Annotated in this window: 215 protein-coding genes, 1 tRNA gene, 5 pseudogenes and 2 riboswitches (2 of these 223 cut by a window edge); of the genes and pseudogenes, 70 read left to right on the top strand and 151 right to left on the bottom strand. The window is 64.8% G+C overall.

Annotated features, from left to right (window positions below; all coding sequences use genetic code 11):
* Positions 1–843, top strand: partial view of an alpha/beta fold hydrolase gene (locus PCE31106_RS01530; protein WP_150562159.1) — the 3' portion only. It extends 330 nt beyond the left edge of the window; only the last 843 of its 1173 coding nucleotides appear in the window; its start codon lies beyond the left edge, outside the window; it ends in the stop codon at positions 841–843.
* A 280-nt stretch (positions 844–1123) separates the two neighbouring features.
* Here PCE31106_RS01530 and PCE31106_RS24600 read toward each other — a convergent pair whose 3' ends face one another.
* From PCE31106_RS24600 to PCE31106_RS01510, 4 genes are all read right to left on the bottom strand, one after another.
* Positions 1124–1294 carry a DUF6726 family protein gene (locus tag PCE31106_RS24600; protein WP_315973487.1) on the bottom strand — a complete coding sequence of 57 codons (171 nt, stop codon included), beginning with the start codon at positions 1292–1294 and terminating at the stop codon, positions 1124–1126.
* 218 nt (positions 1295–1512) lie between these two features.
* Entirely contained in the window at positions 1513–1794 is a 282-nt protein-coding gene (locus PCE31106_RS01520; RefSeq protein ID WP_150562157.1) for a DUF1653 domain-containing protein, read from the bottom strand.
* A 66-nt stretch (positions 1795–1860) separates the two neighbouring features.
* Positions 1861–2631, bottom strand: coding sequence for a bestrophin-like domain (locus tag PCE31106_RS01515; protein ID WP_174974913.1), 771 nt, complete (start codon positions 2629–2631; stop codon positions 1861–1863).
* A gap of 230 nt (positions 2632–2861) precedes the next feature.
* Positions 2862–4946 (bottom strand): ATP-dependent helicase, encoded by a 2085-nt coding sequence (locus PCE31106_RS01510; RefSeq protein WP_150562155.1) that lies wholly within the window; start codon positions 4944–4946, stop codon positions 2862–2864.
* A 166-nt stretch (positions 4947–5112) separates the two neighbouring features.
* On the opposite strand from PCE31106_RS01510, the gene PCE31106_RS01505 reads away from it, so the two are divergent.
* Positions 5113–6063, top strand: a complete 951-nt coding sequence (locus tag PCE31106_RS01505; protein WP_150562154.1) for a DUF72 domain-containing protein — start codon at positions 5113–5115, stop codon at positions 6061–6063.
* Here PCE31106_RS01505 and PCE31106_RS01500 read toward each other — a convergent pair.
* Entirely contained in the window at positions 6060–7397 is a 1338-nt protein-coding gene (locus PCE31106_RS01500; RefSeq protein WP_150562153.1) for a voltage-gated chloride channel family protein, read from the bottom strand. The two genes, PCE31106_RS01505 and PCE31106_RS01500, sit on opposite strands and share 4 nt — an antisense overlap.
* A 106-nt stretch (positions 7398–7503) precedes the next feature.
* A riboswitch (Fluoride riboswitch) is annotated at positions 7504–7582 on the bottom strand.
* 155 nt (positions 7583–7737) lie between these two features.
* Here PCE31106_RS01500 and PCE31106_RS01495 point away from each other — a divergent pair.
* Together PCE31106_RS01495 and PCE31106_RS01490 are read left to right on the top strand one after the other, a co-directional pair.
* Complete coding sequence (locus tag PCE31106_RS01495) at positions 7738–8298, top strand: restriction endonuclease (protein WP_150562152.1); 561 nt, start codon at positions 7738–7740, stop codon at positions 8296–8298.
* Positions 8299–8310: 12 nt separating this feature from the next.
* Positions 8311–8904: a hypothetical protein gene (locus PCE31106_RS01490; protein ID WP_150562151.1), complete on the top strand. Its 594-nt coding sequence runs from the start codon at positions 8311–8313 to the stop codon at positions 8902–8904.
* Between the two features lie 51 nt (positions 8905–8955).
* Here the strand turns inward: PCE31106_RS01490 and PCE31106_RS01485 are convergent.
* The 3 genes and pseudogenes from PCE31106_RS01485 to PCE31106_RS01475 form a co-directional block, all read right to left on the bottom strand.
* Positions 8956–10113, bottom strand: a pseudogene (locus PCE31106_RS01485) (cysteine desulfurase family protein); the annotation flags it as partial.
* Positions 10114–10228: 115 nt separating this feature from the next.
* Positions 10229–11671 (bottom strand): sensor histidine kinase, encoded by a 1443-nt coding sequence (locus PCE31106_RS01480; RefSeq protein ID WP_150562149.1) that lies wholly within the window; start codon positions 11669–11671, stop codon positions 10229–10231.
* A 24-nt stretch (positions 11672–11695) separates the two neighbouring features.
* A complete protein-coding gene (locus PCE31106_RS01475; protein ID WP_150562148.1) occupies positions 11696–12385 on the bottom strand; it encodes a response regulator in 690 nt (229 codons plus the stop codon).
* A gap of 170 nt (positions 12386–12555) precedes the next feature.
* On the opposite strand from PCE31106_RS01475, the gene PCE31106_RS01470 reads away from it, so the two are divergent.
* The 4 genes from PCE31106_RS01470 (at position 12556) to PCE31106_RS01455 (ending at position 17803) form a co-directional block, all read left to right on the top strand.
* Positions 12556–13632, top strand: coding sequence for an ABC transporter substrate-binding protein (locus PCE31106_RS01470; protein WP_437343786.1), 1077 nt, complete (start codon positions 12556–12558; stop codon positions 13630–13632).
* A gap of 168 nt (positions 13633–13800) precedes the next feature.
* Positions 13801–15564: an ABC transporter permease gene (locus PCE31106_RS01465; protein ID WP_150562146.1), complete on the top strand. Its 1764-nt coding sequence runs from the start codon at positions 13801–13803 to the stop codon at positions 15562–15564.
* The gene (locus tag PCE31106_RS01460) at positions 15557–16627 is read left to right on the top strand and encodes an ABC transporter ATP-binding protein (protein WP_150562145.1); all 1071 of its coding nucleotides are present in this window, start codon (positions 15557–15559) and stop codon (positions 16625–16627) included. Before PCE31106_RS01465 ends, PCE31106_RS01460 begins: the two co-directional genes overlap by 8 nt.
* 99 nt (positions 16628–16726) lie before the next feature.
* Positions 16727–17803 (top strand): porin, encoded by a 1077-nt coding sequence (locus PCE31106_RS01455; RefSeq protein WP_017235732.1) that lies wholly within the window; start codon positions 16727–16729, stop codon positions 17801–17803.
* 88 nt (positions 17804–17891) lie between these two features.
* Here the strand turns inward: PCE31106_RS01455 and PCE31106_RS01450 are convergent, their stop codons facing one another.
* The 3 genes from PCE31106_RS01450 to PCE31106_RS01440 form a co-directional block, all read right to left on the bottom strand.
* Positions 17892–18989, bottom strand: a complete 1098-nt coding sequence (locus PCE31106_RS01450) for a saccharopine dehydrogenase family protein (protein ID WP_174974911.1) — start codon at positions 18987–18989, stop codon at positions 17892–17894.
* Positions 18990–19301: 312 nt separating this feature from the next.
* The gene (locus tag PCE31106_RS01445; RefSeq protein ID WP_150562143.1) at positions 19302–20420 is read right to left on the bottom strand and encodes a nickel/cobalt efflux protein RcnA; all 1119 of its coding nucleotides are present in this window, start codon (positions 20418–20420) and stop codon (positions 19302–19304) included.
* A gap of 121 nt (positions 20421–20541) precedes the next feature.
* Complete coding sequence (locus PCE31106_RS01440) at positions 20542–22572, bottom strand: aconitase family protein (protein ID WP_150562142.1); 2031 nt, start codon at positions 22570–22572, stop codon at positions 20542–20544.
* A 310-nt stretch (positions 22573–22882) separates the two neighbouring features.
* On the opposite strand from PCE31106_RS01440, the gene PCE31106_RS01435 reads away from it, so the two are divergent.
* Entirely contained in the window at positions 22883–23869 is a 987-nt protein-coding gene (locus PCE31106_RS01435) for an SLAC1 anion channel family protein (protein ID WP_174974909.1), read from the top strand.
* A gap of 81 nt (positions 23870–23950) precedes the next feature.
* Positions 23951–24238, top strand: coding sequence for a DMT family transporter (locus tag PCE31106_RS01430; RefSeq protein WP_150562141.1), 288 nt, complete (start codon positions 23951–23953; stop codon positions 24236–24238).
* 80 nt (positions 24239–24318) lie between these two features.
* Here the strand turns inward: PCE31106_RS01430 and PCE31106_RS01425 are convergent, their stop codons facing one another.
* From PCE31106_RS01425 to PCE31106_RS01390, 8 genes and pseudogenes are all read right to left on the bottom strand, one after another.
* Positions 24319–25278: a GlxA family transcriptional regulator gene (locus PCE31106_RS01425; protein WP_150562140.1), complete on the bottom strand. Its 960-nt coding sequence runs from the start codon at positions 25276–25278 to the stop codon at positions 24319–24321.
* A 26-nt stretch (positions 25279–25304) separates the two neighbouring features.
* Positions 25305–25565 carry a hypothetical protein gene (locus tag PCE31106_RS01420; RefSeq protein WP_150562139.1) on the bottom strand — a complete coding sequence of 87 codons (261 nt, stop codon included), beginning with the start codon at positions 25563–25565 and terminating at the stop codon, positions 25305–25307.
* Positions 25566–25742: 177 nt separating this feature from the next.
* Positions 25743–26324: pseudogene (locus tag PCE31106_RS24675) on the bottom strand (YjaZ family protein).
* A 368-nt stretch (positions 26325–26692) separates the two neighbouring features.
* Positions 26693–28522, bottom strand: a complete 1830-nt coding sequence (gene glmS / locus PCE31106_RS01410; protein ID WP_150562137.1) for a glutamine--fructose-6-phosphate transaminase (isomerizing) — start codon at positions 28520–28522, stop codon at positions 26693–26695.
* Positions 28523–28640: 118 nt separating this feature from the next.
* Positions 28641–30002: a bifunctional UDP-N-acetylglucosamine diphosphorylase/glucosamine-1-phosphate N-acetyltransferase GlmU gene (glmU, locus tag PCE31106_RS01405; protein ID WP_017235741.1), complete on the bottom strand. Its 1362-nt coding sequence runs from the start codon at positions 30000–30002 to the stop codon at positions 28641–28643.
* A 111-nt stretch (positions 30003–30113) separates the two neighbouring features.
* Positions 30114–31058: a tRNA 2-thiocytidine(32) synthetase TtcA gene (gene ttcA / locus PCE31106_RS01400; RefSeq protein ID WP_051060353.1), complete on the bottom strand. Its 945-nt coding sequence runs from the start codon at positions 31056–31058 to the stop codon at positions 30114–30116.
* 13 nt (positions 31059–31071) lie between these two features.
* A complete protein-coding gene (locus PCE31106_RS01395) occupies positions 31072–31467 on the bottom strand; it encodes a dihydroneopterin aldolase (protein WP_026132324.1) in 396 nt (131 codons plus the stop codon).
* 21 nt (positions 31468–31488) lie between these two features.
* Positions 31489–32340 carry an SDR family oxidoreductase gene (locus PCE31106_RS01390; protein WP_254440877.1) on the bottom strand — a complete coding sequence of 284 codons (852 nt, stop codon included), beginning with the start codon at positions 32338–32340 and terminating at the stop codon, positions 31489–31491.
* Between the two features lie 258 nt (positions 32341–32598).
* Between PCE31106_RS01390 and PCE31106_RS01385 the strand changes: the two genes are divergently transcribed.
* From PCE31106_RS01385 to PCE31106_RS01375, 3 genes are all read left to right on the top strand, one after another.
* Entirely contained in the window at positions 32599–33813 is a 1215-nt protein-coding gene (locus PCE31106_RS01385; protein WP_017235746.1) for a class I SAM-dependent methyltransferase, read from the top strand.
* A gap of 29 nt (positions 33814–33842) precedes the next feature.
* A complete protein-coding gene (locus PCE31106_RS01380; protein WP_017235747.1) occupies positions 33843–34037 on the top strand; it encodes a DUF2905 domain-containing protein in 195 nt (64 codons plus the stop codon).
* A gap of 292 nt (positions 34038–34329) precedes the next feature.
* Entirely contained in the window at positions 34330–35223 is an 894-nt protein-coding gene (locus tag PCE31106_RS01375; RefSeq protein WP_174974941.1) for a glutamate/aspartate ABC transporter substrate-binding protein, read from the top strand.
* 59 nt (positions 35224–35282) lie between these two features.
* On the opposite strand, the gene PCE31106_RS01370 is transcribed toward PCE31106_RS01375, so the two are convergent.
* The 4 genes from PCE31106_RS01370 to PCE31106_RS01355 form a co-directional block, all read right to left on the bottom strand.
* The gene (locus tag PCE31106_RS01370) at positions 35283–36533 is read right to left on the bottom strand and encodes a multifunctional CCA addition/repair protein (protein ID WP_150562135.1); all 1251 of its coding nucleotides are present in this window, start codon (positions 36531–36533) and stop codon (positions 35283–35285) included.
* The gene (locus tag PCE31106_RS01365) at positions 36530–37174 is read right to left on the bottom strand and encodes a glutathione S-transferase family protein (RefSeq protein WP_150562134.1); all 645 of its coding nucleotides are present in this window, start codon (positions 37172–37174) and stop codon (positions 36530–36532) included. Before PCE31106_RS01365 ends, PCE31106_RS01370 begins: the two co-directional genes overlap by 4 nt.
* 64 nt (positions 37175–37238) lie before the next feature.
* Complete coding sequence (locus PCE31106_RS01360) at positions 37239–38189, bottom strand: complex I NDUFA9 subunit family protein (RefSeq protein WP_150562133.1); 951 nt, start codon at positions 38187–38189, stop codon at positions 37239–37241.
* A 51-nt stretch (positions 38190–38240) separates the two neighbouring features.
* On the bottom strand, positions 38241–40247 hold the full coding sequence (locus tag PCE31106_RS01355) for a lytic transglycosylase domain-containing protein (protein ID WP_150562132.1): 2007 nt from the start codon (positions 40245–40247) through the stop codon (positions 38241–38243).
* Positions 40248–40358: 111 nt separating this feature from the next.
* Between PCE31106_RS01355 and PCE31106_RS01350 the strand changes: the two genes are divergently transcribed.
* Genes PCE31106_RS01350 through pxpA form a run of 4 tightly spaced genes read left to right on the top strand, consistent with a single transcriptional unit; the run spans position 40359 to position 43389 of the window.
* Positions 40359–40943, top strand: a complete 585-nt coding sequence (locus PCE31106_RS01350; protein ID WP_150562131.1) for a 5-formyltetrahydrofolate cyclo-ligase — start codon at positions 40359–40361, stop codon at positions 40941–40943.
* On the top strand, positions 40940–41593 hold the full coding sequence (gene pxpB / locus PCE31106_RS01345) for a 5-oxoprolinase subunit PxpB (RefSeq protein ID WP_150562130.1): 654 nt from the start codon (positions 40940–40942) through the stop codon (positions 41591–41593). The genes PCE31106_RS01350 and pxpB overlap by 4 nt, the downstream gene beginning before the upstream one ends.
* Entirely contained in the window at positions 41590–42600 is a 1011-nt protein-coding gene (locus PCE31106_RS01340; RefSeq protein ID WP_150562129.1) for a 5-oxoprolinase subunit C family protein, read from the top strand. The genes pxpB and PCE31106_RS01340 overlap by 4 nt, the downstream gene beginning before the upstream one ends.
* A 42-nt stretch (positions 42601–42642) precedes the next feature.
* A complete protein-coding gene (pxpA, locus tag PCE31106_RS01335; RefSeq protein ID WP_150562128.1) occupies positions 42643–43389 on the top strand; it encodes a 5-oxoprolinase subunit PxpA in 747 nt (248 codons plus the stop codon).
* 151 nt (positions 43390–43540) lie between these two features.
* On the opposite strand, the gene PCE31106_RS01330 is transcribed toward pxpA, so the two are convergent.
* Together PCE31106_RS01330 and aptA are read right to left on the bottom strand one after the other, a co-directional pair.
* Positions 43541–45067: a CoA-acylating methylmalonate-semialdehyde dehydrogenase gene (locus PCE31106_RS01330; RefSeq protein ID WP_017234039.1), complete on the bottom strand. Its 1527-nt coding sequence runs from the start codon at positions 45065–45067 to the stop codon at positions 43541–43543.
* A gap of 122 nt (positions 45068–45189) precedes the next feature.
* Positions 45190–46518 carry an omega-aminotransferase AptA gene (gene aptA / locus PCE31106_RS01325; RefSeq protein ID WP_017234038.1) on the bottom strand — a complete coding sequence of 443 codons (1329 nt, stop codon included), beginning with the start codon at positions 46516–46518 and terminating at the stop codon, positions 45190–45192.
* A 188-nt stretch (positions 46519–46706) separates the two neighbouring features.
* Here aptA and PCE31106_RS01320 point away from each other — a divergent pair, with 188 nt between their 5' ends.
* Positions 46707–48155 (top strand): aminotransferase-like domain-containing protein, encoded by a 1449-nt coding sequence (locus PCE31106_RS01320; RefSeq protein WP_150562127.1) that lies wholly within the window; start codon positions 46707–46709, stop codon positions 48153–48155.
* Between the two features lie 96 nt (positions 48156–48251).
* On the opposite strand, the gene PCE31106_RS01315 is transcribed toward PCE31106_RS01320, so the two are convergent.
* The 11 genes from PCE31106_RS01315 to PCE31106_RS01265 all read right to left on the bottom strand — a co-directional run bounded on the left by PCE31106_RS01315 (position 48252) and on the right by PCE31106_RS01265 (position 59756).
* On the bottom strand, positions 48252–49271 hold the full coding sequence (locus tag PCE31106_RS01315; protein ID WP_150562126.1) for an ABC transporter substrate-binding protein: 1020 nt from the start codon (positions 49269–49271) through the stop codon (positions 48252–48254).
* 73 nt (positions 49272–49344) lie between these two features.
* Positions 49345–50721 carry a sensor histidine kinase gene (locus PCE31106_RS01310; RefSeq protein ID WP_150562125.1) on the bottom strand — a complete coding sequence of 459 codons (1377 nt, stop codon included), beginning with the start codon at positions 50719–50721 and terminating at the stop codon, positions 49345–49347.
* Positions 50718–51395, bottom strand: coding sequence for a response regulator (locus PCE31106_RS01305; RefSeq protein ID WP_130024602.1), 678 nt, complete (start codon positions 51393–51395; stop codon positions 50718–50720). Before PCE31106_RS01305 ends, PCE31106_RS01310 begins: the two co-directional genes overlap by 4 nt.
* 415 nt (positions 51396–51810) lie before the next feature.
* Entirely contained in the window at positions 51811–52821 is a 1011-nt protein-coding gene (locus tag PCE31106_RS01300) for an ABC transporter substrate-binding protein (protein WP_254440901.1), read from the bottom strand.
* Between the two features lie 124 nt (positions 52822–52945).
* Complete coding sequence (locus tag PCE31106_RS01295; protein WP_254440876.1) at positions 52946–53779, bottom strand: ABC transporter permease; 834 nt, start codon at positions 53777–53779, stop codon at positions 52946–52948.
* Between the two features lie 53 nt (positions 53780–53832).
* On the bottom strand, positions 53833–54675 hold the full coding sequence (locus tag PCE31106_RS01290; RefSeq protein ID WP_150562123.1) for an ABC transporter ATP-binding protein: 843 nt from the start codon (positions 54673–54675) through the stop codon (positions 53833–53835).
* Between the two features lie 357 nt (positions 54676–55032).
* On the bottom strand, positions 55033–56394 hold the full coding sequence (locus PCE31106_RS01285) for a DcaP family trimeric outer membrane transporter (RefSeq protein ID WP_254440875.1): 1362 nt from the start codon (positions 56392–56394) through the stop codon (positions 55033–55035).
* A 299-nt stretch (positions 56395–56693) separates the two neighbouring features.
* Positions 56694–57113, bottom strand: coding sequence for a hypothetical protein (locus PCE31106_RS01280; RefSeq protein ID WP_150562121.1), 420 nt, complete (start codon positions 57111–57113; stop codon positions 56694–56696).
* 54 nt (positions 57114–57167) lie between these two features.
* Positions 57168–58232: a GlxA family transcriptional regulator gene (locus tag PCE31106_RS01275; RefSeq protein ID WP_254440874.1), complete on the bottom strand. Its 1065-nt coding sequence runs from the start codon at positions 58230–58232 to the stop codon at positions 57168–57170.
* Entirely contained in the window at positions 58184–59389 is a 1206-nt protein-coding gene (locus PCE31106_RS01270) for an MFS transporter (protein ID WP_254440900.1), read from the bottom strand. The genes PCE31106_RS01275 and PCE31106_RS01270 overlap by 49 nt, the downstream gene beginning before the upstream one ends.
* Before the next feature lie 166 nt (positions 59390–59555).
* A complete protein-coding gene (locus PCE31106_RS01265) occupies positions 59556–59756 on the bottom strand; it encodes a hypothetical protein (RefSeq protein WP_150562119.1) in 201 nt (66 codons plus the stop codon).
* A 255-nt stretch (positions 59757–60011) separates the two neighbouring features.
* Between PCE31106_RS01265 and urtA the strand changes: the two genes are divergently transcribed.
* The 17 genes and pseudogenes from urtA (at position 60012) to ureG (ending at position 75456) form a co-directional block, all read left to right on the top strand.
* A complete protein-coding gene (urtA, locus tag PCE31106_RS01260) occupies positions 60012–61208 on the top strand; it encodes an urea ABC transporter substrate-binding protein (protein WP_369751579.1) in 1197 nt (398 codons plus the stop codon).
* A gap of 62 nt (positions 61209–61270) precedes the next feature.
* Positions 61271–62893, top strand: coding sequence for an urea ABC transporter permease subunit UrtB (gene urtB, locus PCE31106_RS01255; protein WP_150562118.1), 1623 nt, complete (start codon positions 61271–61273; stop codon positions 62891–62893).
* A complete protein-coding gene (gene urtC / locus PCE31106_RS01250; RefSeq protein WP_150562117.1) occupies positions 62894–64096 on the top strand; it encodes an urea ABC transporter permease subunit UrtC in 1203 nt (400 codons plus the stop codon). It begins immediately after the preceding gene.
* A gap of 77 nt (positions 64097–64173) precedes the next feature.
* Positions 64174–64959 (top strand): urea ABC transporter ATP-binding protein UrtD, encoded by a 786-nt coding sequence (urtD, locus tag PCE31106_RS01245; RefSeq protein ID WP_232424620.1) that lies wholly within the window; start codon positions 64174–64176, stop codon positions 64957–64959.
* Positions 64960–64961: 2 nt separating this feature from the next.
* Complete coding sequence (gene urtE, locus PCE31106_RS01240) at positions 64962–65663, top strand: urea ABC transporter ATP-binding subunit UrtE (RefSeq protein WP_017234029.1); 702 nt, start codon at positions 64962–64964, stop codon at positions 65661–65663.
* Between the two features lie 77 nt (positions 65664–65740).
* Complete coding sequence (locus PCE31106_RS01235; RefSeq protein ID WP_150562116.1) at positions 65741–66592, top strand: urease accessory protein UreD; 852 nt, start codon at positions 65741–65743, stop codon at positions 66590–66592.
* Between the two features lie 424 nt (positions 66593–67016).
* The gene (locus PCE31106_RS01230) at positions 67017–67787 is read left to right on the top strand and encodes a transporter substrate-binding domain-containing protein (protein ID WP_150562509.1); all 771 of its coding nucleotides are present in this window, start codon (positions 67017–67019) and stop codon (positions 67785–67787) included.
* A 40-nt stretch (positions 67788–67827) separates the two neighbouring features.
* Positions 67828–68514 carry an amino acid ABC transporter permease gene (locus PCE31106_RS01225; protein ID WP_017234026.1) on the top strand — a complete coding sequence of 229 codons (687 nt, stop codon included), beginning with the start codon at positions 67828–67830 and terminating at the stop codon, positions 68512–68514.
* Entirely contained in the window at positions 68511–69161 is a 651-nt protein-coding gene (locus PCE31106_RS01220) for an amino acid ABC transporter permease (RefSeq protein ID WP_017234025.1), read from the top strand. The genes PCE31106_RS01225 and PCE31106_RS01220 overlap by 4 nt, the downstream gene beginning before the upstream one ends.
* Positions 69148–69870, top strand: coding sequence for an amino acid ABC transporter ATP-binding protein (locus tag PCE31106_RS01215; RefSeq protein ID WP_017234024.1), 723 nt, complete (start codon positions 69148–69150; stop codon positions 69868–69870). The genes PCE31106_RS01220 and PCE31106_RS01215 overlap by 14 nt, the downstream gene beginning before the upstream one ends.
* Positions 69871–70034: 164 nt before the next feature.
* Positions 70035–70337 carry an urease subunit gamma gene (locus PCE31106_RS01210; protein ID WP_017234023.1) on the top strand — a complete coding sequence of 101 codons (303 nt, stop codon included), beginning with the start codon at positions 70035–70037 and terminating at the stop codon, positions 70335–70337.
* A 233-nt stretch (positions 70338–70570) separates the two neighbouring features.
* On the top strand, positions 70571–71146 hold the full coding sequence (locus PCE31106_RS01205) for a HupE/UreJ family protein (RefSeq protein WP_150562508.1): 576 nt from the start codon (positions 70571–70573) through the stop codon (positions 71144–71146).
* 45 nt (positions 71147–71191) lie between these two features.
* On the top strand, positions 71192–71497 hold the full coding sequence (locus PCE31106_RS01200) for an urease subunit beta (protein ID WP_130024590.1): 306 nt from the start codon (positions 71192–71194) through the stop codon (positions 71495–71497).
* Positions 71494–73194, top strand: coding sequence for an urease subunit alpha (ureC, locus tag PCE31106_RS01195; protein WP_150562115.1), 1701 nt, complete (start codon positions 71494–71496; stop codon positions 73192–73194). The genes PCE31106_RS01200 and ureC overlap by 4 nt, the downstream gene beginning before the upstream one ends.
* 60 nt (positions 73195–73254) lie before the next feature.
* A pseudogene (gene ureE / locus PCE31106_RS01190) lies at positions 73255–73923 on the top strand (urease accessory protein UreE); the annotation flags it as partial.
* Between the two features lie 94 nt (positions 73924–74017).
* Positions 74018–74743, top strand: coding sequence for an urease accessory protein UreF (locus tag PCE31106_RS01185; protein ID WP_017234018.1), 726 nt, complete (start codon positions 74018–74020; stop codon positions 74741–74743).
* 74 nt (positions 74744–74817) lie between these two features.
* Positions 74818–75456 (top strand): urease accessory protein UreG, encoded by a 639-nt coding sequence (gene ureG, locus PCE31106_RS01180; RefSeq protein ID WP_017234017.1) that lies wholly within the window; start codon positions 74818–74820, stop codon positions 75454–75456.
* A gap of 32 nt (positions 75457–75488) precedes the next feature.
* On the opposite strand, the gene PCE31106_RS24525 is transcribed toward ureG, so the two are convergent.
* The 14 genes from PCE31106_RS24525 to PCE31106_RS01110 all read right to left on the bottom strand — a co-directional run bounded on the left by PCE31106_RS24525 (position 75489) and on the right by PCE31106_RS01110 (position 88555).
* Complete coding sequence (locus tag PCE31106_RS24525; protein ID WP_150562113.1) at positions 75489–75791, bottom strand: type II toxin-antitoxin system RelE/ParE family toxin; 303 nt, start codon at positions 75789–75791, stop codon at positions 75489–75491.
* A complete protein-coding gene (locus tag PCE31106_RS01170) occupies positions 75788–76198 on the bottom strand; it encodes a hypothetical protein (RefSeq protein ID WP_017234016.1) in 411 nt (136 codons plus the stop codon). Before PCE31106_RS01170 ends, PCE31106_RS24525 begins: the two co-directional genes overlap by 4 nt.
* Before the next feature lie 146 nt (positions 76199–76344).
* Entirely contained in the window at positions 76345–77310 is a 966-nt protein-coding gene (locus PCE31106_RS01165) for a TraB/GumN family protein (protein WP_150562112.1), read from the bottom strand.
* A 32-nt stretch (positions 77311–77342) separates the two neighbouring features.
* A complete protein-coding gene (locus tag PCE31106_RS01160) occupies positions 77343–78389 on the bottom strand; it encodes a peptide ABC transporter ATP-binding protein (protein ID WP_254440873.1) in 1047 nt (348 codons plus the stop codon).
* On the bottom strand, positions 78386–79390 hold the full coding sequence (locus PCE31106_RS01155; RefSeq protein ID WP_150562111.1) for an ABC transporter ATP-binding protein: 1005 nt from the start codon (positions 79388–79390) through the stop codon (positions 78386–78388). Before PCE31106_RS01155 ends, PCE31106_RS01160 begins: the two co-directional genes overlap by 4 nt.
* On the bottom strand, positions 79387–80307 hold the full coding sequence (locus PCE31106_RS01150; RefSeq protein ID WP_150562110.1) for an ABC transporter permease subunit: 921 nt from the start codon (positions 80305–80307) through the stop codon (positions 79387–79389). The genes PCE31106_RS01155 and PCE31106_RS01150 overlap by 4 nt, the downstream gene beginning before the upstream one ends.
* Positions 80308–80319: 12 nt before the next feature.
* Entirely contained in the window at positions 80320–81324 is a 1005-nt protein-coding gene (locus PCE31106_RS01145) for an ABC transporter permease subunit (protein WP_017234011.1), read from the bottom strand.
* 229 nt (positions 81325–81553) lie between these two features.
* Complete coding sequence (locus tag PCE31106_RS01140) at positions 81554–83194, bottom strand: ABC transporter substrate-binding protein (RefSeq protein ID WP_017234010.1); 1641 nt, start codon at positions 83192–83194, stop codon at positions 81554–81556.
* Between the two features lie 204 nt (positions 83195–83398).
* Positions 83399–84229, bottom strand: coding sequence for a methylenetetrahydrofolate reductase [NAD(P)H] (metF, locus tag PCE31106_RS01135; RefSeq protein WP_017234009.1), 831 nt, complete (start codon positions 84227–84229; stop codon positions 83399–83401).
* Between the two features lie 26 nt (positions 84230–84255).
* Positions 84256–85095 carry a TlyA family RNA methyltransferase gene (locus PCE31106_RS01130; protein ID WP_150562109.1) on the bottom strand — a complete coding sequence of 280 codons (840 nt, stop codon included), beginning with the start codon at positions 85093–85095 and terminating at the stop codon, positions 84256–84258.
* A 47-nt stretch (positions 85096–85142) separates the two neighbouring features.
* The gene (locus PCE31106_RS01125) at positions 85143–85502 is read right to left on the bottom strand and encodes a phage holin family protein (protein ID WP_017234007.1); all 360 of its coding nucleotides are present in this window, start codon (positions 85500–85502) and stop codon (positions 85143–85145) included.
* 173 nt (positions 85503–85675) lie between these two features.
* On the bottom strand, positions 85676–87091 hold the full coding sequence (gene ahcY, locus PCE31106_RS01120; protein WP_017234006.1) for an adenosylhomocysteinase: 1416 nt from the start codon (positions 87089–87091) through the stop codon (positions 85676–85678).
* Between the two features lie 32 nt (positions 87092–87123).
* A riboswitch (S-adenosyl-L-homocysteine riboswitch) is annotated at positions 87124–87249 on the bottom strand.
* A 108-nt stretch (positions 87250–87357) separates the two neighbouring features.
* A complete protein-coding gene (locus tag PCE31106_RS01115) occupies positions 87358–88041 on the bottom strand; it encodes an LrgB family protein (protein ID WP_017234005.1) in 684 nt (227 codons plus the stop codon).
* A 70-nt stretch (positions 88042–88111) separates the two neighbouring features.
* Entirely contained in the window at positions 88112–88555 is a 444-nt protein-coding gene (locus PCE31106_RS01110; RefSeq protein ID WP_017234004.1) for a CidA/LrgA family protein, read from the bottom strand.
* Between the two features lie 196 nt (positions 88556–88751).
* On the opposite strand from PCE31106_RS01110, the gene PCE31106_RS01105 reads away from it, so the two are divergent.
* Together PCE31106_RS01105 and PCE31106_RS01100 are read left to right on the top strand one after the other, a co-directional pair.
* On the top strand, positions 88752–89696 hold the full coding sequence (locus PCE31106_RS01105) for a LysR family transcriptional regulator (RefSeq protein WP_017234003.1): 945 nt from the start codon (positions 88752–88754) through the stop codon (positions 89694–89696).
* 93 nt (positions 89697–89789) lie between these two features.
* The gene (locus tag PCE31106_RS01100) at positions 89790–90563 is read left to right on the top strand and encodes an exodeoxyribonuclease III (RefSeq protein WP_039830358.1); all 774 of its coding nucleotides are present in this window, start codon (positions 89790–89792) and stop codon (positions 90561–90563) included.
* Between the two features lie 88 nt (positions 90564–90651).
* On the opposite strand, the gene PCE31106_RS01095 is transcribed toward PCE31106_RS01100, so the two are convergent.
* From PCE31106_RS01095 to PCE31106_RS01005, 19 genes are all read right to left on the bottom strand, one after another.
* The gene (locus PCE31106_RS01095; protein ID WP_150562108.1) at positions 90652–91947 is read right to left on the bottom strand and encodes an AmpG family muropeptide MFS transporter; all 1296 of its coding nucleotides are present in this window, start codon (positions 91945–91947) and stop codon (positions 90652–90654) included.
* Between the two features lie 106 nt (positions 91948–92053).
* Entirely contained in the window at positions 92054–92716 is a 663-nt protein-coding gene (gene metW, locus PCE31106_RS01090; RefSeq protein WP_017234000.1) for a methionine biosynthesis protein MetW, read from the bottom strand.
* The gene (gene metX, locus PCE31106_RS01085) at positions 92713–93894 is read right to left on the bottom strand and encodes a homoserine O-succinyltransferase MetX (protein ID WP_017233999.1); all 1182 of its coding nucleotides are present in this window, start codon (positions 93892–93894) and stop codon (positions 92713–92715) included. The genes metW and metX overlap by 4 nt, the downstream gene beginning before the upstream one ends.
* Positions 93895–94205: 311 nt before the next feature.
* Positions 94206–94862, bottom strand: a complete 657-nt coding sequence (gene slmA, locus PCE31106_RS01080) for a nucleoid occlusion factor SlmA (protein WP_017233998.1) — start codon at positions 94860–94862, stop codon at positions 94206–94208.
* A 10-nt stretch (positions 94863–94872) separates the two neighbouring features.
* Entirely contained in the window at positions 94873–95676 is an 804-nt protein-coding gene (locus PCE31106_RS01075; RefSeq protein ID WP_017233997.1) for an HAD-IA family hydrolase, read from the bottom strand.
* Between the two features lie 283 nt (positions 95677–95959).
* The gene (locus tag PCE31106_RS01070; protein ID WP_435873761.1) at positions 95960–97039 is read right to left on the bottom strand and encodes a porin; all 1080 of its coding nucleotides are present in this window, start codon (positions 97037–97039) and stop codon (positions 95960–95962) included.
* A gap of 195 nt (positions 97040–97234) precedes the next feature.
* Complete coding sequence (locus PCE31106_RS01065; RefSeq protein WP_150562106.1) at positions 97235–97717, bottom strand: nuclear transport factor 2 family protein; 483 nt, start codon at positions 97715–97717, stop codon at positions 97235–97237.
* The gene (locus PCE31106_RS01060) at positions 97714–98469 is read right to left on the bottom strand and encodes an alpha/beta fold hydrolase (RefSeq protein WP_017233994.1); all 756 of its coding nucleotides are present in this window, start codon (positions 98467–98469) and stop codon (positions 97714–97716) included. The genes PCE31106_RS01065 and PCE31106_RS01060 overlap by 4 nt, the downstream gene beginning before the upstream one ends.
* On the bottom strand, positions 98466–99584 hold the full coding sequence (locus tag PCE31106_RS01055; protein WP_150562105.1) for a 4-oxalomesaconate tautomerase: 1119 nt from the start codon (positions 99582–99584) through the stop codon (positions 98466–98468). Before PCE31106_RS01055 ends, PCE31106_RS01060 begins: the two co-directional genes overlap by 4 nt.
* A 10-nt stretch (positions 99585–99594) precedes the next feature.
* A complete protein-coding gene (locus PCE31106_RS01050; protein ID WP_017233992.1) occupies positions 99595–100299 on the bottom strand; it encodes a 4-carboxy-4-hydroxy-2-oxoadipate aldolase/oxaloacetate decarboxylase in 705 nt (234 codons plus the stop codon).
* Complete coding sequence (locus PCE31106_RS01045) at positions 100296–101051, bottom strand: PIG-L deacetylase family protein (RefSeq protein ID WP_150562104.1); 756 nt, start codon at positions 101049–101051, stop codon at positions 100296–100298. Before PCE31106_RS01045 ends, PCE31106_RS01050 begins: the two co-directional genes overlap by 4 nt.
* 35 nt (positions 101052–101086) lie before the next feature.
* A complete protein-coding gene (locus tag PCE31106_RS01040; protein ID WP_150562103.1) occupies positions 101087–101806 on the bottom strand; it encodes an ABC transporter ATP-binding protein in 720 nt (239 codons plus the stop codon).
* A complete protein-coding gene (locus PCE31106_RS01035; protein ID WP_017233990.1) occupies positions 101799–102551 on the bottom strand; it encodes an ABC transporter ATP-binding protein in 753 nt (250 codons plus the stop codon). The genes PCE31106_RS01040 and PCE31106_RS01035 overlap by 8 nt, the downstream gene beginning before the upstream one ends.
* Positions 102548–103636, bottom strand: coding sequence for a branched-chain amino acid ABC transporter permease (locus PCE31106_RS01030; protein ID WP_150562102.1), 1089 nt, complete (start codon positions 103634–103636; stop codon positions 102548–102550). The genes PCE31106_RS01035 and PCE31106_RS01030 overlap by 4 nt, the downstream gene beginning before the upstream one ends.
* A gap of 10 nt (positions 103637–103646) precedes the next feature.
* Positions 103647–104519, bottom strand: coding sequence for a branched-chain amino acid ABC transporter permease (locus tag PCE31106_RS01025; protein WP_150562101.1), 873 nt, complete (start codon positions 104517–104519; stop codon positions 103647–103649).
* 37 nt (positions 104520–104556) lie between these two features.
* Positions 104557–105753, bottom strand: a complete 1197-nt coding sequence (locus PCE31106_RS01020; RefSeq protein WP_150562100.1) for an ABC transporter substrate-binding protein — start codon at positions 105751–105753, stop codon at positions 104557–104559.
* Positions 105754–106142: 389 nt separating this feature from the next.
* Complete coding sequence (locus tag PCE31106_RS01015) at positions 106143–107483, bottom strand: LysR family transcriptional regulator (RefSeq protein WP_150562099.1); 1341 nt, start codon at positions 107481–107483, stop codon at positions 106143–106145.
* A gap of 19 nt (positions 107484–107502) precedes the next feature.
* The gene (locus PCE31106_RS01010) at positions 107503–107862 is read right to left on the bottom strand and encodes a protocatechuate 3,4-dioxygenase (protein WP_150562098.1); all 360 of its coding nucleotides are present in this window, start codon (positions 107860–107862) and stop codon (positions 107503–107505) included.
* Positions 107859–108701, bottom strand: coding sequence for a gallate dioxygenase (locus PCE31106_RS01005; protein WP_150562097.1), 843 nt, complete (start codon positions 108699–108701; stop codon positions 107859–107861). Before PCE31106_RS01005 ends, PCE31106_RS01010 begins: the two co-directional genes overlap by 4 nt.
* Positions 108702–108912: 211 nt before the next feature.
* Here PCE31106_RS01005 and PCE31106_RS01000 point away from each other — a divergent pair, with 211 nt between their 5' ends.
* The 3 genes from PCE31106_RS01000 to PCE31106_RS00990 all read left to right on the top strand — a co-directional run bounded on the left by PCE31106_RS01000 (position 108913) and on the right by PCE31106_RS00990 (position 111680).
* On the top strand, positions 108913–109581 hold the full coding sequence (locus tag PCE31106_RS01000) for a GntR family transcriptional regulator (protein ID WP_017233983.1): 669 nt from the start codon (positions 108913–108915) through the stop codon (positions 109579–109581).
* A gap of 84 nt (positions 109582–109665) precedes the next feature.
* Positions 109666–110739, top strand: a complete 1074-nt coding sequence (locus PCE31106_RS00995; RefSeq protein WP_150562096.1) for a Rieske 2Fe-2S domain-containing protein — start codon at positions 109666–109668, stop codon at positions 110737–110739.
* The gene (locus PCE31106_RS00990; RefSeq protein ID WP_017233981.1) at positions 110736–111680 is read left to right on the top strand and encodes a PDR/VanB family oxidoreductase; all 945 of its coding nucleotides are present in this window, start codon (positions 110736–110738) and stop codon (positions 111678–111680) included. Before PCE31106_RS00995 ends, PCE31106_RS00990 begins: the two co-directional genes overlap by 4 nt.
* Before the next feature lie 115 nt (positions 111681–111795).
* Here PCE31106_RS00990 and PCE31106_RS00985 read toward each other — a convergent pair whose 3' ends face one another.
* The 3 genes from PCE31106_RS00985 to mdlC all read right to left on the bottom strand — a co-directional run bounded on the left by PCE31106_RS00985 (position 111796) and on the right by mdlC (position 116409).
* Positions 111796–113163: an MFS transporter gene (locus PCE31106_RS00985; RefSeq protein ID WP_150562095.1), complete on the bottom strand. Its 1368-nt coding sequence runs from the start codon at positions 113161–113163 to the stop codon at positions 111796–111798.
* 94 nt (positions 113164–113257) lie between these two features.
* Positions 113258–114727: an aldehyde dehydrogenase gene (locus PCE31106_RS00980; RefSeq protein WP_150562094.1), complete on the bottom strand. Its 1470-nt coding sequence runs from the start codon at positions 114725–114727 to the stop codon at positions 113258–113260.
* 53 nt (positions 114728–114780) lie between these two features.
* Positions 114781–116409 (bottom strand): benzoylformate decarboxylase, encoded by a 1629-nt coding sequence (mdlC, locus tag PCE31106_RS00975; RefSeq protein ID WP_150562093.1) that lies wholly within the window; start codon positions 116407–116409, stop codon positions 114781–114783.
* Between the two features lie 251 nt (positions 116410–116660).
* Between mdlC and PCE31106_RS00970 the strand changes: the two genes are divergently transcribed.
* Positions 116661–117566, top strand: a complete 906-nt coding sequence (locus tag PCE31106_RS00970; protein ID WP_150562092.1) for a LysR family transcriptional regulator — start codon at positions 116661–116663, stop codon at positions 117564–117566.
* A 15-nt stretch (positions 117567–117581) separates the two neighbouring features.
* Here PCE31106_RS00970 and PCE31106_RS00965 read toward each other — a convergent pair whose 3' ends face one another.
* The 3 genes from PCE31106_RS00965 to PCE31106_RS00955 all read right to left on the bottom strand — a co-directional run bounded on the left by PCE31106_RS00965 (position 117582) and on the right by PCE31106_RS00955 (position 120488).
* Positions 117582–118280 (bottom strand): Dph6-related ATP pyrophosphatase, encoded by a 699-nt coding sequence (locus PCE31106_RS00965; RefSeq protein ID WP_150562091.1) that lies wholly within the window; start codon positions 118278–118280, stop codon positions 117582–117584.
* 113 nt (positions 118281–118393) lie between these two features.
* Positions 118394–119299 carry an acetylglutamate kinase gene (argB, locus tag PCE31106_RS00960; RefSeq protein ID WP_150562090.1) on the bottom strand — a complete coding sequence of 302 codons (906 nt, stop codon included), beginning with the start codon at positions 119297–119299 and terminating at the stop codon, positions 118394–118396.
* 661 nt (positions 119300–119960) lie between these two features.
* A complete protein-coding gene (locus PCE31106_RS00955) occupies positions 119961–120488 on the bottom strand; it encodes a copper chaperone PCu(A)C (RefSeq protein WP_150562089.1) in 528 nt (175 codons plus the stop codon).
* Positions 120489–120729: 241 nt separating this feature from the next.
* Between PCE31106_RS00955 and PCE31106_RS00950 the strand changes: the two genes are divergently transcribed.
* A complete protein-coding gene (locus PCE31106_RS00950) occupies positions 120730–121998 on the top strand; it encodes an ATP-binding protein (RefSeq protein WP_150562088.1) in 1269 nt (422 codons plus the stop codon).
* On the top strand, positions 121995–122537 hold the full coding sequence (locus tag PCE31106_RS00945; protein ID WP_017235115.1) for a response regulator transcription factor: 543 nt from the start codon (positions 121995–121997) through the stop codon (positions 122535–122537). Before PCE31106_RS00950 ends, PCE31106_RS00945 begins: the two co-directional genes overlap by 4 nt.
* Positions 122538–122603: 66 nt before the next feature.
* On the opposite strand, the gene hslU is transcribed toward PCE31106_RS00945, so the two are convergent.
* From hslU to PCE31106_RS00910, 7 genes are all read right to left on the bottom strand, one after another.
* Positions 122604–123962, bottom strand: coding sequence for an ATP-dependent protease ATPase subunit HslU (gene hslU / locus PCE31106_RS00940; RefSeq protein WP_017235116.1), 1359 nt, complete (start codon positions 123960–123962; stop codon positions 122604–122606).
* Between the two features lie 107 nt (positions 123963–124069).
* On the bottom strand, positions 124070–124621 hold the full coding sequence (hslV, locus tag PCE31106_RS00935; RefSeq protein WP_017235117.1) for an ATP-dependent protease subunit HslV: 552 nt from the start codon (positions 124619–124621) through the stop codon (positions 124070–124072).
* 288 nt (positions 124622–124909) lie between these two features.
* Positions 124910–127099, bottom strand: a complete 2190-nt coding sequence (locus PCE31106_RS00930; RefSeq protein WP_437343779.1) for a TonB-dependent receptor — start codon at positions 127097–127099, stop codon at positions 124910–124912.
* 225 nt (positions 127100–127324) lie between these two features.
* Positions 127325–127807, bottom strand: coding sequence for a hypothetical protein (locus PCE31106_RS00925; RefSeq protein WP_150562087.1), 483 nt, complete (start codon positions 127805–127807; stop codon positions 127325–127327).
* A 235-nt stretch (positions 127808–128042) separates the two neighbouring features.
* Entirely contained in the window at positions 128043–128462 is a 420-nt protein-coding gene (gene dksA / locus PCE31106_RS00920; protein ID WP_130027651.1) for an RNA polymerase-binding protein DksA, read from the bottom strand.
* Between the two features lie 390 nt (positions 128463–128852).
* A complete protein-coding gene (locus PCE31106_RS00915; protein ID WP_150562086.1) occupies positions 128853–129914 on the bottom strand; it encodes a CobW family GTP-binding protein in 1062 nt (353 codons plus the stop codon).
* A 91-nt stretch (positions 129915–130005) separates the two neighbouring features.
* Positions 130006–130500 carry a Fur family transcriptional regulator gene (locus PCE31106_RS00910; protein ID WP_017235122.1) on the bottom strand — a complete coding sequence of 165 codons (495 nt, stop codon included), beginning with the start codon at positions 130498–130500 and terminating at the stop codon, positions 130006–130008.
* A 144-nt stretch (positions 130501–130644) separates the two neighbouring features.
* On the opposite strand from PCE31106_RS00910, the gene PCE31106_RS00905 reads away from it, so the two are divergent.
* Complete coding sequence (locus PCE31106_RS00905; RefSeq protein WP_017235123.1) at positions 130645–131520, top strand: EamA family transporter; 876 nt, start codon at positions 130645–130647, stop codon at positions 131518–131520.
* Positions 131521–131539: 19 nt separating this feature from the next.
* Here the strand turns inward: PCE31106_RS00905 and PCE31106_RS00900 are convergent, their stop codons facing one another.
* The 5 genes from PCE31106_RS00900 to PCE31106_RS00880 form a co-directional block, all read right to left on the bottom strand.
* Positions 131540–132754 carry a class I SAM-dependent rRNA methyltransferase gene (locus PCE31106_RS00900; protein WP_150562085.1) on the bottom strand — a complete coding sequence of 405 codons (1215 nt, stop codon included), beginning with the start codon at positions 132752–132754 and terminating at the stop codon, positions 131540–131542.
* Positions 132755–132874: 120 nt separating this feature from the next.
* Positions 132875–133921 carry a tyrosine recombinase XerC gene (gene xerC / locus PCE31106_RS00895; protein WP_150562084.1) on the bottom strand — a complete coding sequence of 349 codons (1047 nt, stop codon included), beginning with the start codon at positions 133919–133921 and terminating at the stop codon, positions 132875–132877.
* 58 nt (positions 133922–133979) lie between these two features.
* The gene (locus tag PCE31106_RS00890) at positions 133980–134648 is read right to left on the bottom strand and encodes a DUF484 family protein (protein WP_130024549.1); all 669 of its coding nucleotides are present in this window, start codon (positions 134646–134648) and stop codon (positions 133980–133982) included.
* Positions 134649–134816: 168 nt separating this feature from the next.
* Entirely contained in the window at positions 134817–135668 is an 852-nt protein-coding gene (gene dapF, locus PCE31106_RS00885) for a diaminopimelate epimerase (RefSeq protein ID WP_150562083.1), read from the bottom strand.
* A 43-nt stretch (positions 135669–135711) separates the two neighbouring features.
* Complete coding sequence (locus PCE31106_RS00880) at positions 135712–136608, bottom strand: lipid A biosynthesis lauroyl acyltransferase (protein WP_017235128.1); 897 nt, start codon at positions 136606–136608, stop codon at positions 135712–135714.
* Positions 136609–136796: 188 nt separating this feature from the next.
* Between PCE31106_RS00880 and metK the strand changes: the two genes are divergently transcribed.
* Entirely contained in the window at positions 136797–137975 is a 1179-nt protein-coding gene (metK, locus tag PCE31106_RS00875; protein WP_017235129.1) for a methionine adenosyltransferase, read from the top strand.
* 128 nt (positions 137976–138103) lie between these two features.
* On the opposite strand, the gene PCE31106_RS00870 is transcribed toward metK, so the two are convergent.
* Positions 138104–139582, bottom strand: coding sequence for a coniferyl aldehyde dehydrogenase (locus tag PCE31106_RS00870; protein ID WP_150562082.1), 1479 nt, complete (start codon positions 139580–139582; stop codon positions 138104–138106).
* Between the two features lie 70 nt (positions 139583–139652).
* A complete protein-coding gene (locus tag PCE31106_RS00865) occupies positions 139653–141317 on the bottom strand; it encodes an isovaleryl-CoA dehydrogenase (protein ID WP_150562081.1) in 1665 nt (554 codons plus the stop codon).
* Positions 141318–141606: 289 nt separating this feature from the next.
* Here PCE31106_RS00865 and PCE31106_RS00860 point away from each other — a divergent pair, with 289 nt between their 5' ends.
* The gene (locus PCE31106_RS00860) at positions 141607–143286 is read left to right on the top strand and encodes a GMC family oxidoreductase (protein ID WP_150562080.1); all 1680 of its coding nucleotides are present in this window, start codon (positions 141607–141609) and stop codon (positions 143284–143286) included.
* Here the strand turns inward: PCE31106_RS00860 and PCE31106_RS00855 are convergent.
* From PCE31106_RS00855 to gatC, 13 genes are all read right to left on the bottom strand, one after another.
* Complete coding sequence (locus PCE31106_RS00855) at positions 143257–144150, bottom strand: prepilin peptidase (protein WP_254440872.1); 894 nt, start codon at positions 144148–144150, stop codon at positions 143257–143259. The two genes, PCE31106_RS00860 and PCE31106_RS00855, sit on opposite strands and share 30 nt — an antisense overlap.
* On the bottom strand, positions 144150–145247 hold the full coding sequence (locus PCE31106_RS00850; protein WP_150562079.1) for a type II secretion system F family protein: 1098 nt from the start codon (positions 145245–145247) through the stop codon (positions 144150–144152). Before PCE31106_RS00850 ends, PCE31106_RS00855 begins: the two co-directional genes overlap by 1 nt.
* A 36-nt stretch (positions 145248–145283) precedes the next feature.
* Positions 145284–147002, bottom strand: a complete 1719-nt coding sequence (locus PCE31106_RS00845; protein WP_150562078.1) for a GspE/PulE family protein — start codon at positions 147000–147002, stop codon at positions 145284–145286.
* A complete protein-coding gene (locus PCE31106_RS00840) occupies positions 146986–147447 on the bottom strand; it encodes a hypothetical protein (RefSeq protein WP_150562077.1) in 462 nt (153 codons plus the stop codon). Before PCE31106_RS00840 ends, PCE31106_RS00845 begins: the two co-directional genes overlap by 17 nt.
* A complete protein-coding gene (pilO2, locus tag PCE31106_RS00835) occupies positions 147437–148792 on the bottom strand; it encodes a type 4b pilus protein PilO2 (RefSeq protein WP_150562076.1) in 1356 nt (451 codons plus the stop codon). Before pilO2 ends, PCE31106_RS00840 begins: the two co-directional genes overlap by 11 nt.
* Position 148793: 1 nt before the next feature.
* Positions 148794–150587, bottom strand: a complete 1794-nt coding sequence (locus PCE31106_RS00830) for a secretin GspD/PilQ domain-containing protein (protein WP_150562075.1) — start codon at positions 150585–150587, stop codon at positions 148794–148796.
* Positions 150588–150638: 51 nt separating this feature from the next.
* The gene (locus PCE31106_RS00825) at positions 150639–151217 is read right to left on the bottom strand and encodes a toxin co-regulated pilus biosynthesis Q family protein (protein ID WP_150562074.1); all 579 of its coding nucleotides are present in this window, start codon (positions 151215–151217) and stop codon (positions 150639–150641) included.
* 55 nt (positions 151218–151272) lie between these two features.
* Positions 151273–151872, bottom strand: coding sequence for a type 4 pilus major pilin (locus tag PCE31106_RS24135; RefSeq protein WP_302476041.1), 600 nt, complete (start codon positions 151870–151872; stop codon positions 151273–151275).
* A gap of 539 nt (positions 151873–152411) precedes the next feature.
* Complete coding sequence (locus PCE31106_RS00815) at positions 152412–153218, bottom strand: polyphosphate kinase 2 family protein (RefSeq protein ID WP_150562072.1); 807 nt, start codon at positions 153216–153218, stop codon at positions 152412–152414.
* Positions 153219–153342: 124 nt separating this feature from the next.
* Positions 153343–154815, bottom strand: a complete 1473-nt coding sequence (gene gatB, locus PCE31106_RS00810) for an Asp-tRNA(Asn)/Glu-tRNA(Gln) amidotransferase subunit GatB (RefSeq protein ID WP_017235142.1) — start codon at positions 154813–154815, stop codon at positions 153343–153345.
* A 127-nt stretch (positions 154816–154942) separates the two neighbouring features.
* Entirely contained in the window at positions 154943–155434 is a 492-nt protein-coding gene (locus PCE31106_RS00805; protein WP_150562071.1) for a hypothetical protein, read from the bottom strand.
* 2 nt (positions 155435–155436) lie between these two features.
* Positions 155437–156927 (bottom strand): Asp-tRNA(Asn)/Glu-tRNA(Gln) amidotransferase subunit GatA, encoded by a 1491-nt coding sequence (gene gatA / locus PCE31106_RS00800; RefSeq protein ID WP_150562070.1) that lies wholly within the window; start codon positions 156925–156927, stop codon positions 155437–155439.
* Positions 156928–157049: 122 nt separating this feature from the next.
* Positions 157050–157349, bottom strand: coding sequence for an Asp-tRNA(Asn)/Glu-tRNA(Gln) amidotransferase subunit GatC (gatC, locus tag PCE31106_RS00795; protein ID WP_150562069.1), 300 nt, complete (start codon positions 157347–157349; stop codon positions 157050–157052).
* Positions 157350–157899: 550 nt separating this feature from the next.
* Here gatC and PCE31106_RS00790 point away from each other — a divergent pair.
* The 5 genes from PCE31106_RS00790 to rodA all read left to right on the top strand — a co-directional run bounded on the left by PCE31106_RS00790 (position 157900) and on the right by rodA (position 164023).
* Positions 157900–158943, top strand: coding sequence for a rod shape-determining protein (locus PCE31106_RS00790; protein WP_010805637.1), 1044 nt, complete (start codon positions 157900–157902; stop codon positions 158941–158943).
* Positions 158944–159127: 184 nt separating this feature from the next.
* The gene (gene mreC, locus PCE31106_RS00785) at positions 159128–160096 is read left to right on the top strand and encodes a rod shape-determining protein MreC (protein ID WP_017231544.1); all 969 of its coding nucleotides are present in this window, start codon (positions 159128–159130) and stop codon (positions 160094–160096) included.
* Between the two features lie 9 nt (positions 160097–160105).
* Positions 160106–160618: a rod shape-determining protein MreD gene (gene mreD / locus PCE31106_RS00780; protein ID WP_017231543.1), complete on the top strand. Its 513-nt coding sequence runs from the start codon at positions 160106–160108 to the stop codon at positions 160616–160618.
* 43 nt (positions 160619–160661) lie between these two features.
* Positions 160662–162875: a penicillin-binding protein 2 gene (gene mrdA / locus PCE31106_RS00775; RefSeq protein WP_150562068.1), complete on the top strand. Its 2214-nt coding sequence runs from the start codon at positions 160662–160664 to the stop codon at positions 162873–162875.
* Positions 162875–164023, top strand: coding sequence for a rod shape-determining protein RodA (rodA, locus tag PCE31106_RS00770; RefSeq protein WP_150562504.1), 1149 nt, complete (start codon positions 162875–162877; stop codon positions 164021–164023). Before mrdA ends, rodA begins: the two co-directional genes overlap by 1 nt.
* Here the strand turns inward: rodA and PCE31106_RS00765 are convergent.
* From PCE31106_RS00765 to PCE31106_RS00715, 11 genes and pseudogenes are all read right to left on the bottom strand, one after another.
* Positions 164020–164733, bottom strand: coding sequence for a tetratricopeptide repeat protein (locus PCE31106_RS00765; RefSeq protein WP_254440871.1), 714 nt, complete (start codon positions 164731–164733; stop codon positions 164020–164022). The two genes, rodA and PCE31106_RS00765, sit on opposite strands and share 4 nt — an antisense overlap.
* A 170-nt stretch (positions 164734–164903) precedes the next feature.
* Complete coding sequence (locus PCE31106_RS00760; RefSeq protein WP_017231977.1) at positions 164904–165326, bottom strand: DsrE family protein; 423 nt, start codon at positions 165324–165326, stop codon at positions 164904–164906.
* 608 nt (positions 165327–165934) lie between these two features.
* Positions 165935–166375, bottom strand: coding sequence for a 6-carboxytetrahydropterin synthase QueD (gene queD / locus PCE31106_RS00755; RefSeq protein WP_425494863.1), 441 nt, complete (start codon positions 166373–166375; stop codon positions 165935–165937).
* 12 nt (positions 166376–166387) lie between these two features.
* Positions 166388–167023, bottom strand: coding sequence for a 7-carboxy-7-deazaguanine synthase (gene queE, locus PCE31106_RS00750; protein ID WP_017231980.1), 636 nt, complete (start codon positions 167021–167023; stop codon positions 166388–166390).
* 22 nt (positions 167024–167045) lie between these two features.
* On the bottom strand, positions 167046–167783 hold the full coding sequence (gene queC, locus PCE31106_RS00745) for a 7-cyano-7-deazaguanine synthase QueC (RefSeq protein ID WP_017231981.1): 738 nt from the start codon (positions 167781–167783) through the stop codon (positions 167046–167048).
* A 210-nt stretch (positions 167784–167993) separates the two neighbouring features.
* Positions 167994–168069: transfer RNA gene (locus tag PCE31106_RS00740), tRNA-Phe, on the bottom strand.
* 105 nt (positions 168070–168174) lie between these two features.
* Complete coding sequence (locus PCE31106_RS00735) at positions 168175–168915, bottom strand: response regulator (RefSeq protein ID WP_150562066.1); 741 nt, start codon at positions 168913–168915, stop codon at positions 168175–168177.
* Positions 168916–171207: a sensor histidine kinase gene (locus tag PCE31106_RS00730; protein WP_254440897.1), complete on the bottom strand. Its 2292-nt coding sequence runs from the start codon at positions 171205–171207 to the stop codon at positions 168916–168918.
* 199 nt (positions 171208–171406) lie between these two features.
* Positions 171407–172000 (bottom strand): annotated as a pseudogene (locus tag PCE31106_RS00725) (DUF4390 domain-containing protein); the annotation flags it as partial.
* Positions 171997–173310, bottom strand: coding sequence for a 16S rRNA (cytosine(967)-C(5))-methyltransferase RsmB (rsmB, locus tag PCE31106_RS00720; RefSeq protein WP_150562063.1), 1314 nt, complete (start codon positions 173308–173310; stop codon positions 171997–171999). The gene rsmB and the pseudogene PCE31106_RS00725, both read right to left, overlap by 4 nt.
* A gap of 172 nt (positions 173311–173482) precedes the next feature.
* Positions 173483–173608: pseudogene (locus PCE31106_RS00715) on the bottom strand (protease HtpX); the annotation flags it as partial.
* A gap of 2 nt (positions 173609–173610) precedes the next feature.
* On the opposite strand from PCE31106_RS00715, the gene PCE31106_RS00710 reads away from it, so the two are divergent.
* The gene (locus PCE31106_RS00710) at positions 173611–174576 is read left to right on the top strand and encodes a hypothetical protein (protein WP_150562062.1); all 966 of its coding nucleotides are present in this window, start codon (positions 173611–173613) and stop codon (positions 174574–174576) included.
* Between the two features lie 32 nt (positions 174577–174608).
* Here the strand turns inward: PCE31106_RS00710 and mobF are convergent, their stop codons facing one another.
* The 3 genes from mobF to PCE31106_RS00695 form a co-directional block, all read right to left on the bottom strand.
* Complete coding sequence (gene mobF, locus PCE31106_RS00705; RefSeq protein WP_150562061.1) at positions 174609–179717, bottom strand: MobF family relaxase; 5109 nt, start codon at positions 179715–179717, stop codon at positions 174609–174611.
* A 115-nt stretch (positions 179718–179832) separates the two neighbouring features.
* Positions 179833–182142, bottom strand: a complete 2310-nt coding sequence (locus PCE31106_RS00700) for a type IV secretion system DNA-binding domain-containing protein (protein ID WP_150562060.1) — start codon at positions 182140–182142, stop codon at positions 179833–179835.
* 189 nt (positions 182143–182331) lie between these two features.
* A complete protein-coding gene (locus tag PCE31106_RS00695) occupies positions 182332–182673 on the bottom strand; it encodes a ribbon-helix-helix domain-containing protein (protein ID WP_150562059.1) in 342 nt (113 codons plus the stop codon).
* A gap of 972 nt (positions 182674–183645) precedes the next feature.
* On the opposite strand from PCE31106_RS00695, the gene PCE31106_RS00690 reads away from it, so the two are divergent.
* The 10 genes from PCE31106_RS00690 (at position 183646) to PCE31106_RS00650 (ending at position 187937) form a co-directional block, all read left to right on the top strand.
* Entirely contained in the window at positions 183646–184170 is a 525-nt protein-coding gene (locus PCE31106_RS00690) for a hypothetical protein (protein WP_150562058.1), read from the top strand.
* Positions 184170–184469: a hypothetical protein gene (locus PCE31106_RS00685; protein ID WP_150562057.1), complete on the top strand. Its 300-nt coding sequence runs from the start codon at positions 184170–184172 to the stop codon at positions 184467–184469. The genes PCE31106_RS00690 and PCE31106_RS00685 overlap by 1 nt, the downstream gene beginning before the upstream one ends.
* 34 nt (positions 184470–184503) lie before the next feature.
* Positions 184504–185109 carry a DUF6538 domain-containing protein gene (locus PCE31106_RS00680; protein ID WP_150562056.1) on the top strand — a complete coding sequence of 202 codons (606 nt, stop codon included), beginning with the start codon at positions 184504–184506 and terminating at the stop codon, positions 185107–185109.
* A gap of 57 nt (positions 185110–185166) precedes the next feature.
* Positions 185167–185553 carry a hypothetical protein gene (locus tag PCE31106_RS00675; protein WP_150562055.1) on the top strand — a complete coding sequence of 129 codons (387 nt, stop codon included), beginning with the start codon at positions 185167–185169 and terminating at the stop codon, positions 185551–185553.
* A 325-nt stretch (positions 185554–185878) separates the two neighbouring features.
* The gene (locus PCE31106_RS00670; protein WP_150562054.1) at positions 185879–186130 is read left to right on the top strand and encodes a hypothetical protein; all 252 of its coding nucleotides are present in this window, start codon (positions 185879–185881) and stop codon (positions 186128–186130) included.
* Position 186131: 1 nt separating this feature from the next.
* Entirely contained in the window at positions 186132–186521 is a 390-nt protein-coding gene (locus PCE31106_RS00665) for a hypothetical protein (protein WP_150562053.1), read from the top strand.
* Between the two features lie 2 nt (positions 186522–186523).
* Positions 186524–186754, top strand: a complete 231-nt coding sequence (locus tag PCE31106_RS00660; RefSeq protein ID WP_150562052.1) for a hypothetical protein — start codon at positions 186524–186526, stop codon at positions 186752–186754.
* Between the two features lie 14 nt (positions 186755–186768).
* Positions 186769–187089, top strand: coding sequence for a hypothetical protein (locus PCE31106_RS00655; RefSeq protein ID WP_150562051.1), 321 nt, complete (start codon positions 186769–186771; stop codon positions 187087–187089).
* Positions 187086–187220 (top strand): hypothetical protein, encoded by a 135-nt coding sequence (locus PCE31106_RS24450; RefSeq protein ID WP_302476039.1) that lies wholly within the window; start codon positions 187086–187088, stop codon positions 187218–187220. Before PCE31106_RS00655 ends, PCE31106_RS24450 begins: the two co-directional genes overlap by 4 nt.
* A gap of 66 nt (positions 187221–187286) precedes the next feature.
* Positions 187287–187937 (top strand): ankyrin repeat domain-containing protein, encoded by a 651-nt coding sequence (locus PCE31106_RS00650; protein WP_150562050.1) that lies wholly within the window; start codon positions 187287–187289, stop codon positions 187935–187937.
* 30 nt (positions 187938–187967) lie between these two features.
* Here the strand turns inward: PCE31106_RS00650 and PCE31106_RS00645 are convergent, their stop codons facing one another.
* Complete coding sequence (locus tag PCE31106_RS00645) at positions 187968–188210, bottom strand: helix-turn-helix domain-containing protein (RefSeq protein ID WP_150562049.1); 243 nt, start codon at positions 188208–188210, stop codon at positions 187968–187970.
* Positions 188211–188323: 113 nt separating this feature from the next.
* Between PCE31106_RS00645 and PCE31106_RS00635 the strand changes: the two genes are divergently transcribed.
* Together PCE31106_RS00635 and PCE31106_RS00630 are read left to right on the top strand one after the other, a co-directional pair.
* Positions 188324–189523, top strand: coding sequence for a hypothetical protein (locus PCE31106_RS00635; protein ID WP_254440870.1), 1200 nt, complete (start codon positions 188324–188326; stop codon positions 189521–189523).
* A 70-nt stretch (positions 189524–189593) separates the two neighbouring features.
* Complete coding sequence (locus PCE31106_RS00630) at positions 189594–189896, top strand: hypothetical protein (protein WP_150562048.1); 303 nt, start codon at positions 189594–189596, stop codon at positions 189894–189896.
* A 164-nt stretch (positions 189897–190060) separates the two neighbouring features.
* On the opposite strand, the gene PCE31106_RS00625 is transcribed toward PCE31106_RS00630, so the two are convergent.
* The gene (locus PCE31106_RS00625) at positions 190061–190495 is read right to left on the bottom strand and encodes a hypothetical protein (RefSeq protein ID WP_060715247.1); all 435 of its coding nucleotides are present in this window, start codon (positions 190493–190495) and stop codon (positions 190061–190063) included.
* A gap of 176 nt (positions 190496–190671) precedes the next feature.
* On the opposite strand from PCE31106_RS00625, the gene PCE31106_RS00620 reads away from it, so the two are divergent.
* Positions 190672–193464 carry a class I SAM-dependent DNA methyltransferase gene (locus PCE31106_RS00620; RefSeq protein WP_060715248.1) on the top strand — a complete coding sequence of 931 codons (2793 nt, stop codon included), beginning with the start codon at positions 190672–190674 and terminating at the stop codon, positions 193462–193464.
* 21 nt (positions 193465–193485) lie between these two features.
* Here PCE31106_RS00620 and PCE31106_RS00615 read toward each other — a convergent pair whose 3' ends face one another.
* The 12 genes from PCE31106_RS00615 to PCE31106_RS00560 form a co-directional block, all read right to left on the bottom strand.
* On the bottom strand, positions 193486–193863 hold the full coding sequence (locus tag PCE31106_RS00615; protein ID WP_150562047.1) for a helix-turn-helix domain-containing protein: 378 nt from the start codon (positions 193861–193863) through the stop codon (positions 193486–193488).
* 92 nt (positions 193864–193955) lie between these two features.
* The gene (locus PCE31106_RS00610) at positions 193956–194366 is read right to left on the bottom strand and encodes a hypothetical protein (RefSeq protein ID WP_150562046.1); all 411 of its coding nucleotides are present in this window, start codon (positions 194364–194366) and stop codon (positions 193956–193958) included.
* A gap of 95 nt (positions 194367–194461) precedes the next feature.
* Entirely contained in the window at positions 194462–194680 is a 219-nt protein-coding gene (locus tag PCE31106_RS00605; RefSeq protein WP_060715251.1) for a hypothetical protein, read from the bottom strand.
* A gap of 333 nt (positions 194681–195013) precedes the next feature.
* Entirely contained in the window at positions 195014–196729 is a 1716-nt protein-coding gene (locus PCE31106_RS00600) for an integrase repeat-containing protein (protein WP_150562045.1), read from the bottom strand.
* Positions 196665–197993: an ankyrin repeat domain-containing protein gene (locus tag PCE31106_RS00595; RefSeq protein ID WP_150562044.1), complete on the bottom strand. Its 1329-nt coding sequence runs from the start codon at positions 197991–197993 to the stop codon at positions 196665–196667. Before PCE31106_RS00595 ends, PCE31106_RS00600 begins: the two co-directional genes overlap by 65 nt.
* A gap of 13 nt (positions 197994–198006) precedes the next feature.
* Entirely contained in the window at positions 198007–199041 is a 1035-nt protein-coding gene (locus PCE31106_RS00590) for a glycoside hydrolase family 3 N-terminal domain-containing protein (RefSeq protein WP_150562043.1), read from the bottom strand.
* On the bottom strand, positions 199038–199370 hold the full coding sequence (locus tag PCE31106_RS00585; protein ID WP_150562042.1) for a hypothetical protein: 333 nt from the start codon (positions 199368–199370) through the stop codon (positions 199038–199040). The genes PCE31106_RS00590 and PCE31106_RS00585 overlap by 4 nt, the downstream gene beginning before the upstream one ends.
* 2 nt (positions 199371–199372) lie before the next feature.
* Positions 199373–199774: a hypothetical protein gene (locus PCE31106_RS00580; RefSeq protein WP_150562041.1), complete on the bottom strand. Its 402-nt coding sequence runs from the start codon at positions 199772–199774 to the stop codon at positions 199373–199375.
* Between the two features lie 8 nt (positions 199775–199782).
* Entirely contained in the window at positions 199783–200040 is a 258-nt protein-coding gene (locus tag PCE31106_RS00575) for a hypothetical protein (RefSeq protein WP_150562040.1), read from the bottom strand.
* A 16-nt stretch (positions 200041–200056) separates the two neighbouring features.
* The gene (locus PCE31106_RS00570; protein WP_150562039.1) at positions 200057–200419 is read right to left on the bottom strand and encodes a hypothetical protein; all 363 of its coding nucleotides are present in this window, start codon (positions 200417–200419) and stop codon (positions 200057–200059) included.
* Between the two features lie 289 nt (positions 200420–200708).
* A complete protein-coding gene (locus PCE31106_RS00565) occupies positions 200709–203306 on the bottom strand; it encodes a DotA/TraY family protein (protein WP_150562038.1) in 2598 nt (865 codons plus the stop codon).
* Positions 203307–203581: 275 nt separating this feature from the next.
* The gene (locus tag PCE31106_RS00560) at positions 203582–204001 is read right to left on the bottom strand and encodes a hypothetical protein (protein ID WP_150562037.1); all 420 of its coding nucleotides are present in this window, start codon (positions 203999–204001) and stop codon (positions 203582–203584) included.
* A 608-nt stretch (positions 204002–204609) separates the two neighbouring features.
* Here PCE31106_RS00560 and PCE31106_RS00555 point away from each other — a divergent pair.
* Together PCE31106_RS00555 and PCE31106_RS00550 are read left to right on the top strand one after the other, a co-directional pair.
* Entirely contained in the window at positions 204610–205206 is a 597-nt protein-coding gene (locus tag PCE31106_RS00555) for an AAA family ATPase (protein ID WP_081091347.1), read from the top strand.
* Between the two features lie 40 nt (positions 205207–205246).
* A complete protein-coding gene (locus PCE31106_RS00550; RefSeq protein ID WP_150562036.1) occupies positions 205247–205597 on the top strand; it encodes a hypothetical protein in 351 nt (116 codons plus the stop codon).
* A gap of 131 nt (positions 205598–205728) precedes the next feature.
* On the opposite strand, the gene PCE31106_RS00545 is transcribed toward PCE31106_RS00550, so the two are convergent.
* The 21 genes from PCE31106_RS00545 to def all read right to left on the bottom strand — a co-directional run bounded on the left by PCE31106_RS00545 (position 205729) and on the right by def (position 223825).
* Positions 205729–206841, bottom strand: a complete 1113-nt coding sequence (locus PCE31106_RS00545; RefSeq protein WP_150562035.1) for an integrase repeat-containing protein — start codon at positions 206839–206841, stop codon at positions 205729–205731.
* Positions 206842–206986: 145 nt separating this feature from the next.
* Positions 206987–207283, bottom strand: a complete 297-nt coding sequence (locus tag PCE31106_RS00540) for a hypothetical protein (protein ID WP_150562034.1) — start codon at positions 207281–207283, stop codon at positions 206987–206989.
* A 48-nt stretch (positions 207284–207331) separates the two neighbouring features.
* On the bottom strand, positions 207332–207928 hold the full coding sequence (locus tag PCE31106_RS00535) for an antirestriction protein ArdA (protein ID WP_131753350.1): 597 nt from the start codon (positions 207926–207928) through the stop codon (positions 207332–207334).
* A 650-nt stretch (positions 207929–208578) separates the two neighbouring features.
* Positions 208579–209214: a hypothetical protein gene (locus PCE31106_RS00525; RefSeq protein ID WP_150562031.1), complete on the bottom strand. Its 636-nt coding sequence runs from the start codon at positions 209212–209214 to the stop codon at positions 208579–208581.
* A 13-nt stretch (positions 209215–209227) separates the two neighbouring features.
* Positions 209228–209860 carry a hypothetical protein gene (locus PCE31106_RS00520; protein ID WP_150562030.1) on the bottom strand — a complete coding sequence of 211 codons (633 nt, stop codon included), beginning with the start codon at positions 209858–209860 and terminating at the stop codon, positions 209228–209230.
* 11 nt (positions 209861–209871) lie between these two features.
* The gene (locus tag PCE31106_RS00515; RefSeq protein ID WP_150562029.1) at positions 209872–210312 is read right to left on the bottom strand and encodes a hypothetical protein; all 441 of its coding nucleotides are present in this window, start codon (positions 210310–210312) and stop codon (positions 209872–209874) included.
* An 86-nt stretch (positions 210313–210398) separates the two neighbouring features.
* Positions 210399–210740, bottom strand: a complete 342-nt coding sequence (locus tag PCE31106_RS00510) for a hypothetical protein (protein WP_150562028.1) — start codon at positions 210738–210740, stop codon at positions 210399–210401.
* Between the two features lie 2 nt (positions 210741–210742).
* Positions 210743–211078: a hypothetical protein gene (locus PCE31106_RS00505; RefSeq protein WP_150562027.1), complete on the bottom strand. Its 336-nt coding sequence runs from the start codon at positions 211076–211078 to the stop codon at positions 210743–210745.
* A 92-nt stretch (positions 211079–211170) separates the two neighbouring features.
* Entirely contained in the window at positions 211171–211488 is a 318-nt protein-coding gene (locus PCE31106_RS00500) for a hypothetical protein (protein ID WP_150562026.1), read from the bottom strand.
* A 195-nt stretch (positions 211489–211683) separates the two neighbouring features.
* Positions 211684–213231 carry a DUF5906 domain-containing protein gene (locus PCE31106_RS00495; RefSeq protein ID WP_150562025.1) on the bottom strand — a complete coding sequence of 516 codons (1548 nt, stop codon included), beginning with the start codon at positions 213229–213231 and terminating at the stop codon, positions 211684–211686.
* Positions 213232–213366: 135 nt separating this feature from the next.
* Positions 213367–213564 carry a hypothetical protein gene (locus PCE31106_RS00490; protein WP_150562024.1) on the bottom strand — a complete coding sequence of 66 codons (198 nt, stop codon included), beginning with the start codon at positions 213562–213564 and terminating at the stop codon, positions 213367–213369.
* A gap of 948 nt (positions 213565–214512) precedes the next feature.
* A complete protein-coding gene (locus tag PCE31106_RS00485; protein ID WP_131753357.1) occupies positions 214513–214746 on the bottom strand; it encodes a hypothetical protein in 234 nt (77 codons plus the stop codon).
* A gap of 152 nt (positions 214747–214898) precedes the next feature.
* Positions 214899–215426 (bottom strand): hypothetical protein, encoded by a 528-nt coding sequence (locus PCE31106_RS00480; RefSeq protein WP_150562023.1) that lies wholly within the window; start codon positions 215424–215426, stop codon positions 214899–214901.
* Positions 215427–215551: 125 nt separating this feature from the next.
* Positions 215552–215962: a hypothetical protein gene (locus PCE31106_RS00475; protein ID WP_150562022.1), complete on the bottom strand. Its 411-nt coding sequence runs from the start codon at positions 215960–215962 to the stop codon at positions 215552–215554.
* A gap of 28 nt (positions 215963–215990) precedes the next feature.
* Positions 215991–216395 carry a hypothetical protein gene (locus PCE31106_RS00470; protein ID WP_150562021.1) on the bottom strand — a complete coding sequence of 135 codons (405 nt, stop codon included), beginning with the start codon at positions 216393–216395 and terminating at the stop codon, positions 215991–215993.
* Between the two features lie 59 nt (positions 216396–216454).
* Positions 216455–217144: an ankyrin repeat domain-containing protein gene (locus PCE31106_RS00465; protein WP_150562020.1), complete on the bottom strand. Its 690-nt coding sequence runs from the start codon at positions 217142–217144 to the stop codon at positions 216455–216457.
* Positions 217145–217589: 445 nt separating this feature from the next.
* Positions 217590–219173, bottom strand: a complete 1584-nt coding sequence (locus PCE31106_RS00460; RefSeq protein ID WP_150562019.1) for a tyrosine-type recombinase/integrase — start codon at positions 219171–219173, stop codon at positions 217590–217592.
* 171 nt (positions 219174–219344) lie between these two features.
* Positions 219345–220202 carry a zinc metalloprotease HtpX gene (gene htpX / locus PCE31106_RS00455; RefSeq protein ID WP_150562018.1) on the bottom strand — a complete coding sequence of 286 codons (858 nt, stop codon included), beginning with the start codon at positions 220200–220202 and terminating at the stop codon, positions 219345–219347.
* A 211-nt stretch (positions 220203–220413) separates the two neighbouring features.
* Positions 220414–221397: a methionyl-tRNA formyltransferase gene (gene fmt, locus PCE31106_RS00450; protein ID WP_150562017.1), complete on the bottom strand. Its 984-nt coding sequence runs from the start codon at positions 221395–221397 to the stop codon at positions 220414–220416.
* A 29-nt stretch (positions 221398–221426) separates the two neighbouring features.
* Complete coding sequence (locus tag PCE31106_RS00445) at positions 221427–223175, bottom strand: ArnT family glycosyltransferase (RefSeq protein WP_150562016.1); 1749 nt, start codon at positions 223173–223175, stop codon at positions 221427–221429.
* 146 nt (positions 223176–223321) lie between these two features.
* Positions 223322–223825: a peptide deformylase gene (def, locus tag PCE31106_RS00440; protein WP_026131609.1), complete on the bottom strand. Its 504-nt coding sequence runs from the start codon at positions 223823–223825 to the stop codon at positions 223322–223324.
* 237 nt (positions 223826–224062) lie between these two features.
* On the opposite strand from def, the gene dprA reads away from it, so the two are divergent.
* From dprA to PCE31106_RS00425, 3 genes are all read left to right on the top strand, one after another.
* A complete protein-coding gene (gene dprA, locus PCE31106_RS00435) occupies positions 224063–225403 on the top strand; it encodes a DNA-processing protein DprA (protein ID WP_150562015.1) in 1341 nt (446 codons plus the stop codon).
* Between the two features lie 91 nt (positions 225404–225494).
* Complete coding sequence (locus tag PCE31106_RS00430) at positions 225495–225884, top strand: thioredoxin family protein (protein WP_150562014.1); 390 nt, start codon at positions 225495–225497, stop codon at positions 225882–225884.
* 225 nt (positions 225885–226109) lie between these two features.
* Positions 226110–227405: the 5' end (the start) of a DNA topoisomerase III gene (locus PCE31106_RS00425; RefSeq protein ID WP_017233788.1), read on the top strand. Its footprint extends 1392 nt past the window's final position; only the first 1296 of its 2688 coding nucleotides appear in the window; its start codon is at positions 226110–226112; its stop codon lies off the right edge, out of view.

Genomic DNA, 227405 nt, shown 5'->3' with positions numbered 1-227405 from the left:
CCGTCGCTCAATGTGCGCAGCCAGCGCGACATGCAATATCTGGGCACATGGCTCTCGCTCGGCTTCGCGATCGTGGCCCCCGATTACGCGGGTCTGGGCTCGCCCGGGCTGCACCACTATCTGAATTCGCGTGCGCAAGCCTACAGCGTGCTCGACAGCCTGCTGGCTGCACGCAGCGTCTTCCCGTTGCAGAACCGCGTCGTCCTCGTCGGGCAATCGCAGGGCGCGCACGCGGCGTTCTCGGCCGCCGGTTATCAGCCGCAATACGCGCCTGACGTCAAAGTGATTGCAACCGTACTCACGGGCACGCCGTATTTCAACGCGCAGACGTCGGCCGCCATGCTGTTCGCGAGCCAACCCGATCCGGGCGCGCCGGATCCGAAGATTCCGTACGCGATGTACCTGTTCCTGTCGGCAGCCGACCGCGATCCGACGATGCAGGCGTCGCGCTACTTCTCACCGCAGGCGTTGCCTGTGCTGAACGAAGCCCGCACGCTTTGCATCGACGAACTGACCGATCACTCCACGGCCGTCGGCCTGAATGCGGGCAACAGCATGCAGCCGGATATCCAGAAGCTGCTCGACAACCAGACGCCGTCACTGCGCTACCCGACGCTGCATATCAAGCATCCCGTGTTCATCGGCATGGGCATGAACGACATCGACGTGCCGGTCATCATGCAACAAGCGTTTGCGCGCGATGTGGCCCAAGCGGGAACCACCACCCTGGTGCGTACGTACGAAGGGCTCGATCACGATGCGACCGTCAATCCGTCGCTGCGCGATTCGGTGCCATTCGTCCTCGACCTCATGTCGACGAGAAAGCGTGCGCACGCACAATAATTAGAGGGATGCCTCGAAATTTGGGCTCGAAAAAGCAGAGGGACTGATGGAGATCAGCGATAAGTAGCTGATTTTATTGTTATTATTTTGCGTTGCATATGTGCAACATGCGGGTAACTACGTAAAATTACATATGGTGCGTCGCAACACGGCGTCCTATACTGAACTCGTCTCCTCCATGTCTCCTCCTGATATGGATTAAGCCCGCCATTCGCGGGCTTTCTTTTTTTCCGCGGCCGGAATTCGCTCGACCGTCCGGCGCGGTCATGACCCAGCGCGCTCAGTCGATAGCGGCCGCACACGCGTCCGTCGGCGTGGCCAGCACGCCCCCCACCCCCGGAATGATCTTCAGCCCCGCCGACGCCACCCGGCAGGGGGCAGCCATCAATCCGCACCCTGACACCGACGTCACGAACGGGAGAATGGCGAACAAGGCCCACCACCGGCGCAGATTGCGCGGGGCGGGTTTCGACGCCAATGTCGCGTCCCCCACGTCGGGGGTGCGGAGCGCTTGCCTGTCGACCGTTGCCGGGCGGGAGCGCGAAGCGTCAATGGTGTGATGGGACATCGGGGGGCGCAGCGTCATGAGGGGGTGTCCTGATAAGGGCGAAATGCCAGTCGTTCATGTGATTTGCCGCAGGCGTCGCAAAGCGAGCGAGGCGACGTGGCTCAGGCAGCAGGCGTCGTGTGGCCGATGTACGTGAAGCGCGGCACTGGACCGCTGTCCGTCTCCACCGGTTCATTCCAGATGCGCAACAGACGGGTGCTCATGGGTAGCCCTTCGCGCGGGTACAGCCGCGTATAGACGACCACCGGCTCATCGGTCTCATCGGCGCGGGCGACACCTAGCGCGAGATAACAATTGCCTTTGTAATGACGGTAGACGCCCGGGCGGAACGCCTCGATTTCCGGCGTGGATTCGGCCGACGTTGCGGACACATTCGATACCATCGTTCTCTTCTCCTGCTGACCACAACCGGATACGGTCGGGCAAAAAATGCTCGTTGAAGTTCCGCGTCAGCGCGGCACCGCGATCCCAACCGATTTCGCGAGTGGCGCGGGCGAGATGCCCGAAGCGCCACGGAACGGCTCATCGAGGTTGACGATCAACGCGATGACCATTCCGATCGCGCCCATGTGGATCGCGATGATGAAATTACTTTTCCACGAACCCGGATACCGGCCGTTCATCGCCATCGCCGCCAGCATGAAGAGCGCGATGACCCACCAGAACACGTCGGGCACGGTTTTCGTCGAGTTTTCGAAACGTCCTTGACGGGCCTCTTCCAACCGATCGAGCAAGGTCCGGATCGAACTGGCGCTGTCCTCGTGTTTCGCGACCACCCGACGCGTAGCCCCGACAAACGCCGTCAATGCCGCTTCGGTCACGGGCGACAGATCCGGGTCGGCGGTGCTCAACGTCTTCCATTCGTCGGTGACGGCGGACGTCACGTAGCTGCGCAGCAACACACGCGCCGCCTGCGCGTCGCTGTCGCCAACCGCCTTGAGTTCTCGATCGAGACGTCGGACCACCGACGCCTCGCGCAGCGCCTGATCGTCCGCATGGCCGAGGTTGGCGCGCACGTCGGTCAACACATGGGCGAGCACGAAGACGATGAACGCGAGCAGGCTACCGTGGACGACATCGGATACCGTGCCGCGCACCTCGGACGGATCGGCCAATCGATCGAACAGCCAGACACGCGCCAGCCACGCGACGACCACGGCGAGCAGCGCTGTGCCGATGGCCATGCTGACGAGGAGCAGCCCCGTCGGCATCAACGTCATTTGGTTCACCAGCCATTGCATTCGCGTTCCCCCGCATCCGTCTCGACAAAGCTTTGCGAAACTTACATGGCGGCGGTAAGCGCTGCACCGCCGCCGATGCGGCGACTATACCTGATGCGCGCCCGGCGACAAGCTGGCGACGACCTGACGATGCGTGGCCGCCAGGGCGCATGCGAACAGCGCCGCCCGCTCGAAGGGCCATCTGGGTGCCTGGTTCGCGAACCTTGGGCTCAAGACCACGCGTTGCGAAGCTTGCGAGCGACGTCGATGTGCACCGCCACGTCGCCCACCGGCCCCCGCGGCACCTCGCCCTCGCGCGGCTTCGGGAGAATTTCGTACAGCGGCAACATCGTGTCGGAGACGAAACGGCTGCGCGTGCCGTACACGTGGCGATCGCCCATTCCCGTTTGCTGATGCACATAAAACCGCTGCGGCACGACCAATTGCAGCGATTCCTTCGCGCGCGTCATCGCCACATACAAGAGCCGACGCTCTTCCTCGATGTCCTCGTCGTCGCCCGTGCTCATGTCGGACGGAATGCAGCCGTCGACGACGTTGAGCACATAGACCGAGCGCCACTCCTGCCCTTTCGCACTATGGATCGTCGACAGAATCAGGTAGTCCTCGTCAAGCAACGGCGGGCCGGATTGCGCACTCGTGGCGTCGGGAGGATCAAGGGTCAACTCGGTCAGAAACTGCTCACGCGACCCATACGTACCCGCAATGCGGGCGAGCTGTTCGAGGTCCGCCTGGCGCACGGCCGCGTCGTCGAAGCGTTGTGTCAGCAGCGGCGCATACCAGCGCAGCGCCAGATCGACATCGGCCGGCCATGACAGCCGCGTGTCGTGCAACGCGATGAAGACGTCGACGAACGCGCGCCAATCGGCAGCGGCCGCCGACGGTGGCTTGAAGTCCGCGAGCACCTGCGCGGGCATGGCGGAGGCCGACATGGCGTCGAGCAATCGGGTGGCACTCACGGGCCCGATTCCGGGGATCAACTGGGCCACACGAAACCCCGACAAGCGGCTGGCCGGGTTGTGCGCCCAACGCAGGATCGACAACATATCCTTGACGTGCGCCGCTTCGAGAAACTTCAAGCCGCCGAATTTCACGAACGGGATATTGCGGCGTGTGAGTTCCAGCTCCAGCGCCGCGCTATGGCTACCGGTGCGGAACAGCACCGCCTGCTGCATCAATCGGGTGCCGGTCTCACGTTGCGCCAGCACCTGATCCGCCACCCAGCGGGCCTGCCCCGACTCGTCGCTCACATTGACGAGTTGCGGCAGATGTGTCGATTGCCGATCGGTCCACAATGCCTTCGCGTAGCGCTCGTTCGACTCGGCGATCACGGCATTGGACGCATCGAGAATCGGTTGTGTCGAACGGTAATTCCGCTCGAGCGTGACCACATGGGCGGGCCCGGCAAATTGCCCGGGAAAGTCGAGGATGTTCCGGATGGTGGCCGCGCGGAACGCATAAATCGACTGCGCATCATCCCCCACGACGGTGAGGCCGCGTCCGTCGGGCTTCATCGCGAGCAGGATCTGCGCCTGCAGCCGATTGGTGTCCTGGTATTCGTCGACGAGCACGTGGTCGAAGCGCTCGCCCAGTTCGCGCGCGAGTTCCGGCGCGCTCATCGTCTCGGCCCAGTACAGCAGCAAATCGTCGTAATCGAGAACGTGCTGCGCTTGCTTCGCGTCGACGTAGGCACCGAAGAGCGTCTTGAGCTGCGCCTCCCATTGCGCGCACCACGGGAAGTGCTTCGCGAGCACTTCCGCAAGCGGTGCCTGACTGTTCACCACGCGCGAATAGATCGAGAGGCATGTGCCCTTGAGCGGGAAGCGCGACTGCGTCGCGGAAAAGCCGAGGTCGTGGCGCGCAAGGCCCAGCAAATCCTCGGCATCGCTGCGGTCGTGAATAGTGAACGCTTCCGACAGGCCGATGCGCGTTGCCACATCGCGCAGAATGCGAGCGCCAATGGCGTGAAACGTGCCGGCCCACGGTAGCGACGGCGGTTGCGACGACGCCAGCCCCAGCACCTTTTGCAGCACCGCGCCCACGCGTCGCTCCATTTCGCCGGCGGCGCGACGCGAGAAAGTGAGCAACAAGATACGGTTGGGGTCGGCCCCGCGCACGATGAGGTTGGCGACGCGATGCGCAAGCGTGCTGGTCTTGCCCGAGCCCGCGCCGGCGATGACGAGCAATGGCCCGCCGGGCGCGCCATCGTCACCGACGCCGTAGTCGACGGCTTCGCGCTGGCGGTCGTTGAGTTCGGCCCACGGATCGCGGGCGGGGGCGGTCGGCTGTTCGGACATGCGAGATCTGGGAGCGCCACGAAAAGACGGGCCGTGGCCCGCAAGTACGCTCATCGAGTACTGTATATTTATACATTATAACGATGGCTTCGACGCCCATCGAGTCCCTTCGAAAATTGAGACGAATTCCGGCTGTCGCCCGTCTGACGGCCCACTCACCTACCTCATGACGATTCGTACCGGCACATCGTCCTGGACCGATCCGACGCTCATTGCGTGCGGACGCTTCTACCCGCCGGGCGTCGATACGCCCGAGGCGCGGCTGCGCCATTACGCGTCGCAGTTCGATCTGGTCGAGATCGACAGCAGCTACTACCGGCTACCCGACGCCGCCATGGCATGGCGCTGGACGCAACGCACGCCCCCGTCGTTTCGCTTTCACATCAAGGCATTTCGGGCGTTCACCGGCCATACGACGCCGCGCGCGGCACTGCCGCGCGATATCGCGCAGGCGCTGGGTGCGGGGGACGACGCAAGCGCAGGGCCAGAGGACCCGCTTGCGTCGCTTGGATCGCTCGCGCCGCACGACCTCCCCGCGGAACTTCGCGACGAACTCTGGCGACGCTATCTCGAAGCCATCGAGCCGTTGCGTCAGTGCGGGCGACTGGCGGCCATTCACTTCCAGTTCTCCCCGCGGGTGCAGAACGACCGCGCCGGGCGGGCCCTGGTCTTCGAGACCGCGCGACGGCTCGATGGCGAACGGCACGCCGTGGAATTTCGTCACCGTAGCTGGTTCGACACGCCCTCACGCGAAGCCGCCACGCTGGCCATGCTGCGCGAGACGAGGGCGGCGCACACCATCGTCGACAGCCCCGACGGATTCGACAACACGGTGCCTGCGGTCTGGGCGACGACGCGCGACGATCTGTGCGTCGTCCGTCTGCATGGCCGCAACGCCGCCGCCTGGAACCGACGAGGCATCGCCGCCTCCTCGGGACGCTTCGTCTACGAGTACAGCGCGAGCGAGTTGATCGACATCTCGGCGCGCGTCCAGCGACTGGCCGCGACCGTCGACGACACGCACGTCCTCTTCAATACGAACCACGAAGATCAGGGGATGAAGAACGCGTCGGCGTTCGCGCGCACGCTCACGACGCTTGCGCACGGCATCGTTTAGGGGCGGTGCGCGTCGTCGGTCGGCCGGGCGCCAGCCTTGAGCGTCTTGCGCCATGCGGGCAGGTCGCCAAGTCGCGCGCCTTCCGGTACGGCTCCGTGCTTGCCAGACCCGACGCGTTGCGCGCGATAGATGCCTGTGTGCCCCGAGCACAGATACGCCAATACGCAGGCAATCGCGGCGTAGCCCCCGATCTGCGGGCCGAAAATCTCGATGGCCATCAACGTCGAGGCGATGGGCGTGTTGGCCGCGCCCGCGAACACGGCGACAAAACCGACGCCTGCGAGCACCGCCGCCGGCAACGTCAACACATGCGATAAGGCGTTGCCCAGCGTCGCGCCGATATAGAACAGCGGCGTGACTTCCCCGCCCTTGAAGCCCGAGCCGAGCGTGACGACGGTGAAGACCGCCTTGCCAAGAAAGTCGTACCACGGCAACGACGTATGAAACGCATCAACGATGGTCGGGATGCCCAACCCGAGGTACTGCGGCGTGCCCAGCACTGTGGCCGCCACTGCGACCACCAGCCCGCCGGCGAATGGACGCAGCGGAGCGTAGCCGATACGCCGCTTCATGAAGGCCGAAGTGGCGTGCGTCGCCTGGGCGAACGCCATCCCCGCGAGTCCGCACAATACCCCAGCGGCGGCGGCACTGAGCGCCCCGGTGATCGACATCGACGCGGCGAACGCGCCAGGCGCAATCGTGTACACGGTGTGATGCACACCCCAGGCGCGCGTAACCGCGTCGCCCACGAGCGCCGCGACGAGGCACGGCAACAGGGCGTCGTAGCGCAGGCGTCCGATGGCGAGCACCTCCAGGCCGAACACGGCGCCGGCGAGCGGCGTGCCGAAAACCGAGGCGAAGCCTGCGGCGATGCCCGACATCAGCAGCACACGACGCTGCTCACCGGACAGACGAAAGACGTGCGTGAGCTGATCGGCCAGCGCGCCGCCCATCTGCACGGCCGTGCCCTCGCGCCCGGCGGACCCGCCGACCAGATGCGTGACAACCGTGCCGAACAGCACCAGCGGCGCCATGCGCAACGGCACGACACGCCGCGGGTCGTGAATCTCGTCGATCAGCAGATTGTTGCCGGCTTCGACGCTCGCGCCGAGCCGCAAATAGAGCCAGCCCACCGCGAAGCCGGCGATGGGCAGCAGCCCGAGCAGCCACGGGTGAGCCAGACGCGTCTCGGTCGCGAGATCCAGCGCGACAAGAAACAGGGCCGATGCACTGCCGGCCATGATACCGACAAGCGCCGCGAGCGAACTGGCGCGTGCCGCGCGCGGCAGCACGCCGAACAAGTCGCGCAAGGGAGAGTCTTGAAACATCTTCATGGTGTCCAACAGGGGGGACGAGCGACGCCCTCGACAAATTGCCTGAACACTACCGAGAATGAGAGAAACGCTCGCGCGCATAGCCCGCAACCTCCCGGCACGCCAGGATCTTGCAGGCATCATCAGCCCCGGGGAGGGGCGGTTTGCGCAACGAACGCCGGAGGTATGCCATCTCCGTGAAGCAGCCGACATCCTATCAGGAAGCACGAGCCCTCACAATGCGTGACATTCGCTGCGCCGAAATGCCGAACCGGATCGGCGCATTCCGATAAATCGGCGCATTGACGTTTCGCCGCCGCTCGCATCGCTAGAATCGGTGTCCGGTTCACGGAGAGCGGGTATGGCAGCGGACAGCGAATACATCGAACGCGTCAGGGGGTACGACTGGGACGACGTCACCGGGTTGTGGCGCGACATCCAGCGCTGCGCCACGCCTGGATGGGACGCGGGCAAGGCGCTGGAATATCTCGTACTGAAGGGGTTCGAGCTGGGCGGCGCGACGGTGAGGTGGCCGTATACGGTCAAGTTCGTCGATGAGAAGATCCTCGAGCAGATCGACGGCGTGATCTACGCCGCGGGCATCGCGGCCATGGTCGAATGCAAGGACTATTCGGCCCCCTCCAGTCGAACCAAACGGCGCATCGGCGCCGACCCGATTGCAACGCTCCAGGCGAAGCTGACGCGCCGTCCCGCCGCGCTGATCGGGTGCCTGTTCGCCAGCGGCGAATACACCGAAGCGGCGGAACAACGGGTCAATTTCACCAAACCGGCGACCATCCTTTGCTGGACCGGCGACGATATCGATCGCTGTGTCCATCGACGAAACTTCACGCAGACCCTGCAGCGCAAATTCCGAATCTGCGTCGAGGAAGGCAAGCACCTCACGAAATGTTCGACCTAAGGAGACAGTCAGATGGAAATGCGGAACATCATTTGTCCCTCACGGGACAGCGTGAACTTTCTGAACGCGTGGCTGCCCCCCGAAATTTCCGCGTCGTCGCACTTCTTTTTCCCGTCGCCGCTCAGTGATGCGCCGGCAACCGCCAGGAACGTCCTCGCTACACACCCCCTTCAGGCGCTGCTCATCCGCGACGCCCACACGACGAATCCCGTGCTGATCAGCGATCTGGAGGTGTATGCGGAGGAAAGGTTGATGTTGTCGGCACCGAAGCAGCAATTCGAAATCGAGGTCGTCTCACCGACACTGTTGGTGATGCTGTTCGAAACGCCGGAAATCTTCACCGCAGTCTTTGGCGAGCGAGCGACCGATTTCCTGCACTTGATGGGCAGCTACGATCCCGAGCGGGCCGTCGGCGAAGCCGGCAGCTCGGTGGCGGACATCATCGCCCATCTCGACGACACCACCCGTGCTTTGCTGCGCGCGACGCCGACGGCGCAGCGAATTCTTGCGCGCATCGCCAAGCTCGACGCCAAGCCCTACCTCCGTGACAACGACTGGGACGCTGCCTGGCATCACGACCTGTCGCAGCCGACCGGGTCGTACTGACTCGCCGACGCGTTCGCCCGCGTCACCGCTTGTTAGGCACACGCGCCCTCAGGCCGCCAACGCCCGGCACTGACCGACGACGCGCTCGAAGCACGCCGTCGCGAAATCGACCGACGCTTCGGTCGTAAAGCGCCCGAGGCTCACACGCACCGTGCGGCTCGCGGCATCGTTGTCGAGACCAATGGCACTCAGCACGTGAGACGGCTGCCCCGACGCCGAGTTGCAGGCCGACGTCGACGACACGGCCAGCTTGCCGTTGAGCATGAACGTAGCGAAACCCGGATGTCGCACCGTCAAGCTCAACGTATGAGGGATACGCTGCGCCGTCGCGGCGTTGTGCACAATGTCACCGAGTCCCAGCACACCATCGAGCAGGCGGCGACTCAGTTGCGCGATGTGCGCGTTGTCGGTCGTCATGGCCTGCATGGCGAGTTCGCATGCGGTGCCCATGCCGACGATCTGATGCGTCGCCAGCGTGCCGGAGCGCAGGCCTCGCTCGTGACCGCCGCCATGCATCTGCGGGGCGATGCGCGTCATGACATCCTGGCGCACGTATAGGGCACCGATGCCCTTGGGGCCGTAGACCTTGTGCGCCGACATCGACATCAGGTCGATGCCCATCGCCTTGACGTCGATGGGGGTCTTGCCAAGCGCCTGCGCCGCATCGACATGCAGCAACGCCCCAGCCGCATGCACCACCTTCGCGACGGCCGCCACGTCGGTCAGCGTGCCGAGTTCGTTATTGACGAGCATGACCGACACCAGTCCGGTGTCGGGCCGCAGTGCCGCCGCCACGGCATCGGCGGTGATCTCGCCGGTGGCCGACGGCGTCAGATACGTGACGGATGCGCCGCGCGATGCCAGACACGCCATCGTGTCGAGAATCGCCTTGTGTTCGAGCGCGCTCGTCACGAAATGTGCGCGCGACTGCCCGCGTTCCGCATAGCCTTTGAGTGCGAGATTGTTCGATTCGGTCGCGCCGGACGTCCACACGATCTCGGCCGCCTCGGCACCAATGAGTGCCGCCACCTGGCCCCGCGAGCGCTCCACCAGACGGCGCGCACTCACGCCCGCCGCATGCGAACTGGAGGCTGGGTTACCGAAGACACCGTCCACGCCGAGACAATCGGCCATTGCGGCAATTACGGCGGCATCCGCCGGCGTCGTGGCCGCGTAATCGAAGTAATGGAGCGGTTCTCTCTCGCGCATGATCGGCCTCGGATAAAAAGTGCATCGATCGTACGCGCCACAAACGAGAAAAGGCTTGCGAAATCCCCCGTTGACCGGACGTTTCAGGCAAATCTCATCCCAAAATATGACGAAATCAGGAATTTCCTTCCAGGCGTGAGTGAGCGCCGTCACTGGCTGGGAATCGCACCGTCACCTCGAGTCCGCCACCGGGCGCATCGCCGAGCGACACATCGGCACGATGCATCCGAACGATTTCCCTGACGATGGCAAGTCCCAGCCCGGAACCATCCGCAGTCTGGACCGCTTGCGGGGCCGACCCATCGTGCTCGCGGCGATAGAAGCGCTCGAACACCGCCTCACGCTCGCACTCGGGAATGCCGGGGCCGTTGTCGCTGACTTGCAGCACCGGCACATCGCCATCACACCAGGTGCGCACCGTAATGACAGCACCGTCGCCGGCATAACGAATGGCGTTATCGATGAGATTGCCGCACAACTCGGACAGCAACTCGCGCTGCGCCACCACCGGCACCGGCCCGTCATGCTCAAAGCCCAGATCGATCCCGCGCGAGCGCGCCACCGGCGACCAGTCGAGGGCCACGCTGCGCGCCAAATCGTCCAGCCGTAGCGGCACCATCGCCACCGGCGGGCCGCCTTCCGCCTCCAGACGCGACAGCGACAGCAATTGCCGAACGCTCTTCGCAGCCTGCTTCACCGCATGGTTGAGTCGCTCCACACGCTCACGCGCCCCGGCACTGAGCGATTCCCTGAGCGTGAGTTCGGACTCTGCCTGAATGATGGCGAGCGGGGTTTTCAACTGGTGCGCCGCGTCGGCGAAGAACCGTTGCCGCGAGGCCTGCATGCGGCCCACGCGGCCCACATACTGATTGATGGATTCGACGAGCGGCTTGACCTCGGTCGGCAGATCGACATTGTCGAGCGGCGTCGTGTCGTCTTCATCGCGCGCCGCCACCTTGGCGGACAGCCGATTCAGCGGCCGCAGCCCACGCGTCACGCCCAGCCAGACGATGGCAAGCGCCAACACAACGAGCAGCACCTCCTGCTGCAGCGCGCCCGTAAGAATCTGACGCGCCAGTTCGTGGCGAGACTCCGTCGTCTCACCCACGACGATCCACACAACACGCGTCTGCGCGTTCGGCACGTCATGCACGGGCAGTTGCAGTGCCCCCATGCGCAGCGTCTCGCCGCGATACGTGGCGTCGTAGAACACGGCGTGATATGGCCCGGGCACGAGTCGTCCGGGAGGCATCGGCAGATCGTGATAGCCCGTCACCGCGCGGCCGCCCGCTTCACGAATCACGTAATAAATCTTGCCGCCGCGATCCGATTCGAACATCTCCAGCGCGAGATACGGCAGATTGACCTGCACTTCTCCGTCGATCAGTTGTGTGCCCTCGCGAATCGACTTGATCGAAAACTCCAGCGACCGGTCGAACGCCGAATTGGCCGCGCTCATCGCGCGCTGATAGGTCAGCCAGGTATCGAGCGCGAGCAACCCAAGCAGCGGGAATAATAGCCAGAGTGCCAGTTGACGGCGAAGGTTAGGTTGCGACATGGAGGGCGACGTCAGACGCGCGGATCATGCGGCAGGCGGTGCCGCGTCCGACTTCGCTTCGAGCAGATAGCCCAGTCCGCGCAGCGTGACGATCGCCACGCCGCTGCCTTCGAGCTTCTTTCTCAAGCGGTAGACGTAAATTTCGATGGCGTCTGGATTCACGGATTCATCGATGCCGAAGAGCTTCTCCGAGAGCGCTTCCTTGTTGATCGCACGTCCGCCACGCACGATCAGCACTTCGAGCACGGCCCGCTCGCGCTTGGTGAGCGCCAGCAGTTCGCCGCCGAGACGGAAGCTGCGCTCAACGCCATCGAACACCAGCGGCCCGCACACCACATCGGCGCTTTCGTGATGCTGGGCACGGCGGATCAACGCACGAGCGCGTGCTTCCAGCTCATCGAGTTCGAACGGTTTTGAAAGATAATCGTCGGCCCCGAGGTTGAGGCCCTTCACGCGATCTTCGAGCGAGCCATGCGCCGTAAGAATCAGCACGGGCACGCGGTTACGGCGCGCGCGCAGTCGTCGCAGAATTTCCAGGCCGTCCAGTCGCGGCAGCCCCAGATCGAGAATCACGAGCGAATACTCCTGCGTGCGCAACACGTGGTCGGCAGCCTCGCCGTCGTGCATGCAATCGACGGCGAAGTGCGCCTGCGTCAACGCCTCGGAGAGCGATTTGGCCAGACTCGGATTGTCTTCGACAAGCAGGATGCGCATGAGACCTAGGGAAATCCATGACCCAAAAAAGGGGGCTTGGGCCCGCTTCGATACGAAATCGAAAGCGAATTGAAAGTTTCGGCAAATTACCATGCGCCACACGAAAACGACAAACCCATTCAAGGGGTCTTCCGGAGGATGACATGAAGCAACAGCAATCGCTTGGCGCGATGGTCGCGACCGCAGCGCTCTTCGCAGCCGCTATGCCCGCAGCCCATGCGCAGGTGCCCGCCGGCTATCCGGCGAACTATCAGGCCACGGTCGACGCGGCCAGGAAGGAAGGCAAGCTCATCGTGTACTCCGTGACGGATACGGCGCTCGTGCGTCCGCTCATCAAGGACTTTGAGTCGCAGTACGGTGTGAAGGTCGAATACAACGACATGAACAGCACCGAGCTGTACAACCGCTACATCAGCGAGAGCGCGGCCGACAGTACCAGCGCCGACGTGCTCTGGAGTTCCGCGATGGACCTTCAGGTCAAGCTGGTGAACGACGGCATGACGGCGAGCTACGAATCGCCCGAATCCACTCACATTCCACAATGGGCGCAGTATCAGAAGCAGGCCTACGGCACAACGTACGAGCCGCTCGCCATCGTCTACAACAAGCGATTGTTGCCGGCGAACGAGGTACCGCAGACGCGCATAGAACTGATCAAGCTGCTGCACGCGAACCCGGCCAAGTTCAAGGGCAAGGTCACGACCTACGATATCGAAAAGTCGGGCGTGGGCTTCAACTACCTGACGCAGGACGCCCGCGTGAACCCGGAGGTGACATGGGAACTCGTGGCCGCTTTCGGCGCGCTTAACCCGAAGCTGCAATCGAGCACCGGCGCGATGATGGAGCGCATCTCGTCGGGCGAGAACCTGATCGGCTACAACATCCTCGGCTCCTACGCGTTTGCCAAGGCGAAGAAGGACCCGTCCATCGGCTACGTTTATCCGCGCGACTACACGCAGGTGGTGAGCCGTCTCGTCATGATTTCGAAGAAGGCCAGGCATTCGAACGCGGCCAGGCTCTGGGTCGACTACCTGCTCTCGAAGCGTGGCCAGACCCTGCTCGCTAATCAGGCCAACCTGTTCTCGATTCGAGCGGACGTCGACGGCGAGACGTCGATGGCGAACCTCACGCAACAACTCGGCTCGGCGCTCAAGCCGATCCCGATCGGTGCGGGCCTGCTCGTCTACCTCGATCAGTCCAAGCGTCTTGAATTCCTCAAGCGCTGGCAGCAGTCCATCAAGCGCTGAGCGGCATGCTGTCGCGCGCGCTTCATGGCTGACGTGACACGACGGGGCGCCCCCGCCCCGCGGTCATCGCGTCACCGGCAACACCCTTAAGTCCGGCGGCCGCATCGGCGGCCTGCCTCTCCCCAAGCCTTTCTCGATATGCGCCCCGCGGGGTGCAGGGAGACCCTCATGCTGTCATCTTCTACCGCTGACCGCTCTGCGGTGCCTGCCGGTCGTCCCCCTGCCGGGGCGACACCTCACGGCACAACACCCTGGCGTGCACTCGCGACCACGTCGCGCTGGCTGGTCATCGCCGTGCTCACCGTTGCCGTGATGCTGCCGCTGTCGTTCATCGTCGTGCAGAGCCTGCTCTCGGCCCCGTTCTTCGATGCCAACCGCACGTTCGGTCTCGACGGCTATCGCTTCGTCTTTGCCGACCCCGACTTCTGGTCGGCGGTGAAGAACTCGTTCATCATCGCGTTCGGGATGCTGTTCATTTCGATCCCGCTCGGCGGCATTCTCGCCTTCCTCATGGTGCGCACCGATTTGCCGGGGCGTCGCTGGCTCGAACCGCTGCTGCTCACGCCGGTGTTCGTCTCGCCGATGGTGCTCGCCTTCGGCTATGTCGTGGCCGCCGGCCCCGTCGGCTTCTACGCCGTGTGGTTCCGCGAACTCACCGGTCTCGACGCGCCCTGGTCGATCTACTCGATCTTCGCGATCACCGTGATCGTCGGCCTCACGCATGTGCCGCACGTCTACCTCTACTCGTCGGCCGCACTCCGCAATCTCGGCTCCGACGTGGAAGAGGCGGCCCGCGTGGCAGGGGCACGCCCGTTCCGGGTGGCGCTCGACGTCAGCCTGCCGATGACCCTGCCCGCCCTGCTCTTCGCTGGCGTGCTCGTCTTCTTCCTCGGCTTCGAGGTCTTCGGTTTGCCGCTCGTCCTGGGCGATCCTGAAGGTCACCTCGTGCTGGCGACATATCTGTACAAGCTCACCAACAAGCTCGGTGTGCCGTCATATCACCTGATGGCAGCGGTGGCGATGTGCATCGTCGCGATCACCTTTCCGCTCGTGCTGCTGCAACGTCACCTGCTCAAGCGCGCGAACAAGTACGTGACCGTCAAGGGCAAGGCGGGGCGTCAGACCGTGCTGCCGCTGGGCGTGTGGCGTTGGGTCGCGCTGGCGATCGTCGGTGCCTGGCTGCTGGTGACGGTCTTCGTGCCGATCTCGGGCATCGTGCTGCGCTCGTTCGTCACGCATTGGGGTGAAGGCGTGGTTCTGAGCGACGTGCTCACGCTCGCAAACTTCACCGAGCTCTTCGAGCAAGACAATCTCGTGCGCGCCATTCTCAACACGCTGGGCATCGGCGTGATCGGCGGCGCCATCGCGGTGGGCTTCTACTCGCTCGTGGCATTCGCCGGCCACCGACGCAACGACTGGGCCACGAAGCTGCTCGACTATCTCGTGCTGCTGCCGCGCGCCGTGCCGGGCCTGCTCGCCGGTCTGGCCTTCCTGTGGATCTTTCTGTTCGTGCCCGGACTGCGCGAACTCAAGAATTCGATGTGGAGCATCTGGGTGGCCTATACGGTCGTGTGGCTCGCCTACGGCATGCGCCTCATCCAGAGCGCGCTGCTCCAGGTCGGCCCGGAGCTGGAGGAGGCCGGACGAAGTGTCGGCGCCACGCGCAGCCGCGTGAGCCTCGACGTCACCCTGCCGCTCGTGCGCTTCGGTCTGCTCGCCGCGTGGCTGCTCATCTTCATGATCTTCGAGCGCGAGTATTCGACCGCCGTCTATTTGCTCTCGCCGGGCACGGAAGTCATCGGCTCGCTGCTCGTGTCGCTGTGGGCGACCGGCGCGGTCGATCAGGTCGCCGCGCTCTCTGTCATCAACATCGCGATGGTCGGCGCCGGTCTGGGCGTGGCATTGCGCTTCGGAGTCAAATTGCATGGATAAGCTCATCGTCGACAACCTCTTTCTGAGCTACGGCGCCAACCCCATCCTCAAAGGCGTGTCGTTCGAACTCAAAGCGGGTGAAGTCGTGTGTCTGCTCGGCGCGTCGGGTAGCGGCAAGACCACGTTGCTGCGCGCGGTGGCGGGGCTCGAACAGCCGTCGCAAGGCCGCATCGCGCTCGACGATCAGGTCTTCTTCGACGGCGCACAGGGCATCGACTGCCCTGTCGAGCAACGCTCGCTCGGCCTGGTGTTCCAGTCGTACGCGCTGTGGCCGCATCGCACCGTCGCGGACAACGTTGGCTATGGTCTGAAGCTGCGTAAGGTCGGTGCGGCGGAGCGGCGCGAGCGCGTGCAGAACGCACTCGACCAGCTTGGCCTCGGTCATCTGGCGGCGCGCTTTCCGTTCCAGCTCTCGGGCGGACAGCAGCAGCGCGTGGCCATTGCGCGTGCGCTGGTCTACAACCCGCCCGTCATTCTGCTCGACGAACCGCTCTCGAACCTCGACGCCAAGTTGCGCGAAGAAGCGCGTGCGTGGCTGCGCGAGCTGATCGTCTCGCTCGGCTTGTCGGCGCTGTGCGTTACGCACGATCAGACAGAGGCCATGGCGATGTCGGATCGGATCCTGCTGCTGCGCAACGGACGCATCGAGCAGGAGGGCTCGCCCGCCGAACTCTACGGCGCGCCGCGCTCGCTGTACACGGCGGAATTCATGGGCAGCAACAACCGGATCGATGCGACGGTGAGCGCCGTCGACGGCGATCTCGTCACGCTCGCAGGCGATGGCTTCGCCCTGCAAGCCCGGGCGCGCGACACGCTCGCACCGGGACAGGACGCGCAGGCTGTCATTCGCCTGGAGCGCGTGCAGGTGGCCGACGGCCCGGGCCAAAACCGCGTGAGCGCACAGCTCGTCACGTCGATGTATCTCGGCGACCGCTGGGAGTACCTGTTCCATTGCGGATCGCTGCGCTTCCGGGCGTTCGGCCAGATGGCACGCGAGCCGGGCCATCACTGGGTGGAATTTCCGGCGAACGATTGTTGGGCCTTCGCGCAGGCGCAAGCCTGACACGGGCACGCCGCCGCGTCAGCGCGCCCCCTGCTTTTCACGCGACGCGCGGGCGCTCTCCCGCGCAACACCACGAGAAACAGAAGAGAGGAGACACCCATGAAAATAAGCAGTATCGGTCTGGCCGCATTGAGCGCTGTCGGCATGCTCAATGCCGGCCTGACGCACGCGGCATCGAACGTGACGATCTACGGGATCATGGACGCCGGGGTGGAATATGTGAATCACGCCAGCGACGCCGGTGGCGCGGCACGCGCCGTTTCCGGCGGCAAGAATACGTCGCGCTTCGGCTTCAAGGGCAGCGAAGACCTTGGCGGCGACCTCAAGGCCATCTTCCAGCTCGAGAGCGGCATCAGCATCGTCAACGGTCAGTTCGACGATGGCCCCGGCGCGATCTTCGATCGTCGTGCGGTGGTTGGGCTCAAGCACAAACAATGGGGCCAGGTCACGCTCGGTCGTACATTCACGACGACGTACGACTACATGCTTCAGTTCGATCCGATGGGCTACGCGCCGAACTACTCGTGGGCGACCAGCGCCACGGCCACCGGCGCACGCAAGGATGGACTGTTCTCGCGCTCGGCCAACGCCGTGCGTTACGACGGTGAGTTCAACGGGTTCAAGCTCGGCGCGTTGTATGGCTTCGGCAACGTGGCGGGTAGCACAAAGACATCGTCGAAGTATGACTTCGCTGTCGGGTACGAGAACGGCCCGCTTGCGCTCGTCGCCACGTACGACCGGCAGAACGGCGCGGGCAGCAGCGTCGCGCCGGCCGACACGACCGACTACATCCAGGGAATTCATGCCGGCGCGAGCTATCGCTTTGGCCATGCGAAAGTGATGGCGGGCTACCGGAACTACAAGAAGACGTTTGTGACGGCGGGCACTGCGTCGCTGCGCAGCGACATGTACTGGCTGGGCGGGTCCTATGACTTCACGCCGGCATTCACGTTGTATGGCGCGATCTACCATCAGAACATCAAGGACGCGAGCGACGCAGATCCGACGCTGATCTCGCTGCGCGCGCAGTACGCGATGTCCAAGCGCACGGCGCTGTACCTGTCTGGCGGTTACGCGTTCGCCAAACATGGCCAGAACGTGAGCCTGTCGCGTGACCTGACCGGTGCGGCCGACACGCAGGTCGGCGTCACGGCTGGCATCCAGCATCGCTTCTAACGCTTTTCCTCGACGACGGCCCGGCGCCAGTGGTGGGTAAACCGCTTGCCGGGTCGTCGTGTTTTTTTCAGGCGATCACTCTCTGGCGTCAGGAGAGGGATTCAATATGCGTCGAGTGTGCGTAGACCTGGCCGAACCGATTCGCCAGGAAGTTTGCCAGGGCAATCTGTTCCTGACGCACGAAGCCACGTTGCGGCAACTGCCCGCTGACGAACATGTCGAGCGCCGCGCAGATGGCCGACGCCGTCGTGATCTGGATCGCGCTGGCGCTGTGTCCATTGTTGCGCTCGGCGAAGATCTTCCGCGCGAAGACTTCCTGCGTCAGCACGCCGCGGCGAAGGCCGCTCACGACCACGAAGATCAGCACCACGTCCTGCAGGGTGCTCGGCACCGCGCGCTTGAGGATCGTCTTGATCGTTTCCTGATCGTCCTTGAGGCGCAGTTCGTTGAGCAGTACCTTCATCAACGCGCCGTGGCCCGGATAGCGCACGGACTTGTAATCGAGATCGCGTACGCGTCCGCTGAGGGTCTCGCATAGCGTGCCCACTCCGCCCGACGTGTTGAACGCTTCGTACTCCACGCCATCCAGCGAAAAGTGCTCCAGATCCTCCAGCGGCTGTACGCTCAGTCTGACCCCGTCGCGAATCGCTTCGCACGGCTGGCAGTACTCGTTGATGAGCCCGTCGACGCTCCACGTCAGGTTGTACTTGAGCGAGTTGGTAGGAAATGCCGGTAACGCGCCGACACGCATCTTCACGGAGTCGACCTGATCGAAGGTGGCCGCGAGATGATGGGCCGCGATGGCGATGAATCCGGGGGCCAGGCCGCATTGCGGCATCAGCACGGTCGACGCGCCCTCGGCCAACTGCTGGATCGCGTGCGTTGCGGCCACGTCCTCGGTCAGATCGAAGTAGTGGCACCCTGCTGCGACGGCGGCCGTCGCGGCGCTCGTGGCCATGGTGTAGGGGAGCGCATTGACGACGGCATCATGGCCCGAGATGGCCCGTTGCAGCGAGCCGGTATCGCATCCCGTCAGTTCGACGAACGTGTGGGCATGGTTGCGCACCACGGCAGCCGCCTGCGCGTTGCGGTCGAAAACCGTGACCCGGTAGTCGCCGCTATCGTGCAACAAGCGCGCAATGGTCTGGCCGATGTGTCCCGCGCCAAGCAAGGCGATCTTCTTCATGGTCTTCCCCTCGAATGGAAACGTCGAACGGCAGGGCTGGCCAGCGTCACGCCGAATCGACGGCTTCGACGTTTGTGCAAGCACCGCCACATCCATTCTAGGGAGAGTGTCGGATGAAATGTAGCGTCATTTCGTCGAAATTCATGACTTATCTGCCGAAATGACGAACATCATGACGAACTGCGATGCTGTGGGCCGCGGCCATAAGAAACGTGGGCCGGCTCGGCATTCACGCAATGAGCTGCTCGGAGGAATGGGGAAGGAGGGGACTCGGGCGGGCACGGTGCCCGCCGATCGCCGATACACGGTGTGTCAGTGAGTCGCTGTCGCCAAGCCGAGATACCCCTGGTAGCCCACATACAAGCCGACCATTACGATCAGGGCGCTGGAGAAATAGGGCGCCTTGCGCGCGAACTCGCCGAAGCCGCTCCACCGTCTGGACACGTGTTTGACGCTGAGCGCGGCGAGCGTGCCGGAGGCCACCATGGTGAGCGCCAGTCCAATGCTGAAGCACAGCACCAGTCCCGCCCCCAGGGCGAACTTTTTGAGTTGAAGGCAAAGCAGCAGCACCGTAATCGACGCCGGGCATGGCACCAGTCCGCCCGTCAGACCGAACATCACGATCTGCCCGGTCGTGACGTCCCGATTCGCGAAGCGGCGTTTGATATCGTCGGCGTGCGCCCGCTCGTGGGCGTCCTGGTAGTCGTCCGAAGCCACGTCCAGGCCGCCATGCGAATGATCGTGCTCCGTGAACTCGACATCGTAGCCATGACGATGGAAGCCATGCTCCAGCAGCAGGCGCGCCGTGAACGCGTGAGGCTCCGGAATCTCTTCGACAGATTCGAGATACCCGTCACGCGGCACAAACGTGAACGTTTGCTTGGCACCTCCCGGACGCTCGGTCTCGATTCGCACGTTCTCCGCCGCCCAATCCTGGCCGTGATGTCCTTGGCGGGATAAACGAAAGCGCGGAGGCACGCCCTCCTCGAAGATCGCCAGACGGACCAGACCGTGCCCCGTATCGATGACCCGCGTCTCATCGTGATCATGGTCGTGGCTGTGGTCATGACCGTGGTGGTGGTCGTGGTGATGTTGGTCGCGCCAGGTGCGCCAGACCATCCAGCAGGCGACGGCAACGATCAGCACCGCCGAGGCGATCTGAAAGTACGGTTCGGTCGCTTGCGCGTCCCAATTCCGGCCGAGATACAAGCCGCCCAACGCCACGCCCCAAACGACCGCCGTGTGCGACACCGTCGCGGACAGGCCGAGCAACACCGCTTGCCCAATCGTGCCGCGAATAGCCACGATGAACGCGGCCATCATCGTCTTGGAATGTCCAGGCTCCAGTCCGTGGAGCGCCCCGAGCAAGATTGCGCTGGGGATGAAAAGCCACGCGTTACCCTGCTGAAGTAGGTTGGCGAAGTCGGCCATGTCGGAGAAGGTGCATAGTGTGGGTGCGCCAATATACTCCACCCCAGTATATTGGCGCCACTTTTTTCTACACGTTTCTCGCGTCGCTCCCCCTCAAGCCTTCGCAAGGGGCGGGGATTGCTCAGGCACACGGCGACGACGGGAGCGCTCTCGGCGACGTCGATGGGGACTGCGCGTCCGGCAGGCGATCACCGAACCGTCGCTGCAATTCCTCAAACGACACCAACTCACCGGCGATGGCGCTCGCGGCGACCGTCGGCGGACTGGCCAGCCAAACCTTGCCGGGTCCGGAGCGCCCTGGGAAGTTCCGATTGATGGCACTGATCGTCACCTGCTCGGCGTGCGTCGACGACCCCGGGCCACAGTTCGCACACGCGCCGCATGCGGGCTGCAACAATTCCGCCCCCACCTGCTCGAACGCTTTCAGGTAACCACGATGCTCGCAGTAGTCCCGAACGGCAACGGTGCCGAACTGCAGATACAACTTCACATGCGAGGGCACCTTCAGTCCGCGCTCCGCCGCCCATGACAGGACCGCATGGTAATAGTCGAAGTCTTCACGCTTGCCGGCGGTGCAGGATCCCCCATAGGCAATATCGAAGCGAATCGGCCCTTCGGTGACATCGGTGATCGGCACGCCGTTTCCGGGATCGCCCGGCCGCGCCACCATCGGGACGACCGCGCTGCAATCGATGCGAATGACGTCCGCATAGACCGCGCCCTCATCACTGTGCATCCAGTCTTCGATGACGAACGTCACGCCTCGGCGTTCGCGCAGGAATCGAACCGTTTCCTCGTCTGGCGCAACGATGCCTGTGAATCCGCCCAGTTCGGCGGTCATGTTCGTCAACGTAGCACGCTCGTCCGTCGACAACTGCCGGATCGCCTCTCCCGCGAACTCGAAGATCCTGCCCACGCCCGCGCCTGCCTTGATGCGGGGCGCCGCGAGCAGTTCGAGCACGATGTCCTTTGCCGTCACGCCCGCGGGAATCCGACCCACGAGATCGATGCGCAGCGACGCGGGCACCGTCAACCGCACCGCACCGGTGACCATGCTGTTGGCCATGTCAGTCGTTCCCACGCCGAACGCCACGCAACCCACCGCACCGCTATGCGGCGTATGGGAGTCCGTGCCGACCACGACCTGACCCGGCAATGCGTAACGCTCGGCCATAACGGCGTGCGAGATACCTTCGGACCCTTTCCCATGGCCCACGTCGGCGTCGCCTAGATAGCCATGATGGCGAATGCCGTACTCGCGGACGAAGTCGCGATGCGCGCTGGACAAGTGGTACACGCCGGTCATCAACCCGTTCTGGCTATGCACCGGGCTACGATTCGAATACGAGAGATGATCTTCGAAGGCGATGATCGACTGCGGCTCGTGGAGCACAGTCGGTCGTCCGAATGCCGCATGCAGCATGTGCGTGCACATGCCCGTGTAGTACTCGTGGATAAAGCGCCAGTCCGCCTTCACGAAGCCGCCGGCGCCCGGTGGCAGACCGCCATCGACATCGTCGGTCACGACGCGATGACGTAACAGGATCTTCTCCGCGAGGGTCTGCGGCCGGGGCGACGTATTCGCCATGGCGTAAGGACGAACGTCGCGCATGCGCGACTGACCGTACTTGAGCAGGCCACCGTGCCTCAGAATCGCGGCAGCGAGTGTGTCACGCGGCGCCACCAGCTCCTCGATGTCGATCGCCTCACCCCGCTGGATTCGGTCGATGAGTCCGAAGTCCGTCGACGTGAACAAGCCGACGTTGTCGGCGTTCTGTCGATAGATGCGCTCGAAGCTCTCCGCGATGACCAGGACGATGCCCGCACGACGTTCCGCGACCGGACTGTGCTCGCGCGATGAGCCTTTCCCGTAGCGTTTGCCAGCGACTGTCACGCTGAACCCGCCGTGCTTCACGCTGTCCGTGCCGATCGGTGTCCGCTCGCCGGCCTTCAGGCCGACGTAGGGATAGCGTCCCAGACGGTCGTCGTAATACGTCAGCACCGGAATCGGCGTGATCTCGTCGGTCGACACATCGTTGCGCAGCGACCCCGCCTGTGCAGGATTCAATGCACGCCCTTGAAGCTGGGCATCGATCGCGTCGGGGTCGTCGCCGAGGAAGAGAATGCGGCCTGGAATGTGAAGTTCGGTCATGCAGCGCTCCTGGTCCCGGCAATGTACCGAACACTCACGCGATCCTGAAGTGCCGATTCATGCAGGTCGCCATCCCGATTTGCGAAGGCCCCGGCTTGCGCGCGCGACGCGCCTCTGACACATAGCTGGCGCGCCTTTCCCCGCAGGTGGCAATGTTTGCCACAACGTTGGCAGGAATTGCCGCATTACGTCACTTTCGGTCTTGCCCACCGCATCCCATAATTTCCTCACGGCGCGAGCGACGCTTCGCTCCAGCGAGCCGGGTTGCCATTGCGGCGCCGGCGTACGACCGAAAGTCAGTGAGGAAATCATGAGTCATGCCACCACCACTACGCAATATGTTCAGCCGCGTAGTTCGGTAAAGCACCTTCCCGTCAATTTGTTTGCGTCAGTCATGGGTATTTCCGGACTGTCGCTTGCGTGGCGTGGCGCCCATCAGCTCTTCGGCGCCGATGTGGAGATCGCGGAGGGGATTGGCCTCATCGCCATCCTCACGTTCCTTGCCCTGGCAATCGGTTACGCCGTCAAGTGGGCGCGGTATCCCGCGGTCGTCAAAGCGGAATTCAATCATCCCGTCGCGGGCAACTTCTTCGGCACCATCACGATTGCGGTGCTGCTGCTCTCGTCCGTCGTCGGCTTCTACAGCGCAGTGCTCGGCGAAGTCGTCTGGACCCTCGGATCCATTCTGACGATCGGTCTGGCCTTCGTTATCGCGGGTCGGCTGTTCCGAGGCCAGGAGGATCCGGCCCACGCGGCGCCGGCCTGGTTGATTCCCGGCGTTGCCACACTCGATATCGCCGTGGCCGGCGGCACGATGCCGATGGCGTGGGCGCACGAGCTCAACATGTTCGCGATTGCCATCGGCACGATGATGGCGCTCGTGTTCTTCACGATGATCTTCTCGCGCGTGGTGCATCATGAACCGCTGCCGGCCGGCATGGTGCCGTCGCTGATCATCATGATGGCACCGTTCGAGGTGGGCTTCCTGGCGTACGTGAACGTCACCCACCATGTGGACATGTTTGCCGGCCTGCTCTTTTACTTCGGCCTGTTCCTGTTCATCTCGCTCTCGTTCAAGGTCTTCCGCCGGTCGATTCCCTTCGCTGCCTCGTGGTGGGCCATCAGCTTCCCGATTGCGGCGCTGTCCAATGCGGCCATCAAGTACGCGGCCTACTCGGATACCTGGGTGCTCAAGGGGCTTGCCGGCCTGATCCTGGCCTTCCTGAGCGCGGCCATCCTCGTGCTCTTCGTGCGCACGTTGCACCGCTTGTTCACGCATCGACTTCTGGTCGGCTGAAATTGCCGGCTCTGCCATGGCACCCTCTGCCCGGAGGGCGTTTTCATTTTGATCGCCCCTACGCTACATCGGTAATTCGCTATGTCTTGGATCGTGCTCAGTGTCGCTGGACTTCTGGAAATTGCTTTCGCCTTCGGGATGAAATGGTCGGTGGGGTTCAGCCGGCTCTGGCCAAGCGTTTATGCCGCCATCACAGGACTAGGCAGTATCTGGTTGTTGAACACGTCGCTCAGATCGCTTCCGGTCGGCACGGCCGTCATCGGCATGATCTTCCTCGGCGAATCGGCGTCGGTGGCGCGCGTGGTATGCATCGCACTCATTTTGTCCGGCGTCGTCGGCTTGCGCATTACGGCCGGCGCGATTGCTTAGCGTCGCGCCCGAGCGATATCGGCATGCCGTGCCGACTGGCACGGCACCAAGAGGCGGGGCGGCGCGTCAGTCGTGTGCCGCTAAGCGGCCATGCGAAAGCGTCGCCGATAGTCCACCGGGGAGACACTGAGCTTGCGCAGGAAAGCGCGCCGCAGTCCATTAGGATCGGCAAAACCCGTCAGACTCGCTACTTTCTTCAAGGGGTGTTGGGTTTCCTCCAGCAGTCTGCGTGCCGCATCGATGCGTGCGTCCTCGACGAACGATGCGGGGGTCGTGCCACATTCTTGCTTGAAGATGCGCGCGAAATTTCGCGCACTCATTCCGGCACGCTCCGCAAGCGCTTCCACCGATAGCGACTGCGACAGATTCTGAAGCACCCATTCCTGCACATCTCGGATGGTGCTCTTCTCCGACGCCTGTGCGGTCAGATACGCGCTGAACTGCGACTGCCCACCGGGGCGTTTGAGAAACATGACGAACTGACGCGCGACTTTCATGGCGACAGCTCGCCCCAGGTCCTCTTCCACAAGCGCCAATGCGAGGTCCAGACCCGCCGTTACGCCCGCCGACGTGTAGATGCCGTTGTCCCTGACGAAAATCTGGTCCGGCTGAACATCCACCTTCGGATAAAGGCGGCTCAGGCGTGCCGTGTAGTTCCAGTGCGTGGTGGCCTTGCGACCGTCGAGCAAGCCTGCGCGCGCAAGCAAGAGAGCACCCGAACATACCGATCCGATACGACGCGCCGTCTTTGCGTAACGCAATATCCATTGACGGATCGCTGCATCGTCCTCCAGCAGCTGCATCGATGGACTGCCGGCAATCAACAGCGTATCGATATCCGCGCTGCTCGTGTCCAACGTCGTATCGGGGGTGATCGTCATTCCGTTCGACGCCAGCAAAACGCCCGACGTCGTGGAGACAATTTCGAACTGATAGGTCGAAGGCGCGCCGGCCTGCCGCGCCGCTTCGTGAAAGACTTCCACCGGCCCGACAAGGTCGAGCATCTGCACGTTTGGAAAGGTGAGCACCGCAACTTTCATGGCTACGACCTGTTGTCCCAATGACATTACAGTGTAGTTGCCGCGGCCTGCGCTTGCCAGGAACTGGCCGAGAATTCATGCAGTCTGGCCGAAATGGATGAATCGTGCCGCGCCGACGTCGGCAACATTTTCCCAAGCTGCCGATGTCGCAGATGAAACGATGCGCGTTGCGGGCGTTCTGGCTGCTTGCTTATCCAAACCAAGGGCACGAGCTGCTGCTCGATGTCTATACGGGCGCCTTCGTGGGCTAGTACGCGAGTTCGATACTTGACCTCGTCGAGGTCCATATATTAGTATCGGCGCTGAAAGCTACGTACAAGCGGGTGCGAAAAACGTAGCGCCGCCTGGGAAACCAGGTCCCACCCGGAGTGGGAAGTCTGCAGAAATGTAGATAGAGAATCCCGCATGCAACGGCCACCGAGAGGTGGCCGTTGGTCTTTCTGCCTACCGGTTTCGCGCGACGCTTACGCTCGAATCGGCGTCCCCCTCTGAACGTTGCGAAGCAGCGTCCTCAGCGCAATTTTCTTCGCTTCGCGTTGACGTTTCGTCAGGCCACCTTCAAGTACGTACGCGGATTGCACTCGCAACACGAGGCGCTTCCGAGCCTTGTCCTTTTCGACTTCGAAGAACACTGCATAAAGCACGGTCTTTCCGGCATCAACATGCTCGAGGGTCACGAAGTTGGGGCGTCGGTCGTCCGCCAGCGTGATGCGGCGCACGCCCAGAGACGTCACAATCTAACGAAGCAGCCGTCGCGACAGGTTGTAGCGCTGCTCACACAGCACTCGTCGCTCTCGCTCGTCGGCGTAGATTTCATGCTCGGGGATTTCCAACGCCGGACGCGCGTCCCATCGAAAACTCTTCGTAAAACAATGGCATGAAAATAGGACAAGCACTGACACTTCGAGCCCCGGCGCCACCACCGCCTTAAAGACGAAGGGTTCAAGGTGACTCAAATCCCAGGCCCCCCCCCGAAAGACGACCGTTCCGAACGGTTGCGGCAGTTCTCGCGCCGACTTTTCGGTCCGCGTCTCGACCAACAACATTTACGTGTGCGCTCTGATTTGGAAAGTCGACAATCTTAATGCATCGGCATCCTATTCGAATGGACGTTGCATAACATTCTATTTTTTCAGAACGACGCCGGTCAGGCTACCGACACATTGAGCACGCTATCGCGTTACAAACCCACTTCCCCACGACGCAACGTTGTGAAAAAAGAGGGGAATTCAGTCAGTTTCGCGATGTCACAGACATGTCGCTGCGCAAAAAAACCGGAGCGTTATACACGTCTCCGGCTTTGTCTTTCAGGGTCACTCAGGAATCGATACCCACTTTTCGCAAAGTGGCACTCTTTAGGAAAAAGGTAGGTTTCGTAATCCTCTACACAGTCAACTCGCCCTATAGCCTGCCCTCACTCCACCGTCACCGACTTGGCCAGATTCCGCGGCTTGTCGACATCGGTGCCGCGTGCGCAGGCGGTGTGATACGCGAGCAATTGCAGCGGCACGACGTGCAGAATCGGCGACAGCTGGCCGTAGTGCTCCGGCATGCGAATCACGTGGATGCCGTCGGCGTTCGCGATCTGCGTGTCCGCGTCGGCGAAAACGTACAACTGGCCGCCACGCGCACGCACTTCCTGCATGTTCGACTTCAGCTTCTCGACCAGCGCATCGCGCGGCGCGACCGTTACCACCGGCATCTCTTCCGTCACCAGCGCCAGCGGACCATGTTTGAGTTCGCCCGCCGGATACGCCTCGGCGTGAATGTACGAGATTTCCTTGAGCTTGAGCGCGCCTTCCAACGCGATCGGGTAATGCAGCCCGCGCCCGAGGAACAGCGCATTCTCGCGACGCGCAAAGTCCTCCGCCCACGCGATGATCTGCGGCTCCAACGCCAGCACGCTATGCAGCGCCGCCGGCAGGTGTCGCAACTGCGTCAGATAGTCCGCTTCCTGAGCCGCCGTCAACCGCCCGCGCAGCTTCGCGATCGTCAGCGTCAGCAGGAACAGTGCCGTCAACTGCGTGGTGAACGCCTTCGTCGACGCCACGCCGATCTCGGTCCCCGCGCGCGTCAGGTAGTGCAGCGCCGTCTGACGCACCATCGCACTCGTGCCCACATTGCAGATCGCCAGCGTGTTCGTCATGCCCAGCGACTGCGCATGTTGCAGCGCCGCCATCGTGTCGGCCGTCTCGCCCGACTGCGAAATCGTCACCACCAGCGTCTTCGGATTCGGCACGCTGTCGCGATAGCGATACTCGCTCGCCACTTCCACTTGCGTCGGAATCTGCGCCAACGACTCCAGCCAGTACTTGGCCGTCAGGCCCGAGTAATAGCTCGTGCCGCACGCCAGAATCAGGATCGAGTCGACACTGCTCAGCACCGCTTCGGCCTTCTCGCCGAAGAGCGTCGGCGAAATGCCTTCCACGCCCTCCATCGTGTCGCCGATCGCACGCGGCTGCTCGAAGATTTCCTTCTGCATGTAGTGACGATACGGCCCCAGCTCCACCGCGCCCGTGTACGCCTGCACCGTACGCACTTCGCGCTCGACGGCCGCATCGTTACGGTCCACGATCGTCACGCCCTCGAGCGTGAGTTCGACGACATCGCCCTCTTCCAGGTAGATGAACTGATCGGTCGTGCCGGCCAGCGCCAGCGCATCCGAGGCGAGGAAGTTCTCTCCCTCACCCACGCCCACGACCAGCGGCGACCCCGCGCGCGCGCCCACCACGCGGTGCGGCTCCTGCTTGCGGAACACCGCGATGGCGTAAGCGCCGTGCAGACGGCGCGTCGCCAGACGCACCGCGTGATACAGATCGCCCGCGGCGCCGTTCGATAGCAGGTGATGCACCAGGTGCGCAATGACCTCGGTGTCGGTCTGCGACACGAATTCGTAGCCAAGACCGCGCAGCTCGTCACGCAGGCTCTCATGGTTTTCGATGATGCCGTTGTGCACCAGCGCCACGTCGTCGCGCGAGAAGATCGGATGCGCATTGTCCGTGATCGGCGCGCCATGCGTCGCCCAGCGGGTGTGGGCAATGCCCGTCTCGCCGCCCAGGTGCGTCTGCGCCAGTTGCTCATCGAGATCCGCCACGCGCGATACGCTGCGCGCACGCTGCGGCACGCCATCCTTCAATACCGCCACGCCGCACGAGTCGTAGCCGCGGTACTCCAGACGACGCAGCCCTTCGACCAACACCGGTACTACATTACGTCGCGCTACCGCGCCGACAATGCCGCACATATTCGCTTCCCTTCGTGCCAGAAATCCTGGCGCATTCGATCGGATTCAATCCGTTTTGACTCGCCGGCGCCCGCTTTGGCTTGCTTGTGCGTCGCGCGCCGGTCCATAACCGCCGATTTTACTGCTTCTGCTTGCGCGGACGGATGTAACCCGTCTTCGCTTCCTGCGTCTTGCCGTTGAGCACCAGCGAATCTTCCGGCGTATCCTTCCACACCGTGGTGCCGGCGGCGATCGTCGTGCCGCGTCGCACCGTCACCGGCGCCACGAGCTGCGTGTCCGAGCCGATGAAGACGTCGTCCTCGATCACCGTGCGATGCTTGTTCGCGCCATCGTAATTGCAAGTGATGGTGCCCGCGCCGATATTGACCCGCGCGCCCACCGTCGAGTCGCCGACGTAGGCCAGATGGTTGGCCTTCGAGCCCTTCGCGAGCGACGCATTCTTCACTTCCACGAAGTTGCCGATGTGCACTTCGTCGGCCAGATCTGCGCCCGGTCGCAGACGTGCATACGGCCCCACGTGCGCGTCGGCGCCCACCACGGCGCCGTCCAGATGACTGAACGCCTCGATGTGCGTGCCCGCGCCGATGGTGCTGTTGCGAATCACGCAGTTCGGACCGATGGTCGCGCCATCGCCAATCGTCACCCGGCCTTCGAACACGCAATTCACATCGATCGAGACGTCGGTGCCGCACGCGATCTCGCCGCGCAGGTCGAAGCGCGCCGGATCGATCAGGGTCACGCCCGCCGCCAGCAGTGCGCCCGCCGCATTGCGCTGGTAGTCACGCTCCAGCTCGGCAAGCTGCGCCTTGTCGTTCACGCCGTTGGGCTCCCACGCGAAGGCCGGCTGCGTGGTGACGACCGGCACGCCGTCCGCGACCGCACACGCGATCACGTCAGTAAGGTAGTACTCGCCTTGCGCGTTCTGATTCTTCAAACCGGCCAGCCAGCCCTTGAGTGCGCGCGTCGGCGCCACGATGATGCCGGTGTTGATTTCGCGAATGGCCAGTTCAGCCTCGTTGGCATCTTTCTGTTCGACGATGCGCAGCACGTTGCCCGCCGCGTCGCGCACGATCCGGCCATACCCGGTCGGGTTGTCCAGATCGACGGTGAGCACGCCCAGCTTCTCGCTGCCCGCAGCGTCGAGCAGCCCCTGCAAGGTCTCGGGGCGCGTGAGCGGCACGTCGCCGTAAAGCACCAGCGTCGGCACCGACTCGTCGAGCAGCGACGCCGCTTGCTGCACGGCGTGTCCGGTGCCCAACTGCTGCGCCTGCTCGGCGAAATGCACGCCGTCGCCGGCCACCGCGTCGCGCACGGCCTCGCCACCGTGACCGATCACCACGATGAGCTTGCCCGGCGTGAGCTTGCGTGCGGTCGCAATCACGTGCGACAGAAGCGGCCGGCCGGCCAGCGGCTGCAGCACCTTGGGCAGCTTCGAGCGCATGCGCTTACCCATGCCGGCGGCGAGAATCACAATATTCATGGCGTCGTGACGATTCGAGAGTGGAAATCCGTGTATCGGGGTCAGGCGGCCGCGCCGGTTCGTCCGGCAGGCTGCGTCAGGTTTCAATGCAGCGAGTGGGGTCGCTCGCGATCAGTCGTCGAATTGCGTAATACGGATGATGCCCGCGTCGTTCTCGTCGCCGCACGGCGCTTCGTCGAACGCAATATCGCCGAGCGGATCGGGCTGCCCCGTCGCACGCAGATTCTTGAAGTCATGAAGGTTCGTATCCATCAAATGCGACGGCACCACATTCGACAGCGCACTGAAAATCGATTTGATGCGCCCGGGATGCTGCTTCTCCCACAGGCGAATCAGCGACTTCATCTCGGCGCGCTTCAGGTTCGGCTGGCTGCCACACAGCGTGCACGGAATGATCGGGAACTGCTTGTACTCGGCGTAACGTTCGAGATCCGATTCGCGCACGTAGGCGAGCGGGCGGATTACCACGTTCTTGCCGTCGTCCGACTGCAGCTTCGGCGGCATGCCTTTGAGCTTGCCACCGTAGAACAAATTCAGGAAGACGGTCTCGATGATGTCGTCGCGGTGGTGGCCCAGCGCAACCTTGGTCGCGCCGAGTTCGCCCGCCACGCGATAGAGAATGCCGCGACGCAGGCGCGAGCACAGCGAGCACGTGGTCTTGCCCTCCGGCACCACGCGCTTGACGATCGAGTACGTGTCCTGGTTCTCGATGTGGAAATCCACGCCGATGGAGCGGAAGTAGTCGGGCAGCACATGCTCCGGGAAACCCGGCTGCTTCTGGTCGAGGTTGACGGCCACGATCGAGAAGTCGATCGGCGCACGCTCGCGAAGCTTGAGCAGGATGTCGAGCATGGCATAGCTGTCCTTGCCGCCGGACATGCACACCATCACACGATCGCCCTGCTCGATCATGTTGTAGTCGCCAATGGCCTGTCCCGTCAGACGGAACAGCCGCTTCTCGAGTTTGTTGTTCTCGAACGCGAGCTTCTGCGCTTTCTTCACGCTATCGGGGGCGACGGTTCCGGTCGCGACCAGCGGCGCGCTGGTCTCGGGCATGACGGCACTCATGTCAGGCATCCTTCATCTTGAACACTTCGATACCGACCGAGTGGCAATCGGGATAGACATCGGGTTTCTCGGTCGACACGCCCACGGCACGCACGCGCGGATGCGCGAGCAGCGCACTCGCGACGTCGTCGCACAGCGTTTCCTGCAGGTGGATGTGGCCCAGCCCCACGCGTTTGGCAATGGTCTCGCGCATGAAGTCGTAATCGACCACTTCGTCGAGCTTGTCCGCCAAGGGCGTGCTCTCGGCGAGCGGCACGAACAGTTGCACATTGATCAGCACGCGCTGCTCGCCACGCTTCTCGTAATCGTGCACGCCGATGTTGATGAACACTTCATAGTCGCGCAGGAACATGCGGCGGCAGTCCATCAGGCGAGGGTGAGAAAGAGCGCTATGCATTTTGAAAACTCTTAATGACAATCAACGAGACCGGTCGGCATCGGCCGGCTCGGTCAGAAATTTCACGTCACGCGACGAACTCGCGAGATGTTGCCCACCATCGACATACAACACGGTGCCGGTCACCGCAGGCGCGTCGGCCAGATACGCCACCGCCTGCGCGATGTCCTCCGGCGTCGACGATGCGCCCAACGGCGTGGCCGCATGCGCCGCAGCAAAGCCCGTCGGGGTCTGGTCGACCGACAACAGCGTCACGCCAGGCGCCACGCCGACCACGCGCAAGCGGGGCGCGAACGCCTGGGCAAGCAACGTCGTCGCCAGCGCCAGCGCGGCCTTCGACAACGTGTACGACAGGTAATCAGGGTTCGGATTCGCCAGCTTCTGATCCAGCAGATTGACGACGACGCCTCGCCCCGACTCGCCCAATGCGGCATGCATTTCGCGCGCGAGCACGAGCGGTGCACCCGCATTCACGCGCATGTGGCGCTCCAGCGCCTGATAGCCGAAATCGCCCGCGCTATCGTACTCGAAGCGCGAGGCATTGTTGACAAGGCAGGTGGGCACGCCCAGCGCCTCGCTACACCGGCCGATGAGCCCTGCCGTGGCGGCTTCGTCCGCGAGCGATGCCTGCAACGCGACCGCCCGGCGCCCCAGCGCCTCGATGGCCGCGACGGTCTCGAGCGCCTCGTCATGCGAACGCTCGTAGTGAACGGCGATGTCCCACCCCACACCGGCGAGGCGCAGCGCGATCGCGCGGCCGATCCGGCGCGCGCCGCCCGTCACGAGCGCAACACGCGGCACCGGCGGTACAGCCGGCGGGCAGGCGGCATCACCTTCGGCGGACGTAGGGCGTGGCGTCGATGCAACGGTCATGCGGCGAATTCCTGTCAGAGGGCGGTTGGGTCGATGCACTTCGGACGGCGGTGGGCTTGAATCAATGCTCGGTGCCGTCGCGCGCGACGCCCTCGCGCAGCATCCATGCAACGGACATGCATCGCAAACACTGGCGAAAACCGCGAAAAAACGACTGAAAATTGACGAAAACCGGCAAAAATTACCCAGAAATCGTCCGCAGACGCGTCAATGCCAACCAAAGCAGCCAGCCGACACTGTCTCCGCTACAATGCCCGCATGAATCAGGCCGCACCGAAACCCCATAGTTTACCCGTTCCCGAGCCGGACGCGCTCGAACACTCGCGCCGCCTCACGGCCTATCTTGCCGACGCCATCGACGCGGCCGGCGGCTGGCTGCCGTTCGATCGCTTCATGGAACTGGCGCTATATGCGCCCGGCCTCGGTTATTACGCTGCCGGTGCCGCGAAATTCGGGCGCCTGGCCGCCGACGGAAGTGACTTCGTCACCGCGCCGGAGCTCACGCCGTTCTTCGCGCGCACGCTGGCCCGCCAGATCGGTGAGATCTTCGAACAAACCGGCGACGCGCAAGTGCTGGAATTCGGCGCGGGGTCCGGACGTCTTGCGGCCGACCTGCTGCTCGCGCTCGACGCCGAAGGCACGCCCTGCGAGCGCTACTCGATCATGGAACTCTCCGGCGAGCTGCGAGCGCGCCAGCGCGAGACCATCGCCAACGCCGCGCCGCATCTGCTCGATCGCGTCACGTGGCTCGATCGGTTGCCCGACGCCTTCCACGGCGTGATGCTCGGCAACGAAGTGCTCGACGCCATGCCGGTGCGCCTATGGACACGCCGCCCGGACGACGCCGGGCAGCCGGTCTGGTTCGAACGCGGCGTAGTGCGTACGCAAGACGGTTTCGCCTGGGAAGCCCGTCGCCATACCGGCCCATTGCCGCAGGCCCTCGACGCGCTGGCCGATCTGCCGCCGACGCAGGAATATCGGACGGAGACCCACGAAGCCGCCTCGGCTTTCGTGCGCAGCGTGGCCCCCCTGCTCGCGCGCGGAGTCTTGCTGCTCGTCGACTACGGCTTCCCCGCACGCGAGTACTATCATCCGCAGCGCGCAGACGGCACCCTGATGTGCCACTACCGCCACCACGCGCACGACGATCCGTTCTATTACCCCGGCTTGCAGGACATCACGGCTCACGTGGAGTTTTCAGGGATTGCCGATGCCGGTGTCGAAGCCGGTCTCGATCTGCTGGGCTTCACCTCGCAAGCCCGATTCCTGATGAACGCCGGCATCATCGAGCTGATGAGCGCGCTCGATCCGTCCGATCCGAAGGTGTTCCTGCCGGCGGCCGCCGCCGCGCAGAAGCTGCTCTCGGAAGCCGAGATGGGCGAACTCTTCAAGGTCATCGCGTTCGGTCGCGGCATGGACGAGTGGGCGGGCCTGCTCGGCTTCGCCACCGGCGACCGCAGCCACGCCCTCTGACCCCCCCTTCACCGCGAGGCCACCCCGATATGTTTCGCTGGATGTTCACGATCTTCATCGCGATCTGCATCCTCTCGGCGGCCTCGCCGTGGCTTACCAAGCTCGGCATCGGTCGATTGCCCGGGGATCTGCGCCTTCGCTGGCGCGGCCGCGAGATGGTGTTCCCGTTCGCCTCGACCGTCGTGCTCTCGCTCGTCTTCAATCTGCTGATTCGCCTGCTGTAGCCAGCGGCGGCGACGCAACACCTGTTGCAGCGCCCGTCAGCCCCACACGCGCCCCTCGGTTTCCCCCGGCGCCGCCAGCCCCCGCTCCGCGCGTCCACCCGCGGCCCCGATTCGCGGCCGATCGCCGGCCCGACGCATGTCCGCGCGCGTCGCCGTCACAGCGGCGCGCCGGACGGCAGCCATCGCTAGGGTTAACTACGATTTGATCATTTGTTGCAAAAAAATTACCATGCAACAAATGATTCAATCATGAATCAAAGTGAGGCCATTTCAGGAGCAGGACATGATCAAGATGCGATTGACCGGAATGATGTTGGGCATAGCGATGGGTGTCGCCACGGGAGCGGCGCAGGCGCAGCCCGCTTCGGCGACGCTGCAGAAGATCGAGAGCAGCGGCGTGATCTCGATTGGGCATCGCGAGTCGTCGATTCCGTTTTCGTACTACGACAACAATCACAACGTCATCGGTTATTCGCAGGACCTGTGCAACAAGGTCGTCGATGCGGTCAAGACGCGCCTGAAGAAACCTGACCTGCAAGTGCGCTTCATCCCCGTCACTTCGCAAAACCGCATCGCCCTCGTGCAGAACGGCACCGTCGATATCGAGTGCGGCGTGACGACGAACCTGAAGGCGCGTCAGGCGCAGGTCGATTTCTCGAACACCTTCTTCGTCGCGGGCACGCGGTTGCTCGTGAACAAGCACTCGGGCATCAAGGACTTCCCGGATCTGGCGGGCAAGCCGGTCGTGACCAATGCGGGCACGACGTCGGAGCGCATCCTGAACAGGATGAACAACGAGAAGAAGATGAACATGAGCGTGATCTCGGGCAAGGACTATGGGGAATCCTTCACCATGCTCCAGGGCGGTCGCGTGCAGGCGTTCATGATGGACGACGTGCTGCTCGCAGGCGCGCGCACGATGGGCCGCAACCCCGACGACTGGGTCGTCACGGGCACACCGCAATCGTTCGAGGCCTACGGTTTCATGACGAGACACGGCGATACCGAGTTCAAGAAACTCGTCGACGACACGCTCGCCGGCGTGATGAAGAGCGGCGAGATCAACGCGATGTACAAGAAGTGGTTCGAATCGCCGGTGCCGCCGAAGCAGATCAACTTCAACTTCGCGATGAGCGAACAGCTCAAGCAGCTCTACGCGAACCCGAACGACAAGGCGTTCGAGTAAGCGACCTTCGTAGGTCGCGGGCATGCGCAGACGCGAACGTCTCGCATGCCCCCAGCGACTCAGTTCCCCTCGCCCCCGAGCCCCGCCGCCTCGACCGCATCGATTCTTGCGGCCTGCACGGCGTCGCGAATCTTCACAGGATTGTCGGCATACCGTCGCGCCACCGCGCCCGCATCGATGCTGCGCGCCGCGCCAAGCGCCGCCATCAACCGATCGCGTTGCGGATAGGGTGCCGTGGCGAAATCCCCGCCGCGCCCACGCGCATCGGCTTCGCAGGCCTGAAGTATCTCCACGAACCGGTCGGGCTTGCGCAGGGCGTCGCACCGCTCAAGCAGACGCACGAGCGCCGCCGCGCCAAACTTCGGACTTGCGTGGATGTTGCCATGCTCGCGTGCCACGACCTGCGCCAGCTCACGGCAATCGACCGGCACGCGCAAACGCGCGCACAACGGCTTGAGCAAGTCGACACTGCGCCCCTCATGGCCGATGTGACGCGGCAACACGTCGTCAGGCGTGGTGCCTTTGCCGAGATCGTGCGTGAGGGCGGCGAAGCGTACCGGCAGCGAATAGCCCTGCGTCGCGGCGTAGTCGAGCACCATCATCACATGCACGCCGGTGTCCACTTCGGGATGGAAGTCGGCGCGCTGCGGCACCCCCCATAGCCGGGCCACCTCGGGCAGAACGCGATCGATCGCGCCACACGCGCGCAAGACGTCGAACATGCGCGACGGCCGATGCTCCATCAGCCCGCGTGAAACTTCCTGCCAGACGCGCTCGGCCACCAGCGCATCGACCTCGCCGTTGGCCGTCATCTCGCGCATGAGCATGAGCGTCTCGTCGGCCACCGAAAAATCCGTGAAGCGCGCGGCAAAACGGGCGCACCGAAGAATCCGCACGGGATCTTCCGCGAAGGCCTCGCCGACATGGCGAAACAGCCTCGCTTCCAGATCGCGCCGGCCGCCATAGGGATCGACCAGTTGATCCGACAGACTGCCGTCGGGCATGACCTCGCGCGCCATCGCATTGATGGTGAAATCGCGTCGCACGAGGTCTTCTTCGAGAGTGACTTCGGGGGCGAAGTAGAACGAAAATCCGTGATAGCCCCGCGCCGTCTTGCGCTCGGTGCGGGCGAGCGCATACTCGGCCTGCGTCGTGGGATGGAGAAACACGGGGAAGTCCCGGCCGACCGGTTTGAAGCCCTGCCGCACCATCTCCTCGGGCGTCGCACCCACCACCACGTAGTCCCGGTCCTTGACCGGCAAACCCAGCATGGCGTCGCGAATCGCGCCGCCAACCGCGTAAATCTTCATGGACGCGCTTCGTAGTAAGCCACACGCTGCGTCTCGCCGCGTCCCGCAGCCACCCACGCCTGCACGGCCGCCAATTCGCGAATGCGATCGGCATACGCCTGCGCGCGCGCCGACAACGCCGGCTCGAACGTTGCGAAACGCATCACCACAGGGGCGTAGAACGCATCGGCAATGGTGAAGTCGCCAAACAGGAACGGGCCGTCGTAGCGCGCGAGGCAATCCTCCCAGATCGCTTCGATACGACGGACATCAGCAAGCACTTCATCCGTCGCGGCTGCCCCCGGCCAATGCACGCCGACGTTCATCCACATATGCGTGCGCAGGGCGGTGAATCCGCTGTGCATTTCGGCACAAACGCTGCGCGCATGGGCTCGCGCTTCACGCGACTTCGGCCATAGCGGCAGATGCGGATAGCTCTCGGCCAGGTACTCGCAGATGGCCAACGAGTCCCAGACGGTAATGCCGTTGTCGATCAGGCACGGGACTTTACCGGTGGGCGAATAGCGCAGAATCTGTTCACGCGAGTCGGGCTGCGCGAGCCAGACCTTGCATTCTTCGAAGGCGATGCCGAAGTGCTTGAGCACGACCCACGGACGCATCGACCACGACGAGTACCTCTTGTTGGCAATGATCAGTTGCATGAAGACGTTCCTTGCGCGCATGACGCATCGGGGAGTGACGCGCCGGATTGAAAAGAGTGAGGTGTCAGCGCCCCGCGTAACGCCGGTAGTCAGACAGACGACGCTCCTCGCTATCGCCGTCGAGATAATCGACGGCAATCTCGAGCCCATTCGGCACAAGCCCGAGTTCGGGCGCCAGCGGGCCGCTCATGACGTTATCGACACGCATCGAATCGAGGTTGTCGCGCGTGATGATCGGCTCGCCCGGTAGCCGCTCGAAAAAGGCGGCCTGCAGGCGCGCGGCGCCCTCGGGCAATCGCAGGATCGGCCGCTCGCAGCCGCACGCGGCGCCCGCAAAGCGAACGAGCGCTTCAAGCGTGTAGACCTCCGGTCCGGCCAGTTCGTACGTCTTGCCAAGCGTGGCGTCGTTGTCGATCGCACTCGCGAAGGCCTGCGCCACATCCATCACGTAAATGGGCTGAAAGCGCGCCGTGGCGCACGCGAGCGGCACAACGGGCAAACGCCGCTGCAGCGCCGCAAAGGTATTCAGAAAGTGGTCGCCCGGACCGAACACCACCGACGGACGAAAGATCGTGACGGGAATGCCCGTCGCTCGAATTGCGACTTCGCCGTCGCCCTTCGAGCGCTGGTACATGCTCGGGCCATTCGAATCGGCGCCCAGGGCGCTCATGTGGATGAGCCGCGCGATGCCCCGGTCGCTGCACGCTTGCGCGATCTTGCGCGGCAGCTCGACGTGTGCGCGCGCGAACGCGCGGCCATAGGGCGTGCCACGGTCGCTGTGCAGAATGCCCACGAGATTGATGACCGCGTCGCTGCCCGCGATCACGCGCTCCAGCGCGCGCGGATCGTGCACGTCGCATTCGACGAGTTCCACACCCGGCAGCACGCCGAGCGCCTTGGCGGCGTCGACGCGCCGCGTTGGCAGGCGCACGGCGTATCCCATCGACACCAGCCGGGCCACCAGATGGCTACCGACGAAGCCGGTGCCACCCACGACACAAACGTTATGGCGCATGCGTCACCTCCGCGACATGACGGTGGGTTCGCGGCTCCGACCGCTGCCGGGTCACTGGGGCAGAATGATGCCGAGCCGCTCCTTGAGCGATTGCGGACGACCCGTGATCAGGGCCGAGTAGTACGTGGTGTTCGACAACACGTTCTCGACATAGGTGCGCGTCTCGTTGAACGGGATCGTCTCGGCGAAGATGGCCCCCTCGACCGGACGATCCAGCGTGGAGCGCCACGTGCGCGGACGTCCCGGGCCGGCGTTGTAACCGGCCGACGCCAGCACCGCCGAGCCGTCGAACTTGTTGTAGATATCCGCCAGATAGCTCGTGCCCAGACGGATATTCGTGTCGATGTCGTGCATCATGCCCGGCTGGTAGTCCATGCCGATCTGCCGCGCGACCATCTTCGCGGTGGCCGGCATGATCTGCATCAGACCGCCTGCCCCGACCGACGAGCGGGCATTGATGATGAAGCGCGACTCCTGCCGGATCAGACCGTAGGCCCACGCTTCGTCAAGATCGACCGCCGCGGCCAGCGGCTCCACCTTGTCGCGGAACGGCATCAGGTAGCGCAGCGTGAAGTCGTGCTCGACCTTCGTGCGATCGGCCGTGTTGACCGTGCGGTCGAACAGTTCGATCTGGTTGGCGTACTGTGCGGCGGCGAGCAACTGGCGGTCGGTCATGTTGCGCAGTTCCCAATTCCACTCGCGATTGCCTTCGAAACGCAAACCGAGATCGTAGAACTTCGCGGCGCGCCGGAAGCCGGCGTTCGCCTGGTTCGCATCGACCTCGGCCTGGGTGACGGTCGTGCGCGGTGGCAGCGACGTCTTGTTGCCCAGTTCCTCGTTCGCCAGTTGTCCGTAGAAGTTGGGCTGCATGGCGATCTTCTGGAATTGCGCGCGCGCGGCATCGCCCTTCCCGGCTTCGCGCAGCGCACGGCCGTACCAGTAAGTCCAGACACCGTCGTCGCGCAACGCCGCCGGCATCGCTTCAATGCCGGTGCGCACGAGATTCCAGTCGCCCGCGCGCAGCGCCGCACGAATCTTCCACTCCTGCGCCGTCGCCGAGAGCTTGGCGTTTCCGGCCTGACGGTACCAGGTAATCGCCATCGGATTCTGCGACAACGCCCCGCGCATGCCGATGCTGCCCCAGCCGATGGCGCGCTCGTCCGGCGACAGACTGCCCGCGACGCTGGAGAAACTGCTCGCCGCCAGCATGGCGTCGCTGCGGGCCATGCGCACGACGGCGAGCAGCGTGAGCTGGCGCGACGCTTCCGAGCCGTCCACCCCACGCGCGAGAATCTGCGCCGGACGCGTGGCGGCCATGTCGAGCAGGCTGTCGTCCGGGCGCGTGGCGCCCAGCGCATCGGCGATCTGCTTGCCGAGCGAGGTGTAGTTTTCCTCGTAAGCCAGGCGAATCTGGTGCCAGACCTCCTTGCGCGGCAACTGGCCGCTTGCGGCCAGCGTATTGATCATGTCGACGCAACCCTCGCCGTAGTACTTCGGCGTGGTCAGCAGGTCGGTAGCGGCCTGCGTGACATTTTCGCCACGCGCGGCACGCGACATCAGCGCGTAGCATTTGACCTGTGTGTCGTCGTCGAGCACGAACTTCGGATATTCGGCGTCGAACGTCTGCCAGTCGTGGCGCTTGCCCAGCACCAGCAACCAGTCGTTGCGCAGACGGTCGGCGATCGCCTGACCGTCATACGTGCGCAAGAAGGCACGAATATCATCGTCGGGAGCATCGATGAGCGCCTTGCCCGAGCGGTCGAACATGCGCGGCTTGATCTGGAAGTACTGGACGTAAGACGGCACGTCGTAGCCGGAGAGCATGGCCGCGAGCGCCGTGGCGCGCGGCGCGTCGTTGGCGCGGGCCGCTTCGCGCAGTTGCACGAAGATGTCGTCGGGCGAGCGCTGCGAGAGCAGGTCGGCAGATGCCGTTGAACGGCTTGCCGCCGAATGCGCCTTGGCGCGACCGGTTGCCTGGGTCGTGCTGCAGGCAACGAGCGTGGCAGCGGTCAGGGCCAGCGCAACGGCGCGATATACTCGGGTCAAACGATCTGACATCTTCGGGGGAGCGTCGGGTAAAAAGTGAATCCAAGCATAGCACGGGACCCCGCCCAACCGGCGGCCCAAACGTCCGGAAATGGGACCGAATCGGTCGCCGGAAAGGCACGTTTGCGCAAGGCCTTGCTCGACACGCGCACCACGCTCGCCGGACGCGCCGCACGCGACGCCGCACTCGCCGCCCGGCTGGCCGACGAGCTGACGCGTCGCGCGCCGCGCTGTGTCGGCTTCTACTGGCCGATTCAGGGCGAATTCGACGCCCGCGAAGTCATCTCGGCATGGCTCACGCAGGCGTCGCCCAAGGGGTTGCGCCTGGCGGCACTGCCGGTCGTGACCGCCCCGGCCGCGCCGCTCGTCTTTCACCGCTGGACCCCGGATACCCGCATGACGGAAGGCCGCTACCGCATCCCCGTCCCGCTCGAGGCCGACGTGCTCGTGCCCGACCTGCTGTTGATTCCCTGCGTGGGCTTTACGCGCGACGGCCTGCGACTCGGCTACGGCGGGGGTTTCTACGACCGCACCCTGCATTCGATGTCCCCGGCCCCGCAAACGCTCGGCATCGCTTACGACGCACTCGAAATCGACGGTCTCACGGCCGAAGCCCACGATCTGGCGCTCGACGTCATCGTGACCGAATCGACCACCTTCGCGCGCGCCGACGACAACCGTCGCGAATCCGGGACCCCCTCGCCATGACAACGCTCAAGATCCTGCCGCTCGGCGACAGCGCGCTCGTGTGCGAAGCGGGCACCTCGCCCACGCTCGCGTCCCAACGCCGCGTCTGGCACGCGGCGGCCCTCGCGAAGGATTGGCCTCACGTGCGCGACGTCGTGCCCGGCATGAACAACCTCACGCTGGTGTTCGACCCGTTGGACACCGATATCGACGTGCTGAGCGAGCGTCTGCGTGACGCCTGGCAGGCGCAGCCCGTCGCCGGAGAAGTCGGACGCGACATCGAGATCCCCGTGCATTACGGCGGCAAGCACGGCCCAGACCTTGCCGACGTGGCGAAGCACGCACGTCTGCAACCGAAGACGGTCGTGCAACGTCATACCGCACCGGAATACATCGTCTACTTCCTGGGTTTCCAGCCGGGCTTCGCTTATCTGGGCGGGCTCGATGAGTCGATTGCCACGCCACGCCGGGCCGAGCCTCGCCTGTCGGTACCGGCGGGGTCGGTCGGCATCGGCGGCAACCAGACCGGCATCTATCCGCTCGCCTCCCCCGGCGGCTGGCAAATCATCGGCCACACGTCCAGCGCGCTGTTCGACCCCACCGCGACACCGCCCGCCTTGCTGGCGCCGGGCGACCGTGTGCGCTTCACCATCGCGAGTCTCGACCTGTGATCGATATCCTGCGTGCCGGCCTGCTCACCACGGTCCAGGATCTGGGCCGCGCCCGTCTGCGTGAATTCGGCATTGCCAGCGGCGGCGCCGTCGATGCGCTGGCCTGCACCGTCGCCAACCGTCTTGCGGGCAACGACCCCAACGCCGCCACGCTGGAAATCACGATGGGGGCGTGCGTGCTGCGCTTTGCGAGCGCGACCCTCGTGGCGCTGGCCGGTGCCGATTGCCATGCCGATCTCGACGGCATCCCCGTGTGGTCATGGTGGCGCTTCCCCGTCGCGCGTGGTCAGACATTGACGTTGCGCCCGGCACGCTTCGGCATGCGCACTTATCTGGCCGTGGCGGGCGGCGTCGATGTCCCCGAGACACTCGGCTCGCGCAGCACCGATCTGGCGGCCGGCTTCGGCGGCTTCGAGGGCCGTGCCCTGCGCGACGGCGACCGCATCGCCATCGGGCAACCCAGCGCCGCCGCGCGCAAGGCCGCGCCGTTGGGGGTACGTCCGCCGGTGTGGTTGTCCGATCCGCTTGCGCACCGCGTGCGGGTGCTGCCCGGTCCGGAATACGACGACTTCATGGCCGCCTCGCACAAGGGCTTCTGGGAGAATCCCTGGCACGTCACGCCCAACAGCAACCGCATGGGCTACCGGCTGTCGGGCCCGGAGCCGCTCGCGCGCAAGAAGAATCGCAGCCACGATCTGCTCTCGCACGGTGTGGTGCCGGGGGTGATTCAGGTGCCGCCGTCGGGGCAGCCGATCATTCTGATGGCCGACGCCCAGACCACCGGCGGCTACCCGAAGATCGGCGTCGTGATCAGCGCCGATCTGTGGCGGCTCGGACAGGCGCGGCTCGGCAGCACATTGTATTTTTCGGAATGCAGCGCGGCCGAGGCGCGCGAAGCGCTGCACGAACAGCGGCGCTATCTGGCCCAGATCGAGCGCGCGCTCGCGTGGCACGATCACGGCATTCTGACGACATCGCGGCGGCCGGCCATCTCGCGCAAGGCCTGACGCCACGCCCGCGCATCGTCGTCCCCCGCAGGAGAATCCCGGATGAAAATCGATCTTAACGTCGACCTCGGAGAAGGTTGCAACTACGACGAAGCACTCCTCGCCCAGGTCAGCTCGGCCAATGTGGCGTGTGGCTGGCACGCGGGCGACGCGGGCACGATGCAGCAGGTAGTGCGCTGGGCGGTGGCGTGCGGCGTAGCCATCGGCGCGCACCCGAGCTTTCCCGACCGCGAAAATTTCGGCCGCACGGAAATGCAGCTTCCGCTCGACGACATCCGCGCGGGCATGCTGTATCAGATCGGCGCCCTCGCCGCGATCGTGCGCGCCCAAGGCGGCTGGCTCTCGCACGTCAAGCCGCACGGTGCGCTCTACAATCAGGCGGCGCGCGACCCGGCACTGGCCGAGACGATCGTCGAAGCCATTCGCGCGTTCGACACCGACCTGGCGATTTTCGGGCTGGCGGGCGGCGAGTTGGTGAAGGCGGCGCGGGCTGCCGGCATGCAGGCCGTCGATGAAGTCTTCGCCGACCGGGGCTATAACCCGGACGGCTCGCTGGTCAAACGTGGCACGCCCGGCGCGTTGATCGAGCGCGAGGAAGATGCGCTCGCCCAAACGCTGATGATGGTGCGCGAGCAACGCGTGCGCGCCATCGACGGCACGCTCGTGCCGATTCGGGCGCAAACCGTCTGTCTGCACGGTGACGGCGAACACGCACTCGATTTCGCACGGCGCATTCGCGGCTTCCTGCTCGACGAGGGCATCGACGTCGCGCCGGTTCATCTGACCTGACTTCGCCGCCATCCCAAGTCAAAAACGCCGTCCGAGGGCAGTTCATTCCCCCGGACGGCGTTTTCATTTCGCTGCCGGCAAGCATCGGCACCTGCGCGGCACAGCGTTATCGCCAATTGCGTCGATTTTGCTGATCGCCGCTTGATCGCCGTTATTGGCCGAGCGTCGGCATGACGAGCGACGACGCGGCATTCGCCGGGCGTCCCTCCGACCAGCGACGCGTGACCACCTTCGAGCGCGTGTAGAAGCGCACCGACTCGGGTCCGTAGATATGCTGGTCGCCGAACAGCGAATTGCGCCATCCGCCGAACGAGAAGTACGACACCGGCACCGGAATTGGCACGTTCACGCCGACCATGCCGACTTCGATCTCGTCTTCGAAGCGCCGCGCGGCACCGCCCGACGTCGTGAACACCGCCGTGCCGTTGGCGTACGGATTACGGTTGATGAGCGCGATCGCTTCTTCCAGCGTCTTCACACGCACCACGGCCAGCACTGGCCCGAAAATCTCGTGGCGATAAATCGACATCTCCGGCGTCACGTTGTCGAACAGGCACGGGCCGATGAAGAAGCCGTCGTCGCGCTGCGCGACCTTGAGGCCACGGCCGTCCACCACGAGCTTTGCACCTTCGCCGACACCGGCGTCGACATAGCCGCGCACCTTATCGCAATGCGCGCGGGTAATCAGCGGCCCCATCTGCGCGACGGGGTCGGCCCCGTCGCCGACCGGCAGCGACGTCGCGGCTTGCGCCAGACGCGCCACCAACGCATCCGCCACGTCGCCGACGGCCACGGCCACCGAGATCGCCATACAACGCTCCCCCGCCGAACCGTATGCGGCGCCGATCAGCGCATCGACGGTGAAATCGAGGTCGGCGTCCGGCATCACCACGCCATGGTTCTTCGCGCCGCCGAGCGCCTGCACGCGCTTGCCGTGCGCCGACGCCGTGCTGTAGATGTATTGGGCGATCGGCGTCGAGCCGACGAACGACACGGCGTTCACGTCCGGATGCGTGAGCAGCGCATCGACCGCCGCCTTGTCGCCATTCACGACGTTGAGAACACCGTCGGGCAGCCCGGCGTCCTTGGCCAGGCGCGCGAGCAACAGCGCCGCCGAGGGCACCTTCTCCGACGGCTTGAGCACGAAGGTGTTGCCGCAGGCCACGGCCATCGGGAACATCCACAGCGGCACCATCGCGGGGAAGTTGAACGGCGTGATGCCCGCGCAGACGCCGACCGGCTGGTGAATCGAATACGTGTCCACGCCCGTGCCCACCTGTGGCGCGATCTCGCCCTTGAGCAACTGCGGGATGCCCATGGCGAATTCGACCACTTCGATACCGCGCGTGACTTCGCCGCGGGCGTCGTCGAGCGTCTTGCCATGTTCCTGCGTGATCAGTTGCACGAGTGCTTCGCGATGCGTTTCGAGCAGCTCGCGGTACTTCATCATCACGCGGGCGCGCTTCATCGGCGGCGTGGCACGCCAGCCGGGCAAGGCGGCGCGTGCGGCCGCCACGGCGCCCGCGACATCCGTCGCGCCGCCCAGGGCTACCTGGCGGATAACTTCGCCGGTGGCCGGGTTCGTCACTTCGCCGAAGCGGCGATCGGCTTCTCCAGACGCGACGCTTGCGCCGCCAATCCAATGCTCGATACGTTCGGTGCTCACTCGTTGATTCATGTCGATGTCCGTGAAAACGCTGTCGGTGGGCGAGCGGCCGCCCGAGGCGGGCGTTCGCCCTGACTGTCTGATGGATGGCGGGGCGTCGCGCGGCGGCCGCCCAGCCTTGCTGTGGATGTCGCTTACGCCGTCTCGCGAATGGCTTCCGACACGATGCCGAACAACTCGTCGATCTGCGCTTCGCTGATGATCAGCGGCGGCGAGAACGCCAGGATGTCGCCCGTGTAACGCACCAGTGCGCCCTTCTCGAAGCACTTGACGAAGATTTCATGCGCGCGTGCGCCCGGCTTGCCGTCGCGGTTGGACAGCTCGATGCCGCCGACCATCCCGAGGTTCCGGATGTCGATGACGTTCGGCAGATCGCGCAGACCGTGAATGACCTTCTCGAAATGCGGCGCAAGCGTTGCGGCGCGTTCGAACAGGCCTTCACTCTTGTACAGATCGAGCGCGGCGCACGCCGCGGCGGCGGCCAGCGGATGACCCGAGTAGGTATAGCCGTGGAAGAACTCGATCGCGCCCGAGTTACCGGCGTCGACGATGGTGTCGTGCACGCCCGTCTTCACCGCGACGGCGCCCATCGGAACGGCGGCATTGTTCACGCCCTTGGCCATCGTCATGATGTCCGGCGTCACGCCGAAATACTGGGCGGCGAACGGCTTGCCCAGGCGGCCAAGTCCGGTGATGACTTCGTCGAAGATCAGCAGAATGCCGTGCTTGTCGCAGATCTCGCGCAGCTTTTGCAGATAGCCGTGAGGCGGCACCAGCACCCCGGTCGAACCGGCGAGCGGCTCGACGATCACGGCGGCGATGGTCGACGCGTCGTGCAGCGTCACCAAACGTTCGAGTTCGTCGGCCAGATGGGCGCCCCAGGCCGGCTGCCCCTTCGTGAAGGCCGCCTCCTTGATGTTGAGCGTGTGCGGCAGATGGTCGACCGCCGGCAGCAGTTGCCCCGAATAGGCCTTGCGGTTCGGCGAGATGCCGCCGACCGAAATCCCGCCGAAGCCCACACCGTGATAACCGCGCTCGCGACCGATGAGCCGTGTGCGCTGGCCTTCGCCGCGCGCACGATGGTAGGCCAGGGCGATCTTCAGGGCGGTGTCGACCGACTCCGAGCCCGAGTTCGTGAAGAAAATGCGATCGAGCCCCTGCGGCGTGATCGCGGCGATCTTGCTCGCGGCCTCGAACGCCTTCGGGTGTCCCATCTGGAACGTCGGTGCAAAGTCCATCTCACCGGCCTGCTGGCGGATCGCCTCGACAATCTCGGTGCGACAGTGGCCGGCGTTCACACACCACAGACCGGCGGTGCCGTCGAGAATCTTGCGATTGTCCGACGACGTGTAATACATGCCCTCGGCCTTCACCAACAGGCGCGGCGAGCTTTTGAACTGACGGTTGTTGGTGAACGGCATCCAGAACGCCGTCATGTCGAGATTCAGGTCTTTCATGTTCATCGCGGGGTCTCCCCAGAGCTTGGCTCGATCAGAATGTCCCGCGCTCGGCACGACGGCGCGCCACGGGTGGATGGGATCGATCCTACGAGAGACGAACCGATACAGACATGTACAGTTACTCGTAAAATGTATATTCTGTATTGGTCAATCGCCTCAACTGTATTGGCAACAGCCGATGCCCCGATACCATGGTCCAACCGCTTGCCTTTTCCCTGAACCGCGCCCAACCGGAGGCGCTCGTCGATCAGATCGTGCGGGAGGTCGAGCGAGCGTTACAGCGTCAGACGCTGCACGGCGGCATGCGCATGCCGTCGATCCGGTCACTGGCCAAGGCGCACGGCATCAGCACGTTCACGGTGGTCGAGGCGTATGACCGGCTCGTCGCGCGCGGCACGCTCGTGGCCCGGCGCGGCGCGGGCTTCTTTGTCGCGGGGGCGGCCGACGCGCGAGACGCGGGGCCGACCAGCCCCGGCGGGGCGCTGGCGGTGAGCACCACGGCCAGCGAAGTCACCAATGCGTGGCTGCTTTCCGAGATCTTCGCGGACGACGCGATCGCGGTGAAGAGCGGCTGCGGATGGTTGCCTGACAGCTGGCTCGACGAAGACGGGCTGCATGGCGCGCTACGTTCGCTCTCGAAGGGGCCGGGCGCGCATTTCGCGCATTACGGACATCCGCGGGGATATGGGCCGTTGCGTCAGTGGCTGGCGCGGCGCCTCGGCGAATTGTCCATCGACGCGCCGCCCGAGCACATCGTGCTCACGCATGGCGCGACGCAGGCGCTCGATCTGGTGGTGCGCACGCTGCTCAAGCCGGGCGATACGGTATTGGTCGAGGCACCGGCGTACTGCAATCTGCTGGCGGTGTTGCGTCTGGCGGGCCTCAACGTCGTGGGCATTCCACGCACGGAGGCCGGTCTGGATCTCGCCGCGTTGGAGCAGGCGGCGCAGACGCACCGTCCGCGCGCGCTGTTCGTGAATCCGGCGTTGCAGAATCCGTTGGGCACCTCGCTCACCCCGGCGGCGGCGCATCGCATCTTGCAGTGTGCCGAGCAGCATGGTTTCTGGATCGTTGAAGACGACATCTATCGGGAACTGGCGCCGGCGGGCACACCGTCACTGGCGGCGATGGATGGCCTGTCGCGCGTGATCTACGTGTCGAGCTTTTCGAAGACAATTTCGCCGTCCGTGCGCGTGGGCTATCTGGCGTGTTCGCGCGATCTCGCGCATGAGATCGCGCGCAGCAAGATGGTGGCGGGCCTCACGTCCTCGGAAATCAACGAGCGCATCGTGCATGCGATTCTCACCGAGGGACGTCACCGAAAGCATATCGAAAGACTGTCGGATCGGCTGACACGTTCGCGCGCGCGTCTCATCACGCAGTTGCAGTCGCACGGGGTGACGCTGCTCGCGCAGCCGGAAGGCGGGATGTTCGTGTGCGGCAGCTTGCCGGAGACGGCACAACCGGCTCGCGAACTGGCCGAAGCGGCGCTGTCTGAGAGCATCATGTTGGCACCGGGCGAGTTCTTCCTGGCGCACAACGAGCCCTGCCGCTGGTTCCGCTTCAACGTCGCCTATTCGGACGACGCACGCCTGTTCCGCTTTCTCGATCGGGCAGCGACGGGGAAGTTGGCGGCTTGACGCCATGTGTCGGCCGATGCGATCTGCTTGGCGAGACCGCCGACATGCCGTCGACATCCAACCGACCAAGGTTCGCCAGCAACATCAGCTTCGCCGTTACTTGGCAGACTTGGCAGCGCTCTCGACGAAGGCGGCAGTGTACGTCTTCGACAAGTCGATGTCGGCCGCTTTCACCGCTGGCATAATCGCGGACAACACCTTCAGCACAGCTTGCGGTCCGCCCGCAGGCATACGCCCGTCGCTCGTGAACATAGGCAAAAATGACTTCATGGCAGCGACATACAGTGTCCTTTTGCCGTTGTAGTAATTACGCGGCAACAGATCGACGATTTGCTCGGCACTGTGAGCATGCAGGTATCGCAGTGCGCCGACAATCGCTTTGACCAGCCGTCCCGTCTCGTCCCGATGTGCATCGACCCAAGCCGTGGGCATGTAAATACATGCCGCAGGATAGATGTCGCCGAGGGCATCACGCGTGCCCGCTTCGGTGCGCAGATCCACCAGCACCTTGGCCTCGCCCGTCGATAGCAGTTCAACCGCGGTGGGATCGGTCGTCATACCGGCGACGATCAGATGTTGTCGCATGGCAGAAATGAAAGTCTTGCCGGCATCGACCGGCACCAGACGATAATCATCTCTATCAAGACCCACTTTGCTTGCCAGATATTGGGTCAGGAAATCGGTCGACGAACCGAGCCCGGTCACGCCTAGCGACTTTCCCTGAAAGTCGATCAGCGAGCCAATCGTTTCCTGTTGGGTGGTTGAAACCAGCTCTACCTCGCCAGGCACGTTGGAGAACTGCACCACGGATTCGACTTCGGCCCCCTTGCTTTGCAGATCGATGGTGTGGTCGTAGAAACCCGCCACGCCCTGCACCGAGCCGGCAATCATCTCGTTCTCGGCATTGACCCCGGCCGGCTCCGTGACGACGGCGACATCCAGCCCCTGCTTTGCGAAGTAGCCAAGCCGCGTCGCCAACAACACGGGCAAATAGATGATCTTGTCCTCGCCGCCGACCATGATCGTGATCTTCTCTGCGGCGTGGACGACGCTCGCGAGCGAACAGAATCCGGCCATCATGACCGTCGTGACGGCAATACGCCTCAAAGTGCTCATGCTTGTTCCCGTGTACGCTGTATAAAGTCAGGCGGCATTGCTGCGAGGCATGCCGTCTATATCCAGAGGCGCGCTACGTTACGTTTGCCGGCAATCGGACAACGGCATTGAGTCCGACGCCGCCCGGCCGGCTCGACAACTCGACGACACCGCCGCAAGCCTTTGCCGCCTCGTTGACAATGGCGAGGCCGAGCCCGAACCCATTGTTGTCGGAAACGTTACCGCGGCTGAAGCGCTCGAAGACATGCGGCTTGAGTGCGTCCGATATGCCCGGCCCCGTGTCGTCCACCTGCAGAATGGCGTCCGCACCCGCAAGCCCTGCATGGACGGTCACATTGCCTCCGCGCGGCGTATAGCGCACCGCGTTATCCACCAGATTGAAAAGTAGCGCGTGGACCAGCGCTGGATAAGACTTCACGCAAACGTCTGTACTGCTCGAACTCAAGCCGAGATCGATACCCCTGTCATCCGCCAGCAGCGACAGGTCAACCAGTACCTGCTGCGTCAATTCGAGCAGATTCACGTTCTGACGCGGCAGATGGGTGCCGCGAGCGGCTTCCGCGTGAGAGAGGCTCAGCAACTGGTTGATGAGATCCTTGAGACGCCGGGTGCATGCACGCACGGCGCGAAGGGTTTCCTTCAACTCGGGATCGACGGCAAGGTGGGTGGCGTAGTCGAGTTGGGTGCTGACAAGCGCGACCGGCGTGCGCAGCTGGTGCGCCGCGTCTGCGACAAACCTTTTCTGTATGTTGACCTGTGCGGTCAGACGCGTTGCGTATTGATTGATCGTCTCGACGATGGGTTGCAGCTCGCCTTGCAACTGCACTGTTTCCAGCGGCGTCAGATCGTCCGTTTCGCGCGCTTCCAAATCTCTGCGAAGCAACAAAAGCGGCCTCAGTTCGAGCGTCAATCCGACGATCATGAGCGCCAGCGCCACCGCGAGCAGCACCGACTCCTGGATAAGGACAGGCCGCCATAGCGTGGCGATCAGTCGATGGAAGGCGTTGTGGCTCTCGGCTACGCTCACCGACACGGATGTCGTGTGTCCGTTCCGGTACACGCGGCGCATCAGCGTCACCATGCGCAGGTCATTGCCGCGGTACTGAATATCGCTATAAGAAGGGGCGCCATTATCCGGCGCAGCGCCTTGGGGCAGATCCGGCCAGCCGGCGAGCAGTTCGCCGGGGGTTGCGCGCACCTGGAAATAGACGCGATCCTGCGCCCGTGAAGCGAACATCCGGAGTGCTGCCGGCGGTGTTTCTGCGCTCAATCGTTCGTCCTGCCAGCGCACCTGCCCGGCCATCACCTCGGCGGACGCCAGCAGCCGGCGGTCCTGAACCAGGCGCGCGGTGCTGCGCGCATTCTCCAACGACAGCCCCGCCATCAACGCCAATACCAGTGTCATGGGCACCAGAACCCACAGCAACAGGCGAACGCGCAACTGGTTCATGTCGTTGCGCCGGCATCGCGCAACAAGTAGCCCAAGCCGCGCAGGGTGAGGATACGTGCCTGGGAGCCCGCAAGCTTGCGGCGCAGACGGTGCACGTAGGTCTCGATGGCGTTTTCGCTCGCCTCGCTGCCAAGATCGAATACCTTGACCATCAACTGCGCCTTCGTGACCGTCTTGCCCTGGCGCAGCATCAGCGTTTCAAGCACATCGTGCTCGCGCAGCGTCAGCTCGAGCGGCAGGCCCGCTGCCCGGAACTCGTGGGTATCCAGATCGAACTGCAAATCGGCGCATTGCACGATCGATTGGCTGCTACGCCCCCGCCTCCGAATCAGCGCCTTGATGCGCGCAACGAGTTCCCTCAGTTCGAACGGCTTGTCCACATAGTCATCCGCACCGTGATCCAGACAGTCGACCTTGGCGTCAACCGAGGCGTTGGCCGTCACGACCAGCACCGGCATATCGTTGCGCCGCCGACGGATGTTGCGCAACACGCTGCGCCCATCCATGCCCGGCAGACGAAGGTCGAGCAACAACAAATCGTACTGCGACTGCTCGATGTGATGAATCGCTGTCGAGCCGTCATGCACGCACTCGACAGTAAAGCGCTCTGCCTGCAATGCCTTGCTGAGCCAGAGCGCAAATTCCAGGTTGTCTTCTACAAGTAGTAGTTTCATCGAGCTATTAAACAGTCCACGCAGAAACTGTGTCGGCAATCCGCCTCCGGTTGCGCAAAACAAGCGACAGGACAGCGGCGGGTCGCACGTAGCGGGACGAAACGTCGCCTGCAGAGATCACGAATCTCGCAAAGGACGGTGATCGATGATCCCGGGTTTCTCGACTCAGGGATATTCGACTGGCCAAGCGACGTCGGACTTCAAGTCGTCTTGGCGAAGCCGCGGCTTGGGCGCGTTTCACCCGAGTGCCGCACTTGCGCCGAATGTTCGTCTCGCACCGTTTCCTCGCGGTCGCTCACGCTGCGCCGATCAGGAGGTATCCGCGCAAGCGCAGACAGCTCCTGTCAGACGTCATTTTTTGCGGAAAGGGGCATTTGGCAGCAAATTACGTGCCCCTTCCGATTCAGGCAATCGGTTATTTCCCTCCCTTGGCTTCGCTCGCCAGCAGCGTATTGGCTTTGATCGCGAAGTCATTTGTGTACGTCGCGTCGAGATTGATCGGCTTAGCGATCTTGCCGGCCAGCTTTTCCACGGCGAGGACGGTTTCGGGGCCGCCCTTCGGCATCAGGCCATCCGGCAGAAACTGGCCCTTGTCCTGCTCGAGCGCTTTGATGTATTCCTCCTTGCTCGACAGCTGATTGCTGACGAAATCCTTTGGCAGATGATCTGCGATCTCCGCGGCGCTATGCGTATGGATCCAGTGCATGGTGGCGACCATCGCGTTGACAACGGCCTGCGTTTCAACCGGGTGTGCCTGTACCCACTCGCCTCGCGCAAGCACGCTGGCCGTCGGCCAGTAGCCGCCCAGCCACTTGTTGACGCCCGGGCCGGTGGCAAGATCGATCGCGGAGTAGCCGAGACGCATTTTCTCGACGGCGTTGACGGTCGGTTGAGTCGTCATTCCGCAGACAATTCGGTTGTGCTTGAGCGCACCGATCAGGGTCGGCCCCGCACCAACGCCTACGCGGGTGAAGTCTTTTGACGTCAGGTGGTAGCGGGCGGCAAGGTAGAGCGTCAGGTCGTCGGTTCCCGACCCGACGTCGGTCACGCCCACCACCTTGCCTTTCCAGTCGGCCGGCGTCTTGACGCCTGAGTCAGTCGCACACATTTCTCGTTCGCCCGGCGCGCCGCTGAGCTGGACGATGCCGATCACGTTCTTGCCATGCTGCTGGAAATCGATGGTATGCAGGTACCAGGCCCCCGCCATCTCGACCTGCCCGGACACCACGGCCTCTTCCGCGCCAACACCGCCGGCCGTTTCCGTGCTCAACTGCATGTCAACGCCGTACTTCTTGAAGAAGCCGAGATTCTGCGCGAGTTGGTACGGCAGATAGATCTGCTTGTCGATCCCGCCGATCATCATGCTCACTTTGGGTAGCGTGGCCGCCATGGCGTGACCGCTGATCAGGCCCACGGCGCACAGCACGCCCGCCAAAAGCTTTACTGCGTGTGATTTCTGTTTCATGACTCTCATCTCCTTGGATATTCGGGATTGCGCGAGGCGATCCCTGGTCGGTGGTTTCCACTCGTGTTGCATAAGTTGGGCGGGGTCAAACACCCGGCATGTTGCTATCGGCGCCCGTTGGGGGCTGCCAGGAAAGCAGTCGCTTTTCCAGCATGGCCATCAACACTTCCGCGCTGAGCGCGACGACACCGATGATCAGCATCGCGCCGAAGACACCATTGGCGTCGAACGTGTTCTGGGCCGTCGCGATCACCAGGCCCAGGCCTTGCTGCGCGCCCAGAAATTCACCGACGATGGCCCCGATGATCGAGAAACCCAAGGCGACGTGCAGGCTCGCGATAATCCACGTCATCGCGGACGGGAAGACGACGTTCGCGATGACATCGAAGCGCGATCCGCCCAGAATGCGCACGTTGGCGATCAGGTTGCGATCCACGCTGCGCACGCCCTGGAACGCGTTGAAGAACACGACAAAGAACACGAGGACGGCGGCCAGCACCACCTTCGACGGCATGCCGAGCCCCAGCCACATGACGAGCACCGAGCCCAGCACGATCCGCGGCAGCGCGTTGACGATCTTGATGAATGGGCCGACCACGTCTGCCAGATACGGGATCTCGCCCAACAGCACGCCGAACAGGATGCCGGACGTCACGCCTGCAATAAAGCCGAGGAGCGACTCTTCGATCGTGACCCAGATCTGCAGCCAAATTGAGCCGTAAGCTGTCCCGCTGCGCGCCCATTCAATGAGTCGAGCGACGATCCCGCTCGGCGATCCGAAGAAGAATGGGTCGATGACTCCCCAGGATGCAAACAGCTGCCAGCCGCCGACCAACAGTACGAACAGGGTTGCGCGCCCCAACCAAACCAGGTTCTTGCGGCGCTGTGCCTTGCGTCGCGCGGCGGCCGCCACCGTCACCGAATCGCTTCCTGCCAACGCGCCGTTAAGCTTTGCACTTGAGTTCGAGCTGGTCATGCCGAGGCCCCCCTGACCTTCGCTGCGGAGGTCGTTCGGGAATAGGCTTGCTCGACTTCCTCGCGCAGCGAATCCCAGATTTGTTGATAAAGATCGAGAAACCGCGGATGGAAGCGGATCTCCTGCACTTCGCCGCGCGGCCTCGGCAGGTCGATGTCGAACACCGCCTTGACGGTGGCAGGCCCGGCGGTCATCACCACGACGCGATCGGCGAGGGCGATCGCCTCTTCAAGGTCGTGCGTCACGAACAGGACCGACGGTCGGGTGCGCTCCCACAGCGTCAGCAATTCGTTGGACATGATGGCCCGCGTTTGCACATCGAGCGCAGAGAACGGCTCATCCATGAGAAGCATGGAGGGTTTGTTGATGAGTGCGGCGGCAAGGCTGACGCGCTTGCGCATGCCCCCGGACAGCTGATACGGGAAGTAGTCTTCGAAGCCCGACAGACCGACGATCCGCAGCCACTCACGCGCCTCGTCCATCGCGGCCGCTTTCGGAACGCCACGAAACGACGGCCCGAGCGCCACATTCTTCAGGATCGACTTCCAGGGAAGGAGTGCGTCGTTCTGGAAGACGAAGCCGGCACCGCCGGAAATTCCGTCGACGGCCTGGCCAGATACCTTGACAACGCCAGCGCTGGGTCGATACAACCCTGCGGCCAGCGTCAAGGTTGTGGACTTGCCGCATCCGGTCGGCCCCACCACCGCGCAGAACATGCCCGGCTCGATGACGAGGCTGACATCGCGCAACACCGTCTTTTCCGTCCCGTCTCGCGTGGGAAAACGCTTCGTCACCCCGGAGAACTGAATACCTCCTTGCCCTGCTGAATTCTCTACCATCGCAAAACCTTATGTCGTGTACCCATCGACATCCGACCAAGTGGTGGACGCCGATGAGTGAATTGCAAAAATCTCACGCTGCCCACATCGAGCTCTCTTCGAACCCGTATCGGGCTACTCCTTCAGTGACCCATTGCCGAAAGGCAAGAACAGGCTTGAAAATTTAGAATCACTGAAATTTTCTAACACGTCGATCACGCATCTAAATAGGACTCCTATTTTTATATGCTTGCAAAGCACTCGAATGACAGATTCCGTGCATCATTCAGATTTTTTGGCTACGGGAATCGCACCTAGCAAGCGCTGTCGGAGAAACGCATTGACGTCGATTCTTCCGTCCGGCTCGCCAACGTTCGATCAGAAATGCCAGATGCCGCCGGCCTCGATACGTTTTGCCGTGGCGGCAGACAGTCCCGTCGAGTTCTGAAACGTCTTTTGCCCCCACATCACCTCGATGCCCACGTCGACGGTGCGGAATGGTCGATAAATCAGGTTGAGGTGAACGGTCTTGGTAGTGACGGCGTTCTGCGGATCGGCGGGCAGGAACGATGCCAATCGCTGGTGGTTGTATCCGAATCCAATGTTCGAACGCAGTTTGTCGGTCCACCAATGCTGGAAGAACAGGCCTCCCCCAAGCTCGGGCTGAATCTGGACATCCGTGGCCCCTGTGGGGTTGGCGGCCGTTCCGTTGTTGATCGCGAGCACGGAAGCCGTGTTGGCACCGAAATCGTCCGGAATGTATCGGCCCAATGCGCCGTACCAGACCTGGCCGCCGAAATTGTCACGACCATATCCGCCGCCCGCCTTGGGCAGATTGAATGTCGCGCCCATCAGCATCGCGCCCGCAAGCTTTGTCGTGCGCGATCCATTCTGGTCGGTGAAGCCGAGCTCACGGGCAATCCCTGAAACCTGAAAGTGGCCCCAGGCGGCTTCGCGCTCGTACTTCACGCTCAGATCCGGGAACGGGTTCGATTTCGTCACGGCCTCGATGTTGCCACGCGTATCCTGGTAGCCGGTCTGCGGGTTTTCCAGTGCGAACGACACGGCACTGCCTTTGCCGAGCGGCAGCGTGTAACGGACTTGCGGCGTGCGCGCGGCCGGGAGGCCTGCCTGTCCGGCGTTGTCGAATGTCTCCACCGCGTCCGGGTCGTCGATGAAGTTCGAATTCGCCATACCGACGAGGAACCCGCCGATCGTGCCGTAAGCGGTGACCACGCGGGCACCCCAGCTATTGTTCTGCAATGCCTGGTTGTTGTCGCCGCCCGAGACGAAGCCGTAGAAGTCGAGTCCGAAATTGGTGGTGATGTTGCCGTACGGGCTTGGCGTGCTGCTCCCCACGACCAGTCGTGAAACCTTGTCCTGGAAATGGAACGTGCGCGCCGATTGCGCTCGCGCGTTGCTGCCGGCAGGATCCAGATTGCCTATCGCAAACTTTGGCCCGAGATTTTCGGTGGGATCGTAAATGCCCTGAAAATTGATGAAGCCGCCAATACTGAGCGAGGTGTCGGTGCCCGGGACGATGAATGACCCAGGCATGGCCCCGCGACGGATGTACTGGTCCGAAATGCTCATCTGCTCGGCCTTCGTCGGCGGCAGACTCTCGGTCGGCGCTTGCGCGACGGTCGCCGCGACGGGATTCTTGGCTGTCTGGCTCTGCGCCATTTTCAACTGATCGAGCCGTACCGACAGATCGTGAATCTCTGCCTGAAGCTTGCTCATGTCATCGGCATGTGCTGCCGGCATCGCGCCGAGACCTGCAATTGCGCAGCACAGGACTTTCGCCGACAACGACTTGTCCAATTTCGAACGACGTTCTCGCCTCTTAGGTAACTTCGCCCACCGTTTCATCCGCTGTCTCCCGCATCTGATTGTTGTTCATGCAAACCCGCTCAAGGAAGCATCGTGAGCAGTGAACGAATCTTAGGGAGGACTAGCTGTCAACTGGCTGACGCTGGCGGGACTGAATTGACGGTGTTTACCCGGGGCGGCGGGGAAGTGGGCGGCGTAGGGTCTGCGGTCTAAGTCCCCTGCAGGAATTGCCTCGGAGGAGACGCGTCGGTCCGTTCGAGCAAGGCGAACCGGAGGCGCGCGTTGAGCAGGGCCGCCGGAAGTGTGCTGGCACCCGCGCCCGAGTCCACCACCACGAGAATCCGCGTCCCGTTGAAACCCACGGCAATGGCCATCACGCCATGAACGTTGGGCAATGACGTGCCATCGGCGATTCGAAATCGCTCGTCGGCCGCCGGATCGAACTGCTCGCTGACGAAGAAGCAGTCGTCATTTAAATTAAGGACCGAGACCTTGCTATCGGCCAGATCAAGATGACGGACACAGTTAGGTCTCGGTGTGGTGACGATAGGTGCGATCCGTGAAGTATCGATGGAACGCGAACCGTTCGAAATCGGCAGATTCCGAAATGTCGTTTGCCTGATCGTCACCACTGCAGCGTCATTTGACGCCGACCATCCCTGGCCGCCGCAAACGTCTCACGCCTACGCCACGCCCATCACCCCAAACCGCTCCCGATACGCCACCGGCGTCACGCCGTACTGGCGTTGAAACGCGCGGCGCAGGTTTTGTTCGTCGCCGAAGCCCACGCGTGCGGCGATGCGCTTGAGCGGCGCATCCGAGTCGAGCAAGGCAAACCGGGCCGCCTCCAAGCGCATGCGCTCCACCGCCTTGGCCGGCGTCGACCCCGTCCGCGCGAGATAACTCCGCGCAAACGTGCGCGCGCTCATGTTCGCCTGCTCGGCCAGCCGCACCACCGACAGATCGCCATCGAGCCTTTCAGACATCCACGCGTGCAATTCCCCGAACGGGGCCCCCGCCGCGACCTGCGCCTGCAATGGCGGGCTGAACTGCGATTGCCCCCCAGCACGCTTGAGGAACACCACCAGCCGACGCGCCGCCTGCAACGCGATATCCGCCCCCAAATCGTCCTCGACCAACGCCAACCCCAGGTCGATCCCCGCCGTAATGCCCGCCGACGTCCAGACCGGATCCTCACGCACATAAATCGGATCCGACTCGACCCGCGCCTTCGGATAACACGCCTGCAACATCGCCGTGTCGAGCCAGTGCGTCGTCGCGCGACGTCCATCCAACAACCCCGCCGCCCCCAAAATGAACGCCCCCACGCACACCGAACACACGCGCCGCACGCGCGGGGCATAGTCGCGCAACCACTCGCCCACCTCACCCGGCACCGCCGGACGATGCGCCACCGCGCCGCCCACCGCGATCAATGTGTCGACGGACATCGTTTCGAGCGCGCGCATCGGCTCGGTGTGCAGCGTGATACCCGAGCCCGTCTCCACCGGCCCACCATGCTCGGACACCACCACGGTGCGATACGGTGTCGCTTGCCCCAACGCCGCGAAGTTGCGGATGACGGCGTGAAACGCGTCGAGCGGTCCGGCCAGATCCAGCAACACGAACGGCGGCACGATGAGAAAGGCAACGAGACGAGGTGGGTTCATGATCGCGAGAATGTCGGAGCGTTGGAGCGTCAGGCCGTCGCGGGCACCGCACGGCGCTTCGCGTCGACGGCGTACCATACCGTCGCCAGCGCAGCGAGCGCGAGCAGCGGGAAGGTCGCCTGGTTGATGGTGGCCCAGCCGAAGCGAGCGAGCAACTGCCCCGCGAACAGACTCGCGAGCGCCGTCCCGGCGAAGGTGATGAATTCGTTGGCGGCCTGCGCGCGCGCACGCTCCGCCGGACGATACGACATCGTGAGCAACGTCGTGCCGCCCACGAACATGAAGTTCCATCCCACGCCGAGCAACGCCAACGCCGCATAGAAGTACGGCAGGCTCGTCGACGCGAGCGCCACGACACCGCACAGGGCGCTCATCGCAATGCCCGCCAGCAACACCGGCACCACGCCCCAGCGCTTGACGAGATGCCCCGAGAAGAACGACGGTGCATACATCCCCACCAAGTGCCACTCGATGATGTGCGCGCCGTCGTCGATGCTGTGCCCGCACGTCACCGCCGCGATGGGCGTCGCCGTCATGACGAACATCATCACCATGAAGCCGATCAGGTTGTTCGCCAGCGCCGCCACATAAATCGGCTGACGCATGATCTCGCCGAGCGGCCTGGCCGGTAATGCACCCGCGTCGCCGGTGGCACTGGCGGCCGCATGCACCGGTAAATCGCGCAGCAATCCGACGAGCAACACCAACGACATCGCCGAGAGAATCGCCACGACGAGATACGATCCCGCGAACGTCACCGGCGCGAGCCAGTTTTTACTGCCTGCCGCGAGCGCCGGTCCGATCACCGCCGCCAGCACGCCGCCGGTGAGCACGATGGAAATCGCGCGTGGCTTGTCGTCGAGCGGCACGACGTCGGCCGCTGCCAGCCGGTAATAGCGCGCGAACGCCTGAAACACCCCCACACACGCCGTACCCGCGCAGAACATCGCAAAGTGACGCTCGTAGATCGCCATGACCGACACCAGCCCGCCGACCGTGCCGAACAATGCGCCCAGCGCGAAACCGAGACGCTGACCGATACGCTGGATCAACATCGACGCAAAGATCGTGGTGATGGCGGACGCCACGGTAATCAGCGAGAACGGCAGCGTCGCATAACCTTTGTCGGACGCCAGCATGTAGCCGACAAGCCCCGTCAACGTCAGGTCGACGGACATCGCCGCCGTGAATAACGCCTGGCACGCGGCCAGCACCGCGGCATAGCGGCGGCCCATCGAACGATCGGGGCGCCCGGAACGCTTCGGGCGCCCGCTGGGTTCGGAATCCGTGGGGCGCGCGGCGCGCCCGGCAATGGCATCGGTCATGAGCGTGTTGTCGAACAAGTCGGAGAGTCGTCGGGAGCCCTCATCTTGCCGTCGACCGGTTTGGCACGAATGCCAATCATGCATCAAAAAATGCCACCTCGTCGTCAGGCGTCTCGGGCACCATGCAGTCGTCCTGGCCGGCGCCCCTCCTGGCGGTCATGTCACCGAATCGCGCCAACTCGGTGCGCACCAACTCAGCGCGCAGCCGCACCACACTGCTTCGTTCGGAAGACGACACGCCGATGAACCCCTGCGGCGAGTCCCATGCGTACGACACGATCGACTCTGACGATTCGACGCGCAGACGCCGCCCTCGCGGGCCTGCGCGCGCTTAGCGACGTTCGACGCTTTTGCTTGCGCGAACGTGCACCGTTACCTCGCATGCCCAATCCCGCCCATCGCTGGCACGGCCTTTGCGTTACTCCTCCGGTACCGGATCGACCGGTCTAACCAGGAAAGGGGAAGACGTACCATGAAACGACGCACGCTACTCCAGATGGCGGCCCTCTCGGGCGCCGCATCGCTGACGGGCATGGCGCCCAACTTGTTCGCGCAGAGCAAGTCGCCCATCAAGGTCGGCATCCTGCACTCGCTCTCGGGCACGATGGCCATCTCGGAGACGTCGCTCAAGGATGTCGCGCTCATGACGATCGCCGACATCAACGCCAAGGGTGGCGTGATGGGCCGCCCGCTCGAAGCCGTGGTGGTCGACCCGGCGTCGAACTGGCCGCTGTTCGCGGAAAAGGCCCGTCAACTGCTCACCAAGGACAAGGTCGCCGCCGTGTTCGGCTGCTGGACGTCGGTGTCGCGCAAGTCGGTGCTGCCCGTCTTCGAAGAACTCAACGGCCTGCTCTATTACCCGGTGCAGTACGAAGGCGAAGAGATGTCGAAGAACGTCTTCTACACGGGCGCGGCGCCGAACCAGCAGGCGATCCCTGCAGTGGAATACGTGATGAGCAAGGAAGGCGGCGGCGCCAAGCGATTCTTCCTGCTCGGCACCGACTACGTCTATCCGCGCACGACCAACAAGATCCTGCGCGCCTTCCTGCATTCGAAGGGCGTGGCCGACAAGGACATCCAGGAGGTCTACACGCCGTTCGGCCACAGCGATTACCAGACCATCGTCGCCAACATCAAGCAGTTCGCCCAGGGCGGCAAGACCACGGTCATCTCGACCATCAACGGCGATTCGAACGTGCCGTTCTACAAGGAACTCGGCAACCAGGGTCTAAAAGCCACCGACGTGCCGGTGGTGGCGTTCTCCGTCGGTGAAGAGGAACTGCGCGGCATCGACACGAAGCCCCTCGTCGGGCACCTCGCGGCATGGAACTACTTCATGTCGGTGAAGAACCCGACCAACGACGCGTTCAAGAAGGAGTGGTTCGCCTACGTCAAGGCCAAGGGCCTGCCCGGCGGCGACAAGCGTGTCACGAACGATCCGATGGAAGCCACGTTCGTCGGCATGCATATGTGGAAGCAGGCCGTCGAGAAGGCGGGCAGCGTCGACGTCGACAAGGTACGCACCGCGATGATCGGCCAGTCCTTCAAGTCGCCGGACGGCTTCGACATGGTCATGGACGGCAATCACCACCTGCACAAGCCGGTGATGATCGGCGAGATTCGCCCGGACGGTCAGTTCAACGTCGTGTGGAAGACCAAGACCACGGTGCGTGCGCAGCCGTGGAGCCCGTACATCGCGGGTAACGAAGGCAAGCCCGACAAGGTCTGACCCTCCCTCCATTCCCTGCGCCGGCGCCGGATCGATGGCCGCCGGCGCGCGCAGAGGTTTTGATGATAACGATAAGACGCTGGACCGCTGCCGCCCTTGTCCTGCTCTCGCTGGGCGCCGCGCTGACCACTCCCTCCCTGGCCCAGGCCGCCGTCTCGAGCGCCGACCTCACGGCGCTGGCCGGCGACGACTTCGACGCCAAGTCGCAGGCCATCGATCATCTTGCGTCCGACGACTCGCCGCAGGCCGCCGCGCTCCTCAAGGCGCTGGCCGACGACACGGTCGTGACCGTGGGCGATCGCCTCGCCATCCAGGACGGCGAGAAGACCCTCGATCCGATCACGGGCGCCCCGATCAAGGGCGACAACGCGGGATCGATCACGCTCAACAACGTACTGCGCGCCAAGGTCGCTACGGCCGCCGCCGCCGGCGCCTTGCGCTCGCCCGATCACGACGCCCGGGCGCAAGCCATCGACACGATGCTGCAAAACCCGTCGCCCGCATTCAAGACGCTCATCGAACAGGCGCGCCAGAAGGAGACCGATCCGACGCTGCGCAAACGGCTCGACCAGCTCTGGGCGCAGACGGCATTGCACGACACCGACGCGAAGAAGCGTCGTGAAGCCATCGATCTGATCGCCGCGGCGGGTGACCCCCAGATGCGCGATCTGCTGCTGCCCATCGTCGCGAAGCAAGCGGACGGCACCTATGCCGAACCCGACGCCAGCGTGCGCAGCGCCGCCGACATCGCCCTGACGAAACTGGCCGCCGCCCAGCGCCGCAGCGAGTTCTTCGGCACGCTCTTCGCCGGCCTGTCGCTTGGCAGTGTGCTGCTGCTCGCCGCGCTCGGCCTGGCCATCACTTATGGCCTGATCGGCGTCATCAACATGGCGCACGGCGAATTCCTGATGGTCGGCGCGTATGCCACGTATGTGGTGCAGACGCTTTTTCAGCGCTTCCTGCCGGGGGCGTTCGACGCCTATCTGGTCGCCGCCGTGCCCGCCGCCTTCCTTGTGGCGGCCTTCCTCGGCTTCGTGCTGGAGCGCACCGTCATCAAGCATCTGTACGGCCGCCCGCTCGAAACGCTGCTCACGACGTTCGGTATCAGCCTGCTCATGATCCAGGGCGTGCGCACGCTGTTCGGCGCGCAGAACGTGGAAGTGATCAATCCCTCGTGGATGAGCGGCGGCGTCGCCGTACTGCCCAACCTGATGTTGCCGTATAACCGCATCGCGATCCTGATATTCGCGCTGGTGGTCGTGGCGCTCACCTGGTCGGTGCTCAACCTCACGCGCCTGGGGCTGTTCATTCGCGCCGTCACGCAGAACCGGTCGATGGCCGCGTGCGTCGGCGTGAAGACGGGACGCGTCGACAGCTATGCCTTCGCGTTTGGCGCAGGCATTGCCGGACTGGGCGGATGCGCGCTCTCGCAGATCGGCAACGTCGGCCCGGACCTCGGGCAGAGCTACATCATCGACTCGTTCATGGCCGTGGTGCTGGGCGGCGTGGGACAACTGGCCGGGACCATCGTCGGTGCGTTCGGCCTGGGCATCGCCAACAAGCTGCTCGAACCGGTGTGGGGTGCCGTGCTCGCCAAGATCGCCGTGCTGATCCTGATCGTGCTGTTCATCCAGAAACGCCCGCAGGGCATGTTTGCGCTCAAAGGGCGCAGCGCGGAGGCCTGAATGCAGACGTCGAACTTCCTGCCCGAAGGGATCGCCCCTTCGATCTCGCTGGACGTGCCGCCGCGCGCCCGGCTCCTGCCGAAGCATGTCGCGCCCTTGCTGTTCGCGTTCGTGCTGGCGGTGACGATTCTCGTGCCGGTTTGCGCCCTGGTGCTGCCGGCCACGCACCCGTTGCATCTGTCGGCCTACGCGATGACGCTCGTGGGCAAGATCATGTGCTACGCGATTGCGGCGCTCGCACTCGATCTGGTGTGGGGCTATTGCGGCATCCTGAGCCTGGGCCACGGCCTGTTCTTCGCGCTCGGCGGGTATGCCATGGGAATGTACCTGATGCGCGGCATCGGGCGCGACGGCGTGTATCACAGCAACTTGCCCGACTTCATGGTGTTTCTCGACTGGAAGTCGCTCCCCTGGTACTGGACCGGCACCGAGCATTTCGCCTGGGCGATGTTTCTCGTCGTGGCACTGCCCGGCGTGGTCGCGTGGCTCTTCGGGTATCTGGCCTTCCGCTCACGCGTGAAGGGGGTGTACCTGTCGATCATCACGCAGGCGCTCACGTTCGCCGCCATGCTGCTTTTCTATCGCAACGAAACCGGCTTCGGCGGCAACAACGGCTTCACCGACTTCAAGCGCATTCTCGGCTACTCGATCACGTCGGCAACCACGCGCACGGTGTTGTTCCTCGCGACGTTCGTCGTACTGATCGGTGCCTTCGTGCTGTGCCGCGCGCTGGTCGTCTCGAAGTTCGGCCGTGTGGTCACGGCCATTCGCGACGGCGAATCGCGCGCCATGTTCCTCGGCTACCGGCCGCTGAGCTACAAGCTGTTCGTGTGGACGTTGTCCGCCATGCTGTGCGGCATTGCGGGCGCGCTTTACGTGCCGCAGGTCGGCATCATCAACCCGAGCGAGATGGCGCCGGTCAACTCCATCGAGATGGCCATCTGGGTCGCCATCGGCGGACGCGGCTCGCTCGTGGGCGCGATTGCCGGTGCGTTCCTCGTCAACGGTGCGAAGAGCTTCTTCACGGCATACTTCGCCGAGTACTGGCTGTTCTTCCTCGGCGCGATGTTCGTGCTCGTGCCCCTGCTGCTGCCGCAGGGCGTGATCGGCCTCGTCGCACAACTGTCCCGCAAGCGCACGCCATACGCGCCGGCCGCCGCCGAAGGCGATGCGCCGCACCCCGCCACCGGAGACCGCGCATGAGACCCGACATCGACATCAGTTGGCAAATCGCCGACGCCCCCGATGCATCCGTCACCGTCAGCGGCGACCCTACCGGGATGTCGCATCTCGTGGTGCCGGGCGAGATCGACACGTCGCACGGTCTTATCCTCTACCTCGAGAACATCTCCGTATCGTTCGATGGCTTTCGCGCCCTCAACGACCTGTCGCTGGCGATCAAGACCGACGAGCTGCGCTGCATCATTGGCCCGAACGGCGCGGGCAAGACAACGATGATGGACGTCGTGACGGGCAAGACCCGCCCCGACGCCGGCCGCGCCTTCCTCGGCCAGACGCTCGACCTCACCCGGCTCGACGAGCCGGCCATCGCGCAGGCGGGCGTGGGCCGCAAGTTCCAGAAACCGACGGTGTTCGAACATCACAGCGTGTGGGAGAACCTCGAACTCGCGTGTGCGGGCGACAAACGCTGGTTCCGCGCCCTATGGGACATGCTCACGCCGACCATGCGACGCCGCATCGAGGAAGTGCTCACGCTCACGCACCTGGAGCATCAGGCCCATGTGCGTGCGGGACAGTTGTCGCACGGCCAGAAGCAGCGCCTGGAGATCGGCATGTTGCTCATGCAGCAACCGCAACTCCTGCTGCTCGACGAACCCGCCGCCGGCATGACCGACGAAGAGACCGCGCAGCTCGCCGAGTTGCTCAACCGGCTGCGCGGGCATTGTTCGATGATGGTGGTCGAGCACGACATGGCGTTCGTCGCCGCGCTCGCCGGCGAGACGGGACTCGTGACCGTGATGGCCGAAGGGCGGGTGCTGGCGGAAGGCACGCTCGATGTCGTGCAACGCGACGAGCGCGTGATCGAATCGTATCTGGGACGCTGACCATGTTGGAAATTCACGCACTCAATCAGTACTACAGTGGTAGCCACATTCTGCGCAACGTGGAGTTCACCGTGCCCGACGGCCAGCTCACCGTGCTGCTCGGGCGCAACGGCGTGGGCAAGACCACACTGCTCAAGTGCCTCATGGGCGTGGTGCCGGTGAAGTCGGGCAGCATCGCGTGGCGCGGCACTGCCCTGACGTCAGCCCCCCCGTATGCGCGCGTGGCGCATGGGCTGGCGTACGTGCCGCAAGGACGCGAGATCTTCCCGCGTCTCACTGTCGAAGAGAATCTGTTGATCGGTGCGGCGAGCCGTCCCGCGCGCGAGGCCAAGCGCGGCGTGCCCGAGCACATCTACGAACTGTTCCCCGTATTGCGCGATATGAAGCAGCGGCGCGGCGGCGACCTGTCCGGCGGGCAACAACAGCAACTGGCCATTGGACGCGCGCTCATGAGCGACCCGCAACTGCTGATCCTCGACGAGCCGACCGAAGGCATTCAACCGTCGATCATCAAGGACATCGGGACCACATTGCGGCGTCTGGTCGACGAACGCGGCATGACGGTATTGCTGGTCGAGCAGTATTACGACTTTGCCCTACAACTCGCGGATCACTATCGCGTGATGAGTCGGGGCGCCATCGTGGCGAGCGGCCTCGGCAAGGACATGGAAGCCGACGGCGTACGGCATCAGGTGGCCGTGTGAGACAGAGGCGGCAGGTTTCGATGTCGCGCGCGGGCGGCGCGTGCTAGATTCGCGCCATCCATTGCCGAACGATTTTCATGAATTCTCCGCACACGCCCAGCGCCGGCTGGCACGCCGCGCTGACGCTCGGCTTCGCCCGTCACGAAGCGCGCACCGTTCTCGCCACGCGACGCCACCACGGCCCGCTCGTCGTCCAGAAGTCACTTCATCCGGAAGGCCCCGGCATTTGTCATGCCGTGGTCGTGCATCCGCCCGGCGGGATTGCGGGCGGCGACACGCTGTCCATCGACGTCGAGGTCGGTCCCAACGCGCACGCCGTATTGACCACGCCGGGGGCGACCAAGTGGTACAAGTCGCAAGGCCGATTCGGAACGCAGGACATCAGCCTCACCGTACGCGACGGCGCGAAGCTCGACTGGCTGCCGCTCGAGAACATCGTGTTCGAGCATGCGGATGCGCGCCAGTGCATCACCGTGAAGCTTGGCGAGAACGCGTCCGTCATCGGCTGGGACGCCACGCTGCTCGGCCGTCAGGCGGCGGGTGAGCAGTGGACGCACGGTCAATGGCGCGCGCGCTTCGAACTACGCGATGCGACGGATCGTCTGCTGTGGGCGGAACAGGCCGTGCTCGACGCCGACGATGCGCAACGCACCGGCACTACCGCGCTGGCGGGTTTCCCCATCTTCGCCACGCTGTGGGCCGTCGGTGCCGCTTGCACACGCGAGCTGGCCGAGTCGCTCGCCCAAGGCCTGCCGTTCGACGACACGCTGCGCGCGGGGATCACGTGCCTGCCGGGCAACGTGCTCGTGCTGCGCGTGCTCGGACACGATATGGAGACGGTACGGCGGTTGCTGGTCTCGCATTGGCTGACGCTGCGCCCGCTCGTTCACGGCGTGCCCGCCGAGCCGCTGCGACTCTGGGCGACGTGAGACGGCTTCCCTCCCGTCACACACACCACACGCACCATAACGGTGACGCGCGCGCTGCCGCGTCATCCTCTCCGGCCCGAATTCGCACCAATGCTGGGCTTCCCTCCCCGTTTTCGCCACTTCCCGTTGTCGTCGCCATTGCTGTCGCCGTAGCCGTCGGCACGGCACGTTGCGCGTGCGTGCGCCCCATCCCATCAGCCCCGTGACCTGAAGCATTGCCGGGCACGATTCCTGCTAGATCACTGTATCGACCGGTCAGACCAGATGTGCCGGCCGCCGGAACACTCCTGTTACCGGAATGCTTCGCCCCCCGATCCACGAGGTTGCCTCTATGCTGCCGTTCATTCGTAGTGCCTTCTCTCACGACACCGTTGCCGCCACGCTCGGCGCACGCGCACGGGCCCGTCGCGCTTTCACCACGCTGATGCTGGCCGTGAGCGCAATCACCGTCTTCGCCGTGGCCGTGCCGCGCAGCGCGCATGCCGACGGACTCGACGACATCGTCAAGCGTGGCACCCTGCGCGTGGCCGTGCCGCAAGACTTCCCGCCGTTCGGTTCGATCGGCGCCGACATGAAGCCGGTCGGCTACGACATCGACGCTGCCGCCTTGCTCGCCAAGGGCATGGGCGTGAAGCTGGAACTGGTGCCGGTGACGAGCGCCAACCGCATCCCCTACCTCACGACGAACAAGGCCGACCTGGTGATCTCCAGCCTAGGCAAGAACGCCGAGCGCGAGAAGGTCATCGATTTCTCGCAAGCGTATGCGCCGTTCTACAACGGCGTGTTCGGGCCCAAGGATCTCGCGGTGTCCAAGCCCGCCGACCTGTCGGGCAAGACCGTCGGTGTGACGCGCGGCGCCGTCGAAGACCTCGAACTCTCGAAGATCGCCCCGGCCGACGTCACGATCAAGCGCTTCGAAGACAACAACGGCACGATCTCGGCGTTCCTCTCCGGGCAGGTGCAATTGGTCGCCACGGGCAACGTCGTGGCTGCGGCCATTCTCGCCAAGCACCCGCCCAAGTTGCCGGAGCCGAAGTTTCTCATCAAGAACTCGCCGTGCTTCGTCGGCCTGAACAAGAACGAGCCGCGGCTGCTCGCCAAGGTCAACGAGATTCTCGCCGCGGCGAAGAAGGATGGCGCGCTGAGCAACGTCTCGCAGAAGTGGCTCGGCATGCCGCTGCCGACGAATCTCTGATCTTGACATCCCGCCCCTCGCGACTCCTCACCGGCTTCACATGCATTACGTTCTCGATTTTGCCGATCTGCGGCAATACCTGATGCTCTTCGTGCGCGGCGCCGCGCTGACGGTTGTGCTCACGGCCGTGTCCACGGTCGCGGGCGTGAGCCTCGGCGCGCTGTGCGCCGTGGCCCGCGAGGAAGGCGCGGTGTGGCTCAAAGCCATTACCGGGCTGTACGTCGAGCTGATCCGCAACACGCCGTTCATTGTGCAGCTCTTCTTCATCTTCTTCGGACTGCCGAGTCTTGGCATTCATATCGACGAGACGACCGCCGCCGTGCTCGCCATGAGCGTGAACCTGGGCGCGTACGCCACCGAGATCATTCGCGCCGGCATGCGCGCGGTGCCGCGCGGTCTGTCCGAAGCGGGACTGTCGCTCGCCATGACGCGCGGTCAGATCCTGCGTCATGTGATCTTGCCGCAGGCGTTTGCCAAGGTGTTCCCCGCGCTCGCCAGCCAGATCGTGATCGTGATGCTGGGGTCGGCCGTCGTCTCGCAGATCTCCGTGCCCGATCTGTCGTACGCCGCCAACTTCGTGCAGTCGCGCACGTTCCGGGCGTTCGAGAGCTATCTGATCGTCACCGCCGTGTACCTCGCGCTCGCGATCGCACTGCGCCGTGTGCTGACGCGCTGCGCACGGCGCCTCTTTCGCGGCACAGTCAACGTCAAGGCAGGTGCCCGATGATCGAGTTCTCGACGTGGGACATGCTGCACGGCCTGCTGCTGGCAGCCCGCTGGACACTCGCCCTGTCGGCCATCGCCTTCGTCTGCGGCGGCGGCGTCGCCCTGATGTTGCTTGTCGTGCGCGTTGGACGCGTTTCCTGGGCAGCACGCGCCGTGGCGCTGTATATCGAAGTGTTCCAGGGCACGCCGCTGCTCATGCAGTTGTTCCTGGTGTTCTTCGGCTTGCCGCTGCTCGGTCTCGACGTCTCGCCCTGGGTCGCGGCGGCCGTGTGCCTCACGCTCTACACGAGCGCCTATCTCACGGAGATTTGGCGCGGTTGCGTCGACGCGATTCCGCACGGCCAATGGGAAGCCTCGTCGAGTCTCGCCATGCGTTACGGCGAGCAACTGCGGCACGTGATCTTGCCGCAGGCACTGCGCATTGCCATCGCGCCCACGGTCGGCTTCTCGGTGCAGGTCGTCAAGAGCACGGCGCTCGCGTCGATCATCGGCTTCGACGAACTCACCAAGACCGGCACCATGCTCACCAACGCGACGTTCCAGCCGTTCACCGTGTACGGCCTCGTCGCGCTGCTCTACTTTGCTGCCTGCTATCCGCTGTCGCTGTGGGCGCGTCATCTCGAAAGGAAACTCCATGTCGCTCATTGAAGTCAGGGGCATGCAAAAGCGCTTCGGCGAAACCCCCGTGCTCAAGGGCATCGATCTGGACGTCGAGCGCGGCCAGGTCGTGTCGATCATCGGCAAGAGCGGGTCGGGCAAGAGCACATTGCTGCGCACGCTCAACGGCCTGGAGCGGTTCGACGCGGGCAGTGTCGCCGTGGAGGGCGTGCACGTCGGCGCGCGCGACACCGATCTGCGCGCATTGCGTCTGAAAGTCGGCATGGTGTTCCAGCAGTACAACCTGTTTCCGCATCTGTCGGCCGGCGAAAACGTGATGCTCGCGCAGAAGGTGGTGAAGAAAACCCCTGGCGCGGAAGCGCGCGACGTTGCCCGCGCCATGCTCGATAAGGTGGGACTGGCCGACAAGTTCGACAGCTATCCATCCCAGCTCTCGGGCGGTCAACAGCAGCGTGTGGCGATCGCCCGCTCGCTCGCCATGCGTCCGGCCGTGATGCTGTGCGACGAGATCACCTCTGCGCTGGATCCCGAGTTGGTCGCCGAAGTGCTGGGGGTGCTCGAAAACCTCGCCGCCGAAGGCATGACGCTGATTCTCGTCACGCACGAGATGCGCTTCGCCCGTCATGTGTCGGACCGCGTGGTGTTCATGCATCAGGGCAAGATCTGGGAGTCCGGCGCGCCGGAAACCCTCTTCACGCAGCCGTCGACACCAGAATTGCAGCGCTTTCTCTGCCAATGACGACGCCGATGACCGACACCTGCCGCCGCGTCGTTTCGCACAGTTTTGGTGCGTGCCACGCAGGCGGCAAAACCCAGTGGCGCGGACAAGAACGTGCGCCTATGATGTGCGGCAACGGCGACCGCCCCACGACCCTTTCGCATTGACGTTCCCCCCCGTTCACGATGAAGCTCACTCCGCGCGAAAAAGACAAGTTGCTCATCTTCACCGCCGCCTTGCTCGCCGAACGTCGGCGTGCGCGCGGGCTGAAACTGAATTACCCGGAGGCCGTGGCCTTCATCAGCGCCGCCCTCATGGAAGGCGCGCGCGACGGGCGCACCGTGGCCGACCTGATGCATTACGGCACCACGCTGCTCTCGCGCGACGACGTGATGGAAGGCGTGCCCGAAATGATTCCGGACATTCAGGTCGAAGCCACGTTTCCTGACGGCACCAAGCTCGTCACCGTGCACCACCCGATTCCCTGAAGGGCGCACGCGCGGAATGCCGAGCGTACGGAGGTGGCCCTCATCGCCGTTCGCTCTCGGTCACCCTTGTCCTTCGCTTCGCATTCGATTCTCTGTCGTCGACAACCCCATCTTAAGGACGTCTCATGTCAGTGTCCCGCCTCCCTATTGCCCATGATGCCCATGAAGTGACCGTCGCGTGCGCGGCGGATGCTTCGTCGGCCCCCGGTCGCACGTACCCTCGCGTCGTGCGTGTGACGACTGGCCTCGCGCTGCTCGCCGCATCGAGTCTGGCGCTCGCGCACCCCGGTCATCCGGGCCATGACGCGGCGGGCAGTTTCGTCGCAGGTTTCGTGCATCCGCTCACCGGCGCCGATCACCTTTGCGCCATGATCGTGGTTGGCTTGTGGAGTGCGCTCACGTCGAAACGTGTCTGGCTCGCCCCGTTGGCTTTCGTCGCCATGCTTGCTGCAGGCGGGTTGCTCGGCATGGCGTATGGCGCGGGGCTGCCGGGCGTGGAGCCGATGATTGCCGTCTCGCTGCTCGTGCTGGGACTCATGCTCGCGACGCGCGCGAAGCTGCCCGGCGCAGCGGGGGCTGCCGTCGTCGGCGCGTTCGCGATCTTCCATGGGGTGGCTCACGGTGCGGAATTGCCGGCCGAGGCGAGCGCCATGCATTACATGGCCGGCTTTCTGCTCGCGACCGGCGTGCTGCACAGTCTGGGCATCGTGGCCGGCGTTGCGCTGCGTCGCCGTACCGCGTGGTTGCCGCGCGTGCTCGGCGCGGGCGTGCTCGCCTACGGCGCGGCGCTGCTCGTCGCGGCGGCCTGAACGGCCAAGGTTGCGCGCATCCTTCAATTCCTCCAAGAGACGCTCATGATTCCCGGAGAACTGTTGCCCGCCGCAGGTGACATCACGCTGAACGAGGGTCGCCCGACCCTCAGCGTGAGCGTTGCCAACACCGGCGATCGCCCGATCCAGATCGGCTCGCATTTTCACTTCTACGAAGTCAACGACGCGCTGCAATTCGACCGCGAAGCGACGCGCGGCTTTCGCCTGAACATTGCGTCCGGCACCGCGGTGCGCTTCGAGCCGGGGCAGCAACGCACGGTCGAACTGGTCGCGTTGGCGGGGGACCGCCGCGTCTTCGGCTTCGCGGGTCGCGTGATGGGGGCGCTATGAAGATTTCACGCCGCGCCTATGCGGAAATGTTCGGCCCCACGACGGGCGACCGGCTGCGGCTCGCCGACACGGAACTCATCGTCGAGATCGAGCGCGACTATACGATCTACGGCGAAGAAGTGAAGTTCGGCGGCGGCAAGGTGATTCGCGACGGCATGGGCCAATCGCAGCGCACGCGCGCCGACGTCGTGGATACCGTCATCACCAATGCCGTCATCATCGACCACTGGGGCATCGTCAAAGCCGACATCGGACTCAAGGACGGCCGGATCTGGGGCATCGGCAAGGCGGGCAATCCGGACATCCAGCCCGGCGTGACCATTCCACTGGGCGGCGCGACGGAAGTGATCGCCGGCGAAGGCATGATCGTCACGGCGGGCGGCATCGACTCGCACATCCACTTCATTTGCCCGCAACAGATCGACGAGGCGCTCTCGTCCGGCGTGACCACGCTGCTCGGCGGCGGCACCGGGCCGGCGACCGGCACGAACGCCACCACCTGCACGCCGGGGCCGTGGCACCTGGAGCGCATGCTGCAAGCGGCCGACGGCTGGCCGATCAACCTCGGCTTTCTCGGCAAGGGCAACGTCAGCCAGCCCGCCCCGCTGCTGGAGCAGATCGAGGCCGGCGCGATCGGCCTGAAGCTGCACGAAGACTGGGGCTCCACGCCGGCCGCCATCGACGCCTGCCTGTCGGTGGCCGATGCGACCGATACGCAGGTCGCCATCCACACCGACACGCTCAACGAGGGCGGCTTCGTCGAAGCCACCGTTGCGGCCATCAAGGGCCGCACGATCCACACGTACCACACCGAGGGCGCCGGGGGCGGTCACGCACCGGACATTCTCAAAGTGTGCGGCGAGGCGAACGTGCTGCCGTCGTCCACCAACCCGACGCGGCCGTACACCATCAACACGCTCGACGAGCATCTCGACATGTTGATGGTCTGCCATCACCTCGATCCGGCCATCGCGGAAGACATTGCGTTCGCCGAATCGCGCATTCGCCGCGAAACGATTGCCGCCGAAGACATCCTGCATGACCTCGGCGCACTGTCGATGATCTCGTCGGACTCTCAGGCCATGGGGCGCGTCGGCGAGGTCGTCATGCGCACGTGGCAGACGGCGCACAAGATGAAGGTGCAGCGCGGCGCGCTCGGCACCGACTCTGCGCAGGCCGACAACTTCCGCGTCAAGCGCTACGTGGCGAAGTACACGATCAACCCGGCGATCACACACGGCATGGCCCATGAGATCGGCTCGGTGGAGGTCGGCAAATGGGCCGATCTGGTCCTGTGGGAACCGGCGTTCTTCGGCGTGAAGCCGTCGCTGATTCTCAAGGGCGGCATGATTACGTCAGCGCTCATGGGGGACCCGAACGCGTCCATCCCGACGCCTCAGCCGGTGCACTATCGCGAAATGTTCGGCGCGCGCGCCGGGGCGCTGGCGCGCACGTCGCTCACGTTTGTGTCGCAGGCGGCGTACGATGGCGACGTGGCCAGCCGCTATGGACTGGCCAAGCGCATCGTGCCGGTGCGCAATATCCGGCAGGTGACCAAGGCCAACATGATCCACAACGACTGGCTGCCGCATATCAGCGTCGACCCCGAGACCTATCAGGTCATCGCCGACGGGCAGTTGCTGACCTGCGAGCCTGCGAGCGTGCTGCCGATGGCGCAACGTTACTTCCTCTTCTGAGCTATGTCGCAAGCCCCCGAATCGCCCCACCCGGCAGATAACGCCGCCCCTCCCACGACGCTGCGCCGCGTCGAGAAACGCCTCGAGGCCGGACGCCTGGCTGCGCCGCTCATGCGGCGTGCCCCGGCGCTCGTGCTGCCGTTCGATGCGCGCAGCAAGAGCCGCCTGCGCGCCACGCTGGAGACCGGCGAAGACGTCGCCCTGTTCCTGCCGCGCGGCACGGTGCTGCGCGGCGGTGATGGGCTCGTGGCCGACGACGGCGGCCTCATTCGCGTGGAAGCCGCCCCCGAGACGGTGCTGCTCGTCACGGCCGCCACGCCGCTCGCGCTGACCCGCGCGGCATACCATCTCGGCAATCGGCATACGCCTGTCGAAGTGGGCGATGGTTATCTCAAGCTCGAATACGACCCGGTGCTGCGCGACATGTTGCTGCGACTGGATGTCGACGTAGCCGAAGCGCTGATGCCGTTCGAACCCGAGGCGGGCGCCTATGGCGGCGGCCACAAACATGGTCACGATGCGACGTTCGCCGAAGACATGGCGCTCGCCCAGCGCGTGTTCCATGAGCATCATGGACATTCGCATGACCACGAGCACGATCATGGTCACGTCCACGGGCACGATCATGACCACGCTCACGGCCCGGGGTGCCATCACGATCACACGTCGGGGCATGTGCATGGCCCGGATTGCGCGCACTCGCACGCTCACGACGATCATCACGGCCATGCCCATGTTCACGGCCCCGATTGCGGGCATGACCACTCCCATACGCCGGACAGCACCACTGCCGGCAATGCGCTTTTCCCTGTGAGTCCGACCGATGACGGCAAGTCTGGCCAGTCCTCTCGCTGAACCGGTTGCCACCGCGTCGTTGCAGTCACTCGCGGCGCTACTGCATCTCGCATCGCCGGCGCTGCCCATCGGCGCGTTCAGCTATTCACAAGGGCTCGAAGCCGCGGTGGAACATGGCATCATCCACGATGCCCCGAGCGCCGAGCGCTGGATTGCCAGCCAGCTCGACGGCGTATTCACGACCGGCGAGATGGCCCTGCTCGCCAGACAGTGGCGCCACTGGCAAGCGGGCGATGTCGCGTCGCTCACCCGTGTGAACGAATGGCTACTCGCCACGCGCGAGGCGGCCGAGTTGCGTGCGGAAACCGAGCAGATGGGCTGGTCGCTCACGCAACTGGCGATCTCCCTCGAATGGGGGAATCCGATACAGCGCGAACACCTGTCCTCGCTGCGTCCGATCGCGTTGCCAACGGCCTTCGCCTTCGCGGCGCTGACGCATGGCGCTCCGCTGCTGGACACGCTCGTCGCTTACGCGTTCAGTTGGCTCGAGAATCAGGTGGCCGGCGCGCTCAAGGCCGTGCCGCTCGGACAATTGGCCGCGCAACGGGTCATCGTGGCATTGCGCCCTCGCGTGGTCGATGCCGCGCATCGAGCCGCGTCGTTGCCGGATGACCGGATCAATACCTTTTCCCCGGCGCTGGCCATTCTCGCGTCGCGTCACGAAACACAGTATTCACGCTTGTTCCGTTCGTGAGACACGATACGTCGCGTCCTCGATTTTCGTCATTTCGTCATCTTTCCTTTTTTCCGCCACTCACGACATTCGCCATGACGACTTCTGCCAACGCCCGTCGTACCAAGAAGAATCCGCCGCTGCGTGTCGGCATCGGAGGCCCGGTCGGCTCCGGCAAGACCACCCTGACCGAGATGCTCTGCAAAGCCATGCGCGAGCGCTACGATCTCGTCGTCATCACCAACGACATCTATACGAAAGAGGACCAGCGCCTGCTCACGGTGGCCGGAGCGCTGGCGCCCGAGCGCATCCTTGGCGTCGAGACCGGCGGTTGCCCGCACACGGCCATCCGGGAGGATGCATCGATCAACCTCGAGGCCGTCGAACGCATGCTCGAACGCTTTCCTGACGCCGACGTGGTCTTCATCGAATCGGGTGGCGACAACCTCGCGGCCACGTTCAGTCCCGAACTCTCGGATCTCACGATCTACGTGATCGATGTGGCCGGTGGCGAGAAGATTCCGCGCAAGGGCGGCCCCGGCATCACCAAGTCCGATCTCCTCGTCATCAACAAGACCGATCTCGCCCCCTACGTCGGGGCATCGCTGGACATCATGCGTTCGGATACGCAAAAAATGCGCGGCATGCGTCCGTTCGTCATGGGGAACATGAGGGAAGGCAAAGGCCTTCAGGAGATCATCCGTTTTATCGAGGCACGGGGGATGCTGGCTTGAGGTCATGCACGAAGCCGCCGGCCGGGGATACGTCAGTCGTGGAATGGGTAGTCCCTGGGAGACCAGGGACGACTGACGTTGTGTAATTTGAGAATGGTGACTTTGTTCTCCTTTAGACGGTAAATGATTCGGTATCGCTTGTGAGAAACAAGTTCTCGGGTATTGGGTAAGCGCCCGGGACGACCAATGGCAGGAAACGAGCGCAGTGTTTTCACTGCGCGTTTCAGCGAATCCTCAAAATCGAGGGCGACGTGGAGGTTGAGATTCTCCAGCGACATCCTGGCGATGGTGCGATCCCTTTGGGCATGCTTTGACCATTGGATCGTTGCAATCACAGCCGTTTCAGAACGCTCCGTCTCCACGCCTCAGCCTCGGCGCTGACCACCTCATCGGGTACCGTGCGCCCGGCGTCGGCGTCCCGCAGCCCCAGTAGGATGCCCACAAACTCGTCGACGTGGATCTCGCTGGGGTCATGCGGGAACTCGAAATACGCTTCATTGAGGTCGACGGAGCATCCGGTCTTTACGACTTCGCTGGGCAGCTTGCGGCCGGCGGCCACGTCGGCAAGTCCGCGGATCGTTGCTTCGTAGAGGATCTGCGCCTCTTCTTCAACGCTGAGCGCGTAATGCTCTATGCGCTCAACGGGCTCAACCGGCTCGGACGGCTCAAAAGGCGTGGAAGGAATGGCATGCGCCGGCGCTTGGCGCACGGCAAGATCGGCGCTTTGATCGACAATTGGCATCGTGGCTCCTGACAAGGATTTGGGCGGGGGGCCACTCACACGAGTGTGACCAAATTAATCGTCAGGGATGGGGGAGTCAATCGGGTGGGCTTGTTTCTCGGGCGATTCCTAGCCGGATCGCCCGCCTGTCTCAGGTCCGTTTCAGACTACCGCTGCGCCACGGAAAATCCATGCTCCCGCAGCAGTTGCAGCACCCCATGCGGGCCGCCGAGATGGAGCGTGCCGATGGCGACGAAGACCGGCTTGCCCGGGTCCGCCAGAAACAGCATGCGCGCCAGAAAGCGCCGATTGCGCGAGTACAGAATGCGCTCGTCGATGGCGTCGGCCAGTGCCACGTTGCGCCGCACTTGCGCCGCCTTGCCCTGAGACCAGTCGAACACCAGCTCGGCATCCCCGGCCCGCCACAGACGGTGCAACTCCTCTACCTGCGCCGTGGCGGTCTTGGGTGTGAGCACCAGCTCCTGCGCCAGCAGTTCGTTTTGCTGAGCCGACGTCAGTCCGGTGAAGGCATCCATCTGCTCCGCCAGCGATTCGAGACCGACGATGCGCCCGCGATAGATGTTCTCCAACTGGTTCTCGGTGCCGTACTCCGTTTGCAGATCGGCCCCCATCGAATCCAGCGTCTCGACGAGCAGCGCCGCCAGCCACGGACGCATGTGACGAATCTCCGCCAGCATCGCCGGATTGCCCTTGAGACGCGCGCGCAGCTTACGCCACAGCGCCCCCGGGATCAGCCTCGGCAGACAGGCGCGTGAGCACATGCCGTACTTCTGCACGTCGTCCTGGGACATCGTCAGGTCGTCGGGCGACAACTCGAACGCCACCACCGACGACACGCGCAGCGCATCGACCACGACTTTGCGAAACGGGTAGTCGTCCGGCTTGCCGACGTGCAGGGTGCCCATCACGTAGATGGTCATGTCGCCCTTGCGGGCTTCGTAGAACGGGAGATTGGCGCCGGGCGGCGATTCGCCCGGCTCGGGCACGACCAGCGGCAACGTTCGCGGCGCCACGGCTTGCGGCGTTACGATCGACGCCGCGTCCAGCGTGATGGCGAACGTCATCAGCAGGCAACCGAGCAGCCAGCCGGCCAATGCAGCGCCCCGACTCACATGCGTCGCGCGTGGTGGTCCACCCAATCTCGTCATCCCTCAATGTCTTCAACCCGATGGCACGCCACCAGACGCCCGTCGAGCTTGCGCAGTTGCGGCACTTCTTCGCGGCAACGGTCTATCGCGTACGGACAGCGCGGCGCAAACGCACACCCCGGCGGTGGCCGCAGCGGCGAGGGCAACTCGCCGGTCAGCGCCATCTTCACGCGCCGCTCGGCGGCCTTGATCGCCGGCGTCGCCGACATCAGCGCCTTGGTGTACGGATGCAGCGGCTTGCCGAACACGGCGGCCTTGGGGCCGTGTTCGACCGCGCGGCCGAGATACATCACCATGACGTCGTCGGCCACATGCTCGACCACGGCGAGATTATGCGACACGAATACGTAACTCGTCGCGTATCGGTCCTGCAAATCCATGAAAAGATTCAGGATCTGTGCCTGAATTGAGACATCCAGGGCCGAAACCGGCTCGTCCGCGACCACGATGGCCGGCGACAGGATCATCGCCCGGGCAATCGCCACCCGCTGCCGCTGCCCGCCAGAGAACATGTGCGGATAGCGCGCCACATGTTCCGGACGCAGCCCCACCGTGCGCATCATCGCCGCGATCGTCTCGCCGCGTTCGGCACGGCTCGCCGAGGTGTTGATGGACAGCGGCTCGTCGAGCGCCTGCCCGACCGTCTTGCGAGGGTTGAGCGACGCATACGGGTTTTGGAACACCATCTGGATTCGCGTGCGCAGCGGCGCCAGCGCCCCCGCCGACGCCGCCGTGGTCTCGGTCGCGTCGACCACGAGTCTGCCGGACGTCGGTGCTTCGATCAACGTCAGCACCCGCGCCAGCGTCGATTTGCCGCACCCCGACTCGCCGACCACGGCCAGCGTACGACCGGCGGCCAGCGAGAACGACACGCCGTTGAGTGCCTTGACCGTGGCCTGTGGGCGCATGAAGCCACGATTGACAGCGTAGAAGCGCGTCAAATCGTGGGCGGCGAGCACCACGCGGCTGCCGTCGCGGCCCGCTTCATGTGCGGCCGGGGCCTGCGGCACTCCCGGAGGCGTCGCGAAAACGGTTTCATTCATTGCGCTCCTCCTGTCGTCTGTTCATCCGCCACCGCATGCGGCAGCGGCTTGAAGCATCGCACCTGGGGCGAGCCCGACGCGTTGGGCCCGACGTAGGGTTTCAATGCGGGGGGCACCGTGCGGCAATGGTCGTCGGCATACGGACAACGCGGCGAAAGCAGACAGCCCGTCGGCCGATCGTCGCGCCCCGGCACCATGCCCGGCAACGTACGCAGTCGCCGCACGCCCCGGTTGTGCTCGGGAATCGCTGCGAGCAACGCCTCCGTGTAGGGATGATGCGGGGCATCGAACAGCGCCGGCACCTGCTGGTTTTCGATCACCTGCCCCGCATACATGACGGCCACCCGGTGCGCGACTTCGGCCACGACGGCGAGATCATGGGAGATCAGCACGAGCGCCATGCCGTGATCCTGCTGCAATTGCAGCAGCAAGGCCATGATCTGCGCCTGGATGGTGACGTCGAGCGCGGTGGTCGGCTCGTCGGCAATGAGCAGCTTCGGGCGGCAGGCAATCGCCATCGCAATCATCACCCGCTGGTTCATTCCGCCGGAGAGCTGATGCGGATACGCGCCGACCCGGTTCGCGGCATCGGGAATTTCGACCTGCTCCAGCAACTCGACGACGCGATCGTGCAACGCACGTCCGCGCAGCCCCATGTGGCGGCGCAACACCTCGGCGATCTGATAGCCGACGGTGTAGCTCGGATTCAGGCTGGAAAGCGCGTCCTGAAAGATCATCGACACGTCGCGGCCGACGATGCCGCGACGCTCGCGCGCCGACGCGCGCAGCAGATCGCGTCCGTCGAAGCGTACTTCATCGGCACGTACGCGGCCTGGCGCGTCGACCAGCCCCATGAGCGCGAGCATCGTCACACTCTTGCCCGAACCGGATTCGCCGACCACGCCAAGAATCTCACCCTGGCCGACGTCGAGGTCAATGCCCTCGACCGCGCGTGCGCCGTCGAAGTCGACCGAAAGATTTCGAATGGAGAGCAGGCTCATGCGATTCGCTTCAATTTGGGGTCAAGTGCGTCGCGCAGGCCGTCGCCGACCAGGTTGATGGCGAGCACCGAGATGACGATCGCAAGTCCCGGCAGCGTCACAATCCACCAGGCACTTTCCATGTAATCGCGTGCGGAGGCAAGCATCGAGCCCCACTCGGCGAGCGGCGGTTGCACGCCCAGGCCAAGAAAGCCGAGCGCCGCCGCATCGAGAATGGCCACCGAGAAACTCAGCGTGGCCTGCACGATGAGCGGTGCCGCGCAGTTCGGCAACACCGTCGAGAACATCAGTCGCAGCGTGCCCGCCCCGGCCATGCGCGAGGCAATGACATATTCGCGCTGCAACTCGCCAATCGCCGCCGCGCGCGTCAAACGCACGTACGCCGGCAACGTCACGATCGCGATGGCGATGGTCGTGTTGGCGAGGCCCGGGCCGATCACGGCGACCACGGCCACGGCCAGCAACAGCGACGGCAACGCCATCATCATGTCCATCAACCGCATGATCGGCGTGTCGAGCCAGCGCGGGAAGAACGCCGCCAGCAGCCCCAGCAGAATGCCCGGAATCAGCGAGAGCACCACCGACGACAGACCGATCCAGAACGACAGGCGTGCGCCATAGATCAGACGCGAAAGAATGTCGCGGCCGGCCTCGTCGGTCCCGAGCAGGAACTGAAGCTTGCCGCCGTCGAACCAGGCGGGCGGAATCTTCACGAAGTCGCGATATTGCTCGATGGGGCTGTGCGGCGCGATCCATGGCGCGAAGATCGCCGCCACGAACATCGACAACAGCACGATGGCCGCGACCGTTGCACCACGGTTCGCGGTGAAGCTGCGCAGGAACTCCCGGAACAACCGCGCACGAGGTGTGGCCGTCACGGCGGCGGGGGGCGGCAGCGTAGCCGGTGTATCGCTCATGATTGACGTCCCTCAGTGCCGGATGCGCGGGTTGACGACGCCATAGAGCACGTCGACCAGCAGGTTGACCAGGATCACGCCCGTTGCGATGAGCAAAATGCCGCCCTGCACCACCGGATAGTCGCGTCGCAGAATGGCATCGATCAGCCATTTGCCGATGCCGGGCCACGAGAACACGTTCTCGGTCAGCACCGCACCGGCGAGCAGCGCGCCGACTTGCAGACCAATCACGGTGATGACCGGAATCAGCGCATTGCGCAACGCATGCACGACGATCACGCGCCACGGGGAGAGTCCCTTCGCACGCGCCGTACGGATGTAGTCCTCGCGAAGCACTTCGAGCATGGCCGAGCGCGTCATGCGGGCAATCACCGCGAGCGGCACGGTGCCGAGCACAATGGTGGGCAGAATCAGATGACTCACCGCGGAACTGAACGCCCCTTCGTCGCCCGAGAGCAATGTGTCGATGAGCATGAAGCCGGTAACGTGCGGCACATCGTACTCCACGCCAATGCGGCCGGACACGGGCGTCCATTGCAGGTAGACGGAGAAGAACATGATGAGCAGCAGGCCCCACCAGAAGATCGGCATGGAGTAGCCCGTGAGGGCCGCGCCCATCGTGGTGTGGTCGAGCATCTTGCCGCGCCGCAGCGACGCCGCCACGCCAGCGGGCAAGCCGACGGCGAGCGCGAAGATCATTGCGCACAGGGCAAGTTCGAGCGTCGCGGGAAAGCGGGCGAAGAACTCGTGAAGCACCCCCTCGTTGGTGACGATGGAGCGCCCGAGGTCGCCTTGCGCCGCGTGCTTCAGATAGACGAAATATTGCGTGGTGAGCGGCTGATCGAGACCCAGGCGCTTCATCGCCTCGGCGTGCATGACAGGGTCGAGATTTCGCTCGCCCACGAGCACTTCGATCGGATCGCCGGGAATCAGGTGAATGAGCGCGAACGCCAGGACGGTGATGCCGATGAACGTCGGGATCACCATGCCCAGTCGTCTCATGACGAATCTCAGCATAGGAGGTTTCCGTGGGGGCTTCGCGCACCGCCCATCCCCTGTGCGGGGACGGATGGCGCTATGCCGCGTGAATCAATCATGGACGATCCTTTGTCCTGTTGCGGCAGGCGGACTCGGGCGCGGCGGCCGAGTCTGCCTGCGTGATACCGGGATGACGATGGATGGCGACAGATAGCGACCGACACCCGGTGTCAGCCGGATGCGGTCATCAACGCGCCCGCCGGGTGCCTTACTCCAGCGATACGCCAATGAAGCTGTTGCGGCCGAACGGGCTCAGCTTGAAGCCCTTCACGTTCGTGGCCATCGGCTTGTACTGCGTGGAGTGCGCGATGGGCGAGAACGGCAGTTGTTGCGCGAAGATCTCCTGTGCCTGCGTGTAGAGCTTCGTGCGCAAGGCGACGTCCGTGGTCTGGCGTGCTTGCTTGATGAGATCGTCGAACGGCTTGTAGCACCACTTCGAGAAGTTGTTGCCGTTGACCGAATCGCAGCCGAGCAACACGCCGAGCCAATTGTCCGGGTCGCCGTTGTCGCCGGTCCAGCCAATGAGCAACGCGTCGTGCTCACCCGCCTTGGCGCGCTTGATGTACTCACCCCACTCGTACGTGACGATATTGGCCTTGACGCCGATCTTCGCCCAGTCGGCCTGAATCATCTCGGCCATGAGCTTGCCGTTCGGGTTATACGGACGTTGCACCGGCATGGCCCACAGCGTGATTTCCATGTTCTTCACGCCCGCCTTCTCAAGCAGCGCACGGGCTTTCTCCGGGTCGTAGCCAGCCGACTTGATGTTCTTGTCGTAGGACCACTGCGTCGGCGGCATCGGTGCGCCGTTCGACAACTGTCCGGCCGAGCCATAGACGGACTGGAGAATCGCCTTCTTGTTGATCGCCATGTCGAGTGCCTGGCGCACTTCCACACGATCGAGCGGCTTCTTCTGCACGTTGTACGCCACGTAGCCGAGGTTGAAGCCGACCTGGTCCGGCATCTTGAGCTTCGACGCCTTGCCCTGCGCCGCGATCTCGGCCTTGATCGCATCGACATCGGCCGGGCGCGGGTAGGTCGTGATCTGGCATTCGTTGCGCTTGAGCTTCTGAATGCGAACGTTGGCGTCGGTCGTGATCGCAAAGATCAGCTTGCTGACCTTCGGCGGCAGACTCGTGTTCCAGTATTCCTTGTTGCCATCGAAGCGCAGCGTGGCATCTTTCGTATAGCTGCGGAAGATGAACGGCCCGGTACCGACCGGCTTGAGCGCGATATCGCGAGCGTTGTTCGCCGCGAGCAGCTTGTCGGCGTACTCCTTCGAGAGGATCGATGCGAACGGCATCGCCAGGTTCTGAAGGAACGGGGCGTCGACCTTCTTCAGCACGAAGCGAACGGTGTACGGATCAACGACCTCGATGTGGTCGATATCAGCCTGCAGACCCATGTCGACGAAATACGGAAACTCCGTCGGATAGGCCTTGCGGAAGGGCATGTCGCGATCGCCCATGCGATCGAAGGTGAACTTCACATCCTCGGCGTTGAAATCGCGCGTGGGTTTGAAGTACTCCGTGGTGTGGAACTTGACGCCCTTGCGCAGATGGAATGTGTAGATCTTGTTGTCCGGCGAGATGTCCCACGACTCCGCGAGTGAGGGCATCACGCCCGTCTCGCCCGGCTTGAACGCGATCAAGCGATTGTAGATGGCGTCGGCAGGATCGAAATCGGTGCCGGTGGTGAGCTGGCCCGGATCGAAGCCGACCGGGCTGCCCTCGGAGCAGTACACGAGGGTCTTGTTCGGGATTTCGACAGCTGCGGCGGGCCGGATCACGGCCACACCGGCAAGCAACGTCGCAGCCAAAAGCAAACGCAGGGTGTGAGTCTGTTTCATAGGCTCCTCGGGATCGGGTGTGATGCCCGGCAACGGTTTGTCACCGAGCCTACCGGGGATATTACTGAAGCTTCCCCCGTGCCACAACACGCCAAATCCCTAGCAAACCGCCTATTTGTGGTGTTTTTGATTAGGAAATCACTGAATTGTGATTAGAATTGACTTCCCATCCGCCCGCCGATTAGCCAACGATTTCGCGACGCGTTACAGACCGAGTCGCTGCCACATCGCCTTGGTGGCCGACGCCGCGTTGAGGGTATAGAAGTGCAATCCGGGCACGCCCTGCGCGAGCAGCCGTTCGCATAGCGCCGTCACCACATCGAGCCCGAAGGCGCGAATCGAGTCGCGGTCGTCGCCAAAGCCTTCGAGACGCTTGGCAATCCAGCGCGGCACTTCAGCACCGCACATCTCCGAGAAGCGCATCATCTGCGAATAGTTCGTGATCGGCATGATCCCCGGCACGATCGGCACGTCGACACCGAGACGCGATGCATCGTCGACGAAACGGAAATAGGCATCCGCATTGAAGAAGTATTGCGTGATGGCCGCATTCGCCCCCGCCTTCACCTTGTGGGCGAAATGCTCGAGGTCCAGGCGCGGCGACTTCGCCTGCGGATGGTACTCCGGGTAGGCCGCCACCTCGATGTGGAACCATTCGCCGGTTTCGGCACGAATGAACTCGACCAGCTCCGACGCGTAACGAAACTCGCCGATCTCCCCCATTCCCGACGGTAGATCGCCGCGCAGCGCCACGATGTGGCGGATGCCGTGTTGGCGATACGTCTGCAGAATCTCGCGGATGTTGTCCTTGGTCGAACCGACGCAAGAAAGGTGGGGCGCCGCCTCCACGCCTTCGCGTTGGATTTCGACAACCGTATCGAGCGTACCCTGCTGCGTGGAGCCGCCGGCACCGAACGTCACCGAGACAAACTTGGGGCCGAGCGGGAAGAGTTGCTGGCGCGTGGCGCGCAGCTTCTCCGCGCCCTCCGCCGTCTTGGGCGGGAAGAATTCGAAACTGAAGGAAGGTTGCGTCATGATCGTTCTTTTATCGAGAGAGTCGTTCATGCCGCGCGCGTCGCGTGCACGAAGAACTCCCGGTTGCCGTCACCGCCAGCGATAGGACTGTCGAGCCATGCGGCTACCGTCAGTCCCAACGTCTCACAGGCGGCGCGGATTTTTGTCTCCACTTGCGCATACTGCGCGGCATCTCGCACCAGGCCGCCGCGGCCAATGTGCTCACGCCCCACTTCGAACTGCGGTTTGACCAGCATCAGCAAATCGCCGGTCGCGCCCAGCAGCGGCGCCACGGCCGGCAACACCAGTGTGAGCGAAATGAACGACACATCCCCGACGATCAGGTCAAAGCCTGCCTCGGGGACAGCCGCCATCGTCGACGCCGGTTCGCCCTGTGCGCCGCCCTCCGCCGCCTGCTGTGCCAGACGCGCATCGAGCGTCTCACGCGACAGATGCCGCGCGTTGATCCCTTCGAGCGACACGAGCCGCGGCTCGCACGCCAGACGTCGATGCAGTTGCCCGTGACCGACGTCGACCCCGACCACCCGCGCCGCCCCCGCCTGCAAGAGGCAGTCGGCAAAACCGCCGGTCGACAACCCGACGTCGAGCGCGACGCGGCCGGTGACGTCGAGCCGCGTTTGCGCCAGCGCGCCCGCCAGCTTCAACCCGCCTCGCGACACGTAGCGGTCCTCGCCGGGCAGGCCGTCGGCGGCGGCACGTACTTCCAGATCTTCGTCGCTCGCCACGACCTCGCTGGCTTTCTTCACGGCCGTTTCGGTGCCCGCGTAATAAACACGTGCGGCATCGATCAGACGTTGCGCGGCGGTGCGCGATGCGGCCAAGCCTCGGGCGACGAGGGCTTGATCGGCACGAAGGGCTTGCGACATGACAGCGAATTTCCTGCAATACAAGGTCGACGACGACGCGTCGACCGTTACACGTTGGTAGCGCGGTCGCCGCCGAACACCAGCGCCGACAGAATCCACGAGATCAGGCTATACAGCAGCGAGCCGAAGAGCGCCGCCCAGAAGCCCGAGACTTCAAAGCCCTTGACGACATGCGCCGCCAGCCAGAACAACAGCGCATTGATCACGAAGATGAACAACCCGAGCGTGAGCACCGTGACCGGCAACGTCAGCACGACGAGCAACGGCCGGAGAAACGCGTTGATCAGGCCGAGCACGATCGCAACGACCAGGGCCGTCCCGATGCCCTTGAGCTGAATGCCCGACACAACGTGCGGCAAAACGAGAAGTGCAATGGCATTGATGAGCCAAATCAGCAGCAGACGCATGGCAAGCTCCGAAGGACAGGCCGGTGCGGGAGGTCGCTCCCGGCACCGGCAGTGACAAAAACCAACGCGGCGCACGATGTCGCCGCGCGAAACCGTTGCCCGTCACCCGTGCCTTGCAGCGCACCGGCGACGGTCGGTAAGACACGTTATTGATCGGTCGCGATCGCTACCGATCAATAGCGGTAATGCGCCGGCTTGAACGGACCGTTCTTGTCGACGCTGATGTAGTTCGCCTGATCGTCGGTGAGCACCGTCAGTTCGGCGCCGATACGTCCCAGGTGCAGGCGCGCGACCTTCTCGTCCAAATGCTTCGGCAGCACGTACACGCTGTTCTTGTACTTGTCGCCATGCACGAACAATTCGATCTGCGCGAGCGTCTGATTGGTGAACGAGTTGCTCATCACGAACGACGGGTGGCCCGTGGCGCAGCCCAGGTTCACGAGGCGGCCTTCCGCCAGCAGAATGATGCGCTTGCCGTCCGGGAAGATGATGTGATCGACCTGCGGCTTGATGTTTTCCCACTCGTACTTGCGGGTCGACGCCACATTGATTTCCGAATCGAAGTGACCGATGTTGCACACGATGGCCTGGTGCTTCATGGCCGCCATGTGGTCGTGATCGATCACGTGGAAGTTGCCCGTGGCCGTCACGAAGATGTCGGCCTTGTCGGCGGCGTATTCCATCGTCACCACGCGGTAGCCTTCCATCGCGGCCTGCAGCGCGCAGATCGGATCGATTTCCGTGACCCACACCGTGGCGCCCAGACCGCGCAGGCTTTGCGCGCAGCCCTTGCCCACGTCACCGTAGCCCGCCACGAGGGCGATCTTGCCGGCGATCATCACGTCGGTCGCGCGCTTGATACCGTCGACCAGCGACTCGCGGCAGCCGTACAGGTTGTCGAACTTCGACTTGGTGACCGAGTCGTTCACGTTGATGGCCGGGAACGGCAACGTGCCGTCCTTTTCCATCTGATACAGACGGTGCACGCCCGTGGTGGTTTCTTCGGTCACGCCCTGGATCTGGGCCAGACGCTTGCTGTACCACTGCGGATCGATGGCGATGTGACGCTTGATCGACGCATACAGCGCAACTTCTTCCTCGTTGGTCGGGTTGCCGACAACCGACAGATCCTTCTCGGCCTTGCTGCCCAGAATCAGCAGCAGCGTGGCGTCGCCGCCGTCGTCGAGAATCATGTTGGCGAACTCGCCGTTCGGCCATTCGAAGATGCGGTGGCTGTATTCCCAGTATTCGTCGAGCGACTCACCCTTGAAGGCGAACACGGGGATCCCGGCAGCGGCGATGGCCGCCGCGGCGTGATCCTGCGTCGAGAAGATGTTGCACGAGGCCCAGCGCACTTCGGCACCGAGGGCGATAAGCGTCTCGATGAGCACGCCCGTCTGGATGGTCATGTGCAGCGAGCCGGCGATGCGCGCGCCCTTGAGCGGCTGGCTGGCCTTGAATTCGGCACGCGTGGCCACCAGACCCGGCATCTCGCTCTCGGCGATGGTCAGCTCTTTGCGGCCCCAATCGGCCAATTTGATATCGGCAACATGGAAATCGGAGAATTTTGAATCGACTACGGCGTTCATCACGCCTCCTTTCTCTAAAAGACTAGATAGTTGGGACGTGAGCGCCGTTCTTGGGGCCCACACGCCATGCACTCCGGAGGTAACCGGCGGCCGGCGGGGCCAATAGGAAGGATCTTGAGCCTGGCAGCACCGTGGCTGTCGCAACGCTCCTCAAGACCCCGGCATTGTAGCAAAACTGATGCGCGCCGTCGGGGCAAGGGCAACGCCCGAAGGGATATTTTTCGAGGGGGAGGCGCGAGCGGCACGGCGCCCGTGCCGACCGGTCGTCAGATGGGCAGATGGGCGAGCAGCGGCGCGGCAAAGACCATCACGATGCCGTTGATCATCATGACGAGACTGGCCACGACACCCTCTTCGCTGCCGATCTGGCGCGCCTTGGCGGTGCCGAAGCCGTGCGCCCCCGCGCCGAACGGCGCGCCGCGCGCCATGCGGGTGCGCAGCGGCAGCCACGACAGCAGCGCCTCGCCGAGCAACATGCCGATGAACCCGGTGATGATGACAAAAAGCCCCACCAGATCGCGCGAGCCGCCGACCTTGTCGGAGACCGCAAGGGCAAACGGTGTCGAAATCGACCGGGCGAGCAGGCTGCGCGCCATCTCGGGGGGCAGCTCGAACAGGCGGGCAAGCACGAAGGAGCTTCCCACGGCCACGACCATCGCGACGAGAACGCCGACGATCAGTGCAAAGGCATGCCGGCGAATGATGTCGCGATGTTCGTAGATCGGCACGGCAAACGCGATCGTCGTCGGGCCAAGCAGCCACACGAGCCAGCGCGAGTCTGAGATGTACGTCGTGTACGAAATGTCGCCGCCGACCATCACGGCGATGAGCAGGACCGGCGCGAGAATGGCCGGGCCGAGCCACACCTTGCCGAAACGCGCATAGAGACGCTTCGACACGTAATAGAAGACGACCGTGAGAACGAGCAGCAGGAGCGCCGTATGATTCATGGCAAGACCCGGCAAGCGCCAGCAGGATTGGGCGCCGCTGCGACAGCGGCGACTTGGCACACGTCACGCATCAGCGGGCGTCGTGCGCGTGCGCACGGCGAACGAGGGCGCGCTTGAGATGACGCTCGGCGCGGCAGGCCAGATCGACCGCCAACGCCGTCGAGACCATCACGAGCACCGTGCCGACGCCGATCACGGCGAGCAATTGCAGGCCCTCTTGGCGCAGCAGATCGGTGTATTGCATGACGGCCGCGACCATCGGCACGAAGAAGAGAATCATTTCCGCCAGAAACCAGTCGGCACCGCGCTTGATCTTCTCCGTCTTCAGCACACCGCTCATGAGCAGGGCCACCACGGCGAGCAGCCCCAGTACACCACCCGGCAGCGGGAGATGAAAATGACGCGATGCAGCATCCGCCACCAGATAGATACCGGTGAGCAGCGCGATCTGCCAAACCACATCAACCACGCCCTTGCTACGGCGATACATACGGCTGGCAATCATCTTGGTCATGGCGGGCTCCCGGGTGTGGCATCAATATGAGACCGAGTATAGGAAGCACCGCAACATAAATATAATGAATTAGAATTATCAAATCGATTCCAAATTGGAATAATTTAAGTATTAACCCTAATGGTGCGTGAGAAAGCCATACAGGACGGGGCTTTCCCGCCGATGGCACCAAAGCGGTGCAAACGAGAGATCCAAAATGGAACTGCGCGCGTTGCGAGGATTTGTGGAAGTGGTGCGACAGCAGAGCTTCACGGCGGCGGCCGAGGCGCTGTTTGTCACGCAACCGACCGTGAGCAAGATGGTCAAGGCGTTGGAAGACGAGTTGGGTACGCCGCTGATGTTGCGCGAGGAGCGCGGCATGGGGCGCAGGCTCCAATTGACCGATGCGGGACGCGTCGTCTTCGAGCGCGGGCAGGATGTGCTCGCCGCTTACGCGCGCCTGCAGCAGGAGGTGGCCGATCTCGAGACGGTCGCGCGCGGCGAATTGTCGATCGGGATTCCGCCGCTCGGCGGCGACTTGTTCATCCCGGTGATCGGCGCGTTTCATCAGCACTACCCGGATATCGAGATGAAGCTCTTCGAAACCGGCTCGCGTGCCATCGAACAGGCGTTGCTGGCCGGCGACATCGAATTGGGCGCCGTGCTGCTGCCGGTCGATCCCACGATTCTCGACGTGCTGCCCGTGTGCCATTACCCGTTGCGGTTGATTGCACCGCGCGATTCACGCTGGGAAGGCCGCGCCTCCATCGGTCTGGGCGAGTTGCGCGACGAACCGTTTGTCTTTTACGGCGAGGGATTTGCCTTGTCCGAACTGGTCATCACCGCATGTCGTCGCGCGGGCTTCACGCCCAAGATTGCGGGACGCTCCAGCCAGTGGGACTTCATTGCGTCGATGGTGGACAACGGCGTCGGCATCGCCTTGCTGCCCGAGCCCTTCTGCGCGCGGCTCGACCCGAAACGCTTCGTGATCGCGAACGTGCGCGACCCCGAGATTCCGTGGGATCTGGCGATGGCGTGGCGGCGCGACTCGTATCTGTCGCACGCGGCGCGACGCTGGCTCGCGCTCGCGCGCGACCTGCTCGGCCCGGGCGGCGACGGCGAGGCCAAGGCGGCCATCGCCGGCGGCGCCCGGCGGACGTGACATCTGGCCGTCGACCGGCGACCGGCTGGCGATTGCGGTATCCTTGCCGCTGACATTTTCCCCTTGCCGCGTCAGCGCGGCGCATCGACACTCATGCGCATCATTACCGCGAATCTGAACGGCGTGCGATCGGCCGCCAAGAAGGGCTTTTTCGAGTGGTTCGGCAATCAGGACGCCGACATCCTGTGCGTGCAGGAAATCAAGGCGCAGTTGCCGGACATGACAGCGGACTTCCTCACGCCCCACGACTACCAGGGCCACTTCCATTACGCGCAGAAGAAGGGCTACAGCGGCGCGGGCGTCTACGTGCGGCGCGAGCCGGACGACGTCGTCGTCGGCTGGGGCAATGCGGAGTTCGATGCCGAGGGCCGCTATGTCGAAGTGCGTTACGGCAACCTGTCGGTCATTTCGGTGTACATCCCGTCGGGTTCGAGCGGTGAGGAACGACAAACCGCCAAGTTCCGCTTCATGGCCGACTTCATGCCGCATCTGCTCGCGCTCAAGGCGGCGGGACGCGAGGTCGTCCTGTGCGGCGACGTGAACATCGCGCACAAGGAAATCGACATCAAGAACTGGAAGGGCAACCTGAAGAACTCAGGCTTCCTGCCAGAAGAGCGCGCCTGGCTCACCCAGTTGTTCGACGACCACGGCTATGTCGACGTCTTCCGCACGCTCGACCCGCGCGCCGATCAATACACGTGGTGGAGCAATCGCGGACAAGCCTATGCGAAGAACGTCGGCTGGCGCATCGACTACCAGATCGCCACGCCCGGCATCGCCGGCAAAGCCAAGACGACCTCCGTGTTTCGCGACATCAAGTTCAGCGACCACGCGCCGCTCACGGTCGACTACGATCACGCGCTGTAATCCAGACGCCCAAGGGGCCGGCACGCTCGTGCCGCGCCCGAGCCATACCATCACAGCGAAGGCGACGAACGGTGCCGGCCCCGTCGCGTCAGCGCGACCCGCTTGCCGCGGGCACGCCATCGCCGTCGTCATCGTCGGCTCCCCAGGGGGCGACCTTCGGCAAGAGCAGCATGCCCGGCACGGCCAGCACCGTGCAGATGAGGAAGAACGTCACCCAGCCCACGCCGTCGACGACATACCCGGTGCCCGCGTTCGCGAACGTGCGTGGCACCGACGCCAGACTCGTGAACAGCGCGAACTGCGTCGCCGTGTAACGCGGGTCGGTGGTACGGGCAATGTAGGCGGTAAACGCCGCCGTGCCCAACCCGGCCGTGAACGCTTCGAAGGCGATCACCGCGCCCAGCCCCGTGACGACCGGCCCTGCCTTCGCCAGCCACGCGAAGCCCAGCACCGACACCAGTTGCAGCACGCCGAACACCCATAGCCCACGGTTGATGCCGAGTTTGATCAGCCAGACCCCGCCGATGATGCCCCCCGCCACGCTCGCCCACAGGCTCGTCGCCTTGGCGACCACGCCGATCTGCGTCTTCGTGAATCCCAGATCCAGGTAGAACGACGTGGCCAGCGACGTCGCCATCGAATCGCCCAACTTGTAGAGAAAGATAAACGCGAGCACCAACAGCGCCTTTGCCCAACCGCCGCGCGTGACGAACTCGTGGAACGGCTCGACCACCGCCTCGCGCAGCGTCTTCGGCGGCGTACCGCGAATCGCCGGCTCCTTGACGACGAGCGTCATCACGATGCCCGGCAGCATGAACGCCGCCGTCGCGAAGAACACCTGCGACCACGGCAGATGATCGGCCATGATGAGGGCCAGCGACCCCGGCACGAGTCCGGCCACCTTGTAGGCGTTCACGTGCATCGCCGTGCCGAGCCCCTGCTCGCGGTCGGACAGCAACTCGCGCCGATAGGCATCCAGGGAAATGTCCAGACTGGCGCTGAAGAACGCCAGCGCGGCCGCGAGCGCGGCAATCGTCATCAGGTCGCGCTGCGGCGAATACGTTCCCATGAGCGCCACCACACCGGCCACCAGCAGTTGCGTGACGAACATCCAGCCGCGTCGCCGTCCCGGCTTCCATCCGAACACGTTGGGCGCGAAGCGATCCATGAGCGGCGCCCACAGGAACTTCCACGTGTACGGAAACTGGATGAGGGCGAACAGGCCGATGGCCTTGAGGTCCACGTGCTCGCTGCGCAGCCACGCCTGCACCAGGTTGAGCAGGATGAACAGCGGCAAGCCGGAGGTGAAACCGAGAATCACGCAGATGAGCATCCGCGTGGGGTGGAAGACGCGCCCGTCGTCGGGCGGCAGCGAATCGGTCATGGAAAGGACAGTTGGGGCCAGCCGCCCGCGGTGCACGGCACCCGGCCCCCTTTGCCTTCACCCGCCAGGGGCCCGGCGCTTCGCTGCCCCGTTAGCTGCCGTCGGTTCAGGAACGCTTGACGCGATAGACCGCAAGACTACCACGCCAGTTCGCGCCCACGGACACGAGTCGCCCGTTATGCAGCACGGCCCGATCGAGAATCTGCACACCGACGTCCGGGGCCAACGCCTCGAAGTCCTTGATGGTCAGCACGCGCACGTTCGGCGTGTTATGCCACTGGAACGGCAGGCTCTTCGACACCGGCATGCGTCCCTGCAACACCGACAGCCGGTGCGGCCAATAGCCAAAATTCGGGAACGACACGATCGCTTCGCGGCCGACCCGCACGGTCTCGCGCAGAATGTCCGCCGTGCGGTGAAGGGTCTGCAAGGTCTGCGACAGAATGACCGTATCGAAGCTCTGATCCTCAAAGAGCTTCAGCCCGTCTTCCATGTTTTGCTGGATGACGTTGATGCCGCGCTGCGCCGAGGCCAGCACGCCGGCGTCGTCGATCTCCACGCCGTAACCACTCACATCAAGTTCGTCGATCAGCAAACGCAGCAGCGAGCCGTCGCTGCACCCGAGGTCGAGCACCTGCGACGACGGTTCGATCCATCGCGCGATCACCCGGAAATCGGGCCGCTCGGCCAGCGACGCCGCAATGCGGCCGCGCGACGCCGCGAGCGCCGCCGCCTGGGCGCTGTTCACCGGTACCGTGGACTGACTCATACCCCGACCTCCTGGGCGATACGTTCGTAGTAGGCGCGCACCAGGTTGTGATAGCGCGCATCGGTGAGCAGGAAGGCGTCGTGCCCGTGCGGCGCGTCGATCTCGGCGTAGCTCACGGTACGGCGCGTGTCGAGCAGCGCCTTGACGATCTCGCGCGAGCGCGCGGGCGCGAAACGCCAATCGGTCGCGAACGACACGATCAGGTACTTGGCCGTGGTGTGCGACAACGCCTTCGCCAGATCGCCGCCCACGGTGCGGGCCGGGTCGAAATAATCGAGCGCGCGCGTGATCAGCAGATACGTGTTGGCGTCGAAGTACTCGGCGAATTTGTCGCCCTGATAGCGCAGGTACGACTCCACCTCAAACTCCACGTCGAAGCTGAAGCGATAGCCTTCGTCCTGCGCGTTGCCGTCGCCCTTTACGCCGTCGGCCATCACCTCGGCACGGCGCAGCGCGCGGCCGAACTTGGTCGCCATGTCCTCGTCGGACAGATAGGTGATGTGGCCGATCATGCGCGCCACGCGCAGACCGCGACGCGGCACCACGCCATGCGCGTAATAGTTGCCGCCGTAGAAGTCCGGATCGGAAAGGATGGCCGAGCGCGCCACTTCGTTGAAGGCGATGTTCTGCGCCGAGAGCTTCGGCGTGGAGGCGATCACCAGACAATGCCCAATGCGCTCCGGATACATGATGCTCCACGCCAGCGCCTGCATGCCGCCGAGACTGCCGCCCATTACCGCCGCGAACTTGTGGATGCCGAACGCATCGGCCACGCGCGCCTGCGCATTGACCCAGTCTTCGACGGTCACGACGGGGAAGCGGGCGCCGTACGGTGTGCCCGTGGCTGGGTCGAGACTCATCGGCCCGGTCGAGCCGAAGCACGAGCCGAGGTTGTTCACGCCGATGACGAAGAAGCGATTCGTGTCGAGCGGCTTGCCGGGCCCGACCATGTTGTCCCACCAGCCGATGTCCTTGGGATTGTCGGCGGCGATACCGGCCACGTGATGCGACGCATTGAGCGCGTGACACACCAGCACCGCATTGCTGCGATCGGCGTTCAATTCACCGTAGGTCTCGACCATCAGGTCGTAGCCGGCGAGCATGCTGCCGTTCTGCAGTGCCAGCGGCTCAGCGAAGTGCATCCGCTGCGGTGTGACGATTCCGATTGAAGATTCCATAACTCCCTTTCCGAAACATGCCGGGGCCAGCGCCCCAGTCGACAAGGGTCGACGGACGGCGTCCTGAAGCGTTCTGTGCGGGAAAAGGGGTCGACGGAAAAACGGCGGCGTGCGCGCACGACCTCTTTAGCCGCATTTTTAATGAATGCCCTCTGCCGGGAAGCCCCCTGTCAGAGTCATTCGCGCGCCCGCAAGCGAGTCACCAAATCGGCGCGCCAATCATCGCGTCAAAGCCGGTCAAACGTACGTCGGCCTCGGCGCGGGAAGCAAAAGTATAACGTAATCCGGGCCGTCGGCGCAGACCCGGGATCTTAGCGCAGGAGCGCGGCGATCTGGGGCTCGGCCCCCTCGACCGGCGAGCGCTTGAAGCCGCTCTTGGCGAAGCGATGCCAGCGGCCGAGCACGTAAGACACGAGCAGGTTGGCGCGCGAGTTGGCATCGAACGTCTCCGGCAGCGTGCCCTGTGCACACGCCAGACGCAACACCTGGCGCAGCGAGGCCTCGATGCGGTCGAGCAACTGGTTCATGCGCTCCTGCAAGCGCTCGTGTTCGCCGACCAGCGCTTCGCCGGTCAGCACGCGCGTCATGCCGGGGTTCTTCTCTGCGAACCCGAGCAGCATCAGCACGATGGCGCGTGCTTGCGTCACGCCGTCCTGATCCTGCGCGGAGATCTGGTTGATCAAACCGAAGATGGTCTGTTCGATGAACTCGATCAGACCCTCGAACATCTGGGCCTTGCTCGCGAAGTGGCGATAGAGCGCCGCTTCGGAAACGTCGAGACGCGCGGCGAGCGCGGCCGTGGTGATCTTTTCGCCCTTGGGCGTCTCGAGCATGGCGGCGAGGGTCTGCAACACCTGCACCCGGCGCTCACCCGGCTTGGGGCGGGTTGTCTTCACCGGCGCGGGCACGGCCTCAAGCGCATCGGCGGCGCCGTAACCGGCACCGCTCGAAGAGTTTTCCTGCTGCATCGTCTGGTCGTTATCGGTAGGTATTTTTGGGTCGGGCGGCTCGGGCTGCGCGTCTCGCACCGGCCCCGGTCGCAAGGCGCGCCCGTAACTCGCGCAGAGATTGTACTTTGATATCCACATAGTGTGGGCGCCCACTGCGCGGCATGGCATCGCCAAGACTGTTTCTGGCCGGCAGATGCCCCGTGATCCAGACCGTCTTGATGCCGAAATGCCGGAGGTGCTTGAGGTGGGAGCGCGTGTCTTCGACCAGCCACGTCCGATACGGCGCGAGGCCCTCGCGCACCAGCAGACGACGCAACATGATCGCATCCGGTTTGGCGCGCCAGGCCCGGCGGTCCGCCATGTCCTCGATGCTCACGCAGCGCTCGAAATGTCGGCGAATGCCCAGCGCCTCGACAATCGGCAGGGCGTAATGCGCGGGCGCATTGGTCAGGAGAATTTTGCGCCCGGGCAGGCCGGCGAGCAGTCGGGCGATCCCGCGCTCGGCGCGCAGCACCTCGACCAGCGGCGGCAGCTCGTGCACGCGCGCCAGAAACTCGTGCGGATCGATGGCGTGATGCTTGATGAGGCCGAGCAGCACGGCCCCATACTTCGCCGTGTAGTCGGTACGCAGACGATTGGCTTCGTCGGGCGGCAGCCCCAGCTTCTCGACGATATAGGCCGTCATCGCGCGATTGATGCGCGGAAAGATCGCGTGCGACGCGCGATGCAGCGTGTTGTCCAGATCGAACAGCCAGACCGGACCGCGCGTGCCGTGTTCGCTGCGGGCGCGGGGCGCCCGGCGTCGCCGGCTCAGAACGTGAGAAGAAGACACGAAGATAGCGGATTCATGCGAGGAGATACGGGGAGATGGTCACCACGCCCCGACAATCGCCCTTCCTGTCGCAGAACACGGTGCCGCCATGACTAGACACGATGCTAGCGCGCGAATCCCGCTTTGACAAACCTGGGGGGGGCGCAGCACCGCCTCACGAGGGGATCGCCCCCCCGGACGATCCCCTCGCTTCAACAGCCTGCGATGCTGCGCGTTCTGGCGTTGCGCTGACGTCTTGATGACGTCTCCATGACGTCTTCCGTCTTGTCGCCAGCGCGACCGATCAGAACGTGTGCTGAATGCCCAGCATCGTGCCGAACTGGTTGCCCCCCGTGGCGACCGAGCCGCCGGCGGCAATCGCCACCGCGCCATTCTGGCTGTTCGCCACCCAGCCGACCAGGCCATACAGCGACGTACGCTTCGAGAGCGAGTACGTGGCGCGGCCGATGAGCATCGTCGCGTTGGCACGGCTCTTCAACTGGTAGCGTATGGCCTGCGCGTCGAACGCCCAGGTGATCGTCGGCAGATAGGTCAGGCCAATGAAGTAGATGTCAGAGCGCAGCGAGGCGGCGTCGGCGCTCACGTTGCGGTGAATCCAGCCACCGCCCACGCGTCCCGTCGACCACTTGTAGTACGCGTTGATGACCGAGTGCGAATCGGTATAGTGCGAGCTGGTCAGCGGTGCCGCGGCGCCGGTGTTGCCGCGCATCTGGTCGTACGACGCCGAAATACCGAAGTTCTGGTAGTCGTAACCGATCAGGCCGGTAAATTGCTTGCAGGCCTGATAGTTGCCGGCAACGTTGCCCGCGCAGTTCGTGGCCGACGGCCCCCCCGCCGCCGAGCCATCGCGCCCGAAGCTATACGTCGCACCGAGCGTCACGCCGGAGAATTTGCCCATGTAGCCGATGGCGCTGTCGCTACGTGCGTTGGCGATGTACGGATCGATACTGGCCAGCGAAAAGATCGAAGGTCCGATCACGTCCGCGTTGCCCGTCACGTAGAACGTCATGTTGTTCTGGCGGCCGAGGAGCACCGTGCCCCAGTCGCCCGTGAGACCCACGTTCGCCTGACGGCCGAACAGACGCCCGCCGTAGTTCACGTTGCCGGTCCCCGGCTGAAAGCCGCTTTCCAACGTGAAGACGGCTTTCAGGCCGCCGCCCAGATCTTCCACGCCCTTGAAGCCGAAGCGCGACGGCACCTTGCCCGTGAGGGTCGGCTCGCCGATGAAGCTACCGCCCGTGGCGGCGTTGTTGTAGTAGGCGATGCCGGTATCGACGATCCCGTACAGCGTCACGTTGCTTTGTGCGTGCGCCAGGCCCGCCCCCAGCAGCAGGCCAGCGGCCAATGCATGTTTCACTTTCACTTCTGTCCCCTTGTTTTTGAAATACACAGCAACTACAGACTTCAACCTCCGGACCGTTGGCAACCTCGCCGGCCCAGTCTTTTGCAAGACGGCATGCTGGCCGCCTCGGGTACTGCCCTTGGAACCACCGCCCTGACTGCGCCCTCGGCCGGATTCAAGTGCAGGGATGGCGCGACGTGCGGTGCTGTTTTTTCCTCACGCCTCGCGTACGAAAATGAAACGCGCTTCGCGGCGGGCAATGCGCCAACCCTGCGCGGTCCGCACGAACGTGTCTTCGAACTCCCCCATGACCTGCCGGCCCTGTGCCGGACGTCCGAATGGCCCCGGCACATCGTGTGCCGAGCCGCTCCAGAGCAACACCGTGCTGCTGCCGATTGCGCGCGTCGGCGACGTGACATCGATCAGCACGTTGCCTACGAGATGCCGCGTGAGCCGATCCACTGGACGCTGCGCATAGGCAGCCGCAATGACGACGGGGCCAATGAGCGCGTCGCCGTTGGGGCGCACGAGCACCCCCGCCTCGGCAAACAGCGCGGCGAGTCCCTGCGCGTCGCGCCGGTCGTTGCAGGCGACGAAGCGCATCACCAGGTCGTGGCAAGCCTGTTTGGCCAGCAGGGCGTCGAGCGATTGCGGGTCGACGCCGGGCGTCAGGTCCTGATCGGCGGCATCGTTCGTCATGCGTCGCGCCCCTCGGTGGGTGCGATGTCCAACGCAGGCCGTGCCAGCCAGGTCCGCATGGCCTGCGCCACTTCCTGCGGGCGCTCCATCGGACTCATATGGCCACTGTGTTCTATGACGTGCAGCACGCTCCCCGGGATGAGCCCCGCCATCACTTCGTGGCGCGCGAGCGGGCTCCATGTGTCCTGCCGGGCGCACAACACGAGCGTCGGACAGCGAACGCCGCCCAGCAGCGACGTTGCATCCGGTCGACCGAGCAATGCATGAATCTGGGCGGCAAACTGATCGGGGTGGCTGCGCTCGATCATGTCGAGAATCGCGCCGAACAGCGGCGTGCCGATCTGGTCGGGATGCACCATCCCGGTCGCCCATACCTGCCCCATCGCCCGCATGCCGGCTTCGCGCGCGCGAGCGAGCAAGGCGGCGCGTCCGGCACGTTCCTTCTCGGCCGCCTCGCCGTCGGGCAGCGCCTGATAACCCGTGTCGAGCAGCGCAAGATGCGTGACGCGATGCGGTGCGCGGCGCACCACCTCCAGCGCCACGCGTCCGCCCATCGAGTGCCCTGCGAGGGCGAAGCATGGCGCGGCGGTACTTGCCAACACGTGATCGGCCATCGCGTCGATGGTGTCGAGCATGCCCCACGTGGGAACGCGGCAATCGTATTGCGGCAGCGCTGCCGCCGTGGCCGCCCAGGCCACGTGATCGCAAAGCAAGCCGGGGAGCAGGAGCAACGGGGAACGTTCGACACTCATGGTTTTCCTCCCTGCGGCCAAGCACGATTCGGTATGCACACCTCGCCGTCGAAGAGCCAGCGCGCCGTGCGCAGCAGGCCGGCGCCGGCGACGTCCGGCGCACCGTCGGCATCGACGCCGAGCGCGAGGCGCACGGTGAATTCGCCCGTCGGGTGTTCGATGGCGAGCAGCGGCGCGTCGTCGTCCGGCACCACGGCCATCGCGTGGCAAACGGTGCCCGGCAGCGCGGCAGCCGTCGCCACGCTCACTGCCGCCAACACGCCGATGGACGAGTGGCAACGATGTGGGATGAAACAACGTGTCGCGAGGGCGCCACCGGCCTTCGGCGGCGCGACGAGACACATCTTGGGCACCGTGCGCGAACGCACGTCGCCAAGATGCATGCGCGGGCCGACGGCCAGTCGAATGGCCTCGATCCGGTCGCGCATCGTCTGAAACGCTGGCGCCGAGTCGAGCTGCTCGCAAGACTCAGCGCCAGTGATGCCCAGGTCCGCCGCGCGCAGGAGCACGAGCGGCATGCCGTTGTCGATGCATGTCACCGTGATGCCGTCCACGACGTCCTGACGCTGCCCCGTCGGGAACAGCGCACCGCAGGAGGAACCTGCCGTATCGCGAAACATCAACGGAATCGCGGCAGCCGTGCCCGGCACACCGTCGATGGCCACGTCGCCGTCGTACTTCACCACGCCGCGCGGGGTCTGCACGGTGGCCACCGCCACCTGCCCCGTATTGAGCATGTGAATGCCGACGTCCGTCACGTCACCCGGCGCGCTCACGAGCCCCCGCTCGATCGCGAACGGCCCCACCCCGGCGAGAAGGTTGCCGCAGTTCTGTCCATAGTCGACACGCGCTTCATCGACCACGACCTGGGCAAATAGATAGTCCACGTCGGCGTCGGGCCGCGTGGCGCGCGAGACGATGGCGACCTTGCTCGTGAGCGGATTCGCACCGCCCATGCCGTCGATCTGACGTGCGTCGGGCGAGCCCATCGCCGCGAGCAGCACGGCGTCGCGCGCGGCGCCCTGCTCAGGCAAATCCTCGGCGAGGAAGTACAACCCCTTCGAGGTGCCGCCCCGCATGACGGCCGCCCGGATACGCGTTTGCGAATGCGTCACGTCGCGGTCCTCATTCGCCTTGCAGCTCGTCGAGCGAATCGACGTAGCGCAAGCCCTTCGCGGCAAGGCGTTCGCGCATCTTGTAATAGTCGAGCCCCAGCGTGCCGCCCGCGAGCACACCGCGCTTGTAGGCTTCGTCGGCACCGCGTGCGGCCGCCGCCTTGGCCACGGCCTCGGCGTTCGCGAACGGCACCACGACCACGCCGTCGTCGTCCGCGACGATCACGTCGCCCGGGTTCACGATCTGATGGGCGCACACGACCGGCACGTTCACCGAGCCGAGCGTCTCCTTGACCGTGCCCTGTGACGAGATGGCCTTCGACCACACCGGAAACCGCATGTCGGTGAGCGTGCCGATGTCGCGACAGCCCGCATCGATAACGAGGCCGGCGACACCGCGCGCCTTCATCGACGTGGCGAGCAGGTCGCCGAAGTAGCCGTCGTCGCAAGGCGACGTCACGCCAACCACAACGATGTCGCCCGGCTGCGCCTGCTCCACGGCAACGTGCAGCATCCAGTTGTCCGAGGGCGGCGCGAGCACCGTGACCGCACTGCCGGCCACCGCAGCGCCGGCGTAGATCGGGCGCAGGTACGTGGCCATCAGGCCGAGCCGGCTCTGCGCTTCGTGCACCGTGGCACTGCCTGCGCTGCGCAGCACGTCGAGCGTGGCGGCGTCGACACGGGGAATTTGACGAACGACGACGCCGCGGATCATGACAGTTGCTCCGTCACGACCGGCGTGAGGCGCATGAGCCCCTCTGCGTACTTGATGTCGCGCGCGGCGGCGATGCCGATGTTGCGCTTGGCCTGCACGCCGCGTTGCAACGCCACGCGCGTGTAGTAATCCCACAAGTGCTCCTGCCCCGCCATGCACTCGATGGCGGCACGCTTCGTGTCCCACACCGGCGTGATGTCGACGAAGGTGTTCGGGATCCATTCGCACTGCTCGGTCTGATGCGGCTCAAACGCGAGCACGGCGGGAGCGCCGATGATCTTTCCGCCCGGCTTGTGGCCCTCGGCCTGCGCAATGACGCGGGCTTCCTGCGTGACGTGCATCGCGAGCGGATGATCGAAGTTATACGGATCCTTCTCCGAGTGGCTCAGCACGAACGACGGTTGCAGCTCGCGATAGATGTCGACGAGCCGGAAGAGCGTTTCGTCGGACACGCGCATCGGGTAGTCGCCGATATCGAGGAATTCGATTTCCGCGCCGAGAATATCGGCCGCGCGCTGCGCTTCTTCGCGACGCGCGACCTTGACCTTCGCCTCGGTCATGTCCGCGCCCTTGCGCCAGAGCTTGGCCGACTCGCCACGCTCGCCGAAGGACAGGCACACGACCTTCATGCGATAACCCTGCGCGACATGCATGGCAATCGTGCCCGCCGCACGCCAGACGAAGTCCGCCGAATGGGCGCTGACCACAAGGCCGGCCAATCCGCCGGTGAGGGGGTGCTGTGATGTGCTCATATGTTTGACGTCAATACGTGTTGTGCTGTGCCCGTTCAGGCACTTTCCAGGCCGACCAGCGTGCCGAGCAGTTCCGGCGATGCGGCCAGTTCGCTGCTGCGTCCCGCCCAGACCTCGCGGCCCCGGTCGAGCACCAATGCGCGGTCCGTCAGCTCCAATCCCAGTTCCGCGTGCTGCTCCACGAGCACCACACCCATGCCGCCGTCCGCGCGCAGCTTCCAGAACGCATCGACCAGTTGATCGACGATCACCGGTGCGAGCCCTTCGAATGGCTCGTCGAACAGCAGCACGCGCGGATTGCCGATCAACGCACGGCCGATGGCCAGCATCTGCTGCTCGCCGCCCGAGAGTTGGTTGCCCAGGTTGCGGCGCCGCTGGTGCAGGCGTGGGAACAGGTCGTACACGCGATCGAGCGTCCAGGCGCCGTCGGCCGTCCCCATCGCGGACACCTGCAGGTTTTCTTCGACGGTGAGCGACTTGAAGATCTCGCGTTCCTGCGGCACCAGCGCCAACCCGGCGCGCGCTCGCTTGTACGCGGGCCACGACGAGATATCGTCACGGCGATAACGCACCACGCCGCCGTGGCGCGTGGTCAGCCCCAACAGGCTGAGCAGCAGCGTGCTCTTGCCCACGCCGTTGCGACCGAGAATGGCGAGCGCTTCTCCCGACGCCAGACGCAGGCTCACGTCTTCGAGCACAATGGTCTCGCCGTACCCGGCGCCGAGCCCGCCGGCTTCGAGCACGATGTCAGTCATGATGGCGACGCCCCAGATAAATGTCGCGCACGCGCGGATCGCGGCGCACGTCGTCCTTCTCGCCTTCCATCAGCACCGCGCCTTCGACCAGCACCGTGATGCGGCGCGCGAACCGGAAGACCAGATCCATGTCGTGTTCGATGACCATCACCGCCACGTCTTCGGGCAAGCGCTCCAGCAATTCGAACAGCTTGCGGCCCTGCCCTGACGGCACCCCGGCCACGGGTTCGTCGAGCAGCAGCACCTTGGGATCGAGCGCCAGACCGAGCGCGATTTCGACCTGACGACGTTGGCCGTAGGCCAACTCGTCGATGCGCCTGCCCGCGAGATCGAGCATGCCGAGCGCGCGCAAACGCTCCGCCGCTTCCTCCACGACTGCCGGACGGCTGGCCATCGGCTTGCCGACGCGACCGTCGAGGCCGCTGCGCGCCGAGAGGGCGAGCGCAACGTTCTCGGCCACGGTGAGTGTGTCGAATAGCGTGTTGAGCTGGAACGTGCGCGCCAGACCGAGCTTCACGCGCTTGTGCGACGGCATCGATGTCACGTCGGTGCCCCCCACGCGCACCACGCCCGCGTTCGGTTTGAGCACGCCCGTGAGCAGATTCATCAACGTGCTCTTGCCGGCGCCGTTCGGGCCGATCAGCGCGTGTCGCGCGCCCACGGGCAGCGACAGGCTGACGTTGCGTGTGACGTCGAGCTGGCCGAAACGCTTGGACAGCCCCTGAATGTCGAGTGCAGCGCTCACGGTGTCACCTCCTTGTCCGTGGTCGTTGCCTGGGTGTTGCCGATGGTGTCCGTCACGATCGCGCGCGGGTCGCGACGCCGCGCACGGGAGACGCGAGCGGCAAAGCGATCCACCAGTCCGATCAGGCCGTCGGGCGCGAAGCGCACCACGACAATGAGCAACACGCCGAGGGCGGCGAGCCAGTTCGTCGGGTCGATGGCCGCGATGCGATCGGACAACACCATGAAGACGATGGCACCGAGGGCCGCGCCATAGAGGCGTCCGGTGCCGCCCAGGGCAAGCATCACGAGCACGTTGGCCGACAGCGTGAACGACAGTGTGTCGAGGGCAACGATATTGTTGACCTGTGCCGAGAGCGCGCCCGCGACGCCGGCCAGGGCGGCGGCGAGGGTATAGAGCATCAGGCGACGCAAGCCGACGCGCACACCGAGCAGCGACATACGCGTGGCGTTCTCGCGAATGCCCTTCACGGTCAGACCGAACGGCGAGTTCACGAGGAATTGCGTGAACAAATACACGACGAGCAGCACGGCGAGTGCGTAGAGATACGCCGTATGTCCATAGATATCGAACTCGAACTTGCCCAGCACCGGCGCGATGGTGTAGCCGGTCAGGCCGTCGTCGCCCATCGTGATCGACTTCGCGACGTTGCCGGCCTCATAGAGCAGCGTGGCGCACACGAGCGTGAGCATGATCTGCGTGAGCCCACTCACCCGCAGCACGACGATGCCGGTGACGAGCCCCACCAGCGCCGCTACCACGGCACCCGCGACCAGCCCGAGCAGCGGGTCGGGCGAGACGTGCAGCGCGAAGAGACCGGCCGCGTAGGCACCGCTGCCGAAGAAGGCCGCGTGCCCGAGTGTCTCGATGCCGCAATAGCCCTGCACGAGATCGAGCGAGAGCGCAAAGATGATCATGATCAGCACGCTCGTGGCGAGCGCGAGATACAGATCGGCGAAGAAGTAAGTGGCAACGGCAGCGAGAAGCAATACCGCATCGAGTGCACCGAGACGTTTGCGTCGCAGCGCGGGGACAACGTGCGTCGTGCCTGCGGCCGACGGCAGCGGATTCGTATGAGACATCATGACCCTCCGCTCAGGCGCGCCCGACCAACCCTTGCGGGCGGATCAGCAGAATGGCCAGCACGGCCAGGTAAATCATGAAAGCGCCGAGCGCTGGCACGTAATAGCGCCCCAGCGTGTCGATCAGGCCGAGCAGCAGGCCTGCATAGAGCGAGCCGCGCAGACTGCCGAGACCACCGGCCGCCACCACGATCAGCACGAGCACCAGATACTTCAGGCCGTAATAAGGCTCAAGCGGCAGGATCTGGCTCGACAGCGCGCCGCCCAGTCCGGACAGCCCGCATCCGATGGCAAATGTGATCGAGAACACGAGCGGCACGTCGATGCCAACGCAGCGCGCCATGCGCGGGTTGTCCACGGCCGCGCGCAGCTTCGCGCCGAACGGCGTGCGCTCCAGCCCCCACCAGATGCCGAGAGCCACGACCGCGCTGCATACCAGGGCGAAGATGCGATAGACGGACACGGAGAATGCACCGAAGTCCCATGTGCCGCGCAGCGCCTCGGGAATGGGAATCGACTGCAGCTCGGTCCCGGCGAGATGCTTGGCCAGCGCGCAGATGATGTACGCGAGCCCGATCGTCATGAGCAATTGCCCCAGACCGTTGGCCGTGTAGACCCAGCGATACAACGTGCGTTCGAGCACAGCACCGAGCACCATGGTGCCCGCCACACCGACGAGCAACGCGGCGAAGAAATCGAGCCCGGCACGCTGCATGGCCCACAGGGTGAAATATCCGCCGATCATGGCGAAGGCGGAGTGCGCGAGATTGACCACGCGCATTACGCCCAACGTGACCGTGAGACCCACGGAGATGAGGAACAGCAACATCCCGTAGGCCACACCGTCGATCGACAACGACAGGAAAGTGGCAAGCGATTGCGTCATGACGAATTACCGAACGAACTGAGCGACAACGCCTGCGTTACTTGGCGGCCACTTGGGGGTGGCTCACATGCCACGGCTCGACCACCGACTTGAAGGTCTCGATGGGCTTGTTGCCCAGCTTTCCATCGATGTTCTCCACCCGGCGGATATACACGTTCTGCACGATTTCACGCGTCTTCGGATCGATCGACACCGGACCCCGGGCGCTCGTCCAGGCGAAACCCTTCACGGCGGCGATCGCCTTGTCGCCATCCTTCTTGCCCTTCGTGGCCTTGATCATCTGTGCGATGACGGTCATCGAGTCGTAGGCCGACACCGAGGCAATCGACGGCAGCGCCCCCGGACCGTACTTCGCCTTGTAGGCCTTCACGAACGAGGTGTTTTCCGGCGACGTCAGGTACGGCGAATAATGCAGGGCGGTAATCGTGCCGATTGCGCTGTCGCCGATGGCCGGCAAATCGGACTCCATCGTCTCCGTCGTTGCGAAGAGCTGGATACCCGCTTTGTCGAGTTCGCGCTCCTTGAACGCCTTGACGAAGCCGGCTGACATCGGCCCCACCGGCATGAACAGGAAGAGGGCATCCGGCTTGGCATCGCGAACACGTTGCAGATAACTCGAAAAATCGGTCGTGCCGAGCGGCACCTTCACTTCGGTGGCAATCTTGCCGCCCGCCTTCTTGAACGTCTCGCTGTAGGCGTCGATCGCGTCGTAGCCTGGCGCGAAGTCGGCCACCACGATGGCCGCGTTCTTCACGCCCTTGCTGGCGGCGTACTCTACGAGCGGCACGCTCACGGCCCACTGCGTGAAGCCCGTACGCACGAAATACGGCGACTTGAGCGTCACACTGGACGTGCCCGAATTGCCAATGACGAGCGGCGTCTTGGTCTGCGTCGCCACATCGGCCATGGCCAGCACGTTCGGCGTGAACGAACCGCCGAACAGGTACTGCACCTGATCGCGCACCACCAGCTCCTGCGCCAGCTGACGCGTGCGTTGCGGGTTGACGCCGCCTTCGTCACGCTCAAGGATCACGAGCGTGTCGTCGCCCACTTTGCTCTTGTGCTGCTCGAGCCACAGGTTGACGCCGCGACGATATTCCGTGCCCCACCAGGACGCCGAGCCTGAGAACAGCCCCAGCATGCCGACCTTGATTTCCTCGGCGCGCGCCGAAACAGCGGTGAATTGGCAAACACTCGCAAGTGCTACAGCAAGCCACAGATGGCGCTTCATCATGATGTCGTCTCCTCGTCGGCGTCGAGCGCCGCTCCGCTTTTTCGATGTGGCGCGCCGGGGGGCGAGCCTTTTCAAGTTATGGGAAACAGCTTAGGCAGCCGAGCGCGGCGCGTCGAATGAAACTCCCGCGTCGAGCGTCGCGTTTTTCGTATATCCCCGAGATTTCCCTTACGTGACGGGACGCATTTCGCGAGCGAGATTTCGCAGTGCGAGACGTTTTGCGTTCCCATGGTGGAACGCCCGCCGCAAAAGGCGCGGCGGGAAGGCGTCACGGCACATTTCAAGTCGAATGACTCGGAAGGAAGAGAACGCGTCGACACATGCAAGCCATGGCGAAATCAGCGAATTTCGCCGCGCTCGCGAACCGTATCGCGAGCCTGTCACGCGTCTTACGTCGGATGCTGCATTGTCGGGGCCAGCGCGCGCAGCTCGTCGAGCAATTGCTCAGCGGCCGGGGACAGCAAACCGTCGCGCCGCGTGGCGACACCGATCGCACGACGTGCATGCTGCAACGGCACCGGTACAACGGCCAGCTCGCCGGTGCGCAACTCCGACGTGATCTGCACCGGCGAGAGCAACGCAAGCCGGTCGCTCGATGACAATAACCCGCGTACCACCGGTGAACTGCTCGCGTGCACCTGCGTACGCGGCAATGCCAGACCCTCCGCATGAAACACGCGCTCGAATACCCGGCGCGCGGGCGTGGAGGGCAGCGGGCTCACCCAGCCGTACTCGGCCAGTTCCGCGAGCGTGGGCGTGCGGCCCGACGACAGGCAGGGATGATCGGCACGGGCGACCACCGACAGGTGATCCTCGAACAGCGCCTCCTGGCGAATGTCCTGCGGCACGTCGCTCGCTCGCAAGGCGCCGACGATCATGTCGACGTCGGCCTGTCGCAACTGGCGAATCAGGGCCTCGTAGGTGCCGTCCACCACTGTCACATTCAGATACGGCGACTGGTACAGCAGACTGTCGATGGCTTTGGGCAGCAGAAAGCCGCTGGACAGCGGCAACGCGGCCACGATCACGGTGCCTTGCTGACGCCCCCCGAATGGCGCGAGTTCGTCTTCGGCGATCGCCAGCTCGGCCAGCGCGCGCTTGACCGGGCCGAGCAACGCCTGCGCCTCGTCCGTCAGACGCGTGCCGCGCGGCGTGCGTCGAAACAGCTTGATACCGATCAGATCTTCGAGCTGATCGAGATTGCGCTGGATGGTCGGTTGAGAGCATTGCAGGCGGCTCGCCGCGAGCGGCCCGCTACCCAGCTCCGCGACCGCGATGAAGCTGGTGAGTTGCTGGGGAGCGACAACCGCCGCGAAGCGACTTGCGGCCCGCGCACCGCCGTCGGCCTGCGACGCCGTGGCGGCAAACGCGTCGCGATACCCGTTGGCCAACTCCGCGAGTGCACGCGTGGCGCGCACGCCCAGGCGCTGACCGGCCGCGTTCGGCGTCAGGCCGCGCGCGCTGCGGTGAAACAACGGAAAGCCCAGTTCCGCCTCGATATCGGAGATCGAGCGTGCAACGGCCGACTGCGAGAGATGCAGCATGCGCGCCGCACGCGCTACCGAATCGCATTCCAGCACGGCGACCATCGCGCGCAGGCCGCGCAATTTTCGGCACAGAAGCGTCGCCTCGTTGCTCTGTGGCGCACGGCTCCACGTGCCGCGCTCGTGACAGGCGAGTTGAGGGGCGGCCAACGGCGTGGTCAGGCTGATCGAAGTGTCGATGGACATGCGCGATGCGTCGCCGGGTTCAGCGCAGGGTCGGCACGCGGCGCGTGGCCATGAACTCGTCGAGCGTCTCGCCGCGCATGAGCGCATAGACTTCGAGGTTCGTCTTGCGCACCACACGCGCGAATTTTTCCAGCACGAAGAAATTCACGCCGTGACGCACGAGTCCAAGCCAGTCCTGCGCTTGCACCATCGCCTGTTCGTCGGCGGTCAGACCGGCGGCGTTCATCGCGGCAACGGGGTCGCCGAGAAACGTCTCCCGATTGTCGGCGCGAATCATGTGCCAGAAGAAGCGATTGAGCTTGAGCGTGCGATGGCTCACGCGCAAGTCGAACGCGTACGTGCCGGAGATCGCCTCGATGCCTTCGAGCTGCGGGTTCATGCGGCGTCCTCCTCGTAGAGCGCGACGGTCATGGCCGTCGTCGTCGCCAGGTAGTAGTTCAGATGCAGACGCTTGATGCGCGGGCCCAGCGCACCGCGCATCGACAGCCACATGATTTGCTCCACGCTCTCGGCACCGCCGCGCTCGACGTAATCCACATGCCTGAGTTCGGTCAGCGTCTCGGGCTGATGTTCGAGCAACGACAGGAATTCGCGATCCCACGCTTCGTCGTTGTAGCCCGCGCGCTCGCCGTGGATCTGGTGCGAGAGACCGCCCGTGCCCACCACCACCACGCGCAGATCTTCCGGATACGACTCGATGGCGCGGCGCACGGCCTGACCGAGGCGATAGCAGCGGCGCCCCGTCGGCAATGGGTATTGCAAAACGTTGATGGCGATCGGCACGACCGTACCCGGCCAGTCCGGCTTGTGCGGCCACAGCAGCGGCAGCGGCGATGCGCAGCCGTGATCGATGGGCTTGTCCTGAAATACGGTGATGTCGAATTCGTCGTTCACGAGCGACTCGGCAATGTGTGCCTGCAGCGCGACGTCGCCCCGAATCGGCGGCAACGGACGCAGCCCGGCCCCTTCGTCGGCGATCGGGAACGCGTCGCCCACGCCGAGCGCGAACGTCGGATACATGTCGAAGAAAAACGTGGTCGCGTGATCGTTGTAGAAGAACACCAGCACATCGGCCTGCTTCTCCGCCAGCCACTTCGCCACGGGCTCGTAGCCCTGGAACAGCGGCGCCCACGCGGGATCCTGCTGCTTGCCCTTGTCGTACGCCACGCCGATGGTCGGCACATGCGACGTACCGATCCCCCCAATGATCTTTGCCACGTGAAGTCTCCGTCCTTTGTCTTGTCATGCGTGGGCGATGCCATGCGATCCCCCACCGTTATGCTGCGGCGAGTCTATACGGGATCCCATATGCACATAAAGCAGGGTATTTACTGATGCAATGTCTTATTATGGGATCCCATAATAAAAAAGCCGGGTCCGGAAGCCTCCAGAATGACCGGCACGAATTCCCGCCATCGAAAGGAGACGCATGCTGCATCCCACGCCCACCACGGTTCAGTTGCGCGAGATGATTCTCAAGGGTGAACTTGCGCCGGGCGAGCGTCTGGCCGAAGCCAAGCTCGCGGAGCAACTCGGTGTCTCGCGCATGCCGGTGCGGCAGGCATTGCCGGTGCTTGCCGAGGAAGGCCTGGTCGTGCGTGCCGGTCAGCGCGGCTACGCGGTGCGAGCGCATACGCGTGAGGAAAGTGTCGAGGCGCTGCATCTGCGTGGCGCGCTCGAAGGTTATGCCGCACGTCTGCTGGCCGAAAAGGGCGCAAGCGCCGAGCTGCTCAAGCAGTTGCGCGACCTGTTGGCCGAAGGCGACGCCCTGCTCGCCGACCATACGATGACGGCCGAAGTACAGATCGGTTACGCGTCGCTCAACGCGCGCTTTCATGACCTGCTCGTCGTCGGCGCGCAGAATCCGCTGCTCGAAGGCTTCGTCGCGCGCTGCAATCTGGTGCCTTTCGTCGCGCCGCGTACGGTGGCCTTCGGACACAAGGACCGACGCCAGTACGCCGACATCATCGCGTACGCGCATCGCCAGCATCACGCGATTGTCGAGGCGATTGCCGCCCGTCAGCCCGATCGTGCCGAGTTCATGTGCCGCGAGCACATCGTCACCCAGGAACACAGCATGGGCGCGCAGTTGCTCTGACACGCGTCCCTCGACTTCATCCCGACCATCCTCTATCGACACGAGAGCGCGCCCGTCGACGGCGCGCCAAGGAGACAAACGAACATGTTTCTGAAAAATACCTGGTACGTCGCGTGCACGCCGGACGAGTTCGCCGACAAGCCATTGGGCCGCAAGGTCTGCAACGAAGCGATGGTGTTTTTCCGTGAAGCCAACGGCAACGTCGCGGCCCTGGAAGACTTCTGTCCGCATCGCGGCGCGGCGCTGTCGCTGGGCTTCGTCAAGGACGGCCACCTCGTGTGCGGCTATCACGGCCTGACGGTCGACGGCGGCGGCAAGTGCACGAAGATGGTCGGCCAGCGCGTCGGCGGCTTCCCGAAAACGCGCGCATATCCGTGCGTGGAGCGTTACGGCTTCGTGTGGGTCTGGCCGGGCGACGCCGCGCTCGCAAATCCCGACGAGATTCCTCACCTGGAATGGGCGGTGAGCGATCAGTGGGCCTACGGCGGTGGCCTGTATCACATCAAGTGCGACTATCGACTGATGATCGACAACCTGATGGATCTGACGCACGAGACCTACGTGCACGCGACGAGCATCGGTCAGGACGAGATCGAGGAAGCCCCGCCGAAGACGACGGTCGAGGGGGATAGCGTGATCACGGCGCGTCATATGGAGAACATCAAGGCCCCGCCGTTCTGGGCGAGCGCACTGCGCGCGAACGGCCTGGACGACCAGGTGCCGTGCGACCGCTGGCAGGTGTGCCGCTTCACGCCGCCGAGTCACGTGATGATCGAAGTGGGTGTGGCGCACGCGGGTCATGGCGGTTACGACGCCCCGGCCGACAAGAAGGCGGGCAGCATCGTGGTCGACTTCATCACGCCCGAGACCGACGAATCGATCTGGTACTTCTGGGGCATGGCGCGTAACTTCAAGCCCGAAGATGCCGAGCTGACCGCCGCGATCAAGCGCGGCCAGGGCGGTATCTTCGCCGAGGACCAGGAAGTGCTCGAAGCCCAGCAACGCAACCTCTCGGCGTATCCGGAGAAGAAGATCCTGAAGCTCAACATCGACGCCGGCGGCGTGCAGTCGCGCAAGGTGCTCGATCGGCTGATCGAGGCCGAACGGGCCGCAAAGGGGATCGTGGGCAGCCTGGGGAACGCGGAGAACGCGGCATGAAGGTCCGGCTCGCGAGCAAGCGCGATGTCGCCACCGACATCTGCGAATTCGAATGGGTGAGTGTCGACGGCACCCCCTTGCCGGCCTTCACCGCGGGTGCACACATCGACGTGCATGTCGCCGACGGGCTCGTGCGGCAGTACTCGTTGTGCAATGCGCCGGGTGAGACCCATCGCTATTGCGTGGGTGTACTGCGCGACCCGGCGTCGCGCGGCGGTTCGACCGCCATGCATGCGCTCACGCCCGGCACGACGGTGGAGATCAGCGCGCCGCGCAATCACTTCCCGTTGGTGGAACACGCCACGCACAGCATCCTGCTTGCCGGAGGGATCGGCGTGACGCCGATTCTGTGCATGGCCGAAGCGTTGTGCGCCCGCGGCGCGTCGTTCGAAGTGCATTACGGCACGCGTGAACCGGCGCGCACGGCGTTTCGCGATCGTTTCGCGCGCGACGATCTCGCGGCGAAGACGCACCTGTACTTCGACAGCGAAGGCGAGCGCGCCGATCTCGACGCGATTCTTGCGCAACCGTCCGTCGGCAAGCACCTGTATGTCTGCGGCCCGGCAGGATTCATCGACGCCGTGCTGGCACGCGCAGAAGCGGCGCAGTGGCCGGAAGGCAATGTGCATCGCGAGTACTTCGCCGCACCGGTGCCGTCGGACACGGCGGGCGACAAGGCATTCCAGGTCAAGCTGCATTCGAGCGGTCGCGTGATCGACGTGAAGGCGGGCGAGACCATTGTCGCGGCGCTCGCCGCGCACGGCGTGGAAGTGCAGATGTCGTGCGAGCAGGGCGTGTGCGGCACGTGCCTCACGCGGGTGATCGACGGCACCCCGGAGCATCGCGATGTCTACCTGACCGACGACGAGCGCGCCGCCAACGACCAAATCCTGCCGTGCTGCTCGCGCAGCCGGTCGCCCATGCTGGTGCTCGATCTGTAACGCATCCTTGTCCTCACCGAAGGAAATCGCCCCGCTTCGCATCGCGAGCGGGGCTGACTTTTTTTGATGACCTGACCGCGTCGCGAGCGCCATCGACGTCTCTACGTCGTGGGCCTCACAGCACCCGGGCCTTCGTCTCCCGGACGAGGAACGTCGAGATCAGCGCCATCGCGGCGAGCACGAGGAAGTAGACGATGACCGGCCAGATGTGGCCATGGCTCCAGGCAAGCAGACTCGCCGCGATCATCGGTGCGAGTCCGCCCCCCAGCACGGTACCGATCTGCTTGCCGAGCGACACGCCCGAGAAGCGTACGCGCGTATCGAACAGTTCCGAGAAGAAACTGCCTTCGGGACCGAACATCATCGGGTGAATCAGGCCCGCGCCGATCACGATGGCGAGCACGACCAGCGCCGTCTCCTTGCTGCCCATCATCAGGAAGAACGGATAGATGAAGATCGCCGTGGCAGCCAGCCCCAACAGGAACATCGGACGGCGGCCCAGCTTGTCGGAGAGCATGCCGAACGTCGGGATCGTCAGCATGGCGAGCAGGTTCGCGTACAGCACGCCGTCAGCCATCATGCTGCGCGGCAAGCCGAGCGTCTTGGTGCCATACGACAGCGAGAAAATCGCGACCAGGTAAAAGAAGCTCGTCTCGGCCAGGCAGATGAAGAACGTGACGAGCGTCGGCCGCCAGTAATGCGTGAGCACTTCCACGACCGGCACTTTCGCGATGTCGCGATGCTGCTCCGCCGCCTTGAAGCTCGGCGACTCCTCGACTTTCAGGCGCACGTAGGTGCCCAGCGCCACGAGCAGCAGGCTCACGAGAAACGGTACGCGCCAGCCCCACGCGAGCAGATCCTTTTCGGGCAGGCGGGTAATCAGCACGATAGCGAGCGACGCGCCAACGATCGACGTCGGCCCGGCGGCCTGGATCAGTCCGCCGAACAGGCCGCGCAGGTGCGCGGGGGCCCCCTCGACGGTCATCAGCAACCCGCCAACCGACTCGCCACCGAGTGCAAATCCCTGCACGAAGCGCAGCGTCACGAGCATGATCGGCGCCCACATGCCGACCTGGTCATAGGTCGGCAACAGACCGATCATCGTGGTGGCCACGCCCATCAGAATCAGCGTGAACAGCAGGATCGACTTGCGACCGATGCGGTCGCCGAAGTGTCCGAATACAATGCCGCCGATCGGCCGCGCGAGGAAGCCTACGGCGAACGTGGCGAATACGGCGATCATGCCGGTCATCGCGTCGAGCTGCGGGAAGAACAGCCGATCGAACACGATGGGGGCGAGAAAGCCGTAGACGAAAAAGTCATACCACTCGATGGCGGTACCGAAGCAACTGGCCGCCACTACGCGGCCGAAATTCGCCGTCGCGCCGGCGGTGTTCGCTTCGGGGTGATGCGCGTCGCCGGCCTGCGTGTGGCCGGACGTGGCGCCGGCAGTCGCCGGCGCAGTCTCAAACGGTTGTGACACGGTTGTCTCCTCCGGCCGTCTGTTCCGGTGTCCCGGCTGCGGCGGTATGGTGGTCCTGCATGACATCATCGGTGCGCTGGCGACTGGACGTCGCTCAGAACGGGTAATGACGCGGGGTGGTCTGCACCGTCATCCAGCGCAGCTCGGTAAATTCGTGAATGCCGGCTTTGCCGCCGAAACGTCCCCAGCCGCTCGACTTCACGCCGCCGAACGGCATCTGCGCTTCGTCGTGCACTGTGGGGCCATTGATGTGGCAGATGCCCGATTCGATGCGCTTGGCCACGCCCATCGCGCGGGCGATGTCGCGACTGAACACGGCGCACGACAGGCCATAGGCGTTGTCGTTGGCGCAGGCGATGGCGGCTTCGTCGTCCTTCACGCGCACAATGCCCTTGACCGGACCGAACGACTCTTCGCGGTAGATCTGCATGTCAGGCGTGACGTGATCGAGCAACGTCGCAGGCATGAGCGTGGTGTCGGCACGGCCGCCGCACAGCAGCGTTGCGCCCTTGGCAAGCGCATCGTCGATCAACGCATTGCAGCGCGCGACGGTCGCCATGTCGATCACCGAGCCCAGCACGACCGGTCCGTCGCGCGGATCGCCCAGCGGCAGTGCGCGCGCCTTGGCGGCAAGCTTGTCGACGAAGGCGTCGGCAATCGATTCCGCCACCACGATGCGCTCCGTCGACATGCAGATCTGGCCGGAGTTGGCGAACGCGCCGAACGCGACACCGTTGACGGCCGCGTCGAGATCGGCATCGTCGAGCACAAGACACGGCGCCTTGCCGCCCAGCTCCAGCACCGCGGGCTTGAGATGCTCGGCGCACAGCGTGGCGATGATGCGGCCGACGCGCGTCGAGCCGGTGAAGTTCACGCGACGCACCGCAGGCGCGGCGATCAGCGCCTCGACGATGGCGCCCGCGTCTTTCGGTGCATTCGTAATGAAGTTCACGACGCCCGGCGGCAGACCGGCTTCGTCGAGCGCATCGGCGATCAGGCCGTGCGTGGCCGGGCACAGCTCCGAGCCCTTGAAGACGACGGTGTTGCCGCAGGCGAGCGGCAGCGCGAGCGAGCGTACGCCAAGAATCACCGGCGCGTTCCACGGCGCGATACCAAGCACTACGCCGGCGGCCTGACGCACGCCCATCGCGAGGCTGCCCGGCACATCCGAGGGGATGATCTCGCCGGCGATCTGCGTCGTCATGGCGGCGGCTTCGCGCAGCCCCTGCGCCGCCAGATGCACGTTGAAGCCGGCCCACAGACCGGACGCTCCCGTTTCCGCCGCCATGGCCGCCTGAAACGCCTCGATCTTCGCTTCGAGCCGGTCGGCGGCCTTCATCAACAGCGCGCGCCGTTCGCCGGGACCGGTGTTCGACCAGGCGGGGAACGCGTCCCACGCGGCGCGCACCGCGGCGCGGGCGTCGTCGACCGTGGCGGCGGGGGCGCGTGAGGCGACCTCGCCGTCCAGCGGATTGCGTCGCTCGAACGTGGCGCCGTGTGTGGCGCCGACGCGCTTGCCGGCGATCAACATCGTCAGCGCTTTGGGATCTTGCTGGGCTTGCATGGTGTTTTGTCTCCTGGCTCGGTAGTTCGTCTCGGGATGGCACGCGCCGTGCGTCATGTCACCACGATCTCAACAAGACGCGTCTCGCCGCTCGCGAGTGCCTGCGACAGGACGCCGTGCAACTCGCCGCCCTGCGAGACGCGTTGCGCGCGCACGCCCATGCCTTCGGCCAGACGCACGAAATCCAGATCGGGCAGATCGGTCCCCTGCACCGGATCGGTGGGGCCGAAGCCGAACGACGGCGCGAAGTCCTGCAACGCAGCGTAGCGCCGATTATTCAGGATAACGAACGTGATTGGCAGACTGGCTTGCGCCGCGCTCCACAAGCCTTGAATCGAGTACATCGCGGAGCCATCGCCAATCAGGCCGATGACGCGCCGCCCGGGATGCGCCATCGCCACCCCGACGGCCGCGGGCATCGAGTAGCCGAGACCGCCGCTGTTCATCGTGTAGAACGTGCCCGGCTGCGAGAACGGCAGGTATTGCTGCATGACAGAGCGTGCGCTCGGCGCCTCCTCGACGACGATGTCGTGCGCCGCGCGAACGCTCGCGAGCGTTTGCAGTGCGAAGGCCGTCGACATGCGCTCGCCTGCCGCGTTCGGCAGCGCCACCGGCGGCATGCTGCGCGGCGGCGGCAACGCGCGCTCACCGGGGACCTCGCGCGCGAGCAAGGCTTCGACACCGAGTCGCACGTTACCGACGACGGAGGCGCCGACCGGCGTCCACGCGGCCACGCCCGGATCTTCGATCAACTGGAACAGCGAAGCGCCCTCGGGCACATGCGGCCCGGCCCCTTCCACGTGATACGTGAACGCCGGGGCGCCAATCACAAGAATCAGATCGTGGCCGCCCAGCAGATCGACGATCTTCTCGCGCATCGGCGGCAGGAAGCCGGCAAACAACCGGTGATCTTCCGGGAACGCGCAGCGCGCGGACATCGGTGCGGTGAAGACGCGCGCGTGATGCCGCTCGGCCAACGCGCGCACGGCATCGAACGCCCCCGCGCGGTCAATCGACGAGCCGACCACGAACACCGGACGCAAGCATGCATCGAGCGCCGCCCCCAGTTGGGCAAGTGCGAACGGATCGGGCTGCACCCGCGTGCTCACCTGACGCGGTGGCAACGCCTCGGCCGGCCGGTCCCAATCATCGACCGGAATGGAGACGAAGACCGGCCCCTTCGGTTCCTGCATGGCGATGTGATAGGCGCGGGCCAGCGCCATCGGCACGTCTTCGGCGCGCGCCGGCTCCAGACTGAACTTGACGTACGGTTGCGGCAACTCGGTCGCACGTACCGACGCGAGGAACGGATCGAACGGGAGAATCGAGCGCGCCTGCTGTCCGGCCGTCACGATGAGCGGCGTCTGGTTCCTGTAGGCGGTAAAGATGTTGCCCATCGCGTTGCCGACACCGGCGGCCGAGTGCAGGTTGACGAACGCCGCGTTGCCGCTCGCCTGCGCATAACCATCGGCCATGCCGACAACGACGGCCTCCTGCAGGCCCAGCACGTACTCGAAGTCCGGCGGGAAGTCGCGGAACAACGGCAGCTCGGTCGAACCGGGGTTGGCGAATACCTTTGTCATGCCATGGCGGCGCATCAGATCGATGACCACCTCGCGAACCGTCAGGGTCTGAGGGTCGCCGGCGCGTTGGCCGGCACGAAGTTCTCGGCTGTCTTTCATGGGGGCTGTCGTCTCCTGCCACCGTCGACGGGCGAACGCGTGACGGCGGGCGGTTGTCGTAGCTCGGGCCGCGCGATCAGTTGCGGGTCTCGGCGAGCGTTTCGATGAGTATAGGGAGTCGATATATGCATCGGAATTGCTTTTGCGTGCCGAAGTCATTACGATCTTGCATGACTTATGCGCCGCCCTGCCGCCACGTTGCCGGAGCGGCGCTCGGTCTCGTTCCGACCTCTGGAGTGCCCTCCCTCCTCATGAGCCTCAATCTCCAGCAATTGCGCGCTTTCACGACCATCGTCGAGACCGGCAGTCTCGGACGCGCCGCGACCGAGCTGCATCTCACGCAGCCCGCGCTGAGCCGTACCATCAAACGGCTCGAAGCCGATCTCGGCGCGCCGCTGTTCGAGCGTCACAGCAAGGGGATGGCCTTGACGGCATTCGGGCAAGCGTTGCTGCCGCACGCCATGTTGCTCGAGCGCGAAGCCGAGCATGCGCGTGAAGAAATCGATGCGCTGCGCGGGCTCGCGAAAGGAACGATCAAGGTCGGCGCGGTCGGCGCCATCGCCAGCCATGTGCTGCCGCTCGCGGTCGAGCGCGTGCTCGACCGCTGGCCAAACCTGCGCGTGGAAATCATCGAAGGGGTTTGGGACCGGCTCGCCCAGGGACTGATGCACCACGAGATCGATCTGGCGCTCTCGACTGTGGCCCCCGACACCGATGACATCGTCGCGATCTCCGACTGCCATTGGAAAGACGACAGTTATGTGGTCGCCGCGTGCGACCATCCGTTGCGCCAGCGCGGCACGCTCACACTGGCCGACACACTCGGGGAACGCTGGGCGATTCCGCCGCGCGGCACCGCGCCATACGCGCACGTGGAAAGCGTGTTCGCCGCGCATGGGCTGGCGTTGCCCAACATTGTCGTGGAGACGCGCTCCGTCCCGGTGCTCAAGAGCATGGTCGCGCGATGCGGCTTTCTGACGTGGATGCCAGAGCCGATGTATGACGTCGAAGCACGCGCGCGTGTGATGGACACCCTGCCGATCCCGACCGTTCACGCCACGCGCACGCTCACGGCCTTCCGCCGCCGTCAGGGGATCTTGCCAAGCCCCGCTGCCAAGCTGCTCGACGAACTGCGTCGGCTGACGGCGCCCGGCTGATGCCGTGGGCGCCGGTCAGCCGCCCGCTGCCACGATCTGCGCGCGGTGGTACGGCGTGCCGCCGTACTCTTTGGGGCCGTGAATCGTCTCGACACACTCGATGCGCCACGGCACCGGGCGCGTGAAGCGAGGGCCATCGTAGGCGAACGTGTGGAACTCGCCGTTCTCACCGCACGCGTCGACGTGCGCCGGCAGGTCCGCCAGCAGCGAGGCATCGTATTCGCGGCCGACGAATTCCGGCCCGAGGTGCCGACCGTCCACACAGACGATCACCGCCCGATAGCCCAGCGAGATGAATTCGTGCGCGAGTGTCAGGCGCTCGCGTTGCCACAGCGGCAATACGGCGGTCATGCCCGCCGCCGCGCAGACCTTCTCTTCCCAATCGCGATGCGGCTGCAAATCGATATCGCCGAACAAGCCGTGCGTGATGCCCTCGGCACGCATCGCCAGCAAGCGGGCGACGAACGCCGCCTCGTATTCGTGCCAGCCGGCATGGCCGACGTCGAGCGCGATACCGAGTGCCTCGGCCTGCGACTGCATCAATTCACGCGGCAAACCATGCGAGCGCGAGCTGTCGCCCGTTTCGTCGAACATCGCAAGCAGGCGACGCACCTCGTAGTGCGGCTCGCCGCGCGTGTCGCCAGACAATGCGTGATGCAGGGCAAGGCAGGAATCCTTGCCGCCGCTCCAGGAGAAAAAGGCGGGGGTAGGCATGCGGTCTCGCGAAGAAGGGGTCACACCAAAACAAAGCGGACCCCGCAGGGTCCGCCTTCGATACTCGGGGGGCCGGGCGATGTTGGCATCGTCACCGCTCCCACGCGTCGCACTCAGTGCGAGCGGATCATCGTGCCGAATGGCTGTTCCGTCAGGATTTCGAGCAGCACCGAATGCTCGATGCGGCCGTCGACGATGTGCACCGACTTCACGCCGCTCTTCGCAGCGTCGAGTGCCGACGAGATCTTCGGCAGCATGCCGCCCGAGATCGTGCCGTCGGCGAACAGGTCGTCGATCTCGCGCGCCGACAGGTCGGTCAGCAGATTGCCGTCCTTGTCCATCACGCCCGGAATGTTGGTCATCATCACCAACTTCTCGGCGCCCAACACCGTGGCGAGCTTGCCGGCCACGAGGTCGGCGTTGATGTTGTACGCCTGGCCATCTTCCCCAACGCCGATCGGCGAAATCACCGGGATGAAAGCGTCGTCTTGCAGCGCACGCACCACGGCCGGATTGATCGAGTCGACTTCACCGACGAAACCGATGTCGAGCAGCTCGCCGGCGTTTTCGCGATCCGGAATCAACATCTTGCGCGCGTTGATCAGGCCGCCGTCCTTGCCGGTGAGACCCACCGCCTGGCCGCCGTACTGGTTGATCAGCATGACGATGTCCTGCTGGACTTCGCCGCCGAGCACCCACTCAACCACTTCCATCGTCTCTTCGTCGGTCACGCGCATGCCCTGGACGAACGTGCCCTGCTTGCCGATCTTCTTGAGCGCCTGATCGATCTGCGGACCGCCCCCATGCACCACCACCGGGTTGATGCCCACGAGCTTGAGAAGAATGACGTCGCGCGCGAAGCCTCGCTTCAGGCGCTCTTCGGTCATTGCGTTGCCGCCGTATTTAATCACCACGGTCTTGCCGTGATATTTGCGGATATACGGCATCGCCTCAGCCAGAACTTCGGCCTTGAGAGCAGGAGCGATGTCGTCGATGGAAGACGGTTGCAGATCGGACATGGCGGGAAGGTTTTTCGCAGGTGGACCAGAAACACGGCGAATTGTACAGCCAAGGCGCCCGGCCGTGCGGGGCTTTGACGGGATTCGACAGGGTCTGGGACTTGCGTCGGTCGATGCCCATGGCTACCCTTCGTCACATGCGGGGCGGCAACCGCAAATGCGGCGATTCTCGCCCCGTCAGCGGCGCAGGGCTGCGCGTGCGTATCTCCCCTTTGGCCTCTCCATGCACGCCCGTCAGTGGCCGATTTTTACCGCGTCCCCTTTCGCCCCCGATTTACGCGCTGCGCCCCCCGCCAGAGGCCAGCCCCTGACAACGCCGCCGCTGTTGCAGTTGTGCAACTCGCTTCGCCGCGGGGCACCTGTCTATGCCCCGCCTGTCTTCACGCGGCGCTGCTTGCGGCCGGTGTGGGAATCAACGGCACCGCCGCCGCCCGTGCGACGTCTGCCCACCTCACCAACCCCACCGACCTCGCGACCATTGCCAATCCCGACTGAGCCCTGCCGACGGCCCGGCACCCCGGGCGCGCCAGGCGCCGGTGACGGAGGCCGCCCCCCCGTGTAACGGGCGCCCACCCGGCCGCCGACACCCGCCGTGCCGCGAAACATCAGCTTCTGCCGGGTACCGAGCGTCTTGTTGGCCATGACCTGAACCGCCGGTGCTTTATTGACTATGGGCGGCGCCGTGCGCCATACCGGCCATACCGCTCATACCACTCATACCCCTCATGCCGGTGCCCGCAGGCCCGCTCGCCGTCAGGTCGAGCACAGGGATCTGAACCTGCTGCTCGGACATCTTGTGATCGGCGGATTCGAAGCGCAACGTGACCGGCACGGTGTCGCCCTTCTTGAGCGGCGTCTTCAGGTCGCTGAGCATGATGTGATAGCCGCCCGGCTTGAGCTGCACGGGCTGATTGGCCGGCAGCGGCAAACCGCTCGGCAGGGCGCGCATTTTCATGAGCGTGCCTTCGAGCTTCATTTCATGCACTTCGGCGTTTGCGGCGGCGGGGGTGCTCACGCCCACGAGCGTGGTCGCCCGAGGCGCCTGCAACGTCATGAAAATGCCGGTCGCACTCTGACCCGGCACGGTACCGCGTGCCCACGCGTCGGACACCGCCACCTGCCCCACCTGTGCGTAGGCCGAAGCCATGCTGAAACTCAGTGCGGCAACTGCCCATAGCTTGTGCTTCATGCAAACTCCTTATCGTTGTCGACGGAAGGCTTCCGCCCTGTATCGCATGAGAGGTTACGCGACACCCTGCCGCGCAAGACGTGGATGCTCATTGTAGTCGCGCCCCGCCTCCCGCGGGAACGCGTTGCGTGATGCCGGTCATCGGCGCCTCATCGGTTCTTCATCGGCACCCATGCGGCAGAGTGTCGCAGCGCCCTGCGACGCGGGATAGGCCGTGACCCGGACTTGGTACACTTGTCGTATGACCCATTTCCCCATCGAGCGAGCCAACGTCGTTCAGCTCTTCTGGTTGCGCTGTCTGGCCATCGTCGGCCAGTTGGCGACGATCGGCGTCGTGCAACTCTGGCTCGGCGTGCGACTGCCGCTCGAGCCGATGCTCACCATCATCGCCCTCGAAGTGCTGTTCAACGTCCTCACGTGGGTGCGCGCGCGGCGGGGTATCGAGCGCGCCCGGCGCCGCACCGATCTGGACCTGATGAGCCAGTTGCTTGTCGATCTGGCCGCGCTCACGGCGCTGCTGTTCTTCTCGGGCGGCGCGACCAACCCGTTCGTCTCCCTCTTCCTGCCGGGCCTGGCGATCGCCGCCGCCGTGCTGCCATGGCGCAACGCGTCGCAACTGGCGCTGCTCTCGCTGGTCGCGTATGGCGCGCTGAACTTTCAGTACGTGCCGCTCGATCTGGCAGACCCGGGCAATCTGCTGCGCCTGCATCTGGCCGGCATGTGGGTCAACTTCGTGGTCAGCGTGCTCGTGATCGCGTGGTTCGTTTCGCGGATGTCGCGGGCCTTGCGCGCGCGCGACGCGCAACTCGCCCGCGCTGAACAGCGGTTGCTGCGCGACGAGCGGATGGCCGCTCTCGGCGCTCAGGCCGCGAGCGTGGCACACGAACTCGGCACCCCGCTCTCGACCATGGCCGTGGTCGTCGGCGAACTGCGCAGCGAGAGCCTGGGCAATGCCGCGTTGAAGCCCTACGAGCCGGATCTGCAGACGCTTGAACAACAAATCGCGCTGTGCAAGAGCGCCATCGGCCACGTGCAGACGCGTGCGGCGGCACCGGTGCGGCAGGCGTTGGCCGAATGGTTGCCGGCGTTCACCACGCAATGGCGCTTACGGCATCCGCAAGTCCAGTTCCAGATGCACGTGCCGCCGAAGTTGACCGCGCGCATCGAAGACACCGTGCAAGTTGGCCAGATCCTGACCATCGTGCTCGATAACGCCGCGTATTTCAGCCCGTCGTCGGTCACCCTCGACGTGGCGGTCACGCCGGACGACATCCGCTTCACGGTCTGCGACGAAGGCCCCGGCATGACCACTGAGCTGCGTACCCGGCTGGGAAATTCACCCGTCATGAGTACGCACGGCGGACAAGGCATGGGCCTGTATCTGGCCTTTGCCAGTGCCCAGCGTCTCGGCGGCGACATCGTCCTCACCCCCAACACGCCGCAAGGCACGCGCGCCGAGCTGCGCCTGCCGATGGCCACTTTCCTCTTCGGCTCGCGGAGTCAGACATGAACGCCTCCCACTTCCTTCTTATCGACGACGACGTCGTTTTCGCCGAAACGCTCGCCCGCGCGCTGACGCGGCGCGGCTACGACGTCCAGATCGCCGCCGACAGTGCCGCGGCGCTGCTCGCGGCGCGCACGCGCCAGTTCGACCTGATCTCGGTCGACCTCCATCTGGGTCACGACTCGGGACTGCCGCTCATCGCGCCATTGCGCGCGTTGCAACCGAAATCACGCATGCTGGTGCTCACCGGCTACGCGAGCATTGCGACGGCGGTGCAAGCCGTCAAGGATGGCGCCGACAACTACCTGGCCAAGCCGGCCAACGCCGACACCATCCTCGCGTCGCTGCGCAGCGATGCGAGCGAGACCCAGGCCGACGAAGCCATCGAAAACCCCTCGCCGCTGTCGGTCGCGCGCCTCGAATGGGAGCACATTCAACGCGTGCTCACCGAGCACAACGGCAACATCTCCGCCACGGCACGCGCGCTGAACATGCATCGGCGCACGCTGCAGCGCAAACTGCTCAAGCGTCCGGTGAAGCAGTAACGCCCATCGTCAAACGCAAAAAAGGCCCCGAGGGGCCTTTTTCACATTGCAGCGAACGTCACGTCATCACAGCACGTAGCGCGACAGATCTTCGTTCTGCGCCACTTCCTCGAGGAAGCGATTGACGTAGCCGGCGTCGATCGACACCACTTCGTTCGCCTGCTTGCCGGCGTTGTACGAGATGTCCTCGAGCAGCTTTTCGATGACGGTGTATAGACGTCGCGCCCCGATGTTTTCCGTCTTCTCGTTCACAGAGAAAGCGATTTCCGCGAGCCGCTTGATGCCGTCCGGCGCGAAGTCGAGCGTCACGTCTTCCGTGGCGAGCAAGGCCTGATACTGCTTCACGAGGCTGGCATCCGTCTGCGTGAGGATCGCTTCGAAATCCTGGACCGACAGCGATTCGAGTTCGACGCGAATCGGGAAGCGGCCCTGCAGTTCCGGAATCAGATCGCTCGGCTTGGCCAGATGGAACGCCCCGCTCGCGATGAACAGAATGTGATCCGTCTTGATCATGCCGAACTTCGTGCTCACGGTCGTGCCTTCCACGAGCGGCAGCAGGTCGCGCTGCACGCCCTGACGCGACACGTCGCCGCCACCCACTTCGCTGCGCGTGGCGATCTTGTCGATTTCGTCGAGGAACACGATGCCGTTCTGCTCGACGTTGCGCAAGGCCAGTTGCTTGACCTCCTCGTCGTTGAGCATCTTCGACGCTTCTTCGTCGGTCAGCACCTTGAGCGCGTCCTTGATCTTGAGCTTCTGGCGCTTCTTGCGCTGGTTGCCCAGATTCGCGAACATGCCCTTGATCTGCTCGGTCATCTCTTCCATGCCCGGCGGGCCCATGATCTCCATGCCCTGCGCCGGAATTTCCACTTCCAACTCGACTTCCTTGTCGTCGAGCTGACCTTCGCGCAGACGCTTGCGGAACGTCTGGCGCGTGGCGTTATCCTCGCTGCTGGCCTCGACCTCGTGCGACGCCGAACCGAAACGGATATCGCGCGACGACTCGCGCCCGCTCGGCAGCAACAGATCGAGAATGCGATCCTCGGCGCGATCTTCCGCCGTGGTGCGCACCTTCTTCATTTCAGCTTCACGCGTCTGCTTGATCGCGATTTCCGCGAGGTCGCGCACGATGCTGTCCACGTCGCGCCCCACGTAGCCGACTTCGGTGAACTTGGTCGCCTCGACCTTGATGAATGGCGCGTCGGCCAGCTTGGCCAAACGGCGCGCGATTTCGGTCTTGCCGACACCGGTCGGACCGATCATCAGAATGTTCTTCGGCGTGATTTCCTGACGCAGGGGATCGGCCACCTGCTGACGGCGCCAGCGGTTGCGCAACGCCACCGCGACGGCCTTCTTGGCCTTGTGCTGGCCGATGATGTGTTTGTCGAGTTCGGAAACGATCTCTGAGGGGGTCATATGGGTCATGACGTTCGCCAAATTAGGGGGTTCGCACGGAGGGTGACGCCCGGCCGGTCACCTGCCGACCGGCCAATCGTGCCGCAGGAGGGAGGCCCGCTGCGGCACGCGCGCCGTCACTGCGCTGCCTTCGGGGGCAGCGCCTCGATGATGTGATTGCCGTTGGTATAGATGCACATTTCGCCCGCGATCGTCAGCGCCTTCTTGACGACTTCCGCCGGCGTCAGGTCCGTGTTCTCGACCAGCGCGCGGGCGGCCGCCTGGGCGTACGATCCGCCCGAACCGATCGCGGCAACGCCACCCTCCGGATCGAGCACATCGCCGTTGCCGGTGATGACCAGCGTGGTCTCGGCATCGGCGACGATCATCATCGCTTCGAGCCGGCGCAGCATGCGGTCGGTACGCCAATCCTTGGCCAGTTCCACCGCCGAGCGCGTCAAATGCCCCTGGTGCTTCTGGAGCTTCGCCTCGAAACGATCGAGCAGCGAGAAGGCATCGGCCGTCGCACCCGCGAAGCCAACCATGACCTTGCCGTCGTAAATCGTGCGCACCTTGCGGGCGGTGCCCTTCATCACGATATTGCCGAGGGTGACCTGACCGTCGCCGCCAAGCGCGACCTGATCGCCGCGCCGAACGCAGACGATGGTGGTGCCGTGATATTGCTCCATGCCTGTTCCTTTTCGGGGGCGACGTGCGCCCCGTAACGATGGGCCCGGCCGTGCGCGCCACACAACAGTGACGACGTGCCCGACCGGGCGAGATGTCACTGTAGTTTAGGGCAATCGAAAGAATATCAAGAGGCGTCGACGGCAACACGCCCGCCCTGCTTGACGCCCTCGAGGCAATGTCGCACAACGTGGCATGGATCGTGAAATTCGCGCGGCAATGCGCCGCGCGAATCGTCTACTGCGAGGAAATTTCTCGGAAATTACTCCGTTTTTGCGGCACGATCCCGCTCAGAACGTGGTGCGCAAACCCACGCGAACCGAGCGCCCCCCCTGCGGCGCAATGTCGCGCAGCACCGAGCTGGCCAAACGTACCTCCTGGTTGGTCAGGTTCTCTCCCTTCAAGTACGCCAGCCACTGCACGCCACCCGCCTTGAACTGATAGGTGAGCGCCGCACCGAGCGTGGTGTAGCCACGGGTCGTCAGATCGTTGGCGGGCACGCGGCCTTGAGGACTGGCGTGCACCATTTCCAGTCGCGCGCCCCAGTGACCCAACGCATAGGCAAGCGCCGCCGTCAGACGCAATGGTGCGATGCGCGGCAGCGGTTCGCCCGTCTCGCGGTTGCGCGCGATCGTGTAGTCGCCGCGCAGTTCGAGATCGAGGTTGCCGTGACCGCGCCAAAGGCGCGCACGGCCTTCGGCTTCCATTCCGTAGAGGTCGGCTGGCACACCCGCGTACTGATAGACCGGCAAACTCTGGCCGCCCTCATCGATCGTGCGCCCCGTATTGTTGAGTGCGATGAAGTTGTTGAAGCGGCTGTAGAAGAGACCGACGCTGGCCTTGTTCGGGCCCTGCTCATAGCGTAGCGACAGGTCCGTCGAAAACGCCTTTTCAATCGCGGCCTGCGGACTGCCGATTTCCCAGACCCCGGTCGCCAGGTGCGGGCCGTTCGCATACAGCTCGTAGAACGTGGGCGCGCGCTCGGTGTACGAGGTGTTGAGCGCGACCGACCACGCGGGGGCCAATGCGAAGATCGCACCCGCCGACACGCTGCCCGGCGTGAAGTCGCGCGACGGTAGATTGTCGAAGCGCTCATTACCGCCCGCCGTAGGCTTGACGCTCGAGTGCTCGATGCGCGCGCCGAACGAGAGCTTGATCGCCGGATGCATGGTCCACTCTTCGAGGGCAAACAGCGCGACGTTGCGCGTGTCGCTCTTCGGCACAAAGGCCTCTTCACCTAGCGCTGAGAAGGTGTTCTGCGAGAACTGCACGCCCACGGCGCCGTCGAGTGGCCCGAGCTTCGCGTGACGCGCTTCGATACGGCCTTCGTAGCCGTGATTCTTGAAGGTCGTTCCCGTCTCGCCGTTTTCGATTTCCTTGTGCTCGTAATCGGTGTAGCCAAAGTTGAACTTGAGAGCGGTGATCGGGCCGCTCAGGTCGCGGATCTCGCTGGCCAATGCCAAACGCTGCTGCCGCAGCCGAATGCGTGTGTCCGCCTCGGCCACGGTGCCGTAATCCGAGTCGTAACCGGAGTACGACAGGCCCGTATAGCCGTCGGCCCACGTCCACGACGCACCGACAGCCGCGCCACTCACCTGCCCCTGGCTGTTGGGCAAGGTGCCCGACGGTTGCGGCGTGTCCTCGTCGTCGCGGGCGCGTTGTTGCGCCGAACGGGCGAAGCCGGGAATGCGCAGGTCCGCGCTTTTTCGGGCGAAGCCGTCAACGTGGAACGCGAACTCGCCGTTGCCGAATTCAAGTTGCGCGGCCCCGGCCCGTTCGCGGTTCGCACCGCCATAGCTGAAGTCCGTCGCACCGGAAATGCCGGTGATGGATTCTCGCGGAATGCGGTTGTCAATGGTGTTGATCACGCCGCCGACCGCATTGCCGCCGTAGAGCAGTGCCGCAGGGCCCCGCACGACTTCTACGCGTTCGATCGTCAGCGGATCCTGCGCCACGGCGTGATCGTAGGATAGCGACGAGGCGTCGAGCGCCGCCGTGCCGTTCTGCAACACGCGAATGCGGTCGCCGTCGAGGCCACGAATGATGGGGCGACTGACGTTCGGGCCGTACGATGTGGCCGACACGCCCGGCAGCCCGTCAAGCGTCTCGCCCAACGTGCCTGCACGGCGCAACGCCAGCGCCTTCCCGTCGAGTTCGGTAAGTGGCACGGTCAAGTCGGCAGCGGCGCGCCCAAGCGGATTGCCGGTCACGAAGGTGGTTGGCAACGTCACTTCAGGCCTCACCGGGACGGCAGTGGCAGACGTTGCTTCCAAGGGTGCATCGGACACATCGGCCGCCTGCACGGACGTGCTTGCCGCAGCGAGCGCGCTGAACGTCAGCGCTGCGGCGAGCGGGCGCGGCGAGTTCACGGGCCACGGGCGGCGTGCCCGGCGGGAAGCCGAAGGGGCCTCGATGGGGAAAGCGGGAGCTAGCAAGGGCGTCGCGCGCTCACGCGCGGCGTTCAAAGCAGAAAGTGCCATGTCGGTATCGGGTGTGTTGGGTCGGTGCGCGGGAGCCTCGTCAACGGGCTCCCGAGGATTCCGGGCCTCGGCGCGAACGAAGCCCCGCCGCGTCGGCGATGATGGGCCGACGAGCGTGCAGCCGCCGCCATCGCGGGCCCGAAGGCTGCGAGGGTCGGTACGGACAGTGGCAGGGATTCGCGCAGTCAGCGCGGAGAAGTTCGAATGGCGCGAATACGCGTGGCGTCAGATCGCGAGCGGCGGTGCGCGGGAGTCGAACGGTCGTCGGTGAACGCTCGGGTGACGGCGCCCGGTCGCGCGCTGGGGGAGGCTCGCGATGACGGTATCGCTTCCCCACGACAGGACGGCCACGGCCATGGCCGCGGCCAGCGTGGCGCCTTCGAACAGATGGCAATGGTGGTGGGAGTTGCCGAAATCGACGGACACCGTGCCGACCGCTTGGGCGCGACCGTCTGCGGCCATCGCGAGATCCGCACCTCCCGCCTCGTCCGGATCATTCGCCTCGCCCGCCGCTGACCGGCTCGCATCTGCCGAAACCGGCGGCACGCCGGACAACCTTCGGGCATGCAGAATTTCGTGTTGCAGCCCCCAGATCTGTACGCCGATCAGCGCAACGATGAGCCACGCGATCCAACCGCTTCGCCCACACCCCACCCGCGTGCGCAAACGCGCGCGCCAAAAGCGAGAAGCGGATTCGATAGACGGCATAGGCGGCCACAATTGCAACTGAGTTGCAATTGTGGCATAAAGTTGGCTCGACGGCGAGCGTCAGCAAGCGTTGCGTGCAAGCCACAGTTCCGGGAGGAACGGGCGCGGTCGACCGGACGACGTCAAAAAACGGCAACAAAAAAGGCACGTCAAGACGACGTGCCTTTGGCAAACCGGGAGCCGACGGACCTGACCTGCCGCCACCGCGCGGCGTCGGGCCGGTTGTGCGATGCGATCAGTCGCCGAACAGCTTCTGACGCAATTCGCGACGCTCTTGCGCTTCGAGCGACAGGGTGGCGGTCGGGCGGGCGAGCAGACGCGGAACGCCGATCGGCTCTCCGGTTTCTTCGCACCAGCCATATTCGCCCGATTCGATGCGAGCGAGCGACTGTTGCACCTTCTTCAGCAGCTTGCGTTCACGATCGCGGGTACGCAGCTCAAGCGCGTGCTCCTCTTCAATCGTGGCGCGGTCGGCCGGATCCGGGACGAGAATGGTTTCGCGCAGGTTCTCGGTGGTTTGACCGGCGTTACGCAAAATGTCAGCCTGCAGGTTTTCCAGACGATCCTTGAAGAAGGCGAGTTGATCTTCATTCATGTAGTCCTTCTCGCCCATCTTCAGAATTTCGGCCTCGGTCAAAAGTCTTTTCTTGCTCATGGGTTTTTGTGGCGTCTCTTTCGGATAGTCCGGTGACGCCCCTGCAGCGAGTGGGACGTCTTGCTTACCGGCGATGCCGCGGGCGGCTTCTTGGGTTACGTTCCTACCGGACGATTTGGGCGCCCCGTGCTTGGCGGCGGCCTTTTCGCCCGTCTTCGAATTACCTGCTGGAGCCCGCTTGGCGCCCGCTTCCGACGCCGGCTCTGACCGGCGCGTGGGGCCTGCGGTGGCAGTCTTGCGAGAGGCGGTAGCCATGGCGGTGCTCCCCTGCCTGCCCTCCGAAGTGCCGCGTTGGTTCGCTGGCGGCAGCCCCAGTGGGCACGTATTGTAACCGAATCGTTCAACAGCCCTGATTAAGGGGTTTCCCGTTGCACGGTTCGCCGGTCCCGCTCAGACCAGACAGCGCTCCAGCCCTTGCAGGATGATGTCTTTCGGCAGCTCGGCACCAATAAACACCATCTTGGTGTTCGGCGTCTCATCGGGTTGCCATTTCGCGCCCACGTCGCTGCCCATCATCTGGTGAACGCCCTGGAACACGACCCGGCGGTCGATGCCACGCATGTTTAATACACCTTTATAACGCAATAAGCGTTCGCCGTACACCTGTAGGATGCTCCCGAGGAAATCCTCCAGCTTCGCCGGATCGAAGGCTTTCTCGCTGCGAAAGACAAACGATTTGATGGCGTCGTCGTGGTGGGCATGGGCGTGACCGTGGTCGTGCCCCTCGTGCGCGCACTGGTCATGATCGTGATCGCAGTGCGAGTGATCGTGATCATGGCCGTGATCGTGCGCGTGGTCGTCGGCGCCCAGGAATTCCGGATCGATGTCGAGCTTGTCGTTCAGGTTGAAGCCGTGAAGGTCGAAGATCTGCTTGAGCTCGGCCTGGCCGAAGTCGACTTCCTGCTGCGGCGCGCGCGGATTCATGTGCGCGAGGCGATGCTTCAGGTCGTTCAGCGCCTCGGGCGTGACCAGATCGGCTTTGGTGATGAACAGGCGATCGGCAAACCCCACCTGGCGCTGCACCACTTCGTGCTGATCGAGCTGCTGCTGGGCGTGCTTCGCGTCGACCAGCGTGATGATGGCGTCGAGCCGGTAGGTGTCGGCCACCTCGTCGTCGATGAAGAAGGTTTGCGCCACGGGGCCGGGGTTGGCCAGGCCGGTCGTCTCGATGACCACGCGGTCGAACTGGATCGCACCCGCGTCGCGCTGGCTGTTCAGGTCGGACAGCGCCTTCACCAGGTCGCCACGGATCGTACAGCAGATGCAGCCGTTGCTCATCTGTACGATCTGCTCGGCGTTGTCGTGCACGAGGATGTCGTTATCGATGTTCTCTTCACCGAATTCATTTTCGATGACGGCGATCTTCATGCCATGCGCCTCGGTCAGGATGCGCTTGAGCAGCGTGGTTTTCCCGCTGCCGAGAAAGCCGGTCAGGATGGTGACGGGGGTCATGAATGCTATGTCCTGTTGTAATGCGGCGTACTCGACGCCGTCTCAATGTCGCCCACTGTACCCGAGGTAACGAAAAGCGGCTGGAGACGCGTCAGTTGGGGGCGCCCGCGCACTGTGCGCAAGTGCCATGAATCATCAGCTCGACCTGTTCGCCCACGAAACCCTTGGGCAGGCGCTTGAGTTCGCGCTCACTCAATTGGGGATGCTGGGGCCAATCGTCAAGACAGAAGGTCCGGTGGCAGCGTACGCAACGAAAATGTCCGTGTTGCGTATGCGGACGCGGCGATGCCGCACGCTGCGGGTCGACATGCTCGGCCATGACGAAGCGGAAGATTCGGTCGTCGCCGGCCTGCTTGATGGCCCAGCCCTGCGCGACCAGCCAATCGAGCACGCGGTAGGCCGTTACGCGGTCGAGCGGATCGGCGTCGGTGGCCAGATCGGCCAGCACTTCCTGGTGCGTGAGCGGACGGCCCGCCTTGAGCAGCATCGCCAGCACGCGCACGCGTCCAGAGGTCACGCGGCCCGATTGCTCTTGCAAGCTCGTACGGGCGGCTTCCAGATAAGGTTGTAGTTGAATAAGGCTCATAAATCGATTTAAGCACAGCACCGCCAGCACTGCAACGGAGTTGCAAAAGTAGGCATTTCCCGAGCCCTGAAGGCCGCCGACCGAGTCTGTCCGGAGGTGAACGGGCAATGCGTCATACAATTGACGCAAAAAACACCGCTCACCATGTCGCTCACCGCTCTCGCCCTCGTTGTTACCGCCGCATTCCTGCATGCCACCTGGAATTTCCTCGCCAAGCGCATCGACACGCGCGAAGGCGGCGGCCCGCAGCTCGTCTTCCTCTATGCGCTGCTGACCGTCGTGCTGTACACGCCGCTGGCGCTGTTTTTCCTGATCGGTTCAAACGCCAGTTGGCCGAATGCGCTGGGTTGGGGCGTGATCGCCACGAGCGCCATGCTGCACTACGGCTACACGCTAGTCCTGCAGCGCGGCTACCGGGTGGGCGACCTGTCGGTCGTCTATCCGCTCGCACGGGGCACCGGGCCATTGCTGTCGTCGCTGGGCGCCATCGTGCTGCTGGGGGAACGCCCGGGCTGGCTGGCGCTTTTCGGGATCGGGCTGGTGGTCGTCGGCGTGCTGATCATCGCCGGGGGCGAGCGCCTGTTCCGGCGCGACACCATGCACGCGGGCGCGGGCTGGGGCGTGCTGACCGGCGGATTCATCGCAGCGTATACGCTGGCCGACGCCTACGCCATCCGCACCCTGCTGCTTGCACCGCTCGTCTACTACTACCTGGAGAATGTGCTGCGAGTCGTGCTCTCGGCACCGATGGCATGCTCGCGTCCCGCGCGCATGGTCATGGTGTGGCAGGCGAACTGGCGCAAGATCGTGCTGATCTCGCTTATCTCGCCGATGTCCTACTTCCTGATCCTGACGGCGCTCAAGTACGCGCCGGTGTCGCACGTCGCCCCGGCGCGGGAGATGTCGATGATGATTGCCGCGCTGTTGGGCGTGCGGCTGCTGGGCGAAGGGGAGATGCACCGCCGCGTGGGCGGTGCCGTGTTGATCGCGCTGGGCGTGGTCGCACTGACACTGGGCTGACGCCCATAGAAGCGAGCGCTTACATACGTTGCAACCAAAGCCCCTTGAGATATTCGCCTTCGGGGAACTGGGTGAGCATGGGGTGATCCATGCCCGCCGACAGGCGCCGCAGAATGCGGGCGTCCACGCCAGCATCCACAGCCGCGCCCGCCACGATCTTCTGGAACAGATCGGCGTCGATCGCACCTGAGCACGAGTACGTCAGCAGCTGGCCGCCCGGGCGCAGCAGCTTGAAACCGGCCAGATTGATGTCCTTGTACGCCCGTGCGGCACGCTCCACGTGATGGGCCGACGGTGCGAACTTGGGCGGATCGAGCACGATCATGTCGAACAGGCGCCCCTCTTCGCGCAACGCGCGCAGGGTCTTGAAGACATCGGCGTCGCGCCATTCGGCGCGCGCGGCGTCGAAACCGTTGAGTTCGACATTGCGCGCGCCGATGGCCAACGCGTCGCCCGACGAGTCGATGGACAACACGCTCTGCGCCCCGCCCGCCAGCGCCGCCAGCGAAAAGCCCCCGGTATAGCAGAAGCAGTTGAGCACGTCGCGGCCCTTGGCCTGCTGCTTCACCAGCAGACGATTGTCGCGCTGATCGACATAGAAGCCGGTCTTGTGCCCATTGCGCACGTCGACGTAATACTTCACGCCACACTCGTACGTCGTGAGCAAGTCGGGCGCCTGGGGCGGCTCAGCCCCCGCCAGCACGCCAGTGAGGCTCGGCAGACCTTCGCGCTCGCGCACGGCGGCGTCGGAGCGCTCGTAGACATTGGGGCAGCCGGTCGCGCCGACGAGGGCATTCACGATCGCGTCTTTCCAGGCTTCCACGCCCGCCGCCATGAACTGGCAAACGATCTGGTCCGTCACCGGCGCACCGGGCGCGGACTGATAACGGTCGACGATCAGACCCGGCAGGCCGTCGGCCTCGCCGAAGATCAGGCGGGTCGCCCCGGTGTCGTGCACCATCTGCTCGCGATAAGCGAGGGCGGCGGTCACACGACGCTTGAAGAACGCATGATCGACCGGCTCGTTTTCATCGAACGTCCACACGCGTGCGCGGATGGCCGAGACCGGGCTGAAGGCAGCGCGAGCGAGAAATCGCCCGTCGGCGGCGCGCACCACGACCGTCGCGCCGGAAGCCGGTTTGCCGTCCACGCGTGCCACGGCGGTGGCGTAAATCCAGGGGTGACGGCGCAGCAAGGACTTTTCTTTGCCGGGCTTGAGGGTCAAGGTATTCATGCGGGACGGACCAACAGTTGACGACGGGGTGACGGCAAGTCATCCAGCAGACGGAGAACGTGCGGGACTTGCTGAGGAAGGACGCGATTCTACACCGAGTCGCGCCGCCCACCGCAACGCTCAGGGCTTCTTGCGCGAGCGCGGATGCGCCTGATCGTAAACCTTCGCGAGATGCTGGAAGTCGAGTTTCGTGTAGATCTGTGTCGTCGAAATATTGCTGTGGCCCAACATCTCCTGCACGGCGCGAAGATCGCCGGACGATTGCAGAACGTGCGTGGCGAACGAGTGACGCAGCATGTGCGGGTGCACGTGTGTCGGCAGCCCGGCCGCCAGCGCGTGGCGCGACAGCCCCTGCTGCACCGCGCGCGCGCCGATGCGCTTGCCGCGCGCCGACAGGAACAGCGCATGCGGCTCAGCCGTTGCCAGTCCTGCCCGCATGTCCAGCCAACCGGCCAGCGCCTGCGCCGCTTTCTCGCCCACGGGCACGCGGCGTCGCTTGTTCCCCTTGCCGGTCACGACCACCTCGCGCTCGGGCAAATCAAGCCAGCTCACGGAACGGTAGCCCTCGGCCTCGACGTAGCGATGATCGAGGCTCGTGAGTTCCGACAGGCGCAGGCCAGACGAGTACAGCAGCTCGAACATCGCCCGATTGCGCACGGCCTCGGCCGACGTGCCGGAGACGAACTCGACGAGCGCCGATGCCTGATCCGGCGACAGCGCTTTCGGCAACGGCTTGGGTTGTTTCGGCGCGCGCACGCCGTCGACGGGATTGGCCGCCAGCGACGTGCGCTGGGCAAGCCACGCGAAGTAGCCTCGCCAGGCGGAGAGCTTGCGGGCGATGGAGCGGCCGACGAGGCCCTCGCTGTGCAACTGCATGGCGAAGCGGCGAATGTCGCCGTGTTCCAGCGATTCGAGCGAGCGGCCGCGCGCCATACGCTGCAACTGGCGCAAGTCGCGCGTGTAGTTTTCCAGGGTGAGCTCGGCGAGCTTGCGCTCGCTGGCGAGCGACGTCAGGTAGTGGCGGATGCCCGGTTCGAGCGGCGTCTCGTCGTCCGACGCCTCTGCGTGCGCCCCGGGCTTGCGCGCGCGTTCCGGCGCGGCACGCCCGGCGCGCGCCTTGGGCGTGGCCACGCTGGCAGGACGCGGCGATCGGGTCGAGGTGACCATAAGGCGTGGTGAAAGGTGCCGTCAGCGCGTCAGTCCGCCCGGGCGCCGGCGACGCGCATCAATCGTTCGCGCGCAGCTTGCTGAGCGCCGCGCCGGCCAGTTCCCCGATCTGCGTCAGGAAGTCGGTCGCCATGCCTTCATGGAAACGGCGGGCGTCTTCCGAGCCCATGACCAGCAGGCCGAAGACCGGCCCATCCGTCACTTGCGGGTCACGCAGCGCGAGCAGCGCCACCGACGCCGGATCGCTCGGCGCGCCGAGCCATGTCACGGCTTCGAAACCGGTGTTGGCACCGCAATAGGGAGTCGCCAGGCTCGAGGCGAAGATCTTGACCTCTTCGCTCACGCTGCGGGCGAACTCGGCCGGTTGGTACGGCGCGGCCACGTTCCACACGCGAACGGCCGCGAAGGGGACGTTGAAAACGTCGCGCAGGCCGCGGGCAATCGCGTCGGGCAATGCGTGCGGATCGCGCTCGCCGAGCAGGCCGAGGTTCCAGCGATGCAGCTTGGCCGAGATGTCGTCGTTCTCGTGCCCGTAGCGCATCAATTCGGCGAGGCGTCGCTCGATCTGCTTGGTCTTTTCGCGCTGCATCTCGATCTGGCGCTCTTGCAGCGACACGGCGCGCTGGCCGTGCGGACTGGTGAGCCGCACGCCGGCCAGCAATTCGGCATGGCGTTCGAAGAAGTCGGGATGCGCGATCAGGTATTCCGCAATATCTCGGTCGTTCATGAGTGTCCGTCTGCTGTTCGTCAACTGCCGCCGACCGCCGCTGCGCACGAGGCACAACGGTGGCGAGCGGCCGCCAGGGTCGCTAAATCAGAGTCCGTCAGAAACCAAAATCTTACTGTGCTGCGCCCGCGGCCTGCCCGCGCGGAACACCGGAACCGACGTTTGGCGTCAGATCTCGATCGTCCCTTCGAAGACCGTGGTGGCCGGTCCCGTCATGATGACCGGACCGCTTGCGCCGTTCCAGTCGATGGTGAGCGTGCCGCCGTGCGTTTCGATGGCCACGGGCGCGGCCAGCAGCCCGCGGCGGATGCCTGCCACTGCCGCCGCGCACGCGCCGGTGCCGCAGGCGAGCGTCTCGCCCGCACCGCGCTCGTACACGCGCAGACGCGCCTGATGCTTGTCCACCACCTGCAGGAAGCCCGCATTCACGCGGCGCGGGAAGCGCGCATGACGCTCGATCAGCGGGCCGTCCGTTTCCACCGGCGCGGTATCGACGTTCTCCACCACCTGCACGGCATGCGGATTGCCCATCGAGACCACGGAAATCCACGTCGTCTTGCCGGCCACGTCGAGCGGCCAGAGCGTGTCGTCGCCCTCGCGACGGCCTGCCAGCCCGCTGGCGTCGAACGGCACATCCGACGCCGTGAGGATCGGCGCGCCCATGTCCACGCTGACCTGACCGTCGTCGCGCATCGTGAGCGTGATCAAGCCCTGCTGCACCTCGACGCGCACCGTGCGCTTGTCGGTCAACCCCGTGTCGCGCACGAACTTGACGAAGCAGCGCGCCCCGTTGCCACAATGCTCCACCTCACCGCCGTCGGCGTTGAAGATACGATAGCGGAAGTCAACGCCAGGCTGCGTCGAGCGTTCGACGAGCAGGAGCTGGTCTGCGCCGACGCCGAAATGGCGGTCGGCGAGCGCGCGCCACTGGTCGGGCGTGAAATCGATGGATTGCGAGATGCCGTCGATCACGACGAAGTCGTTGCCGGCACCCTGCATCTTGGTGAATTTGAGCTTCATGGCGCTATTGTAGTGGAGAAGGCCGACGCGCATCCGGCGCCTGTCAATACACGCTTGGCTCGCCGGGCGGGCGCGTCTTGAAGCGCTTGTGCACCCAGTAGTATTGCTCCGGCATCTTCAGAATTTGTTCTTCGAGGAACGCGTTCATCCGGCGCGCATCGGCGTCGGGGTCGCCGCTGGGATAGTTTTCCCACACCGGGAAGACCTTGAGGCGGTAGCCCTTGTAGTTGGGCAGCACCTCGCCGATGAACGGCAGGATCTGGGCCCGGCCGACTTCGGCCAGACGGGACACGGACGTCAGCGTACAAGTGTTCACGCCGAAGAACGGCACAAACGTGGAGTTGCGCGCGCCATAGTCCATGTCGGCCGCCAGCATGACCGGCTTGCCCTTTCGGAACATGCGCAGCACGTCGCGGGCACTGTCGCCGCGCGCGATCATTTCCGCGTCGAAACGTCCGCGCTGCTCGCGGGCCATGGCGTCGAACGCCGGATTCGACATCGGCGTGTAGAGCGACGCGCAAGGCCGGTGCAGCGAGTAGTTGATGAACACCGAGCCCGCCTCGATGCCCACGAAATGGAATCCGAGCAGGATCGTCGGCGGCATATTCGGGTCGAGCAGGTCGACCGCCGAGTCGAGTTCGATCAGCCGCTCCAGCTTCTTGCCGTCGGCGAACCATTGCACGCTGCGCTCCGCGTAGCTGCGAATGGCATGCACGAACGACGCCTTGGCCACGCGCTCGCGCGTCGCCTCGTCCCAATGCGGGAAACACAGCCGCAAATTGGTGTGCACAACGCGCTTTCGCGAGCTGGGAATCAGGTACAGCAGGTGCCCGAGACCGGCGCCAAAGCGCGCAACCCAGCCATAGGGCAGCAGGTTAAGCCCGCGCAGCAGGCCAACGCTCAGGTAGTAGCCGAGGGATTTCTTGGGTGTGGTTGCCATGTCGCAAGCAGGAATTCTTCAGGGGCGTATAATAAGCGACATCGCCGAGTTAACTGACAACTTGCGGGGCGATTCGAATGTGCCACCCTATCGAGGCAGCGCATTCGACCAATTTTCCGCTAAAGCGTCGCCGCTTCCCCTCCGATGACGGCAACGTGAGTCGCCAAATTCGTTTAGAGGAGCCAGAAGTGGCGAACGATTATCTCTTTACTTCCGAATCGGTCTCCGAAGGTCACCCGGACAAGGTAGCCGACCAGATTTCGGATGCCGTGCTCGACGCCATCCTGAAGCAAGACAAGTACGCGCGCGTTGCCGCAGAAACGCTGTGCAACACGGGTCTCGTCGTGCTCGCGGGTGAAATCACCACGACCGCCACGGTCGATTATCAGCAAGTCGCGCGCGAGACCATCCGCCGCATCGGCTACGACAACACCGACTACGGTATCGACTACAAGGGTTGCGCGGTGCTGGTCGCCTACGACCGCCAGTCGCCGGACATCGCCCAGGGCGTGGACCGTGCGCATGACGACAACCTCGATCAGGGCGCCGGCGACCAGGGCCTGATGTTCGGCTACGCCTGCGACGAAACGCCGGAACTCATGCCGCTGCCGATCTATCTGTCGCACCGCCTGGTCGAGCGCCAGTCGCAAGTGCGCCGTGACGGTCGTCTGCCCTGGCTGCGCCCGGATGCCAAGTCGCAAGTCACCATCAAGTACGAAAACGGCCGTCCGCACAGCATCGACACCGTCGTGCTCTCGACGCAGCACCATCCGGACATCGCGCTGGAAGCCCTGCGCGAAGCCGTCATCGAAGAAGTCATCAAGCCGGTGCTGCCGGCCGACCTGATCAAGGGCGACATCAAGTTCCTGGTGAACCCGACCGGTCGTTTCGTGATCGGTGGCCCGCAGGGCGACGCCGGCCTCACGGGCCGCAAGATTATCGTCGACACATACGGCGGTGCCGCACCGCACGGCGGTGGCGCGTTCTCTGGCAAGGATCCGTCGAAGGTCGATCGCTCGGCCGCCTACGCGGGCCGCTATGTCGCGAAGAACATCGTGGCGGCCGGTCTCGCCTCGAAGTGCGTGATCCAGGTCTCGTACGCCATCGGCGTGGCGCGACCGACGTCGGTCATGGTCAACACATTCGGCACGGGCAAGATCAGCGATCAGCGTATCGCCGAGTTGGTCGAGAAGCACTTCGACCTGCGTCCGAAGGGCATCATCCAGATGCTCGACCTGCTGCGTCCGATCTACGAGAAGACCGCCGCCTACGGTCACTTCGGCCGTGAAGAGCCGGAATTCTCGTGGGAAGCGACCGACCGCGCCGACATCCTGTTGGCCGACGCCGGCCTGCGCGCGGTGGCCTGATCCGACATCGCTCTCGTGGTGCCCGCCGGTCTCGACCGGCGAGCACCCAACAAAACCCCCGCTCGGGTCGAACCGGCGGGGGTTTTGTTTTATCGCGACGTCGGATGCCCGACGTCAGAGCTCAGAGGTCAGCGCATCAATTGCCGGATCATCGTGGCGAATACCTTGCCATACGGCGGGTTGAGCAGGCCGGCGCCGTTCCAGCGCGCCTGCCGGAAGATCGGTTTCTCCTTGGAGAACGTCCGGAAGCCCGCCTCACCGTGGTACCCCCCCATGCCCGACGGCCCCACGCCACCGAACGGCAGCGCATGCTCCGCAACGTGCAGCAGCGTGTCATTGATCGTCACGCCGCCGGAAATCGTGCCGTCGACGACACGCCCAATGCGCGTATTGTCGGTATCGAACACATACAGCGCGAGCGGACGCGCACGCTCATTGACATAGGCGATGGCGGCGTCCAGGTCATCGTAGGGCACCACCGGCAACAGCGGCCCGAAGATCTCCTCGCGCATCACGCGCATGCCGTCGTGCACGCCAGTGAGCACCACGGGCGGCAGACGCCTGCGCGCCGCCTGCGCCGGGGTATCGAACAGCGCGTGCGACGTGGCGCCCTGTGCCGCCGCCTCGGCGGCAAGCCCGGACAACCGCTCGAAGTGCCGCGACGACACAATGCTCGTGTATTGCGGATTGTTCACGGCGTCGGGATACAGACGCGCCGCCACCTGCCGCGCCGTGGCAACGAAGGCGTCGAGCTTGTCGCGCGGCACGAGCACATAGTCGGGCGCCACACAGGTCTGACCCGCGTTGACCAGCTTGCCGAGCAGGATGCGCTCCACCGCGTGCTCCCAGCGCGCGCCCGGCCCGATGATGGCCGGCGACTTGCCACCGAGTTCGAGCGTCACCGGCGTGAGGTGTTCGCTGGCCGCACGCATCACATGATGGCCGATCGACGTCGCGCCAGTGAACAGCAGATGGTCGAACGCCAGCGTCGAGAACGCCCTCGCGACCTGTGCGTCGCCAGTCACGACCGTGACCCACTCCGGCGAGAAAGTCTCGGCCACGGCGGCCGCAAACGCATCCGCGAAGCGAGGCGTGACCTCGGAGACCTTGATCATCACCCGATTGCCGGCGGCCAAGGCGTCGGTGAGCGGACCGACGGCCAGAAACAACGGGTAATTCCACGGCACGATCACCCCGACGACGCCGAGCGGCTGCGGCACGACGGCGCGTCGCGCGGGCAGCATCCACAGGTTTGCCCAGCCGCGCGACCCACGCATCCAGCGACGCGTGTGCGCGAGCGCATGCTTCAGGTTGCCGTGCGACGGGAACAGTTCGAGCATGTCCGTTTCCTGCGCCGAGCGGCCGCCGAAATCCGCGTCGATGGCGTTGGCGAACGCCTCGCGATACTTGTGAAGCATCGCTTGCAGCGCTGTCAGGTGACGCTTGCGCGTCGGCCAATCGACTTGCGGCGCGGCGTCGTGCGCGCGGCGCATCGCGTCGAAGCGCGGCAACAGCGACGCGCGGGCGATGTCGTCGTCGGTCGAGGTATCTGGTGCCGACGACGGTGTCGCCTCATGCAACTCGTTCAATTCATGTTGGTATCCCATGCCTTCTCCTCCCTGAGGTCGCAGGTGGCCCCGTCGGTGCCGCCCAACGCCATCGATATATTGTTATCCGTTATGCGAGAAAAGCCCGGTCGAGCCAGGCACGTTGCACTGCCACCGCGAGCGTGTCCGGCATCACGCCGTACACCCGCCCGCCCGCGTTCGAGAATCGGCTCTCGATGAAGCCATGCGCCAACTCGGCCGGCGCGTGTTCGAGCAACAACGCCGCCTGTGCCAGCAGTACCACCTGCTGTGCAATCGCACGCGCGCGGGTCGCGTGCGTTGCCTGATCGGCCGCCAGCCAACCGTGCAACTGCGCCAACGCCGCGCGTAGCGGCGCATGCGATCCCGTGCGCTCACCGATCCATCGGAACCAGTACTGTGCGACGTCAGGCTCGCGGCTCATGGCGCGCAGCACGTCGAGACACATCACGTTGCCCGAGCCTTCCCATATCGAATTGACGGGCGCCTCGCGATACAGGCGCGCGAGCGGACCGGTCTCGACATAGCCGTTGCCGCCCCACACCTCCATGCACTCGCCCGCGAGTTCGAGCGCGCGCTTGCATACCCAGAACTTCGCGGCGGGCAGCACGATGCGGCGCCACGCCCGCTCACACAGCGAATCGTTGTCGGACACGCCCGCGTCGAACGCCTGCGCCAGCCGCATCGCCAGCCACGTCGCCGCTTCCGACTCCAGCGCCAGATCCGCGAGCACCGTCGTCATCAGATCCTGATCGACGAGCTTCGCCCCGAACGCCGAGCGATGGCGCGCGTGATGAATCGCCTGCACGACACCCGCGCGCATCATTGCCGCGCTGCCGATCACGCAGTCGAGCCGCGTATACGTCGCCATCTCGATGATCGTGGGAATACCCCGCCCCGGCGCACCGACGCGTGTGCCATACGCGCCCTGCAACTCGACTTCACTGCTCGCGTTGGAGCGATTGCCGAGCTTGTCCTTGAGACGTTGCACTTGCACACCGTTCTTGCGCCCGTCCGGCGCGTAGCGCGGCACGAAGAAGCAGGACAACGCATCGCTGTCGGCGTCGCGTGCGAGCACCAGATGCGCGTCGCACTGCGGCGCCGAGAAGAACCATTTGTGCCCGACGAGCGAGAACGTGCCGTCGCCGCAATCGGTGGCCGTGGTGGTGTTGGTGCGCACGTCGGAGCCGCCTTGCTTCTCCGTCATCCCCATGCCGATGAGAATGGCGTGCTTCTGCGCGAGCGGCACGTCGCGCGGGTCGTGCTGTGGCGCGAGCAACTTGTCCTTGATCGACGCGAAGGCCGTGGGCTCCTTGGCGAGCACCGGAATGCTCGCGAACGTCATGGTCGTAGGGCACAACGCACCGGCCTCGTTCTGCGCGTGCAGGAAGTACGCCGCCGTGCGCGCCGTCATCGCGCCGTCGCGCGGATGCGCCCACGGCAACGACTGCAGTTCGGCTCCCCGCAACAAACCCATGAGCGCATGCCACGACGGATGAAACTCGACGCGATCGATGCGATTGCCTTGCGAATCGAACGATTGCAGTTCCGGCGCGTGACGATTGGCCGCCTCCGCCCACGCCTGCACCTCGGCTTCGCCCAGGCGAGCGCCCTGGCGGTACAGCGTTGTCGCATGCCATCCCGCGCCGAAGGCCGCCACTGCGGCTTGCAACGCGGCGTCGGTGGCGTAAAGGTTGTAGTCCGTAAGCGGCGGCACCTGATTGGTGACGTCGTGGGTCTGCCAGGCTTGCGTCATCCGTGTCTCCGTATGCCCAATTGCCGTATGTGACGGTCACGCCATGGGGATCCTTTCATCATAGCGGCTAGGTTCGCGCGCTCCCATAAATTAGAGGATTGCTTCACATCCCCCCCGAGCGCAGGGATTGTCTGCTTACAATGAGTGCCGCTCCAAGGCGTCGCCCATGCGGCGGCGCCGCGCGCAGCGAGACACGAGACAATCGCGCTCAGAACGACAAGCAAAAAGCAGCGAACAAGACGTCAAAAAAAGCGGTAGATGCAGTGCCCATCCAAGGGAGGATGACAGCATGGACTACGACTACATCATTGTCGGCGGCGGCTCGGCCGGTTGTGCGTTGGCGGCGCGATTGGCCGACGGTGCACCGGGCAGCACGATCGCGCTGATCGAAGCGGGTCCGCCCGACAACAGCTTTCTCGTACGGCTGCCGCTCGGTCTCGCCGCATTGGTGCCGTTCCGATCGCGGCGCAACTATGGCTATCGCACAACGCCGCAGGCGGGGCTGGCCGGACGTCAGGGCTATCAGCCGCGCGGACGCGGTCTAGGTGGCTCGAGTTCGATCAACGCGATGATCTACACGCGCGGTCACCCGGACGATTACAACGCGTGGGCGCAGGCCGGCTGCACCGGCTGGGGATGGGACGACGTGCTGCCGTACTTCCGTCGCAACGAGAACAACGAACGCGGCGCGGATGCCTGGCACGGTACCGGCGGCCCGCTCAACGTTGCCGATCTGCGCACGGTCAATCCGTTCTCGCAACACTATGTCGACGCGGCGCGCGAAGCCGGGTATCCCGTGAGCGACGACTTCAACGGTCCGCACTACGAAGGCGCGGGCATCTATCAGGTGACGCAAAAAGACGGGCAGCGCTGGAACGCCGCGCGCGCCTATCTGCAAGGAAAATCACGCGCGAATCTTCATGTCATCACCGATGCGCTGGTGCAGCGCGTTGTCTTCGATGGCAAGCGCGCGACCGGCGTCAAAGTGCAACGGCGCGGCGCGCTGGAGACGCTGCGCGCACGCGCTGAAGTCGTGCTGAGCGCCGGAGCGTTCAATTCGCCGCAGTTGCTGATGTGCTCCGGGATCGGCCCCGCCGAACACTTGCGCTCGCATGGCGTGGAGGTGCACGTCGATGCCCCGGGTGTCGGAGAGAACCTGCAGGATCACATCGACTTCATCATCAACAAATACGTGGCGCATCGCGATCTGGTCGGCTACACGCCCGCGGGATTGTGGCATCTGCTCACGCAAGGGCTGGACTATCTGCGCGAGCGGCGCGGCCTGTTCGCCAGCAACGTGGCCGAAGCCGGTGGCTTCCTCAAGAGCGATCCGTCGCTGGCACGCCCCGATTTGCAGATGCACTTCCTCGTGGGCATCTGCGACGACCACAATCGTCGTCTGCATCTGCGGCGTGGCCTGTCGTTGCATGCCTGCGTACTGCGTCCGAAAAGCCGCGGACGCGTGACGCTTGCCAGCGCCGACATGCGCGACGCGCCGCGGATCGACCCGGCCTTTCTGCAAGCGCAGGAGGACGTCGACACGTTGCTGCGCGGGGTGCGCGTGATTCGTCGGATTCTCGCAGCGCCGTCGCTCGCGCGGTTCGGCGGCGAGGAGCTGCACAGCCGGGGCATCGAGTCGGACGAAGCGCTCACCGCGCTGATCCGTGCGCGCGCCGACACCATCTACCACCCGGTCGGCACCTGCCGCATGGGCAGCGATGCGGCGTCGGTCGTCGATCCGGAACTGAGGGTTCGCGGCGTGGAAGGTTTGCGCGTGGTCGATGCGTCGATCATGCCCACGCTCATCGGCGGCAACACCAACGCCCTGTCGATGATGATCGGCGAAAAGGCCGCGGACCTGATGTTGTCCGGCGCGGGTCGATTGACGCAGCGCGTTGGATCGGCATCCGTCGACACCGCGCCGCACGCACCAGCGACGTTAGCCGCCCGGGCGCAGCCACAGATCTAGGAAAGGCTCGCCCCACAGCCGGCTCGCCACCGCGCCCAGGCATAGCCAGGGACCAAACGGCAGCGGCTCGCGCAACGCGCGGCCGCGCCACACGCCGAGGCCCGCGAAAGCGAGCGTGGCCGCCACCGCGCCGAAGGCCAGCATCAGCGGCGTGCCGATCCAGCCCAGCCATGCCCCACACGCGGCGACGAGCTTGACGTCGCCGCCGCCCAGTCCGTCGACACCGGTCAGCGCCCGGTACGCGCCCGCCATCGCCGCCATGACGCCATATCCCAACGCGGCGCCAAGCACGGCGTCGTCGATGGGCAATGTCAGGCCCGCGACGCTGCCCAGCAAGCCCGCCCACAGCAGCGGCAACGTGAGCGCATCGGGCAACAACCGCGTATCAATGTCGATCAGCGCGAGCGCCAGCAGCGCCGCGCCGAAGCCGCACCATGCCAGCATCGCGAGGTACTGCATCGAAGGGACGAACGCCCACGCGAGCGTTGCGAACATGATCCCTACGGCGAGTTCGACAAGCGGATAGCGCAGGGAAATCGCCGCGCGGCAATTCGCGCAGCGGCCGCGCAGGAGGACAAAGCCTAGCACCGGGACGTTGTGCCGCGCCGCGATGCGCGTCTCGCAACGCGGGCAGTGCGATGGCGGCCACGCGAGGTTGAAGGCGGGCACGACCGGCGGCGCCTCGCCCGCCCACGTCGCGGCCTCCTGCGCCCATTGCCGCTCCAGCATGCGCGGCAGACGGGAGACGACGACGTTCAGAAAGCTCCCGACGAGCAGCCCCAGCATCGCCATCGCCGCCACCACCGCTTCGCGCGGCAGTGTCCGAAAGTCATTCCCAACGTTATCGATGAGCAACGCCATCATCAGAACATCGACTCCGCGTACTCACCCGCCGCGTGACCGATCTGCAACATGCCGCCCACGGTGAAGATGATCGTCAGACCGACCAACGCCATCAGCACCGAGCGTAGCGCGGCAGATCGCGCCTTGACGCGCTCCGCGACTTCCTCGATGGTCATCAGGCCGATCTTGCGAATGCCGGCATCGAAGTTGGTGCGTCCCGAGTATTCGACCAGACGATCGAAGACTTCCTCGTTGAAGATGCCGGTATCCATCGCCTTGACCATGCTTCGCTCGCTCTTGAGCGACGCCCGCATGCGCAGCAAATGCGAGCGCATCCAGGGCGAGGCGCCCGCGAGCATGAGCGACACGGCGTCGAACACCGACGTCTTTGCGCCGGTCAGCGCGGCCAGTGACACCAGAAACTCCCCGGCGCGCACGTCGCGATACACGGCATAGGGGCCGAAGTTCTCGACGCGCTGCCGCATCGGCCCCGTCCATCGGCTCAGCGACAGCAAGACCGCCACCACGATCACGACCGGCACGCCATAGAGCAATGGCCACCAGTTCGCCACGAACCCGGACACGATATACAGCCCCGCGCCCACGAGGGGAAACATCTCCGGCGGCATGATCTCGGTCATGATCGGCATCATGCCGTAGGCCACGCCCAACTGGATCGCGGCGAGCAGCACCGACATGAAGATCGGCAGCACCACGGCACCGGCGATCGCCGCGCGCGTTTGCTGCTGCAGGGTAACGACCCGCGCCAGAAAGCGCAGCGTGCCGGCCAGATCGCCCTTTTCTCCGGCGGAGATCACGATCAGGTCTTCGTCGGGAATCGTACCCTGCCACGACTTGCGCAGATTCTTCGAGCTGGCGCGGTCGCGCCATATGGCATAGAGCGGTGCCATCGGGTTGCGCCGCTCCTTGGCGCGCGCATATCGGCGGGAAAACAGTTCGAACGGATTGGCGCCGTCCTCGATAGCGTCGGCGAAGTCGCTGTAGAACTTCGCACGCATCTTGCGAAAATGACGCTTCGCCCGGCTCAGTCCCGGGTACGGATCGCGCGCTGGCGACAGCTTGGCTAGCAGATGATTGACGGCTTCGAGCATAGGCATTTGAAGAGCGTTTCAAACCAGTTTCGTGACAACGGCTCACACACTCGCGAGTCGGCGTGGTGGCTGCGGCGACGTGGAGCCGCCCTTCCATAGCTGGAATTTCTTGAGCTTGTAGAACGCCGCCTCGATGTCCTGCGGATCGATGCGGCCCTGCGCCATCTTGTAGATCGCATGCTCCATCGCCGACTTGCCGCACATGACGGGGCTCGTGAGATCGCCGTCGTGGTACGCGCGCCAGTGCCGCTGCGCTTCCCAGAATTTCGACTGCCGCAGCAGATCGAGCAATTCCTCGGTCACCTCGCACACCTCTGCCACGACCGTCTGCCCGGCCGTGCCCCGTCCCTTGCAGTGCGCGCACCCCGGCCCCGCCACACACACGCGCGCCGTGTCGATGCCGAGGCCACCGATCACGCCCAACGTCATCTCGTCAAGCTTGCCGACAGCCGGCAACTTGCAGTGATCGCACAGCACTGGAATCAGCTTCTGGTACACCATCGCGGTAAGAAAATTGGGGGAGGTCACGGCGGCGACGGGCATACCGATCTCGTCGCTGATCAGGCGCGGAATAATGCCGAAGGCGCTCGACGCGTGCACGGTCGAGAGCACCTGATGCCCCGTCTCGGTCATCGATTTTGCGAACGAGCCGGTCTCGACGTCGCGGATCTCGCCGGGCATGAGCTTGTCCGGATCGCCGCGCAGCAGCACTTTTGCCGCCGCGCCGAAAGCCGATTCGCCGTGACCGTCTTCGGCACGCCGCTGAATCGGGATCTGCGTCACATGGGGCTGGATGTACTCGACCGGATCTTCGATGGAGAAGAATTTCTTACCCGCATCGCGCTCGTACATCATCATGGTGCGCAAGGTCGTCGACTTTCCCGAGCCCGTCTCGCCGGCGATGATCGTCAAGCCCGGGCTGCGATACACGGCGTTCTCCAGCACCTCGACCTGATCGTCCGAGTAACCGAGTTCGGCGAGCGTCATGACATCGTCGTCGACCGCCTCGTTGACGAGCAGCCGAAGCACGACATCGACGCCGCGGTTCTCCTTGATGCTCTGCAGGCGAAGTTGATACTTGCGATTGCGCAGGTTCAGGGGAATCGAGCAGCTCTGGTGCTGATCCTCGTCGAAGTGATTGTGGCTTCGACTGCTGGGGTCGGCGCGCGAATTGTAGGCCGCCGACACCGCGTCGAGCATCGCGTGATAGTCGCGCGACAGGCGATCCAGCTCGCTGGTGGCCCGCAACTTACCGTGAATGCGCATGCGTACACGTACATGCTGACCCTCGCGGAACTCGAAATGAATGTCTGACGCCCGTGCGTCGATGGCGCGCTCGATGATCAGATCGAAATTTCGGTAGGCGCCGGTCCGCTGCTCCTCTGTGCGTGCGCCGGCATCGCCGTTCTGTTGCAGACGCGACTGCATGAGCAGTATTTCTTCCGTCGTACCCACATAGACGCCTTCAAGATCGAGCCGATGCGTCGCGCGTACCGCTTGTTCGAAACGCGAGAGCAGATCGGAGCCCTGCATGCGCACAAACGTCGTGTGCTCGAGCAACACCAGGAACAGACGCGGCTTGATGGCCACGAGCACCAGCGACCCGTTCTCGGCGCCCGCCAGGGTGATGCCTAGATCCTGACGCCAGCCCTGCGTTTGGATGTCTTCCAGGCGAAGGTCGGCAATCGGTCGTGCGACGGCGCCGCCGCGCGCGTTGACGCGCGAAAAGGCGGCTTGAAAGCGGTCAGAAATCGTTGCCATCGCGTCGCCCTGGTGAGCCCTGTCTTGCGTTGCTCGTGGGTGCCGGGCCCATCGCGTTGGGCAACAGCAGGCGACGTGGCTTGCCGCCTCGCGCCACGTCGACGAAGTCGCTGCCGATCTTCACCACCCGCCAGTCGCCGAACCGGTCGCCGTCGCTCACGTTGTAGCCGAAGCGGCCATCGACGCGCAAATAGGCCACTGTGGTCTCGTCGACGCCGTGAATGAAGAGCAGCTCCGGCGGCACGTCGGGCGCCCCCCCCGTCGCGGGCGGACGCTCAGCCCCTTTCGCCTCGCTCTGGGCGTCCGCGGCTTCCTGCGACGACTTGAGGTGGGCGCGCGCAAAGGTGTCGATTGTCTCGGCGGCACGCGCGGGCACGATCGACATCGGCAGCGACAATATTGCGGCCGTCGCGACCCCTGCGATCAGGCGAAGCTTAGTGGACATAGTAGGTTCCTTGAGCGGAGAAGACGGGTTTGGTGTCGTCGATCACGATCGTCAACTCGTGCAACGACATGTTGCCGGCGCGCATCATCAAACCGGCCACGGAATCGACGAACGCCAGGTGCCCGGCCATCTTCCACTCACCCTTGGCGATCGGCGGCGGCACATCGCTGCGTCCCGCGACCTCCGGCGGCACTTTGACGAGCGGCTGAGGCATCGAGAGCGAGATGTCCATGCCGTAGTCGCCGAGCGATTGCAGGCGGGCACCCGCCGTACGCAGGAATTGCGTGCGCGGCACAGGCGTCACACGCGCTTCGCCGTCATCGGGATCGTCTTCGTCGTCGGCAAGCGTTTGCGTGACAACACCGGCCGTCGCGGCGACGGCGGGCTTCGACATCGGCGCGACGGCGTCGACGGGCGTCATGGACTCCGTCGCGTGGTCGAGATCGACGATCTTCGCGTTCGGACGTTGCGAGAGGAGCAGATCGAATGTGCCGCCCTCCTGGCGCTTCCACTGAATCTCACAGTCCTGCGCGTTGCACGAAATGGCGGCGGGACGCCATCCGCCCGCGTTCGCCGGCAGGGCCTGAATCGTGTATTGCAGTCGACGCGCATACGACGCCCCCGCCGAGAACGGCTCCGCGGCGATAGCGCGCGCAAGCGCCTGCTTGTAGACGTCGACCGGATCGACCCGATTGGCCGCCGCGCGCTTCGCCTGCTGCATGCCGTCATACCAGGACCACCCCCACGCCCCGGCGCCACCGACGAGACAGAGCGTGACGAGTGCGATGGCCGCGATTTTCAGTTGCCGCGCCGGCAAGGGCTTGCGCACCGCCTGAAGACACGCCTCGCGCGACGGTTCCTGATCGACCTGCTTCGCGATATCGTCGAGCGTGAGCGCCACGTCGGCAACGCCGAAACTCAGGGGCGCGACGCCGGCAATCGTGATTTCGCCGTCGATCTCGGCGGCCCATTGCTCCAGCCGCGCGCGCACGTCGGACACCGGCACCACCAGATCCAGTTCCGGACGGTGATCGCGCAGCGTGACGAGGAGCGTTGCCGCGGCATTGTCGGGATCTGGATGCAGAAACGCGACATTCGGCGCCTCGACCATCGCACCGAGTACGGCGCCCAGCGCGTATCGCTCCGGCGTGCCTTGCCCCTTGATGGCCGGGTCCGTTGAAAACAGGCCAACGGTGCGCGTACCGGCGCCGTCGTCGGCCACGGCGAAGTGCGATGCATCCCGGCTTCTGGCAAGTCCACGGATCTCCGTGGCTTCCTTCTGCAAGCCGATCAACGTCTCCCACTGCCCACCGACGACGAGATGGTTGGACAATATGCGCGTCATGTCACACGCCCTCGGTCAGTTCCGGCGAAATCAGGATGACGACTTCCTTGACCTGCTGACGCGCCTCCTTCGTGCCGCCTTCGTAATTGAAGATGCCGTCGCGATCGGTCGAATCGTCCTTGCGGCGGAAGCCGCTGAGCACCAGCGTATCGCCCGACTTGAGCGATGCCCGCTGCATGGTCTGGATCGACGCCGTGATCGGCAACTGCATAAAGGTGCCCACGCCGAGACCGTCGTCGCCGCTCCCGCGACCGCTCTCGCCCTGGCCGCCAATGCCCACCTGCACGCCATCGGTTCCGATTTTCGCGCTCACGTCCGTGCCCGAGCCCTCTCCGGCGCCCGCGTTGCTGCCGCTCGGCGTTTCCTTGCCCGTGCGCAGATTGATCTTGTCGAGCTTCCTGAGGTCGGACATGTCGATCTGCACCTGCAGCATCACGCTTCGGTTGTCCATGAGCGTGGGCAGCAGATTCATCACGAAACCCGTGGTCAGCACCGACTGTTCCGCGGTCACAACGGCTTGTCCGCCGTAGTTGCCGGGCGTCATCTTCGTTTGCGCGACGAAGCCCTGATTCTGAGTGACGGCGACCGGCGCCGGCTGATTGTTCAGCGTGACGACCGTGGTGTCGATCACCGTACTCACGCGCCCCTGCTGGCTGAGCGCGCGAATAAAGGCGTTGGACCCCTTGAAACGGCCGGTATCGATCGTTCTGAGCTGCATCCCACCTTTGCGCGACATGAGCGAACCGCCGGCTGCGGGGCCCGCCAGGCCAAGCGTGATGCCGCTCGCCGCCTGATACACCAGATCCCAGTCGACGCCCGTGGCCGAATTCTCCTCGAGCGAGACCGAGTACACCCGCACGCGCAACTTGACCTGACGGCCGAGCACCGCGTTCTCCGCGTCGATATAGCTCGCCACCCGCTCAATGACGTCAGCCGAGTCGCTCACGACCAGCGAACTCGTCACGACGGACGGCGTGACACGTCCGCCCTCGGAGAGCATGTCGCTCACCGTCTTGACGAGATCCGACCAGTAATCGAGTTCGGACTCCACGCTCACGTTGGCGTCGGCGTTGAAGCTCAGATCGACGCCGCCCGCCGAGCCGCCCGCCCCGCCAGCGCCCGAGGCGCCTCGACTGGCCTGCATTTGCGACGCCTTGCCCACCGACGCCCGATACGACGAACTGCCTGGCATCATCTTGATCTGGAAAGTGCGCGTGACATACCGAGCGAAATGAACGACGCCGTCACGGTAGGTCCAGTGCGTTCCCGTTCGAAACGCAATGGTGTCCAACAGCCCCGACAGCGTGCCGGTATATTGCAGCGGCACGGTCGGCTCGCCCGTGGCGGCGCAATTGAGCTGGAAGAGATTTGCCGGGCTGCCGCCATTGCCGCCACGATTCGCGGCGCGCGGGCCGCCCCCGCCGCTACCCGCGCCGCTGCCGCCACCCGCGGCGCACGACACGTCCGAGGCCAGGCGGATGGTCAAGCCGTTGCCGCGTGCCACCTGGGCCAGCACGACCGACATCGGCAATGGCGCGCCAGTCGCGAAGCGCACGTTGCGCTTGAAGAAGTCCGGCAACGCTATCGAGGCGTTGATCGGGACGGAACGCTTCGCCAGCCACGCCCCCTCAACGTGCTCGATGGCGCGAATCGGAACCGCCGCATGCGTGTCGAACGCCGATTGCGCGTTCGTCTGCACCTGCGAAACGTTGGCGTCGGTCTTGGAGAGCATGCCGGGCGTGCCGCACGCCGTCAGGAACGTAGTGGCGCACAACACGCCAAGTCGCTTACTCATGGATTACCGCTTCCGTGATGAAGGCTGCGCCGGGGGGGAGCGCAACGCTTGTTATTGTGTGGCGTGAACGACGCGCAGCACGCGGTTGGCCTCGTAGACTTTCACGCGAATGGGAGCATCGGTGTTCTGCAACGAGACCACGACCTGCTCGACGATGCCCAGGAAGTCGCCCGTGAAGGTGGCGGGATACTCGATGGGGAAGTCGCGATCGATCTCCCAGGCGAGTTGCCAGCCGTGCGCCTGCAGGTAACGCGCAAGCGCCACAGAGACGCGGCCGTCGCCCGGCGACATGAGCAGTTCGAGAAGCTCGCGCACTTCGACCTGCGCAAGCGGCTCCGACGCGGCGACGGCCGGCGATGGCGACACGGCCGATAGGGGCAATGCGGGCAATGCGGACGTCAAGCCCCCCTCCGGCAGTGCATCGTTCGACGGTGCCGTGTCCAGCGCACTCGCGAACGATGGTGGCGGCGAGACCGCCGCCCCTCTGCCGGACATCAACGGTTTATGACTGGCGAAGGCGATCTGCAGATCGGGCGATCGAGGCGCCTCTCGAAACTTCTCGACAGCGACCGCCGTACTCGACCAGACGGTTGTCGCGATAGCCGCGGTCAGCACGCTTTTGATAGGCATGGTTTCCTCACGTCGAATTCAATGCCGAAATGCCGGACTGGGTTCGATCATCCGATCAGGAGCCGCTGATGGTGAATTCGAGCTTCGCCTTGGTCAGGTCATTCTTCTGGGCCGAGTCTTCTCCCCCCATATTCGAGGATTGGCACGCGGTCGCCAGGTTGCTCATCTCGAAGGGCTTTTTCAAATTCTTGAGATTCGCCCCGTTCACGGTGACGGTCGCGAAATTCGAGTGCAGCGTCGTCATGAACTTCTGACATTGATCGCTGGGAACATCCTCCGACGTCACCTGCACCCCGAAATTCGGCCCGTCGTTGATCTTGGTCGTGATCGGCGTCATTTTCAGGGTGCCGCCGAAGCGATTCAGATATTCACCGGCTGTACCTGCCGGAGACGGGGTAATCGAGCCGAACAAACCCATCTTGTCCATATCTTGCGGGTTAGTCTTGGCCGTCAGTTGCCCGGAAAGCACGGCGTTCTGAATCGACACCACGGCCATCTGCCAGTCCTTGATCTCCTGGTTCACGCGCACGGAGTTCATCAGCCTGGGCACACCCACCATCGCCCCGGCCATGATCAGCCCCATGACCGCGACGGCGACGGACAACTCGACCAGCGTCACACCGCGCTGGCCGCGCTTGATCCACCGACCCTTCATCTTGTTTTTCATTTGCACGAGTGCGCCCTCGTTCACTTGCATGTCCATACCCCTCTTCCTGAGCAAATCGATTGGGAAAGCCGCGCGCCTTTGCGGTGACATCCGTGCGCTGCGACAGGGGCGATTTATGCCTGAACACCCGGCACCGCGTTATCGCGTGTTATCCGAATTTTTCGCAAATTGACAATTCCGGGGGGCAGGAAAGCCCCCATCTGCGTGCCAATTTCGATAAGTCGCTGTCTATCGCCAAACGGCGAACAAGCGTCCTGGAGGAAGTTCAGCGCAAGGAGGGGCAAGGATCGACGCGAACGAGTGTTGCGTCAGGGGTCGTCGTGGCCGTCAGAATCGGCCCAACCGCAGCAAGAGTATTCCCAACGTCGCGTGCCGACGTCATCATTCAGCGGTTTCACAAGGCGCGTGGCGCGCCTGCGTACGCAGATCGGGACGGTGACGCAACGCGCCGTGGAAGACCGGACGCACAGCGGATTTGCGCCGCTCGCCGCCGAAAACGCGACGCCGGACGCGTCAGCGCACCGCAGTCATTCCACCTTCATGCCCGCGAGTTCCGGTCGTGCGGGCGGGTAGGACAGATTCAGATCGGTCAGCGCCTGCGCCAGCAACTCAGCCACCATCAGGTTGCGGTGACGTTTCGAGTCGGACGGCACGACGTACCACGGCGCGTGTTCCGTCGACGTGGCCGCTAGCGCCGCCTCGTAAGCCTTGGTGTAATGCGGCCAGAAGCTGCGTTCCTTCAGATCGTTCAGTTCGAACTTCCAGTGCTTGTTCGGATCGTCGATGCGCTCCTGCAAGCGCTTGCGCTGCTCGTCGGACGAGATATACAGGAAGCACTTGACGATGCGCGTGTGGTTGTCAGCCAGCAGACGCTCGAAGTTGTTGATGTGCGTGTAGCGTCGCTTGCACTCGTCGGCGTCGATCCAGTCATGCACGCGCGTGATGAGCACGTCTTCGTAATGGCTGCGATTGAAGATCACCAACTCGCCCGCCCCCGGCACGACGCTATGGACACGCCACAGAAAGTCGCGCGCCAGTTCCGTGGGCGTGGGCGACTTGAAATTCGCCACGCGAATGCCGAGCGGATCGACGTTCTGGAACACCGCGCGAATGGTGCTGTCCTTGCCGCTGGTGTCCATGCCCTGCAACACGAGCAGGACACGTTGCCGGCTGTTGGCGTGCAGAAGCGTCTGCAACTCGTCGAGCTTGAGCGCCAGCTCGGCCATGCGCGCCTTGTCGTCGCCCTTGCTCTCGCCGGTAAATGGCGTATCGGCCGGATCGTAATCCGACAGGTCGAGCTTCTTGCCGAGCGGTACGCGGTATTTCTCGAACATCGCCAACTCCTCGTGACAGGCCTGCGGGCTAGTATCTCGCAAAAACAAAAGCGCGGTGCCGAACCGGCCACCGCGCTTTTTGCCCAAGGGATTCTCGTCCCCGTTGGCGCCGGGTTCTCCCGCGTCAGGCCCCGAGCTTCTTCTTGAGCAACTCGTTGACCTGGGCCGGATTGGCCTTGCCCTTGGTGGCCTTCATCGCCTGGCCGACCAAGGCGTTGAATGCCTTCTCCTTGCCCGCGCGGAACTCTTCGACGGACTTGGCGTTGGCGGCCAGCACCTCGTCGATGATCTTCTCGATCGCGCCCGTGTCGGTGATCTGCTTCAGCCCCTTCGCTTCGATGAGGCGATCCGCCGCGCCCTCATCGGTGGCGCGCTCCTCCCACATCAACTGGAAGACCTCCTTGGCGATCTTGTTGGAGATCGTGTTGTCGGCGATGCGAGCAAGCAGACCCGCGAGCTGCGCGCTCGAGACCGGGCTTTGCTCGATGCCGATGTCTTCGCGGTTCAGCAGGGACGACAGCTCGCCCATGATCCAGTTCGCGGCCGGCTTGGCGCTCGCCTTGCCCGCCTTCGCGACCACGGCTTCGAAGTATGACGCTTGCGCTTTCGATTGGGTGAGCACAGCGGCGTCGTAGTCGGACAAGCCGTACGACTCGACGAAGCGCGCCTGCATGCCGGCGGGCAGCTCGGGCAACCCGGCGCGCACGCGCTCGATCCATGCGTTATCGATCACGAGCGGCAGCAGATCCGGATCCGGGAAGTAGCGATAGTCGTGCGCGTCTTCCTTGCTGCGCATCGAACGCGTTTCCTTCTTGTCCGGATCGTACAGACGCGTTTCCTGCACCACCGTGCCGCCGTCTTCGATCAACTCGATCTGACGGCGCACTTCGTACTGAATCGCCTCTTCGAGAAAGCGGAACGAGTTCAGGTTCTTGATTTCGGCGCGCGTGCCGAATGCCTGCTGACCGACCGGACGCACAGAGACATTGGCGTCGCAGCGGAAAGAGCCTTCCTGCATGTTGCCATCGCAAATACCGAGCCACACCACGAGTCCGTGCAACGCTTTCGCGTACGCCACGGCCTCGGCCGCGCTGCGCATGTCGGGCTCGGTCACAATTTCGAGCAGCGGCGTGCCGGCGCGGTTCAGGTCGATCCCGGTCATGCCGGCGAAGTCTTCGTGCAGCGACTTGCCCGCGTCTTCCTCAAGGTGCGCACGCGTGAGCGTCACGACTTTTTCATAGGCTTCGCGACCGGTGCGGGCATCCGCCTCGACCTGGATCTTCAACGACCCCCCCTGCACCACCGGGATTTCATACTGGCTGATCTGATAGCCCTTCGGCAGGTCGGGGTAGAAGTAATTCTTGCGCGCGAAGATGCTGCGCGGCGCAATCGTCGCCCCAATGGCCAGGCCGAATTCGATCGCGCGCTCGACAGCCCCGCGATTGAGCACCGGCAACACGCCCGGCAGCGCCAGATCCACGGGGCAGGCCTGCGTGTTGGGGGCCGCGCCGAACTGCGTCGATGCGCCCGAGAAAATCTTGGAAGCGGTGGAGAGCTGTGTGTGCGTCTCCAGACCAATAACGACTTCCCATTGCATAAGGTTCACCCTGTCTCAACTTGTCGGCATGGCGCGTTCGCCCTGCCCTTGCCGCCGGTCGTCGCCGCGACGGTGACGCTCCGGCCTCTGTTCCTGTTCGCCGATGCTGGCTGGCGCTGGTTCGCGTCTACCGGCGAGTATCCGCCGCGCAAATCCCAGAGCGCGGATCGAAACTCACCGGCCAGGCGTTCTGGTAAATGCCCGGCGTGCAATACGCCTCGCAATTGGCATGACCGATGGTCACGTTGCCCGGATCCTGCCAGATGAGCAGTTTGCAGCTTCCGCTGTTCGCCCGCAGTTCGATGCTCGGACGCCACTGCGTCTGGTGGAAATCCGCCAGATTGAAGTGGCAGCTCCCGCGCTGGCCGACCCACAGACGCCAGTCGAGCGACTGCACCTGATTGGCCGACACCTTGAGCGTTGCCTGCTCGCGGAAACCGTCTTCGTCCGTCTGCGAGCAGTAGCCCGACAGATTGATCTCGCGGTAGGCGATCGGCGTAGGACGCCCGAACGGCAGGCTGCACGACGCGAGCGTGAGCACCATGCCGGCGAGCGCCAGCCCCTTCGATACCCACGCGGCGTGCGGGGCGAGCGACGTCGTCAAGCGTTGGCGGCGCACGATCAGACGCCTGCCGGAGCGCGTTTGTGCCAGTCGGTCGCGCGCTGGAACGCGTCGGCCACTTGCAGCAGGCGGGCTTCGTCGAAGTAGTTGCCGATCAGTTGCAGGCCGACCGGACGCGCATCGCGCCCCGCGCCGACCGGCAGGCTCATCCCCGGCAAACCGGCCAGGCTCACCGACAGCGTGTAAATGTCGGCCAGATACATCTGCACCGGATCGGCGCTCTTCTCGCCGAGGTTCCACGCGACCGACGGCGCCACCGGACCCATGATGACGTCGCACTGCGCGAACGCATTCTGGAAGTCCTGCGCGATCAAACGGCGAATCTTCTGTGCCTGCAGGTAGTAAGCATCGTAGTAGCCGTGCGAGAGCACGTACGCGCCCACGAGAATGCGGCGCTTGACTTCGGTGCCGAAGCCTTCGGCGCGCGACTTCTTGTACATGTCGAGCAGATCGCGGTACTCGGCCGCGCGGTGGCCGTAACGCACGCCGTCGAAACGCGACAGGTTCGACGAGGCTTCGGCCGGTGCCAGCACGTAGTACACGGGAATCGACAGTTCGGTCTTCGGCAGCGACACCGGCACGCGCACGGCGCCGAGCCGCTCGAACTCACGCAACGCGTTGTCGATCGCTTCGCGCACGTCGGCGTCGAGGCCCTCACCGAAGTACTCGGCCGGCAAGCCGATGCGCAGACCGGCCAACGGCTTGTCGGCCGTTGCGCCGTCGAGCGGCCGGCCCAGACCCCGCGCGAAGTCTTCGTCGGCGCGCTCCAGGCTGGTCGAGTCGCGTTCGTCGAAACCCGCCATGCCGTTGAGCATCCACGCGCAATCCGCCGCGCTATGACCGAACGGGCCGCCCTGGTCGAGCGACGAAGCGAACGCGATCATGCCGTAACGCGACACGCGGCCATACGTCGGCTTGATGCCGGTCACGCCGCAGAACGCCGCCGGCTGACGGATCGAGCCGCCGGTGTCGGTCCCGGTGGCGACCGGCGCGAGACGCGCGGCCACCGCGGCAGCCGACCCGCCCGACGAGCCGCCGGGCACGGCGCGCGTGTCCCACGGGTTCTTCACCGGGCCGTAATACGAGTTTTCGTTCGACGAGCCCATGGCGAACTCGTCCATATTGGTCTTGCCCAGCGTGACCATGCCCGCATGCGCCAGACGCTCGACGACGGCGGCGTCATACGGACTGACGTAGTTCTCGAGCATGCGCGAGCCAGCGGTGCTGCGCCAGCCACGCGTGACGAATACGTCCTTGTGCGCAACGGGAATGCCCAGCAACGGCCGGTTTGCGCCCTCTCCGGCGGCGATGCGCGCGTCGGCGGCACGCGCCTGCGCGAGGCTCGCCTCGGCGTCGACGTGCACGAATGCGTTCAGATCGGCGGCCCCGGCAATGCGGTCCAGGTAGTGCTGCGTCAGCTCGACGCTCGAGACGCGCTTGGCGTCGAGCGCAGCGCGCAAATCCTGCAAATGAATCAGATCTTGTTCCATGGTGGCTGCTGTGCGTTATAGCGCATGAAGGCATGAGGGCATGCGGGGCGCCGAGGGCGCGCGGCAATCCGTTGCGCGAGCGTCCGGCGCACCGGACTCATACATCGCGCAACGGGCCGGACTCATTCGATGACCTTCGGCACCAGATAGAGGCCGTCCTGCACGGCGGGCGCGGGGCGCTGATTGGCTTCGCGATCGACCTGCTCCGTCACCGCGTCGGTCCGCAGACGCTGGGCGACCGCCTGAATTTGCTCGATCGGATGTGCCAGCGGGGCTACACCTTTCGTGTCGACCGACTGCATCTGCTCGACGAGCGCGAAGAAGCCATTCAGCTCCTTTTCCATGTGAGCGGCCTCGTCATCGGCCAGCTCGAGACGCGCGAGGTGGGCGATGCGTTTGACGTCTGAGAGATTCAAAGTCATGAAGAAATCCCGAAAAAATGCGCATTGGAGAGCAGCCGGGTGCATGCCTGACGCCAATATTAGGGACAGAATGCGGAGAATGTGCGGACGGCGTTGGGCTCGTCCGCCGTTTTACTCCGTGCACCGGGCCGCGCAGGAGGGCTGGCGCGCCGTGCCACAAGGCTCCCGGCGGGCGCACCGGGGGCGTCGAATGGGGTGTCAACGTGCTCGTTTTTCCTGCAAAACCTGCGAAATTATAAGGTATCATTGCGCATTAAATTTGCGTCGGAGCGTGTTTTTGCACCCTTCGACGCTGTCGCGCAGGTGGGCCACGGCCAGTCCGGGGGGCGCGACAGACGTTCGCGCAGTCCATTGGAAGACCCTGACGCGACGGATGGATAACGGCAGCCCCGCCTCCTGCCCGGTACCGCATTCCTCGGTTTGTCCGCACGTTTCGCGAGCCGCCGCGTGGCGCCTGGCGATTTTTTTGCGAACAGGCCGGAACCCAGATGACAGGCCGCCGTCCCAGTCACATCCATTGGGACGGCCTCACGCAGACACAGGATTTTGCATGTTCGGTTTTCTTCGAAGCTATTTCTCCAACGACCTGGCCATTGACCTGGGCACCGCCAACACGCTCATCTACATGCGCGGCAAGGGCGTCGTGCTCGACGAACCGTCGGTCGTCGCCATTCGCCAGGAAGGCGGCCCGAGCGGCAAGAAGACGATTCAAGCCGTCGGCAAGGAAGCCAAGCAAATGCTTGGCAAGGTGCCGGGCAACATCGAGGCGATTCGCCCGATGAAGGACGGCGTGATCGCCGACTTCACCGTGACCGAGCAGATGATCAAGCAGTTCATCAAGATGGCTCACGAGTCGCGCCTGTTCTCGCCGTCGCCGCGCATCATCATCTGCGTGCCGTGCGGCTCGACCCAGGTCGAGCGCCGCGCCATCAAGGAAGCCGCGCACGGCGCGGGCGCCTCGCAGGTGTATCTGATCGAAGAGCCGATGGCCGCAGCCATCGGTGCCGGCCTGCCGGTCTCGGAAGCCACGGGCTCGATGGTCGTCGACATCGGTGGCGGCACGACCGAGGTGGGCGTGATCTCGCTGGGCGGTATCGTCTACAAGGGATCGGTGCGTGTCGGTGGCGACAAGTTCGACGAAGCCATCGTCAACTACATCCGCCGCAACTACGGCATGCTGATCGGCGAACAGACCGCCGAAGCGATCAAGAAGGAAATCGGCTCGGCCTTCCCGGGTTCCGAAGTCAAGGAAATGGAAGTCAAGGGCCGCAACCTGTCGGAAGGGATTCCGCGCGCTTTCACCATTTCGAGCAACGAAATCCTTGAGGCGCTGACCGATCCGCTCAACCAGATCGTGTCGTCGGTGAAGATCGCCCTCGAACAAACGCCGCCGGAACTGGGTGCCGACATCGCCGAGCGCGGCATGATGCTCACGGGCGGCGGCGCGCTGCTGCGCGATCTCGACCGTCTGCTCGCCGAAGAAACGGGCCTGCCGGTGCTGGTCGCCGAAGACCCGCTTACCTGCGTGGTGCGTGGCTCGGGCATGGCGCTCGAGCGCATGGACAAGCTCGGCAGCATTTTCTCTTACGAGTAAGCTAACGTGCGTGGTTCGTCGTCCGGCGCGGTGGGGCCATCCGTTCCCCCCCTCGCCCGACACGACTGGCCACGCAGCAAGACCACGCGCACGGAGCTTGTCGTCATGCCGCGCCGTCGCACCCGACTGACACCATTCGCGCACCGCGGCGCCTCGCTGCGCGTGCTCCCCTGAAGGGCCCACCATGCAGTACAGTCCGCCGCCACTGTTCAAACAGGGTCCGTCGGCGTTGGCCCGGCTGATCTGTTTCGTCGCGCTTGCCATCGGCCTGCTCGTGGTCGACTCGCACTACAACACGCTGGAACGGGTTCGGGCCGTAGTCGGCACCGCCCTGTATCCGGTGCAACGCATGATGCTGTTGCCGCGCGACGCCATTCTCGGCGTGGCGGGCTTCTTCTCGACCGAATCGCAACTCTCGGGCGAGAACCGGGCGCTTCTCGCGCAAAACCTCGAGCTCTCGGTGCAGGCCCAACGCAATAACCAGTTGACCGCCGAGAACGAACATCTGCGCCAGATGCTCGCCTTGCGCGAGCGCCTGCCCGTGCCGAGCATTCCCGCCGAGATCGAGTACGACACACGCGACCCGTTCACGCAGCGCGTGGTCATCGATCGCGGCACGAAGCATGGCGTGAAGCTCGGCGCCCCGGTGGTCACGGAACAGGGTCTGCTCGGTCAGGTCTCGCGCGTCTTCCTGCTGCAAAGCGAAGTCACGCTGCTCACCGACAAGGAGCAAGCCGTACCCGTGCAAGTCACGCGCAGCGGTGTGCATAGCGTGATCTACGGCGGACTGCGCGGCAACGTGCTGGACCTGCGCTTCATTCCGCTGTCGGCCGACGTCAAGGTCGGCGACGAAATCGCCACGAGCGGCCTGGACGGCATCTACCCCGCCGGCCTGCCCGTGGCCCGCATCACCAAGGTCGACCGCGTGTCCGACACCGCGTTCGCGCGCATTCTGTGTCAGCCGGTGGCCAATCTGCGCAGCCAGCGTCAGGTGCTGGTGCTGCAATACACCACGCCGCTCGCCCTGCATCCGGACGCCGCCGCCGATCTCGCGCGCGCGTCCGATCCGTCGGCAAGCGGCGAAAAGCCCGGCCAGAAGGGCGGCACGCGCGCCGATCCGAAGCGCGCCCCGGCCGCCCGCAAGGGTCATTGAGGAATCGACATGCCACGACCGCAATACATTCTGCTGCCGGTCAATCCGTACTTCATCGCGATCAGTCTCGTGGTGGCGTTTCTGGTCAACCTGATGCCGTGGGGCCACGCCCCCGCCATGCCCGACTTCGTCGCGCTGGTGTTGATGTTCTGGAACATCCACCAGCCGCGCAAGGTGGGCATGGGCGTGGCATTCCTCGTCGGCCTGCTCATGGACGTGCACAACGCCGGCCTGCTGGGCGAGCACGCGCTCGCTTACACGCTGCTGTCCTACGGCGCGATCATGATTCACCGCCGTGTCCTGTTTTTTACGCTGCTTGGCCAGGCGCTGACGGTGCTGCCGTTGCTGCTGCTCGCGCACGTGGTGCCATTCATCATTCGTCTGGCGACCGGTGCGGCGTTTCCGGGCTGGTGGCCGCTCGCGGCGGGGTTTGTCGAAGCCCTGCTCTGGCCGGTGATCAGTATTCTGTTGCTGGCGCCGCAGAAGCGCGCCGTCGACCGCGACGACACGCGTCCGATCTGATGGGCCCCGTCCCCACCCGATCGCGCCACCGAGCCCTGCTTGCATGACCGAGTTCAAGAATCCCCAGCAACAACTGCAGACGTTTCATCTGCGGATCACAGCGGCTGCATTTTTCGTGCTGATCTGCTTTGGCCTGCTCGGCGTACGCTTCGTCTACCTGCAGGTCTTCCGCCATAACCAGTACGCGCTGCAAGCCGACGAAAATCGCGTATCGCTCGCGCCGATCGTGCCCAACCGGGGCGTGATCATGGATCGCAACGGCGTGGTGCTCGCGCGCAATTATTCCGCTTACACGCTGGAAATCACGCCGTCGAAGATCGGCCGTCCGCTGGAAGATCTCATCACCGATCTGTCCGACGTGATCGAGATCACGCCGCGCGACCGCGCCCGCTTCAAGAAGCTCATGGACGACAGCAAGAGCTTCGAGAGCCTGCCGATCCGCACACGCCTGACCGACGAGGAAGTCGCGCGCTTCACCGCACAGCGCTTCCGCTTTCCCGGCGTGGATGTGCACGCGCGGCTCTTCCGTCAGTACCCGCTGGGCGAGACCGCCGCGCACGTGATCGGCTACATCGGCCGGATCTCGCAGCGCGATCGCCAGCGGATCGAGGCGATGAGCGAAGAGAACGACAGCGACAGCGCCAAGTACGACATCCGCCGCGACGTCAACAACTACAAGGGCACCGATTACATCGGCAAGATCGGCGTCGAACAGAGCTACGAGACGCAGCTCCATGGCATCACTGGTTTCGAGGAAATCGAAGTCACTGCGGGTGGCCGCCCGGTGCGCACGATCTCGCGCACCCCGGCCACGCCCGGCGACAATTTGGTGCTGTCACTCGACATCAAGCTCCAGCAAGTGGCCGAGCAAGCGTTCGCCGGGCGGCGCGGCGCCGTCGTGGCGATCGAGCCGAAGACGGGCGACGTGCTGGCGTTCGTCTCGGCACCGAGCTTCGATCCGAACATGTTCGTCGAAGGGATCGACCAGCAAAACTGGGACGCCCTGAACAATTCGCCCGACCGGCCGCTGCTCAACCGTCCCTTGCGCGGCACCTATCCGATCGGCTCGACGTACAAGCCGTTCATGGCGCTCGCCGCGCTCGAACTGGGCAAGCGCACCACGAGCTGGGGCTTCCAGGACACGGGCGCGTTCACCCTCGGGAACCATACGTTCCGCAACGACGTTCGCAACGGCCAGGGCTGGATCGACATGTACCGTTCGATCGTGGTGTCGAACGACACGTATTACTACATGCTCGCGCACGATATGGGCGTGAATGCGATTCACGACTTCATGGCGCCGCTCGGCTTCGGTCAGTTGACGGGCATCGACATCGAAGGCGAGGCGCGCGGCATTCTGCCGTCGACCGAATGGAAGCGCAAGGCGTACAAGAAGCCCGCGCAGCAGAAATGGTACGACGGCGAGACGGTCAGTCTGGGCATCGGGCAAGGCTACAACTCGTTCACGATCCTGCAACTTGCGCACGCGACGGCCACGCTGGCCAACAACGGCGTGGTGATGAAGCCTCACCTCGTGAAGGCCATCGAGGATCCCGTCACGCACGCACGCCAGCTCACCGTGCCGCACGAAAGCGCACGGCTGCCCTACAAGCAGGCGAACATCGATTTCGTCAAACGCGCGATGGTCGGGGTGATCAAGGAAGGCACCGGCCGTCAGGCATTCGCGGGCGCGCCGTACGAGGCCGGTGGCAAGACCGGCACGGCGCAGGTCTACTCGCTCGGCAAGAACGAGAAGTACAACCACAACGCTATCCCCGAATTCAAACGCGATCACGCTCTGTTCATCGCGTTCGCCCCCGCCGACGATCCGAAGATCGCCGTCGCACTGATCGTCGAGAACGCGGGATGGGGCGCCGCACAAGCCGGTCCGGTCGCGCGTCGTCTGCTCGACTACTACCTCATCGACGAGCCGAAGGAGCGCGCCGCCGAAGCGGCGGCGTTGCAAGCGGCCGCATCGGCTCCGGGGGCGGCATCGGGCGTCTCGGCCGTGTCCGCCACACCCGATGCCGCCCCCGCCAGCGCTGCCGAACTGAGCGGGCGCACGACCGTGGCACGCGTCGCCCCGGTCGCATCCAACGCGACGGCGAGCGTATCGGGTACCGCCGACGGCAAGGCTTCCGCTGCCGGTGCACCGAAGCCCGCCCCGGCGCCGCATCGTCAGCCGGCCGTGAGTCCGACCGTCGCCGACGAAGCTCGCCATCGCGCGGCTATTCGCGCGCAAGGAGGAACGCCATGATGGCGCTCGACAAACATACGTGGAAGCAGCAGGTGAAACGCCTGTTCGTCGGTTTCGACAGGCCCCTGGCGCTGATCGTCTTCCTGCTGTTGTGCGTGGGACTGGTCACGCTCTATAGCGCCAGCATCGATGTGCCCGGGCGCGTCGAAGACCAGGTGCGCAACATCGTGCTGACGTTCATTCTGATGTGGCTGCTGGCGATGCTGCCCACGCAGACACTGATGAAGTTCGCGGTGCCGCTCTATACCGCCGGTGTAGCACTGCTCATTGCGGTCGCGATGTTCGGGCTGACGAAGAAAGGGGCGAAGCGCTGGCTGAATGTGGGAATGGTGATCCAGCCGTCCGAGATCATGAAGATCGCCATGCCGCTGATGCTGGCGTGGTACTTCCAGAAGCGCGAAGGCAATATTCGCTGGTTCGACTACCTGGTCGCCATGGTGTTGCTCGGCTTGCCCGTGGGGCTGATCGCCAAGCAGCCTGACCTCGGCACCGGCCTGCTGGTGGCCGCCGCCGGACTTTACGTGATTTATCTGGCCGGGCTGTCGTGGAAGCTCATTCTGCCGGTACTCGTCGCTGTCGTGATCGGCATTGGCACCGTTCTGGCCGTGCAGGACAAGATCTGTCAGCCGGCGGTCGAATGGTACTTCCTGCACGACTACCAGAAGCACCGTGTGTGCACGCTGCTGGACCCAACGTCGGATCCGCTCGGCAAGGGCTTCCACACGATCCAGTCGGTCATTGCCATCGGCTCGGGTGGCACAACCGGCAAGGGCTGGCTCAAGGGAACGCAGGCCCACCTCGAGTTCATTCCCGAGAAGCACACCGACTTTATTTTCGCGGTGTTCGCCGAAGAGTTCGGGCTGATCGGCGAAGCCGTTCTGCTGGTGCTGTATCTGCTGCTGGTCGCGCGCGGGCTGGTGATCGCGGCCTCCGGCGCCACCTTGTTCGGGCGCCTGTTGGCGGGGTCCGTCACGATGATCTTCTTCACCTACGCCTTCGTGAACATGGGCATGGTGAGCGGCATTCTGCCGGTGGTCGGCGTTCCGCTTCCGTTCATGAGCTACGGCGGCACCGCGCTGGTCACGCTCGGCCTGGGGATCGGCATTCTGATGAGCGTGGCGCGCGAGAAGCGCCTGATGCAAAGCTAACGGCCCGGCGCAGGGGACAGGGTGGGCGCGGGCCCCCGATTCATCGCATCGAGCTTGCCTTGGGCGGCCACGTCGCCCTGGGCGGCGGCCTTTTCGTACCATAGACGCGCACGTCCGAGATCCGGCGTCACGACGCCATAGCCCCGCTCGTAGTAGCTCGCCACGATGTACTGCGACGGCAGATCGCCACCGCGCGCGGCTTTCTCGTACCAACCAAACGCTGTCTTGTAATCCTTGGGCACGCCGCGCCCGATGAAATATTCGTTGGCGATGGCCGCCTGCGCCTGCACATGGCCCTGCTTCGCCGCCTTTTCGTACCAGAGATTGGCCTGGGGAATCGATTTTCCGACGACGTAGCCGTCGTCGAACATCTTGCCGTAGACGTACTGCGCCTGGGTCATGCCTGCGTTCGCCGCGCGCTCGAGCCACTGCACGGCGCCGCTCGGATCGGGCGTGCCGCCCTCGCCGTTGAGCAGCATCATGGCGTAGTCAAACTGGGCGAGACGATTGCCCTGCTCGGCCGCCCGGCGAAACTCACCGAGTGCCTGCGACTGCTGGCCCGCCTCATAGTGCTGCACGGCCTGATCGGTCAGCCCCTGGGCCGGGGCTTGCGCGGCGGCTACTGCATAAGGAATCGGCTGGCAGGCCGCCCCCACCAACGTGGCGGCGAGACCGGTGAGCAGCCGGCGCATGGCGTAAGACGTCGACATCGCGAACCTCCCGAGACAGGCTTTGGACGTATTGTGCGCCAAATGGACAAGATGCGCCGGGGCGAATGCCGGCGCCGGTTTCGCCGTCGTGTTGACGATCGAGATCGCGTCGACCAATGTGAAAGCCCCGGCGTAGGGCCAGGGCTTGGATGGGCGACAAGACGTCCGACTTACGGCTTGATGTACGCGTAACCCTTCTGCTGCAAGCGCGTGAGTTCGACGACACCGGACGGCGTGAAGTCCGCGTCGAGCACAAACTGGTCCTTCTTCAGGTTGCGCTGCTTCATCGTGATTTCACACACCTCGAACTTGACGCCACGCGCATGCAACGCCGCGATCAGCGGCCCGACGGTCGCGGCATCCTTGTAGCTTTCCATCAGGAAGTCGACCCCCTTCGCGTGCGCGACGACCACGATGTCGGTATCCGGCACCGTGTCGAGCTGGTTGCGAACGTTGCGCAAAGCGGCCAGCGCCTGTTGCTCGGCGTCGTTGATGTGATACACGACCTTGTCGCGCGCGAATGCCGGTGTGGCAGGCACGGCGAATGCCGCGAACAGGAATGCGGCCAGCAAGCCGCGCAGCAGCGTCTTCATTTGCGGAGTCTCCTATTGGTTACGTGGTGTCAGCCGCATCATAGCGCGTTGGCCCGCCCTAGGGCATCGCTCCGGCCCGACGCGCCGGGCGTCACATCCCGCACCGAATACGGCGGCGGCCCCTCCCACCCCACGTCGGTCTGCGTCGCGGCATCGGAACAGACCACTCGCTCCTCTCGCGCCGGAACGGGCAACCGCGCAGGGCCTGCGGGTCCCGAACTCACAAAATCTGCGCGGAATTCGCCATGATCGAGCGGCGCTGCGCTTGGCTGCCGCTGTGGGAGCACGGCAGCCACCGGTCGATTCGCCACCTGATCCAGGGAATGCAGATTGCCGTGTGAATCTCGCCGCCGCATGGCGACAAGCTGTACCAAGGACTCCACGTTCTGCGCAATCACGTCGCTGCCCGCTGAAATTCTAGTCATGCCAACTCCTGAAATGAAAAAACCCGCCAGACTCAAGATCTGGCGGGTTGGCACTTTCGGTCAGGTGGCCACTGGCCGCCGTCGAATTCGCCGGCGGGAGTGTCGAATTCGTGGCGGCGTGGGCGTCATCCCAGCGACGGTAGGACGCAGCATCAACGAAGATCGCGCAAGCGTCGAAGCGTATTACGCCGTGACTTCCGACCAGCAGTTCGGCGTCTCGTACAAACGCAGGCGCACCAGGCGCAAGTCGCGGCCGTAATGCGCGTCAAATACGTGGCTCAGCGTGTCGAAGGCAGCCGCCGCCAGATTCTCGACGGTCGGCACCCGGTCGAAGACCACCGTCTTGTGGTCGGGCATCGTCTCGAGAAAATTGCGCACGGCCGTGTCGCCCTCATAAACGAGGAACGCGTGGTCCCACACCGACACGAGATGCTCATTGGCCAGCGCCTTCACGTCGGCGAAGTCCATCACCATGCCATTGTCGGAGGCCCCGCTCTCGCGGCTCACTTCGCCCGCGAGCGTGATCTCGAGCACATAGCGATGCCCGTGCAGGTTGCGGCACTGGCTTCGGTGGTCGGGAATGCGGTGGCCCGCATCGAATTCGAGTTTCCGGGTAATCGTAATCACGGCAACGGCTCAGGGAATATTCAGGTATTTGTGCGTCTGCATCGACAACGACCAGCGCGGATGCGCTTTGCAATAGTCGATCGCCAACTTCGTATTGGTGTCGCGCAGCGGTCCGTCCATCGGCTGGAGGTAGAAGTACTGGAAATCGAGCGCTTCGTACTCAGCCAGACGTTGGCGATCTTGCGGCACCACAACTTTCAGCTCATCGCCGCGCGTGACGATCAGCTCGGCATCGGCCTTCGGGCTCACGCACACCCAGTCGATCCCCTCGGGGATCGCTTGCGTGCCGTTGGTCTCCACCGCGATGCGAAAGCCCTCGGCGTGCAGCGCGTCGATGAGCGGCGCGTCGAGCTGCAGCAGCGGCTCACCGCCCGTGCACACGACGAACCGGTGGGCGCGCTCGCCCGCCGGCCACAACGCCACGATTTGCGCGACGAGATCGGCCGGCGTACGGTACTTGCCGCCATTCTCGCCGTCGGTGCCGATGAAGTCGGTGTCGCAGAACTGGCAGACGGCGTCCGCGCGGTCCTCTTCGCGGCCGGTCCACAGGTTGCATCCTGCAAACCGGCAGAACACCGCCGGACGTCCGGCGTTGGCGCCCTCGCCCTGCAAGGTGTAGAAGATTTCCTTTACCGCGTACGTCATGTTGCCCTCGATTCTCCCGGGATCAGACCGCGCTGCGATCGTGATCGTGACCGCGCGCGCGCCACTGCTCGAAACCGCGCTGGCGCAACTGGCAGGCCGGACATTCGCCGCATCCGTAACCCCACGCATGCAGCACGCTGCGCTCGCCCAGATAGCACGTGTGCGTGTCTTCGCGCACGGTCTCGACCAGCGCGTCGCCGCCCAGATCCTGCGCCATCTGCCACGTGTCGGCCTTGTCGATCCACATCAGCGGCGTCTCGACGATAAAACGTTGGTCCATGCCCAGATTGAGCGCGACCTGCAGCGCCTTCATGGTGTCGTCGCGGCAATCGGGGTAGCCCGAAAAATCCGTCTCGCACATGCCGCCGACCAGCACGCGCAAACCGCGTCGATACGCAATGGTCGCACCAATCGTCAGGAACAGCAGATTCCGGCCCGGCACGAAGGTGTTCGGCAGATGGTTTGCCGCCATTGCGATCGTGGTCTCGCGCGTCAGCGACGTCTCGCTGATCTGGCCCAGGATCGACAGGTCGATCATGTGATCGTCGCCGAGGCGCGGCGCCCACTGCGCAAACCGCGCGCGCAGCTTGGCCAGCACGTCGGTGCGGCATTCCAGTTCCACCCGGTGGCGCTGGCCGTAATCGAAGCCCAGCGTTTCGACGCGCGCATAGCGCGACAGTGCCCACGCGAGGCAGGTGGTCGAATCCTGTCCACCGGAGAACAGGACCAGAGCGGAATCAGTGCTTGTCGTCATGATCATGCGCTAGCAGTATCGCCCTCGCCGTCAGGGCGACGGGGGCCGGGGCACGCGCTTGCGGCCGCCCCTCGGGCAGCCCGCGTGCGGGATAGGTCACGCGATTGTGAACCGCGACGCCCGGCATGGCTATCGTCAGGGCGTGATACCCATCATCGGGCAGCGTTTTCGTTCAAACGCAAAAAGGGCTTGCGATGTACGCAAGCCCTTCGAATTTGGTGGCCTGGGTCGGAATCGAACCAACGACACGCGGATTTTCAATCCGCTGCTCTACCAACTGAGCTACCGGGCCAAGAGAAAGCGATTATAGAGACTGCCGACGCTTCGCGCAAGCCCTTCGTTGAAAAAATCCGCTGGAAAGCGGCGTCGCAGCGCGCTCGGGCGCGCCGCACCTCCGTCATGTCTTGCTCTTCGAGAGCTCCACGCCCAGTTGCTTGAGCTTGCGATACAGGTGCGTGCGCTCCAGGCCCGTTTTCTCGGCCACGCGCGTCATGCTGCCGTGCTCCTTGGCCAGATGGTAGGCGAAGTAGGCACGCTCGAACGCATCGCGCGCCTCGCGCAGCGGAACGTCGAACGAGATGTCGCCCGACATGCCCACCACCGCCCCCGCGACGCCACCATCGAGATCGTGCGCGCCGAGCGGCGCGTGATGCACCGCCGAGCCGTTCAGGCCCCCGCCCACGTGGCGCGGTTCGCTCTCGCCGAAGACGCCCGCGTCAGGCGCATCGTCATCGGCGGCGAATGCGCTGGGGGCGCCGCCAGACAGATCGCGTTTGCCGCGCGCGAGCCCCTGCTCGACCGCCTGCAACAGCTTCTGCAGGGCAATGGGTTTTTCGAGGAAATTGAGGGCACCGATCTTGGTCGCCTCGACGGCGGTATCGATCGTGGCGTGGCCCGACATCATGATCACGGGCATCGTCAACAACTGCTGCGCCGCCCATTCCTTGAGCAAGGTTACGCCGTCGGTATCGGGCATCCAGATATCGAGCAGCACGAGATCGGGCGTGTGCGCGGCGCGAAAGGCCCGCGCTTCCTGCGCGTTCTCCGCGACCTCCACGACATGCCCCTCGTCGCTCAGAATCTCGGAGAGCAGCTCCCGGATCCCCATTTCGTCATCCACCACCAAAATGGTTGCCATTTACGCTACCTTCGTGTGTTCTGCCGGCTTGTTGCGCGACAGTTCCTGGTCGTCAGCCAATTGAGTAAACAAGATCGAAATCTGTGCGCCTGCACTGCCTTCGCCTTCGGGTAATGGCCGATTGCGAATGTCGATGCGCGCCTGATGCTCGTCGATGATCTTCTTGACCATCGCGAGTCCGAGCCCGGTGCCCTTCGATTTCGTGGTCACGTAGGGCTCGAATGCGCGGGTCAGAATGCGCGCCGGGAAGCCCGGCCCGTTGTCCGTGATCGTCAAGCGCACTGCCGTGCGTTTCGGTTCGCCGGGCTGCATATCCGTTCCTGCGTATTCTACTGTCTTCGTTTCCACCGTGATAAGAGGCTTTTCGGTTGCGCTGACGGCATCTTGAGCATTCTGCAGCAGATTATGAATAACCTGACGCAATTGCGTCGAGTCGCCGCGTATCTCCGGCAGGTCCGCATCCAGATTCGGACGAATCGCGCCGCGCCCTTCATCCACCCCGTATAACGTCAGCACCTCGCCGATCAACTCGTTGAGTTGCAGCGAATGCATGATCGCTGGCGGCAGTCGCGCGTAGTCGCGGAAATCGTCGACCATGCGCTTCATGGCCGCCACCTGGTTGACGATGGTCGTCGCGCCCCGGCGCAGCACCTCGGCATCGGCCGGCGGCAGCTTGTCGGACAATTTCATTTGCAGCCGCTCGGCGGAGAGCTGGATCGGTGTGAGCGGATTCTTGATCTCGTGTGCCAGACGCCGCGCCACCTCGGCCCACGCGACCGAACGCTGCGCCGAAATCACATCGCTGATATCGTCGAACACCACGACGTAGCCGCCGCCCGCACGCGTCGGCACGCCCGCCACCGCGACCATCGGCTCCGGCAAATGCGAACCGCGCACGAGCAGCGTGACGGCGTCGGTCTCGCCCGGCAGCGTCAGACCGATCTGCTGCTGCCAGTGCCCGCCCGGGCCGAGATCGGCGTTCGCATCGCGATCGGCGAACGCGCGACGCAGCGTCTCACCAAACTCCACCAACGCCGGAATATGCGCAGGCGAGCGGTTCAGCTCACCCTGCAAGCTCTGCTTGAAGATACGTTCGGCGCCGGCATTGGCCGTCGTCAGGCGGAAGTCGCGATCAAAGACGAACACGCCGGCCGTGAGGCTCGACAGAATACTCTCCAAGTGCGCCTTCGAACTTTCAAGCGCCAGCCGATTGCGCTCGACCGTGGCGCGCGCGTCGGACAACTGACGCGTCATGGCATTGAACGCCTGCGTCAGGAAGCCCAGTTCGTCGTTGGTGCGCATTTCCCCTTTCGGCGACAAATCGCCTGCCGCGACTTCCTGCGTGCCGCGTGCCAGCAGGAAGAGCGGCCGCGCGAGCTGGTTGCCGAGTGCCAGCGCGAGCATCATCGCCACGAACGTGGCGAGGAACAGCGACAGCGTCAGCGTGCCGATATACATCTTGCGCAGACCCGTGCGGCCCAGCGCCTTTTCCTGATATTCGCGATAGGCGCTCTGCACCGCCTCGGCGTTCTGCGCAAGATTGGCCGGCACCAGTTGCGTGACTTGCAGGAAACGCTCTTCGTCTTGCAATGACGACGTGTACCCGGAAGGAATGCGGATCACCACGCGCCAGCGCAATTGATCGCGTGCCTGATGCTTGTCGTAGCCCTCGCTGCCGCCTTCGATGGCCGTATAGCCGCGCGACTGTGTGCGCGCCTGACGCAGCATGAGCGGCGTCGGCAGATCCGGCACCAGCGCATTGAAGCTGCCAGACGCCGACGCGAGGACACGCCCATTGCCGTCGACGATGGTCGCGTCTTGCAGGCCGAACTGGTCACGCATGCGCAGCAGCGCGAGCGTTCCCCCCTTGTCGCCGCTCGACGCAAGGTTGTCGGCCACGAGTTGCGCCTTGGCGCTGAGGTCCGACAGACCGTTGTTGAGGATGGCGCGTCCGAGTTCGAGGCCGGAGTCGAGCGCCGTCTCGACGCGCACGTCGAACCACGACTCGATGCTGCGCGAGACGAACTGCAGCGACACCAGATAGATGATGCCGCCCGGCAGCACCCCCACCAGCGCGAAGAAGATGGCCAGCTTGGCGAGAAGTCGCGTGCCGAAGCGTCGCTCGCGCAGCCGCGCAAGAATGATCCAGACGAGCGCACCGACGATGAAGACGAAGATGATCGCCACCGCGATGTTCGCGGTGTAGAGCAGCGAATAGTAGCGATCGAAGAATTCGGTATTGGCCGATGCCAGCGCAAGCAGGCCGAACAGCCCGATGGCGACGAGCGCCATCGTGACGATCAGCGTGCGAATGACGATGCGCTTGAGCAGGCCGCCGCCGTTATTTGACACGGGCGACTCCGGGCGGCAGCGCCGCGCTGAAGGCAAGTGGCAAATGGCCCCTCAGACGGAACGCATGATTCACGGGGTCGAGCGGCGTGCTCGTCGCTACGGCCGGGAGCGCCGGAGCGCTGGCCGCCGCCGACGGTGGCGCGGGCGAGAACATGAAGCGCGCCCAGTCGGAGCTGAGATTCCAGTCGCGATTGTTGACCGCGTCGATCTGGAATGGCTTGGGCATCAGCGCATTGTCGAGCCGCATGCGTACCGAGGCCTGATATTGCGTGCCCGGTTTGACGACGCCCTTCTCGATGACGCGCCAACCGCTCACATTGCGCACGAGCGCGAGCGCCTCGCGCAACGAGCCGAAGCCAAGCTGCAATCCGCTGTTGCTGCTGTTCCCACTATTGCTGGAGACGCGATACTGACGCGTGAGCGGCTGGAACCACAACCGCACGCTCTGCGACGTGGTCACGACCTTCTCGTCGAACCAGTACCAGCGCGAGCGAGTGAGTTCGAAGTCGGTTGTGAAATAGAGCGAGATGCCGCGATTGACCGCGTCCTCCAGGCTGCTGTTGAGCTCAAAGGCAAAGCGCGCGTCGAGCAACCAGCCGCCCTCGGACGGCTCGAGCCGCGCTTCGCGCACCTGGATGTCATTTTCGGCGCGCGCGGGCGCAGCGAAGCCGAGCGCAAAAACGCACAGCAGCAGCGGCAGCAAACTGGCCAGTAGCCGTTGGGAAAAGGTCACCGTTTCTGGAAGCGAGCGTAATAGAAGCCGTCGTGGGCGCCGCCAGGGGTCATCAGCAATTGCCCGGGAGCGTCCAATCGTACCGCATCTGTGCGAATACGTTCAAACCATTGCGCTTGCTGCTCATTTTCCGCCGGGAAGATCGAGCACGTCGCATAGATCAACTCGCCGCCCACGGCCAACGTGTCCCAGAGCGCCAGCAAAATGCGCCGCTGCTCTTCGACCAGGGCCGCAATGTCGGCCCGGCGACGCAGCCAGCGAATATCCGGATGACGCCGCACGATGCCGGACGCCGAACACGGCACGTCCGCCAGAATGCGATCGAACGGCACGCCGTCCCAGCCGCCGCCAGACCACTTCGACGGCGTGCCGGCGTCGCCGATGCGCACGTCCGCACTGAGTCCCAGACGCTCGAGGTTTTCGTAGATGCGCGGCACGCGCAGGCGATCCGACTCGAGCGCCGTGACTTGCACGTCGGCCATTTCCAGCAAATGGCCGGTCTTGCCGCCGGGGGCGGCGCACGCGTCCAGCACCCTCATGCCGGCACGCGGTGTCTCGCCCAGCACGAGCGGCGCGGCCAGTTGTGCCCCGGCGTCCTGCACCGACACCCATCCGTCGGCAAAACCGGGCAGACGGTCCACCGGCACGGCTTGCGCGAGCCGCAACGCGACCGGACCGATGATCTCGGCGTCCATGCCCGCCGCCGCCAGACTTGCCTGCATGGCGGCCACACTGACGCGACGAATGTTCACGCGCAGCGTCATCGGCCCGCGGCTGTCGCCGGCGGCAAGCAACGTCTCCCATTGATCGGGATAGCCTGCGCGCACGGTGTCGATCCACCACGCGGGGTAGTTCCAGCGGGCTTCGGGCTGCTTCGCGATCTCGGCCATCAGGCGCTCGCGCTCGCGCAGGAAGCGACGCAGTACAGCGTTGGCCAACCCCTTCGCGGCGACGGTGCGACGCTGCACGGCAATCGCCTCCACGGCCTGGTCGACGACCGTAAATTCGGTGTACGCAGCATCCTCGGCGGCGTCTTGCAGCAACGCCAATGCGCACAGCAGGATGTCGCGCACGCGCGCTTGCAGTGCGGGCTTGACGAGCAAGGCGAGCAACGCGCGGCTGCTGCCCAGCCGGCGCACGGCACGGTAAGCGAGATCCTGTGCGGCGGCCCGCACGGTCGGTGCGCATTGCGTGGTGGCCTGGGCCAGCGCTTGCGGCAATGCGGTGCCCTTCTGGACGGATTCGAGGGCCTGCGCGGCGCGCTGCAGCGCATAGGCCAGGGATTCGGTGGGCAGACTCGATTGCGGCATGGGCTTTCTACAAACGAACATGCCCGCGCGACGGCGGGCATGGGAGATATCGGACGGCTGTCGGGCCACAGAATAGCAGACTGGTGATGCGCGCCGGACGGTGACGCCCGCGCCGGCGGGCGAGGCCATGGCCGGCGAGCTCAGGCCTCACTTTCGTGCATGCGGCGCGCGATCAGGCCGGATACTGCCCGGTGCGCGCCATCTCCATCAGTCGGGCGACGCGCTCCTCGGTCGCCGGGTGTGTCGAGAACAAATTCGCGATCGCGCCGCCGGATAGCGGGTTCATGATCATCTGTTGCGTTGCAAATCCGCAACGTCAAAAGCGCTGCATTTCCTTGCTGGGTGGGTATTTCGCGGATCACGGTCTTGAGGCTTCCCGGCGTCACGGTCGGTCATGTATCCGTAGTGTATCCCCGCTCGCCCCGGCATTTCCCGGTACTTTCCGCTGTTCGTTTGGCATACGTTAACATCGCGGAAAGCAAGAACGGATACATGGCGATGGCGAAAGTAAAGCAACTGACGGTGCCGGCCCACGAACAGGCGAAGCACATTGCGGGGCTGCCCGATTGGTGGCCCCTCACCACAGCGCAGGTCGGGTTTGTTCTGGACCGTTCGGTCGATCAACTCGAGGACGACCGCAGGACCGGCGCCGGCCCTGTGTGGTTTCGGCTCGGAAACGGAAAGAACGGGTCGGTGCGTTACAAACTCGGCAAACTTCGTGAGTTCATTGAGAACCAGACGGATTACGACACGACGCACAACGCCCGGATGGCGGCGATGCCCAAGGCGCCCGACGACATCGCTGCGAAACTCATGTTCGACGGCCTGAAAACGTCGGGCGAGCGCCTGGAAGACCTCGCCGGCATGACCGCCACCGCGGTACCGCTGTCGTCCGTGGTCACGGTGCTCGGCGAACAGGGCCGCTACGTGGTGCAAAATGCACGCGACGCGTTGCGCCACGGCCTGCCCGACCTGCGCTCGCGCAAGGTGGGCGGTGTGCGGCACGTGCCGCTCGATCCGATGCTCGGCTGGCTGAACGGACTCGACGGCCTGGCGACCGGCGAGCCGGAACCGGCCGCACCGGTGAGCCCGCTGCGGGCGCAACGCCTCGGGTACGTCGGCCGCGCGCACGTCGAACTGCTCGACGAGGCGCTGGCCGCGTGGCAAGACGCTGACCAGGCGCGCGAGGCGGCCGAACTGCGGGCGATCATCGACGCCGAAAACGCCGACCCGCTGCCGGGCCGGACTGGTCCGCGCACGCCGTAAAACAAACGGGGCCGCGAGGCCCCGTTGTCGTTTTACATGCTGATGCCTCGGCCGCGACGCTGCTGTTGCTGCTGCTGGGCCTCGCGCTGCGCGGCGAGTTCGAGGGCTTTCTTTTCCTGCACCTCGCGCTGCTGCTTCGCTCGGGCCGCGGCTTCGGCCTGCTTGGCCTGCTCGTCGGCCTTGCGCTGCGCGTCGATCGCCTGCTGGCGTGCGCGCTCCTCGCCTTCGCGCTTCTCGATCATGCCCCGGATCGCGTCCCGGCCGGCCGCTGCGCGCTCGGCCGTGGCCGCCTTGTTCTCCACCGCCTGCTCCTTCGCCCGAGCGCCGGCCTCGACGTGCTCGGTGAGTCGCTGGGCCGCCTTGGGCGTGGCGAACACTTCGGCCTGTCCCGCCGGTTTCAAGGCGTTTTCGACGCGGGCCGGTGCGTCGCGCTCGCCCACGAGGGCGAACACGTGCGGGCGCGGGCGATCGGCGGCGTCTTTCTGCGTCGTCGCGTAGGCGTGGCGGAAGCGCTTAAGGTTGTCCTCGTCGAGCGTCACGCTCTGGCCGTTCTGCCGATCGCGCTCGTTCGGGCTCTCGATGGTGGCGGTGGCGCGCAGCACGCCGTCGGCCCCGCGGGCCACGGTGTTCAGGTGCAGCGTGGCCGCCATCGGTTCCTCCAGCCGCACGGGCAACGCGAGCGACAGGGTCTTGTCGTTGCGCAGCACCATACGGTCGCCCGCGGCCACGGGCATCTCCACGCTCGCGGTACCGGCGCGCACGCGCACGGCGTGGTCCTCGCCGTGCAACTGGCCGGCCTCGCGCTTGGCCGAACGGATCGCGTCCGTGAGGTTCGCCACGTCGCGCGGCGTGCTGCCCACGGCCCGGCGGTCCTGCTCGGGCGTCTCGCTGGCGACGAACGCGTGCGCCAACGCTTTCACGGCGTCGTCGGGTTTCTCGGTGATCTGCATCGTGGTACTCCGGTTGATCGAACGCGCCGCGTTGTCCGCGCGCTCGGTGAGTTGATCGCGCCGTTCCAGATGGTCGGTGTGCGCGCGGGCCGTGGCCCGGAACGATTTGGCGGTGCCGTGGACGTGCAGCGTGTCGGCCTTGGCGTGCAGGTCGCGCAGCGCCTGCGGGTCGATGACCTCGGGCGCTTCCTTGCCGGGCACGCCGGCTTGGCCGGGCGTGGGCGACGGGCCAAGTTTGGCCTCTGCCCGTTGCGCGTCGCTCGCCATGACCTGCACGAACGCCGCCGGGCCGTCCTGCGTTTTCGCGTCGCGGGCGGCTTTCCAGACGGGCACCGCGTGCGCGTGCTCCACCTGGTCGCCGTTGGTGAGCGTGAAGTCCTGCCCGTTCCACCGCGCCGTGGCCTTCGGGTTGGCCGGGTCGGTGCCGTCGATCGCGGTGATGGTGAGCCGCGCGGACGGGTCGGCGATGCCGTGGTACAGGGCCGCGCCACGGCTGCCGAACGTCACCACGTCGCCGGCCGCGAGGTTCAGGTCGGCGGTGGTCGTCGGCACCTCGGCCGCGTCGCGCTGCCGTTGCACCTCCGCGATGTACGTCTCTCGCTGGGCCTGCTCGTGCGCGGCGAAGTCGTGGGGCACGGCTTCCCAACCGTTGCGCATGACAACCTTGGTTTCGCCGGTCTTGCGGTCGGTGATTTCGACCGGCTGCTCGCCGGTGCGCCGCAGTTCGACGGTGTCGCCCGGCTTGACGCCGCCGCGCTCGATGGCCGGCACGACATCGACGCCGAACACTTGGTGTTTGTGGCCGTCGCGCGTGCGGATGGTGGCATACGGCGAACGGCTCGTCGGGTCGGCCGGGTTCACCAGGCCGGTGCCGGTTGCGACGAGCACGCCGCGGAAATACCGGTCGCCGTCCTCGTTCTTCGCCACGCGCGCATCGGGCTCGGGCCGGAACGACGGCGGGTTGAAGTCGCCGCCGCGGGCCACGGTCAAGGTCACGTCGTTGCCGGTGATCACGCCGTTGGCGCGCAGTTCGGCGCGGATCGCTTCGTTGAGCGCGGGCACGTCGCGGGGATTCACCGCGGCGGTGACGACCGGCCGATCCGGGCTCTTGCTCACGCGCTCGGCGTGCTCGACCGCCATCGCGGCCACCACGTCGGCCCGGTCATCGTGCGCCGTCGTACCGGCGTTCAGGCCCATGCCCGCCAGTTGTTCGCGGGCCGTGCCGGCCAGTGCCCGGCGTTCCTCGGCCGCCTTGGCCGCGGCCTTCTCGTGCAGGGCCTGCTCGTGGCCGTCGCGCAGATGTTCGGGCAGGTTGTCGGTGGCGTTGCCCTTCAACGACAACTCTTCCAGCGCTTCGGGGAAGTGTTTGAAATCGGCGTCGGTCCCGTAAAACCTCACCATCTCTTTCTCGCGCGTGAACTGCACGAGCACGGAGTCGTTCGTGTCGATGGTGTTCGTCATGACAAACACCTGCTTTTCGCCTTGGCCTTGGCCGCCGTGGTTGGTGATCGCCCACGCGTGGTCGAACGCGTTCAGGTCGGCGGTGCTCCACGACACGCTCCGGCCGTTCTGCTGCCGGCCGTTCTTATCCTTCTCCACGTCGTCGAGGATCGTGGCGTGGATTTTGTGGTGTCCGTTGCCCAAGTCGTCGATGCGGGTGACGATCGCGTTGGTACCGTTGCTCACGCCGAGCGGGGCGAGCCGGGCCGTGCGTTCGACCTCGGGCAAGCGGGCTTGCAGGTCGGCCAGCGTCAACGTCTCGCCGGTCATCCGGTCGGTCACGGTGCGGCCTTGCCTGGCCCGGATGATGTTGCCACGCAGAGCCTTGAGCGCCTTGCTCGCCTTGGCCTCGTCGTCGCATTTTTCGAGGAACTGGATGCGCTCGCCCACGGCGAAGTTCTTCTGCACCGCGACGCCCGTTTCGCTGGCCTTGGGCACGATGCGCAGCGTCACGTCGCCGCCGGTGATCAAGCCTTGCTTGCGCGCCTCCGTGCGGATGGCCTCGTTGAGGCCGCGAACGTCCTCGTTGCTCGTGGCGATCACCATGTGATCCTTGACCCGCTTGCTCGCGCTGGGCTCGTTGCTCGCGGTCATGCTGGCGCTCCAGTCCTGCGCGATCCGCTGCTGGATCGCCCGGCGGTCGGCGCCCTGCTCGCGCGCCTCGTCCGGTACGGCCACTTCCACGATGTGGCCGTGGGCCTTCATGCGCTTGAACGTTTCCAGGCCGTTGTCGGCGGCGTACAGCATCGCCACGGTCTGGCGATGGTCCGCGGATTTCTGGCGCTGCACGTCGGTCATCTCGATCGAGCCCACGGCGTCGATCGAGATGCGGTAGGAGTCGCCCGCGCTCGGCGACTTCAACTGGCGCCCGTCGCCGGTGGCGATGATCTTGCCGCCCGCGGCGGCGACGTGCTGCTCGAGCCGCTGCCGGTCGGTGGTACCCACCATACCGGCCTCGTCGAGCACGATCAGACTCCGGGCGTGAAGTTTGATCGAACCGTTGTCGAGCCGGGCGAGCAACGATGCCAGCGCCCGGGCGTCCATGCCCTGCACCTCGGACTCCAGTTTCTTGCTGGCCTTCCAGCCCCCGGCCACGCCCAGCACCTCGTAGCCCTGCGACCGGTACGCATCGACGAACGCTTGCGCGGTGAAAGTCTTGCCCGTGCCAGCCCAGCCCACGAGGTTCGCCACCCCGCCGGTGTGCATGGTCGCGTACTCGACGTTGCGCCGCTGCTCGTCGGTCAAGCGCGCGATGCCGGCGGCACGCCGGGCCTCGCCCAGCGCTTTCTCGGCGAGCGCCACGTCGCCGGGGGTCGCGGCTTTCGCCAGGTTGGCCTCGGCCGTGGCGACGGCGGCCAGACCGGCCTTCAACTTCTCGGGCGACATGGCGGCCTGGAACTCGGCGGTCTTGCGCTGCTCGTAGTCGGCGAGCGCCTTCTGCACCACCTCGGGCGCGAGGTTGTGCGCGGTGTTGGCGCGCAGTTGCAGGTCGATGTCGCGCAGGCTGCGCTCCTGGTCGATCATCCACCGGCTGGTGTACATGACCTGGCCGCGGGTGTTCGCTGGCTTCTGCACGAAGCCGTTGCGCTGCATGAACCCGTCCACCATGCTGTCGAGTTTGCGCAGGTCGCCCTTGAACGCCGGGCCGGCCTCGGCCGCGATCAGGGCCACGATGTCGCGACGGCTCACGTTCGCGTCGGTCTTGTGCAGTTTCATCAGCAAGGCCTGGTCCTCGCGGATCGTCCAGTCGTGCTGCGGGCGCTGTTTCAACTGCTCGTTGGTCGGCAGCAGGCCGGCCTCGTGCAGCGGCGCGAGGGATTGGCGCCACATCGTGTCGAGTTCGGCGAACGTGGGCTCGTCCTTGTCCTTGCGGGTGGCGAGGGCGGCCTGCTGGTTCGACACGTCGTGCTCGGCCGCGTATTTCAGCAGTTCCATGCGGCGGCTGGACTCGGCTTCTTCGGCCTCACGGGTGATCCCGTCGATCTTGTAGAAGACGTTGCCGGTCTCGCGCCCGGTGTGCTGGTTCACCTCGATGTCCTGGCGGATGGCGAAGCCGCGTTGTTGCAGTTCGTGCGCCAGCGTGCCTTGGTACACCTGGTCCATGACGAACCGGTGCTGCTGCAGGTCTCGGGTGTTCATCGCGCGGGTCTTGCCGTCTTCGCCGCGCACGACGTTGAACACGAGCATGTGTTCGTGTACCTGCATTTCGAGGTTGCGGTTGGCGAAATGCGTAAAACCGGCGGCGAAGATTTCGGTGCACTTCTGCCGTTCCATGCCGCCCGCGCCGACGCGAACCTCCAGGTTCTCCTTAAGGTATTCGAGGCTCTTATCGACCGCGGCCCGGTGCGCCGCGAGCAGGTCGGCGCGCTCGGCGTCGCCGGCCTGTGCCCACGTGAGTGAGAATCCCTTGTGCGGGCTGAACGTGAACTCGTAGCCGATCACGTGGTCCTTGCCCGCGTTCGCCACCAGCGGCGTGCCGTCCGGCGCGCGGCCGGCCGCGAGTTTGTCCAGCGCCGCGAAATCGACCTTGCCGGACAGGCCCAGCGAGGCCGGGCCGTCACCGGCCCAACGCGTCGGGCTCTCCATCGCCCCGTCGGCGTTCCGATAGTATTCGGTGTTCTTCAAATACTTGAGCACGTTCTGGCCTTTCGGGCCGACACCGGCTTTGTTCAGGGGCGTGAAACCGATCATGGTGGGGTCCGTCGAGGGTGGGCGGGCGTTGGTGCCAACGGTCAAACCAGTGTCTCGTACTCCCAGGCACTGTCAAGCCAACGGGGCGTACCTATAGAGGTACGCCCCGTGGCGGTCACGGACGGAACACCAGCGTGGTGCCCCCGGGCTTGCTCGGCTGGCCCGGCTGGCCGGTCGTCGGCGTTTTCGACGCATGGATCATGTCCACGACCTTCACCACGTCGAGCACGACGCCAAGGCCGGGCACGTCGAGCGCTTCGCCCACCTGGTCGGCGCCGACCTCCGCGCCCATCTCCTCGATCATGTCGTCGAGGTCGCTGCCGTCGATGTCCTCCGATTTCGCCTTGGCCGGTTTGGCGGTCGGCTTGGCGGCGACCGGTTCGGGCTCGCCCGGTTCGTCGATCACGGCGATCACCTCGGGCGCCCGGGCGTTCTCCTCGGTGCGCTCGTGCTCGTACTCCTCGTCCGTCGGTTCCGCCGGTTCCTCCGGCTCCGGCGTGTGGCCGCGCTGCTCGCCCGCGTTCGCGGTGGGGTCGAGGGTTTGGGCCGTTGCGGTGTTGACGGCCTTCACGGCCAGCGGCGCCGTGATCGGCTTGGCCCAGTCGGCCAGTTCGTCGTCCGCGCATTGCACCAACTGATCGACTGCAAAGCCAGGCCACCAGAGTTTGTAGACGTTGCCGCCGAAGGTGAGCCAGCCGGCCACCGAGAAGCCATACTGGGTTTTGTCGCCCTTGCGGTACATCTTGTTCTCGTCGGTGAGGTCGTACGGGCGGACCAGCGGCACGCTCTCTTCGTGGTACGACTTCGTCTCGTTCGGCGGCGCGGCGCCTTGCCCGTTGGCCGTGACGGACGTGTTGACCTTGTTGACAAGCCGCTTCCCGAACCATTGCGACATGGTGTCGGCGGTCGGGCCGACGCCGGTGCGCGTCACGATCCGGGTGCCGACGACGGACCACATGATGTTGGCCTCTTCCTGGCTGTACTTCAGTTTCACCTGGTCAATGTCCTGAAAGCAGGCCACCGTCATGCAACCCTTGCTGCGCCCCTTGTCGAGCAGCCCCATGATGTTGAGCCGCTTGGTTCCGCACAACTCGTCGAGCACCACGGCCATCGTGCGGCGGCGGGAGTCTTTCAGCGCGAGGATCAGCGGGGCGAGTACGTTGACCATCGCCGCCAGGTATGCCTCGGTGAGCGGCTTTTCCGGCTCGCCGCGCAGCACCAGTTGCTTCGGTCCGGCGTAGTCGTCGCGCACCCAGTCGCAGAGGGCGATCTTGCGCCGACGGTCGTTCGGGATGGTCGAGGGCCACGCGTTGGCGAGTTTGTCGATCAACTTCGCGCCGTTCTTCAACGTCATGAGCACCGACATGGTGGCCGGGTTCGGGTCGATCACCAGCGTGTGGGCCGTTTTGATGGTCGCGTTGTAGTTCGGCGACTTCTCGTCGATGTACGGCTCGAACAAGGCCACGAGTTCGGGCTGGCTCAACCCGGCGCGCCGGCTCAACTCCGTCCAGCCGAAGTCGATCCCCCAGTCCATCTGGCAGGTCACGATCACGGCCTGCAGAATGTTGGCCGCGGCGTCGGTGAAGAACCGCTGCGGGCCGTCGCCGGGAATCATCGTCGCGCAAAACACGTCCACGGCGTCGGCGCTCGCCAGTTCGCGGCCGATGTCCCACACGTCGCTGTGCGCCGACCACGGGTTGATGAGTGCGGCGCCGACGCTGTTGCCGTTCTCGTCGAACTTGCCGAACAACTGGGAAAAGTCGCCCTTCTGGTCCGTCATCACCACCTTGGCGTCCATGTCCCGCAACCCGAAGAGCCAGTGCAGCAGGATCATCGTTTTCCCGGCGCCGGACGCGCCGACCATCAGCACGTGCCGCATCCAGGTGTTGCGGGGCAGCGCGGCCACGTCCGGGTGGATTTTCAGGAAGCCTTCGCCCTGCGGAGCGGCGGCGTCGGCCGCCACCTTCTGCAGGGCTTCCTTGCCGCGGTATGCCTTGTTGCCGTCCACGTGCGGCTGCGCCTCGATCGGCTTCGCGGTGTCGCCCCAAACGAGCCGGCCGGTCACGACGGCCGGTACCAGCGCGATCGCCAGGTGCCAGCCGATGGTGAACGGATACTCGTGGAAGAGGCTCACGAAGCGGTAGGCTTCACCGGCGAACGGATGGGTGGGCAGCGCCGCGTTCAGGATCGTCCCGAACAACGCGCCCCAGAAGTCGGTCCAGCCGATCGTTCCGTCGGCCATGACGACCGGGAAGAACCCGAGCAGGAGACTCAAGGTCAATGCGAAGGCGAGAACGGACAGAACCACGGTGTAGGCGAGCGCCCGATCGAGGTTCACCACCTTCTGCGAGGAACTGGTGTTGGCCGGCTGCTTCTGCAAGAAGAGCCGGAGCGTGTTGTTGCTGTCGTCGTCGTACTTGGCCATGAGTCGGCTCCCGGTGAAGCGGAGCGCGATGGCTCCCGTACCGGGTAGCCCGCATTACCTGCGGGCGACTCGACGGAACGGGCGGGTGCTGCGGGTGCGGCTGGAAAACAAAACGCTGGGCGGTTGGTGAGCGCGGCGGCCTCGACTCACGGCTCGGGGCCGTTTTTTGGTGCCGTGGGTTTTGACCGGTTAGGCGGCACGCCGTGCCGCGTCCGGCGGTAGTTCGTCGATGCGGCCACCGATCACCTGGCCGGCCTGATCGACGGTCAAGTGGATCGACGCGAACGCCATCGCCATCGACTTCAGGTGGTCCTCGAACCGCTTGCTCAACCGGTCGTCCAGCGCGGCGATCTGCTGATTCATCGCCCTGCGCTGCTCGTCGAGCATCGCGGCGATGTCGATGCCGTCCAGGTAGGCGTCGATCGCACGCCGGGCGATGTCGCCTTGGCTGATGCCCTGCGCTTCCGCCAAATCTTTCAGGCGGTTGTTGCTGGTGGGTTTCAGTCGAACGTGAAGGTTTGGCATTGCCATGACGGGCTCCGGTGGTGGGTCGGCGTACGTACGATTAACTCCAGCGTCGGCCGAATGCAAACGGGCGCCCGCGGTACGCTGCGGCGACCGTCTTTTCGGCCGTAGCGCGGCGACCGCCGAAGCCTTACCGGGCAAGGCTTCGGCCTCCTTCCATGTCGCCGCCACGCGGCGACGACAAGAGCCTTGCGCAGCAAGGCGAAAGGGCCGCGAAGCGGCCAGGGGAGGAGGCACCGAAGGTGCAATGTGTGTGTTGTCGCCGTACCCCGAGAGAAACGAGGGGAAGCGCAAACCCACCACCGCCGTATGCTTCTTGTACCACTACCCCGGTGTTGCTTGTACGCCTTTCACGGTGTTGCTTGTACGCCTGCCCTCGATGTCCTGCTGTATATCTTGTACGCCTTCCCCGTTATTTCTTGTACGTCCTAACCATTGCTGTCCGACGTTGCTGGAGATCGTGGTGCTGGTGTGGTCGTTGAGGTTCGCTGTGTTTCTTGTACGACCGCCCCGCCTGCCTCGTGATCTGCCCGCCTTGCCCGCTCGCCTGTTTCTTGTACGACTTCCTGCTAAACACGTTTCTTGTACGCCTTTCCGACCTGCCCCGTTTCTTGTACTTCCACGCACGAAACGGTCGGGGGATGGGCGGAAAAACGAGCGGATCGGACGGGGCGACGCGTGAACCGTCGCAAGCAACAACTGCGGGTGCCGGGCCTGTTTTCCGCGCCGTGGACCGTCGAATGCGCTGCCCGGAAAAACCTTGAGGAGTTCCAGGCAATCCGTCCATAAGTCGGTGTGGCTCGCGTACGTTCGGGCCAGCGAGCGCACGCCGTTCAAAAAATGGCGCGGCCGGGTGTTGACGGCCGCGCGTGAAGCCGTATCTTGTACTCATCGCATTCGCGCGATCCGTCGCGCTCAACGTTCGCCCCAGTTCACCGCTGGGGCGTTTTTCGTTTACGACCCGGGAGAACTTGAGCCATGTCCGCCGACCTGAACGCACCACTCGACCGTGAAGCCCAACGGCTAGAACGTACGCGGCAACGCATCCGTGCGAGCCGTGCGAAGTGGTCGAGCGTGCGCAGCAACCTCGGCGCGTCGATCTTGACCGCCATGCTGTCGGGCGCAAAAGCCACGCTGCAGGAGGACGTGACGTACTGCCGCGAGGCTCGGGACAACCCGAAACTGTCGAAGTCGGACCGTGCGACCGCCGCCGTCGTGGCCGGCGCACACCTGAACGACCTGCTGGGCGCCGCGCTCGATGCGTTCGTCGATATGAAGCGCGAGCGCCGGCTGGAGTACCTGAACACGTACATCAGCGCGGTGCCGGCCGCTCTCGCGGCGGCCTCGACCACCTCGGTCGAGCCGGCGGGCGCTTCGCCCGCCGGCCTCGGCAACCCGCCGCACGACGCACAGCAGGCGGCCCATGACGAGCCCGCGGTGTCGAGCCTGGACGACCTCGCGGTTCATCTGGCCGAACCGGCGGCCACGGACGGGGGCGTGTGATGAGCACGCCGGCCAGCACCGTCCGCTCGCGTGCATCGCGCGCTCGCCGGCAGGCGACGCGGCACGCGGTCGGTACCTCGGTCGTTCGCCAGGTCTACGCCGACGTGAAAGCGCTGGTGCCGGCGCACGCCGCATGGGTCGCGCAAAGCGCCGGCCTCACCGGGCCGGAGCAAGCGACGGCGACCGCTCGCGTGAGCGATCACCTCGGCGCCGCGCTGCTGGCCTGGCTGGCCCTGCCCGACCGTGAACGCCTGGTGTTCCTAAAGAAGTACATGCGGCTCGCCCGCGCCCCTGCTTGACCCACCTGTTGTTCAACCTGTCTGGAGAACCCTCATGATCACCGTCCACGCCAAACAACCCTCGTACCTCACCAACACGCCGTCCGGCATGTTCGCGTTCTGCATCGGCCTGCCGACCGACCTCCGCGTGCCCGGTGCGCCGACGACCGTTCGTCGGTCGCTGCGCACGCGACGCCGGGCGCAAGCACGCACCTTGGCGAAGCGCATCGCGTTCGATTGCCTCGTGCTGTTCGACGCGGCCCGCGAGGCCGAGACGGACGGCGCTGGGTTCAAGACCCGGCTGCCGGACGCCATCCGCTCGATCGTCGATGACGCTTTGCGCTCGTCGGCCACACCGAGCGTCGATCAGGCGGTCGCCGACTTCCGCGCCGAAATCGACGCGATGTGGGACGCCTCACCGTCCCTCTCCGTGCCGCGCGAACCGGAGCCGGCGCACTCGTGCGAGCACGTCCTGCTGTTCAACGACGCCAGCAAACCGGCGGCGGTACGCCGGTTCGCGGCGTTCGAGCACGGCCCGGTTCACCCGAACCGCGTGCGCCGCTGGACCGTGCTGCGCCATGTGCCGTCGCCGGAACATGGCCGCCTCGCGCGCCGTCTCGGTCGGCCGGTCTGGTTCGGCGACTATTTCACGTCGCTGTGATCCCGTCGCCCCGGCGGCGCCGGGGCTCTCCGTTTCATCCCTCGCTGGAGTCTCATCATGAACCTGAAAACGTATCGCATCGACACGCTCGCGCTGGACCTGAACAAAACGAAGGGCCGCATCGTGCCGCTCTTCGTCCTGGGCGTTGCCTCTGAAGCGGCGGCCATGTTTGCGATGGACGACCCGGGCAGCGCGCTCGCTCCGTGCGCGCTGGTCGCCACGGTGCTCTTCTTCTGGCTCTGGCTGCGCGCCGTCGTACGGACCCGGGATCTGTTGGAGGTTGCGCGGATCGTCCAGAACCTGCCGCGGGAAGTCATCGCCACGATCTGGCCGTTCCTCACGATCGAGACGCGGGAACCTCGGAATCGCGGTGATCGCGTTTTCGATTGGCTTTTCCGCCGACCGGCCCGCCCGTTTTTCCGCCCGGATACCGACACGCTGTAACGCCGTGCTTCGGTTCCGATCGGTGCCCGCCTCATGGCGGGCCGGGTCGGTACAAGGGGGCCGTGTCGGCGACCAGGCGCTCGCGCGGATGGGCGCCAGCGGGTCGGCCGGTGCGTGAGCGCCGGTGCTTTTCGGAACGCGCAAAAGACATGGGGACGCTCACGCGTCCCCATGCTGTTCGTGGACTCCGGCCCGTGCATCGCCCGTCGCCTGGGAACCCAAACTATTTTTGCCGACCGCCGCCGTACGCGCTTGCTTTAGTTTGGGCTCGAGGTAACTTGGGTTCATGGCGTTGGTGCCAACGCGCAATCCTTCTGGAGTTCCTATGCCTGAGTCGTCCGTCAACCCGAACACGAAACGCTGGAAAGCCTGGCTTGCGAACCACGCGACGGACCGCGTTCGCATCGGGCCGCTCACGCTCGTGCGCGGCGTCGTCGCCAACGTCGATCGTGAAGCGAAAGCCATCGCCATCTCGCGCACGCTGTACATCGGTGCATCGCTGTTGGCGATGGAAAGCCTCCCGCCCAGCGAACGCCAGCGGTTCCTCGATCGTTACGCCGAACTGGTCGAGGCATGACATGAACACGGCCCGGCGCGCGACGGTCATTTTCGGACTTCAGGGCTACGTCGCCCGGAAAGACCACTACAAGCACGAGCGGGCCGCCGCGCAAGCGTCGCTCCGTCGTGTGTCGATCGCCTTCCGCGTGTCGGTGTCGGCGTCCGCCGCGTCGTTCTGCGTGACGCTCGGCGCGCTGCTCACGCTGGCCGCCGGCCGGCAACCCGCGGGCAACCTGGTGGTGTTCTGCGTCGTCGAATCGCTGCTCTCCATCGGCTCGATCGCCGCTTCGTTCCTGCTCAACCATCAAGCGGGCGTCGTCACCGCCCGGTTGAAACACGCGGACCGCCGCCTGGCCCGTGCCCGTCGCCGCCTTCTTGAACTTCAAACCCTTTCGTTTCGGGAGATTTGACCATGTTTTACGACCCTCGCTTTGTAGTGCCTTCGCTCATGCCGCTCGTCATCGCGCTCGTGTTTTTCGCCGTCGGCGGCACGACCGCGTTTTACGACCTGCCCCTGCTCACGCTGTCCGTGCTGCTCGTGGGCATCGTGTTCTTCGTCGCTGGCGTCTGGCCGATCCTCGCCCGCCGCAAGCCTACGGGCGACGAGGACTCGGAGCAGTCGTTCACCGCGGCCGGCCGCTGAACCTGGAGGTCATCATGCGCAACAACTTCACGAACCTGGTTCGCGAGCGCGGCGTGAACCTGCGCGGCGTCGCCGTCGCGGTGGTGCTCTCCGCGGCGGTGGCCCTGCTGGCCGTCGATGTCGTGCTGCTGGCCTGGCGCGGCCTGCTGCCCGGCGCGTACGTACTGGCGGCCCTGCCGCTTTGGTTCGGCGCCGTGATGCTGGTGTCGAGCGACATCGGGCTCACCGGCGAGGAACGGCTGGACCGGCACCTTGGGCTGTCGCTCCGTGGCGATCACCGTGCCGTGTGCGCGAAAGCGTATGCCGACATGTGGTTCGACGAGGTGGACGCATGAACGACCGCAAGCCGAAGCCGAAAAAAGCGAGTCGATCGAAGCAGACGAAACGCCAGACGAACCGCGGGCAGCGTCACGCCCGGCAGGAACGGCTGTGGGCCGCGGTGCTGCACGAGCACGCGACCGATTGACCCGCGATCCTTCTCAACGTTCGGCCCCGTGAAACCACGGGGCTTTTTTATTTTCAGGAGACGTTTATGGACCAGGACATTCCCCGCACCTTGCCGCCGCTGTTCGAGGCCATCCGCCGGCTCGACGACGACGAACTGGCCGCAGCGATTGCGGCCGGCGAGGACGTGAACGCGCTGGACCCGAGCGACCCACAACGGCGCACGGTGATGCACTTCGCCGCGCTGTTCGGCCGGGCGCCCGCGATCAAGCGCCTGGCTGCGGCCGGGGCGAACGTGAACGCGCAGGACGCGGGCGGTAGCACGCCGCTGCTGCTCGCGATCATGGCGTCGGGTACCGGCAACGCACTTGTTTCGCCGCACGCGCTCGACAACGCCCAGGCACTGCTCGACGCGGGCGCGACGATCGACCTGCCGCGCACGTGGGGCACGTTCACCACGTCGCCGCTGCACGAGGTCGCGAGGGTCGGCAATCTGGCTGCCGTCCGCTGGCTCGTTGAGCACGGGCACCCCGTCGATGCAGGCGGGTGGTTCGACGAGCGCGTGGGCGTCGTCACGCCATACCGGGCCGTCCGCCTGAACTTTGGCAAAACGTCCAAGGCTTACCCGGGCGCCTCGTCCCGCGGCACGCGCAACGAGGTGCTGGCCCTGCTGGAGTCGCTGGGCGCCGACACGTCGCGCCCGGTGTTCAAATCGCGGTCGTCGAGCGCCGCCGGTTGACCAGCAGGAGCGTGATGGGTCGGCGCGGAGTTAAGCGCCTTTGTTGACCAACCGCGCCACGGCGTCGGACGGTTCGACGCCGCACGCGCGGCACCAGTCGAGATAGAAGAGCAGATCGACGTAACGCTCCCCTCGCTCCAGCCTCGACACGAACGATTGATCGACGTCGAGCAGTACTGCGAGGTCGCCCTGAGTCATCCCGGCGCCCTTGCGGAGCGCCCGGAGATGCGCCTGAACCAGGCGATAGCGGGTGTGATGAACGGACGGAAGCATGGCGACATGCTCCCTGCAACACTTCAATATGCCACTCTGGCATATTTTGGTAACATCCGGCCACGAACGCCGGCCGGCTTGGCGGAAAACGCAACGCACACTACGGGGGTTTCATGATGAGCAACATGCTGAAAACGGTGGCCGCCGCTGCGGCCGTGTCCTTCGCTCTGGCCGCCTGCGGTGGTGGTGGTGGCGGTGGCGGTGGTTCGTCCGGTTCCGGTTCCGGCTCGGGTTCTGGCACGGGCACCGGCACCACGACGACGAGCACGAGCAACGGCCAGGCGCTTCTCGCCGCTTACACGCCTCCGGCCGACATCGCCGGTGACGTGGTAACGAACTACTCCGGGCCGTCGTTCAACTCGTACGTCGGCACCAGCGGGCTGCAATCGGCCTGCTCGGGCTCGACGGTGAGCACGACGGTGGTGGACGCGCCGGACGTGATCGTGTTCTCGGCCGGCGCCAGCGTCAAGGCGCAAGAACTCGCGGCCGACCAGTTCGAGAACCAGGCACTCCCGACCGTTCGCACGGCGCTGGCCCTGCCCACGACGGGCACGGCGTTCGACGGCCAGAACAAGGTGGTGCTGTGCGTGGACAAGGCCCTCGGCCAGGGGATCGGCGAAACGGGTACCGCGATCACCGGCCAAACGGTGCTCGGGTTGCCCGGCCCGGTCATGCAGTTGATGAGCGCTGATAGCCCGAACTTTGACACTCGCTACCCGAGTGCCACGTCGCTCGATGCGATGGCCCCGCTGGTTGTTCACGAAAGCACGCACGCAGCGCTGTACAGCCTGATGGAGCCGTTCGGCGGCGGTGAGATTTGGTTTCAAGAGGGTACGGCGCAAACGGTCGCCGGGCAGAGCATCGGCACGAAAGAGAGCGTGCTGGCGACCGTCCAGGCCGGCGACGTGCTCGCCGCGTCGAACCCGAACACGAACCTCAACGCGTACGGCGCGTACGAGGCGACGTTGCAGTATTTGACCAGCAGCGCGCCAGGCGGCTTGGGCTATGGCTTGACGAACCTGAAGAACTTCGTCACCGCCTACAAGGCCGCCGCGATGGCCGCGTGTGCGCAACCGATTCCGAACGGCATCATCCCGCCGGCCACGCAAACGACCGGGATGCCCACCGGCCAGTACAACGCCTGCGTGGGCGGTGCGGGCTCGATTTCTCCGCAACTGGAGACGGCCTTCGATACGGCGTTCAACGCCACGTTCAAGGACGCTAGCGGGTCGCCTCTGCTGCTGCACACCGCGGACGGTTCCAATAGCCTCGAATCGACCCTGTATCAACGGCTGTCGGCCTTCCTGCCCTGAACCGCATCACCTGATTTTTCAACGGCTCCGCAAGGAGCCGTTTCTGCGTTCAACACCAACGGAGAACACCATGTCGTTCAATCCCACGCACCGCCACGCTCAAGGCCTCGGCCGCTGCCGCCTCGAACTCGACCCGACGAGCCGCCAGTTGCTCGTCAAAACCGGCTGGTTCAGCGCACCGCGCATAATCCCATTCGACCAAGTGCGCACGGTCGAGGTGAGCACGTCGAACGCGATGGTCAAGCCGTACGTGTTGATCAACACGAAAGACCTCGACCGGCCGCAGCATCGAGTCTACTTTCACACCGGGAGCGGCGCGCAAGAGTGGTACAACCGGCTTGGCGCCGCGATGGACATGCAAGGCATCCGGTGAAGGTTTGTCCACGGCCCGGAGCCTGTGGGAAACGGGGCCAGCGGCGAACGCCGCACGCCAGAGCCCCGTTTTCCACGGGTCGCGCGCAGCGCGAGGCGGTGGTCAAGCCGTTGAGCACCATAAACGTTGGTTACCGTGCTCCGCCCCGCGACGGTTCAACTGGCCTACGCCCCCTCCGTCGAAAGCAGTGCGCGTATATGCGCGAGGTTGATCGCTCGACATAGATCGACGGCCCTCGCTTCTACACTGGTCACATCGCCGGCCGACACGCCCGGGAGTTTTTCGCCGTCGATCCAGACCTCCCCGTCTTGTGTCGTCGTGTAGCGCTCCATGTAGTCCGCAATATCGCTGATGTCCGTCTGAAAAGTCTCGGCGTGCGCCAACGCGTCGGCATAATGAATCAGGTTCCAACCAAAGCGCTCTTCAAAGCCGGCCACGCGCACGGCCAGCGGATCAGCAATGGTCAACGGCGGGGCGTGATCGAGGATCAGTTTGCGCATCCATTCGGCCGGCTTCTGGCCGGCCGCGCCGGCTGCGGAGTTGATGCGTCGAGTTTCGAGCGCGTTAAAGCGTAGCGTGGGCTTGTACTCTGTTGACATGGGACCGTCCTGGCTGAAAAACGCCGGCAAATGCCGGCAATGTCAACGAGGGGCGATTTTGCTGTTCCGAAGGCCCGGACCGCTGGCCTGTCGCTCGCGAACGGAACGGCCACGCTTCGCACGGGAATGGGCGCTTTCCCAGATACAATCTCTGGTCCTTTTTTCCGCCGCGCCCTATGTCCGCTCTCTCGTTCCCGGAAATCCGTACCCGCCTTCAGGCGTTCGCCAAACAATGGAAGCAGGCGGAGCGCGAAAACGCGGACGCCAAGTTGTTTTGGGCGCGGTTTTACGAGTGCTTCGGCATCCGCCCGGAGTCCGCGACCATTTACGAGAAGGCCGTCGATAAGATCGACGGTACCCGTGGGTTCATTGATAGTTTCATCCCGGGCCTGTTGATCGTCGAGCACAAGAGCAAGGGTAAAGACCTGAACTCCGCGTTCAGCCAGGCGTCTGACTACTTCACGGCCCTGCCCGAAGGCGAGCGCCCGCGTTACATCATCGTGTCCGACTTCGCACGGTTCAGGCTGTACGACCTGCGGACCGACACCCAGGCCGAATGCAAACTCTCCGACCTGCCCAAGCACGCGGGCTGGTTCCGGTTTTTGATCGACGGCGAGACCGCGCCGGCCATCGTCGAGGAATCCCCGATCAACCGGCAAGCGGCCTACGCTGTTTCACGGCTGCACGAGGCGTTGTTGCAGGCCAACTTCCGGGGCCGCGACCTGGAAGTGTTCTTGACGCGCCTGCTGTTCTGCCTCTTCGCCGATGACACGGGCATTTTCGGGCAGGACGGGATGTTCCGGCGGTACGTCGAGGCGACGCGCGAGGATGGGCGGGACACCGGCCAAAGCCTTTTTGCGCTGTTCGACGTGCTCGACACGCCGGACACGGAACGGTCGAGCAACCTCGATGAAAACCTCGCGGCCTTCGCCTACGTCAACGGGTCGTTGTTCGCCGAACAAACGCGCATCCCGTCGTTCGATCGGGCCATGCGCGACCTGCTGGTGAAGTGCGCGGAACTCGATTGGAGCGGGATCAGCCCGGCGATCTTCGGGGCGATGTTCCAAGGCGTGCTCGAGGCGCACACGCCCGACGAAAAACGCCAGGCCAGCCGGCGGGAACTTGGCGCGCACTACACCTCGGAGCGCAACATCCTGCGGGTGATCAACCCGTTGTTCATGAACGACCTGCGCGCCGAGTTTGAGAAGGCCCGCAAGAGCAAGCCGCGGTTGCAAGCGCTGTACGACAAGTTGCCAACGTTGACGTTCTTCGATCCGGCCTGCGGCTGCGGGAACTTCCTGGTGATCGCGTACCGGGAACTCCGTCGCCTGGAAAACGACGTGATCGCGGCGTTGTTCGTCGATTTCGGGCAAGGCCCGGGCCTGCTGGACGTGTCCACGCTTTGCCGGGTGCGGGTCAACCAGTTTTACGGCCTGGAGATCGACGCGGCGGCGGCGCACATCGCCCGCGTCGCGCTGTGGATCACCGATCACCAGATGAACCTCGAGTCGGCGGACCGCTTCGGCAACACCCGCCCGACGGTGCCGTTGGTGGACACACCGCACGTCCATCAGGACAACGCCCTGCGCGTCGATTGGGCGTCGATCCTGCCGCCCGCACAATGCTCGTACGTGATGGGCAATCCGCCGTTCATCGGTGCGAAGTACCTGAGCGATTCCCAGCGGGAAGATGCTCGCCTGATTTTTGCGAAGATCAAGAACGGCGGTCTGCTGGACTACGTGGCCGCCTGGTACGTTAAGGCGCTGGCGTACATCCAGCAAAACCCGTCGATCGACGTGGCGTTCGTCTCGACCAACTCGATCACGCAGGGCGAGCAGGTGTCCGTGCTGTGGGGGCCGTTGCTGCAAGGCGGTGTTCAGATCCGGTTCGCGCATCGGACGTTCCAATGGAGCAACGAAGGCAAAGGCATCGCGCAGGTGCATTGCGTCATCATCGGCTTTGGTCTGCGCGTGCCGGAGCACTGCACGATTTACGACTACACCGGCGACATCAAGGCCGAGAACGCGCACGTCATCGCGGCCAAACGCATCAACCCTTACCTGGTCGATGCGCCCGACTACCTGCTGCCGAACCGGCGCACGCCGATCTGCCCCGTGCCGGAAATCGGTATCGGGAACAAGCCGATCGACGGTGGGCATTACCTGTTCACCGACGACGAAAAGGCCGCGTTCATCCAACTTGAACCGAAAGCCGCCCCGCTGTTTCGCCGGTGGTACGGTTCGGTCGAGTTCATCAACAACCTGAGTCGTTGGTGCCTGTGGCTGGGTGATCTGAAACCGAACGAACTGCGCGCGCTGCCCGAATGCATGAAACGTGTCGAGGCTGTGCGCAAGAGCCGTCTTGCGAGCGATAGTGCTCCGACGCAGAAGTTGGCCGAAACGCCGACCCGCTTTCACGTCGAGTTCATGCCGGACAAGCCGTTTTTGGTGATCCCTGAAGTCTCGTCGTATCGCCGCGAGTTCATCCCGCTGGGATACCTGGCCCCGCCGACGCTGGCGAGCAACAAAGTGCGCCTGATGCCCGACGCGACGCTCTACCACTTCGCGGTTCTGCATTCGACGATGCACATGGCATGGGTTCGCACGGTGACGGGCCGCTTGAAAAGCGACTACCAATACTCCGTCAACATCGTGTTCAACAACTACCCGTGGCCCAGCCCGACCGACGCGCAACGCCAGGCGCTGGAAGCGACCGCGCAAGCGATCCTTGATGCTCGTACCCTGTACCCGGGCTCGTCGCTGGCCGATCTTTACGATCCGCGCACGATGCCGGCTGAACTGCGCAAGGCCCACGCGGCCAACGATCGCGCGGTCGATGCTGCGTACGGATTCAAGGGCGACAAGTCGGACGCCGGCCGGGTTTCATTTCTGTTCGGTCTGTATGGCAAGTTGACGAGCCTCCTGCCGGCTGAAAAGCCAAAGCGGGCGCGGAAGAAAGCCGTGGCGTAACGGGATCATGGTGAGTCGTCGTCAAGCCCGCTTCGCCTTCCTCGCCCGTCGTTGTTCGGCCAAGGCTTCAACGTCCGCACGATTCAGGCGAGGCCGGCCGTGCTCGTCGAGCACGACGGTGAGCCGTCCGGCCTCGATCGCCCGTGTGATGCTCGAGCGGTTCGCGTAACCGATCAGCCGCCAGGCATCGGAGAACGAGAGAAGCGGGCCGGTCGGCGGTGCGTGCTTCGCCGCCTGCCAGGCGTGCAGGTCGGCCGGCGCGAACCGGCGCACGCCGTTGACGACCACAAACGGAAGGTCGCCGGATCGTGCGGCCAGAGAAACGGTGGCGATGCCCCGGCCCGTGAGCGCGGCGGCCTGTGTGGCGGTCACGCGGCCGGCGGTGGGCGTGGTGATCATGCTTTGGGCTCCCAGGTTTCGGGACTGAGTTGGTCCCGGTACTGAAAAACCGGCCCTTTGCGGACCGGCCCGTGGGAGCATCGGCGAATCGCTTACGCGAAGCGGTAGCCGCCGGCTTTCTCCTTTTTGCCGCTCTGATGCCGCAGGACGTTCGGCGCGATGGCCTCGGCCAGGTTGAGCGCGCGGCGGATGGCGACGCCTTCGCCGCGGAACGCACGCGGGTCATACTCGATCGCCACGAACTGGTCGAACTGCGCTTCGGTGATTTCCGACACCGTGAACTTCTTGCTCGCCGGGTTGTTCGTGACCAGCACGAACATCAGATTTTTCGGATCGTGCGGTGCGTCCTCGACGTAAATCTGGCTGTAGCCGCTCACGTCGATCTGAACCGCCTTTGCGCTCCAGCCGCCCAGCGCGCACGAAAAGCCGGGAGCGGTGGCGACGGCCGATGCCCGTTCGTAAATCGACATGAGGTCCGGTTGGGTTGTGGTGGTCTTTGCCATGATGAACTCCGTTCAGTGATCAGCACCGGGACGGCGCTGGTACCGCCCCGACCCGCACGTGAGGCGGGCACTGATGGAGCGTTGGCGGGGCGGGCTTATTTCATGTCGATCCATTCGCCCGTGTCCGGGTCTTGCCGTTGTTCGACCTCGACGACGTAGCCGTTCTCGTCAACGTCGGCCTGGGTCATCATCGGTTCTCCGAGCGTTGCGCGGGCGTCGTCGATGGCTTCGATGCGCGTTTCGCCGTGTCCGGCCACGACCTCGTTGTGACCGACGAAACGAAACACGGTGCGGGTTGCGATGGTTGCTTGCATGATGGTCTCCTTGGGTTTGAGTGGCGTTGCGTATGCGCTGCCTACACCTTCAGTCTCTCGTACCGCTGGATAAATGCAATACTTTTTAGCGCCGAACGACTTATATATTTTTGCCACTAACACCGATTGTTACGGCGACGGTTACGCGGCCGTAAAGAGCCCGGCCGTGGCCCGTGGTGACTGGCGCCAGCGGGTCGCCCGGCGCGGATACGCGCCCGTTTTGTGGGGTTGGTTTTGTGCGCAGGCGATGGTTGTGCGCGCACCCATGCAAGACAAAACGAGGCGCTTGCGCGCCCCGTCGATCCGCCTGCGGCCTTGGTCGCGACGGTGTGGTTACGCGGCCATCGGCATCACGAACGCGGGATCGTTCGCTGGCAACAGCACGGGCGTGCGGTCCGTGGGCTTGGTGAGGCGGATGACGTACAGATTGGTCGGCCGCTTGAGTCGTGGTTGACCGCCAGGTTTTCGTCCTGTGCCAAGAAAGTTGCCCCAGTTCGTCCACTCGTCACGGTAAACGGGTTCAGGCTTCTTCGGAATGTTGATGGGGAACGACGCATCTTTACACCGCTCATACCAAAGGCGTTGCGATGCGATGCCTTCTCGCTGCGCCCACGCGCTGGCGTCGCTGTACGATCGGAACGGCGGTGCGTTCGGGTGCCTGTTCGGCTTCCGTCCTGTGCCAAGGAAAGCGCCCCAGCCGTTCCACTCGCTCTTGTAAATCTTTTGAGGATTCGCAGGCACGTATTTCGGCAAACAACCTTTCACCGAACGATCCTTCCATGCTTCAGCGGTTTGGATACCTTCCGCGCGAGCCCAGGCGGCGGCCTCGTCGTACGAGCACCACGTCCCACGGTAGAGTCGCCCTGTGCCCAGAAATGTGCCCCAATCCTTCCAGTCACCCTTGTAGGTTCTCGCCGGTTTCACCGGAATGTCGGCTGGGAGATCGCCTCGTCGGCACCGGGCTATCCAGTCGTCAAAGGTCTTGATTCCCTCGGCTTGCGCCCACGTTGCTGCCTCCTCGTACGACCTCCAACTGTGCGTCGCGATCGCACAAAATGCAGACGGGTCCATCGGCTTACCAAGGGCTTGCTCGATCTTGTCCAGTAGGCCGTCGTTCAGCAATCGCCCGTCGCGGATCAAGCAAGCAAGGTGACGTAAAACAGCGTGGACCACTCGCCCGTAGTTGCCCTCCGGTCGATCCACCTGAAGGTCAAGCGTTGGATCGAGAAGTCCGAGCGGTGCTTCGCGAACGCGTACCACCGTCCAGCCGGCTTTGTTCAGCCGCCGTACTTGGCGCCGATCCTTCGTTTGCGTTTCTTGATGCCAGTAGGAGCCGTCGTATTCAATGGCAAGCCGTCGGCTCCGGTCGATCAGGTCAACCTGGATTTTTCGCCCGCCATCGCCAGGGTCAATCGTCGCACGGCGGGTTTGGTCGAGGATCAGCACCGATCCAAGGCCGTGCGCCAGCGCCAACTCGATCATGGATCGCCCCCTGATCATGCTGGTGTTGAGAAAACCGGGCCATCCGCCGTTAGACTTGAACTCGTCACCATAGACCTTGAAGGGGTCTGCCGGGATGTTGGCCGGAAAGTCCTTCCGCGCCATCCAGGCCGCCCCCGTTTTGATTCCCTCGGCTTGTCCCCAAGCCGCCGCCTCGTGGTACGAGCACCACGCCCCACGGTAGCGTCGCCCTGTGCCCAAAAACGTGCCCCAACCCTTCCATTCGCCTTTGTAGATTTGATACGGTGCCGCTGGAAGATCGGCGGGAAGTTCCTTGCGCAGCGAACGCAACCGCCACTGGGCCATCGTCCTGATGCCTTCCTCTTGCGCCCACGCGCTCGCATCGCCATAAGGCCGAAACGTCCGCTTTGCCATGCCGCTCTCCCGCTGATTTTCCTCCCCTGTACCTACCAGGCGGAGCATCTTTAGCAAGAAAGCCAGCCAGCAAAAAAGCCCGGTTTCCCGGGCTTTTTCCAACGCATCGTCACGCGCGGCCTGCGCCTCGTGCTGCGCGCAGCAGGTCGCGGGTTTCGTCGGCGACTTCGGCAAGACCGACGGCCTCGCGAGCGCCAGCCAGCAGGCGGCGGGTGTCGTCGTCGGCCTGCTGCCGCGCTGCCACGCCTTTCATGAACGCCTCGTAAAGCACCGGCCGTTTCCGGATGAACGGCCAGGCGTTCGGGCCTTCGTCGTCATCGTCTTCGTCGTACCACCTGTTCTCAAGGTGCGGGTCCGCGCCCCAGCGTGCCAGCAGTTCGATCCGCTCGGGCCATTCGTGGTCGTCGCCGTCGCCACCGCCTTCGTCGGCGTACTGCTCGACTTGCCGCATCAGCGTCGCGATGATCGTCCGGCCGTGGTACTGCGCGTTCGGGTCCGCGCCAAGCGTGAGAAGCCACGACACTTGATCCAGTCGCCCGCGCAACACCGCGATGCCCAAGGGCTTACCGCTGCCGTTGTGACCGTTCACGTCCGCACCTTCGGCGAGCAGCCGGTGAAACGCACCGCCCCAATGCCGGCCGATCGCGCGGCAGAGTTCGCGTTCGAGGCGCCGACCTTCAGCGTTGTCGTGTCGCTTCAAAAGCGGGGCCGGCCGCGATTGTTTGACGGGCTTCATGCCGGCCCATCGCTGCATCCACGCACGCAACGCGGGCGAGTCGGGGGCGTCGGGCACGGTGTCCGACTCCGCGTCGTCGTCGTGCTCGTCCGATTGGCGGTCCAGCGAGTCGAAGAGGTCGCCGGCCTCACGCTGCGCGTGCTCCTCGAGCGCGATCTGCTCGGCCGTCGGGTGGCGGCGGCCCTCGGCGTCGATGTACACCGGGGCCGGGCCGACGTTCCACGTCATTTCTTCGCGAAGTGCGTCGAGCCTCTCCTCTTCGATCCGCGCGAGGTGACGCCGCGTGTACGCTCGCTCCTCGCCTTCCCGCTTCTGTTGCACGTCACTGCGCCAGCCCATCGCTTCCCCGATCACGCTTTCCATGCGCGTGCGATGCCGGTCCCATCGGACGTTGATCAGCCCGGCGAGCATGAACATAACAACGCTCGTCATCATCGCGGCCGGCACGATGAGCCAGAGCGAGCGTACTGATGTTACGGCGTAGCAAACACCGACGAAAAAGCCGACCTCGGCCAGCGCGCCGATCAGCAGCCACGTCGCCGCGCGGCGGCCGTGGCGCATCGCCTGGTTGGTGAAACGGTCAAGCGCGATGTCTGAGTCGAGCGCGTGGTCCTCGTCGTCGTCGAGGTCGTCGTCCAGGTCGTCGTGCTCATCGTCGTCCTCGTCGGGCAGGTCGTACGCTTCGTCGTTGATGGTGCTCATGGTGGACTCCGGTTCAGTGCGCCGCGCCTGTTGGCGCGAGCGTGAGGTTCAGAAGCCCGTCGGGCGACGGGGTGCGTCGGGCGATGGCCGCGGCCTTGAACGCGGCCACGCGGTCGAGCCGGTCGCGCATCACCGCCGGGTCGAGGGCGCCGGATTGCAGGGCCGCGAGGATCAGCGGGATCGCTTCATCGACCTGGCGCGGTTGCGGCAGCAGGATCACGTCGGCGCCGGCCTGCAACGCCTGCACGACGGCCTGCGGGCGGTTGCTGATTTCCCAAAGGGCGTCGGTCATGACGAGGCCGTGAAAGCCGGCCGCGCGCAAGCGCTGGACGTACACCGGGTCGAGCACCGCGGGCAACGGCGACACGCCGGGGTACACGCGGTTGCTCATCATCACGATCGGGGCCGCGTTCACAGGGAACGCGTCGGCCATGCGCCACACGTCCGCCGCGGTGCCCGGGCAGTTTTCGACCTCGTGGCTGCCCTTGCGAAGTTGATAGCCCGGCAGCGAGGCCACGGGCTTGCACGAGGCGAGTTTGCCCGGGTAGTGCTTCAACACCGGCGCGATGCCGGCGACGGTCATGGCCTGCGCGAAGCGCGCGGCGATCGTCGCGGCCTGCTGCGGGTCGTTGCTGTAACTGCGCTGCGTGTCCTGCACTTCCGCCACCGGGGCGTTGTCGATGTCCACGCAACTGTTCGCCAGAGCGTCGCCGGCCCGCTTCACTTGCGCCGTGAACTCGCCGACCGTCATGCGGGGTACGTCCCACGGTGCGGGCGGGGCCTCGACGTTCTTCAGGTCGCGCACGGTGCCCCCTTCCTGGTCGGTCAAGATCAGGGCGGACGGATGGGCTTTGCGCAAGTCGCACGCGATGGCGGGTCGCGCGTCGAACTGGTTGCGGATCAGCAGCGCGCCGAACTCGCTGGTGAGCGGCGGGTTCTCGACGACGAACAACGAACGCAGGTCGCTGGCCGTGGGCAGCGGTGCCGCTACGGCCAGCATGGGCGCTGCGAGCAGCGCCGTGATGATCGTGTTGAAAACCCGGTTCATAAGCCGTGCGCCAGGCTGTCAACGATGGCCGCGGCCGGTACCAACGCGGGCGCGTCGAGCAGCATCCCGGCGACGCGGGCGCGGATCGCCACGTCGAGCAGGCGTTGCTTCACGTCGCCGCGCGGGGCGGTTTCGAGCGCGCTGCGGGCGGTGGTCACCTGGTCAAGCAGCCACGCCCGCACGTCGGGCTTGGCGTTGACGTGGGCACCGGCGGCCTGCACGGCGTCGAGCGCACGGCGGGCATTCATGGCTTGGTCAATGGTCAAGGTGTCGGCGTAGGCCAGGTTGCACGCGAGGATGGCGGCGATGGTGACGGTGAGGCGTCGCATGGTCATACCTCGGTGGTGTTGAGGTCGTTCAGGTCGTTGAGCATCGCCCGCCACACCGGCGACGGGCTTGCGTGCTCGTCGTGGTCGGGCAGCAGGCGCGCGAGGCGGTACGCTTCGTCTTGCGCTGCGAAGTGCGCCCGGGCGCCGGCCACGTGCGCGTCCCACGAGGCCAGCGCGTCGCGCACGCTGGGGGCGTCGGTCTTGACGGGCTCAACGGCCTGGCCGCGGGCCAGTGCTGCGAGCACGGGCGACTCGCGGCGCACGCGCTCGGCCAGCGTGTGGTGATGGCGTGCGCGCATCGACGCCCGGCGGCTCTCTTCCCAGCGACGGATGCCGGGGGCGGTCACGTTCGGCAGGAGCGTGTCGAGCCGGTCGTCGCGGTAAGTGCTGGAAAAATCGAGCATGACGGGCCTCACTTCGTGCGGTTGCGGGCGGCCAGACGCTCGATCGCGTCGGCGGCGAGGTTGAACTGCGAACGCTTGGCGAGGTAGAACCGGGCGGCCACGCCGATGCTCACGGCGGCGGCGATCCAGTGGCCCGGTGCCTGGTCGGCCGGTCCGCGCAGCGCGTCGGCGATTTGCCAGGCGCCGATGGCGAGCATGATCAGAAAGAGGCCGAGTCGGACGTGCTTGATCAGGTCGGCGATGCTAGGGAGGCTGAGGATGCGCATGATCGTCGGGCCTCGTTCACTTGTTGTCCGGGGGCAGCAGTTGCACGCGCTCGTCGCCGATCACGGCCGGCGTGAAGCCGAACGGCGACGGGAGCCAATCGCTGGGGCGGCGCAGCAGTTCGATCGGGCGGCCGATCGTGGCGCGTTGACGCATGAGGTTCGCGCGGAAGGAACCGGACCACCACACCGCCGCGGTGAACGCTGCGACGCCCAAGCGGCCCAGCAGACCGGACCAATGGCCGTCGAGGGTTTCGAGAACGCCGAGCGTGAGGTTGGCGATGAACGCGATGGCGCCGACGTGAGCCACGGCGGTCTGCATGAGGTACGCGCGGTTCGCGGTCTGCTCCGTGAGTGCGCTGTGGTGGTCGAGGTCGTGCATGTGGTTCTCCGGTGGGTGGTTGAGCGTTGATGCCAACGCCTTGACCCAGGCTAACTCGAGCCCAGACTAAAGCAAGCGCCCAGTGGCCCGGAAACGGCCGTTTTGCCCGGAAAAACGCACTTTTTTTCATGCAAGCGCTGGTGACGGTTACGCCTTCGCCGTGCAAAAAAGAACGGGACGCTTGCGCGCCCCTTTGGTCGATCGGCCTCCGGCCCGTGCTGCGGATTCCCTGGTAGACCGAATAAAAACGGGCGGCCAGAGCCGCCCGTTGTGCTGGTCGTGCGCGCGATCAGACGGTGCCGCTGTCCTCCTTACCGCCCTTCTCGGCGTCCGGTGCTGCGCCGTCCTGCAGCTTTTCAGCCTCGGTCGCGCGCTCGGTGGGCTCGACCAGGCGATCGCGGATCGCCGCTGCGCGTTCCATGTTCGCGGCCAGGTTCTTCGCCAGGTCCGCGCGGCTCGCGGTGGCCCCGTCCTGCGAACTGCCCGACGCTGCACGCTCGGGGCTGGCCGTGGCCGGCGCCTCGGGCTTGCTGGAGCCTGCGCTGCTCGCTTGCGCGGTGGGCGCCGCCGGCTTGCCCGCGCCACCGCCCGCGGCTGCGCTGGCCTTCGCGTCCTTCAGCGTGCTCGGTTCTGCGGGCAGGTCGCCGCGACCGCCGGTGGGCGGCGTCGTACCGCCCTTCGGAACCGGGATCGTCGTACCGCCCCGCTCGGACAGGTTGCCGACCTCGCGCTCGCGTCCCTTCTGCATCCCGGCCAGTTTGCTGCGCAACGCATCCGCGCCCTTCGCCGCACCCGCGGCGGCCGATCCGAGCGCAGCGCCCGCGGCACCCGCGCCGGCCGCGCTCGCGGCGTTGGCACCGCGTCCCATTTCTTCAACGTGGCCGCCCAGCACCGCGCCGTGGCCGCCACCGATCCAATCGAGCACGTTGTCGGGCACGCTGGTGATGAGTTTCAGGCAGAAGCGCACGGACTGGAACAGAAACATCATGAACAAGACCGCGCCCGCGACCATGCGCATGAGTTCAAACAAGCCACCGCCGCCGCCCGTCGCGCCCCAGGCCACGCCGAACAGCGAGTTGGCGAACAGGCCGATCGGTTGCATCAGCACGTAAGACCCGCACACGCCGATGGTCAACAGCGCCGGGCGCAAGGTGAGGCTCAAGATCATCATCAAGCCTTGCTTTTGCGAGCCGATGCCGTCCTGCCCGTGATTCGGCGACAGGAAAGTGACCGCCCAAAGCGGCGCGGCCACCAGGCTCTCGAACAGCATGACGAGCCAGCCGAAAGCGGCCAGGGCCACCGCGAAGAACGGCATCATGGGCAGCACGAAGCAGAGCACGAACGCGGGGACGAGCAGGCACGAGGCGATGAACGTGAACAGCCCGCCGAACAGCGAGGCCGCCGCCATCACCACGTTCCCGGCCAGCGGGACGGCCGCGAAACCCATCAGCGTCGCCGCGGCGATGCCGGCGTTCTGAACCGTCGTGAACAGCCCTTGCCCCACGTCGTACGCGCGCATCATGGGGTCTTCGTTCGGGTCGGTGACGGCCGTGAAGCCCTGGCCCGCGAACAGGTTGATGACTTTCGAGAACTTGTCGTCGCCACCGCCACCGCCGGTCTTGGCCGCGGCCTGGGTGTTCGCCGCGTCGAGCAGCGATTGCGCGTGCTTCACGTCCGAGTCGGTCTGGTTGTCGAAAAGGCCCATCAGGCCCACCTTGCCGGCGGTCATCCCGTCCACGGCCGTCGGCACGTTCGAGACCGACGCGTTCACGTCCGATTTCATGCGACCCAAGGCCGCGTACTCGGCTCCCGAGACCACGAACCCATCTGCGCCGAGACTGGACGCCAGTTGGCCGTTGCCCATCGCGGCGGCGAACGCCGCGTTGGCCTTAGCGCTCACCGTGGTCTCGTAGGCTTTTACAGCGGCGTCGATCGCCGCGTTGACCGTGGCCGGTGCGAGCGCGCCGTTGCCCGCGGTACCCACCATCTGCTTGGCGAGGTTGTCTGCAGCGCTCTGCATCGATTTCAACGCGTCAACATGGCCGGACTCGATCGCGCTCGTCGCGGGGGCCGCGTTGAGCCAGGCCGTGGCGGTTTGCAACCCGGCGCCGTTGGTGTTCGACGTGCTGGCCGTGGTGCCTTTCAGTGTGGCGGTCACGGTGCCGCACGCGGCGTACGTCGAACCGTCACCGGTCCGCCCGAAGTTGTAGCCGACCGTTCCCGCACCGTTGGCGTCGAGGTCGCTGAACCACGTTGCGCCGACCGACGACGAAATGTCCTGCCCGTTGTTCAACTGGTTGACCGTGGCCTGGTCGTCCGCCGACTCGCTGGCGTACGTGCCGCGCACGCTCTCGTAGCACACGTTGCTCAACACCAACGACTCGAACAGTGCCCGCGCCTTCACGTCGAGCACCGGGCTCGTGTACGTCGCCGTTTGCTGCGTCCAGTTGGTGAGGTACGCGGTCCATACGGTGTCGGCGAGGCCGATGCCCTGCGTTGCGAGCCAGAGCACGATCAACTGAATGAGGCAGAACCCGCCCTTAACCGGCAGGATCATCGCCATGCCGAGCGTCGAACGGATGGGCACCCACATCGAACTCCACTGCTTGCCCATCATCTCGCCGTCGTGGGCTGTGGATGCGATCGACGCGAACATAACGTACGCGGCGATCAATCCGCCGATTGTCATGACCGCGGTGTTCAGAATGCTGAAGAGCGGGCTGAACGGGCTGGCCGATGCGTCCGAGCCAGCACCGAGCAACGGCATGACATGAACCATAATCCAGTCGGTCGAGGGCGGCGTGAAGATGTCCGCGTGCGCGGGCGCGCTGAACAGCAACGCAAACAGGGCGAGCGGCCCGGCGAGGGTCTTGAAAAGTCGGCGCATGGAATGGCCTCGGGCGAGTTGTTAAAGAGCGGGTGGTGCCGGTTGAACTGTTGGCACCAACACCAGGCTAACTCGAGCCAGGCGTGGGTCAAGCGCAGAACGGGGTGTACGGAAAAAATAGTTTGGGTTCCCAGGCATGTACGGGGGTGCGAAGCCCGTGCAGGCCCGGGCGCTCACGCGCCGGCCGGTCGCTGCCGCCGGTGAGCCTTCGGCGACGGACGCAAAAAAGGCGGCCGGAGCCGCCTTGGTGGGACGTGAGGACGTGGTGCCGTCGATCAGGTTTTCATCGGGTCGAACGCAACGCACAACCGGATTGCGTTGAGCGGACCCAGGGCCATCCAGCCGATCACGGCGAGCGCTGCGCCGTAGAGGGCCGAACCGTGGTTCGTGATTTCGTGCCAGCAGAACAGGCCCGCGAGGACGTACAACATCAGCAGGAACAGCAGGCCGCCGATCGCGCCGTGGCGCACGCGCCCGTCCGGGCTGGCGACGGCGTACACCGTGGTGGCGCCCAAGACGCGCTGCACACCCAGCGCGACGGGCTCGCCCACGTTCAGGTAGTTGCTCAACCGCGGCGACACGCGCAGGTTGTGGATTTCCCGATCGCCGATTTCCGCGACCGTGCGGATCGTCCAGCCGTACTGGTCCACGCGACCCTCGCCGAGCATTTTCAAACGACCTTCGATGCGTGCCATCGTTCTCTCCGTTCAGTGTGCGGTGCCGTTGGCACCAACGCGGTACCTGCAGTACACCAGGTTCTGCGAAAAACTCAAGTAGTTGCTACGTGCTGCGCTTTGGTGGGCCGTGGGGGCGAGGAACCGCGCGACGTGTCGATGTTCTGCTGCCGGTTGCTGGTGCCTGGTCATCGTTTGCCCTCGTCCCGTTCGTTGGTTGTGCGCTTCGGAGCCTGCCGTGACGCATGAACGAGCCAGCCGGACGGCCTGGCAAGGGTTCGACGAAAGCCGCAGCGCGCGCAGCGTGACCGGGTGCACGGCGAAAGCAACGCGCGCCCTTGCCGCGGCTCGGACGGTCTGGCTTATGCGTCGGAAAACGGCGGGATCGAGCGCACAACGCGGTGAGAGCGATGGCGACCAGGTGCCGGCGCGGGAACACGCAGCAGGACGCGCGGCGTTGCGCGGCCGTGGTGTGTTTGTATCGGTGTGTTTGTATCGCTTCCGGCGATCGTCGCGGCTTTAGGTACGGTACTCGGTTGACAGGTCGATCGTGGTACGAGAACGTTGGTATGTATTAATACCAACAAACGCATACATACCTTCCACCACGATCTAGAGGAGTACAGACTATGATGTTTTCATGTTCCGTTTGGAGCCCCAAAGGCGGCGTCGGAAAATCGACGCTTTCGATCAACCTGGCGGCACGCCTGGCCCTCGAAACCTCGCGCCCTCGCGTGCTGCTGGTCGATCTGGACGCGCAGCAAAGCGGGCGTACGTGGGCCGCGCAAGCGAAGCAATGCGGCCATACGGTGCCGTTCGACGTGGCCGCGTCCGACGCGCAGGCGTCGGCGTATGACATCGTGATTTTTGACCACGCCCCGGGCATGTTGGACGCCTCGGCGCTGAAATCGCAAGTCACGCTGATGCCGCTGTTGCCGTCGTTTTTCGACGCCGCTGCGGCCATCAAAGGCCAGGCGGATCAAGTCGCGAAAGGCCGGCGCGTGATGCTCCTTCCCAACCGGCTCGAAATGAACTTCGCCAGCGACATCGCGTTTCTCGCCGGCTTCGTGGGCAAGCCGTACATCCGCAAGCGCAAGGCGTACCAGGCGACCATCGCCCGCGGCTTGACGATCTACGCGGACAAGAGCGGTATTCGTGGCCTGCACGAGGCCCGGCGCGAAATGGACAACACGATCGACGCGTTGATCGACCTGGCCGCGGCCTAACCTATTTTTAACGTCTTGGAGATTTACGATGGAAAATGGTATGAACGCACTGGCCCGCCTGGCGGCGAAAAAGCCGGAGCAGGATTTGATGGCCGCTGCGGCCGGTGTCGCGAGCGTGGCGTTCTCGGAACCGGACGGCGTGCTGTACGGCGAGTACGTCGCGCGCACGGTCAAGCGTGCGAACGCGACCGATCCGGTCGTGATCTGCAACGCCTCGATCCGGGGCCGCACGTCCACCGCGTCGCAACTGCGGATCGTGAACGACTTCCGCGACGACGTGGACGATACGACGGTCGGCCCGCCCACGAGCGCGATCATGATGCTCGCGATGATGAAGTACCGCGAACTGGTCGCGGCCGGTGAAACCTTGATCATCGACAACAAAAAGTGACCGGCGCCGGTCGTGGACGAACAAAAGCCCCTTGAAAAAGGGGCTTTTCTGTTTGTATCGGTGCGTATGTAGTGATGCGTATGTATTGGTATGTATGTATCAATCACGCGGCGCTGTGGACGCCGCCATGCTTACACCGACGCTTGCAAGGCAAAGGCTCTGTCGTTCTCCGGGTCGGTGATCTTGACCAGGTTGATGACATGGCGGGCAGTCTGTTGCGGGGCTCTCCGTGGGCCACCATACGTGTTGCCCGTCCCCAAGAACGCGCCCCATCCTTGCCATTCAGCCTTATAGACTCGGTCCGGGTCGGACGGAATGTCGTTCGGCTTGGCGCGCCTCTTCCAGCCCTTTGCCGTCGTGATCTTTTCCTGCTGTGCCCAAGCCCTGGCCTCATCGTATGAACGAAAAGGCTTCTTGTAGGTAGGAATGCTCCCGGTACCAAGGAACGCACCCCATCCTTGCCATTCAGCCTTGTAGATTGCATAAGGCCGGGTCGGGATGTTACCGCGCGGAAAATCGCTCCTCTTAACACGGACGAACCAGTCGTCGAACGACATGATCCCCCTTTGCCGCGCCCAAGCGCTGGCCTCTTCATACGATACCCATCCTTGCGCGATGATGTCGTAAAACTCCGTCTCGTCGATCGGGATTTTGAGCGCGGCGGCGATCTTGGCACCGAGTCCATCATCGGGCAGGGTGCCCCGCTCGACGAGCGATTGAAGGTGCTTCAGTACCGTGCCGATCATCGGTCCGTAGTTGAGCGTTGCGCGTCCAACCTGCACATCCCGCACGGGATCAAGCAAGGCCAGCGGTGTCTCGCGAACGCGAATCACGGTCCAGCCGGCGTCATTCAACCGCTGGGTCTTGCGATGATCGTGCACAACATCCTTGTGCCACGCCGAGCCGTCGTACTCGATGACAAGACGGCGCTCGCGGTCGGCCATGTCCACGTGCATGGGTCGGCCACCGTCGTTGATGCGCGTCATGCGGGCCGGATCGAGGTTTAGCACCTGCCGGAGACTATGTTTCAAGATCAGTTCAACCTTGGATGCGCCACCCAACAATGAAATCCCCAGGAACGCACGCCATCCTTGCCATTCGGCCTTGTAGACATGCTCCGGTGCCAATGGAATGCCTTGTGGTTTGGTGCGGGTGCGCCAATCGTCCCTCGATGTGATTTTTTCCTGTTGCGCCCACGCGCTCGCTTCCTCGTAGGTTTTCCACGGTCTTCTCCGTCCTGCCACGGCTTGCTCCTGGTAAGTCTCCCTCCCTCGTACCTACCAGGTGCCGCGGCTCTAGCAAGAGGCTGCGGCCGTTTTGAGTGACAAAAAAAGCCCTTGTTTCAAGGGCTTTTCGTTTGTATCGTTTGTTTGATACAAACCAAACGTATCAACTCGCCAGCCATTCGTCGTAGGTCTTGACCGTCCAGCCCAGCGCCTCCGCGTTCGCGCGGTAGATGGCGTACTCGGCGTCGTTCGTGCCGCGTGCTTGGGTCTGCCAGTCCGCGCGAGGCATCAGGCGCCGGTCGTACTCGCTCGCGAACGCGCGCTCCGCGAGGTCGTCGCGGGTCGTGCTGAACATCAGGCGGTCCATCAGCGCCGCATGGTCGGCGGGAAGCCAGCGCAGCGCGTAGCGCCCGTTGTCACACAGCAGGCGCCGCGCCGTCGTGTAGTCCTTGCGGTTCATCAGGTTCTCCAGTGAAGCCCGCAAACCGTAGCGTGCGGGCGTTGGGGTTTAAATCCCGTTGGCGTTGGTCACGGTCCAGTCTTTGTGATCGAACTGGAACTCTGAAAAATCCCCGTTCAGGCGACAATCGTTGACCCATCGGCTGCTGTCCAGGTACGCGTGCAGGTGTTCCGGCACCTCGTGCAGGTACAACTCGTTGAACATTTCCTCGCCCACGTCCTCCATCGCGCCCTCTTGCAGCATCACGTCGTCGATCTTGTCGAGCGCGTCCGCGAGCGAATAGCCCGCATCGCCCACGAGGTAGAACAAGGCGGCTTGCTCGTGCTCGTCGAGGTCCACCACGGTGTCGAACCAGGTTTCGAGGCTGGCCTGGCTGATGCCAAGCGCCGCGAACAACTGGCCTTCGCCGTCGGTGCCGTCCACCAGTTGCAACTCCACCTCCTCGACCGGTGCGCCCCAGCGATCCGTGAGCCCGTCCATCTTCGCGGTGTAGTCTTCCAGGCTCGTGAAGTAGAAGCCCGGGCCGGCGTCGAGGTTGTAGGGCATGGCGTGGTAGGTGGTTTCGGTCGTCATCTGCAGTTGGGGGAGCCCGCCTTGGATGGGGTTGCTGTTGGTGTGCGTGAGGTTCTGGCTGGTTGCGTTCATGGTGGTGCTCCTTGTTCGGTGAAGGTCTGCTGTCGGTATCGCCCGGCGCATAACGAAGCCGTCCCGACACAAGGGCCAGGGGCACGCCAAAGCCGCAGCCTGCGCAGCAGGACCGGGTGCCGGCGGGCGCGCAGCGAACCCTTGCCCTTGTGTCGGGACGGCTTATGCGTCGGCCGGTTGGCGATACCGGCGGCTTTTCAACGAACAAGGGGCGAACGCGGCCGGCCGTGGGAGAACCGCCACGGGCCGTTGACGTGGCCTTTCGCCGTTCGGCCTTGTGCTTTTCCGTACGGGTGTTACCGTGGGTCGTCGGCGGCGTGGTGTCCGCCGATGTGCATGTGCCCTGGTTGGCAAAGGCCGGTCAACGTTGACCGGCCTTTGTTCGTAGTCCCAGGGAAAAGACGGGGCGGCTGGCGCCGCCCTCGGCCGACCCGCTGACGCCCAGGCGCCTGCGGTGTTAGAGCCCAGCGAAGTGCAGGCCCGGGCTTGACCTGCATACAGGCTTTTCGTAGGGTGCGTTGTGGCCCACGTTTGCGACGTTTCTTGGTCAAGGGAGCGACCCGCGAACTAACGTAAGTCCTTGACGACCGAGCCGGGGTTGACCGCCCCGGCTCTGCTACTTCAGCCGCGCCTGGCCGATCCTCCAATGGTTACAGGCGTCGGCGTGCGGGCGCAGACGATGCGCTTTCGACCTCGGCCATCGCCTCGCCGGCCGCGACGTTCAGCGCTGTGGCTTCGGTCACATGCCTGGCGAGCAAGTAGCGGTCGATCAGCGCCACGGCTTCGTCCTGAAGCCTGCCAGCGCAGTATTGCGTTTCGAGGTCGGGATGGTCGATGTACCAGCGCGCGTGCAGTGGGGACCGTGGTTCGTCAAGCGACGCCTCGATGGTGGCCTGGCGCACCTCGGGATCGAGCAGCGCCGGGCCGGCATCGTTCAGGACGAGCCAGCAGGCTTCAAGCGGGCTGAACAGCGGCCCGACCTTGGGGCGCCCGGCGCGTTCGGCCACGAACGCCGCGTACACCCGATCGGCGTGCGCGATGCGATCGGTCAGAACCTCCGCCGTCCCATCCTCGTGTCGGGCAAGCCACTGGATGGCCGTCCGTACGTGTGCCTCGAAGGCGTTTTCGGCGGACGACTCACCGCTTGCCGCGGTGAACCAGTGCAACGCCCTCGGCGCATGGTCCCGCCGCCACGGCTCGGGCAACGTTGCCCACGCGAGGTCGCCGACATCAAGGGCGTTCATCGCCTCCACGTCGTTGAAATCGAAAATGCGCGCGTCGTGCATGGTCGTCTCCAGGTTACAGCCTGGCCCGGCGCCGGACGGGCGCTGCGGCCTCGGCCAGCGTCTCATCGACCACCGCGCGCAGTTCTTTGCGCTCGTAGGGGATTCGCAGCAACATGCGCAGCGCGACGTAGTGATCGTCGAGCCAGACGACGGCCGATCGGTCCACGCTGTCCAGGCCGTAGTGGTCCGGGTCGCCTCTCATCGCGTCAAGGTCGGCCCCGGCGTTGCGCAGTTTTGCCAGCACGTACGGCAGGCGCGCGCCCCGCGCCCGGTCGGGCATGTCGTTGTGATCGACGGCCGGCGTGTGAATGAACGCGATGAACCACATCGGCATGTCGCAACCGGCCGGCCGCTCGTTCAGGTCGTCCGGCGTCAAGCGGTCGAGCCAGGCGTCCAGCATGTCGTCGTCGTCGAGCATGTTGCGGCTCGTCATCAGTTCCGGCAGCGTCGCGCGAACGGTGCGGTCGATGTGGTCCAGCAGAGCGCAGAACGCCGCCGCGCGACGTTGCTCGATGGCGTTTCCGATGGCTCCCAGCGTCGGGCGCGCCCCTGCTTGCAGCCAGCCCAGCACCACGGGCAGCGGCGACGACGACACGGCCAGCGCAAGGCCACGCTCCAGACGTTCGGTAGACAGGTTCGGTTCCATGCGGCCTCCGATTACGCGCGGTCCGCCGCGTCGTACGCCGCGCCGATCCGATCGCACGTCCACGAAAACAGGTTGAACACGGCAACGACGGAGCCCACGCCCAGCACGATCGACATCAGCAGGCTCACACCGATGTAGGCGATGACGCCAAGGCCCAGCGCCTTGACGACCATTGCCGTCCCGATGAGCAACAGAATGTCGATGAAAGCGACGATGCCCAGCGAGAACGCCACGGCTCGTCCGAATCGGGTGTCGTAGTCCCGTTGGTCGCCGAGCATCCATCGGTTGAACGGTGCGGTGACGGCCATGCCGGCCAGCAGTGCGACCCACGTGCCCACGGCGATCAGGTCCGACGTGGTGTCGGACCATTGATGGATGAACGGCGGCATGTTGGCGACGGACAGAACGAGCACGGGAAGCGCGGCGAGGATGCGAACGTGAAAGGGTTTCATGCGAGGCTCCAGGTGAACAGACCGGGCTGGTCTGGTACCGCCCTGACCCGCCTTCCGGCGGGCACAAGGGGAGCGTCGAGCGCCGATCACAACCTGCGGCGCGTGATGGTTGGCGCGGCCTCGGCCGCCGCCTGGCGCAACACCGCCTGCTCGGCCGCGACGCGCTCGGCGAGCAGGAACGCACGCAGGGCTTCGCCGTGCCGGCCGCCGCCCTCGTCGGTGAACGGTGCGGCGTGCAGACCGGCGCCGTGCTCGCGCAGCAGGACCAGCAGCGCGTGCAGGTCCGGTGTCGCCGCGCTCGATCGGCGGAACACGTGCCACCAGCGCGGCACGGGCTCGGTGCCGTGGCGCCGGGAAACCCACGACTCCGCGCTGTTCAGCGTCTGCCCGCCGATGCCGTCCGCGGCAGTGTGTGTGAGCGCCGTCATGATCAAGCCCGCACGGTCGCGCTGCGGTCCGGGTGCAGTTCGACGCGCACGCGTTCGGTATGGGCATCGCGCACAGTGACGGTTTCGCTCACGACGTTGCCGTGAACGACCAGCGCGCGCACGGTCGCATTGAGCGTTTCGCCCGTCGGATCGCGCAACGCTTGGGCGATCGTCACGTCGCCGTCGGCGTGGTCGAAGGCCGTACCGATCGGCACGCCGACCGCCTGGCCGTCGATCGAAAGTTGACCGGCGCGGTCGATTGAGAACGCAAGGTTTCCGCCGGCATGGGCGGCGGTGGCGAACAGAAGGGAAACGGCAAGGATGGCAAAGCGGCGCATGACGGGTTCTCCGATGGCCCGGCGCCGGGATGGCGCCGGTACGGCCGAACCCGCCGTCAGGCGGGCACGGGGCGAACGGTGCGCCGGGGCGATCAGAACGGGGCGCCGTGCGTGAAACCTTCGTAGGTCTTCGCGAACGAGTGGCCGTAGGCCGCGAGCGTCTTCGCCTTAAGATCCGCGGCCTCGGCCGACAGGTCGGGCTCGTCGCCGGCCAGCCATTCGACCGCGCGAGCGCGCAGCGTGGCGAGGTCCGGCAGGACGGCGCAACGGCGCACGATGTCGTCCACGAACCGCACGAGTTGACTGGGCTGGGTCGAGTACCGGAACACCGGGGCCGACGAAGCCGGCGGCGTGGTGTCGTAGTTCATCGTGTCCGAAAAGCCGATGCATTGGTCGAGGGCGGTGGTCATGGTGGTGTGCTCCGTGGTGAACAGGCCCGGATGGCCTGGTACCGCCGAACCCGCACGTGAGGCGGGCACTCGGGGAGCGATGAAAAAAGCCCGTGGGGTCACGGGCTTGAACGATGGGCGCGGTGCGTTGCGCTGGTGTACCCAATAAACCAGGTACTGCAGAGCGTGTCAACGTATGTAGACGAAAAAAGTTGATCAACGGAGCGGCGCAACGCCCGTCACGCGCAGGTTGACGCAATACGGCCGTCCGCCGGTGGCATCGGGCACGGACATGCGCTTAACGACGAGGTCCGGCAGCAGTTCTTTGATGCGAGGCCAGAACTGCGCGTCGGACGCGATGGGCGACCGGCCTGCTTCGGCCCATTCCGCGGCGTGCTGATACACCTGCGTCCTCGATGTCCAGCAAGCGTTGTCGATCACCGCGCCGCTTTCGTGCAGCCAGCGGTACACCGAGTCCGTTTCGAGATTCATCTGATGGTCGAGGTCGCGCATTTCCCGCGGCGCTTCGTCCAGGGTCATGAACCGCCCGCGCTTGATCAGCGAGATAAGGCCGCCCAGCAACCAGTCGAGCACACCGGCCATCTCAACGGGATCACGGATGATCTCGTTGTGGTAGTCCTGAACCTCACCTTTGCCGTGAAACTTGTTCAGGAACGGGAGCGCGAAGACGCGGCGCTTGAAACCTTCCGTGTAGTCTTGCGCACGGATGGTCTTGTTCATCGCGATGATCCACGAACACGTCGGCGTGAACTTGATCGGGTCTTTGTTCTTGACATCGACCAGTTGCGGCTCGCGCGTGGCCCACTCCTTCAGGCGGTCCGGGTTGACCTTCGAGGCTTCATGCACCACCGCGAGGGTGGCCCCGATCAGTTGCGAGGGCTTGAAGTTGTGGTCGAGGTCTTCCAGCCGGAACGGAACGCTCTTGCCCTTTCCGTGGAAGGCTTCGATGATCTTGATGAGCGTCGATTTACCGTTCCCGCCGGAGCCGTGCAAGTAGATCACTTTGCCCCAGTTGATGTTAGTGAGCGTCGAGGCAAAGGCTTCGGCCGCGGCTTGCTGCATCGCCGGGTCTTTCCAAATCATGGTCAAGAGTTTGGCGAACTTCGAGTTGGGATCGAGCGTACGCGGCACGTACACGCCACCGACCAGCCGGTCGGCGTCGATTTTTGCGTAAATGCGGCTCTTGGTCTTCCAGTGCGGCCCGACCTCGTGCGCGGTGATGGCCCCGTCCTTCACGATGCGCTCGCGGTCCAGTACGAGCACGGTGTTACGCAACTGCATGAGCGCCGGGCGGTCGTCCACGACGATGGGCTCGTCCGCATCCTTGTCGATGCTCTCAAGGTCCAGATACGCTTGCGGCGTGTCGTCCAGGGTTCGACCGCTCGAGGGCTGCACCATCGTCGAGAGCAACGCGCGCACCATCTTCTCGGCCTTTTCATCGCCGTAGTATTTCGGTGCGTGGATCTCGAGGAACCCTTTCGCGCGCTCGACCATCGACTCGTGCGGAACAGGTGCGTAGTGCACGTTGTTATGACGGTAGAACAACTTGTCGTTCACCCCGCCCACCATCAAGTTCGGCTCGCGCATCATGTGCTGGGTGAACAGCAACTCCGGCGACGGCTTCTGGTCGTCGTCGTCCTGCCCGCCGGACGTGGACTTGCGATTCTGCGTCGCCTTCGCTTTGCGAGCGCCGGGCGCAGGGATGGTTTTCGGCGTGCTCACGCCTTTGGGACTGAATGCCATGTAGGACCTCGTTCTAAAAACTTGACAGCAAGGTCCGGGCGATTTATTACTGATATCAGTTTGGTACCCGGTGCTCTTCTTCCAAGGGACTGCATCGATCACAAGCCGCGCCAGCCAGCGCGGCTTTTTTCTTTGTTACGTCGCCATCGTGGCCGGCATGAACGCGGACACGGGCCGCGGGTTGGAAACCCACTCGGCCATGAGGCCGCGCAGCACGTCGGCGGTGGTCATCGCGTGCGCTTCAGCGGTCGTCTCGAACGCTGTACGCAGGCGTTCCGACGTACGCACGCTTACAACCGCGAGTTTGTCGTTGGGACGGGTGCGTTCGGTCATGTCTGCCTCCTGAAATGAAAAAGCCCTCCCTGGCGGTTTTGGCCGGGGAAGGCTTCGGTCATGGCCGCGTCCGCGGCCCTTGGTCAACGTTGAGGCGCGCGTGCGCGCCGGCTACCAACCTACTAAATCAGGTACCGTCGAGCATGTCAACATGCGTAAGCGAACGTGGTCGCTGCGCGCGTGGTGGATCGACGCCGCCCTCCGCGACGGCGCGGTAGCGACCGGACCAAGGGGCCTCCGGCCCCGTTGCTTTTGACGTTGCAATCGGGCGGCAGGACGACGTCCGGGCAGTTTTTTTGCCCGGACGGCCTGGACGTCGTCGGAGCCTTGCTGGGCAAGGGTTTGCGGGGACCACGTCCGGGGTACCCTTTAGCCCGGACGTACCCCGGACGGCCGCAAACCCTTGCTGGGTAAGGCTTTGCGGGGACCACGTCCGGGCTATGGGCTTTTTCTCAAAATATTCCACGTACGCGCACGCACGCGCACGCACGCGCAATCGATTTTCGGCAAAACATGGCGTACCCCGGACGTCGTCCGGCCAAACCCTTGCTGGGTAAGGGTTTGCGGCCGTCCGGGGTACGTCCGGGTAAAGCGCCTGCCCGGACGTGCTCCTGTCAAACGCTTGCTGGATAAGGGTTTGACGCCGTCCGGGCTCGTCCGGGGTAAAGCCCGTGGATTTTTCACCCGGACGGACGCAAAGCCTTGCTGGCATTGGGTTTGCGGTCGATCGTCGCAACATTTCGATCAAGTTCGATGTATTTTTCGAGCGATGGCTTTTCAAATATCCAAGTTGATCGAAATGATCTGCAGCCGCCTCGCGGAACCCCAAAAAACTGGGCGCGTTCCGCGCCGGCCGATCCGCTTGCGCCCGTTGCTGGCGACGTGGCGATGCCGGGCCGCAAAAAAAGCCGGGCATGGCCCGGCTGCGCTGCGGCGCCCTGCGTCCGGTCAACCCTGCCTGCTCTTCCCGCGTGGCAATGCCGCGAGGCGCGCAGCGTCCCGGCGCAAGTTGCGCACGGCTCGCCAGTCGCTGGGCGTGAGCGGGTACGACATCGCGCGCCCGTTGGGCGCTATGACCTTCGGGTGCTTGCCGCGGCCCTTGGTCTGGTGCGTCCAGCCGTCTCTCACCAGGCTGGCGATCGCCGCGTGCATGTCTTTGTCGCTGCTGAAATGCTTGCTCATGTGCTTCTCCGGTTGTCGGTGGGTTGGGAAAAAACTGCCCCGACGAACCGGGCATTTGCCGGGCTTGCCTCCCGGCGTGTCGCGTGTGTGGTGTTGCGGGTACTTCTGCTGCGGGTCGAGTCGAGCGTCAAGTTTCGAGCGCAGGACTCCGGTTAGCCCAGCGTCATGTACAGCGCGAACGCGGCGTCGAACGGCAGCAGGTTCAGCACCACGTCGTCCGGCTGGCGCTCCTGCACGCGGCTCGCGGCCGGCAGGACGTGGTCTTTCGGCATGACCTTGGTGGTGAGCACGGCGCTCTTGCCGCCGTTGCGCACGTCGCCCGGCGCGACGACGACGACGCGTTTGTTGAGTTGCTTGCGCAGGTCGGCCTCGTCGAGGGAACGGTTGACGATCGACTCGATCGCCAAGCCGTCTTCGTAGTACGTGCCACCGTCCGGTACCACGGCGACGTACCACGCCCGCAACGCGGCCTCTTCAGCGGCGTTGATCCAGTCCACACGCGCCGTTCCGCCGTCGCCGTAGTCGTTGAACGTGGCGATCTTCACGCCGTTGCGAAACAACGTGCCGCTGTACGCCCAGCCTTGGCGCCCCTCGGTCATCCGGCCGGTCTTGGCGGTGTAGTGGTCGCTGCTGCTGAACGTCGCGGCGGCCTGGCTGGTCTTGCTGGTCTTGCTCTTCATCGTGCTTCTCCAGTTGGTTGGTTGGACTGCGTTTGCTGCGTTGGGAAATGCCCCGACCAACTCGGGCCTTCGATGGGCTTGCCTCCCATCGGGTCGCGGAGAGCGCCGTAGCGCGGTGTTGCGGTTCAGTCGATCGTCATGCCGGCCGCTTCGGCGATGGACCAGAACAACTCGTTGCGCTCGCGCAGTTCTGCCAGGCCGCCGCTGCCCAACTCGGCGATCACCGCGGCGTGCTTCAACTGCTCGACCGTGACGTGGAACTCGTCGGCGACGTTGCGCCGCTCGGCTTCGCACGCCACTTGGTACTCCGGCTGGTCCTCGGGCTCCGGCGTGTCGAACGCGTCGAGCCGGTCGGCGTTCTCGTCGCGCCAGTCGTCGCACCACTGGTCCATCGTCGCGGCGTACGTGTCGTGCGCGGCGATCAGCGTGTCGAGGTAGCCAAGCGGCAGGCCCGCGAGGACGGCGAGCGCGCGGTCCAATGCGGCCTGCTCGTCCGGGTCGTTGATGTAGAGCGGGTTGATGTAGAAGTACGTCATGGTGTGGTTCTCCAGAGCGGTGGATGGATCAGTGCGTGGCGGCCGTGGCGAGGCCCAGTTCGACGCGGCGTTGCTCGACGAGCGACCAGCCCCGGTAGTTGTCCATGAGCACCGCGGCATGGCCCAGAAGGTCCGTGCTCACACCGAAAGCCTCGGCGACCTCGTCCATCAAGCGGTCGCAAGCCGGCAGCCATTCGTCCGACGCTTGCGCGAGGTCCATGCCCTCATCGTGGGCTTCGTCCCATTCTTCTCCCTCGTCCTCGATGTCAAAGCGAGCGTCCGCGTAATCGGTGGCCCAGTCCTGCAGCCATTCGTCGGTGGCTTCGTCGTAAGCCTTTTCGGCGTGGTACAGGCGCTGGCGCGTGTCGTCGTCCAACACGGCGATGATTTCGAGGGCTTCCTGCTGGCCGGGGTAGGTTTTGGTGGTGCTCATGGCGTAGTAGTCCTAAATGGTGTGATGGGTGGTGGTATGTATCAAACAAACCATTTGTATCAATGCAGGGTGGCACCTCCCTTCATGGCCTCGATCGGTACGGCCATGACCATCGTGTTCTTGCCCGGCTTTTCGCCGGTCATGAGTTCAACGACGCGGTGCATGACGGACGGCATGGACATCGCGCGGTCGCTGGCACCGCGAGCACGGCCGTACGTGAGCACGTCGCGGCTGTACTTGTTCACGACCTCGACAACGACCGTGCGGCCACGCTTCTTGACGCTGGCTTGCATCGTTTCAGCGTCTTCGCCGCGTGCATCGGCGGCTTGTTCGAGCAAACGGATCGCGTCCTTGATGTCCTTTTTCAGGGCGCGCGAGAGGTGGGGGTTGCTCAACGCCATGCGTGCGCAGTCGATCAGCGTGAACGGGCCGTTGCCGAGCATGATGGTTTCGACCTGCAGGCTTGCACCGGCCTCGAGCAGCAGGCGGACCGCCGCGGTGTTCCCGTACATCACGGCGCCGTACAGCGCGGTGAGGCCGCTGGTGCCGTTGGGCGTCCCGAACGTGACGTGTACGAGCGGGACCGGCGACGGTTCGGCCAGAATGGCGGAAACCGCCGCGTGCTTGCGCGCCTCGATCGCGTCGAGCAACGCGCAGTGGCGGGCGGTGATGGCCTCATGCTGGGCGTCGGTGAAGCCGGCGAGGATGTCGTCGAACGACGACGACGTGGTGGTGATGCGATGCGACATACGGCACCTCCTTTAGAGGGTTGGTCGAGTTCCGGCGCGTCACCGTGAGGTGCCGGGTACTGCAAAAGGCAATGACGTACAGGCCACGCCGCAAGGGCGTGCCGCAATGACGTGCTGTTGCCTCTCGACCAACTAGAGGTGCTGCTGTTACGACCGCCGGCCCGTGCACAGGCCGCCGGCTGCTGGGCTTGCGTTCGCCCAAATCCGAGTCGCGTGGGTGCGCCTCACGGCGCGCTGGCGCTGCTCTGCCAGCCCCGCGGCGTCGCTGGTGGACGTGGCGGTGAATGGACTGTACGCGCCTGCGTAAGGGCCGTACAAGCGGTTTTTTCAGGGGTTCGTGGCCCGTCCAGGGAAGTACCGGGTTTTACCGGGAAGTGTCGGGAACGGCCGGGGCCAGTCGGGAAAGCCCCCACGATGTGTAAGGGCTTTTCCGGCCTCAATCGCGCTACGTGGGGGACGTGTTGAGCAGGGCGCGCAGTTGTTCGAGCACGGCCGGGTCGGAGGCGGCGCGCGCTTTGAGCAGGTCGAGCATGGCGCCCGTGTCGCTCGCCGGCACCGGGGCCGCGCCCGGCACGAGGATGCCGCAAAGGCCGAAAATCTTGCGCTCGTGGGCCTCGGCCGCCGGGCGCAGGGCGTTGATCCGGGCGTCGATGTTGACGTACGACAGCGTGATTTCGCTGTCCTCCTCCGCCACGTGGTTGAGCGCTTGCTTGACGAGGCGCGTGTCGGCCCGGGTCGAGGCGTCGCCGCCCACGATGAGGCTGTACATTTCCCCGCCGTACGAGCGCCGCAGGTCGTGCAGGGACACGTAGGTGCCGGACTGCTCGCTGGCGAGGTCGAGCAGGGACTGGACGCCTTGAATGTGCCCGCTCTTGGCCGTCCGTCGTTCGGTCGGGAACACGTACTCGCTCACGGGGATCGGTACGCCACGCCTGGCCCGCTCCACGTCCCGGCCGCGGGGTGCCGCGTTGGCCGCGATGCGCTCGCGCAAAAGGGCCTCCAGCCCGGGGCACAACGGCGCGTAGTGCACGCGCTTGTTCTTCGCCCGGTCTTCGGTGACGCGTATCCATCGCTTTTCAAAGTTCACGTCATCGACCCGGAGTGCCAGCGCTTCCATTTTTCGGAACCCCAGGCAAAGCGTGGTGATGATCGCGTCGGCCATCACCGCCCGGGTCCACGGGTGGCCGGTCTTGACGGCCGTTTCGGCGTTGCGCTGGGCGGCGATGAACCGCAACCAGGTCTCGCCCGCGGTCTCGTTCGTCGGCAGGTACCGCTGCGAGCGCTTCGGCTTGGGCAGGGCCGTGTCTTGGCTCTTCAAAAACTCGTCGAACACGTGCACGTCCGGCGTCTCGCTGCTCGGCAAACGGCCAAACGCGGCCCGGCTGTACCTCCAGACTTTGATCGCCGTTGAATCGCCGTGCTTCCTGCGCACCGCCCCGATCAGGTCCGCGAGGTCGTTCACGGTCACGTCCGCGACGGGCTTGGACCAAATCGGTTGCGCCTTGACGACTTTGATGGTGTTTTTGCGATCGCGGGCGGTGTTGTGGGTGTCCGCCTTGCCCTCCGCCGCCTGCTCGGCCGATCGGCGCTCGGCGTCGCGGGTCATCATCACGCCGAACGTGAGTTTTTCGAGGCTGTGGCGCTCCTGCGTCCGGCGCTTGGCGTCTTTGACGAGGTGGTTAGGGTCGATGCCTTGGTCGATCTGCGCCAGCGCCAGCACGGCCTTGTCGCGGGCCTTGGTGAGCGCCGTGGTGGCGAAGTCGCCGCATTTGAACCGGCACACCCGCCCGGCCAGTTTGCGCTCGGCGTACCACGTGCGCGCACCGGCGCGGGTCAAGCGCAACGCAAAGCCCGGTTGCCGGGCGTCGCGCACGAAGTAATCGAGCACGCCGGGCGCCACCGGCTCGGTGATGAGCGCGCCGCCGTCGTCCACGCCGATCGGTCGTTGGTCGAACGGCAAGCGTGCGATCGCCTGCACGGTCTTTTCGGTGAACGGGATTTTGCCGGCGTGGCCTTTGGCGGTGGTCATGGTGGGGTCGAGGGCCGTGGGAACAGACTGCAGGATACACAATCATCATGTATCCCGTGTATCCTTTGTGTATCCGGCTCACCCCGAAAAAGGCCGGTATTTCCCGGTGAACTGCCTAGTTTTTAATCACCGTTAGGCGCCCGGTTTCGAGGCTGGACGGGTGCCCCGTATTCACTCGAAACGCCCTGTACGCGCCATTTCCATGAGGCGGGCGATGCGTTCCTCGGTGGCCGGGTGGGTGCTGAACAGGTTGGCGATACCACCACCGCTCAAGGGATTCATGATCATCATCTGCGCCGTGGCCGGATGCTGCTCGGCCGCCTCGAACGGAATACCCTGCGCATAACGATGAATCTTGTCGAGCGCCATCGCCAGCGACTGCGGGTCGCCGGAGATTTCCGCGCCGCCGCGGTCCGCCTCGAATTCACGCGCGCGCGAAATCGCCATCTGGATCAGCGAGGCGGCCAACGGCGCGAGGATCGCCACGGCAATGCTCGCGATCGGATTGGAGGGACGGCCGTTCTCGTCGCGCCCACCGAAGAACATGGCGAAGTTGGCGAGCGCGGAAATCGCACCGGCCATCGTGGCGGAAATCGTCGAAATGAGAATGTCGCGATGCTTCACGTGCGCCAGCTCATGCGCCATCACGCCGCGCAGCTCTCGATCGGAGAGCACACGCAAAATGCCGGTCGTGGCAGCCACGGCCGCGTTCTCTGGATTGCGCCCGGTCGCGAACGCGTTGGGCGCGTCCTCGTTGATCAGGTAGACCTTCGGCATCGGCAGCCCGGCACGCTGCGACAACTCACGCACCATGTTGTAAAACTGCGGTGCGCTCGTCTCGTCGACTTGCTGCGCGTTGTACATGCGCAGCACCATCTTGTCCGAGAACCAGTAGGAAAAGAAATTCATCGCCAGCGCGAACGCCAGCGCGAGCATCATGCCCTGCCTGCCGCCGATCATGCCGCCCACCACCATGAACAACGCGGTGATGGCCGCCATCAGCAGGGTGGTCTTCATCCAATTGAACATGGTGTTCTCCTCTGCAAATCTTGATGACCCGAGGAAACCACGCACTTTGCGTGTCCTCGGGCGTTAGATGGTGCCAGTCGTCAAAAATTCAACGGCAGCGGCGTTCGCATCGATACTTTTCAGACGTTCGCTGGAATTTCCCGCCGATTCCGTGACGTTTTACGATTTTTCCGTACGGTTTCAATGAACAGAACGGTCGATTCGGTCGATATTACTTCGCCGGCGGGTGGCCTGCCGCGAAAACATCGCCGGGCGCCAGTGCGAACCCCGCGAGGAATTCACGTACCGGCAGACGTTTGCCGCCCGGCTTCTGGCACTCGGTCACATGAAGCGCGCCCGCCCCGCATGCGACGACGATCGCGTCGGCGCTCACGTCGAGAACGGTGCCGGGGGCAGCCCCCGGCTTGCCCGCCACGGCGCACGCGCGCCACAGCTTGACGGGGGTGTCGTGCACTGTGCCGAGCGCCCCCGGGAAAGGATCGAACGCCCGGACCTGGCGCGCCAGTCCCTCGGCGGGTTTGCGCCAATCGAGCACCGCTTCCTGCTTGGCGATCTTTTCCGCGTAGGTCACCCCGGCGTCGGGCTGGGCAACACTCGGCAGATGCCCGTCGCGCGCGAGCTGACGCAAGGCGTCGACGATCAACTTGCCGCCAAGCGCCGCCATGCGGTCGTGCAGCGTCGCCGTGGTGTCGTCCGGGCGGATGGGCTCGGCCTCGCGCAGAATCATCGCGCCGGTGTCGAGGCCGGCGTCCATCTGCATGATAGTGATGCCGGTCTCGGCGTCGCCCGCCTCGATGGCACGATGGATCGGTGCCGCACCGCGCCAGCGCGGCAACAGCGAGCCATGAATGTTCAGGCACCCGTATCGAGGCAGATCGAGCACTTCCTGCGGCAGGATCAGGCCGTAAGCGGCCACGACCATGACATCGGGTGCCAGCGCGCGCAGTTGTTCGATGGCGGCCGCGGCTTCCTCCGGAAACTTGCCGTTACGGCGCAGCGACGCCGGCTGCGACACCGGCATGCCATGCGTCTGGGCGTATCGTTTGACCGGACTGGCGTGCAGCTTCATGCCGCGACCGGCCGGACGATCCGGCTGAGTGAGCACCAACTCGACAGGGAAGTCAGCGGCGTCGATGGCGGCAAGCGCGGTTTGTGCGAATTCCGGCGTACCGGCGAAGACGATGCGAAGCGTCATGGCGAACTTCCTTGGGCTAACGCGATAACTTATTTGACGGTGCCGGCGGCGGACGCGGCCACCGCAGTCGAAGGCGCCACGAAGGCGCGGAAGCGCTCGTTGGTATCGCCTGCACGGCCGCCCTGCCAGATCTCACGCCAGCCCTCCGGCGCGGGGATGCGCGCGTTGGCCTTGTCGAGCACCAGCAGCACGTCGCAGCGCGACGCATCCGCCAGATCCGGAAGCTGTACCGGACGCACGTCGATGAAATAGTCGAGCATGGCGCGCTCCGACTCGCCGACGTTGAACGACCCGACGCATCGGGTCGCCAATGGCGTGCCATGTGGCGCCGCATGGGCAAGCGACTCACGCAGTCCCTCGAACGGCGTGCGGTAGCTGCGAGCCTCGTTGATCCAGGGCAGCAACAGCGTGGAAAGCGTTCCCCAGACGAACATCAGCCCGGCGAAACCGAAGACCAGGGCACCGAGCTGACGACGGTGCACGATGGCACTCACCCACAACGCGGCGACGACAACCGCCGCGAGCACCAGCCCCGGCGAGAACGGCAGCACGTAATCGAGGGGCAGCCACTTGCCGATCGGGCCCGCGGCGACGTGCCCGTTCCCGGTCAGTTGCAGCCCCCAACGCACCCAGAGGAACAGTCCCAGCGCACTCATGAGCACGAGCGCCACGCCCGACCACGCCTTCTCGAGCCACGTTGGCAAGCGTGCGTTCGCACCCAGCACCGCGATAGCCGGAAAGAGCGGCAACATATAGATGTCGCGAATGGCCGACGACGCGACGAGCGTCGCCACGAACAAGCCGGCGTACAGCCAGAGCATGGCCTGCTCCGGAAAATCGATCACGTAACGCCGTAACCCGCCGCCCTGTCGCAGTTGCGCGATCAGCGCGCCCAGCGCGAGCCAGCCCGCCGGGAAGGTCAGCCCGATCAGGCTCGCGAGATCGCTGCCATAGGTCGTGCGTGCCCCGCCGAGATGGACAAAGCCGAAGAACCGACCGAAGTTGTTATCCCAGAACCACTCAATGAAAAGTGGCTCCGAGGCATGCCAGAACAACGCAGGCCAGATCACCAGCCACGGCAGCGACGCCAGCACCGCCCAGCCGAGCGCCCCCGCATAGCGGCGCGTGCGATACGCCGGCACGGCGAGCACGACCAGTGCGGTGAGACCCAGCACACCGGGCACCAGCAGGCCCTTGCTCAGAAAGGCAATACCGGCGCCCGCGCCGAACAGGAGTCCCCACAAGCGCGACGAGTTCTCGGCTTTCGCCAGACGGGCCAGCGCCGCCAGCGCGAGCGCGGCGCCTGCAAGTTGCGGCACATCCGCCGTCAGTTTGTGAATGTTCTCGATGGCCCCGAAGCTGCCGACCATGAGCATGGGCGCGAGCCAGTTGAATGTGTCCGCATTTTGCGTATTCGCAGGGCCGTAGAGGCGTTGCGCCAGCCGGCCGACACAGATCACCGCAATGACCAGCCAGGCGAGCACCGCGAGCTGGGCCGCATCGAAGACCGGCAGCACACCGGACGCCAGCCGAGCGAAGAACGCGCCCGTCCAGTACATCACGGGGGGCTTCTCCACGAACGGATCGGCGGCCACGTGCGGCACGACCAGATCGTGGCCGCGAAAGAAGTTGAGCACCATGCCGACGGAATACGGCTCGTCGGCTTTCCAGGGGTCGCGGTCGAACAGGCCCGCCAGCAGGAAGGCGAACAGGAGCGCGGCGCTCAGCCAGTAGATCGTGCGGGTGCGGGAGGACGACGAAGCGATGGCGATGGACATCTCGGCAAACAGTCGGGAGTTGGCCCGACGGCAGACGTTCGATGACGCCCCGTCGCAGCGGCAGAAAGCGGACACACGCGCCCGCGAGCGCTGCAAGTATAGAGGACTTTACCGGCCGCGCCCACGCTGGGCGCCGCCGGAGTGGTTCAGGCGCGTTCGACCTGTTTTTTCATCTTTTGCTTGATGCGGTTGCGCTTGAGCGGCGAGAGGTACTCGACGAACACGCGGCCCTTGAGGTGATCCATCTCGTGCTGGATGCACACGGCGAGCAGGCCGTCGGCGTCCAGTTCGAACGCCTCACCCTGCTCGTTCAGGGCGCGCACGCGCACGCGGTCGGCGCGCTCGACTTCGTCGTAGATGCCGGGCACCGAGAGGCAGCCCTCTTCATAAACCTTCTGTTCGTCGCTGCGCCAGACGATCTCGGGATTGATGAACACGCGCAATTCGTCGCGCGTTTCCGAGAGATCCATCACGATGACTTGCTCGTGCACGTCGATCTGCGTGGCCGCGAGGCCAATGCCGGGGGCGTCGTACATGGTCTCGGCCATGTCCTTGACGAGCTTGCGGATCCGATCGTCGACCTTGGCAACCGGCTTGGCCACCTTGTGCAGACGCGGATCGGGATATTGAAGAATTGTCAGTAATGCCATGATGAAAACGGGAATTCGCCGCATTGCCCTGCGAGTGGCCGTGAACGCACAATCCTGCGATGGCAGCTGCGTCGCGATGCTCGCGCCGCAGGGGATATCCGCCTTGGCCCCCCGGTCAATGCTTACCGGATGATGAAAAATTTTAGCATAGCGCCCCTCTCGACGCTGACGGCGGGCCACGCGCGACCCGCCCGAGCCTCTTGCGCCGAGCCCTGTCCCGAGGCCCGTTCTGACGTCATGTCCCGCGAAAGCGCCCTTCACACCGACGCCACGCACGATAGCCCTCATATCGGGGCCGACCGCGCGGAAATCAAGGACTGGCTGCGGCTGTGCCACACGCCCGGGGTACCCCCGGCTGCGGTACGGCGTCTGCTGAGGGCATTCGGGGTGCCTGAAGCGATCTTCCGGGCGTCGCGCGCCAGGCTCGCTGGCGTGCTGCCGGACACGCTCGTGGACAGGCTGCTCGCGCCGATGTCCGCCGAGTTGACGGCACAGATCGCCGGTACCGTCGACTGGGCCAGTCGTCCCGGGTGTGCGGTCGTCACGTTGTCCGAGCCAGCCTACCCGCGTGAGCTGTTGACGCTTGGCGACGCCCCCCCAATCCTGTATTGCCGCGGCGATGCCGGTCTGCCAAACCGCGCCGGGGCCATTGCGGCGGCGCTTGTCGGCAGCCGCCGCGCCACGCCGCAGGGACGCGACAACGCGCGACACTTCGCCCGCGCGCTCGGCGACGCGGGCGTGACCGTCGTGTCGGGGCTGGCGGCCGGCATCGACGCTGCCGCGCACGAAGGCGCGCTCGAGACGGCGGGCGGCACCTGCGCCGTCGTGGGCACGGGGCCTGATCTCGTCTACCCGACGCATCATCGCGACTTGGCCGAGCGCATCGCTGAGCGCGGCCTCGTGCTGTCCGCGTTCCCCGTGGGCACACCACCGCGTGCCGATCACTTCCCGCGGCGCAACCGGCTGATTGCCGCGCTCGCACGGTGCACCGTGGTCGTCGAGGCCACCACGCACTCGGGATCGCTGATCACAGCACGTCTGGCAGGCGATCTGGGCCGAGACGTGCTCGCCGTGCCCGGCTCGATCCACGCGCCGCAAAGCCGCGGCTGCCACACGTTGATCCGCGACGGTGCCACGCTCGCGACATCGCCCGACGACGTCTTCGAAGCCTTGGGCATTGCGCCGCCCGCACCGAGCGTGGAAACGCTCCCCCTGTCGGACAGGGGAAGCGCGGGAAATGCGCGCAAAAGCGCACGTGGCGGACAGTCCCGTGTATCGAGGCGCCCGCCGTCCGACGGCGCGGCGACCGATCTATTCAGCATGGCCGAGACCGTGTGCGCCAGTGGCCCACCGACGGCCCGCGCCACCGTGGCGACGCCCACCGCCGCGCCCCCCGGCATGGCAGCGGTCCTGGAAGCGCTGGGGTATGATCCGGTCAGCGCGGACACCCTTTGCGGGCGCACCGGCCTGGGGATCACCACCGTGCTTGCGCATCTGAGCGTGCTTGAACTCGACGGCCGGATCGCCCGACTGCCCGGCGGACGGTTCGCCCGGCAGACCGACCGGGGCGTGCGCTAGCGAATGCCCGGGTCGCCGAGGCCGATGCCTGAAATGCGCCGGTCGCCGCTGCGCCCCCTCCCAATTCCGAGATACCGACATCACCGACACCATGCCCGTTTTCGATCCTGTGGCCGACCGCTCCGCGCTGGCTGCCGCGCTGGCCGATGGCAACACGCGTCTCGTGGCCTGCATGTGCGCGGCGTGGTGCGGCACCTGCCGCGAGTATGCGCAGGCGTTCGAGCAATTGGCGGCCCGCCATCCGGCGCTGTGCTTCGTCTGGGTGGATATCGAGACGCACGCCGACTGGCTCGACGATCACGACATCGAGAACTTTCCGACCCTGCTCGTTCAGGATGCGCAGCAGCCGGCGGGACAGGCCCGTTTTTTTGGCCCAGTGCTGCCGGCCGTCGGCATTCTCGAGCGTATGCTCGACGCGCGAGTGCTGGGCGACGCGACGGTGGCCGCCCCTGCGCTGCGCGAGCACCTGCTTGCCGGATAGCCCCGTCGGAGCCGACCGGCAAGCGCATCAGGCAAAGCGCGACGCCGTGTCGCAGCGGTGGGGCCGCGCCGCCGGGCCTGCGCTTGCCGCCGGCTTGCGACGCGCTTATGATGTGCCGCTTTCAGGCATGCCTTGTGCCCGATCCGACGGCAACGCCGGACTGGCTATATGTTATAAAGCCAACGAATGTCGCTTGCCGACGCCCCCTCACCATTACCTAACGTCATGTCAAAAGCTCTGATCATTGCCGAGAAACCGTCCGTCGCGAATGACATCGCGCGGGCGTTGGGCGGCTTTACCAAGCATGACGAGTACTTCGAGAACGACGACTACGTCGTCTCGTCGGCGGTTGGCCACCTCGTCGAAATCGGCGCGCCGGAAGACTATGAAGTCAAACGCGGCAAGTGGAGTTTCGCCAACCTTCCCGTGATTCCTCCGCATTTCGACCTCAAGCCGATCGCCAAGAGCGAGTCGCGTCTTAAGGTGCTCACGCGGCTCATCAAGCGCAAGGACGTGGACGTCCTGATCAACGCCTGTGACGCGGGACGCGAAGGGGAACTGATTTTTCGCCTGATTGCGCAACACGCGAAGGCGAAGCAGCCGGTCAGGCGGCTGTGGCTGCAATCGATGACGCCGCAGTCGATTCGCGACGGCTTCAGTCGCCTGCGCAGCGATGACGACATGCTGCCGCTGGCCGACGCCGCGCGCAGCCGCGCCGAAGCCGACTGGCTCGTCGGCATCAACGGCACGCGCGCCATGACCGCGTTCAACAGCAAGGGCGGTGGTTTCTTCCTGACGACCGTCGGTCGCGTGCAGACGCCGACGCTGTCGATCGTGGTCGAGCGCGAAGAGAAGATTCGCAAGTTCGTGTCGCGCGACTACTGGGAAGTGCGCGCCGATTTCGTTGCCGCCTCAGGCTTCTACGAAGGCCGCTGGTTCGATCCGAGCTTCAAGCGCAACGAATTCGATCCGGAGCAGCGCGATTCGCGTCTGTGGAGCGTTGCGGCGGCCGAGTCGGTCGTGGCGGCGGTGCGCGGCAAGCAGGGCACGGTCACGGAAGAATCGAAGCCGTCGACGCAACTCTCACCGCTGCTGTTCGACCTGACGAGCTTGCAGCGCGAGGCTAACGGCCGCTTCGGTTTCTCTGCCAAGAACACGCTGGGTCTGGCGCAGGCGCTGTATGAAAAGCACAAGGTGCTGACGTACCCGCGTACCGACGCGCGCGCGCTGCCGGAAGACTATCTGGCCACCGTCAAGGAGACGATGGCCGTGCTCAAGGAGAGCAACAACTACCATCAGTTCGCCAACCAGATCCTGAGCAAGGACTGGGTCAAGCCGAACAAGCGGATCTTCGACAACAGCAAGATCAGCGATCACTTCGCCATCATCCCGACGCTGCAGGCGCCGAAGAACCTCTCCGAGCCGGAACAAAAGCTGTACGACCTCGTCGTCAAGCGCTTCCTGGCGGTGTTCTTCCCAGCGGCCGAGTATCAGGTGACGACCCGGATCACGGAAGTGGTG

The organism is Pandoraea cepalis (genome assembly GCF_902459665.1).
In the GTDB taxonomy this organism is placed as follows: domain Bacteria; phylum Pseudomonadota; class Gammaproteobacteria; order Burkholderiales; family Burkholderiaceae; genus Pandoraea; species Pandoraea cepalis.
This window is presented reverse-complemented; position numbering and strand designations above follow the sequence as displayed.

Bases quoted from the DNA above. Each gene is read 5' to 3' on its own strand.
- PCE31106_RS01520 (WP_150562157.1), bottom strand. From the start codon at position 1,794: ATGGTATCGAATGTGTCCGCAACGTCGGCCGAATCCACGCCGGAAATC.
- PCE31106_RS01515 (WP_174974913.1), bottom strand. From the start codon at position 2,631: ATGACGTTGATGCCGACGGGGCTGCTCCTCGTCAGCATGGCCATCGGC.
- PCE31106_RS01510 (WP_150562155.1), bottom strand. From the start codon at position 4,946: ATGTCCGAACAGCCGACCGCCCCCGCCCGCGATCCGTGGGCCGAACTC.
- PCE31106_RS01505 (WP_150562154.1), top strand. From the start codon at position 5,113: ATGACGATTCGTACCGGCACATCGTCCTGGACCGATCCGACGCTCATT.
- PCE31106_RS01500 (WP_150562153.1), bottom strand. From the start codon at position 7,397: ATGAAGATGTTTCAAGACTCTCCCTTGCGCGACTTGTTCGGCGTGCTG.
- PCE31106_RS01495 (WP_150562152.1), top strand. From the start codon at position 7,738: ATGGCAGCGGACAGCGAATACATCGAACGCGTCAGGGGGTACGACTGG.
- PCE31106_RS01490 (WP_150562151.1), top strand. From the start codon at position 8,311: ATGGAAATGCGGAACATCATTTGTCCCTCACGGGACAGCGTGAACTTT.
- PCE31106_RS01480 (WP_150562149.1), bottom strand. From the start codon at position 11,671: ATGTCGCAACCTAACCTTCGCCGTCAACTGGCACTCTGGCTATTATTC.
- PCE31106_RS01475 (WP_150562148.1), bottom strand. From the start codon at position 12,385: ATGCGCATCCTGCTTGTCGAAGACAATCCGAGTCTGGCCAAATCGCTC.
- PCE31106_RS01470 (WP_437343786.1), top strand. From the start codon at position 12,556: ATGGTCGCGACCGCAGCGCTCTTCGCAGCCGCTATGCCCGCAGCCCAT.
- PCE31106_RS01465 (WP_150562146.1), top strand. From the start codon at position 13,801: ATGCTGTCATCTTCTACCGCTGACCGCTCTGCGGTGCCTGCCGGTCGT.
- PCE31106_RS01460 (WP_150562145.1), top strand. From the start codon at position 15,557: ATGGATAAGCTCATCGTCGACAACCTCTTTCTGAGCTACGGCGCCAAC.
- PCE31106_RS01455 (WP_017235732.1), top strand. From the start codon at position 16,727: ATGAAAATAAGCAGTATCGGTCTGGCCGCATTGAGCGCTGTCGGCATG.
- PCE31106_RS01450 (WP_174974911.1), bottom strand. From the start codon at position 18,989: ATGAAGAAGATCGCCTTGCTTGGCGCGGGACACATCGGCCAGACCATT.
- PCE31106_RS01445 (WP_150562143.1), bottom strand. From the start codon at position 20,420: ATGGCCGACTTCGCCAACCTACTTCAGCAGGGTAACGCGTGGCTTTTC.
- PCE31106_RS01440 (WP_150562142.1), bottom strand. From the start codon at position 22,572: ATGACCGAACTTCACATTCCAGGCCGCATTCTCTTCCTCGGCGACGAC.
- PCE31106_RS01435 (WP_174974909.1), top strand. From the start codon at position 22,883: ATGAGTCATGCCACCACCACTACGCAATATGTTCAGCCGCGTAGTTCG.
- PCE31106_RS01430 (WP_150562141.1), top strand. From the start codon at position 23,951: ATGTCTTGGATCGTGCTCAGTGTCGCTGGACTTCTGGAAATTGCTTTC.
- PCE31106_RS01425 (WP_150562140.1), bottom strand. From the start codon at position 25,278: ATGAAAGTTGCGGTGCTCACCTTTCCAAACGTGCAGATGCTCGACCTT.
- PCE31106_RS01420 (WP_150562139.1), bottom strand. From the start codon at position 25,565: ATGGACCTCGACGAGGTCAAGTATCGAACTCGCGTACTAGCCCACGAA.
- glmS (WP_150562137.1), bottom strand. From the start codon at position 28,522: ATGTGCGGCATTGTCGGCGCGGTAGCGCGACGTAATGTAGTACCGGTG.
- glmU (WP_017235741.1), bottom strand. From the start codon at position 30,002: ATGAATATTGTGATTCTCGCCGCCGGCATGGGTAAGCGCATGCGCTCG.
- ttcA (WP_051060353.1), bottom strand. From the start codon at position 31,058: ATGCCCGAGACCAGCGCGCCGCTGGTCGCGACCGGAACCGTCGCCCCC.
- PCE31106_RS01395 (WP_026132324.1), bottom strand. From the start codon at position 31,467: ATGCATAGCGCTCTTTCTCACCCTCGCCTGATGGACTGCCGCCGCATG.
- PCE31106_RS01390 (WP_254440877.1), bottom strand. From the start codon at position 32,340: ATGACCGTTGCATCGACGCCACGCCCTACGTCCGCCGAAGGTGATGCC.
- PCE31106_RS01385 (WP_017235746.1), top strand. From the start codon at position 32,599: ATGAATCAGGCCGCACCGAAACCCCATAGTTTACCCGTTCCCGAGCCG.
- PCE31106_RS01380 (WP_017235747.1), top strand. From the start codon at position 33,843: ATGTTTCGCTGGATGTTCACGATCTTCATCGCGATCTGCATCCTCTCG.
- PCE31106_RS01375 (WP_174974941.1), top strand. From the start codon at position 34,330: ATGCGATTGACCGGAATGATGTTGGGCATAGCGATGGGTGTCGCCACG.
- PCE31106_RS01370 (WP_150562135.1), bottom strand. From the start codon at position 36,533: ATGAAGATTTACGCGGTTGGCGGCGCGATTCGCGACGCCATGCTGGGT.
- PCE31106_RS01365 (WP_150562134.1), bottom strand. From the start codon at position 37,174: ATGCAACTGATCATTGCCAACAAGAGGTACTCGTCGTGGTCGATGCGT.
- PCE31106_RS01360 (WP_150562133.1), bottom strand. From the start codon at position 38,189: ATGCGCCATAACGTTTGTGTCGTGGGTGGCACCGGCTTCGTCGGTAGC.
- PCE31106_RS01355 (WP_150562132.1), bottom strand. From the start codon at position 40,247: ATGTCAGATCGTTTGACCCGAGTATATCGCGCCGTTGCGCTGGCCCTG.
- pxpB (WP_150562130.1), top strand. From the start codon at position 40,940: ATGACAACGCTCAAGATCCTGCCGCTCGGCGACAGCGCGCTCGTGTGC.
- pxpA (WP_150562128.1), top strand. From the start codon at position 42,643: ATGAAAATCGATCTTAACGTCGACCTCGGAGAAGGTTGCAACTACGAC.
- PCE31106_RS01330 (WP_017234039.1), bottom strand. From the start codon at position 45,067: ATGAATCAACGAGTGAGCACCGAACGTATCGAGCATTGGATTGGCGGC.
- aptA (WP_017234038.1), bottom strand. From the start codon at position 46,518: ATGAACATGAAAGACCTGAATCTCGACATGACGGCGTTCTGGATGCCG.
- PCE31106_RS01320 (WP_150562127.1), top strand. From the start codon at position 46,707: ATGGTCCAACCGCTTGCCTTTTCCCTGAACCGCGCCCAACCGGAGGCG.
- PCE31106_RS01315 (WP_150562126.1), bottom strand. From the start codon at position 49,271: ATGAGCACTTTGAGGCGTATTGCCGTCACGACGGTCATGATGGCCGGA.
- PCE31106_RS01310 (WP_150562125.1), bottom strand. From the start codon at position 50,721: ATGAACCAGTTGCGCGTTCGCCTGTTGCTGTGGGTTCTGGTGCCCATG.
- PCE31106_RS01305 (WP_130024602.1), bottom strand. From the start codon at position 51,395: ATGAAACTACTACTTGTAGAAGACAACCTGGAATTTGCGCTCTGGCTC.
- PCE31106_RS01290 (WP_150562123.1), bottom strand. From the start codon at position 54,675: ATGGTAGAGAATTCAGCAGGGCAAGGAGGTATTCAGTTCTCCGGGGTG.
- PCE31106_RS01285 (WP_254440875.1), bottom strand. From the start codon at position 56,394: ATGAGCAAGCTTCAGGCAGAGATTCACGATCTGTCGGTACGGCTCGAT.
- PCE31106_RS01275 (WP_254440874.1), bottom strand. From the start codon at position 58,232: ATGGTACGCCGTCGACGCGAAGCGCCGTGCGGTGCCCGCGACGGCCTG.
- PCE31106_RS01270 (WP_254440900.1), bottom strand. From the start codon at position 59,389: ATGGGCCGCCGCTATGCCGCGGTGCTGGCCGCGTGCCAGGCGTTATTC.
- urtA (WP_369751579.1), top strand. From the start codon at position 60,012: ATGGCGCCCAACTTGTTCGCGCAGAGCAAGTCGCCCATCAAGGTCGGC.
- urtB (WP_150562118.1), top strand. From the start codon at position 61,271: ATGATAACGATAAGACGCTGGACCGCTGCCGCCCTTGTCCTGCTCTCG.
- urtC (WP_150562117.1), top strand. From the start codon at position 62,894: ATGCAGACGTCGAACTTCCTGCCCGAAGGGATCGCCCCTTCGATCTCG.
- urtD (WP_232424620.1), top strand. From the start codon at position 64,174: ATGTCGCATCTCGTGGTGCCGGGCGAGATCGACACGTCGCACGGTCTT.
- urtE (WP_017234029.1), top strand. From the start codon at position 64,962: ATGTTGGAAATTCACGCACTCAATCAGTACTACAGTGGTAGCCACATT.
- PCE31106_RS01235 (WP_150562116.1), top strand. From the start codon at position 65,741: ATGAATTCTCCGCACACGCCCAGCGCCGGCTGGCACGCCGCGCTGACG.
- PCE31106_RS01230 (WP_150562509.1), top strand. From the start codon at position 67,017: ATGCTGGCCGTGAGCGCAATCACCGTCTTCGCCGTGGCCGTGCCGCGC.
- PCE31106_RS01225 (WP_017234026.1), top strand. From the start codon at position 67,828: ATGCATTACGTTCTCGATTTTGCCGATCTGCGGCAATACCTGATGCTC.
- PCE31106_RS01220 (WP_017234025.1), top strand. From the start codon at position 68,511: ATGATCGAGTTCTCGACGTGGGACATGCTGCACGGCCTGCTGCTGGCA.
- PCE31106_RS01215 (WP_017234024.1), top strand. From the start codon at position 69,148: ATGTCGCTCATTGAAGTCAGGGGCATGCAAAAGCGCTTCGGCGAAACC.
- PCE31106_RS01210 (WP_017234023.1), top strand. From the start codon at position 70,035: ATGAAGCTCACTCCGCGCGAAAAAGACAAGTTGCTCATCTTCACCGCC.
- PCE31106_RS01200 (WP_130024590.1), top strand. From the start codon at position 71,192: ATGATTCCCGGAGAACTGTTGCCCGCCGCAGGTGACATCACGCTGAAC.
- ureC (WP_150562115.1), top strand. From the start codon at position 71,494: ATGAAGATTTCACGCCGCGCCTATGCGGAAATGTTCGGCCCCACGACG.
- PCE31106_RS01185 (WP_017234018.1), top strand. From the start codon at position 74,018: ATGACGGCAAGTCTGGCCAGTCCTCTCGCTGAACCGGTTGCCACCGCG.
- ureG (WP_017234017.1), top strand. From the start codon at position 74,818: ATGACGACTTCTGCCAACGCCCGTCGTACCAAGAAGAATCCGCCGCTG.
- PCE31106_RS01170 (WP_017234016.1), bottom strand. From the start codon at position 76,198: ATGCCAATTGTCGATCAAAGCGCCGATCTTGCCGTGCGCCAAGCGCCG.
- PCE31106_RS01160 (WP_254440873.1), bottom strand. From the start codon at position 78,389: ATGAATGAAACCGTTTTCGCGACGCCTCCGGGAGTGCCGCAGGCCCCG.
- PCE31106_RS01155 (WP_150562111.1), bottom strand. From the start codon at position 79,390: ATGAGCCTGCTCTCCATTCGAAATCTTTCGGTCGACTTCGACGGCGCA.
- PCE31106_RS01150 (WP_150562110.1), bottom strand. From the start codon at position 80,307: ATGAGCGATACACCGGCTACGCTGCCGCCCCCCGCCGCCGTGACGGCC.
- PCE31106_RS01145 (WP_017234011.1), bottom strand. From the start codon at position 81,324: ATGCTGAGATTCGTCATGAGACGACTGGGCATGGTGATCCCGACGTTC.
- PCE31106_RS01140 (WP_017234010.1), bottom strand. From the start codon at position 83,194: ATGAAACAGACTCACACCCTGCGTTTGCTTTTGGCTGCGACGTTGCTT.
- metF (WP_017234009.1), bottom strand. From the start codon at position 84,229: ATGACGCAACCTTCCTTCAGTTTCGAATTCTTCCCGCCCAAGACGGCG.
- PCE31106_RS01130 (WP_150562109.1), bottom strand. From the start codon at position 85,095: ATGTCGCAAGCCCTTCGTGCCGATCAAGCCCTCGTCGCCCGAGGCTTG.
- PCE31106_RS01125 (WP_017234007.1), bottom strand. From the start codon at position 85,502: ATGCGTCTGCTGCTGATTTGGCTCATCAATGCCATTGCACTTCTCGTT.
- ahcY (WP_017234006.1), bottom strand. From the start codon at position 87,091: ATGAACGCCGTAGTCGATTCAAAATTCTCCGATTTCCATGTTGCCGAT.
- PCE31106_RS01115 (WP_017234005.1), bottom strand. From the start codon at position 88,041: ATGAATCATACGGCGCTCCTGCTGCTCGTTCTCACGGTCGTCTTCTAT.
- PCE31106_RS01110 (WP_017234004.1), bottom strand. From the start codon at position 88,555: ATGACCAAGATGATTGCCAGCCGTATGTATCGCCGTAGCAAGGGCGTG.
- PCE31106_RS01105 (WP_017234003.1), top strand. From the start codon at position 88,752: ATGGAACTGCGCGCGTTGCGAGGATTTGTGGAAGTGGTGCGACAGCAG.
- PCE31106_RS01100 (WP_039830358.1), top strand. From the start codon at position 89,790: ATGCGCATCATTACCGCGAATCTGAACGGCGTGCGATCGGCCGCCAAG.
- PCE31106_RS01095 (WP_150562108.1), bottom strand. From the start codon at position 91,947: ATGACCGATTCGCTGCCGCCCGACGACGGGCGCGTCTTCCACCCCACG.
- metW (WP_017234000.1), bottom strand. From the start codon at position 92,716: ATGAGTCAGTCCACGGTACCGGTGAACAGCGCCCAGGCGGCGGCGCTC.
- metX (WP_017233999.1), bottom strand. From the start codon at position 93,894: ATGGAATCTTCAATCGGAATCGTCACACCGCAGCGGATGCACTTCGCT.
- slmA (WP_017233998.1), bottom strand. From the start codon at position 94,862: ATGCAGCAGGAAAACTCTTCGAGCGGTGCCGGTTACGGCGCCGCCGAT.
- PCE31106_RS01065 (WP_150562106.1), bottom strand. From the start codon at position 97,717: ATGACGAACGATGCCGCCGATCAGGACCTGACGCCCGGCGTCGACCCG.
- PCE31106_RS01060 (WP_017233994.1), bottom strand. From the start codon at position 98,469: ATGAGTGTCGAACGTTCCCCGTTGCTCCTGCTCCCCGGCTTGCTTTGC.
- PCE31106_RS01050 (WP_017233992.1), bottom strand. From the start codon at position 100,299: ATGATCCGCGGCGTCGTCGTTCGTCAAATTCCCCGTGTCGACGCCGCC.
- PCE31106_RS01045 (WP_150562104.1), bottom strand. From the start codon at position 101,051: ATGAGCACATCACAGCACCCCCTCACCGGCGGATTGGCCGGCCTTGTG.
- PCE31106_RS01040 (WP_150562103.1), bottom strand. From the start codon at position 101,806: ATGACTGACATCGTGCTCGAAGCCGGCGGGCTCGGCGCCGGGTACGGC.
- PCE31106_RS01030 (WP_150562102.1), bottom strand. From the start codon at position 103,636: ATGATGTCTCATACGAATCCGCTGCCGTCGGCCGCAGGCACGACGCAC.
- PCE31106_RS01025 (WP_150562101.1), bottom strand. From the start codon at position 104,519: ATGACGCAATCGCTTGCCACTTTCCTGTCGTTGTCGATCGACGGTGTG.
- PCE31106_RS01020 (WP_150562100.1), bottom strand. From the start codon at position 105,753: ATGATGAAGCGCCATCTGTGGCTTGCTGTAGCACTTGCGAGTGTTTGC.
- PCE31106_RS01015 (WP_150562099.1), bottom strand. From the start codon at position 107,483: ATGTCCATCGACACTTCGATCAGCCTGACCACGCCGTTGGCCGCCCCT.
- PCE31106_RS01010 (WP_150562098.1), bottom strand. From the start codon at position 107,862: ATGAACCCGCAGCTCGAAGGCATCGAGGCGATCTCCGGCACGTACGCG.
- PCE31106_RS01000 (WP_017233983.1), top strand. From the start codon at position 108,913: ATGCTGCATCCCACGCCCACCACGGTTCAGTTGCGCGAGATGATTCTC.
- PCE31106_RS00995 (WP_150562096.1), top strand. From the start codon at position 109,666: ATGTTTCTGAAAAATACCTGGTACGTCGCGTGCACGCCGGACGAGTTC.
- PCE31106_RS00990 (WP_017233981.1), top strand. From the start codon at position 110,736: ATGAAGGTCCGGCTCGCGAGCAAGCGCGATGTCGCCACCGACATCTGC.
- PCE31106_RS00980 (WP_150562094.1), bottom strand. From the start codon at position 114,727: ATGCAAGCCCAGCAAGATCCCAAAGCGCTGACGATGTTGATCGCCGGC.
- mdlC (WP_150562093.1), bottom strand. From the start codon at position 116,409: ATGAAAGACAGCCGAGAACTTCGTGCCGGCCAACGCGCCGGCGACCCT.
- PCE31106_RS00970 (WP_150562092.1), top strand. From the start codon at position 116,661: ATGAGCCTCAATCTCCAGCAATTGCGCGCTTTCACGACCATCGTCGAG.
- PCE31106_RS00965 (WP_150562091.1), bottom strand. From the start codon at position 118,280: ATGCCTACCCCCGCCTTTTTCTCCTGGAGCGGCGGCAAGGATTCCTGC.
- argB (WP_150562090.1), bottom strand. From the start codon at position 119,299: ATGTCCGATCTGCAACCGTCTTCCATCGACGACATCGCTCCTGCTCTC.
- PCE31106_RS00955 (WP_150562089.1), bottom strand. From the start codon at position 120,488: ATGAAGCACAAGCTATGGGCAGTTGCCGCACTGAGTTTCAGCATGGCT.
- PCE31106_RS00950 (WP_150562088.1), top strand. From the start codon at position 120,730: ATGACCCATTTCCCCATCGAGCGAGCCAACGTCGTTCAGCTCTTCTGG.
- PCE31106_RS00945 (WP_017235115.1), top strand. From the start codon at position 121,995: ATGAACGCCTCCCACTTCCTTCTTATCGACGACGACGTCGTTTTCGCC.
- hslU (WP_017235116.1), bottom strand. From the start codon at position 123,962: ATGACCCATATGACCCCCTCAGAGATCGTTTCCGAACTCGACAAACAC.
- hslV (WP_017235117.1), bottom strand. From the start codon at position 124,621: ATGGAGCAATATCACGGCACCACCATCGTCTGCGTTCGGCGCGGCGAT.
- PCE31106_RS00930 (WP_437343779.1), bottom strand. From the start codon at position 127,099: ATGGCACTTTCTGCTTTGAACGCCGCGCGTGAGCGCGCGACGCCCTTG.
- PCE31106_RS00925 (WP_150562087.1), bottom strand. From the start codon at position 127,807: ATGCCGTCTATCGAATCCGCTTCTCGCTTTTGGCGCGCGCGTTTGCGC.
- dksA (WP_130027651.1), bottom strand. From the start codon at position 128,462: ATGAGCAAGAAAAGACTTTTGACCGAGGCCGAAATTCTGAAGATGGGC.
- PCE31106_RS00915 (WP_150562086.1), bottom strand. From the start codon at position 129,914: ATGACCCCCGTCACCATCCTGACCGGCTTTCTCGGCAGCGGGAAAACC.
- PCE31106_RS00910 (WP_017235122.1), bottom strand. From the start codon at position 130,500: ATGAGCCTTATTCAACTACAACCTTATCTGGAAGCCGCCCGTACGAGC.
- PCE31106_RS00905 (WP_017235123.1), top strand. From the start codon at position 130,645: ATGTCGCTCACCGCTCTCGCCCTCGTTGTTACCGCCGCATTCCTGCAT.
- PCE31106_RS00900 (WP_150562085.1), bottom strand. From the start codon at position 132,754: ATGAATACCTTGACCCTCAAGCCCGGCAAAGAAAAGTCCTTGCTGCGC.
- xerC (WP_150562084.1), bottom strand. From the start codon at position 133,921: ATGGTCACCTCGACCCGATCGCCGCGTCCTGCCAGCGTGGCCACGCCC.
- PCE31106_RS00890 (WP_130024549.1), bottom strand. From the start codon at position 134,648: ATGAACGACCGAGATATTGCGGAATACCTGATCGCGCATCCCGACTTC.
- dapF (WP_150562083.1), bottom strand. From the start codon at position 135,668: ATGAAGCTCAAATTCACCAAGATGCAGGGTGCCGGCAACGACTTCGTC.
- PCE31106_RS00880 (WP_017235128.1), bottom strand. From the start codon at position 136,608: ATGGCAACCACACCCAAGAAATCCCTCGGCTACTACCTGAGCGTTGGC.
- PCE31106_RS00870 (WP_150562082.1), bottom strand. From the start codon at position 139,582: ATGGGATACCAACATGAATTGAACGAGTTGCATGAGGCGACACCGTCG.
- PCE31106_RS00865 (WP_150562081.1), bottom strand. From the start codon at position 141,317: ATGACGCAAGCCTGGCAGACCCACGACGTCACCAATCAGGTGCCGCCG.
- PCE31106_RS00860 (WP_150562080.1), top strand. From the start codon at position 141,607: ATGGACTACGACTACATCATTGTCGGCGGCGGCTCGGCCGGTTGTGCG.
- PCE31106_RS00855 (WP_254440872.1), bottom strand. From the start codon at position 144,150: ATGATGGCGTTGCTCATCGATAACGTTGGGAATGACTTTCGGACACTG.
- PCE31106_RS00850 (WP_150562079.1), bottom strand. From the start codon at position 145,247: ATGCCTATGCTCGAAGCCGTCAATCATCTGCTAGCCAAGCTGTCGCCA.
- PCE31106_RS00845 (WP_150562078.1), bottom strand. From the start codon at position 147,002: ATGGCAACGATTTCTGACCGCTTTCAAGCCGCCTTTTCGCGCGTCAAC.
- PCE31106_RS00840 (WP_150562077.1), bottom strand. From the start codon at position 147,447: ATGTCCACTAAGCTTCGCCTGATCGCAGGGGTCGCGACGGCCGCAATA.
- pilO2 (WP_150562076.1), bottom strand. From the start codon at position 148,792: ATGACGCGCATATTGTCCAACCATCTCGTCGTCGGTGGGCAGTGGGAG.
- PCE31106_RS00830 (WP_150562075.1), bottom strand. From the start codon at position 150,587: ATGAGTAAGCGACTTGGCGTGTTGTGCGCCACTACGTTCCTGACGGCG.
- PCE31106_RS00825 (WP_150562074.1), bottom strand. From the start codon at position 151,217: ATGCCTATCAAAAGCGTGCTGACCGCGGCTATCGCGACAACCGTCTGG.
- PCE31106_RS24135 (WP_302476041.1), bottom strand. From the start codon at position 151,872: ATGAAGGGTCGGTGGATCAAGCGCGGCCAGCGCGGTGTGACGCTGGTC.
- PCE31106_RS00815 (WP_150562072.1), bottom strand. From the start codon at position 153,218: ATGTTCGAGAAATACCGCGTACCGCTCGGCAAGAAGCTCGACCTGTCG.
- gatB (WP_017235142.1), bottom strand. From the start codon at position 154,815: ATGCAATGGGAAGTCGTTATTGGTCTGGAGACGCACACACAGCTCTCC.
- gatA (WP_150562070.1), bottom strand. From the start codon at position 156,927: ATGGAACAAGATCTGATTCATTTGCAGGATTTGCGCGCTGCGCTCGAC.
- gatC (WP_150562069.1), bottom strand. From the start codon at position 157,349: ATGACTTTGAATCTCTCAGACGTCAAACGCATCGCCCACCTCGCGCGT.
- PCE31106_RS00790 (WP_010805637.1), top strand. From the start codon at position 157,900: ATGTTCGGTTTTCTTCGAAGCTATTTCTCCAACGACCTGGCCATTGAC.
- mreC (WP_017231544.1), top strand. From the start codon at position 159,128: ATGCAGTACAGTCCGCCGCCACTGTTCAAACAGGGTCCGTCGGCGTTG.
- mreD (WP_017231543.1), top strand. From the start codon at position 160,106: ATGCCACGACCGCAATACATTCTGCTGCCGGTCAATCCGTACTTCATC.
- mrdA (WP_150562068.1), top strand. From the start codon at position 160,662: ATGACCGAGTTCAAGAATCCCCAGCAACAACTGCAGACGTTTCATCTG.
- rodA (WP_150562504.1), top strand. From the start codon at position 162,875: ATGGCGCTCGACAAACATACGTGGAAGCAGCAGGTGAAACGCCTGTTC.
- PCE31106_RS00765 (WP_254440871.1), bottom strand. From the start codon at position 164,733: ATGTCGACGTCTTACGCCATGCGCCGGCTGCTCACCGGTCTCGCCGCC.
- PCE31106_RS00760 (WP_017231977.1), bottom strand. From the start codon at position 165,326: ATGAAGACGCTGCTGCGCGGCTTGCTGGCCGCATTCCTGTTCGCGGCA.
- queE (WP_017231980.1), bottom strand. From the start codon at position 167,023: ATGACGTACGCGGTAAAGGAAATCTTCTACACCTTGCAGGGCGAGGGC.
- queC (WP_017231981.1), bottom strand. From the start codon at position 167,783: ATGATCATGACGACAAGCACTGATTCCGCTCTGGTCCTGTTCTCCGGT.
- PCE31106_RS00735 (WP_150562066.1), bottom strand. From the start codon at position 168,915: ATGGCAACCATTTTGGTGGTGGATGACGAAATGGGGATCCGGGAGCTG.
- PCE31106_RS00730 (WP_254440897.1), bottom strand. From the start codon at position 171,207: ATGGCGCTCGTCGCCATCGGGCTGTTCGGCCTGCTTGCGCTGGCATCG.
- rsmB (WP_150562063.1), bottom strand. From the start codon at position 173,310: ATGCCGCAATCGAGTCTGCCCACCGAATCCCTGGCCTATGCGCTGCAG.
- mobF (WP_150562061.1), bottom strand. From the start codon at position 179,717: ATGATCGGTTTCACGCCCCTGAACAAAGCCGGTGTCGGCCCGAAAGGC.
- PCE31106_RS00700 (WP_150562060.1), bottom strand. From the start codon at position 182,142: ATGGCCAAGTACGACGACGACAGCAACAACACGCTCCGGCTCTTCTTG.
- PCE31106_RS00695 (WP_150562059.1), bottom strand. From the start codon at position 182,673: ATGGCAATGCCAAACCTTCACGTTCGACTGAAACCCACCAGCAACAAC.
- PCE31106_RS00690 (WP_150562058.1), top strand. From the start codon at position 183,646: ATGTCCGCCGACCTGAACGCACCACTCGACCGTGAAGCCCAACGGCTA.
- PCE31106_RS00685 (WP_150562057.1), top strand. From the start codon at position 184,170: ATGAGCACGCCGGCCAGCACCGTCCGCTCGCGTGCATCGCGCGCTCGC.
- PCE31106_RS00680 (WP_150562056.1), top strand. From the start codon at position 184,504: ATGATCACCGTCCACGCCAAACAACCCTCGTACCTCACCAACACGCCG.
- PCE31106_RS00675 (WP_150562055.1), top strand. From the start codon at position 185,167: ATGAACCTGAAAACGTATCGCATCGACACGCTCGCGCTGGACCTGAAC.
- PCE31106_RS00670 (WP_150562054.1), top strand. From the start codon at position 185,879: ATGCCTGAGTCGTCCGTCAACCCGAACACGAAACGCTGGAAAGCCTGG.
- PCE31106_RS00665 (WP_150562053.1), top strand. From the start codon at position 186,132: ATGAACACGGCCCGGCGCGCGACGGTCATTTTCGGACTTCAGGGCTAC.
- PCE31106_RS00660 (WP_150562052.1), top strand. From the start codon at position 186,524: ATGTTTTACGACCCTCGCTTTGTAGTGCCTTCGCTCATGCCGCTCGTC.
- PCE31106_RS00655 (WP_150562051.1), top strand. From the start codon at position 186,769: ATGCGCAACAACTTCACGAACCTGGTTCGCGAGCGCGGCGTGAACCTG.
- PCE31106_RS24450 (WP_302476039.1), top strand. From the start codon at position 187,086: ATGAACGACCGCAAGCCGAAGCCGAAAAAAGCGAGTCGATCGAAGCAG.
- PCE31106_RS00650 (WP_150562050.1), top strand. From the start codon at position 187,287: ATGGACCAGGACATTCCCCGCACCTTGCCGCCGCTGTTCGAGGCCATC.
- PCE31106_RS00645 (WP_150562049.1), bottom strand. From the start codon at position 188,210: ATGCTTCCGTCCGTTCATCACACCCGCTATCGCCTGGTTCAGGCGCAT.
- PCE31106_RS00635 (WP_254440870.1), top strand. From the start codon at position 188,324: ATGATGAGCAACATGCTGAAAACGGTGGCCGCCGCTGCGGCCGTGTCC.
- PCE31106_RS00630 (WP_150562048.1), top strand. From the start codon at position 189,594: ATGTCGTTCAATCCCACGCACCGCCACGCTCAAGGCCTCGGCCGCTGC.
- PCE31106_RS00625 (WP_060715247.1), bottom strand. From the start codon at position 190,495: ATGTCAACAGAGTACAAGCCCACGCTACGCTTTAACGCGCTCGAAACT.
- PCE31106_RS00620 (WP_060715248.1), top strand. From the start codon at position 190,672: ATGTCCGCTCTCTCGTTCCCGGAAATCCGTACCCGCCTTCAGGCGTTC.
- PCE31106_RS00615 (WP_150562047.1), bottom strand. From the start codon at position 193,863: ATGATCACCACGCCCACCGCCGGCCGCGTGACCGCCACACAGGCCGCC.
- PCE31106_RS00610 (WP_150562046.1), bottom strand. From the start codon at position 194,366: ATGGCAAAGACCACCACAACCCAACCGGACCTCATGTCGATTTACGAA.
- PCE31106_RS00605 (WP_060715251.1), bottom strand. From the start codon at position 194,680: ATGCAAGCAACCATCGCAACCCGCACCGTGTTTCGTTTCGTCGGTCAC.
- PCE31106_RS00595 (WP_150562044.1), bottom strand. From the start codon at position 197,993: ATGAGCACCATCAACGACGAAGCGTACGACCTGCCCGACGAGGACGAC.
- PCE31106_RS00590 (WP_150562043.1), bottom strand. From the start codon at position 199,041: ATGAACCGGGTTTTCAACACGATCATCACGGCGCTGCTCGCAGCGCCC.
- PCE31106_RS00585 (WP_150562042.1), bottom strand. From the start codon at position 199,370: ATGCGACGCCTCACCGTCACCATCGCCGCCATCCTCGCGTGCAACCTG.
- PCE31106_RS00580 (WP_150562041.1), bottom strand. From the start codon at position 199,774: ATGCTCGATTTTTCCAGCACTTACCGCGACGACCGGCTCGACACGCTC.
- PCE31106_RS00575 (WP_150562040.1), bottom strand. From the start codon at position 200,040: ATGCGCATCCTCAGCCTCCCTAGCATCGCCGACCTGATCAAGCACGTC.
- PCE31106_RS00570 (WP_150562039.1), bottom strand. From the start codon at position 200,419: ATGCACGACCTCGACCACCACAGCGCACTCACGGAGCAGACCGCGAAC.
- PCE31106_RS00565 (WP_150562038.1), bottom strand. From the start codon at position 203,306: ATGCGCCGACTTTTCAAGACCCTCGCCGGGCCGCTCGCCCTGTTTGCG.
- PCE31106_RS00560 (WP_150562037.1), bottom strand. From the start codon at position 204,001: ATGGCACGCATCGAAGGTCGTTTGAAAATGCTCGGCGAGGGTCGCGTG.
- PCE31106_RS00555 (WP_081091347.1), top strand. From the start codon at position 204,610: ATGATGTTTTCATGTTCCGTTTGGAGCCCCAAAGGCGGCGTCGGAAAA.
- PCE31106_RS00550 (WP_150562036.1), top strand. From the start codon at position 205,247: ATGAACGCACTGGCCCGCCTGGCGGCGAAAAAGCCGGAGCAGGATTTG.
- PCE31106_RS00540 (WP_150562034.1), bottom strand. From the start codon at position 207,283: ATGAACCGCAAGGACTACACGACGGCGCGGCGCCTGCTGTGTGACAAC.
- PCE31106_RS00535 (WP_131753350.1), bottom strand. From the start codon at position 207,928: ATGAACGCAACCAGCCAGAACCTCACGCACACCAACAGCAACCCCATC.
- PCE31106_RS00525 (WP_150562031.1), bottom strand. From the start codon at position 209,214: ATGCACGACGCGCGCATTTTCGATTTCAACGACGTGGAGGCGATGAAC.
- PCE31106_RS00520 (WP_150562030.1), bottom strand. From the start codon at position 209,860: ATGGAACCGAACCTGTCTACCGAACGTCTGGAGCGTGGCCTTGCGCTG.
- PCE31106_RS00515 (WP_150562029.1), bottom strand. From the start codon at position 210,312: ATGAAACCCTTTCACGTTCGCATCCTCGCCGCGCTTCCCGTGCTCGTT.
- PCE31106_RS00510 (WP_150562028.1), bottom strand. From the start codon at position 210,740: ATGACGGCGCTCACACACACTGCCGCGGACGGCATCGGCGGGCAGACG.
- PCE31106_RS00505 (WP_150562027.1), bottom strand. From the start codon at position 211,078: ATGCGCCGCTTTGCCATCCTTGCCGTTTCCCTTCTGTTCGCCACCGCC.
- PCE31106_RS00500 (WP_150562026.1), bottom strand. From the start codon at position 211,488: ATGACCACCGCCCTCGACCAATGCATCGGCTTTTCGGACACGATGAAC.
- PCE31106_RS00495 (WP_150562025.1), bottom strand. From the start codon at position 213,231: ATGGCATTCAGTCCCAAAGGCGTGAGCACGCCGAAAACCATCCCTGCG.
- PCE31106_RS00490 (WP_150562024.1), bottom strand. From the start codon at position 213,564: ATGACCGAACGCACCCGTCCCAACGACAAACTCGCGGTTGTAAGCGTG.
- PCE31106_RS00485 (WP_131753357.1), bottom strand. From the start codon at position 214,746: ATGAGCAAGCATTTCAGCAGCGACAAAGACATGCACGCGGCGATCGCC.
- PCE31106_RS00480 (WP_150562023.1), bottom strand. From the start codon at position 215,426: ATGAAGAGCAAGACCAGCAAGACCAGCCAGGCCGCCGCGACGTTCAGC.
- PCE31106_RS00475 (WP_150562022.1), bottom strand. From the start codon at position 215,962: ATGACGTACTTCTACATCAACCCGCTCTACATCAACGACCCGGACGAG.
- PCE31106_RS00470 (WP_150562021.1), bottom strand. From the start codon at position 216,395: ATGAGCACCACCAAAACCTACCCCGGCCAGCAGGAAGCCCTCGAAATC.
- PCE31106_RS00465 (WP_150562020.1), bottom strand. From the start codon at position 217,144: ATGTCGCATCGCATCACCACCACGTCGTCGTCGTTCGACGACATCCTC.
- PCE31106_RS00460 (WP_150562019.1), bottom strand. From the start codon at position 219,173: ATGACCACCGCCAAAGGCCACGCCGGCAAAATCCCGTTCACCGAAAAG.
- htpX (WP_150562018.1), bottom strand. From the start codon at position 220,202: ATGTTCAATTGGATGAAGACCACCCTGCTGATGGCGGCCATCACCGCG.
- fmt (WP_150562017.1), bottom strand. From the start codon at position 221,397: ATGACGCTTCGCATCGTCTTCGCCGGTACGCCGGAATTCGCACAAACC.
- PCE31106_RS00445 (WP_150562016.1), bottom strand. From the start codon at position 223,175: ATGTCCATCGCCATCGCTTCGTCGTCCTCCCGCACCCGCACGATCTAC.
- def (WP_026131609.1), bottom strand. From the start codon at position 223,825: ATGGCATTACTGACAATTCTTCAATATCCCGATCCGCGTCTGCACAAG.
- dprA (WP_150562015.1), top strand. From the start codon at position 224,063: ATGTCCCGCGAAAGCGCCCTTCACACCGACGCCACGCACGATAGCCCT.
- PCE31106_RS00430 (WP_150562014.1), top strand. From the start codon at position 225,495: ATGCCCGTTTTCGATCCTGTGGCCGACCGCTCCGCGCTGGCTGCCGCG.